This is a genomic window from Streptomyces sp. NPDC050549, from assembly GCF_040655035.1.
In the GTDB taxonomy this organism is placed as follows: domain Bacteria; phylum Actinomycetota; class Actinomycetes; order Streptomycetales; family Streptomycetaceae; genus Streptomyces.
In genome coordinates, this window is record NZ_JBFAJD010000008.1 from 56,790 (window position 1) to 285,123 (window position 228,334).

The 228,334-nt window shown below is 70.9% G+C and carries 207 protein-coding genes, 8 pseudogenes and 1 riboswitch (2 of these 216 only partly in view); of the genes and pseudogenes, 114 read left to right on the forward strand and 101 right to left on the reverse strand.

What is annotated here, in order from left to right; genetic code table 11:
* From alr to AB0I51_RS14280, 4 genes are all read left to right on the forward strand, one after another.
* Positions 1-801, forward strand: partial view of an alanine racemase gene (alr, locus tag AB0I51_RS14265; protein ID WP_362974784.1) — the 3' portion only. 447 nt of this gene lie to the left of the window's left edge; 801 of the gene's 1,248 nt are visible here — the last part of the coding sequence; its start codon lies off the left edge, out of view; it ends in the stop codon at positions 799-801.
* Complete coding sequence (locus tag AB0I51_RS14270) at positions 798-2,036, forward strand: alpha/beta hydrolase (protein WP_362974786.1); 1,239 nt, start codon at positions 798-800, stop codon at positions 2,034-2,036. The genes alr and AB0I51_RS14270 overlap by 4 nt, the downstream gene beginning before the upstream one ends.
* Positions 2,002-2,523, forward strand: coding sequence for a tRNA (adenosine(37)-N6)-threonylcarbamoyltransferase complex ATPase subunit type 1 TsaE (gene tsaE / locus AB0I51_RS14275; RefSeq protein ID WP_362974788.1), 522 nt, complete (start codon positions 2,002-2,004; stop codon positions 2,521-2,523). Before AB0I51_RS14270 ends, tsaE begins: the two co-directional genes overlap by 35 nt.
* 139 nt (positions 2,524-2,662) lie before the next feature.
* Complete coding sequence (locus AB0I51_RS14280; RefSeq protein ID WP_362974790.1) at positions 2,663-2,821, forward strand: hypothetical protein; 159 nt, start codon at positions 2,663-2,665, stop codon at positions 2,819-2,821.
* Positions 2,822-2,893: 72 nt separating this feature from the next.
* On the opposite strand, the gene AB0I51_RS14285 is transcribed toward AB0I51_RS14280, so the two are convergent.
* Positions 2,894-3,451 carry a hypothetical protein gene (locus AB0I51_RS14285; protein ID WP_362974792.1) on the reverse strand — a complete coding sequence of 186 codons (558 nt, stop codon included), beginning with the start codon at positions 3,449-3,451 and terminating at the stop codon, positions 2,894-2,896.
* Between the two features lie 120 nt (positions 3,452-3,571).
* Here AB0I51_RS14285 and tsaB point away from each other — a divergent pair, with 120 nt between their 5' ends.
* The 4 genes from tsaB to AB0I51_RS14305 are packed head-to-tail and all read left to right on the forward strand — an operon-like array spanning position 3,572 to position 6,129.
* Positions 3,572-4,225, forward strand: a complete 654-nt coding sequence (gene tsaB / locus AB0I51_RS14290) for a tRNA (adenosine(37)-N6)-threonylcarbamoyltransferase complex dimerization subunit type 1 TsaB (protein WP_362974794.1) — start codon at positions 3,572-3,574, stop codon at positions 4,223-4,225.
* Positions 4,222-4,797: a GNAT family N-acetyltransferase gene (locus tag AB0I51_RS14295; RefSeq protein ID WP_362974796.1), complete on the forward strand. Its 576-nt coding sequence runs from the start codon at positions 4,222-4,224 to the stop codon at positions 4,795-4,797. The genes tsaB and AB0I51_RS14295 overlap by 4 nt, the downstream gene beginning before the upstream one ends.
* Complete coding sequence (gene tsaD, locus AB0I51_RS14300; protein ID WP_362974798.1) at positions 4,790-5,875, forward strand: tRNA (adenosine(37)-N6)-threonylcarbamoyltransferase complex transferase subunit TsaD; 1,086 nt, start codon at positions 4,790-4,792, stop codon at positions 5,873-5,875. The genes AB0I51_RS14295 and tsaD overlap by 8 nt, the downstream gene beginning before the upstream one ends.
* Entirely contained in the window at positions 5,872-6,129 is a 258-nt protein-coding gene (locus tag AB0I51_RS14305; protein WP_362974800.1) for a hypothetical protein, read from the forward strand. Before tsaD ends, AB0I51_RS14305 begins: the two co-directional genes overlap by 4 nt.
* Here the strand turns inward: AB0I51_RS14305 and AB0I51_RS14310 are convergent.
* From AB0I51_RS14310 to AB0I51_RS14330, 5 genes are read right to left on the reverse strand one after another with little or no spacing between them, the layout of a single operon-like run.
* Positions 6,080-6,637, reverse strand: a complete 558-nt coding sequence (locus tag AB0I51_RS14310) for a hypothetical protein (protein ID WP_362974802.1) — start codon at positions 6,635-6,637, stop codon at positions 6,080-6,082. The genes AB0I51_RS14305 and AB0I51_RS14310 overlap by 50 nt on opposite strands.
* Positions 6,634-8,940 carry a glycoside hydrolase family 3 N-terminal domain-containing protein gene (locus tag AB0I51_RS14315; protein ID WP_362974804.1) on the reverse strand — a complete coding sequence of 769 codons (2,307 nt, stop codon included), beginning with the start codon at positions 8,938-8,940 and terminating at the stop codon, positions 6,634-6,636. The genes AB0I51_RS14310 and AB0I51_RS14315 overlap by 4 nt, the downstream gene beginning before the upstream one ends.
* Before the next feature lie 34 nt (positions 8,941-8,974).
* Complete coding sequence (locus AB0I51_RS14320; protein ID WP_362974806.1) at positions 8,975-9,826, reverse strand: carbohydrate ABC transporter permease; 852 nt, start codon at positions 9,824-9,826, stop codon at positions 8,975-8,977.
* A 52-nt stretch (positions 9,827-9,878) separates the two neighbouring features.
* Complete coding sequence (locus AB0I51_RS14325) at positions 9,879-10,745, reverse strand: sugar ABC transporter permease (protein WP_362974808.1); 867 nt, start codon at positions 10,743-10,745, stop codon at positions 9,879-9,881.
* A complete protein-coding gene (locus AB0I51_RS14330) occupies positions 10,742-12,046 on the reverse strand; it encodes an extracellular solute-binding protein (protein WP_362974810.1) in 1,305 nt (434 codons plus the stop codon). The genes AB0I51_RS14325 and AB0I51_RS14330 overlap by 4 nt, the downstream gene beginning before the upstream one ends.
* Before the next feature lie 105 nt (positions 12,047-12,151).
* On the opposite strand from AB0I51_RS14330, the gene AB0I51_RS14335 reads away from it, so the two are divergent.
* The 3 genes from AB0I51_RS14335 (at position 12,152) to AB0I51_RS14345 (ending at position 15,810) form a co-directional block, all read left to right on the forward strand.
* Positions 12,152-13,189: a LacI family DNA-binding transcriptional regulator gene (locus tag AB0I51_RS14335; protein WP_362974812.1), complete on the forward strand. Its 1,038-nt coding sequence runs from the start codon at positions 12,152-12,154 to the stop codon at positions 13,187-13,189.
* A 101-nt stretch (positions 13,190-13,290) separates the two neighbouring features.
* Positions 13,291-14,634 carry an endo-1,4-beta-xylanase gene (locus tag AB0I51_RS14340; RefSeq protein WP_362974814.1) on the forward strand — a complete coding sequence of 448 codons (1,344 nt, stop codon included), beginning with the start codon at positions 13,291-13,293 and terminating at the stop codon, positions 14,632-14,634.
* Between the two features lie 123 nt (positions 14,635-14,757).
* Positions 14,758-15,810, forward strand: a complete 1,053-nt coding sequence (locus tag AB0I51_RS14345) for an LCP family protein (protein WP_362974816.1) — start codon at positions 14,758-14,760, stop codon at positions 15,808-15,810.
* A 22-nt stretch (positions 15,811-15,832) separates the two neighbouring features.
* Here AB0I51_RS14345 and AB0I51_RS14350 read toward each other — a convergent pair whose 3' ends face one another.
* Complete coding sequence (locus AB0I51_RS14350) at positions 15,833-16,489, reverse strand: hypothetical protein (protein WP_362974818.1); 657 nt, start codon at positions 16,487-16,489, stop codon at positions 15,833-15,835.
* A gap of 226 nt (positions 16,490-16,715) precedes the next feature.
* On the opposite strand from AB0I51_RS14350, the gene AB0I51_RS14355 reads away from it, so the two are divergent.
* Together AB0I51_RS14355 and AB0I51_RS14360 are read left to right on the forward strand one after the other, a co-directional pair.
* Complete coding sequence (locus tag AB0I51_RS14355) at positions 16,716-17,072, forward strand: YciI family protein (protein ID WP_362974820.1); 357 nt, start codon at positions 16,716-16,718, stop codon at positions 17,070-17,072.
* Between the two features lie 158 nt (positions 17,073-17,230).
* Complete coding sequence (locus AB0I51_RS14360) at positions 17,231-18,454, forward strand: sigma-70 family RNA polymerase sigma factor (RefSeq protein WP_362975157.1); 1,224 nt, start codon at positions 17,231-17,233, stop codon at positions 18,452-18,454.
* 11 nt (positions 18,455-18,465) lie between these two features.
* Here AB0I51_RS14360 and AB0I51_RS14365 read toward each other — a convergent pair whose 3' ends face one another.
* Together AB0I51_RS14365 and AB0I51_RS14370 are read right to left on the reverse strand one after the other, a co-directional pair.
* A complete protein-coding gene (locus tag AB0I51_RS14365; RefSeq protein WP_362974822.1) occupies positions 18,466-18,732 on the reverse strand; it encodes a S26 family signal peptidase in 267 nt (88 codons plus the stop codon).
* Between the two features lie 207 nt (positions 18,733-18,939).
* Positions 18,940-20,121, reverse strand: a complete 1,182-nt coding sequence (locus AB0I51_RS14370) for a methyltransferase domain-containing protein (RefSeq protein WP_362974824.1) — start codon at positions 20,119-20,121, stop codon at positions 18,940-18,942.
* A gap of 101 nt (positions 20,122-20,222) precedes the next feature.
* Here AB0I51_RS14370 and AB0I51_RS14375 point away from each other — a divergent pair, with 101 nt between their 5' ends.
* The 5 genes from AB0I51_RS14375 to groL all read left to right on the forward strand — a co-directional run bounded on the left by AB0I51_RS14375 (position 20,223) and on the right by groL (position 24,728).
* On the forward strand, positions 20,223-21,176 hold the full coding sequence (locus tag AB0I51_RS14375) for a polysaccharide deacetylase family protein (protein WP_362974826.1): 954 nt from the start codon (positions 20,223-20,225) through the stop codon (positions 21,174-21,176).
* Positions 21,173-21,859 (forward strand): hypothetical protein, encoded by a 687-nt coding sequence (locus AB0I51_RS14380; RefSeq protein WP_362974828.1) that lies wholly within the window; start codon positions 21,173-21,175, stop codon positions 21,857-21,859. Before AB0I51_RS14375 ends, AB0I51_RS14380 begins: the two co-directional genes overlap by 4 nt.
* A 258-nt stretch (positions 21,860-22,117) precedes the next feature.
* Positions 22,118-22,402, forward strand: coding sequence for a hypothetical protein (locus AB0I51_RS14385; protein ID WP_362974830.1), 285 nt, complete (start codon positions 22,118-22,120; stop codon positions 22,400-22,402).
* 272 nt (positions 22,403-22,674) lie between these two features.
* Complete coding sequence (gene groES, locus AB0I51_RS14390) at positions 22,675-22,983, forward strand: co-chaperone GroES (protein WP_019066754.1); 309 nt, start codon at positions 22,675-22,677, stop codon at positions 22,981-22,983.
* Positions 22,984-23,102: 119 nt separating this feature from the next.
* Complete coding sequence (gene groL, locus AB0I51_RS14395; protein ID WP_362974832.1) at positions 23,103-24,728, forward strand: chaperonin GroEL; 1,626 nt, start codon at positions 23,103-23,105, stop codon at positions 24,726-24,728.
* A gap of 90 nt (positions 24,729-24,818) precedes the next feature.
* Here groL and AB0I51_RS14400 read toward each other — a convergent pair whose 3' ends face one another.
* Positions 24,819-25,592 (reverse strand): SDR family oxidoreductase, encoded by a 774-nt coding sequence (locus AB0I51_RS14400; protein WP_362974834.1) that lies wholly within the window; start codon positions 25,590-25,592, stop codon positions 24,819-24,821.
* Positions 25,593-25,699: 107 nt separating this feature from the next.
* Positions 25,700-26,368: an MOSC domain-containing protein gene (locus AB0I51_RS14405; RefSeq protein ID WP_362974836.1), complete on the reverse strand. Its 669-nt coding sequence runs from the start codon at positions 26,366-26,368 to the stop codon at positions 25,700-25,702.
* Between the two features lie 80 nt (positions 26,369-26,448).
* Between AB0I51_RS14405 and AB0I51_RS14410 the strand changes: the two genes are divergently transcribed.
* Positions 26,449-27,348, forward strand: coding sequence for a LysR family transcriptional regulator (locus AB0I51_RS14410; protein WP_362974838.1), 900 nt, complete (start codon positions 26,449-26,451; stop codon positions 27,346-27,348).
* A 62-nt stretch (positions 27,349-27,410) separates the two neighbouring features.
* Here AB0I51_RS14410 and AB0I51_RS14415 read toward each other — a convergent pair whose 3' ends face one another.
* Positions 27,411-27,737, reverse strand: coding sequence for a WhiB family transcriptional regulator (locus AB0I51_RS14415; protein WP_362974840.1), 327 nt, complete (start codon positions 27,735-27,737; stop codon positions 27,411-27,413).
* Positions 27,738-28,117: 380 nt separating this feature from the next.
* Here AB0I51_RS14415 and AB0I51_RS14420 point away from each other — a divergent pair, with 380 nt between their 5' ends.
* The 4 genes from AB0I51_RS14420 (at position 28,118) to AB0I51_RS14435 (ending at position 32,490) form a co-directional block, all read left to right on the forward strand.
* Positions 28,118-28,729: a response regulator transcription factor gene (locus AB0I51_RS14420; protein WP_003948568.1), complete on the forward strand. Its 612-nt coding sequence runs from the start codon at positions 28,118-28,120 to the stop codon at positions 28,727-28,729.
* Between the two features lie 266 nt (positions 28,730-28,995).
* Positions 28,996-29,583, forward strand: coding sequence for a sigma-70 family RNA polymerase sigma factor (locus AB0I51_RS14425; RefSeq protein WP_200715865.1), 588 nt, complete (start codon positions 28,996-28,998; stop codon positions 29,581-29,583).
* Between the two features lie 161 nt (positions 29,584-29,744).
* On the forward strand, positions 29,745-31,250 hold the full coding sequence (gene guaB / locus AB0I51_RS14430) for an IMP dehydrogenase (protein WP_362974842.1): 1,506 nt from the start codon (positions 29,745-29,747) through the stop codon (positions 31,248-31,250).
* Between the two features lie 115 nt (positions 31,251-31,365).
* Complete coding sequence (locus AB0I51_RS14435; protein ID WP_043676952.1) at positions 31,366-32,490, forward strand: GuaB3 family IMP dehydrogenase-related protein; 1,125 nt, start codon at positions 31,366-31,368, stop codon at positions 32,488-32,490.
* 575 nt (positions 32,491-33,065) lie between these two features.
* Here the strand turns inward: AB0I51_RS14435 and AB0I51_RS14440 are convergent.
* Together AB0I51_RS14440 and AB0I51_RS14445 are read right to left on the reverse strand one after the other, a co-directional pair.
* The gene (locus AB0I51_RS14440) at positions 33,066-33,638 is read right to left on the reverse strand and encodes a hypothetical protein (protein ID WP_362974845.1); all 573 of its coding nucleotides are present in this window, start codon (positions 33,636-33,638) and stop codon (positions 33,066-33,068) included.
* Positions 33,639-33,772: 134 nt separating this feature from the next.
* Positions 33,773-34,981: a nucleotide sugar dehydrogenase gene (locus tag AB0I51_RS14445; RefSeq protein ID WP_362974847.1), complete on the reverse strand. Its 1,209-nt coding sequence runs from the start codon at positions 34,979-34,981 to the stop codon at positions 33,773-33,775.
* A gap of 271 nt (positions 34,982-35,252) precedes the next feature.
* On the opposite strand from AB0I51_RS14445, the gene AB0I51_RS14450 reads away from it, so the two are divergent.
* Positions 35,253-36,959, forward strand: a complete 1,707-nt coding sequence (locus AB0I51_RS14450) for a glycerol-3-phosphate dehydrogenase/oxidase (protein WP_362974849.1) — start codon at positions 35,253-35,255, stop codon at positions 36,957-36,959.
* Positions 36,960-37,092: 133 nt separating this feature from the next.
* On the opposite strand, the gene AB0I51_RS14455 is transcribed toward AB0I51_RS14450, so the two are convergent.
* Complete coding sequence (locus tag AB0I51_RS14455) at positions 37,093-38,136, reverse strand: serine hydrolase domain-containing protein (protein ID WP_362974851.1); 1,044 nt, start codon at positions 38,134-38,136, stop codon at positions 37,093-37,095.
* Positions 38,137-38,306: 170 nt separating this feature from the next.
* Between AB0I51_RS14455 and AB0I51_RS14460 the strand changes: the two genes are divergently transcribed.
* From AB0I51_RS14460 to AB0I51_RS14490, 7 genes are all read left to right on the forward strand, one after another.
* Positions 38,307-40,730: a serine/threonine-protein kinase gene (locus AB0I51_RS14460; RefSeq protein WP_362974853.1), complete on the forward strand. Its 2,424-nt coding sequence runs from the start codon at positions 38,307-38,309 to the stop codon at positions 40,728-40,730.
* 164 nt (positions 40,731-40,894) lie between these two features.
* Complete coding sequence (locus tag AB0I51_RS14465) at positions 40,895-43,744, forward strand: protein kinase (RefSeq protein WP_362974855.1); 2,850 nt, start codon at positions 40,895-40,897, stop codon at positions 43,742-43,744.
* A 157-nt stretch (positions 43,745-43,901) separates the two neighbouring features.
* On the forward strand, positions 43,902-45,569 hold the full coding sequence (locus AB0I51_RS14470) for a serine/threonine-protein kinase (RefSeq protein ID WP_362975159.1): 1,668 nt from the start codon (positions 43,902-43,904) through the stop codon (positions 45,567-45,569).
* A 198-nt stretch (positions 45,570-45,767) separates the two neighbouring features.
* The gene (locus AB0I51_RS14475) at positions 45,768-47,489 is read left to right on the forward strand and encodes a serine/threonine-protein kinase (RefSeq protein WP_362974857.1); all 1,722 of its coding nucleotides are present in this window, start codon (positions 45,768-45,770) and stop codon (positions 47,487-47,489) included.
* Between the two features lie 116 nt (positions 47,490-47,605).
* Entirely contained in the window at positions 47,606-49,192 is a 1,587-nt protein-coding gene (locus AB0I51_RS14480) for a serine/threonine-protein kinase (protein WP_362974859.1), read from the forward strand.
* A gap of 132 nt (positions 49,193-49,324) precedes the next feature.
* On the forward strand, positions 49,325-50,998 hold the full coding sequence (locus tag AB0I51_RS14485) for a LamG domain-containing protein (RefSeq protein ID WP_362974861.1): 1,674 nt from the start codon (positions 49,325-49,327) through the stop codon (positions 50,996-50,998).
* Positions 50,999-51,026: 28 nt separating this feature from the next.
* On the forward strand, positions 51,027-51,371 hold the full coding sequence (locus tag AB0I51_RS14490; RefSeq protein ID WP_362974863.1) for a hypothetical protein: 345 nt from the start codon (positions 51,027-51,029) through the stop codon (positions 51,369-51,371).
* On the opposite strand, the gene AB0I51_RS14495 is transcribed toward AB0I51_RS14490, so the two are convergent.
* Positions 51,368-52,264 carry an AraC family transcriptional regulator gene (locus AB0I51_RS14495; RefSeq protein ID WP_362974865.1) on the reverse strand — a complete coding sequence of 299 codons (897 nt, stop codon included), beginning with the start codon at positions 52,262-52,264 and terminating at the stop codon, positions 51,368-51,370. The two genes, AB0I51_RS14490 and AB0I51_RS14495, sit on opposite strands and share 4 nt — an antisense overlap.
* Before the next feature lie 102 nt (positions 52,265-52,366).
* On the opposite strand from AB0I51_RS14495, the gene AB0I51_RS14500 reads away from it, so the two are divergent.
* The 4 genes from AB0I51_RS14500 (at position 52,367) to AB0I51_RS14515 (ending at position 58,354) form a co-directional block, all read left to right on the forward strand.
* Complete coding sequence (locus AB0I51_RS14500; RefSeq protein ID WP_362974867.1) at positions 52,367-53,227, forward strand: MBL fold metallo-hydrolase; 861 nt, start codon at positions 52,367-52,369, stop codon at positions 53,225-53,227.
* A gap of 44 nt (positions 53,228-53,271) precedes the next feature.
* Positions 53,272-54,756 (forward strand): protein kinase, encoded by a 1,485-nt coding sequence (locus AB0I51_RS14505; protein WP_362974869.1) that lies wholly within the window; start codon positions 53,272-53,274, stop codon positions 54,754-54,756.
* A 148-nt stretch (positions 54,757-54,904) separates the two neighbouring features.
* The gene (locus AB0I51_RS14510; RefSeq protein ID WP_362974871.1) at positions 54,905-56,536 is read left to right on the forward strand and encodes a succinic semialdehyde dehydrogenase; all 1,632 of its coding nucleotides are present in this window, start codon (positions 54,905-54,907) and stop codon (positions 56,534-56,536) included.
* A gap of 39 nt (positions 56,537-56,575) precedes the next feature.
* A complete protein-coding gene (locus tag AB0I51_RS14515; protein WP_362974873.1) occupies positions 56,576-58,354 on the forward strand; it encodes a GMC family oxidoreductase in 1,779 nt (592 codons plus the stop codon).
* Positions 58,355-58,448: 94 nt separating this feature from the next.
* On the opposite strand, the gene AB0I51_RS14520 is transcribed toward AB0I51_RS14515, so the two are convergent.
* Positions 58,449-59,513, reverse strand: coding sequence for an LAETG motif-containing sortase-dependent surface protein (locus tag AB0I51_RS14520; protein ID WP_362974875.1), 1,065 nt, complete (start codon positions 59,511-59,513; stop codon positions 58,449-58,451).
* A 179-nt stretch (positions 59,514-59,692) separates the two neighbouring features.
* Between AB0I51_RS14520 and AB0I51_RS14525 the strand changes: the two genes are divergently transcribed.
* Positions 59,693-60,859, forward strand: coding sequence for a hypothetical protein (locus AB0I51_RS14525; RefSeq protein ID WP_362974877.1), 1,167 nt, complete (start codon positions 59,693-59,695; stop codon positions 60,857-60,859).
* 602 nt (positions 60,860-61,461) lie between these two features.
* Here AB0I51_RS14525 and AB0I51_RS14530 read toward each other — a convergent pair.
* Positions 61,462-61,725: pseudogene (locus AB0I51_RS14530) on the reverse strand (chorismate mutase); the annotation flags it as partial.
* Between the two features lie 372 nt (positions 61,726-62,097).
* Between AB0I51_RS14530 and guaA the strand changes: the two are divergent.
* Positions 62,098-63,666 (forward strand): glutamine-hydrolyzing GMP synthase, encoded by a 1,569-nt coding sequence (gene guaA, locus AB0I51_RS14535; RefSeq protein ID WP_362974879.1) that lies wholly within the window; start codon positions 62,098-62,100, stop codon positions 63,664-63,666.
* Between the two features lie 13 nt (positions 63,667-63,679).
* Here guaA and AB0I51_RS14540 read toward each other — a convergent pair whose 3' ends face one another.
* Positions 63,680-64,153 carry a pyridoxamine 5'-phosphate oxidase family protein gene (locus AB0I51_RS14540; RefSeq protein WP_362974881.1) on the reverse strand — a complete coding sequence of 158 codons (474 nt, stop codon included), beginning with the start codon at positions 64,151-64,153 and terminating at the stop codon, positions 63,680-63,682.
* A gap of 119 nt (positions 64,154-64,272) precedes the next feature.
* Between AB0I51_RS14540 and AB0I51_RS14545 the strand changes: the two genes are divergently transcribed.
* Positions 64,273-65,067: a class II aldolase/adducin family protein gene (locus AB0I51_RS14545; protein ID WP_019066785.1), complete on the forward strand. Its 795-nt coding sequence runs from the start codon at positions 64,273-64,275 to the stop codon at positions 65,065-65,067.
* A 6-nt stretch (positions 65,068-65,073) separates the two neighbouring features.
* Here AB0I51_RS14545 and AB0I51_RS14550 read toward each other — a convergent pair whose 3' ends face one another.
* Positions 65,074-65,967, reverse strand: coding sequence for a DUF4429 domain-containing protein (locus AB0I51_RS14550; RefSeq protein WP_362974884.1), 894 nt, complete (start codon positions 65,965-65,967; stop codon positions 65,074-65,076).
* Between the two features lie 218 nt (positions 65,968-66,185).
* On the opposite strand from AB0I51_RS14550, the gene AB0I51_RS14555 reads away from it, so the two are divergent.
* From AB0I51_RS14555 to AB0I51_RS14570, 4 genes are all read left to right on the forward strand, one after another.
* Complete coding sequence (locus AB0I51_RS14555) at positions 66,186-67,466, forward strand: hypothetical protein (protein ID WP_362974886.1); 1,281 nt, start codon at positions 66,186-66,188, stop codon at positions 67,464-67,466.
* Between the two features lie 8 nt (positions 67,467-67,474).
* Positions 67,475-67,729 (forward strand): hypothetical protein, encoded by a 255-nt coding sequence (locus tag AB0I51_RS14560; protein WP_362974888.1) that lies wholly within the window; start codon positions 67,475-67,477, stop codon positions 67,727-67,729.
* A 45-nt stretch (positions 67,730-67,774) separates the two neighbouring features.
* Entirely contained in the window at positions 67,775-67,963 is a 189-nt protein-coding gene (locus AB0I51_RS14565) for a hypothetical protein (protein ID WP_362974890.1), read from the forward strand.
* A gap of 140 nt (positions 67,964-68,103) precedes the next feature.
* Entirely contained in the window at positions 68,104-68,634 is a 531-nt protein-coding gene (locus AB0I51_RS14570) for a DoxX family protein (RefSeq protein WP_362974892.1), read from the forward strand.
* Positions 68,635-68,641: 7 nt separating this feature from the next.
* Here AB0I51_RS14570 and AB0I51_RS14575 read toward each other — a convergent pair whose 3' ends face one another.
* Together AB0I51_RS14575 and AB0I51_RS14580 are read right to left on the reverse strand one after the other, a co-directional pair.
* Positions 68,642-68,884, reverse strand: coding sequence for a hypothetical protein (locus AB0I51_RS14575; protein WP_362974894.1), 243 nt, complete (start codon positions 68,882-68,884; stop codon positions 68,642-68,644).
* A complete protein-coding gene (locus AB0I51_RS14580; RefSeq protein ID WP_362974896.1) occupies positions 68,871-70,307 on the reverse strand; it encodes a PspC domain-containing protein in 1,437 nt (478 codons plus the stop codon). Before AB0I51_RS14580 ends, AB0I51_RS14575 begins: the two co-directional genes overlap by 14 nt.
* Positions 70,308-70,480: 173 nt before the next feature.
* On the opposite strand from AB0I51_RS14580, the gene AB0I51_RS14585 reads away from it, so the two are divergent.
* Together AB0I51_RS14585 and AB0I51_RS14590 are read left to right on the forward strand one after the other, a co-directional pair.
* Positions 70,481-71,809 carry a PspC domain-containing protein gene (locus AB0I51_RS14585; RefSeq protein ID WP_362974898.1) on the forward strand — a complete coding sequence of 443 codons (1,329 nt, stop codon included), beginning with the start codon at positions 70,481-70,483 and terminating at the stop codon, positions 71,807-71,809.
* Positions 71,806-72,525, forward strand: coding sequence for a response regulator transcription factor (locus AB0I51_RS14590; protein ID WP_093628695.1), 720 nt, complete (start codon positions 71,806-71,808; stop codon positions 72,523-72,525). Before AB0I51_RS14585 ends, AB0I51_RS14590 begins: the two co-directional genes overlap by 4 nt.
* Before the next feature lie 13 nt (positions 72,526-72,538).
* Here the strand turns inward: AB0I51_RS14590 and AB0I51_RS14595 are convergent, their stop codons facing one another.
* A complete protein-coding gene (locus AB0I51_RS14595) occupies positions 72,539-73,615 on the reverse strand; it encodes an NlpC/P60 family protein (protein ID WP_362974900.1) in 1,077 nt (358 codons plus the stop codon).
* A 412-nt stretch (positions 73,616-74,027) separates the two neighbouring features.
* Between AB0I51_RS14595 and AB0I51_RS14600 the strand changes: the two genes are divergently transcribed.
* A complete protein-coding gene (locus AB0I51_RS14600) occupies positions 74,028-74,381 on the forward strand; it encodes a hypothetical protein (protein WP_266771662.1) in 354 nt (117 codons plus the stop codon).
* Here the strand turns inward: AB0I51_RS14600 and AB0I51_RS14605 are convergent.
* Both AB0I51_RS14605 and AB0I51_RS14610 read right to left on the reverse strand, forming a co-directional pair.
* A pseudogene (locus AB0I51_RS14605) lies at positions 74,359-75,348 on the reverse strand (tellurite resistance/C4-dicarboxylate transporter family protein). The gene AB0I51_RS14600 and the pseudogene AB0I51_RS14605 overlap by 23 nt on opposite strands.
* Before the next feature lie 121 nt (positions 75,349-75,469).
* A complete protein-coding gene (locus tag AB0I51_RS14610) occupies positions 75,470-76,294 on the reverse strand; it encodes a C40 family peptidase (RefSeq protein WP_362974903.1) in 825 nt (274 codons plus the stop codon).
* A gap of 229 nt (positions 76,295-76,523) precedes the next feature.
* Between AB0I51_RS14610 and pcrA the strand changes: the two genes are divergently transcribed.
* Positions 76,524-79,025, forward strand: coding sequence for a DNA helicase PcrA (pcrA, locus tag AB0I51_RS14615; protein ID WP_362974905.1), 2,502 nt, complete (start codon positions 76,524-76,526; stop codon positions 79,023-79,025).
* Between the two features lie 12 nt (positions 79,026-79,037).
* Here the strand turns inward: pcrA and AB0I51_RS14620 are convergent, their stop codons facing one another.
* Positions 79,038-80,570 carry a M23 family metallopeptidase gene (locus AB0I51_RS14620; protein ID WP_362974907.1) on the reverse strand — a complete coding sequence of 511 codons (1,533 nt, stop codon included), beginning with the start codon at positions 80,568-80,570 and terminating at the stop codon, positions 79,038-79,040.
* Between the two features lie 437 nt (positions 80,571-81,007).
* On the reverse strand, positions 81,008-81,877 hold the full coding sequence (locus tag AB0I51_RS14625; RefSeq protein WP_362974909.1) for an alpha/beta fold hydrolase: 870 nt from the start codon (positions 81,875-81,877) through the stop codon (positions 81,008-81,010).
* Positions 81,878-82,352: 475 nt separating this feature from the next.
* On the opposite strand from AB0I51_RS14625, the gene AB0I51_RS14630 reads away from it, so the two are divergent.
* On the forward strand, positions 82,353-82,769 hold the full coding sequence (locus tag AB0I51_RS14630) for a cobalamin B12-binding domain-containing protein (protein WP_362974911.1): 417 nt from the start codon (positions 82,353-82,355) through the stop codon (positions 82,767-82,769).
* A gap of 112 nt (positions 82,770-82,881) precedes the next feature.
* Here the strand turns inward: AB0I51_RS14630 and AB0I51_RS14635 are convergent, their stop codons facing one another.
* Entirely contained in the window at positions 82,882-84,486 is a 1,605-nt protein-coding gene (locus tag AB0I51_RS14635) for a DUF5691 domain-containing protein (RefSeq protein ID WP_362974913.1), read from the reverse strand.
* 32 nt (positions 84,487-84,518) lie between these two features.
* Positions 84,519-85,871, reverse strand: a complete 1,353-nt coding sequence (locus AB0I51_RS14640) for an SWIM zinc finger family protein (RefSeq protein ID WP_362974915.1) — start codon at positions 85,869-85,871, stop codon at positions 84,519-84,521.
* A gap of 133 nt (positions 85,872-86,004) precedes the next feature.
* Between AB0I51_RS14640 and AB0I51_RS14645 the strand changes: the two genes are divergently transcribed.
* The 7 genes from AB0I51_RS14645 to sucD all read left to right on the forward strand — a co-directional run bounded on the left by AB0I51_RS14645 (position 86,005) and on the right by sucD (position 94,855).
* The gene (locus AB0I51_RS14645) at positions 86,005-87,144 is read left to right on the forward strand and encodes an AAA family ATPase (protein ID WP_362974917.1); all 1,140 of its coding nucleotides are present in this window, start codon (positions 86,005-86,007) and stop codon (positions 87,142-87,144) included.
* An 81-nt stretch (positions 87,145-87,225) separates the two neighbouring features.
* Positions 87,226-89,817 carry a DUF5682 family protein gene (locus AB0I51_RS14650; RefSeq protein ID WP_362975161.1) on the forward strand — a complete coding sequence of 864 codons (2,592 nt, stop codon included), beginning with the start codon at positions 87,226-87,228 and terminating at the stop codon, positions 89,815-89,817.
* A 142-nt stretch (positions 89,818-89,959) separates the two neighbouring features.
* On the forward strand, positions 89,960-91,201 hold the full coding sequence (locus AB0I51_RS14655) for a VWA domain-containing protein (protein ID WP_362974919.1): 1,242 nt from the start codon (positions 89,960-89,962) through the stop codon (positions 91,199-91,201).
* 65 nt (positions 91,202-91,266) lie between these two features.
* Positions 91,267-92,118, forward strand: coding sequence for a hypothetical protein (locus tag AB0I51_RS14660; RefSeq protein ID WP_362974921.1), 852 nt, complete (start codon positions 91,267-91,269; stop codon positions 92,116-92,118).
* Positions 92,119-92,197: 79 nt separating this feature from the next.
* Entirely contained in the window at positions 92,198-92,389 is a 192-nt protein-coding gene (locus AB0I51_RS14665) for a hypothetical protein (protein WP_362974923.1), read from the forward strand.
* Between the two features lie 381 nt (positions 92,390-92,770).
* On the forward strand, positions 92,771-93,949 hold the full coding sequence (gene sucC / locus AB0I51_RS14670; RefSeq protein WP_362974925.1) for an ADP-forming succinate--CoA ligase subunit beta: 1,179 nt from the start codon (positions 92,771-92,773) through the stop codon (positions 93,947-93,949).
* A 21-nt stretch (positions 93,950-93,970) separates the two neighbouring features.
* Positions 93,971-94,855, forward strand: coding sequence for a succinate--CoA ligase subunit alpha (gene sucD / locus AB0I51_RS14675; RefSeq protein ID WP_362974927.1), 885 nt, complete (start codon positions 93,971-93,973; stop codon positions 94,853-94,855).
* A 91-nt stretch (positions 94,856-94,946) separates the two neighbouring features.
* On the opposite strand, the gene AB0I51_RS14680 is transcribed toward sucD, so the two are convergent.
* The gene (locus AB0I51_RS14680; protein ID WP_362974929.1) at positions 94,947-96,095 is read right to left on the reverse strand and encodes a helix-turn-helix domain-containing protein; all 1,149 of its coding nucleotides are present in this window, start codon (positions 96,093-96,095) and stop codon (positions 94,947-94,949) included.
* Positions 96,096-96,191: 96 nt separating this feature from the next.
* Here AB0I51_RS14680 and AB0I51_RS14685 point away from each other — a divergent pair, with 96 nt between their 5' ends.
* Positions 96,192-97,946 (forward strand): DUF6350 family protein, encoded by a 1,755-nt coding sequence (locus tag AB0I51_RS14685; RefSeq protein WP_362974931.1) that lies wholly within the window; start codon positions 96,192-96,194, stop codon positions 97,944-97,946.
* A gap of 13 nt (positions 97,947-97,959) precedes the next feature.
* On the opposite strand, the gene AB0I51_RS14690 is transcribed toward AB0I51_RS14685, so the two are convergent.
* The gene (locus tag AB0I51_RS14690) at positions 97,960-98,745 is read right to left on the reverse strand and encodes a hypothetical protein (RefSeq protein ID WP_362974933.1); all 786 of its coding nucleotides are present in this window, start codon (positions 98,743-98,745) and stop codon (positions 97,960-97,962) included.
* 273 nt (positions 98,746-99,018) lie between these two features.
* Here AB0I51_RS14690 and purN point away from each other — a divergent pair, with 273 nt between their 5' ends.
* Both purN and purH read left to right on the forward strand, forming a co-directional pair.
* Complete coding sequence (gene purN, locus AB0I51_RS14695; RefSeq protein WP_362974935.1) at positions 99,019-99,648, forward strand: phosphoribosylglycinamide formyltransferase; 630 nt, start codon at positions 99,019-99,021, stop codon at positions 99,646-99,648.
* Positions 99,645-101,210, forward strand: coding sequence for a bifunctional phosphoribosylaminoimidazolecarboxamide formyltransferase/IMP cyclohydrolase (purH, locus tag AB0I51_RS14700; protein WP_362974937.1), 1,566 nt, complete (start codon positions 99,645-99,647; stop codon positions 101,208-101,210). The genes purN and purH overlap by 4 nt, the downstream gene beginning before the upstream one ends.
* An 84-nt stretch (positions 101,211-101,294) precedes the next feature.
* Here purH and AB0I51_RS14705 read toward each other — a convergent pair whose 3' ends face one another.
* Together AB0I51_RS14705 and AB0I51_RS14710 are read right to left on the reverse strand one after the other, a co-directional pair.
* Entirely contained in the window at positions 101,295-101,963 is a 669-nt protein-coding gene (locus AB0I51_RS14705; protein WP_362974939.1) for an RDD family protein, read from the reverse strand.
* Between the two features lie 228 nt (positions 101,964-102,191).
* Complete coding sequence (locus AB0I51_RS14710; RefSeq protein WP_362974941.1) at positions 102,192-102,833, reverse strand: hypothetical protein; 642 nt, start codon at positions 102,831-102,833, stop codon at positions 102,192-102,194.
* A gap of 275 nt (positions 102,834-103,108) precedes the next feature.
* Between AB0I51_RS14710 and AB0I51_RS14715 the strand changes: the two genes are divergently transcribed.
* From AB0I51_RS14715 to AB0I51_RS14740, 6 genes are all read left to right on the forward strand, one after another.
* Positions 103,109-103,963, forward strand: a complete 855-nt coding sequence (locus tag AB0I51_RS14715; RefSeq protein WP_362974943.1) for a bifunctional methylenetetrahydrofolate dehydrogenase/methenyltetrahydrofolate cyclohydrolase — start codon at positions 103,109-103,111, stop codon at positions 103,961-103,963.
* A gap of 34 nt (positions 103,964-103,997) precedes the next feature.
* Positions 103,998-104,450 carry a DUF3017 domain-containing protein gene (locus AB0I51_RS14720; protein ID WP_362974944.1) on the forward strand — a complete coding sequence of 151 codons (453 nt, stop codon included), beginning with the start codon at positions 103,998-104,000 and terminating at the stop codon, positions 104,448-104,450.
* A 258-nt stretch (positions 104,451-104,708) separates the two neighbouring features.
* Complete coding sequence (locus AB0I51_RS14725) at positions 104,709-105,161, forward strand: helix-turn-helix transcriptional regulator (RefSeq protein WP_362974946.1); 453 nt, start codon at positions 104,709-104,711, stop codon at positions 105,159-105,161.
* A 127-nt stretch (positions 105,162-105,288) separates the two neighbouring features.
* Positions 105,289-106,485 carry a DUF2690 domain-containing protein gene (locus AB0I51_RS14730; protein WP_362974948.1) on the forward strand — a complete coding sequence of 399 codons (1,197 nt, stop codon included), beginning with the start codon at positions 105,289-105,291 and terminating at the stop codon, positions 106,483-106,485.
* Between the two features lie 319 nt (positions 106,486-106,804).
* Positions 106,805-107,794 carry a malate dehydrogenase gene (locus tag AB0I51_RS14735; protein ID WP_362974950.1) on the forward strand — a complete coding sequence of 330 codons (990 nt, stop codon included), beginning with the start codon at positions 106,805-106,807 and terminating at the stop codon, positions 107,792-107,794.
* Positions 107,795-107,947: 153 nt separating this feature from the next.
* The gene (locus AB0I51_RS14740) at positions 107,948-108,754 is read left to right on the forward strand and encodes a hypothetical protein (protein ID WP_362974952.1); all 807 of its coding nucleotides are present in this window, start codon (positions 107,948-107,950) and stop codon (positions 108,752-108,754) included.
* Positions 108,755-108,764: 10 nt separating this feature from the next.
* Here the strand turns inward: AB0I51_RS14740 and AB0I51_RS14745 are convergent, their stop codons facing one another.
* Positions 108,765-109,454, reverse strand: a complete 690-nt coding sequence (locus tag AB0I51_RS14745) for a siderophore-interacting protein (protein ID WP_362974954.1) — start codon at positions 109,452-109,454, stop codon at positions 108,765-108,767.
* A gap of 147 nt (positions 109,455-109,601) precedes the next feature.
* On the opposite strand from AB0I51_RS14745, the pseudogene AB0I51_RS14750 reads away from it, so the two are divergent.
* Positions 109,602-109,884: pseudogene (locus AB0I51_RS14750) on the forward strand (LysR family transcriptional regulator); the annotation flags it as partial.
* On the opposite strand, the gene AB0I51_RS14755 reads toward AB0I51_RS14750, so the two are convergent.
* A complete protein-coding gene (locus AB0I51_RS14755) occupies positions 109,839-110,753 on the reverse strand; it encodes a helix-turn-helix domain-containing GNAT family N-acetyltransferase (RefSeq protein ID WP_362974956.1) in 915 nt (304 codons plus the stop codon). The pseudogene AB0I51_RS14750 and the gene AB0I51_RS14755 sit on opposite strands and share 46 nt — an antisense overlap.
* Positions 110,754-110,949: 196 nt before the next feature.
* On the opposite strand from AB0I51_RS14755, the gene AB0I51_RS14760 reads away from it, so the two are divergent.
* The 5 genes from AB0I51_RS14760 to AB0I51_RS14780 all read left to right on the forward strand — a co-directional run bounded on the left by AB0I51_RS14760 (position 110,950) and on the right by AB0I51_RS14780 (position 118,031).
* Entirely contained in the window at positions 110,950-112,476 is a 1,527-nt protein-coding gene (locus tag AB0I51_RS14760; protein ID WP_362974958.1) for an aldehyde dehydrogenase family protein, read from the forward strand.
* 69 nt (positions 112,477-112,545) lie between these two features.
* The gene (locus tag AB0I51_RS14765) at positions 112,546-114,081 is read left to right on the forward strand and encodes a GMC oxidoreductase (protein WP_362974960.1); all 1,536 of its coding nucleotides are present in this window, start codon (positions 112,546-112,548) and stop codon (positions 114,079-114,081) included.
* Complete coding sequence (locus AB0I51_RS14770) at positions 114,081-115,136, forward strand: glycine betaine/L-proline ABC transporter ATP-binding protein (protein ID WP_362974962.1); 1,056 nt, start codon at positions 114,081-114,083, stop codon at positions 115,134-115,136. Before AB0I51_RS14765 ends, AB0I51_RS14770 begins: the two co-directional genes overlap by 1 nt.
* Positions 115,136-117,082 (forward strand): ABC transporter permease subunit, encoded by a 1,947-nt coding sequence (locus tag AB0I51_RS14775; protein ID WP_362974964.1) that lies wholly within the window; start codon positions 115,136-115,138, stop codon positions 117,080-117,082. The genes AB0I51_RS14770 and AB0I51_RS14775 overlap by 1 nt, the downstream gene beginning before the upstream one ends.
* A gap of 1 nt (position 117,083) precedes the next feature.
* A complete protein-coding gene (locus tag AB0I51_RS14780) occupies positions 117,084-118,031 on the forward strand; it encodes an ABC transporter substrate-binding protein (RefSeq protein ID WP_362974966.1) in 948 nt (315 codons plus the stop codon).
* 6 nt (positions 118,032-118,037) lie between these two features.
* Here the strand turns inward: AB0I51_RS14780 and AB0I51_RS14785 are convergent, their stop codons facing one another.
* Genes AB0I51_RS14785 through AB0I51_RS14795 form a run of 3 tightly spaced genes read right to left on the reverse strand, consistent with a single transcriptional unit; the run spans position 118,038 to position 119,733 of the window.
* Positions 118,038-118,796 carry an isocitrate lyase/phosphoenolpyruvate mutase family protein gene (locus AB0I51_RS14785; RefSeq protein ID WP_362974968.1) on the reverse strand — a complete coding sequence of 253 codons (759 nt, stop codon included), beginning with the start codon at positions 118,794-118,796 and terminating at the stop codon, positions 118,038-118,040.
* A complete protein-coding gene (locus tag AB0I51_RS14790; RefSeq protein WP_362974970.1) occupies positions 118,793-119,239 on the reverse strand; it encodes a carboxymuconolactone decarboxylase family protein in 447 nt (148 codons plus the stop codon). The genes AB0I51_RS14785 and AB0I51_RS14790 overlap by 4 nt, the downstream gene beginning before the upstream one ends.
* The gene (locus AB0I51_RS14795; protein ID WP_362974972.1) at positions 119,236-119,733 is read right to left on the reverse strand and encodes a carboxymuconolactone decarboxylase family protein; all 498 of its coding nucleotides are present in this window, start codon (positions 119,731-119,733) and stop codon (positions 119,236-119,238) included. The genes AB0I51_RS14790 and AB0I51_RS14795 overlap by 4 nt, the downstream gene beginning before the upstream one ends.
* A 46-nt stretch (positions 119,734-119,779) precedes the next feature.
* On the opposite strand from AB0I51_RS14795, the gene AB0I51_RS14800 reads away from it, so the two are divergent.
* Entirely contained in the window at positions 119,780-121,183 is a 1,404-nt protein-coding gene (locus AB0I51_RS14800; protein WP_362974974.1) for a PLP-dependent aminotransferase family protein, read from the forward strand.
* Positions 121,184-121,249: 66 nt separating this feature from the next.
* On the opposite strand, the gene AB0I51_RS14805 is transcribed toward AB0I51_RS14800, so the two are convergent.
* Together AB0I51_RS14805 and rocD are read right to left on the reverse strand one after the other, a co-directional pair.
* Entirely contained in the window at positions 121,250-122,101 is an 852-nt protein-coding gene (locus AB0I51_RS14805; RefSeq protein ID WP_362975163.1) for a hypothetical protein, read from the reverse strand.
* A 74-nt stretch (positions 122,102-122,175) separates the two neighbouring features.
* A complete protein-coding gene (gene rocD / locus AB0I51_RS14810; RefSeq protein WP_362974976.1) occupies positions 122,176-123,381 on the reverse strand; it encodes an ornithine--oxo-acid transaminase in 1,206 nt (401 codons plus the stop codon).
* 91 nt (positions 123,382-123,472) lie between these two features.
* A riboswitch (ZMP/ZTP riboswitch) is annotated at positions 123,473-123,562 on the forward strand.
* A gap of 31 nt (positions 123,563-123,593) precedes the next feature.
* On the opposite strand from rocD, the gene AB0I51_RS14815 reads away from it, so the two are divergent.
* Complete coding sequence (locus AB0I51_RS14815) at positions 123,594-125,048, forward strand: glycine hydroxymethyltransferase (protein ID WP_362974978.1); 1,455 nt, start codon at positions 123,594-123,596, stop codon at positions 125,046-125,048.
* Positions 125,049-125,093: 45 nt separating this feature from the next.
* Here AB0I51_RS14815 and AB0I51_RS14820 read toward each other — a convergent pair whose 3' ends face one another.
* From AB0I51_RS14820 to AB0I51_RS14835, 4 genes are all read right to left on the reverse strand, one after another.
* Positions 125,094-125,795, reverse strand: a complete 702-nt coding sequence (locus AB0I51_RS14820) for a hypothetical protein (RefSeq protein WP_362974980.1) — start codon at positions 125,793-125,795, stop codon at positions 125,094-125,096.
* Between the two features lie 18 nt (positions 125,796-125,813).
* Positions 125,814-126,587: a hypothetical protein gene (locus tag AB0I51_RS14825; protein WP_362974982.1), complete on the reverse strand. Its 774-nt coding sequence runs from the start codon at positions 126,585-126,587 to the stop codon at positions 125,814-125,816.
* Between the two features lie 99 nt (positions 126,588-126,686).
* On the reverse strand, positions 126,687-127,595 hold the full coding sequence (locus AB0I51_RS14830) for a hypothetical protein (protein ID WP_362974984.1): 909 nt from the start codon (positions 127,593-127,595) through the stop codon (positions 126,687-126,689).
* The gene (locus AB0I51_RS14835; RefSeq protein ID WP_362974986.1) at positions 127,588-128,148 is read right to left on the reverse strand and encodes an RNA polymerase sigma factor; all 561 of its coding nucleotides are present in this window, start codon (positions 128,146-128,148) and stop codon (positions 127,588-127,590) included. Before AB0I51_RS14835 ends, AB0I51_RS14830 begins: the two co-directional genes overlap by 8 nt.
* Positions 128,149-128,300: 152 nt before the next feature.
* On the opposite strand from AB0I51_RS14835, the gene trpS reads away from it, so the two are divergent.
* Both trpS and AB0I51_RS14845 read left to right on the forward strand, forming a co-directional pair.
* Positions 128,301-129,314 carry a tryptophan--tRNA ligase gene (gene trpS, locus AB0I51_RS14840; protein ID WP_362974988.1) on the forward strand — a complete coding sequence of 338 codons (1,014 nt, stop codon included), beginning with the start codon at positions 128,301-128,303 and terminating at the stop codon, positions 129,312-129,314.
* Positions 129,315-129,509: 195 nt separating this feature from the next.
* The gene (locus tag AB0I51_RS14845; protein ID WP_362974990.1) at positions 129,510-130,088 is read left to right on the forward strand and encodes a 2'-5' RNA ligase family protein; all 579 of its coding nucleotides are present in this window, start codon (positions 129,510-129,512) and stop codon (positions 130,086-130,088) included.
* 6 nt (positions 130,089-130,094) lie between these two features.
* Here AB0I51_RS14845 and AB0I51_RS14850 read toward each other — a convergent pair whose 3' ends face one another.
* A complete protein-coding gene (locus AB0I51_RS14850; protein ID WP_362974992.1) occupies positions 130,095-130,838 on the reverse strand; it encodes a decaprenylphospho-beta-D-erythro-pentofuranosid-2-ulose 2-reductase in 744 nt (247 codons plus the stop codon).
* A gap of 160 nt (positions 130,839-130,998) precedes the next feature.
* On the opposite strand from AB0I51_RS14850, the gene AB0I51_RS14855 reads away from it, so the two are divergent.
* Positions 130,999-131,949: a YihY/virulence factor BrkB family protein gene (locus AB0I51_RS14855; protein ID WP_362974994.1), complete on the forward strand. Its 951-nt coding sequence runs from the start codon at positions 130,999-131,001 to the stop codon at positions 131,947-131,949.
* Here AB0I51_RS14855 and AB0I51_RS14860 read toward each other — a convergent pair.
* Entirely contained in the window at positions 131,897-133,207 is a 1,311-nt protein-coding gene (locus tag AB0I51_RS14860; RefSeq protein WP_362974996.1) for a D-alanyl-D-alanine carboxypeptidase, read from the reverse strand. The two genes, AB0I51_RS14855 and AB0I51_RS14860, sit on opposite strands and share 53 nt — an antisense overlap.
* Before the next feature lie 91 nt (positions 133,208-133,298).
* Between AB0I51_RS14860 and AB0I51_RS14865 the strand changes: the two genes are divergently transcribed.
* Together AB0I51_RS14865 and AB0I51_RS14870 are read left to right on the forward strand one after the other, a co-directional pair.
* Positions 133,299-133,538, forward strand: a complete 240-nt coding sequence (locus AB0I51_RS14865) for an SCO4848 family membrane protein (RefSeq protein ID WP_026178254.1) — start codon at positions 133,299-133,301, stop codon at positions 133,536-133,538.
* A gap of 4 nt (positions 133,539-133,542) precedes the next feature.
* Positions 133,543-134,762, forward strand: a pseudogene (locus AB0I51_RS14870) (metallophosphoesterase).
* A gap of 26 nt (positions 134,763-134,788) precedes the next feature.
* On the opposite strand, the gene AB0I51_RS14875 reads toward AB0I51_RS14870, so the two are convergent.
* Positions 134,789-135,355, reverse strand: a complete 567-nt coding sequence (locus AB0I51_RS14875; RefSeq protein WP_362974998.1) for a dihydrofolate reductase family protein — start codon at positions 135,353-135,355, stop codon at positions 134,789-134,791.
* Positions 135,356-135,412: 57 nt separating this feature from the next.
* Positions 135,413-136,012 (reverse strand): DinB family protein, encoded by a 600-nt coding sequence (locus AB0I51_RS14880; protein ID WP_362975000.1) that lies wholly within the window; start codon positions 136,010-136,012, stop codon positions 135,413-135,415.
* A gap of 310 nt (positions 136,013-136,322) precedes the next feature.
* On the opposite strand from AB0I51_RS14880, the gene AB0I51_RS14885 reads away from it, so the two are divergent.
* The gene (locus AB0I51_RS14885; RefSeq protein WP_362975002.1) at positions 136,323-137,879 is read left to right on the forward strand and encodes an ABC transporter substrate-binding protein; all 1,557 of its coding nucleotides are present in this window, start codon (positions 136,323-136,325) and stop codon (positions 137,877-137,879) included.
* A gap of 89 nt (positions 137,880-137,968) precedes the next feature.
* Positions 137,969-138,374, forward strand: a pseudogene (locus AB0I51_RS14890) (ATP-binding protein).
* Between the two features lie 13 nt (positions 138,375-138,387).
* On the opposite strand, the gene AB0I51_RS14895 reads toward AB0I51_RS14890, so the two are convergent.
* The gene (locus AB0I51_RS14895; protein WP_362975004.1) at positions 138,388-139,845 is read right to left on the reverse strand and encodes a HAMP domain-containing sensor histidine kinase; all 1,458 of its coding nucleotides are present in this window, start codon (positions 139,843-139,845) and stop codon (positions 138,388-138,390) included.
* The gene (locus tag AB0I51_RS14900; protein ID WP_362975006.1) at positions 139,842-140,528 is read right to left on the reverse strand and encodes a response regulator transcription factor; all 687 of its coding nucleotides are present in this window, start codon (positions 140,526-140,528) and stop codon (positions 139,842-139,844) included. The genes AB0I51_RS14895 and AB0I51_RS14900 overlap by 4 nt, the downstream gene beginning before the upstream one ends.
* Positions 140,529-140,715: 187 nt before the next feature.
* On the opposite strand from AB0I51_RS14900, the gene AB0I51_RS14905 reads away from it, so the two are divergent.
* A complete protein-coding gene (locus AB0I51_RS14905) occupies positions 140,716-143,118 on the forward strand; it encodes an MMPL family transporter (RefSeq protein ID WP_362975165.1) in 2,403 nt (800 codons plus the stop codon).
* Between the two features lie 9 nt (positions 143,119-143,127).
* Here the strand turns inward: AB0I51_RS14905 and AB0I51_RS14910 are convergent, their stop codons facing one another.
* From AB0I51_RS14910 to AB0I51_RS14930, 5 genes are all read right to left on the reverse strand, one after another.
* Entirely contained in the window at positions 143,128-143,904 is a 777-nt protein-coding gene (locus AB0I51_RS14910; protein WP_362975008.1) for a TetR family transcriptional regulator, read from the reverse strand.
* Positions 143,905-143,915: 11 nt separating this feature from the next.
* Complete coding sequence (locus tag AB0I51_RS14915; protein WP_362975010.1) at positions 143,916-144,419, reverse strand: DCC1-like thiol-disulfide oxidoreductase family protein; 504 nt, start codon at positions 144,417-144,419, stop codon at positions 143,916-143,918.
* On the reverse strand, positions 144,416-144,811 hold the full coding sequence (locus AB0I51_RS14920) for a hypothetical protein (protein ID WP_019066862.1): 396 nt from the start codon (positions 144,809-144,811) through the stop codon (positions 144,416-144,418). Before AB0I51_RS14920 ends, AB0I51_RS14915 begins: the two co-directional genes overlap by 4 nt.
* A gap of 95 nt (positions 144,812-144,906) precedes the next feature.
* The gene (locus AB0I51_RS14925; protein WP_362975012.1) at positions 144,907-145,317 is read right to left on the reverse strand and encodes a VOC family protein; all 411 of its coding nucleotides are present in this window, start codon (positions 145,315-145,317) and stop codon (positions 144,907-144,909) included.
* A gap of 69 nt (positions 145,318-145,386) precedes the next feature.
* Positions 145,387-145,989, reverse strand: a complete 603-nt coding sequence (locus AB0I51_RS14930) for a hypothetical protein (protein WP_362975014.1) — start codon at positions 145,987-145,989, stop codon at positions 145,387-145,389.
* 219 nt (positions 145,990-146,208) lie between these two features.
* Here AB0I51_RS14930 and AB0I51_RS14935 point away from each other — a divergent pair, with 219 nt between their 5' ends.
* A complete protein-coding gene (locus tag AB0I51_RS14935; protein WP_362975016.1) occupies positions 146,209-146,499 on the forward strand; it encodes a hypothetical protein in 291 nt (96 codons plus the stop codon).
* Here the strand turns inward: AB0I51_RS14935 and AB0I51_RS14940 are convergent.
* The 5 genes from AB0I51_RS14940 to AB0I51_RS14960 form a co-directional block, all read right to left on the reverse strand.
* Complete coding sequence (locus tag AB0I51_RS14940) at positions 146,435-149,194, reverse strand: AAA family ATPase (protein WP_362975018.1); 2,760 nt, start codon at positions 149,192-149,194, stop codon at positions 146,435-146,437. The genes AB0I51_RS14935 and AB0I51_RS14940 overlap by 65 nt on opposite strands.
* Positions 149,195-149,305: 111 nt before the next feature.
* Entirely contained in the window at positions 149,306-150,793 is a 1,488-nt protein-coding gene (locus tag AB0I51_RS14945) for a penicillin-insensitive murein endopeptidase (protein ID WP_362975020.1), read from the reverse strand.
* A gap of 4 nt (positions 150,794-150,797) precedes the next feature.
* Complete coding sequence (locus AB0I51_RS14950; protein WP_362975021.1) at positions 150,798-152,705, reverse strand: hypothetical protein; 1,908 nt, start codon at positions 152,703-152,705, stop codon at positions 150,798-150,800.
* A 10-nt stretch (positions 152,706-152,715) separates the two neighbouring features.
* Positions 152,716-154,056 carry a hypothetical protein gene (locus AB0I51_RS14955; RefSeq protein WP_362975023.1) on the reverse strand — a complete coding sequence of 447 codons (1,341 nt, stop codon included), beginning with the start codon at positions 154,054-154,056 and terminating at the stop codon, positions 152,716-152,718.
* Between the two features lie 5 nt (positions 154,057-154,061).
* Positions 154,062-155,204, reverse strand: coding sequence for a hypothetical protein (locus AB0I51_RS14960; RefSeq protein ID WP_362975025.1), 1,143 nt, complete (start codon positions 155,202-155,204; stop codon positions 154,062-154,064).
* A 298-nt stretch (positions 155,205-155,502) separates the two neighbouring features.
* Between AB0I51_RS14960 and AB0I51_RS14965 the strand changes: the two genes are divergently transcribed.
* Positions 155,503-156,399, forward strand: a complete 897-nt coding sequence (locus AB0I51_RS14965; RefSeq protein ID WP_362975027.1) for a hypothetical protein — start codon at positions 155,503-155,505, stop codon at positions 156,397-156,399.
* On the opposite strand, the gene AB0I51_RS14970 is transcribed toward AB0I51_RS14965, so the two are convergent.
* From AB0I51_RS14970 to AB0I51_RS15005, 8 genes are all read right to left on the reverse strand, one after another.
* Entirely contained in the window at positions 156,358-157,080 is a 723-nt protein-coding gene (locus tag AB0I51_RS14970; RefSeq protein ID WP_362975029.1) for a hypothetical protein, read from the reverse strand. The two genes, AB0I51_RS14965 and AB0I51_RS14970, sit on opposite strands and share 42 nt — an antisense overlap.
* A gap of 42 nt (positions 157,081-157,122) precedes the next feature.
* Positions 157,123-157,446, reverse strand: a complete 324-nt coding sequence (locus AB0I51_RS14975) for a hypothetical protein (protein WP_362975031.1) — start codon at positions 157,444-157,446, stop codon at positions 157,123-157,125.
* Positions 157,436-158,119 (reverse strand): hypothetical protein, encoded by a 684-nt coding sequence (locus AB0I51_RS14980; protein ID WP_362975033.1) that lies wholly within the window; start codon positions 158,117-158,119, stop codon positions 157,436-157,438. Before AB0I51_RS14980 ends, AB0I51_RS14975 begins: the two co-directional genes overlap by 11 nt.
* A gap of 183 nt (positions 158,120-158,302) precedes the next feature.
* Complete coding sequence (locus AB0I51_RS14985) at positions 158,303-159,082, reverse strand: succinate dehydrogenase iron-sulfur subunit (protein WP_362975035.1); 780 nt, start codon at positions 159,080-159,082, stop codon at positions 158,303-158,305.
* The gene (gene sdhA, locus AB0I51_RS14990; RefSeq protein WP_362975037.1) at positions 159,082-160,836 is read right to left on the reverse strand and encodes a succinate dehydrogenase flavoprotein subunit; all 1,755 of its coding nucleotides are present in this window, start codon (positions 160,834-160,836) and stop codon (positions 159,082-159,084) included. The genes AB0I51_RS14985 and sdhA overlap by 1 nt, the downstream gene beginning before the upstream one ends.
* 30 nt (positions 160,837-160,866) lie before the next feature.
* Positions 160,867-161,349 carry a succinate dehydrogenase hydrophobic membrane anchor subunit gene (locus AB0I51_RS14995; RefSeq protein ID WP_362975039.1) on the reverse strand — a complete coding sequence of 161 codons (483 nt, stop codon included), beginning with the start codon at positions 161,347-161,349 and terminating at the stop codon, positions 160,867-160,869.
* A gap of 5 nt (positions 161,350-161,354) precedes the next feature.
* Positions 161,355-161,735 (reverse strand): succinate dehydrogenase, cytochrome b556 subunit, encoded by a 381-nt coding sequence (gene sdhC, locus AB0I51_RS15000; protein WP_037750247.1) that lies wholly within the window; start codon positions 161,733-161,735, stop codon positions 161,355-161,357.
* A 254-nt stretch (positions 161,736-161,989) separates the two neighbouring features.
* Positions 161,990-162,547: a 2-oxo-4-hydroxy-4-carboxy-5-ureidoimidazoline decarboxylase gene (locus tag AB0I51_RS15005; protein ID WP_362975041.1), complete on the reverse strand. Its 558-nt coding sequence runs from the start codon at positions 162,545-162,547 to the stop codon at positions 161,990-161,992.
* A gap of 239 nt (positions 162,548-162,786) precedes the next feature.
* Between AB0I51_RS15005 and AB0I51_RS15010 the strand changes: the two genes are divergently transcribed.
* From AB0I51_RS15010 to AB0I51_RS15035, 6 genes are all read left to right on the forward strand, one after another.
* Positions 162,787-164,409 (forward strand): glycoside hydrolase family 20 protein, encoded by a 1,623-nt coding sequence (locus AB0I51_RS15010; protein WP_362975167.1) that lies wholly within the window; start codon positions 162,787-162,789, stop codon positions 164,407-164,409.
* 178 nt (positions 164,410-164,587) lie between these two features.
* Positions 164,588-165,148, forward strand: coding sequence for a hypothetical protein (locus tag AB0I51_RS15015; protein WP_362975043.1), 561 nt, complete (start codon positions 164,588-164,590; stop codon positions 165,146-165,148).
* 147 nt (positions 165,149-165,295) lie between these two features.
* Entirely contained in the window at positions 165,296-165,682 is a 387-nt protein-coding gene (locus tag AB0I51_RS15020) for a hypothetical protein (protein WP_362975045.1), read from the forward strand.
* A gap of 124 nt (positions 165,683-165,806) precedes the next feature.
* Positions 165,807-167,282, forward strand: a complete 1,476-nt coding sequence (locus AB0I51_RS15025; RefSeq protein WP_362975047.1) for an MFS transporter — start codon at positions 165,807-165,809, stop codon at positions 167,280-167,282.
* Positions 167,283-167,480: 198 nt separating this feature from the next.
* The gene (locus AB0I51_RS15030) at positions 167,481-168,131 is read left to right on the forward strand and encodes an RNA polymerase sigma factor (protein ID WP_362975049.1); all 651 of its coding nucleotides are present in this window, start codon (positions 167,481-167,483) and stop codon (positions 168,129-168,131) included.
* Positions 168,124-168,303 carry a hypothetical protein gene (locus AB0I51_RS15035; RefSeq protein WP_362975051.1) on the forward strand — a complete coding sequence of 60 codons (180 nt, stop codon included), beginning with the start codon at positions 168,124-168,126 and terminating at the stop codon, positions 168,301-168,303. The genes AB0I51_RS15030 and AB0I51_RS15035 overlap by 8 nt, the downstream gene beginning before the upstream one ends.
* A gap of 108 nt (positions 168,304-168,411) precedes the next feature.
* Here the strand turns inward: AB0I51_RS15035 and AB0I51_RS15040 are convergent.
* The 9 genes and pseudogenes from AB0I51_RS15040 to AB0I51_RS15080 all read right to left on the reverse strand — a co-directional run.
* A pseudogene (locus tag AB0I51_RS15040) lies at positions 168,412-168,630 on the reverse strand (amidohydrolase family protein); the annotation flags it as partial.
* Positions 168,631-168,650: 20 nt separating this feature from the next.
* Entirely contained in the window at positions 168,651-169,532 is an 882-nt protein-coding gene (locus tag AB0I51_RS15045) for an amidohydrolase family protein (protein WP_362975053.1), read from the reverse strand.
* Positions 169,533-169,718: 186 nt separating this feature from the next.
* Positions 169,719-170,540, reverse strand: a complete 822-nt coding sequence (locus AB0I51_RS15050; RefSeq protein ID WP_362975055.1) for an enoyl-CoA hydratase/isomerase family protein — start codon at positions 170,538-170,540, stop codon at positions 169,719-169,721.
* Positions 170,537-171,784, reverse strand: coding sequence for a cytochrome P450 (locus tag AB0I51_RS15055; protein ID WP_362975057.1), 1,248 nt, complete (start codon positions 171,782-171,784; stop codon positions 170,537-170,539). The genes AB0I51_RS15050 and AB0I51_RS15055 overlap by 4 nt, the downstream gene beginning before the upstream one ends.
* Positions 171,785-171,873: 89 nt before the next feature.
* Positions 171,874-173,250 (reverse strand): cytochrome P450, encoded by a 1,377-nt coding sequence (locus tag AB0I51_RS15060; RefSeq protein ID WP_362975059.1) that lies wholly within the window; start codon positions 173,248-173,250, stop codon positions 171,874-171,876.
* Positions 173,251-173,258: 8 nt separating this feature from the next.
* A complete protein-coding gene (locus AB0I51_RS15065) occupies positions 173,259-173,819 on the reverse strand; it encodes an ATP/GTP-binding protein (RefSeq protein ID WP_359603117.1) in 561 nt (186 codons plus the stop codon).
* 4 nt (positions 173,820-173,823) lie between these two features.
* Positions 173,824-174,210, reverse strand: a complete 387-nt coding sequence (locus tag AB0I51_RS15070) for a DUF742 domain-containing protein (protein WP_019055714.1) — start codon at positions 174,208-174,210, stop codon at positions 173,824-173,826.
* Positions 174,203-175,030 (reverse strand): roadblock/LC7 domain-containing protein, encoded by an 828-nt coding sequence (locus AB0I51_RS15075; protein WP_093628764.1) that lies wholly within the window; start codon positions 175,028-175,030, stop codon positions 174,203-174,205. The genes AB0I51_RS15070 and AB0I51_RS15075 overlap by 8 nt, the downstream gene beginning before the upstream one ends.
* 20 nt (positions 175,031-175,050) lie before the next feature.
* Positions 175,051-176,220 (reverse strand): ATP-binding protein, encoded by a 1,170-nt coding sequence (locus tag AB0I51_RS15080; protein ID WP_362975062.1) that lies wholly within the window; start codon positions 176,218-176,220, stop codon positions 175,051-175,053.
* 767 nt (positions 176,221-176,987) lie between these two features.
* On the opposite strand from AB0I51_RS15080, the gene AB0I51_RS15085 reads away from it, so the two are divergent.
* Together AB0I51_RS15085 and AB0I51_RS15090 are read left to right on the forward strand one after the other, a co-directional pair.
* The gene (locus AB0I51_RS15085) at positions 176,988-177,650 is read left to right on the forward strand and encodes an RNA polymerase sigma factor (protein ID WP_362975064.1); all 663 of its coding nucleotides are present in this window, start codon (positions 176,988-176,990) and stop codon (positions 177,648-177,650) included.
* Positions 177,650-178,804, forward strand: a complete 1,155-nt coding sequence (locus AB0I51_RS15090) for a hypothetical protein (protein WP_362975066.1) — start codon at positions 177,650-177,652, stop codon at positions 178,802-178,804. The genes AB0I51_RS15085 and AB0I51_RS15090 overlap by 1 nt, the downstream gene beginning before the upstream one ends.
* A 209-nt stretch (positions 178,805-179,013) precedes the next feature.
* On the opposite strand, the gene AB0I51_RS15095 is transcribed toward AB0I51_RS15090, so the two are convergent.
* Positions 179,014-179,829, reverse strand: a complete 816-nt coding sequence (locus AB0I51_RS15095; RefSeq protein WP_362975068.1) for a L,D-transpeptidase family protein — start codon at positions 179,827-179,829, stop codon at positions 179,014-179,016.
* 112 nt (positions 179,830-179,941) lie between these two features.
* On the opposite strand from AB0I51_RS15095, the gene AB0I51_RS15100 reads away from it, so the two are divergent.
* The 3 genes from AB0I51_RS15100 (at position 179,942) to leuE (ending at position 182,880) form a co-directional block, all read left to right on the forward strand.
* Positions 179,942-181,522, forward strand: coding sequence for a methylmalonyl-CoA mutase family protein (locus tag AB0I51_RS15100; RefSeq protein WP_362975070.1), 1,581 nt, complete (start codon positions 179,942-179,944; stop codon positions 181,520-181,522).
* Between the two features lie 89 nt (positions 181,523-181,611).
* Complete coding sequence (locus AB0I51_RS15105) at positions 181,612-182,193, forward strand: Uma2 family endonuclease (RefSeq protein ID WP_362975072.1); 582 nt, start codon at positions 181,612-181,614, stop codon at positions 182,191-182,193.
* 30 nt (positions 182,194-182,223) lie between these two features.
* Positions 182,224-182,880, forward strand: a complete 657-nt coding sequence (gene leuE / locus AB0I51_RS15110) for a leucine efflux protein LeuE (RefSeq protein WP_362975074.1) — start codon at positions 182,224-182,226, stop codon at positions 182,878-182,880.
* Here leuE and AB0I51_RS15115 read toward each other — a convergent pair.
* A pseudogene (locus AB0I51_RS15115) lies at positions 182,877-183,134 on the reverse strand (pentachlorophenol monooxygenase); the annotation flags it as partial. The gene leuE and the pseudogene AB0I51_RS15115 overlap by 4 nt on opposite strands.
* On the opposite strand from AB0I51_RS15115, the pseudogene AB0I51_RS15120 reads away from it, so the two are divergent.
* Positions 183,115-183,666: pseudogene (locus tag AB0I51_RS15120) on the forward strand (TetR/AcrR family transcriptional regulator C-terminal domain-containing protein); the annotation flags it as partial. The pseudogenes AB0I51_RS15115 and AB0I51_RS15120 overlap by 20 nt on opposite strands.
* On the opposite strand, the gene AB0I51_RS15125 reads toward AB0I51_RS15120, so the two are convergent.
* The 4 genes from AB0I51_RS15125 to AB0I51_RS15140 all read right to left on the reverse strand — a co-directional run bounded on the left by AB0I51_RS15125 (position 183,653) and on the right by AB0I51_RS15140 (position 188,415).
* Positions 183,653-184,561, reverse strand: coding sequence for a class I SAM-dependent methyltransferase (locus tag AB0I51_RS15125; RefSeq protein WP_362975076.1), 909 nt, complete (start codon positions 184,559-184,561; stop codon positions 183,653-183,655). The pseudogene AB0I51_RS15120 and the gene AB0I51_RS15125 overlap by 14 nt on opposite strands.
* 146 nt (positions 184,562-184,707) lie before the next feature.
* The gene (locus tag AB0I51_RS15130; RefSeq protein WP_362975078.1) at positions 184,708-185,883 is read right to left on the reverse strand and encodes an acyltransferase; all 1,176 of its coding nucleotides are present in this window, start codon (positions 185,881-185,883) and stop codon (positions 184,708-184,710) included.
* Between the two features lie 220 nt (positions 185,884-186,103).
* Positions 186,104-187,441 (reverse strand): alpha-2,8-polysialyltransferase family protein, encoded by a 1,338-nt coding sequence (locus AB0I51_RS15135; protein ID WP_362975080.1) that lies wholly within the window; start codon positions 187,439-187,441, stop codon positions 186,104-186,106.
* Positions 187,438-188,415: a glycosyltransferase family 2 protein gene (locus tag AB0I51_RS15140; RefSeq protein WP_362975082.1), complete on the reverse strand. Its 978-nt coding sequence runs from the start codon at positions 188,413-188,415 to the stop codon at positions 187,438-187,440. Before AB0I51_RS15140 ends, AB0I51_RS15135 begins: the two co-directional genes overlap by 4 nt.
* Before the next feature lie 198 nt (positions 188,416-188,613).
* Between AB0I51_RS15140 and AB0I51_RS15145 the strand changes: the two genes are divergently transcribed.
* The 4 genes from AB0I51_RS15145 to AB0I51_RS15160 are packed head-to-tail and all read left to right on the forward strand — an operon-like array spanning position 188,614 to position 193,381.
* Positions 188,614-189,951: a DUF6716 putative glycosyltransferase gene (locus AB0I51_RS15145; RefSeq protein WP_362975084.1), complete on the forward strand. Its 1,338-nt coding sequence runs from the start codon at positions 188,614-188,616 to the stop codon at positions 189,949-189,951.
* A 32-nt stretch (positions 189,952-189,983) separates the two neighbouring features.
* Complete coding sequence (locus tag AB0I51_RS15150) at positions 189,984-191,285, forward strand: N-acylneuraminate cytidylyltransferase (protein WP_362975086.1); 1,302 nt, start codon at positions 189,984-189,986, stop codon at positions 191,283-191,285.
* Between the two features lie 14 nt (positions 191,286-191,299).
* Positions 191,300-192,238 (forward strand): N-acetylneuraminate synthase family protein, encoded by a 939-nt coding sequence (locus AB0I51_RS15155; protein ID WP_262056054.1) that lies wholly within the window; start codon positions 191,300-191,302, stop codon positions 192,236-192,238.
* Positions 192,239-192,292: 54 nt separating this feature from the next.
* Positions 192,293-193,381: a hypothetical protein gene (locus AB0I51_RS15160; RefSeq protein ID WP_362975088.1), complete on the forward strand. Its 1,089-nt coding sequence runs from the start codon at positions 192,293-192,295 to the stop codon at positions 193,379-193,381.
* A 17-nt stretch (positions 193,382-193,398) separates the two neighbouring features.
* Here AB0I51_RS15160 and AB0I51_RS15165 read toward each other — a convergent pair whose 3' ends face one another.
* Positions 193,399-194,352 carry a hypothetical protein gene (locus tag AB0I51_RS15165; protein WP_362975090.1) on the reverse strand — a complete coding sequence of 318 codons (954 nt, stop codon included), beginning with the start codon at positions 194,350-194,352 and terminating at the stop codon, positions 193,399-193,401.
* A 118-nt stretch (positions 194,353-194,470) separates the two neighbouring features.
* Positions 194,471-195,157: a class I SAM-dependent methyltransferase gene (locus AB0I51_RS15170; RefSeq protein ID WP_362975092.1), complete on the reverse strand. Its 687-nt coding sequence runs from the start codon at positions 195,155-195,157 to the stop codon at positions 194,471-194,473.
* 294 nt (positions 195,158-195,451) lie between these two features.
* Between AB0I51_RS15170 and AB0I51_RS15175 the strand changes: the two genes are divergently transcribed.
* The 8 genes from AB0I51_RS15175 (at position 195,452) to AB0I51_RS15210 (ending at position 205,397) form a co-directional block, all read left to right on the forward strand.
* Positions 195,452-196,690, forward strand: coding sequence for an amidohydrolase (locus AB0I51_RS15175; RefSeq protein ID WP_362975094.1), 1,239 nt, complete (start codon positions 195,452-195,454; stop codon positions 196,688-196,690).
* Between the two features lie 277 nt (positions 196,691-196,967).
* Entirely contained in the window at positions 196,968-198,008 is a 1,041-nt protein-coding gene (locus AB0I51_RS15180) for a BMP family ABC transporter substrate-binding protein (protein WP_362975169.1), read from the forward strand.
* 228 nt (positions 198,009-198,236) lie between these two features.
* Positions 198,237-199,295 carry a BMP family ABC transporter substrate-binding protein gene (locus AB0I51_RS15185; protein ID WP_362975096.1) on the forward strand — a complete coding sequence of 353 codons (1,059 nt, stop codon included), beginning with the start codon at positions 198,237-198,239 and terminating at the stop codon, positions 199,293-199,295.
* Between the two features lie 302 nt (positions 199,296-199,597).
* On the forward strand, positions 199,598-201,232 hold the full coding sequence (locus AB0I51_RS15190) for an ABC transporter ATP-binding protein (RefSeq protein WP_362975171.1): 1,635 nt from the start codon (positions 199,598-199,600) through the stop codon (positions 201,230-201,232).
* Entirely contained in the window at positions 201,229-202,353 is a 1,125-nt protein-coding gene (locus AB0I51_RS15195) for an ABC transporter permease (RefSeq protein WP_362975098.1), read from the forward strand. Before AB0I51_RS15190 ends, AB0I51_RS15195 begins: the two co-directional genes overlap by 4 nt.
* A complete protein-coding gene (locus AB0I51_RS15200) occupies positions 202,353-203,615 on the forward strand; it encodes an ABC transporter permease (protein ID WP_362975100.1) in 1,263 nt (420 codons plus the stop codon). The genes AB0I51_RS15195 and AB0I51_RS15200 overlap by 1 nt, the downstream gene beginning before the upstream one ends.
* Positions 203,612-204,022, forward strand: coding sequence for a cytidine deaminase (locus tag AB0I51_RS15205; protein ID WP_019066919.1), 411 nt, complete (start codon positions 203,612-203,614; stop codon positions 204,020-204,022). The genes AB0I51_RS15200 and AB0I51_RS15205 overlap by 4 nt, the downstream gene beginning before the upstream one ends.
* 97 nt (positions 204,023-204,119) lie before the next feature.
* Positions 204,120-205,397 (forward strand): thymidine phosphorylase, encoded by a 1,278-nt coding sequence (locus tag AB0I51_RS15210; RefSeq protein ID WP_362975173.1) that lies wholly within the window; start codon positions 204,120-204,122, stop codon positions 205,395-205,397.
* Between the two features lie 56 nt (positions 205,398-205,453).
* Here AB0I51_RS15210 and AB0I51_RS15215 read toward each other — a convergent pair whose 3' ends face one another.
* Entirely contained in the window at positions 205,454-206,194 is a 741-nt protein-coding gene (locus tag AB0I51_RS15215) for an alpha/beta hydrolase (protein ID WP_362975175.1), read from the reverse strand.
* Between the two features lie 209 nt (positions 206,195-206,403).
* On the reverse strand, positions 206,404-207,324 hold the full coding sequence (locus AB0I51_RS15220; RefSeq protein ID WP_362975102.1) for an AEC family transporter: 921 nt from the start codon (positions 207,322-207,324) through the stop codon (positions 206,404-206,406).
* Positions 207,325-207,421: 97 nt separating this feature from the next.
* Between AB0I51_RS15220 and AB0I51_RS15225 the strand changes: the two genes are divergently transcribed.
* Complete coding sequence (locus AB0I51_RS15225) at positions 207,422-207,814, forward strand: hypothetical protein (RefSeq protein ID WP_362975104.1); 393 nt, start codon at positions 207,422-207,424, stop codon at positions 207,812-207,814.
* Here AB0I51_RS15225 and AB0I51_RS15230 read toward each other — a convergent pair.
* Together AB0I51_RS15230 and AB0I51_RS15235 are read right to left on the reverse strand one after the other, a co-directional pair.
* A complete protein-coding gene (locus tag AB0I51_RS15230; RefSeq protein WP_362975106.1) occupies positions 207,698-208,714 on the reverse strand; it encodes a sigma-70 family RNA polymerase sigma factor in 1,017 nt (338 codons plus the stop codon). The genes AB0I51_RS15225 and AB0I51_RS15230 overlap by 117 nt on opposite strands.
* 135 nt (positions 208,715-208,849) lie before the next feature.
* Complete coding sequence (locus AB0I51_RS15235) at positions 208,850-210,139, reverse strand: MFS transporter (RefSeq protein WP_362975108.1); 1,290 nt, start codon at positions 210,137-210,139, stop codon at positions 208,850-208,852.
* A 63-nt stretch (positions 210,140-210,202) separates the two neighbouring features.
* Here AB0I51_RS15235 and AB0I51_RS15240 point away from each other — a divergent pair, with 63 nt between their 5' ends.
* Positions 210,203-211,159: a LysR substrate-binding domain-containing protein gene (locus AB0I51_RS15240; RefSeq protein WP_362975110.1), complete on the forward strand. Its 957-nt coding sequence runs from the start codon at positions 210,203-210,205 to the stop codon at positions 211,157-211,159.
* Position 211,160: 1 nt separating this feature from the next.
* On the opposite strand, the gene AB0I51_RS15245 is transcribed toward AB0I51_RS15240, so the two are convergent.
* Positions 211,161-212,171: a zinc-binding dehydrogenase gene (locus AB0I51_RS15245; RefSeq protein WP_362975112.1), complete on the reverse strand. Its 1,011-nt coding sequence runs from the start codon at positions 212,169-212,171 to the stop codon at positions 211,161-211,163.
* Between the two features lie 130 nt (positions 212,172-212,301).
* Positions 212,302-213,063 carry a prolyl oligopeptidase family serine peptidase gene (locus tag AB0I51_RS15250; protein ID WP_362975114.1) on the reverse strand — a complete coding sequence of 254 codons (762 nt, stop codon included), beginning with the start codon at positions 213,061-213,063 and terminating at the stop codon, positions 212,302-212,304.
* 113 nt (positions 213,064-213,176) lie between these two features.
* Here AB0I51_RS15250 and AB0I51_RS15255 point away from each other — a divergent pair, with 113 nt between their 5' ends.
* Both AB0I51_RS15255 and AB0I51_RS15260 read left to right on the forward strand, forming a co-directional pair.
* A complete protein-coding gene (locus AB0I51_RS15255; RefSeq protein ID WP_362975116.1) occupies positions 213,177-214,331 on the forward strand; it encodes an adenosine deaminase in 1,155 nt (384 codons plus the stop codon).
* Positions 214,332-214,471: 140 nt separating this feature from the next.
* The gene (locus AB0I51_RS15260) at positions 214,472-214,831 is read left to right on the forward strand and encodes an ATP-binding protein (protein WP_362975118.1); all 360 of its coding nucleotides are present in this window, start codon (positions 214,472-214,474) and stop codon (positions 214,829-214,831) included.
* Positions 214,832-214,976: 145 nt separating this feature from the next.
* Here AB0I51_RS15260 and AB0I51_RS15265 read toward each other — a convergent pair whose 3' ends face one another.
* Positions 214,977-215,180 carry a PspC domain-containing protein gene (locus AB0I51_RS15265; protein WP_026178268.1) on the reverse strand — a complete coding sequence of 68 codons (204 nt, stop codon included), beginning with the start codon at positions 215,178-215,180 and terminating at the stop codon, positions 214,977-214,979.
* Positions 215,181-215,274: 94 nt separating this feature from the next.
* A complete protein-coding gene (locus tag AB0I51_RS15270; RefSeq protein ID WP_362975120.1) occupies positions 215,275-215,826 on the reverse strand; it encodes a VanZ family protein in 552 nt (183 codons plus the stop codon).
* A gap of 132 nt (positions 215,827-215,958) precedes the next feature.
* Here AB0I51_RS15270 and AB0I51_RS15275 point away from each other — a divergent pair, with 132 nt between their 5' ends.
* Complete coding sequence (locus AB0I51_RS15275; protein WP_362975122.1) at positions 215,959-216,408, forward strand: hypothetical protein; 450 nt, start codon at positions 215,959-215,961, stop codon at positions 216,406-216,408.
* Between the two features lie 65 nt (positions 216,409-216,473).
* Here AB0I51_RS15275 and AB0I51_RS15280 read toward each other — a convergent pair whose 3' ends face one another.
* From AB0I51_RS15280 to afsQ1, 3 genes are read right to left on the reverse strand one after another with little or no spacing between them, the layout of a single operon-like run.
* A complete protein-coding gene (locus AB0I51_RS15280) occupies positions 216,474-217,076 on the reverse strand; it encodes a hypothetical protein (RefSeq protein ID WP_362975124.1) in 603 nt (200 codons plus the stop codon).
* Complete coding sequence (locus AB0I51_RS15285; protein WP_362975177.1) at positions 217,073-218,629, reverse strand: HAMP domain-containing sensor histidine kinase; 1,557 nt, start codon at positions 218,627-218,629, stop codon at positions 217,073-217,075. Before AB0I51_RS15285 ends, AB0I51_RS15280 begins: the two co-directional genes overlap by 4 nt.
* 17 nt (positions 218,630-218,646) lie before the next feature.
* Positions 218,647-219,324 carry a two-component system response regulator AfsQ1 gene (gene afsQ1, locus AB0I51_RS15290; protein ID WP_019066936.1) on the reverse strand — a complete coding sequence of 226 codons (678 nt, stop codon included), beginning with the start codon at positions 219,322-219,324 and terminating at the stop codon, positions 218,647-218,649.
* 255 nt (positions 219,325-219,579) lie between these two features.
* Here afsQ1 and AB0I51_RS15295 point away from each other — a divergent pair, with 255 nt between their 5' ends.
* Positions 219,580-220,317, forward strand: coding sequence for a SigE family RNA polymerase sigma factor (locus tag AB0I51_RS15295; RefSeq protein WP_019066937.1), 738 nt, complete (start codon positions 219,580-219,582; stop codon positions 220,315-220,317).
* 168 nt (positions 220,318-220,485) lie between these two features.
* Here AB0I51_RS15295 and AB0I51_RS15300 read toward each other — a convergent pair whose 3' ends face one another.
* A complete protein-coding gene (locus tag AB0I51_RS15300; protein ID WP_362975127.1) occupies positions 220,486-221,133 on the reverse strand; it encodes a uridine kinase in 648 nt (215 codons plus the stop codon).
* A 127-nt stretch (positions 221,134-221,260) separates the two neighbouring features.
* Here AB0I51_RS15300 and AB0I51_RS15305 point away from each other — a divergent pair, with 127 nt between their 5' ends.
* The gene (locus tag AB0I51_RS15305; RefSeq protein ID WP_362975129.1) at positions 221,261-221,665 is read left to right on the forward strand and encodes a hypothetical protein; all 405 of its coding nucleotides are present in this window, start codon (positions 221,261-221,263) and stop codon (positions 221,663-221,665) included.
* 133 nt (positions 221,666-221,798) lie between these two features.
* Here the strand turns inward: AB0I51_RS15305 and AB0I51_RS15310 are convergent, their stop codons facing one another.
* From AB0I51_RS15310 to deoC, 3 genes are read right to left on the reverse strand one after another with little or no spacing between them, the layout of a single operon-like run.
* On the reverse strand, positions 221,799-222,689 hold the full coding sequence (locus AB0I51_RS15310; RefSeq protein WP_362975131.1) for an aldehyde dehydrogenase family protein: 891 nt from the start codon (positions 222,687-222,689) through the stop codon (positions 221,799-221,801).
* Complete coding sequence (locus AB0I51_RS15315) at positions 222,690-224,165, reverse strand: aldehyde dehydrogenase family protein (protein WP_362975133.1); 1,476 nt, start codon at positions 224,163-224,165, stop codon at positions 222,690-222,692.
* 6 nt (positions 224,166-224,171) lie between these two features.
* Positions 224,172-225,128 (reverse strand): deoxyribose-phosphate aldolase, encoded by a 957-nt coding sequence (gene deoC / locus AB0I51_RS15320; RefSeq protein WP_362975179.1) that lies wholly within the window; start codon positions 225,126-225,128, stop codon positions 224,172-224,174.
* A gap of 190 nt (positions 225,129-225,318) precedes the next feature.
* Here deoC and AB0I51_RS15325 point away from each other — a divergent pair, with 190 nt between their 5' ends.
* Together AB0I51_RS15325 and AB0I51_RS15330 are read left to right on the forward strand one after the other, a co-directional pair.
* Positions 225,319-226,017, forward strand: a complete 699-nt coding sequence (locus AB0I51_RS15325) for a PH domain-containing protein (RefSeq protein WP_362975135.1) — start codon at positions 225,319-225,321, stop codon at positions 226,015-226,017.
* A 132-nt stretch (positions 226,018-226,149) separates the two neighbouring features.
* Positions 226,150-227,811 (forward strand): hypothetical protein, encoded by a 1,662-nt coding sequence (locus AB0I51_RS15330; RefSeq protein WP_362975137.1) that lies wholly within the window; start codon positions 226,150-226,152, stop codon positions 227,809-227,811.
* 87 nt (positions 227,812-227,898) lie between these two features.
* On the opposite strand, the gene AB0I51_RS15335 is transcribed toward AB0I51_RS15330, so the two are convergent.
* Positions 227,899-228,334, reverse strand: partial view of a phospho-sugar mutase gene (locus AB0I51_RS15335; protein ID WP_362975139.1) — the 3' portion only. 1,208 nt of this gene lie beyond the right edge of the window; the window shows 436 of its 1,644 coding nt (coding positions 1,209-1,644); its start codon lies beyond the right edge, outside the window; it ends in the stop codon at positions 227,899-227,901.

The following is a 228,334-nucleotide window of genomic DNA, read 5'->3' on the forward strand; positions in this document are numbered from 1 at the left end:
CCCGGCGGCGACTGGGCCGAACTCGTCGGCGAGGCCCTGCGCGCGGAGGCCGAAGGGCTGCTCCGCGTCACCGGCCTCTGGTCCCACTTCGCCTGCGCCGACGAACCCGGGCACCCCTCCGTCGACGCCCAACTCGCCCTCTTCCGCGAGATGGTCGCGTACGCGGAAGCACAGGGCGTACGTCCCGAGGTCCGCCACATCGCCAACTCGCCCGCCACCCTCACCCGCCCCGACTCCCACTTCGACCTCGTCCGCACCGGAATCGCCGTCTACGGCGTCTCGCCCATCCCCGAGCAGGGCTCCCCGGCCGACTTCGGGCTGCGGCCGGTGATGACCCTGAAGGCGTCCGTCGCCCTGGTGAAGCAGGTACCGGGCGGCCACGGGGTCAGCTACGGCCACCACTACGTCACTCCGGGCACCACGACCCTCGGCCTCATCCCCGTCGGCTACGCGGACGGCATCCCCCGGCACGCCTCCGGCACCGGCCCGGTGCTGGTCGGCGGCAAGTGGCGCACGGTCGCGGGGCGGGTCGCCATGGACCAGTTCGTCGTGGACCTCGGAGGGGACGAGCCGGAGCCCGGGGCGGAGGCGATCCTCTTCGGCCCCGGCGACCGCGGCGAGCCCACCGCCGAGGACTGGGCACAGGCCGCGGGCACCATCGCCTACGAAATCGTCACCCGCATCGGAACGCGCGTTCCCCGCGTCTACGTCAATGAGGACGTGCTCGTCGACGAAGACGTCCCCGGGGATGAGTCGGACGACGCGGCGCAGGGCCGGGACGGGAAGAGGAGCGGGACGTGAGCGAGAGCAGTGCGGAGGCGGTCGCCGCGATCGCCTCCGCCGCCACGGGGGCGGGCGGCAACTGGCGCAAGGTGACCGGCATCGCGGGCGCCGCGATAGGCGTGATCGCCGCGGGGGCCGCGGCCGGTGTCGCCATAGAGCGGATGACGGTCGGGCGCGGTATGCGCGAGCAGGCCCGGCTCGCGCTCGACTCCACGGGACCGTACGGCTCACTGCGCGGCATCCCCGGCACGGCCGTCGCGGACGACGGCACCGAGCTGTACTACGAGGTCGACGACATCGAGCCCGAGGTCGCCGTCACGCCCAAGCGCCGCCGGCTCTTCGGACGCAAGGCGCCCGCCCCGGTCACCGTCGTCTTCAGTCACGGCTACTGCCTCAACCAGGACTCCTGGCACTTCCAGCGGGCGGCCCTGCGCGGGGTCGTACGGACGGTGCACTGGGACCAGCGCAGCCACGGCCGTTCCGCGCGCGGGGTGGCGCAGCTCGAAGACGACATGCCGCTCACCATCGACCAGTTGGGCCGCGACCTGAGGGCCGTGCTCGACGCGGCCGTGCCCGAGGGGCCGATCGTGCTCGTCGGGCACTCCATGGGCGGCATGACGGTGATGGCGCTCGCCGACCAGTACCCGGAGCTGATCCGCGACCGGGTCGTGGCCACCGCCTTCGTCGGTACGTCCTCCGGGCGGCTCGGCGAGGTCAACTTCGGGCTGCCCGTCGCCGGTGTCAACGCGGTGCGGCGGGTGCTGCCCGGTGTGCTGAAGGCGCTCGGTCAGCAGGCGGCGCTGGTGGAGCGGGGGCGGCGGGCCACCGCCGATCTGTTCACCGGGATCATCAAGCGGTACTCGTTCGCGTCCAGGGACGTCGACCCGGCGGTGGCGCGGTTTGCCGAGCGGATGATCGAGGGCACGCCCATCGACGTGGTCGCCGAGTTCTACCCGGCCTTCACCGACCACGACAAGACCGCGGCCCTCCCCCACTTCAAGGACATGCCGGTGCTCGTGCTGGCCGGGATCGGCGATCTCGTCACGCCCAGTGAGCACAGCGAGGCCATCGCCGACCTGTTGCCGGACGCCGAGCTGGTGCTCGTGCCGGACGCCGGGCACCTGGTCATGCTGGAGCACCCGGAGGTGGTCACCGACCGCCTCGCCGACCTGCTCACCCGCGCGGGTGCCGTGCCCGCAGGGGCTACCGTAAGTGGCTATGGAAGCACCAGCAGCACCGCACAACGCGGCTGAGCCCCTGTCCGTCTCGATCACCGTCAACTCCCCAGAGCAGATGGGGGAGTTGGGACGCCGCCTGGCCAAGCTGCTGCGCGCGGGCGACCTGGTGATGCTCACCGGGGAGCTCGGCGCCGGCAAGACGACGCTGACCCGGGGACTGGGGGAGGGACTCGGCGTGCGCGGCGCGGTCACCTCTCCGACGTTCGTCATCGCGCGCGTGCACCCCCCGCTCGGCGGCGGGCCGCCGCTGGTCCACGTCGACGCGTACCGCCTCAGCGGCGGGCTCGACGACATGGAGGACCTGGACCTCGACGTCTCGCTGCCCGAGTCGGTGATCGTCGTGGAGTGGGGCGAGGGCAAGGTCGAGGAGCTGACGGACGACCGGCTGGCGGTCGTCATCCACCGGGCCGTCGGAGACACCACGGACGAGGTGCGGCACGTCACCGTCACCGGGCTGGGCGAGCGCTGGGCCGCGGTTGAACTGAGCGTGCTCGGCGTCTGACCGGGAGGTGCCGGTCGTGCGGGTTCCGACAAGGTGTCGGCAAGATGTTGCGTTCGGGGTCCCGCGCGTGGTCACATGGTATCCAGTTCGTAGTTAGGTCTACCTAACTACGTCTGCCCCCAGGTCCCAGGAGGCGTCCATGTCGGCTTCGTCGGCTTCAGAGAACCAGGACCGCCCGCAGCCGTACGCGTTCGCCGGGGTGTCCATGCGCGAGCTGCTGGCGGCCGGTGAGGCGGCGAAGGCGATCTCGACCCCACCGCGTGAGGCTCCGCCGGTTGAGCCGCGCAAAGCTGCGTAGTCGTTCGGCTGCGGGGCGGTGGGGGCTGGTCGCGCAGTTCCCCGCGCCCCCTCGGGGCACGCTCCTCATCCCCTAGTGGATCACCACGACCGACTGCCCGATCGTCGCGAAGTCCCACATGGCCGTGCCGTCCTCGACCGACTCGCGGATGCCGCCGGACTTCACCGTGGGATCGGGTTCCCGGGTCGCGCCGCCGACCGCCGCGCTGAAGCCGATCGCGATCCCGTCCGTGCTGGTGAAGCGGACGACGTGCTGGATGGGGGTGCCGTCGGTGCCGGTGACCGCGTTCGAGCGGGACGTGACCCAGTAGGAGCCCAGGGTCGGATCCACCGTCCCGGGGGTGACCTCGAACGTCCGGTTGACCTTGTTGTTCTTGGCGACCAGCCACACCCGGTCGTCGTCCAGCGAGTACACGACCCGCTCGCCCTTGCCGGAGCCCGCGGGCAGCGCGCCGGGGTTCTTCCGGTCGCGGGGCGCCTTCGTGGTGGCCACCGCCGGCGGGGCGCTCGCCCGGGCCGTACTCCCCAGTCCGGGCGGGACGCTCGCCGACGCCTGATAGGCGAGGAAACCGACCGTGGCGACGGCCGCCACGGTGAGCCCGGCCACGATTCCCGAGCTGCTGCCGGCCATCGGCGCCCACCTCCGTGTCTTGTATGTCCAGTAAGTGCGGTGACTGTAGGTGACGGTAGCAGTCGGGCCGGGCCGACCGGGGCGGCCGTGCCCGGGGCGCCGGAGCCGTAGGCTGTTTGCGTGCTCTTGCTCGCTCTGGATACCGCCACCCCCGCAGTCACCGTCGCCCTGCACGACGGCGAGGCCGTCGTCGCCTCGTCGAGTCAGGTGGACGCGCGCCGCCACGGTGAGCTGCTGCTCCCGGCCGTCGACCGTGTGCTCGCCGACGCGGGGCTCAGGCTCGACGCCGTCACGGGAATCGTCGTGGGCATCGGCCCCGGCCCCTACACCGGACTGCGCGTCGGGCTGATGACCGCCGACACCTTCGGGCTCGCGCTCGGTGTGCCCGTGCACGGTGTGTGCACGCTGGACGGCCTGGCCTACGCCACCGACCTCGACGTCCCCTTCGTCGTGGCCACCGACGCGCGCCGCAAGGAGGTCTACTGGGCCCGCTACGCCGACTCCCGCACCCGGGTCACCGACCCGGCCGTGGACCGGCCCGCCGACATCGCCGACCAGGTCGCGGGAGTGCCCGCCGTCGGTGCGGGTGCCCTGCTCTACCCGGACACCTTCCCGTCCGCCCACGAGCCCGAGCACGTGTCCGCCGCCGCACTCGCCTCCCTGGCCGCCGAGAGACTCGCGGCGGGCGTGGAGCTCGCCGCGCCCCGGCCGCTCTACCTGCGCCGCCCCGACGCCCAGGTCCCCAAGAACTACAAGGTGGTCACCCCCAAGTGACCGAATCCACGAGCCCTCGACTGCGCGAGATGCGCTGGTGGGACATCGATCCCGTGCTGGAACTGGAGAAGGACCTCTTCCCCGAGGACGCCTGGTCCCGGGGCATGTTCTGGTCCGAACTGGCACACGCGCGGGGCGCCGAGGCGACCCGCCGGTACCTGGTGGCCGAGGTGACCGGTGAACAGTACGAGGGCGGTGTCCGGGTCGTCGGCTACGCGGGCCTCGCCACCACCGGCACTGCATCTGACAGCGGCTCCGCCGCGGGGGCCGACATCCAGACCATCGCCGTGGCCCGCGACCACTGGGGCACCGGCCTCGGCTCCACCCTCCTGACCGAACTCCTCAGCGCGGCAAGCGAGTTCGAGTGCGCCGAGGTCATGCTCGAATGCCGCGTCGACAACGTCCGCGCGCAGAAGCTCTACGAGCGCTTCGGCTTCGTGCCCATCGGCTTCCGGCGCGGCTACTACCAGCCGGGCAACGTCGACGCCCTGGTGATGCGCCTGACCACAGACCCCGACAGCAGCTCCGCTGCGGGGTCGACTTCCGTACAAGGAACCGACTTCAATGACTGACGAACCCCTCGTCCTCGGCATCGAGACCTCCTGCGACGAGACCGGCGTCGGCATCGTCCGCGGCCACACCCTGCTCGCGGACGCGGTCGCGTCCAGCGTCGACGAACACGCCCGCTTCGGCGGGGTCGTACCGGAGGTGGCCTCCCGCGCCCACCTGGAGGCGATGGTCCCCACGATCCAGCGCGCCCTGAAGGACGCGGGTGTCAGCGCCGGCGACCTCGACGGCATCGCGGTCACGGCGGGCCCCGGGCTCGCGGGCGCGCTGCTGGTGGGCGTCTCGGCGGCCAAGGCGTACGCCTACGCGCTGGGCAAGCCGCTCTACGGCGTGAACCACCTGGCCTCCCACATCTGCGTGGACCAGCTCGAACACGGCGCGCTGCCGGAGCCGACGATGGCGCTGCTGGTGTCCGGCGGCCACTCCTCGCTCCTCCTCTCCTCGGACATCACCTCGGACGTACGGCCGCTGGGCGCGACGATCGACGACGCGGCGGGCGAGGCCTTCGACAAGATCGCGCGTGTGCTGAACCTCGGCTTCCCGGGCGGGCCGGTCATCGACCGGTACGCGAAGGAGGGCGACCCCACGGCGATCACCTTCCCGCGCGGACTGACCGGGCCGCGCGACCCGGCGTACGACTTCTCCTTCTCCGGGCTCAAGACGTCCGTGGCCCGCTGGATCGAGGCGAAGCGGGCGGCCGGGGAGGACGTGCCGGTGCGCGATGTGTCGGCGTCCTTCCAGGAGGCGGTCGTCGACGTCCTCACCCGCAAGGCCGTACGGGCCTGCAAGGACGAGGGCGTCGACCACCTGATGATCGGCGGCGGAGTCGCCGCGAACTCCCGCCTGCGGGCCCTGGCGGCGGAGCGCTGCGAGGCCGCCGGCATCCGCCTCCGCGTGCCGCGTCCCAAGCTGTGCACGGACAACGGCGCGATGGTCGCTGCGCTCGGCGCGGAGATGGTGGCCCGCAACCGGGCCGCCTCGGACTGGGACCTGTCGGCGGACTCCTCGCTGCCGGTCACGGAGACTCACGTCCCCGGTCACGACCATGTGCACGAGGCCAGCAAGGAGAACCTGTACTCGTGAGGGTCGCGTTGATGTGGGAGGCGAAGGCGGCCGAGGGGCGGGGCGAGGAACTCCTGTCCTGGGCACGGGCCCAGCGACTCGCGGCCGAACCCCTGCGCCGGGAGTTCCTCCGCGCCCCCCGGGACCGCGTCCTCGTCATCACGTGGTGGGACGCGGACTACGACACCGAGCTGCCCGAACTCCCTGAGCCGGATGAGGACTTGGTCATGCGGGCGGTGCATCGGTGGCGGTTCGAGTCGGTGGGAGAGGGCTGAGGGGGGAGTACGACAGCCGTGACGGCTCCTCCTTGTCGTGGCCCAGCCACAGAAGCCGCCCGTGCCCGCGCTCCCAGCGGGCGCCGACGGCGGCCTTGGCCAGCCAGTCCAGCGCCATCACCAGAGGGACCACGAGCACCCAGGTGAACCCGAGCACGCCCACGACCAGGTTCGGCAACAGGAACAGCAGAAGCCTGCCGAGGCCGAACGGACGCCGGGCCGGGGCCGGTTCAGGGCCCGACAGCGGGACCGCGTCCTCGAAGTTCGCCACCTCGCCGACCCACTTGAGGCGTGTTCCCCGCACCAAGGTCACGAGCGTGAGGAACACGACCGCGAAGACGGCCACCTTCCCCACCGGGCCGGCCCGCAGTACCGACGTGTCGTGCACGCCGACCGCCACCGCCGCCCCCATCCCGGTGCCGGCCAACAATGCCAGAGCGGCCGTCAGTTCGGTGTGTACGTACCTGACCATCGCATCCCCCGTGTCTCCGGCGCGGGGGTCGCTCACCTCACCCCCGACACCTCCGTCTCGCACCGCAGCCGCCGGTCGATGCCGAGCACTCTCACAGGTCCCGTGAGATTCAGCCGCGCGGTGTGCCGTACGTCCGTGCTGGACGCCGACAACCGTAGTTCCAGCGCCCCCGGTTCAACCACCCGGCGCCCCGAGCGGTCCGTGAACGCCGACAGGTCCGCGTGGAAGCGGAAGGTCACCCGGGACGCCTCGCCAGGCTCCAACTCCAGCCGCTGGTAGGCGATCAGGCGGACGTCCGGGCGGGTCACCGAGGCCACCGGGTCGTGCAGGTACAGCTGGACGACCTCCGCGCCCGGCCGGTCGCCGGTGTTGCGGACGGTGACCGTCAGGTCGTGGGAGCCGTTCGTGTCGATCTCCGACTCCCTTGATGCGGTGGGCTCCCACGCGAACGTCGTGTAGGAGCGGCCGTGGCCGAAGGCGTACAGCGGGGTCGGGTCGAGGTTGCTGACCTCGTCGGCCAGGCCCAGCGGAGGCTGGAGGTACGTCCACGGCTGGCCGCCCGGCACGTGCGGGACGCTCACCGGGAGGCGGCCGGAGGGGTTCACGCGGCCCGAGAGGACGCCCGTCACCGCAGGACCGCCCTCCTCACCCGGGAAGAACGCCTGGACCACCGCGCCCAGCCGACCGTGCCAACGGCCCAGCGCGTAGGGGCGGCCGGTCAGCAGGACCAGCGCCACCGGGACGCCCGTCGACACGAGCGCGTCCAGCAAGTCGGCCTGTACGCCCGGCAGCTGGAGGTCCGCCACATCGCAGCCCTCGCCCGACGTGCCGCGCCCGAACAGGCCCGCACGGTCGCCCAGCACCGCCACGCACACATCGGCCTCGGACGCCCGCGCGACCGCCTCCTCGAAACCGGTCGTGTCCGGCCCGGACACATCACAGCCCTCCGTGAACGTCACCTTGGCGTCCGGGAGTTCGGCCCGCAGCGACTCCAGCAGGGTGGGGATCTCGATGCCCATCGGCACCTCGGGGTGGTGGACGCCCACGTGGGACGGGAAGGAGTAGCAGCCCAGCATGGCGAGCGCGTCCGCCGCCCTGGGACCCACCACCGCGATCCGGGCATCCGGGGCGAGCGGCAGCAGACCGTCCGGGTTGTCCAGCAACACCACTGATTTCTCCGCCAGTTGGCGAGCCAGCGCGCGGTTCGCCGCCGAGTCGAGGTCGATCCGGCCGGTCGGCTCCGGCGCCCAGTCCTCGTCCAGCAGTCCCAACTCGCACTTCTGCAGCAGCACTCGGCGCACCGCCCGCTCGATCAGCGACTCCGGTACGTCCCCCGCCCGCACCGCCTCCACCAACGGCTTCCCGTAGCACTTCAGCGTCGGCAGCTCCACGTCGATCCCCGCCGCCAGCGCCGCGTGAGCCGCCTCCGCCGGACTGCCCGCCACCCGGTGCAGCGTCTCCAGGAAACCGATGCCGAAGTAGTCGGCGACCACCGTCCCCGTGAACTGCCAGTCCTCCCGCAGGAGTTGGGTCAGCAACGCCGGGTCCGCCGACGCCGGCACGCCGTCCGTCTCGTTGTACGCGGCCATCACCGACCGCGCGCCGCCCTCCCGCAGTGCCATCTCGAACGGCGGCAGCACCACGTCCGCGAACTCCCGCACCCCGGCCCGCACCGGCGCCAGATTCCGCGCCCCCACCGAGGACGCGTACCCCGCGAAGTGCTTCAGCGTCGCGACCACCCCGGCCGACTCAAGACCCCGCACATAGGCGGCACCGATGGTCCCCACCAGATACGGGTCCTCCCCGATCGTCTCCTCCACCCGCCCCCACCGCGGATCCCGTACGACGTCCAGGACCGGGGCGAGTCCCTGGTGGACGCCGGCCGCGCGCAGGTCGGCGCCGATATGCCGGGCCATCTCCTCGACCAGCGCCGGGTCGAAGCTCGCGCCCCAGGCCAGCGGCACCGGGTACGCCGTCGCACCCCACGCCGTGAATCCGGCGAGGCACTCCTCGTGGGCGACGGCCGGGATCCCGAAACGGCCGGCCGCCGCGATCCGGCGCTGTGCGCGGGCCAACGCCTGCGCACCCAGTTCCGGGTCCACCGGGGCCGTACCGAAGGAACGGGTGAGCTGTCCCAGCCCATGGGTGATCAGCTCGTCCCAGTCGTAGTCGGAGGTCATCTCCCGCTGCAGCGGGGCGACTCCGTCGCCGTCCGTGTCGGCGCCCACCCAGACTCCGTACAGCTGGGCGGTCTTCTCCTCCAGGGTCATCCGGGCAAGCAGGTCGTCCACGCGGGCGGCGGCGGGCAGGGCGGGGTCGCGCCAGGGGGCGGTGGTCATGAAACTCCTGTCGAGAAAGGTGAGTTGGGGAGGTTCACTTGCCGCCCACGCCCATCAGGCCGCCGACCAGGGCGCGCCGGGCCACCAGGTAGACGGCGAAGATCGGGATGCCGGAGAGGACGACCGAGGCGAGCAGCGCGGGGATGTTCACGCCGAACTGGCTTACGTAGTTGAAGAGTCCGAGGGTGAGGACCCGAGGCCCGTCGGACTGGGTGAAGATCAGCGGGAAGAGGAAGCCGTTCCAGGCCTGGAGCGCCGTGTAGATGACGACGGTGCTGATACCGCCCTTGGCCAGCGGGACGACCAGCTGGAACAGCATCCGGGTCGCCGAGGCGCCGTCGAGCGCCATCGCCTCGTACAGGTCCTCCGAGATGTCCCGCAGGGTGCCGGTCAGGATCAGCACGGAGACCGGCATCGCGAAGGCCGCGGTGGGGAGGATGACCGCCAACAGGCTGTCGTAGAGGTCGAGTTTGGCGATCATCAGGTACAGGGGGACCACCACTGCCTGGGCGGGAATGGCGACTCCCAGCAGGAACAGGCGGAAGGCCGCGCTCGACCAGACCGTGCGGGTGCGTACGGCCACGTAGGCGAGCGGCACGCACAGGACCAGGACGATTCCCACGACCGCGGCCGCCACCAGTGCCGTGTTGGCGAGGAAGTGGCCGAAGCCGTTGTGCAGGACGGTGTTGTAGTTGGCGAAGGTCGGATCGGTGGGCGGCTTCAGGGCGTTGTTGCCGAGGGCCTTGTCCTGGCGGGTGAGGGAGGCCGAGATCATCGCGTAGATGGGGACGATGACGACCGCGAGCCAGAGGAGGGAGCCGAGGCCGGCGAGGGGGTTGGGGCGTCGGATCGAGTGCCGTCGCCTTCGGGGCCGCTGCTCTTCCACGGGTTCCTCTGTCGTCTTCGCCGGACGCGGCAAGGTGTCGTGTGACACTCCGTCACATCCCTTCGCGGGTACTGCGCATCGCGCCGAAACCGGTGAGCCTGACCAGAACGAGGGACAGCGCGGTGGCGGCCACGACCAGGAAGGTCGCGATCGCGCTCGCGTAGCCGAAGTCGTAGCTCTTGAAGCCGGCCTCGTACATCAGGTACGGGAGGATCGCCGTGTCCGTGCCGGGGCCGCCCTGGGTGAGGATCAGGACGGTCTCGAAGTAGGTGAGCGAGCCGACGATCATCAGCACGCTGGAGGTCGTGGCCGTGTTGCGGAGCTGGGGCAGCGTGATCGAGAAGAACTGGCGGTAGCGGCCGGCGCCGTCGATTGCCGCCGCCTGGTAGAGGACTTCGGGGATCTGGCGGGCCCCGCCCTGGTAGATCAGCGTGTGGAAGGGGATGAACTGCCAGCCCCCGACGAACACGATCGCGAGGAACGCACCACTCGTCGAGCCGAGCGTGTCCTGGTGGATGACACCGAAGTTCGGGTCGAGCAGCGCGTAGAAGAGCAGCGCGATGGCCGTCGAGGACAGCAGGAACGGCACGAAGAAGATCGCCGAGAGGACCGCCCGGTTGCGCTGCCGCCCCGCCGCCCAGACCCCGAGCAGCAGCGACACGACCGTCTGGAACGCCCAGCTCGTCACCGTCAACAGGACCGTGACGGTGAGGGATTGGGTGAGCCGGTCGTCGTGCAGCAGCTTCTGCCAGTTGGCGAGGCCCACTGGTTTCGGGTCACCCAGGCCGTTCCACTTCGTGAAGGAGAGATAGAAGGCCAGGACCATGGGGGCGACGGCGAAGAAGACGAAGAACAGAACGCCGGGAATCGCCCACACGGCGTGCGGGCGGCCGGCTTTCGCCGCTGCGCTCTGGGTCATTTGAGCCCCTTGAGCGCGGACACGAACTGCGCCGGTGAACTCTTCCCCACGAACAGCTTGTTGATCTCCGTCAGCATCGGCGTGGACACATCCGGATCCACCGCCTGGTCCCAGCTCAACGTGAACGCGGGCGCCTGCTGCACCAGTTGGTACTGGAACTTGGCGAACTCGGGGTTGGGGGAGGAGTCGAGGAGCTTCTCCGCGTTCGACGTGGTCGGGATGTCCCCGTTGGCGACCAGGTCCTTCGCGTACGCCTCCGACGCGCAGTCCCGCAGAAACGCGATAGCCGCGTCCTTGTTGCCCGTACGGGCGTTCACGGACCAGTAGTTGGTGGGGTTGCCGACGACGTTGCGGATGTCGCCCGCCCCGCCCTCGTACTTCGGGAACGCGGCCCACCCCAGGTTGGTCTTCGCGAAGTCCGGGAACTTGCCGAGCTGCGTCGAGTACTCCCACGAGCCCATCAGATGCATCGCCGCCTTGCCCTTGGCGAAGACCGCGGGCGCGCCGCCGTTGACGTACGACACGGAGCTGAAGCCCTTGCCGAAGGCGCCGTCGTCGATGAGCTGCTTGACCGTCTCGGCGGCCTTGAGGACGGCGGGGTCGCCCCAGCCGGACGCGTCGCCGTTCTTGATCCGGTCGAAGACTTCGGGACCGCCGATCCGGTCGACCAGATACTCCAGCCACATCAGCTCGGGCCAGATGTCGGCGCCGCCGAGCGCGAACGGCGTGATGTTCGCGGCCTTCAGCTTCTTGTTGATGTCGAGCAACTCTGCCCAGGTGGTGGGCGGTTGGAGCTTCTGCGCGGCGAAGACCGACTTGTTGTAGAAGAGGATCACCGGCTGCATGCCGCGCATCGGTATGCCGTAGTTCCTGCCTTTGAGCGCGCCCGCCGCGAGCACCGAGGGCAGGAAGCCGCTCTTGAGGACCGGGTCGGACTTGATGGTGTCGGTGAGGTCGACCAGCTGGTTGGCCTCCTGGTACGCCTTGATGGAGCCGCCGCCCCAGTTGAAGAAGACGTCGGGAGCGTTCGGTGAGCCCATCGCGGTGCGCAGCTTGGCCGGGTAGTCGGTGCCGGGCACCTTCTCCAGCTTGATCCTGCCCTTGGCCTCCTTGGCCGCCGCCGACGCGTTGAACCGGGTGACCGCCTTGACCTGGACCTTGGTCGCGTCGTCGCCGTAGACGAAGGCGGTGACCGTGCTGCTGCTGCCGGTGCTGTCACTGGAGCCGCAGGCCGTGAGTCCGGTGGTGAGCAGGGTGGTGGCACCGGCGCCGAGGAACCAGCGCCTGCTGTAGGACTCCATATGGCGGCCTCTCGCGAATGTTTCGGTAAGTTATACGAATGTTCCGGGAACGTATGGCGGGACAGAAGCTTCGTCAAGAGGTCGCGCAGGGATACGATCGCGGGCATGAAACCTTCGAAAGCCGTAGAAACGCAGACCGCGACGCTCGCCGAGATCGCCCGCGAGGCCGGAGTCTCGGCTCCGACTGTTTCGAAGGTCCTCAACGGCCGTGCCGATGTGGCCCCCGCGACCCGCACCCGCGTCGAGGACCTGCTCCGCGTCTACGGCTACCGGCGCCGCCGCGCCGAGGCGACCCGCTCCCCGCTGATCGACCTGGTCTTCCACGAGTTGGAGAGCGCCTGGGCGCTGGAGGTCATCCGGGGCGTGGAGAACGTGGCGCGGGACGCCGGGCTGAGCGTGGTGCTGAGCGAGAGCGCGGGGCGGCTGACGCCCGGCCGGACCTGGGCCGACCAGGTCGCCGCCCGCCGCCCGCACGGCGTGGTCCTGGTCCTGTCCGGGCTCGACGAGTCCCAGCGGGCGCTGCTGACCAGCCGTTCCATCCCGTTCGTGGTGATGGACCCGGCGGGCGACCCGGGCGCCGACGTCCCGTCGATCGGCGCGACGAACTGGCAGGGCGGTTTGGCCGCCACCCGGCACCTGGTCGAGCTGGGCCACACCCGGATCGGCGCGATCAGCGGACCCTCCCGGATGATGTGCAGCCGCGCCCGCGTGGACGGATACCGGGCCGCGCTGGAGACGGCCGGACTGCCGGTCGACGGCTCGCTGATCCTGACCGGCGACTTCCACCACGAGGCCGGCTACCGCCTCGGCCTCGACCTGCTGCGCCGCCCGGACCGGCCGACCGCCGTCTTCGCCGGCAACGACCTCCAGGCCCTCGGCCTGTACGAGGCCGCGCGCGAACTGGGGCTGCGCATCCCGGAGGACCTGAGCGTGGTCGGCTTCGACGATCTGCCGGTCGCCCGCTGGGTCGGCCCGCCGCTGACGACCGTACGACAGCCCCTCACCGAGATGGCCGAGGCGGCGGCGAAGCTGGTGCTAGACCTCGCGCGCGAGCCGGATTCCTCGGCGGCGCGGCGGGTGGAGCTGGCGACGAGCCTGGTGGTGCGCAGCAGTACGGCTGCGCCCGCGGCCTCGGAACGGTGACCCGCGTGGCCGGAAGGTGACGTATTGACGAGTGGGGTGAGCCGCCCCACACTCCTCCGAAGCCAATCGGTTGCACAACCGAAACTTTCGGAGGCACCCGCATGAGATCTCTGAGAACCGGCTTGTCCCTGGCGGCCCTGGTCACCGGCGCCGCCCTGCTCCTCACGGCACCCGCAGCGCACGCCGCCGACACCCCGCTGCGCGACCTCGCCGCCGCGAAGGGCAAAGTCGTCGGCACGGCGGTCACCGGCTCCAAACTCACGGGCGGCTACGGCGACATCGCGGGCGCGCAGTTCAGTTCGCTCACCCCCGGCAACGCCATGAAGTGGGGGACCGTAGAGCCCACGCAGGGCAGCTTCAACTGGACCGAGGCCGACCAGATCGTCGCCTTCGCGCAGGCCCACAACCAGCAGGTACGCGGTCACACCCTGGTCTGGCACAGCCAGAACCCGAGCTGGCTGACCAACGGCACCTGGACCCCGGCCCAGCTCAGCAGCCTGCTGCAGAACCACATCAGCACCGAAGTCGGCCGCTACAAGGGCGAGATCGCTGCCTGGGACGTGGTCAACGAGCCCTTCAACGAGGACGGCACCTACCGCCCGACGCTCTGGTACAACGGCCTCGGCGCCAACTACATTGCGCAGGCGCTGACTTGGGCCCACGCGGCCGACCCGGCGGCGAAGCTGTACATCAACGACTACAACGTCGAGGGCGTCGACGCGAAGTCCACCGCCCTCTACAACCTGGTCAAGTCCCTGAAGGCGGCGGGCGTTCCGATCGACGGCGTCGGCCTCCAGGCCCACCTGATCCTCGGCCAGGTCCCGGCCACCCTCCAGCAGAACATCCAGCGCTTCGCCGACCTCGGCGTGGACGTGGCGATCACCGAACTCGACGTCCGGATGGCGCTCCCGGCGGACAGCGCGAAACTCGCCCAGCAGAAGGCCGACTTCAAGAGTGTGCTCGCGGCCTGCGTCGCGGTGACACGCTGCGTGAACGTCACCGTCTGGGGCTTCACCGACGCCGACTCCTGGGTGCCGGGCACCTTCCCGGGCTACGGGGCGGCCACGCCGTACGACGAGAACTACGTGCCGAAACCGGCGTACTACGGCATCGCGGAGGCGCTCGGCGGTACGACCACGACCCCGCCGACCGGTTCGTGCTCGGCGACGTACGGCGTGACGAGCCAGTGGAGCACCGGATTCACCGGGCAGGTGACGATCGCCTGCACCGGGACCGCGCTGTCGTCCTGGAGAGCGAGCTGGACGTACGGCGCGGGCCAGCAGATCACACAGGCCTGGAACGCCACGTGCACCCAGTCGGGGGCGGCTGTGACCTGTACGAACGCGAGCTACAACGGGACGGTCCCGGACGGCGGCTCGGTGACGTTCGGGTTCAACGCGTCCTGGAGCGGAAGCAACCCGGTACCGGTGGTGACCTTGGGATGAGGGAGGCGGGGGAGTGACGTGGGGCGTGAAGCGGGACTGAGAACCGTGAGATTTTCCGTAGAAAACCGTCCCGCGACCCTTCCCCTAACTTTCTCCTAATAATTCGGACTTACGTTCCTCCCCGTGACGGACAACGAGAACGCCGACGGGGACAGACGAGTGGGCCGGCGGTCGAGAGTGCTGAAGATCGCCGGCCTCACTCTGGCGGGCGCCCTCGTCCTTGGCGTGGCAACGGCGGGCTGGGCTTATTGGCACCTCAACAACAACATCAAGAGCGTCGACATCGACAGCGCGCTCGGGACCAACCGCCCCGCGAAGGCGGTGACCACACCCTCGGCGTCCGCCTCCGCGTCCGCCGCCCCCGTGCCGACCGGCTCGGTGAACATCCTGGTCCTCGGTTCGGACTCGCGCAGCGGCAAGGAGAACCAGGCGCTCGGCGGCGGCGACAGCTCCGGCGCCCGCTCCGACACGGCGATGGTCGTGCACATCGACGCGGGCCGTAAGAAGGCCACGATCGTCAGCATCCCGCGCGACACCCTCGTCACCCGCCCGTCCTGCCCGCTGAAGTCGGGGGGCTCGACCTCCGTGGCGTACAACGCGATGTTCAACAGCGCGTACTCGGTGGGCGGCCCGGTCTGCGCGGTCAAGACGGTCGAGTCGATCACGAACGTCCGCATGGACCACTACATAGAGATCGACTTCGCCGGTTTCGCGAAGCTGGTCAACGCGCTCGGCGGAGTCACCGTGACGACCACCGAGGACATCGACGACGACGACAGCCACCTGCATCTGAAGAAGGGCACCCACCACCTCAACGGCAAGCAGGCACTGGCCCTCGCCCGCACCCGGCACGGCATCGGCGACGGCAGCGACCTCGGCCGAATAGGCCTCCAGCAGATGCTGGTGAAGGCGCTGTTGACCCAGATCTCCTCCCACGACCTGCTCACCGACCCCGCCAAGCTCTACGAGGTCACCGACGCGATCACCGACAGCCTCACCACCGACACCGGCCTCGACTCCCTGAGCGAACTGATCAGCCTCGGCCAGAGCCTGAAGGGCCTGTCGGCGGACGCGGTCAGGACGATCACGATGCCGGTGGTCACGGCCCCGTCCGATCCGAACCGGGTGGTCGCCAAGGAGCCGGCGGCGAGTGGGTTGTGGGAGTCGCTGGGCTGAGGGCGAGCTGGGAGACCCCTGGTCAGCGGAGGGTGAGGGAGTCCGGGGACGGGATCTCCTCCTCCGCCGGTTGCGAAAGCTCTATCGAGGAAGCGACGGCGAGCTCCGCCAACTGGTCAAGGGTGTACGGGACACCACGGTCGACGGACGACAGGACGGCATCGAAGGGCTTCTCAAGGGCCTGCGGATCCTCCAGCGCCTCCAGCGCCCGGGTCAGTTCGGCCACACGGTGCAGCAGCCGCGCCTTGTTGATGTTCTCCAGCGCCCCGCCGACCATTTTGCTGATGTCGTTCGCCAACGTGAGCGGTGACGGACCCAGCAGGTACTGACCGATCTTGACGGCCGCCTTGATCCCCTCGCCGCCGTCGCGTGTCGCCTCGGTCGCCGCCCTGCGCGCCCAGGCCTCGGCGTCGGCATCCTGCAGGGAGGCGTAGGAGGCGATGTCGAACGCGAGGGAAACGGCCTTCTCGCCCCACAGCGCGCCGGGCTCCAGGAGTTCCCCGTCGAAGACCTCCTGGAGTGTGGCGGCGGTGAAGCTGTGTGCACGCAGCTCCACGATCAGGTCCCGGACCGCTTTGTGGACCACCTTCTGGGCGGCGCGCGGGGAATCGGTCGTCCGGCGGGTCGTGCCTCGGACAGGGGCGTGTCCGCCGGAGCTGCCCGACCCTTCGAAGTCCATCAATGAGCTCCCCTCGTGAGACAACCCTGTCTTCCGAACGTACAGAAAACTGGGCGTACTGGACAGAGAGTGCTCCCGAAGACCCAGTGACCTGAGGAAACGGACGGCCGGAAAAAATCTTCGGGGAATTCCGGCGAGTGTGTCGATCCGGTCGACCCCCGTTCGACGCATGGTTGAAAGGCCGGGAAGGACCCGGCCACAGCCCGAACCGATCCGAGGAGTCACCATGCCCCGCTATCTCTCCCTCGTGCAGATCGACGAGAAGACCGCCCCCGCCGAGGGCCCGAGCCCCGAACTGATGCAGCGGATGGGCGAGTTGATCGAGGAGATCACCAAGGCCGGAGTGATGCTCGACACCGCCGGCCTCACGCCGACCGCGCAGGGCGCCCGGGTCCACTGGGAGGGCGGGAAGATCTCCGTCACCGACGGCCCGTTCACCGAGTCGAAGGAGGTCGTCGGCGGCTACGCGATCATGCAGTGCAAGGACATGGCCGAGGCGCTGGAGTGGACGAAGCGGTTCCTGAAGGTGCACGAGGAGTTCTGGACGGTGACGTGCGAGGTGCGGGAGATCGCGGAGGGCTGAGCCGTCCCCGTACCGCCGTGGCCGGTCCCGTCCTTCCTTGGCCCGAGGCCGCCGGGGGTGTTGCATGGTGGGTTGTGACTCCGGAATCACAGCCCACCGCAGCCCCGCACGGCAACGCCACGGACCGACGCGGCAGCGCCACCGACCCGCACACCGCCATCGAGACCGTCTTCCGCATCGAGTCCCCGCGCATCATCGCCGCCGTGGCCCGCACGGTCCGCGACGTCGGCATCGCCGAGGAACTCGCGCAGGACGCGCTGGTCGCCGCCCTTGAGCAGTGGCCGCGGGACGGTGTACCCGACAACCCGGGCGCCTGGCTCATGGCCACCGCCAGGCACCGCGCCGTGGACCTGGTCCGGCGCCGGGAGAACTACGCCCGCAAGCTCCAGGAGATCGGCCGCACCCTGGAGACGACGGCCCCGCCCGAGGAACCGTCGGCCCCCGACGACATCGACGACGACCTCCTGCGCCTGGTCTTCACCACCTGCCACCCGGTCCTGTCCCCGGAGGCCCGTACCGCCCTCACCCTGCGCCTCCTCGGCGGCCTGACCACCCCCGAGATCGCCCGCGCCTTCCTCGCCCCCGAGCCGACGATCGCCCAGCGCATCGTCCGCGCCAAACGCACCCTGGCCACGAAGAACGTCGCCTTCGAGGTCCCCTACGGCCCCGACCGCGAGGCCCGTCTCGGCTCCGTCCTCGACGTCATCTACCTCATCTTCAACGAGGGCTACGCGGCGACGGCGGGCGACGACTGGCTCCGCCCCGGCCTCTGCGAGGACGCCCTCCGCCTCGCCCGGCTCCTCGCCGCCCTGATGCCGAAGGAATCCGAAGTGCACGCCCTGGCCGCCCTGTTGGAGTTCCAGGCCTCCCGCTCGGCCGCCCGCACCGCCCCGAACGGCGACCCCGTCCTCCTCAGGGACCAGAACCGCCGCCGCTGGAACCGCCTGCTCATCGCCCGCGGCATCACCGCCCTCGGCCGCGCCGACGCCGTGTCCACCGGCGCCCCCGGCCCCTACGCCCTCCAGGCCGCCATCGCCGCCTGCCACGCCCACGCGTACACCTACGACGAGACCGACTGGCCGACGATTGCCACCCTCTACGGCCTCCTCGCCACCCGATCCCCGTCCCCCGTGGTCGAGTTGAACCGCGCGGTGGCCGTCTCGATGGCGGACGGCCCGGCCCCTGCCCTGGAGATCATCGACACCCTCGCCGCCGAACCCGCCCTGCGCGACTACCACTTGCTGCCCAGCGTCCGCGGCGACCTGCTCCTCCGCCTGGGCCGTACGACGGAGGCGAAGGCGGAGTTCGTGCGGGCGGCTTCACTGGCACGCAACGAACGCGAACGCCAACTCCTGCTGCGCAGGGCGGAGGAGGCGGACTAGCGGCTGCCTGCTCAGGTCCGGGAGGACTCGTCGGAGTCGGCCGCGACGGTCTTGCCCGTGGCTCCTGACCGGGGGACGTCGTCGACCGTCACGCAGATCCCGAAGACGCGGTCGTGGCCCGTCCAGCCGTTGACGCGGCCACGGTTGTTGCTGATCTGCACCCGCTTCCTGGCGGGGTCCACCGACGACACCAGGTGCAAGTAGACCGTCCCGGCGACACGGGCGAGGACGATGTCTCCGACCTCCACCTTCGAGGGGTCGACCGGAGCGACGACCACCCGCTGCCGGCTGCGTATCAGCGGGCCATCGAGGAGCCGCTGGGCCGGAACGTCACGGTGGCCCCACCGGCGACTCTGCCCGCCACTGCGTCCAATGCACCCATCCGACGAGCGTGGCAGATTCCCCCGCGTCACCCCACCGATTTACTGCTCCGTGCCCCGTGCCCCGTGCTCCAACAGCGAGGCGAACGCCGCCTGATGCGCGGACTAGACCGGCCGGCCGATCAGCATCGTCGGTGCCCCCGCCACCCGAGTCAGGAACACCGTCGCCGAGTTGGGCCCCTGCGGCTTCACCTTCCGCCGCAACTCCTCCGGCTCGACGGCCGAACCGCGCTTCTTCACGGTGAGGACGCCGACCTCCCGCTCCCGCAGCAGTGCCTTCAACTTCTTCACGCCGAAGGGGAGTTGGTCGGTGATCTCGTAGGCGGAGGCGTACGCGGTCGGTCGTAGGTCGTCCGCCGTCACATACGCGATGGTCTCGTCGACGAGCCCGCCGCCGACCTCCTCGGCGACCTCGGCGACGAGGTGGGCGCGGATGACGGCGCCGTCGGGTTCGTACAAGTACCGGCCCACGGGGCGGACTTCGGGGTCGGCCAGTCCGCGGCCGTCCAGAACTCGCGGGCCGGGGAGGAGAGTTGCCCGTACGGCACCCGGCCGCACCCCCGCCCCGAACCACAGCACCGCCTCCTTCACGTCGCCGCCGTCCGAGATCCACTCCGCCTCGGCCGTCGCCGGGATCGCCTCGTGCGGCACCCCGGGCGCGATCTTCAGCGCGGCGAGCGGGGCCGCCGTAGCGGCGCCGATGGCCCAGGACAGCGGGGGCGAGTACGCCTCGGGGTCGAAGATGCGGCCCCGGCCGCCCCGTCGCGCGGGGTCGACGAACACGGCGTCGTACGCGGAGGTGTCCACGTCCGTGACATCCGCCTCGCGCACCTCGATCAGGTCGGCCAGGCCCAGCGCCTCCGCGTTCGCCCGGGCCACGGCGGCCGTCAGCGGATCGCGGTCCACGGCCAGTACGCGCACCCCCGCCCGCGCCAGCGCGATCGCGTCGCCGCCGATTCCGCAGCACAGGTCGGCGACGGAGGTCACGCCCAGGTCCAGCAGGCGGCCGGCGCGGTATGCGGCGACGCTTGCCCGGGTCGACTGTTCGAAGCCGTTCGGGGTGAAGAACATGCGGGAGGCGTCCTCGGGCGCGAACTTCGCCACCGCCGCCCGCTGCCGCAGCCGGGCCTGGCCGAGGGCCGCCGAGACGAGGTCGGCGGGGTGCTCGCGGCGCAGCCGGGTCGCGACGGCGAGTTCCTTGGCGGGATCGGTGCCGCGGACCTCGTCGAGGAGGGCACGGCCCTCGGGGGTGAGCAGGGCGGCGAAGGCGAGTACGGGGTCGTTCACCGGGTCATTGTGGGCCAGTCGGTGGACGGTGTGCCTCCGGTGGCGGTGTGTTGGCGGTGTCGCCACGGGATCGGGGCCGGGGCCTGAAAAGATCCGACGTCATGCGAGTAGTCGTACAAAATGACATCAATCGGGCGTACGGGAAGCGGGGAACAAGGCGTCGGAGGGCGGGCGTCCGTGGCGCGCTCGCCGCCCTCGCGCTCGCCGCCGTCGTCTCCGGCTGCACCCAGTCCGGCGCCGACAGGGCCGCCCCTCCGGCGCACGGCGCGCAGCCCCTGCACGCGCCCCCGGCCCGCGCGCTCGACTCCTACGCCTCCAGGCTGCGCGCCGCCTACGCCGCCCGGGTCGCCGCCGCGAAGCGCTGGGGGCTGGCGAAGGTACCGCTCCAGGCCCCGCCGGCGCCCGCGCACAAGCCGGAGATCACCGCGCGCAAGGGCTTCGAGGTGGACGACCAGGAGGAGTTGAACCTCCCTCCGGTCTTCACGACGATCCCCACCAAGCAGAAGATCGTCTTCCTCACCATCGACGACGGCGAGAACAAGGACCCCGCGTTCCTGCGGATGATGAGCGACCTGAAGATCCCGTACACGGCCTTCCTCAGCAACTACCTGGTCAAGGACGACTACGGCTACTTCAAGAGGATGCAGGCCGAGGGCCACACGCTCAACAACCACACCCTCACGCACCCGTACCTGCCCGGCCTGTCCTACGCCGAGCAGAAGCGTGAGATCTGCGGCATGCAGGACATCATGAAGAAGCAGTTCGGCAAGGCCCCGACCGTGTTCCGGCCGCCGTACGGGAACTACAACCACGACACCCTCGTCGCCGCCAAATCCTGCGGCATCAAGTACGCCCCGATCTGGGACGAGGAGGTCTACGTCGACCACTGGGAGTACCGCGAGGACGACCGGGACCTGCACCCCGGGGACATCGTCCTGACCCACTTCCGGGGCCGCGCGGACTGGAAGGGCACGATGGTCGACGACATGCGCCGCTTCCTCGGCAAGGTCACGGCCGAGGGCTACGCGGTGGCCCGCCTGGAGGACTACCTGTGAGGGTCCGGGTACCGGTGGCCGTCGCCCTGGCGGCCACCCTCCTCGCCGGCTGCGCCCAGTCCGTCGACCCCATCGAACGGCTCGGCAAGAAGGCCGCCCAGCGCGTGCGCCCGCACGGCCCGGCCCGCGAACAGCCGTACCGCCACTGGGGTTTGACGGCCCCACTTGCCCCCGCTCCGAAACCTTCCCCGGGACCCCCCGCCCGCTCGGCGGGTCCGGGCCTGCCACCCGTCGTGGACCACGTCCGCACCCGCGACAGGGTCGTCTTCCTGACCTACGACCACGACACGGGCGCCCGCCCCGACCCCGGCTTCACCGACATGGTCCGCGAACTGCGCCTGCCCGTCACGGAGTTCGGCCCACCCCAGGTCCACCGCCCCGTCGCGGGCCTGCCCTACGACACCCAGCGCACCGAGATCTGCGGCACCCGGACCCGGCTGCTCCGGCCCCCCTACGGCACGTACGACACGACCACGCGCCGGGCCGCCGCCGACTGCGGCATCTCCGCCCTGGTCCTCTGGCGCGCCTCCACGACCACCGGAACCCTCACCTACGCCCGAGGCGCCCACCGCCTCACCCCCGGCGACATCGTCCGCATCACCCCGACCGGCACGACGGCCCGGCTGCTCCGGGGGATTCAGGAGCGGCGCCTGACGGTGGGCCGCCTGGAGGACTACCTCTGACACGCCGGGCGGGAGTGTCACAGGCCCCGGACAGCCTGCCGCGCACGACGAACAGAGGTGGGCGGAAAGGGGCTTGCGATGGGCGGCGGCCAGTGAACCTCGACGGGGCCCTACCAGAAGGATCTTGAGACGGCGTTCCGGCAGGCGCAGGAACAGAAACTGGCCGAGGACGACCACGGGTTCCCGGGGCGGGACATCGTCGATCTGTGGGAGGACGACGACTGGAGGGAGTACATCCTGACGGGCGGCACGTCCTCCGTGCTGCTCGACCTCTACGCCCTCGTCGACGCCGCGTCCGGGGACGACTTCGCCATGATGCGGCCCCTGACCGAGGACGAGGTGCGCGACTGGGCACCGGAGGGCAGACGCACCCGCGAGCAGTGGATCGCCGCCCTCCGCACCTGGGCCCTGGACTTCCCGGGCCGTGGGACAGGCCGGTGCACGATCCTCTACCGCGACGGCGAGCCGGCGGGGATCGGCTACTGGGGGTGCACGGCGGACCAGCGCGGGAACTGCCGTGAAATCAGCCCGTCCGGCGTTTGAGGACGAGGCCGAAGGCCGATGGAGGGGGTCTGGAGGCACGGCCTCCAGGGACGGCAACCACGGTCGACGGTCACCAAAATTCCGCCCAAGCGCCGCAGGCATTGGCACTCCGCTTGACCGAGTGCTAATCGCAGTCATAGTCTCAGGTCTGGCACTCCCCCCTGGAGAGTGCCAATAGCGACGGGCAGGTCCGGCACCCGCGACGACGGATCCACCTGGTCGCCACCTCAGACAGTTAACCCCGTGAGATCTCCGAAGGGGGAGGTCGGATCGTGACGACCACCAGCTCCAAGGTTGCCATCAAGCCGCTTGAGGACCGCATTGTGGTCCAGCCGCTCGACGCCGAGCAGACCACGGCCTCTGGCCTGGTCATCCCGGACACGGCCAAGGAGAAGCCCCAGGAGGGCGTCGTCCTGGCCGTGGGCCCGGGCCGCTTCGAGAACGGCGAGCGTCTTCCGCTCGACGTGAAGACCGGCGACATCGTGCTGTACAGCAAGTACGGCGGCACCGAAGTGAAGTACAGCGGCGAGGAGTACCTCGTCCTCTCGGCCCGCGACGTGCTCGCGATCATCGAGAAGTAATTCGCTTCACGCACATTCAGTTTGTGAGCTGCGCCCCTGGCCCCCGCGACCTTATGAAGCCGGGCGTCAGGGGCGTAGTTCGTTTCACCCACGTTTTCCGAGAGGGCTGAACCGCTCCCATGGCGAAGATCCTGAAGTTCGACGAGGACGCCCGTCGCGCCCTCGAGCGCGGCGTCAACAAGCTTGCCGACACGGTCAAGGTGACGATCGGCCCCAAGGGCCGCAACGTCGTCATCGACAAGAAGTTCGGCGCCCCCACCATCACCAACGACGGTGTCACCATCGCCCGCGAGGTCGAGCTCGACGACCCGTACGAGAACCTCGGTGCCCAGCTGGTGAAGGAGGTGGCGACCAAGACCAACGACATCGCGGGTGACGGCACCACCACCGCCACCGTGCTCGCCCAGGCGCTCGTACGCGAGGGCCTGCGCAACGTCGCCGCCGGCGCGTCCCCGGCCGCCCTGAAGAAGGGCATCGACGCAGCCGTCAAGGCAGTCTCCGACGAGCTGCTCGCCACCGCGCGCCCGATCGACGACAAGGCCGACATCGCGGCCGTCGCCGGTCTGTCCGCGCAGGACAGCCAGGTCGGCGAGCTCATCGCCGAGGCGATGGACAAGGTCGGCAAGGACGGTGTCATCACCGTCGAGGAGTCCAACACCTTCGGCCTGGAGCTGGACTTCACCGAGGGCATGGCCTTCGACAAGGGCTACCTGTCGCCGTACTTCGTGACGGACCAGGAGCGGATGGAAGCGGTCCTCGAGGACCCGTACATCCTCATCCACCAGGGCAAGATCAGCTCCATCCAGGACCTGCTGCCGCTGCTGGAGAAGGTCATCCAGGCCAACGCCTCCAAGCCGCTGCTGATCATCGCCGAGGACGTCGAGGGCGAGGCCCTGTCGACCCTGGTCGTGAACAAGATCCGCGGCACCTTCAACGCGGTCGCGGTCAAGGCCCCCGGGTTCGGCGACCGCCGCAAGGCGATGCTCGGCGACCTCGCCACCCTCACCGGCGGTCAGGTCATCGCCGAGGAGGTCGGCCTCAAGCTCGACCAGGTCGGCCTGGACGTGCTGGGCTCCGCCCGCCGCGTGACGGTCACCAAGGACGACACGACCGTCGTCGACGGTGCCGGCGACTCCTCCGAGGTCGCGGGCCGCGTCAACCAGATCAAGGCCGAGATCGAGAACACCGACTCCGACTGGGACCGCGAGAAGCTCCAGGAGCGCCTCGCGAAGCTGGCCGGCGGCGTGTGCGTGATCAAGGTCGGCGCCGCCACCGAGGTGGAGCTGAAGGAGAAGAAGCACCGTCTGGAGGACGCCATCTCCGCGACCCGCGCCGCGGTCGAGGAGGGCATCGTCTCCGGTGGTGGCTCCGCTCTGGTCCACGCCGCCAAGGTCCTGGAGGGCAACCTCGGCAAGACCGGCGACGAGGCCACCGGTGTCGCGGTCGTGCGCCGCGCGGTCGTCGAGCCGCTGCGCTGGATCGCCGAGAACGCCGGCCTGGAGGGCTACGTCATCACCTCCAAGGTCGCCGACCTGGAGCCCGGCCAGGGCTTCAACGCCGCGACCGGCGAGTACGGCGACCTGGTCAAGGCCGGCGTCATCGACCCGGTCAAGGTCACCCGCTCCGCCCTGGAGAACGCCGCCTCCATTGCTTCCCTCCTCCTCACGACCGAGACCCTGGTCGTCGAGAAGAAGGAAGAGGAGGAGCCGGCCGCCGGTGGTCACAGCCACGGCCACTCCCACTGACGCAGGTCGGTGAACCCGTAGTACACCGAAGGCCCGGCACCCCTCTGGGGGAACCGGGCCTTCGTGCCACTGCCAGCGGGGCGGCTGCCGTCACTGGGGCCCGTACTTCCGCCCGGTCTTCGACGTGATCCCGCCGAGCACCGCCTGCGGAGTGATCTTCACCAGGCCCATCAGCGCCTTGTAGCGGGGATCCGGGATCGACAGCGACTTGCCGCGCGCCAGATCCGAGAGCGCCGCCGCGACCAGCTTGTCGGCGTCCAGCCACATCCAGTTCGGGATGTTGTCCGTGCCCATCCCGGCCCGCTCGTGGAACTCGGTCCGCACGAAACCGGGCGCCAGCGCCATCAGCCGTACGCCGGTCCCGGCCAGGTCCTTGGCCGCCCCCTGCGTGAACTGCACGACCCACGCCTTCGACGCGCCGTACGTCCCGCGCGGCACGAAGGCCGCCACCGACGCCACGTTGACGACCCCGCCGCGTCCGCGCTCCCGCATCCCCTCGGTCGCTGCACTGGTCAGCCGCAGCACCGCCTCGCAGTGCACCTTGAGCATCTTCAGCTCGTCCGCCATCGGTACGTCGAGATAGCGGCCCTTGTTGCCGAAGCCCGCGTTGTTGACCAGCAGGTCGACCGGGTTCTTGCGGTCCGCGAGGCGGGCGGCCACCGTCTCGATGCCCTCGTCCGTGGCGAGGTCCGCGGTCAGCACCTCCGCCTCGATGCCGTGCCGGTCGTGCAGTTCGGTGGCCTGCTCCCCGAGCCGCTCGGTGTTCCGCGCCACCAGCACGAGGTTGTGTCCGTCCGCCGCGAGCCGCCGCGCGAAGGCGGCACCGATCCCCGCGGTCGATCCCGTAATCAATGCCGTTGTCATGGCGCAAGATTAGTGACCCGGAGCGAGCCGGTCCGATCTCTGCACACGCCCTCCCGATCCGTGACGAACACGTGTCGAACAAGGCGCGTACAGGCCGTGACGGCAGGTCAGCCCGCGCGCTCCGCGACATATTTCCGGGCCTGCGCGAGGGACTCCGGATGCAGCGCCTCGCCCGCCGGAAGCAGCCGCGGCAGCAGCGCCCGCTCGGTCGTCACGGCCCGGAACTGCAGGGCCACCGTCACCTCGTGGCCGGGCCGGTGCACGACCTCGATCGCGTCCCCCGCCCGGATCTCACCGGGCTCGATCACCCGCAGATAGGCCCCCGGCGCACCCTTCACGGTGAACCGCTTCACCCACCCCCGCTCGCCCAGATGGTCCTGGAAGGTGCGGCACGGAATGCGCCCGCAGGTGACCTCCAGGACCACCCCGGAACCGATCCGCCAGCGCTCGCCGATCAGCGCGCCGGACACGTCGAGCCCCAGTGTCGTCAGGTTCTCCCCGAAGGAACCGCTGGCCAGCGGGCGCCCCAACTCCCGCTCCCAGTCGTCGAGATCCTCGCGCGCGACCGCGTACACCGCCTGGTCGTCGCCGCCGTGGTGGCGCAGATGACACACCGTGTCCCCGGCGAGACCACTCCCGGCGATCCCCTTGGGGCCGGGGGCGCTCACCCGGACGGGCGCGTCGGTCGGCCGCTTGTCGATCCCCGTCACGCCGTCCGGCTGGTCCGTGTACGGCACGGCCGTGGCCCGGCCCAGATTCAGCGAGAGAAGCTTCATGACGTCACGGTAGGCGAGAGCCCCTCAAAGGTGCGCCGCATTATTCATCCGTACATCCAAGGTCGGCTTATGCTCGGCGCGTGATCGAGGCCCGACATCTCCGTGTGCTGCGCGCCGTCGCCGCCACCGGCTCCTTCTCGGCGGCCGGGCGCGAACTGGGCTGCACCCAGCCCGCCGTAAGCCAGCAGATGAAGGCCCTGGAGACCTCCGTCGGCACCCCACTCCTCATCCGCACCGGCCGCGAGATGCGTCTGACCCAGGCGGGCGAGGCCCTGGTCCGGCACGCGGCCGGCATCCTCGCCGGTCTGACCGCCGCCGAGGAGGAGGTCGCCGCGATCGCGGGCCTGCGCGCCGGCCGGGTCCGCCTGGTCTCCTTCCCCAGCGGCAGCTCGACGCTCGTCCCCACGGCCCTCGCCGCCCTGCGCGCCGCCCACCCCGGCACCCGCGTCTTCCTGGAGGAGGCCGAGCCGCCGAACTCCGTCGAACTCCTCCGCGACGGTGACTGCGACATCGCACTCGCCTTCCGCTACGAGACGGCGACGGCCGCCGAGGACTGGTCCGACCTGGTGGTACGACCCCTGCTCGGTGACCGTCTGGTCGCGCTGGTCCCGGAGAGACACCGGCTCGCGCGCGCGGAGTCGGTCGCCATCGGCGAACTCGCCGGGGAACCCTGGATCGCCGGCTGCCCGCGCTGTCGCGGCCAGCTGGTCGAGGTCTGCGAGACCGCCGGTTTCACCCCGCGCATCGACTTCGCGACCGACGACTATCCGGCGGTCGTCGGCCTGGTGAGCGCGGGCCTGGGCGTCGCCGTACTGCCCCAGCTCGCCATCGAGTCCGTACGGCCCCGGGGCGCGCGGACGGTGAGGCTGGAACCGGCGGTGCGGCGGGAGATCGTCGCGCTGACCCTGCCCGACCTGGCGCAGGTGCCCGCGGTGGCGGCGACGCTGGACCAGTTGGAGCGGGCGGCCCGCGAAAAGTAGGGGCACGCGTGCGCGTGCCCCTGGGGGAGTGCTGTCGGAAGGTGTGCTGGAGAAACGTTCCTTCAGTTGTTCGAAGCCATGTTCCCTGCGGTCGAGGCAGACACCAGCCGGTTACGGGCCCGCCCCATCAGTTCTTCGCGCTCGTCCTCGGTGAGGCCGCCCCAGACGCCGTACGGCTCGCGCACCGCCAGCGCGTGCGCCGCGCACTGTGCACGGACCGGGCACCTCATGCAGACCTCTTTGGCCGAGTTCTCACGAGCGCTTCGTGCCGCACCGCGCTCGCCCTCGGGATGAAAGAAGAGCGAGCTGTCGACCCCTCGGCAGGCAGCCAGGAGCTGCCAGTCCCACAGGTCCGCGTTCGGTCCGGGAAGGCGGGAGAAATCTGCCATTGCGTGACCCCTTGCAGCCGTTATGGGCGGATACGGTGTCCACGACCGTACAACTACGATCTAAGGAGATGAAAATATGACTCATTGCGAATCTAGCCTCAGACACCAGCTAAAGGGAAGAAATAGGGCTGAATGGGGCACCGGTTGTGATGAAAGCTTGAGGGTCGGCCGCGCACGCCTCCACCGTGTCCGCACCCTCACGTAGAGTGCCGAAGACGACACACGGCCCCGTAACTCTTTCGAGTGACCGTCGTTGAGAGTGCGAGGCGGTTGCAAACACAAGTGCTCGGGCAGGCGTCCGAGACGGTCGACCGCACAGGTGACGATTTCGTACCAGCCTGGAGGCTCAAGGTGACGCGCATCAGCTGCGGAGGGCGGCCATGACATCCGTCCTCGTCTGTGACGACTCCCCGCTTGCCCGAGAGGCGCTCCGCCGGGCGGTCGCGACCGTGCCCGGTGTCGAGCGCGTGACGACCGCGGCCAACGGGGAGGAAGTCCTCCGCCGCTGGGGCGCCGACCGCTCGGACCTCATTCTGATGGACGTACGCATGCCCGGGCTCGGCGGTGTCGAGACCGTGCGGCGGCTGCTGTCCGCCGACCCGGGCGCACGCATCATCATGCTCACCGTCGCCGAAGACCTGGACGGCGTGGCCCTCGCGGTCGCGGCCGGCGCCCGCGGCTATCTGCACAAGGACGCCTCGCGCGCCGAACTGCGGGCCACGGTCACCCAGGCCCTCGCCGACCCGACCTGGCGGCTGGCCCCGCGCCGGCTGCGGTCCGCCGAGATGGGCGCCGCGCCGACGCTCACCGCGCGCGAGATCCAGGTCCTCGAAGGCATGAGCCACGGCCGCTCCAACGCGGAGATCGGCCGTGAACTCTTCCTCTCCGAGGACACCGTCAAGACCCACGCCCGACGGCTCTTCAAGAAACTCGGCGCCTCGGACCGGGCGCACGCCGTGGCGCTCGGTTTCCGCTGGGGTCTGGTCCGTTAGGGCCAGGTCAGTGGGTCGTAGCGGGGGTACGGGAATCCCCGCCTGCCTGAGGGCGGGCGGGGAGGGTGATGGGGCCCGCCGGGTGCCCGCTGCTCGTTTCGCCGCGGATGCCGCATCCTTGAGGTGTGGAGTTCCTCGGGGACGAGTCGGTCGAGCGGGAGGGGAGGGCGCAGGAGATGAGTTCCGGCGCACCTGCTCATAACGCTTCGGTGCACAACAACGGACGCGGTGCCACGGACCACACGGCCGCAAGGCACCATGGACCGATGCGTGACGACGAGGGGGCCAGTGCCCAAGGGGCGATTGGTGGGCTCGTCCTTCGCGCGGTCGACGGAGACGAGCAGGCGACCCACGATCTGCTCGCCCACGTACACCCACTGGCGCTGCGTTACTGCCGTACCCGGCTGTCCCGACTCCCGGGCGACGCGCGGCACTTCGTGGAGGACCTCGCCCAGGAGGTCTGCGTCGCCGTCCTCCTCGCACTCCCGCGCTACAAGGACACCGGCCGCCCCTTCGAGGCCTTCGTCTTCGCCATCGCCGCCCACAAGGTCGCCGACCTCCAGCGGGCCGCGATGCGTCACCCGGGCTCGACGGCTGTGCCGTCCGACGAGATGCCCGAGCGGCCGGACGACTCCCTCGGACCCGAGGAGCGCGCCCTGCTCAGCAGCGACGCCGAATGGGCCAAGAAACTCATGGCCAACCTCCCGGAGAACCAGCGCGAACTGCTCCTGCTGCGCATCGCCGTCGGTCTCACGGCCGAGGAGACCGGCCAGATGTTGGGAATGTCACCCGGTGCCGTCCGGGTCGCACAACACCGTGCGCTGAGCCGTTTGCGGGCACTCGCCGAGCAGTAACGCCGGTACGGGTGACGCCTTGCTTGAACAGCCGGGCGCCCGATGCCGTACGAACATACGAAGCCCGGTGTGGGGCCCAGCCGTCGAATCATGGAATTCGGGGACCCTGCTTCCCGTTAGCATGGACATCCGCACCGATCAAGGCCATTGGGGAAGGTGTCATGACTGCCAACGTCGACGGAGTGCCCGCCAAATTCGCGACACTGGGGCTGACCTACGACGACGTGCTGCTGCTGCCGGGTGCATCCGAGGTGCTCCCGAACGCGGTCGACACCTCGTCCCGTATCTCGCGCAACGTCCGGGTCAACATCCCGCTGCTCTCCGCGGCGATGGACAAGGTGACCGAGTCCAGGATGGCCATCGCGATGGCCCGCCAGGGTGGCGTCGGTGTCCTGCACCGCAACCTGTCCGTCGAGGACCAGGTCAACCAGGTCGACCTCGTGAAGCGCTCCGAGTCCGGCATGGTCACCGACCCGATCACCGTGCACCCGGACGCCACGCTCGCCGAGGCCGACGCCCTGTGCGCCAAGTTCCGCATCAGCGGCGTCCCGGTGACCGACGGCAACAAGAAGCTGCTCGGCATCGTCACCAACCGCGACATGGCCTTCGAGACCGACCGCTCCCGGCAGGTGCGCGAGGTCATGACCCCGATGCCCCTGGTCACCGGCAAGGTCGGCATCACCGGCGCCGACGCCATGCAGCTGCTGCGCCGCCACAAGATCGAGAAGCTTCCCCTGGTCGACGAGGCGGGCATTCTCAAGGGCCTCATCACGGTCAAGGACTTCGTCAAGGCCGAGCAGTACCCGCACGCCGCCAAGGACGCCGAGGGCCGCCTCATCGTCGGCGCCGCCGTGGGCGCCAGCCCCGAGGCGCTGGACCGCGCCCAGGCCCTCGCCGAGGCGGGCGTCGACTTCCTGGTCGTCGACACCTCGCACGGCCACAACAGCAACGCCCTCAGCTGGATGTCGAAGATCAAGTCGAGCGTCGGCGTCGACGTGATCGGCGGCAACGTAGCGACCCGCGACGGCGCCCAGGCCCTGGTCGACGCAGGTGTCGACGGCATCAAGGTCGGCGTCGGCCCCGGCTCGATCTGCACCACCCGCGTCGTCGCCGGCATCGGCGTCCCGCAGGTCACCGCCATCTACGAAGCCTCCCTCGCCGCCCGCGCGGCCGGCGTCCCGCTCATCGGCGACGGCGGCCTGCAGTACTCCGGCGACATCGGCAAGGCGCTCGCAGCAGGCGCCGACACGGTGATGCTCGGCAGCCTCCTCGCGGGCTGCGAGGAGTCCCCGGGCGAGCTGCAGTTCATCAACGGCAAGCAGTTCAAGTCGTACCGCGGCATGGGCTCGCTGGGCGCGATGCAGTCCCGCGGGCAGGGCCGGTCGTACTCCAAGGACCGCTACTTCCAGGCCGAGGTCGCCTCCGACGACAAGCTCGTGCCCGAGGGCATCGAGGGCCAGGTGCCCTACCGCGGCCCGCTGGCCAACGTGCTCCACCAGCTCGTCGGCGGTCTGCGCCAGACCATGGGCTATGTCGGCGCGGCCACCATCGCGGAGATGGAGACCAAGGGCCGCTTCGTCCGGATCACGTCGGCGGGCCTCAAGGAGAGCCACCCGCACGACATCCAGATGACCGTCGAGGCGCCCAACTACAGCCGCAGCAAGTAGTCGCCACGCGCGCGTGAAGCGGATCGAGGGCGGCTCCGGAGCATCCGGGGCCGCCCTTGTCGTGCCCGTCGGCGATACTGGAAGACGCTGAGACGCAGAAGGAAAGGCCACACACGTGACTGAGATCGAGATCGGGCGCGGCAAGCGCGGCCGCCGGGCGTACGCCTTCGACGACATCGCCGTCGTCCCCAGCCGCCGTACGCGGGACCCGAAGGAGGTCTCGATCGCCTGGCAGATCGACGCCTACCGCTTCGAGCTGCCGTTCCTGGCCGCCCCCATGGACTCGGTCGTCTCCCCGGCCACCGCGATCCGCATCGGCGAGCTCGGCGGCCTCGGCGTGCTGAACCTCGAAGGACTGTGGACGCGCTACGAGGACCCGCAGCCGCTCCTCGACGAGATCACCGGCCTGGACGTGGACGCCGCGACCCGCCGCCTCCAGGAGATCTACGCCGCTCCCATCAAGGAGGAGCTGATCGGGCAGCGCATCAAGGAGGTGCGCGACTCCGGCGTGGTCACCGCCGCCGCGCTCTCCCCGCAGCGCACGGCCCAGTTCTCCAAGGCCGTCGTCGACGCGGGCGTGGACATCTTCGTCATCCGCGGTACGACGGTCTCGGCGGAGCACGTGTCGGGCTCGCACGAGCCGCTGAACCTGAAGCAGTTCATCTACGAACTGGACGTCCCGGTGATCGTCGGCGGCTGCGCCACGTACACCGCGGCCCTGCACCTGATGCGCACGGGCGCGGCCGGCGTCCTCGTCGGCTTCGGCGGCGGCGCCGCGCACACCACGCGCAACGTCCTGGGCATCCAGGTCCCGATGGCGACCGCGGTCGCGGACGTGGCGGCCGCCCGCCGCGACTACATGGACGAGTCCGGCGGCCGGTACGTCCACGTCATCGCCGACGGCGGTGTCGGCTGGTCCGGCGACCTCCCCAAGGCGATCGCCTGCGGCGCCGACGCGGTCATGATGGGCTCCCCGCTGGCCCGCGCCACGGACGGCCCGGGCAAGGGCCACCACTGGGGCATGGAAGCGGTCAACGAGGAACTCCCGCGCGGCAAGAAGGTCGACCTCGGCACGGTCGGCACGATCGAGGAGATCCTCACCGGCCCGTCCCACGTCCCGGACGGCTCGATGAACATCTTCGGCGCCCTGCGCCGTGCGATGGCGACCACCGGTTACAGCGAGCTGAAGGAGTTCCAGCGCGTCGAGGTGACGGTGGCGGACTCCCAGCACAAGCGGTAGGCGTAGCCGGTTCTACGACGCTTCGAAGGGCCCGGACCCGGGTGGTCCGGGTCCTTTCGTGTGCCCAAGTGGGGCTGGTGGGGCGCGTGTTGGGACTGGGGGCGCACGGTTGCGTTCGGGGCGAAAGTTCGCTGGTGGGGCGTGTCGGGGCGGTAACGTCCGTGATCGGCGCCCCAGTTGTGTGGGGTGCCCCCTTCCACGGAAATCGTTCCGGACCCGGGCTCTCGGGGCCCGGCCCGAATTCCGGACGAACCGCCTGCCGGGCTGATGGGCGGCCTCGTGGAAGTGGGCGCCCATGGGACGCCACCGCAAGCCCACCCGCTGGGACCGGATCCGTCTTCGGATGGTGAAGCAACGGAGGGAGGTGGATCTTGTGGATGTACGGCGGAAAGTGAGCGGCCACCCCCATACCAACTAGGGGTGGACACTCCGTTCACTTTTCAGGAGCTCACCGCAGTAGCCGCTGCGGTGGGCTCCACCTGCTTCTCACGGTACCGGCGCCGCGAGTCACACGCCACCAGCCCCCGACGCACACCCCGCCCCAAGCGCCCCCCTGCCCAACCCGCGTGCCGGGGTCAGAGCGCAGCCTTCTTGGCCCCCGAGAACGCGGCGAACGCTGCGATGGCGAAGAAGACGAAGGTGAGCGGGTCGGCGTCGGCCTTCCAGGCGTCCTGGACGACGTCGAAGTGGTCGAAGAAGACCTTGCTGAAGTTCACGCCCAGCTCGTCCGCGCCGATCATCGCCTCGCCGACCAGCTGGCCGAGGTAGACCGCGCCCAGGGCCAGGACGGCACTGACCACGGGCAGCACGGGGTTGCGCCCACCGAGCTTGCCCGCAGCCAGGCCGATCACGAAGCCGACGCCGACCGCCGCCCAGCCGATCTCGTGCTTGGTGGTGCCGATGACGACGCCGTAGATGCCGGCGGCGACCAGTGCGGCGACGACGGCGGTCACCAGGCCGAGCGCGATGTTGTTCTTCGGGGGAGCGGGCGGGGCGTACGGCGCGCTCGGTGCCGGAGGCGGCGGTACGGCGCCGGGCTGCTGGGCGTACGGGTTGCCGTCGACCGGCTGCGGCGGCGCGGGCTGCGGCGGCTGGTCCTGCGCCTCGGGCTGCGGCTGTGGCGACGGTGGCGTGGCTGACTGGCTCATGACAGAAATCCCCCCACGGGATACGAAGACAAGAAAGGTGAAGCGGAGATGCGCGCACGGATATGAGACAGCTGTGCGACGAGTGAGGGGAGATTAGCAGGTTGAAGTGGCCGTGTGACCAGTCGTTTTCGTACTCAGAGCCGGTGTGCGGCGCCCGTAGGCGTAGCCCCCCGCGTGTCCAGCAGCAACTGCGCCTTCACCGACAGGCCTTGGAGGTCGTACGTGCGGTGCTGCTGGAGCAGGATCGTCAGGTCGGCGTCGGCCGCCGCCTCGTAGAGGGAGTCCGCGCGGGGGACCGGGCGGTCCAGGACGCTCCAGGACGGGATGTGGGGGTCGTGGTAGCTGACGGAGGCGCCGAGTTCCATCAGGCGGATCGCGATCTCCTGGGCGGGGGTGGCCTGTTGGTCGGCGAGGTCGGCCTTGTAGGTGACGCCGAGGAGGAGGACGCGGGCCCCGCGCGCGGACTTGCCGTGCTCGTTGAGGAGTGTGGCGGCGCGCTGGATGACGTAACGGGGCATCTGGTTGTTGACCTGCTGGGCGAGTTCGACCATGCGGAGTGGGCGCCCGCCGTGTGCCGTCAGGTCCTGGGGGACGGCGTGGCCGCCGACGCCGGGGCCGGGGCGGAAGGCGTGGAAGCCGAACGGCTTTGTCTCCGCGCAGCGGATGACGTCCCAGAGGTCGACGCCCAAGTCGTGGCACAGGACGGCCATTTCGTTGACGAGGGCGATGTTGACGTGCCGGAAATTGGTCTCCAGCAGTTGCACGGTCTCCGCTTCGCGCAGGCCACGCGCGCGCACCACCTTGTCGGTGAGCCGGCCGTAGAAGGCGGCGGCGGACTCCGTGCAGGCCGGGGTCAGGCCGCCGATCACCTTGGGGGTGTTGGCGGGGGTGAAGTCGCGGTTGCCGGGGTCGACGCGGCTGGGGGAGTAGGCGAGGTGGAAGTCGCGGCCCGCGCGGAGGCCGGATCCCTCTTCGAGGAGCGGGCGCAGGAAGTCCTCGGTGGTGCCGGGGGGCACCGGTGACTCCAGGATCACCGTGGTGTGCGGGCGCAGGTGCGCGGCGAGGGCGCGTGCGGCCGTCTCCACCTGGCTGAGGTCGAGGCCGCCGTCCGCGTCCGGGGGAGTCGGCGCGCAGATCACGGCGGTGCGTACGCGGCCGAGCTCGGCGGGGTCGGTGGCCGGCCGGAAGCCCCCAGAGAGCATTCGGCGCAGTTCGGCGGGGCTGAGGGAGCCGACTTCAGGGCCGGTCTTGAAGCCGACCGTGGCGATACCGGCGGCGACAGCGGCCTGGGCCAGGGGCAGGCCGAGAGGACCGAGTCCGATGACGGCGAGATCTGCGGGCATGGCGTGGGCCGTCCTTCCCAGTGACCGAAGCGGGACAGGTGCGCAAGCCCTGTGGACAGAACGGGCGAGCGCAATGTCAGACTAGGAGTAAATATGACCGTTATGCGGGATTGGACGGCTGTGTTTTTCGGCAGTCCTGTGATTGTTGTCCACAGGCTGGGGGTGAGTGGTGGCTGAAGTCGGGCAACCCGGTCAGAATTTGGGCAGGAGGGATACGAACCGGGCTTCGCCGAACGGGTGCGGCCGGCGCTACCGATAGCGGGAGGCAGCGGTGAGGACAGCGACACTGGGTCCGGCGCAGCGAGCCGAGGCACTGGCGGGAATGGCCGAGCGGGAACTGGACGTGCTCGTGGTGGGTGGAGGCGTGGTCGGCGCGGGCACCGCCCTGGACGCCGTGACACGTGGCCTGTCCACGGGACTGGTCGAAGCGCGCGACTGGGCGTCCGGCACATCGAGCAGGTCGAGCAAGCTCATCCACGGCGGCCTGCGCTACCTGGAGATGCTCGACTTCGCGCTCGTCCGCGAGGCCCTGAAGGAACGCGGACTGCTCCTGGAGCGGCTCGCCCCGCACCTGGTGAAGCCCGTGGCGTTCCTCTACCCCCTCCAGCACAAGGGCTGGGAGCGCCTGTACGCCGGCTCGGGCGTCGCGCTCTACGACGGCATGTCGATGGCCCGCAGCCACGGACGCGGCCTGCCCACCCACCGCCACCTGAGCCGCCGTCACGCCCTGCGCGTGGCACCGGCGCTGAAGAAGGACGCCCTGGTCGGCGCTTTGCAGTACTACGACGCCCAGATGGACGACGCCCGCTATGTGGCCACCCTGGTGCGCACGGCGTCGTCGTACGGCGCGAAAGTCGCCAACCGCGCGCGCGTGACCGGGTTCCTCCGCGAGGGCGAGCGGGTGGTCGGGGCCAAGGTGGAGGACGTCGAGGCGGGCGGCGAGTACGAGATCCGCGCGAAGCAGATCGTGAACGCCACGGGCGTGTGGACCGACGACACCCAGGCCATGGTCGGCGAGCGCGGACAGTTCCACGTCCGCGCCTCCAAGGGCATCCACCTGGTCGTCCCCAAGGACCGCATCAACTCCAGCAGCGGACTGATCCTGCGCACCGAGAAGTCCGTGCTGTTCGTCATCCCCTGGGGCCGGCACTGGATCGTCGGCACCACCGACACCGACTGGGACCTCGACAAGGCCCACCCGGCCGCGTCCAGCGCCGACATCGACTACCTGCTGGAACATGTGAACTCGGTGCTCGCGGTACCGCTGACCAGAGACGACGTCCAGGGCGTGTACGCGGGTCTACGGCCCCTGCTGGCCGGCGAGTCGGACGCCACCAGCAAGCTGTCGCGCGAGCACACCGTGGCGCATCCGGTGCCGGGGCTCGTCGTCGTGGCGGGCGGCAAGTACACGACGTACCGGGTGATGGCCAAGGACGCCGTGGACGAGGCGGTGCACGGGCTCGACATGCGGGTCGCCGAGTGCGTAACCGAGGACGTGCCGCTGATCGGCGCGGAGGGCTATCGGGCGCTGTGGAACGCGCGGGCACGGATCGCCGCACAGACCGGCATCCATGTGGTGCGCGTGGAGCACCTGCTGAACCGTTTCGGGTCGATGGCGGAGGAGGTCCTCGACATCATCGCCAAGGACCCGGCGCTGGGCGAACCCCTCCAGTTCGCCGACGACTATCTGCGCGCCGAGGTCGTCTACGCCGCCTCGCACGAGGGCGCACGGCACCTGGACGACGTGCTGACCCGCCGCACCCGCATCTCGATCGAGACCTTCGACCGGGGCACGCGCAGCGCCCGCGAGGCCGCCGAGCTGATGGCGCCGGTGCTCGGCTGGGACAAGGACCAGATCGAGCGCGAGGTCGAGCACTACGAGAAGCGGGTGGAGGCCGAGCGGGAGTCGCAGCGCCAGCCCGACGACCTGACGGCGGACGCGGCGCGGTTGGGGGCGCCGGACATCGCGCCGCTGTAGCGACGCCGGGTGCGGTCGGCTCCGCCCGGGGCCGGCTGCTCACGGTCGGCTGCGTTCGGGGTCCGGCGCGCTCGGGCCGGCTTCACTCGAACGAGTGTCGTGAGCTGGGATCTTTGTCCGGAACCCGACCGTTCTACGAGGTGCGGGGGCAGAACTCGGCGGCGAGCAGGGCCGGTTCGAGACCGGGGTCTGCGATCTCGCTCGTGTTCACCCGGAAGGTGAGGACACGACGGCCGTCGACGGTGGCTGCGGTGCGCACGTAGCTGCCCGAGATCCGGCCGTTGTGCCCCCACACCGTGGTGCCGCACGGGAGTCTCACCGGAAACAGCCCCATGCCGTACGAGCCGTGTGCGGTACGGGTGTTGAGCATCTCGCGCAGCCAGTGCGAGGGCAGTAGTCCGCCGCCGAGCAGGGCCGAGTAGAAGCGGTCCAGATCGGCGAGCGTGGTCACCAGCTCGCCCGCGGCGCCGGCCACCCGCGGGTCGAGATCGGTGACGTCGGAGCCGTCGGTCGCGTAGGCGCGGCCGTGCGGCGCGGGAAGAGTGGTGCGAGAGCCCGGGAAGGAGGTGCCCGTCAGACCCAGCGGAGCGATGATGCGGCGCTCGGCCTCGGTGGCGTACGAGTGGCCGGTGACCTGCCGGATGACCAGGCCGAGCAGCACGTAGTTGGTGTTCGAGTAGGAGAAGCGGCCTCGATCGGCCGGAGGGTGGGTGAGCGCGATACGGACGGCCGCTAGAGGTGACACGGGGACCGTGCCCCCGGTGGCCGCGGTGAAGTCGTACAGGCCGCTGGTGTGGGTGAGCAGGGAACGCAGGGTCAGCGCGCGCCCGTCGTTGCCCGCTCCGCGTACCAGGCCCGGCAGGTGCTGCTCCACCGTGTCGGACAGGGACAGCCGGTGTTCGGCGGCCAGTTGGAGGACCACCGTCGCGATGAAGGTCTTCGTGATGCTGCCGGCGCGGAAGTGGTCGGCACGGCTGATGCCGGTTCCGGCCTGTGTGTAGCGCAAGCCCGTCCCGTCGTGGGCCAGTAGCGCCGCGGCGGGGGCTCTGCCCCGGGTGACCAGCAGGCGGACCAGGGCGTTCGTGGTCGGCGTCGGGCCTGCCTGCGAAGCTGCTGTGGACAGGCAGAGGAGTGCCAGGGACAGCGGAATGGCCTGCAGTGTCCGAGGGATGGGCATCGCGAACCTCCGTTCTCGGCGGTCATCCTGCCCGGCTTGGCTGTGTGACCTGCGCCGGATATCCGAAGGGATGTGCGGGAGGTGCGCGACGAGAGGCCCCCTGGGCGTTGGGCACTTGTTCGGTGGGGGACAATGGAGGCTCTGTCAGGGCGGGTTGCATGAGGGGACGCATGTCGGAGGCGGAGCGGGCGGGGACATCCCGTCAGGACACTCGTCGGGACAAGAACGAGCGTCTTCTCGCCGGGCGGTACCGGTTGGGAGAAGTGCTCGGCCGCGGAGGCATGGGCACGGTGTGGCGTGCCGAGGACGAAACCCTGGGCCGGACGGTCGCCGTCAAGGAGCTGCGGTTCCCGTCCAGCATCGACGAGGACGAGAAACGGCGACTGATCACACGGACGTTGCGCGAGGCCAAGGCCATCGCGCGGATCCGCAACACCAGCGCGGTGACGGTCTTCGACGTGGTCGACGAGGACGACCGGCCCTGGATCGTCATGGAGCTGGTCGAGGGCAAGTCGCTCGCCGAGGCCATCCGGGAGGACGGTCTGCTCGAACCGCGGCGCGCCGCGGAGGTCGGCCTCGCGATCCTCGACGTCCTGCGGTCCGCGCACCGCGAGGGCATCCTGCACCGCGACGTGAAGCCGTCGAACGTGCTGATCGCCGAGGACGGCCGGGTCGTGCTCACCGACTTCGGTATCGCGCAGGTCGAGGGCGACCCGTCGATCACCTCCACCGGCATGCTCGTCGGCGCGCCCTCGTACATCTCCCCGGAGCGGGCCCGCGGGCACAAGCCGGGTCCGGCGGCCGACATGTGGTCGCTCGGCGGTCTGCTGTACGCGGCGGTCGAGGGCGCACCGCCGTACGACAAGGGTTCCGCGATCGCCACGCTCACCGCGGTGATGACCGAGCCGCTGGAGGAGCCGAAGAACGCCGGGCCGCTGAGGGACGTCATCTACGGCCTGCTGAACAAGGACCCCGCCCAGCGTCTCGACGACGCCGGTGCCCGGGCGATGCTCAACGCGGTGATCCACGCTCCCGAGCCCAAGGCCGAGCCGGAGCCGGTGGCGCCGGTGGACGCGACCAGGGTCGTGCCGTTGCCCGAGCAGCCCGGGCCCGCCGAGTCCGGTGGCAAGAAGAGCGGTGGCGGGGCTTCGGCCGGGGCCGAGCGGTTGCGTGGGGCGTTGCGGTCCATGCGGAAGGCCGCAGGGGGTTCGGCGGGAGCCGGGGTGGCGACTTCGGCCGCCGCGGGTTCGAGTACGGCTGCGGGTCCGGCCACGAGTGTGGACTCCGCTGAGGGAGCGGCTTCCACTCTCGTTGCCGACAAGCAGGGCGGCGCGGGTGCCGGTGCGGCTGGTGCCGGGACCGGTGCGGCCGGGCCGGGCAGTGCTTCGGGCAAGAGCGGCTCGGGTGCTTCGGAGACCGGTGGCTCCAGCGGCACGAAGGGTGCAACGGCCGCTGGCGCCGGTCCTGTTGCTGCCGGGCCTCGGACGCCCGGGGTGCCCTCGGCTCGGTCGGGGGGTGCTTCCGGTGCGGTGACCGCCGGTTCGGATGCAGCGGCCGACGCGGGTGCCGCGTCCGGTTCGGCGGCGAAGGCCGACGCGGCGGACTCGGGTACACGTGACCTGGGTACGCATGGCCCGGGCACGCGTGACCTGGGTGTGCAGGCGTCGGGTCTGCGGGAGACGGGGCTGCAGGACTCCGGTGCCAAGGATCCCGGCGCGACGCACGAGGTGGGTGCGCGGGGGGCCAACTCGGGTTCGGGTGGGCGGAGTTCAGGGTGGCCTGTGATGACGCCGCCGGATCTGCCGCCGCGGCCCGTGCCGAGGGCGCCGCTCACCGATGTGGTGCCGAGGCGGACGTTGGTGATCATCGCGGTGGTCGTCGTGCTCGCGGTGATCGGTGTCGTGCTGGCGCTCACGCTCGGCGGCGGTGACGACAGCGGCTCGAAGGGGTCGAAGAAGAACAGCGGCGGCAAGGCGGTCGCCAGCGCGAGTGCGAGCGGCGGGACCGACACCAAGAAGGACGACAGCGACACGGCCAGTACGGGCGGCGCGCAGACCGACTCCTCCTCGACGGCGTCGGCATCGGGCGGCACGTCGACGTCCACCGGTACGAACGCGTCCGGCGGCAGCGGCGACGAGACCGACGACTCCTCCGGCGGCGCCGCGGTCGTGAAGACGTACAAGGGAAGCCAGGGGTTCTCCATAGGCCTGCCCGCCGGATGGTCGTACCAGTCGACGGACTCCGCCGGTGTCCGGCTGGTCGGCCCCGACGGGCAGAAACTGCTGATCGCCTGGACCAGTACGCCCAAGAACAATCCGGTGGCGGACTGGCAGAACCAGGAGCAGTACATGACGCGCTCCGGGTACACGCGGATCCGGATAGCGGGGCTGAGCTACCGGGGCTGGAACGCGGCCGACTGGGAGTTCACCTATACGGACGGCGGGACGAAGTACCGGACCATCGACCGCGGATTCGTCGTCAACAGCCATCTCGGTTATGCGCTCATGTACACCGCAAAAGACGCCAATTGGGACAGTGAGCTGCGTAAGGGCACCTGGACGACGCTGACAAAGACGTTCGAACCGAAGTCGTGAGGCGGGTGGGTCCGGGTTTGGCGCGCCAGATCCGTCAACCCCTCTTTGCGGGTTGCCTCCGGCACGTATCGTGAGTGGTTGCGGACCGTACGCATCCAGGTAAGCAGGCGGAACGGGGCGCAAGGCGAACGGAATTGACCAACCGGGCGGCCGGGGGAGGCAACGTGGACGACTATGCGGGTCGGGTGCTCGCCGACCGTTACCGCCTGCCGCTGCCACCCTCCGACGAGTACGAACTCACCGAGACCCGGGCCTTCGACACCTACAGCGGGCAGGAAGTCCTGGTACGCCAGGTGCCGTTGCCGGAGGTCGTCGAGGCGGAGGTGCTCGGCGAGGACGGGCTGCCCGACGGGTTCACGGCGCGCGACCGGGGCGCACGGCGGCCGACCGCGGCGCGCACCGCAACGCGACGGCCCACCGATCCGGCGGTACGACGTGCGGTCGAGGCCGCGCAGGCCGCGGCGCGGATCCCCGACCACCCCCGGTTGGACCAGGTCTTCGACGTGTTCGCCGAGGGCGGGTCGCTGTGGATAGTGAGCGAACTGGTGTCCGCCCAGCCCCTGGCCGCGCTGCTCGCCGAGAAGCCGCTGTCGCCGTACCGGGCGGCCGAGGTCGCCTCCGACGTGCTGATGGCGCTGCGGGTGCTGCACGCGCACGGCTGGGTGCACCGGAACATCACCGCGCGCACGGTACTGGTCTGCGACGACGGCCGCGTGATGCTGACAGGCCTCGCGGTCGGCGCGGCGGAAGAGGCGCTGTGCGGCTACGACCCGGTGCCACCGCAGGACGGCGAGGCCGAGGGCGGCAGCGGACAGCACGGCGGCGGTACGGCTCCTCCAACTCCCCGAGTTTCCACGGGTTCTGCGGGACCCGCCGCTGCTACGACCCCTGCGATTCCCAGTGACTTCCGCGGAAGCCGAACCGGCGCCGGAACCGCAGCCGGTGCTGCCGGTGGCGGCGCGATCGGATTCGGGGGCGCGGTCGGCGGACCCGGTGCCGTACGCCACGGTGAAGGCCCCGATGCCCCAGGTCGGGCCGTGAGTCCCGCTGGTGTGGACCCCGAGGCCGCGCGGCGGGCCGCCATCGAGGCCAGGGCTGCCGGAGGGCTGCCCGGAGTCGGTGTGGAGGGCGGTGGCGCGAGCGGGGCGTCGGCCGCGCTGGCCCGCAGGGAAGTGGACACAGGCGGTGACGTCCGGGCCGCGCGGGCCGGGGCCATCGCCGCGTACCGGGCGGGAGCGCGTGCCGCCGCCCGGGTGCAGGAGGCCCAGCAGCCGGGACGGCCGGCGTTGCCCGGTGCCCGTCCCGCCGCCGAGGGCGAGAACGGCGGGGCGCAGCCTGGTGGTTCGGCCGCACTGCCGTCGGCGCCGCCACTGCCCTACGCAGGTGGCGGCGGAGTGGAGCACACGGGCAGCAGTACGCCGCCGGGACAGATCGCCGACCCCTACGGCGTCCGCAACACGGCCTGGCACGGCGCCGCGCCGCGCCCCGCCGCGCCGTCCCCGACGGACACCTTCACCGGTGCGGACACCCCGGCCCACGGCGCCCGCACGAGCACCGGCGGGCCCAACACGGCTCCCACGGCGGCCCCTTACTTCCCTGCCCGGCCCTCCACCGGCACCGGCAACCCGCACGCCCCCAGCCTCGACAAACCCCCCGCCCCCGACAACTCTCCCCAGCCCCACCCCCAACCCCCCGCCCGCTGGGACGAGTTGGCCTCCGCCGGAACTCCCGTGCGGCGAGGCCCCGCGACCGCGTTGGCGGCCGAGCGGGCCCGGCAGGTGCGGATGACCGTCGTGGGGCCCGTCACCGAGCGGTGGGCGCCGGAGCAGGCCGTTCCGGTGCATGAGAACTGGCAGTTGGCCGCGCCGATCGGCCCGGCCACCGATCTGTGGGCGCTCGGCGCGCTGCTCTTCCGGGCCGTACAGGGGCATGCGCCCTACCCGGAGGAGGCGACCGCCGAGCTGGTGCAGCTCGTGTGCGCGGAGCCGCCCGCCTTCGCGGAGGAGTGCGGGCCGCTGCGGCCGGTCGTGGAGTCGCTGCTGCGGCAGGACCCGACGGAGCGGCTGGACTTCGAGGAACTGCGGGGCTGGCTGCGGTCGTTGGTGCGCTCGGCGCCCGAGCCCGAGGCCGGTGCCCATGTCGTCGCCACTCCGCCGACCGACCCGCGGCGACTGCCGATCGTTCGCCGGCGCGGTGAGCTGGTGCGCAGGCGGCGGGCCGGGCTGCCCGCGACCAGTCCGCACGGGCGCCACAAGCGGGCCAAGCAGGAGGTCACCGGGTCGCCCCGGCGCCTCGGCCGAACCCTGCTCGTGCTCATCTTCCTGCTGCTGGCAGGCGCGATCGCGTACGCGATGCTCTTCATGCCCAAGTCGGGGGAGGACACCGGAGCCGGGCAGGGGGACAAGACGGGAGCAGCAGGGGACGTCAGTCCCGCGCCCAGCCAGTCCTCGGCCGCGGCGAGCAGCCGGCCGCAGCCCGACCAGACCTCGCCCGGGGCCTCCGCCTCCAACACTCCTTCGCAGTCCGCCGGTTCGACCGAGACGCAGACCGGCTCGAACGTCGCCGACGGTTTCGTGCTGCGCAAGGACTCCGTGGGGTTCCAGGTGGCCGTCGCCAAGGGCTGGACCCGTACGCCGAAGAACGGCAGCGGCCAAGTGGTCTACTCGCACGGCGACTTCGAGCTGATCGTCGTGGCGGGCCGGGACAGCGCGACGAAGTACGGCAGCGACCCGATGGTGTACCAGCGGGACACGGAGCGCGAGTTGCAGCCCTACCGCGACTCCAGCTGGGCCACGGCGACCGGGCTGCGGACCATCACGGTCGGCGGGAGGACCATGGCCGAGGGGCAGTTCACCTGGACGGACAGTCAGGGTGGTGACCTGTTCGTACGCAACATGGTGTTCCTCATCGACGGCCGCTACCACATCGTGCAGGTGCGCGGCCCGGAGGCCCAACGGGACGAGGTGACACGGCTGTACGAGCAGGCGTCGTCGACCTATCAGTACACCGGGTGAGCCGCGGAGGCGGCGCGCCGGAGCCCGGCGGTTCCCGTTCGGGCGCAGAAGCGACAACCGTCACAGTGCGGTCTCCTTGGTACCCCGCTGGTTCCCTGCCCGAGGGCCGGTCCTTACGCTGACTCTGTCAAGAGCATTGCGGGGAAACGTGAATCAGATGCAGGGCCTGCTCCTCGCGGGGCGCTATCGGCTGGCCGAGTCGATCGGCAGCGGCGGCATGGGCCGGGTGTGGCGTGCGCACGACGAGGTACTGCACCGGGCCGTTGCCATCAAGGAGTTGACGGCCGCGCTCTACGTGTCCGAGAGCGACCAGCCGAGACTTCTGGCGCGCACCCGCGCCGAGGCGCGTGCCGCCGCGCGGATCAACCACGCCGCCGTCGTCACCGTCCACGACGTGCTCGAACACGACGGCCGCCCATGGATCGTCATGGAGCTGGTCGAGGGCAACTCGCTGGCCGACGAGGTCAAGGAGCAGGGCCGGATCGAGCCGGCCGAGGCCGCGCGCATCGGCCTGTGGGTGCTGCGCGCTCTGCGCGCCGCGCACGCCGCCGGTGTCCTGCACCGCGACGTGAAGCCCGGCAACGTGCTGCTCGGGCAGGACGGGCGGGTGCTGCTGACCGACTTCGGTATCGCGCAGATCGAGGGCGACAGCACCATCACACGTACCGGAGAGGTCGTCGGGTCCGTCGACTACCTAGCCCCCGAGCGAGTCCGCGGCGCCGACCCTGGACCGTCCTCCGACCTGTGGGCGCTGGGCGCCACGCTGTACACGGCGGTCGAGGGCCGCTCCCCGTTCCGCCGCACCTCGCCGCTGTCCACCATGCAGGCCGTCGTCGAGGAGGAGGCCGGCGAACTGCGGTACGCCGGTCCGCTCGCACCCGTCATCGCCGCGCTGCTGAACAAGGACCCCGACCTGCGGCCGAACGCGGACCAGACCGAGCAGATGCTCGCGGAGGCCGCCGAGGGACGACGGCCCCGGTCGGCGGAGGAGTGGCTGCCGACGCAGCGGGTGGGCTCGCGGCAGGGCGGGTTCGCGGAGGACTTCGGTTCGGGTTCGGGTGCGACGCCGTACCAGTCGGCGGCCGGGGGTGCGACGCCGTACCCGTCGGCGGCCGGGCCGACTACCCACCACACGCCTGTCATCCCCCTCACGGGCCGCGCGCCCGCTCCGACGAAGCGTCGCCGGGTCCGCTCGGTCGCCCTGGTCGTTGTCCTCGCCGCGCTCGTCGGCGGAGGTGCCGCGGTCGCGCTGCAGCACTTCGGCGCGGACCGCGCCGGCGATTCCGCCTCCGCCCCGCCGACTCCGAGCGCCAGTGCCACGCCGGGCGGCGGGAGTGGTCAGGGGGCGGTGCCCGACGGCTGGGAGCGGCGCGAGGACCCGGTGGGCTTCAGCATCTCCCTGCCCAAGGGGTGGGAGCGGTCCGTCTCCATCGACCAGGACGGCCTCCAGCAGGTCGACTACACACCCGACAAGGGCAAGCACCTCGTGCGCGTCGCCGTGGACACCGCGCCGGACTTCAGCACGTCGTACGCGCACATGAAGGACCTGGACCAGCGGGTCTCGGCGCGGCTGGTGGACTACAAGCGGCTGAGCCTCAAGGAGGAGCTCTTCCGTGACCAGCCGGGCGTCCGCTGGGAGTACACCTGGACCGCGCTGGCCAAGGACGCGCCCCACTACTTCCCGGGGCCCTACCGCGCGATCGACGTCGGGTACATGGACAGCAAGGGCACCGAGTACGCCATCTACTCGGCCTCACCGGCCGCCGACTGGGCCACTACCAGCAAGCAGTTCGACGTGATCCTGCGGAGCTTCCAGGAGGGTTGACCGGCGAGGCCTCGTGCTCCGTAGGGGCTCAGGCATGGTCCGATTCCTCTTGTACGGGACGTATGGGCCGGCTGTTTGCCATGCTTTGTATACGTTTCAAATTCCGTCATGGCTGAAAATGATCAACGCTGAAGGTCGGCTCACTTGGCCGGTCACCACCCCGGCAAGGGGTCCGTCCGGTGGGGCATCATGGGGTCCATGGGGACCTCGGGAGACAACTTCCGTGTCATAGCGGGCCGTTACCACCTGGAGGCCAGGCTCGGGCGCGGTGGCATGGGCGTCGTGTGGCGGGCGACCGACCAACTGCTGGGCCGGCAGGTCGCCGTCAAGGAGATCGCGCAGGACGACTCGCTCTCCGAGGAGGAGGCCCGCCAGCACCGCGACCGTACGCTGCGCGAGGCGCGGGCGGTCGCGCAGTTGCGGCATCCGCACATCATCGTCGTGCACGACGTCGTGGAGGAGGACGAACGGCCGTACATCGTCATGGAGTTGATCGACGGCGGTTCGCTCGCCGACCGGATCAACACCCACGGCCCGGTCGACGCCGCCGAGGCCGCCCGAATCGGTGTCGCCCTGCTCGGCGCGCTGCGCACGGCGCACGCGGCGGGCGTCCTGCACCGGGACATCAAACCGGCGAACGTGCTGCTGGACACCACCGCCGACGGGCCGGACCCCGACCGGGCCGACCGGACCGCCTCCGGCCGAGCGCACCAGAAGTCGGAGCCGGACCCGGCCGCCTTCGCCCGGGTCGTCCTGACCGACTTCGGTATCGCGCAGGTCGCGGGCGCCACGACGCTCACCGAGAACGGCGCGTTCGTCGGCTCGCCCGAGTACACCGCGCCGGAGCGGATGTCCGGTGTGCGGACCGGCCCCGCGTCCGACCTGTGGTCCCTGGGCGCGCTGCTGTGCACGGTGCTGAGCGGTGAATCGCCGTTCCGGCGCGACTCGTTGGGCGGCATCCTGCACGCCGTCGTCTTCGACGAGATCCGGCCCCCCGAAGAGGCCCGGCCGCTGCTGCCCGTCGTACGGGGACTGCTCGAACGCGATCCGGAACGGCGGCTGGGGGCGGCGGAGGCGGAGCGGATGCTGCGTGCCTTCCTGAAGACGGGGCGCACACCGAAGGCGGCGGCCGGGCGCGCCGCGCACCCGACGCCGGGTTACACACCGACCCAACAGGACGTTCCGCTCCGGGAGTTGGCGCCGCCACCCAAACCGTCGATACCGACACCCACACCCCCCGTCACGGAAGTGCCACCCCCTCGGCGTTCCACCCGCGGTGTCCTCGTGGCCGCGCTACTGGTCGCGGCGATGGCGGGTGCGGGGGTGTCGGCGGCGGCGCTGTTGATGCGCGGGGGCGACAAGGGGGCTTCCTCGCCGGTGAGTTCGGCGCCGTTGACCTCCACGAGCGCCGGTACGACGTCACCGTCACCCACCCGCTCGGCCTCACCCTCGCCCTCGAAGACCGCCAACACCCCCACCGCGCCCTCCGGTTACCGCGTCGCCCGTGACCCCGACGGCTTCGCGCTCGCCGTACCGGAGGACTTCACGCGCGTCCCGCAGGGCGAGCGGATCTTCTACATGTCGCCGGGGGAGACCTTCCGGCTCGGCATCAGGATGTCCGACCCCGACGCGGGCGGCCCGCTCGCGGTGATGAAGAGCGCGGCGGCCAAGGGGGCGGACACGAACCCCGGTTACCACGACGGCAAGGTCACCGACACCACCCACTACGGACACCCCGCCGCGCTCTGGGAGTTCACCTGGAACGGCTTCAGCACGGCGGAGGGGCCCCGGCACACCTACGACCTGTGCTGGGAGGAGGGCGGCCGGATGTACGACGTGTGGGTGTCGGCGCCGGTCGGGAAGGTGCGGGAGGCGAAGGAGTACTTCGACGTGGCGCTGGACACGTTCGTACCGGCGTGACTCGACATGTTCGTACCGGAGCAAAAGGGAGATAGGTGACCGTTCGAGTCACGGGTGTGTGACCGGAACGCGTTCCCTGTGGATACCGGTGCGGTCGCCGCGATATGGATGGACCCATGAGCAGCGACGGGGGACGGGGCGGCGGGTCCGACGAGACGACGAGTTTTGTTCTGCAACCGCCGAGACCGAGGGTGCCACAGCCCTCGCGGGACAGTGGCACCGGACCTCTGATCGCCGGGCGCTACCGCCTGCTCGGCAAGCTCGGGCACGGCGGCATGGGCACGGTGTGGCGGGCCCGGGACGAGACGATGGACCGCGAGGTTGCCGTCAAGGAACCCCGCGTCCCGGATCATCTTCCCGAACGCGAACGTGACAACGCGTTCGAACGGATGCGCCGCGAGGCACGCGCGGCGGCCCGGCTCGACCATCCGGCCGTCGTGACCGTGCACGATGTGGCCGTCGTCGACGGCCGGCCGTGGATCGTGATGGAGCTGGTGACCGGCCGCTCGCTGGGCGAGGTGCTGCAGGAGGGCACCCTCGGCGCGCGCGACGCGGCCCGTATCGGTCTCCAGGTGCTGGGCGCCCTCGAAGCCGCGCACGCGGCGGGTGTCCTGCACCGTGACGTCAAGCCGGACAACGTCCTGCTCGGCCGCCACGACCGGGTCGTCCTGACCGACTTCGGGATAGCCCGGACAGAGGGCGAGACGAACCTGACCGACACCGGCGGCTTCGTCGGTTCGCCCGAATACATCGCGCCGGAACGGGTGTTGGGTCAGCGCCCCGGACCCGCCTCCGACCTGTGGTCCCTCGGCGTGGTCCTGTACGCGGCGACGGAGGGCGTCTCCCCCTTCCGTCGCAGCAACACCCCCGCCACCCTGCAGTCGGTCCTCAACTCCGTGCCCGCGCCGCCGGTTTCGGCGCCCGGCCCGCTCGCCGAGCTCATCACAGGGCTGCTGGCCAAGGACCCGGCGAGCCGCCCGGACGCGGCCCGGGTGCGCGCCGTACTCGAAGCGGTGGCGAACCCGCCGGCTCCGGCGTCGACGCAGGAGGTGCGGTACGTCCAACGAGCCCCGGGGAAAAGCCGGTTGGGCCGCAGGACGTGGCTCGGGCTCGGCGCCGCGGTCGTCGCCGGTGCGGTGGCGGCCGCGTACCTGGTGATCGCGAACCCGTTCGCCGGGCCGCTCCCGGACGGCTGGAAGAAGCACCACGAGTCCGACGTGGCCGCGACGCTGGCCGTCCCCGCCGCGTACAAGAGGACCACCCCCGACCGGACTTCGGACAAGAGCCACTGGGTCACGTACACCGACCCGAGCGGCAGCATCTGGGTCTTCCTGAGCCTCGACAAGAAGTCCGAGGACCCCAACGGGTACATCAAGGACTCGGCGGCGGCCGAAATGTACTCGGACAACGGCGACTTCAAGACCAACGGCAGCGTCGACCTCGACATGGGCAAGGCCAAGGAGACCGTCCCGAAGCCGACCGGCACCTACCGGGGCGAACCGTCCGCCGAGAACACCGTCGTCTACGACTCCGACGACACCCAGAACCCCCTTCCCCGCGAGCTGAGGATCCTCTACTACAAGACCTCCGCCGGGGATATGTACCGGCTCACCATCAGCTATCCGGGCAAGGGCGACTTCACGGCCCGGGGCCGCGAGGTGGCGAGGGCGGCGATCGTCAACCTGGACGTCGACAGCCTGTGAGCGGTGGGTTCACCGCGCTCAATTGCGTTGTCAGTGGAGGCAGTTAGGGTCATCCTCTCTTTACCGGATCTTGGGAGGGGACCGACTTTGAGGACGTCCGAGTGGAGACGCGCCGGAGTGACCTGCGCGGCCGTGGCACTGACCACCGCCGCTCTGACCGGGGTCGCTGCGGCGGCCGGCGACACCGAGGCGCCGCAGGCACCGGTCGTCTCGTCGGCGGAGTACCCGGACGACACGAACGAGCATGACGGGGTGGGCAGTTACGGCACCTTCGTCATCGACTCGGCGTCCGACGACGTGGTGTCGTACCGCTACGAGTGGATGGGCGGCCTGCCGCAGACCCTCACGGCGGCCGAGCCCGGCGCCCCGGTCTCCCTGCGCTGGCTGCCGCAGACGAACGGGCCGACGTACCTCTACGCCCAGGCGATCGACGCCTCGGGGAACGTCAGCGCCAGGACGACCTACTTCGTCCGGGTCAGGGCGGGCCGGGCCGCGGTCACCCACTGGGACCCGCAGCACGACTCCGGCGCGGACACCGGCACCGGCGTCACCCCCGACGCCCAGGGCCCCACCGGGACGGGCGTCGCCTCCGCCGCCCGGTTCGACGGCACGGACGAGGCGTACGCCACGCTCGACTCGGCGGTGGACACGGCGAAGATCTTCTCGGTCGACGCCTGGGTCCGCCCGGACGCCCTCGGCGGCGACGCGACCGCCGTCAGCCGGACCGGCTTCACCCTCGGTCTGGCGGTCAACTCCACGGACGGCGCGCCCACTTGGTCCTTCGCGCTCCCCACCGCGAGCGGCGGTTCCGTACACCTCACCGGCGGTGCTCCCGAGCGGGGCGAGTGGGCCCATCTCGTCGGCGTGTACGACGCCGAGCAGCACACGGCCCGCCTCTACGCCGACGGAGACCTTCTCGCGACGGCTGAGAACACCGTCGCGGCCGGTGGCGCGGGCCCCCTGCGGCTCGGCTCCGAAGGAGACACCGGGGGCGCCGACGGCACCGCGCACTGGCACGGTCTGCTCACCGACGTGAACGTCTGGGACCGCGTGTACGTCCCCGAGGAGATCACGGCCGCCGCCGCGCGCACCCCGCAGCGCCAGGGCTACTGGGACCTGGAGACGGCGACCGGCGGCAGCAGCCCCCAGTACGGGGGCGGCGAACCGCTCACCCTGGCGGGCGACGCGTCGATCAACACGGGCACCGACGACTGCGACGTGAACCCCGACTGCACCCCGGCGCGCTACCCCATGGTGGGCTACGGCGACCTCCTCCTGGACGGCGACGGCGACTACGCCACCACGCCGGACGTGGTCCGCCCGACCGACGCGGGCTTCTCGGTGACGGCCCATGCGCGCATCGACGTGGACACGGCCACGCACGACATGACCGTGCTCTCCCAGCCCGGCGAGCACACCGATCTGTTCACGCTGCGCTATGTCGCCGCGTCCAGGTCCTGGCAGGCCGTGGTCGCCCACGAGGACAGCGCCGACGCGCCGACCACCACCGTCACCGCGCCCGTCTCGGCGTTCGGGGCGGGCGAGGACGAGTTCCTCGCGGTGGTCTACGACGAGAAGACCGACCAACTGCGCCTGTACGTCGGCGACATCTATGTCTCTGACTCGGCGAGCGTCACGGGCAGGGACACCTGGACCCCCACCGGGGACCTCCAGATCGGCCGGAGCGCCACGGCGGGCACCGGGACGGACTACCTGAGCGGTGAGCTCGACGAGGTCCACACCTACGCCGGCGTGCTGGACCAGACCCGGCTGGCGATGCTGCGACTGGGCGGCTCGGATGCCTGACCGGGCGCTGGGGTAGGGGGAGCCGGCGGTGCGGACGCCGGAGACGGCGAGTCACGAGGACCTGGCGGTCGCGAGTGTGCGCGCGCTCGCCGACCGCGGTCTGCCGCAGGACGTGCTCGCCGTGCACGCGGCCTGCCGCCACTTCTCCGTCATCGAACTCGAACAGCTCGGACTGCGCGGCGCCGGGCCGGAGTTCGACCTCTTCGGCCTGCGGGACCGGCTGGAGGGCGTGGTCTGGATGAGCGACGAGGAGTTCGCGGCGCACGGACTCGACGCGGGGGAGACCTTGGAACTGCGGCGGTGGGCCCTGGAGTGGGAGTCCGACCTCGGACTCCGGCTCGCGGAGGAGTACGACGATCCCGACCGCGACTAGGACTGAGGGTCTCCGGATGCGCGGTACCTTCCCGGCGTCACCCCGAACTCCCGGCTGAACGCGTGCGACAGGGCGTACGGGCTCCCATATCCCGCCTCACGGGCCACAGTTGCCAGCGAGGCGTCCGTGTCCCGCAGGCGGGTCGCCGCCAACGTCAGCCGCCACCACGTCAGATACGCCATCGGCGCCCGCCCCACCAGCGCGGTGAACCGGCGGGCCAGCGTCGCCCGGGACACACCCGCCGCCGCGGCCAGCCGGTCGTTGGTCCAGGGGGCGGCCGGGTCGGAGTGCAGCGCCCGTAGCGCGGCCGTGGTCACCTGATCGCCCAGCACGGACGGCCAACTGCCCGTCTCCGCCTCGCTCATCCACGCCCGCACCATGTAGATCAGCAGCAGGTCGAGCAGGCTCGGCAGCGCCAGACAGGCCCCCGGCCGCCGTTCGTCCAGCTCCTGTGCCAACAGGTCTACGGCAGCCCGGAGTTCGGGATGGCGGCCGACCCGGTTCGGCAGATGGACCACCTCCGGCAGCTCCGCCATCAGCGGATGCGTACGGCTCCGGTCCAGCCGGTACTTCCCGCACAGCAGCTCCACCTCGGGCCCGTCCCCGACCGGCCGCCGCATCTCCTCGAACGGCACCGCCCGCGTCGTATCGCCGGACGGGTCCGCCAGCACATGTCCCGCACCGCGCGGCAGCAGGACGACATCTCCGGTGCCCAGCGCCACCGGCTCACCGCCCCCGTCGGGCACCAGCCGACACCCGCCCGCGAGCACGACATGGAACCCCGCACCCTCGTACGGCGCCAGCCGCGTGCACCAACTCCCGCCCACCCGCAGCCGGTTTGAGGAGGCCCGCCCGGTCCGTACGGCGGAGATCGCGTCGCTCACCACGTCCATACGGGCACACTACGGCAGAGGTGCGCCGGTGAGCTGTATGCGTATCAGAGTGAGTAGATCTCGCATTGAAGCACTCACCTCCGGCTTCCTAGGCTCATTTCCATGACCGAGGACAACGTACAGACCTTCATGATCGGTGACGTCGAAGTCGTCCGAGTCGTCGAGTGGGAGAGGCCCTACGTGCCTGTCCTGACCCTCGTCCCGGACCTGCCCCCCGAAGCGTGGCCGGACGACCACGACATGCCCGCGGTCGTGGCGCTCCAGACCTGGGTGCTGCGCAGTGCCGGGCGGACCGTGCTTGTGGACACCGGCGTCGGCAACGGCCGGGAGCGGCCCGGCAATCCGCTGTTCCACATGAGCCAGGGCGACCTGCCGGGGCGGCTGGCGCGGGCCGGCGTACGGCCGGAGGAGGTCGACGTCGTCGTCAACACCCACATCCACGGCGACCACGTCGGTTGGAACACCCATGACGTGGACGGGAGTTGGCAGCCGATGTTCCCCAACGCGCGCTATCTCCTCCCCGCCGCCGACGACTTCCACTTCGGCCCCGAGAACCACTACGGCGGCGCGGTACGGCCCGACGACCGACTGACCTACGAGGACAGCGTCGCGCCCGTGCACCGCGCCGGGCTGGCCACCCTGTGGGACGGCACCCACCGCGTCGACAAGCACCTCACACTGGAGTCCGCGCCCGGGCACACCCCCGGCTCCTCCGTCCTCCGGGTCGCCTCCGGCGGTGAACGGGCCGTGTTCGTGGGGGACCTGCTGCACAGCCCGGTCCAGATCGCGCACCCCGAGTGCAGCAGCTGCTTCTGCCTCGATCCCCGGCAGGCCGCCCGGAGCCGACGGCGCGTACTCGAACGGGCGGCGGACGAAGGGGAGTTGGTGATTCCGGCGCACTTCGGCGGGAGCGGTGTCGCGGAGGTGCGGCGGGCGGGCGACACGCTGGTGCTCGGGAAGTAGGACGCGCGTCGACAAGGGCGTATCCGGCACGGTACTGATGGGGCATGAGCGAAGTCGGCGAACAGGTGCGCGACGGACGGCTGGTCGGCGGTCGCTACCGGCTGCTGGAACGGATCGGCTCCGGCGGCATGGGTACCGTATGGCGGGCCTTCGACGAACTCGTGGACCGCGAAGTCGCCGTCAAGCAGGCGAGGTTGCCCGGCGACCCGGAGGACGAGGAGTTCCAGCGCGCCGCCCACCGGCTCTACCGCGAGGCCCGCGCCGCCGCCCGGGTCGACCACCCCTCCGCGGTCGCCATCCACGACGTCGTCATAGAGGACGACCAACTCCCCTGGATTGTCATGGAGTTGGTGCGCGGGGAGTCCCTGCACGAACTGCTCGGGCGCGGACGCCTTGCGCCCGCCGAGTCCGCGCGCATCGGCCGCGCCGTCCTCGGCGCTCTGAGCGCCGCGCACGCCGTGGGGATAGTGCACCGCGATGTGAAGCCCGCCAACGTCCTGCTCGGCCCCCACGGCCGGGTCGTCCTCACCGACTTCGGCATCGCGCACATCCAGGGCGAGGAATCCCTCACCGCCAGCGGCGAGTTCGTCGGCTCGCTGGAGTTCATCGCCCCCGAGCGCATGTCCGGCACCGGCGCCGGACCCGCCTCCGACCTGTGGTCCCTCGGCGTACTCCTGTACGCGGCCGTCGAAGGGGCGTCCCCCTTCCGCCGTACGACCGTGGAGTCCACCCTCGGCGCGATTCTGTCCGGCGAACCGCCCGAGCCGACCCGGGCGGGCCCTCTCGGACCGCTGATCGTACGGATGCTGGCCCGGGACCCGGAGGAGCGGCCGGGGGCGGAGGAGGTCGGCGCCGTACTGGAGGCGGTGGCCGCGGGGAAGGACGTACCTGAGCCGGCGGTCGCCGCCCAGGACGCGGTGCCAGACGCCGAGCCCGAAGAAGCGGCCACCGTCCCCGACGCCGTACCGGAACGGGCACCCGCACCCAAGCCCAAGTCCCGCCCCCGCCGCACCCTTTTCATCACCCTCGGGGCGCTCCTGCTGGCGGCCCTCGTCCTCGGCACCGTCCTGGAGAGAGTCCTCGGCAAGGACTCGGACTCCTGGACCGCCCACCAGCGGGACGGTATGAACGCGGTCCTCTTCCTCCCACCCCAGTACCAGCTTCTGGAGACGCAGGCGGCAGCCGGCAGCCGCACCGTCACCTACGGCGCCGGCGCCCTCCGCGTCCGCCTCACCGAATGGGACAGGGCCGCCGACTCGCCCCTCGCCCAAGCGCACGCCCTGGGCCAGGGCACGGCGAACCCGCAGTACACCCGCACCGGCTTCCACGGGAACAAGGACGCCGTCCTGGCAGACACCACCTACGGACAGTCCGGCGTCCCCACCCGCGCCATGGCCCTGATCGTCCGCACCGCGGACCACCGCATGTACGAACTGCGCGTGGACATGCCCAAGGGCACACCCGCGGAGAAGAAGGGCACCGCGCTCTTCAAGGGCGCCCGAGCCCGGCTCACCCTCCCGGGAAAGTGATCCGGTGACGATCCTGCGTTGATCGTCCCCGCACAACGCCCTGATCAGCGCATTCGTTGCCAGTGATCGCTGGCGCGGTGTGAGCGCCTGGTGAATCCCGATTACCGACGGGTACCCAAACCCCTCGTGGCGGCATACCCTGCCGCACATGACGGACTCGCAGGCCCCGGAAAAGACCGGTACGGAAACGACGACCGGCACAAACCCCCTCGCGCCGGCCCCCATCGGCGCCCGTACCGCCGCCGACGTGGTCACCCCGGAGCTGGTCGCCCAGCTCACGAAGGGTGTGGCCGGTTCCGGGCGGACCGCCAACCACACGCCGTTCACCGGTGAGAAGCTCGCCGACCTGCCCGAGTCCACCCCCGAGGACGTGGCGAAGGCCTTCGACGCGGCCCGCGCCGCACAGGCCCTGTGGGCACAGACGCCGGTACGGCAGCGCGCCGCGGTCCTGCTGCGCTTCCACGATCTCGTCCTCGCCCGCCAGGCCGAGGTCCTCGACCTGATCCAGCTGGAGACCGGCAAGGCACGGCTGCACGCGCACGAGGAGGTGCAGGCCGTCGCCGTCGCGGCCCGCCACTACGGCCGCAAGGCCCCCGCCTACCTCAAGCCGAAACGGCACACCGGCGCCGTCCCGACCCTCACCAAGGTCACCGAACTCCGCCACCCGCGCGGGGTGGTCGGCCAGATCGCCCCCTGGAACTACCCGCTCGAACTCTCCGTGGGCGACGCCCTCCCGGCCTTCGTGGCGGGCAACGCGGTCGTCATGAAGCCGGACACCGAGACCTGCCTGACCGCCCTGTGGGCCCGTGACCTCCTCATCGAGGCCGGTCTGCCCGCCGACGTCTTCCAGGTCGTCCTGGGCGAGGGCCCGGTCGTCGGCCCCGAGGTCGTCAAGCACGCCGACTACGTCTCCTTCACCGGCTCCACCCGCACCGGCCGCGAGGTCGCGCAGGGCGCGGCGGCTCGGCTGGTCGGCGTCTCCCTCGAACTCGGCGGAAAGAACGCCATGTTGGTCCTGGAGGACGCCGACCTCGACAAGGCGGCTGCGGGCGCGGTCCGCGCCTGCTTCTCCTCCGCCGGCCAACTCTGCATCTCCATCGAGCGGTTGTACGTCCACGAGTCGATCGCCGACGCCTTCCTGGAGCGCTTCGCCGCCCGCACCAAGGCCATGCGCCTGGGCACCTCCCTCGCCTACGGCGCCGACATGGGATCGCTGGTGGGGGAGCGCCAGTTGGAGACGGTGACGCGCCACGTGGAGGAGGCCGTCGCCAAGGGCGCCAAGGTGATCGCGGGCGGAGTCGCCCGCCCGGACATCGGCCCGTACTTCTTCGAACCGACCATCCTCGACGGCGTGGAGGCCCCCATGGCGGTCTGCGGCGAGGAGACCTTCGGCCCGGTCGTCTCCATCTACCGCTTCAAGACGGAGGACGAGGCGGTGGAGGCTGCCAACTCCACGTCCTACGGCCTCAATTCCTCGGTCTGGACGAAGGACGGCCGCCGTGGCCGCTCCGTCGCCGCCCGCCTGCGCACCGGCACGGTCAACGTCAACGAGGGCTACGCCTCCGCCTACGGCAGCGTCCAGTCCCCCATGGGCGGCATGAAGGACTCCGGCCTCGGCCGCCGCCACGGCTCCGAGGGCATCCTCAAGTACACGGAGGCCCAAACGGTCGCCCAGCAGCGGCTGTTGCCGATGGCCCCGTCACTGGGAATGACCGACGAGGCGTACGCGCAGTTCATGAGCCGCAGCCTGAAGGTGATGAAGGCCTTGCGTCTCAAGTAGAAATCCCTGGTTCTCAACGGTTCTCAACGAGGAGAGCATGTGCCGCAGGACACCTACGACTACGACGTCATCGTCGTCGGCTCGGGCTTCGGTGGTTCCGTAACCGCCCTGCGCCTGACGGAGAAGGGCTACCGCGTAGGTGTCCTGGAAGCCGGCCGCCGCTTCACCCGCGAGTCCCTCCCCAAGAACTCCTGGGACCTGAAGAACTACCTCTGGGCCCCCAAGCTCCACATGTACGGCCTCCAGCGCATCCACCTGCTGGGCAACGTCATGGTCCTCGCCGGCGCGGGCGTGGGCGGCGGCTCCCTGAACTACGCCAACACCCTGTACGTCCCGCCCGAACCGTTCTTCGAGGACCCCCAGTGGCGCGACATCACGGACTGGCAGGAGGAGTTGGCCCCGTACTACGACCAGGCCCGCCGCATGCTCGGCGTACGGCTCAACCCGACGATGACCCCCTCCGACGTCCATCTGAAGGCCGCGGCCCAGCGGATGGGCGTGGGCGACACCTTCCACATGGCCCCGGTGGGCGTCTTCTTCGGCGACGGCGAGGACGCCGACGGCACCGCGAAGGCCAGGCCCGGCGAGCAGGTGGCCGACCCGTACTTCGGCGGCGCGGGCCCGGCCCGCAAGGCCTGCACCGAGTGCGGCGAATGCATGACGGGCTGCCGGCACGGCGCCAAGAACACCCTCAACGAGAACTACCTCCACCTCGCCGAGAAGGCGGGCGCCGAGGTCCACCCGATGACGACGGTCGTGTCCGTCACGGACGACTCGCAGGGCGGCTACGCGGTGGCGACCCTGCCCACGGACGCGAGGAAGTCGTCGAAGGGCCGTACCTTCAAGGCCCGCAGGGTCGTCCTCGCCGCCGGCACCTACGGCACCCAGACCCTCCTGCACCGTATGAAGGCGGGCGGCCAACTGCCGTACCTCTCCGAGAAGTTGGGCGAACTCACCCGCACCAACTCGGAGGCGCTGGTCGGCGCCCAGACGAACGACCGCCGCTACCGCATGGCGACCGGCACCCCGAAGGCCGACTTCACCCGCGGAGTCGCCATCACCTCCTCGATCCACCCCGACGAGAACACCCACGTCGAGCCGGTCCGCTACGGCAAGGGCTCCAACTCGATGGGCGGCCTCTCGATCCTCCAGGTCCCGTACGCGGAGGGCTCGTCGAGAGTGCTGGCCTGGCTGGCGAACGCGGCCCGCCACCCGCTCCTGGTCCTTCGCTCCCTCTCCAACCGTCGCTGGTCGGAACGGACCATCATCGGCCTGGTGATGCAGTCGCTGGACAACTCCCTGACCACGTATCTGAAGCAGGACGGCGTGGGGAAGGGGCTGTTGACGGCCCGTCAGGGTCACGGCGCCCCCAACCCCAAGCAGATCAGGGCGGCTTCGGAGGCCGCGGCGGCCATCGCCGCCGAGATCAACGGCTTCGCGGGCTCCAACGTCGGCGAACTGATGGGCACCCCGCTCACCGCCCACTTCCTCGGCGGCTGCCCCATCGGCGCCTCCCGCGAGACCGGCGTGATCGACCCGTACCACCGCCTCTACGGCCACCCCGGCATCTCGGTCGTCGACGGCGCGGCCGTCTCGGCGAACCTCGGCGTCAATCCGTCGCTCACCATCACCGCGCAGGCCGAGCGTGCGATGTCGTACTGGCCCAACAAGGGGGAGCCGGACCCGCGTCCGCGCCAAGGGGCGTCGTACGAACGGCTGAAGCCGGTGGAACCGTGTCGACCGGCGGTCCCCGAGGGGGCGTTCGGCGCGCTGCGGCTGCCGTTCCTGGGGATGCCGACGGTGCCACCGAAGTCGTAGAAGACAAGCGGCAGTCGCCGTAGAGGCGGAGACACACAGAAGGACCTGCGCCCCCCTCCGAGCGCAGGTCCTTCTGTGTTGGGCGAGCTACGTGTTACGCGCTCTCTCCGGTCTTGCGGCGGCGCACCATGACCACGGCGGCGGCACCCGCGACGACCGCCGCGCCGCCCACGAGGCCGATCACCGGCAGGGCGGAGCTGGAGCCGGTCTCGGCGAGGTTGCCGGTGGCCTCGTTGACCGAGCCCTGCGGCTTCACGTCGTTGGTCCCGGTCGGCTTCTGGCCGGTCGGCTTGGCGTCGCCGACGTCGCCCGGGTCGCTGCTGCCGGCGGCGAGGACGGAGAACTCGTAGTAGTCGCCGTTGACGTAGCAGGACTCACCCTTGCCCGCGTACACCGCCTGGCTCAGCGCGAACGACGAGCCCGCGGGGGCCGAGGACTTGATCTTCACGCGCAGGTCGAGCGTGGTCGAGGACTTCTTCTCCAGGGTGGGCAGCACCGCGACGATGCTTCCGGACAGCGTGGTCTCGTCGCTGCCGGAGCCGACGGTCTCCTGGTAGGAGTCGGTCCACTTGCCGTCCTGCTTCAGCTGGATCTCGGCCAGGTCGAGCATGAGCGAGGAGTCCTCGTTCACGTCGTCGCTGTACTCGGTGAGCGCGTTGATCCAGACGTTCTGCAGGTCCTTGTCCGAGGCGTTCTTCACCACGAACTTGAAGGTGTGCCACCCGGAACCGGCGACGATCTTGTTCGGCAGCCCGGTGATCGACGCGGAGAGCTTCTCGTCCAGGTCGAACGTCTTGCAGTCCGCGTACGGGTCGAAGTCGTCGGACGGCTTGCTCGGCGACGCGGACGGGCTCGGCGACGCACTGCCGCTCGGGGAGTCCGACGCGGCGGGGCTGCTGGTGTCCGCAGCCGGGGAGCTGGTGTCCGGGGCGGGAGTGCTGGTGTCCGCCGCCGGGCTGCTCGTGTCCGAGGCGGGAGTGCTGTTGTCGGCCGCAGGGGTGCTCGCGTCGGCCGCCGGGCTGCTGTCCTCGGCCGCGGGGCTGCTGGACGACGTGTCCGGCGAGCCGCCGTCGGCGAACGCGGCCGGCGCCGACAGCAGGGCGAGGGGGGCTATGGCGGCCGTCGCGGCGACCGCGGCCATGACACGGCGAAGCTTCATGAAGTCCTCAAGAAGTCCGGAGTGCTGCGACGACAGTGCAGCACGCTGGGTCGGAGGGCTCCGCGTGTGGGGCGCGGGTGTGGCCCTTGTTCTGCAGGTGTGACCCGGGAAACCTGTGAATGGTTGTGTCGATCCTCACGCGCTTCTTATGTGGGCTGTGTCACACCCATGTTCTGCTTGTGAACGCGCTTTCGGGCGCCTACAACTACCTGGTGTCTGACAAACCGTCCGAGGAACCGTCCTCGACCCCGGAGATCCCCGACGACGTCTGGGACAAGTTCGCCCGTGACACCGAGCGTGACATCCGGGCCTCCGCCCAGAAGGAACCGTCCGCGCGCGCCCGCGAGGTCACCGAACGACTGAAGAAGGCCGAGCAGCCCGAGGGCTGGCGTACCGGTCCGGCCTGGCAGGAGATGAACGGGCGGGCCCGGCGCAGGCGTCGCCTGTGGGCCGTACTGGGCGTCCCGCTCGCCGTGGCCGTCGTCGTGGTCGCGATGAGACCGTCGCTGCTGCCCGGCGACCCCTTCGGCGCCAAGGCGGATCCGGACTCCGCGTCCCCGCTCGCCCCTGAAACCGCCGCCCCGACCGCCGCGCCCTCCAGCGTCGACCCCCAAATACCCACCCTGGACCGGCCGTTCGCCGGTTCACCCGCTCTGAGCTGGGCCGACGGCGCGGCCGGCATCATCCTGCCGAAGGCGACCGCCGTGGGCACGTTCTCGAAGGACCGGGTGGAACTGGCTCTCCAGCAGACGAAGAACCTGCTCGTCGCCGCCAACCTCGACCCGAAGACGATCCGCGGCGACCGCCCGTCCGCCGTGCTCGCGGTCCTGGACCCGAAGCAGCCCAAGGTGCTCGACCAGTTGAAGGCCTCGCTGGCCGCCCCGAACAAGGCCGACGACCCCACACTGCTGTTCAGCCGCTTCGACCCCAAGGACGTACGGCTGGTCGGCAAAGTGGTGAAGACCCGCGGCCGCATCACCTTCGCGAAGGACTCCAGCGGGGGCGTCACCGTCCACGCCGACTACACCTTCGTCTACCCGCTGGTCCGGACCGACGGCTCCACCGAGGTCGCCCGCACGATCGTCCGCCGGGTGATCGACACCGAGATCCTCGACCCCGCCCGCTACCGGGTCACCCCCGGCCTGCTGACCCTCACCCTCAACAACGCGGACTTCGGAAACTCGGCCTGCGACGTCTACGACGGCTATCTGCACCCGCAGTTCGACTCCGACGCCACGTCGTCCCCCACGGGCGCGACACCCACGGGCCCGACGACCGACCCGTACGACCGCAGCCGGGACATCGGCAAGGGGCAGGAATCCTGCGGGACGGTGAGCCGGACCTAGGAGCGCGCGAGAACGCGCAGGAACGCAAGCGAAGGGCCCCGCGGGACGGAGCCGCGGGGCCCTTCTCCGTCAGCACCGACGTCAGGGCAGCGCCGGTGCCTGGGAGCGGCGCCGGGGGGTTGCGCCGCTGGTCTCAAGTTGTCTCAAGTGCCCCGGGTCGGCGCCCCGGCGCACACGGGGCGCGCACTTGGTCTCGACCTTTGGCGGTGGGACGGTGTGCCGCAATGCGGTTGGCTGCTACGGGACTTGGGGCTCAGAGAGGAGCTCGGGGTGAACTCGGGGGGCTTCTACGCATCGTGCTGGATGGAGACGACGACCGCAACCGTTCGATCCGGCTTTGTGCATTTTTGCAGTTTCCGCCGGGCGGCCCCGGGCGTCCCCGGAGCCGACCGTTCTCTTGGGTGACCGGGCTGCTGTCCCCTGCCGTCCGGTCACGACCCTGGAGCGAGGTCCCACGACGTACGGCACGATCCGTACGTCTCATCGCCCCAGCGAGCCACGCGTGGTTCTTTCGGGCCCGCCCCTGGCTGGCACGGACACCCCCACCAACGAAGCGGTTCCCTGGACGGTCACGCGCCGTACGGGTGAGACGGGGCTCGAACTCAGATCCGCCCCCGCGACAGTTCGAGCAGCGTCATCGCGAGCGAGGTGCCGGGCTTGCCGAGCGCGTCCCGGTAGCGGCCGAGGATCTCGTTCTCCCGCGACAGGTGCACACGCCGGCCACCGGAGGCGATCCGCGTCTCCTGCACGACGGCGGACACGGCGACCCGTTCCTGGATCAGCCCGATGATCCGGTCGTCGAGAGCGTCGATCCGCTCTCGGGCGTCGGCGATGGTCTGCTCGGGGGTGGAGGTGGTCATTCCGGGCTCCTTGTGGTGGGAGCGCCTGGACCGACGGACCGGGAAACGACAGGCGCCCCGGGCCTTGTCGGCCCGGGGCGCCTGGAAAGTCGCTTGTCAGTAGCTCAAGCAGCTCGACCATGGCAGCCGGCGGGCCGGTTGCCATAGGTAAAGAGGAAGGTCGGGTGCGTGAGCATGGGGCGAGTATGCCACAGCACTTCTGCGGCGGGCCGGGTCGGGTGGTGGCTTCTACGGCGCCCATCCAGCCCACCGGGTCGGGCGGTGGGTGGGCACAGGTCCCGGGGGTCCGGGGGCGGAGCCCCGGGACGACCAGATGTCCCACGCAGGCCCCGTTAGAATCGGTACCCAAGACCCCCGCCCAACCGCCGGAAGGCTCCTGTGTCAGCGACCCCCGCCCCCGACACCGTCCTGGTCGTCGACTTCGGCGCGCAGTACGCCCAGCTCATCGCCCGCCGCGTCCGCGAGGCCCGGGTCTACAGCGAGATCGTGCCGAGCACCATGCCGGTCGCCGAGATGCTCGCCAAGAACCCGGCGGCGATCATCCTCTCCGGCGGCCCCTCGTCCGTGTACGCGGAGGGCGCCCCCCGCCTGGACCGCGAACTGTTCGAGGCCGGCGTCCCGGTCTTCGGCATGTGCTACGGCTTCCAGCTGATGGCCACGACCCTCGGCGGCACCGTCGACAACACGGGCGCCCGCGAGTACGGCCGTACGCCCCTGCACGTCTCCCGGTCGTCCTCCACCCTCTTCGAAGGCACTCCCGACGAGCAGTCCGTCTGGATGTCGCACGGCGACGCCTGCTCCGCCGCCCCCGAGGGCTTCACGGTCACGGCGTCCACGGACGTCGTCCCGGTCGCCGCCTTCGAGAACGACGAGAAGAAGCTCTACGGCGTCCAGTACCACCCCGAGGTCATGCACTCCACGCACGGCCAGCAGGTCCTGGAGCACTTCCTGTACCGGGGCGCGGGCCTGACCCCGTCCTGGACCACCGGCAATGTGATCGACGAGCAGGTCGCGGCGATCCGTGAGCAGGTCGGCGACAAGCGCGCCATCTGCGGTCTGTCCGGCGGTGTCGACTCGGCCGTAGCGGCCGCCCTGGTCGCGCGCGCCATCGGCGACCAGCTGACCTGCGTCTACGTCGACCACGGGCTGATGCGCAAGGGCGAGACCGAGCAGGTCGAGAAGGACTTCGTGGCCGCGACCGGCGTCAAGCTCGTCGTCGTGGACGCGGAGGAGCGCTTCCTCACCGCGCTCAAGGGGGTCTCCGACCCCGAGCAGAAGCGGAAGATCATCGGCCGCGAGTTCATCCGCGTCTTCGAGCAGGCGCAGGCCGAGATCATCGCGGACGAGGGCCCCGAGGTCGCCTTCCTGGTGCAGGGCACGCTGTACCCGGACGTCGTCGAGTCCGGCGGCGGCACCGGCACCGCGAACATCAAGTCCCACCACAACGTCGGCGGCCTCCCGGAGGACCTCGAGTTCAAGCTGGTCGAGCCGCTGCGCAAGCTGTTCAAGGACGAGGTCCGGATGGTCGGTCAGGAGCTCGGTCTGCCGGACGAGATCGTCCAGCGCCAGCCCTTCCCCGGCCCCGGCCTCGGCATCCGTATCGTCGGCGAGGTCACCAAGGACCGCCTCGACCTGCTCCGTGACGCCGACGCCATCGCCCGCGAGGAACTGACCGCGGCCGGTCTCGACCGCGACATCTGGCAGTGCCCGGTGGTCCTCCTCGCGGACGTCCGCAGCGTCGGTGTCCAGGGCGACGGCCGCACCTACGGCCACCCGATCGTCCTGCGCCCGGTCTCCTCCGAGGACGCCATGACGGCCGACTGGTCCCGCCTGCCGTACGACGTCCTCGCGAAGATCTCCACCCGCATCACCAACGAGGTCGCCGACGTCAACCGGGTCGTCCTCGACATCACCTCGAAGCCCCCGGGGACCATCGAGTGGGAGTGAGCCCTCCGGGGACTCAGGTCCGCTTGAGGGTCCGCACCGGCCCTCCGGGCTTCCAGACCTGCACGACGAGGTACTTCTCGTCCTCGACGTAGGTCCGCACGACCTCGGTCAACTCGGTGCGGAAGAGGTGGAACGGCTCCGGCGGTTCCACCTCCTTCATGTACGCCCCCTTCACCACGGCATCCGTCACCTCCACCGCCCGCCCGCTCACCCGTACGTCCCCGCCGTGCGTGTCCGTGCCCGGCCCCGGATTCGCCTGGAGCGCGAAGCGCGCATCGCGCCGCAGATCCAGCGCCTTGAGCGAGTCGGGCATCATACCCAGCCACAACTCGCCGTCCAGGAAACGCACTTCGAGCCCGGTCGTACGCGGCGACCCGTCCTTGCGCAGGGTCGCGAGGACGTGATGCGTGAAGGCGCCGAACCGCTCTTCGACGGTCGCGGCGAGGTCCGGTTCGGCGGCGGTGAAGGTGGCCCAGTTCGCTGTCATACGGCGAGTGTTCCGCCGATAACCGACAACCTCTGTCCTCTTTACCCACCTGCACTGCCCTTTTCGACCGACCGGCGGTAACTTCTCGCCCTTACGACAAACCCAGTGCTGGAGGACCGATGCACGGGCCGACGCCGCCCTCCCCCCTGCCCACCGACCGGCTGCGGTTCGCCATGCCGCCGATGCACGAGTCGGTCGAGGACGAACGCCGGCACCGCAAGGAACGGCTCGCGGGCGCCCTGCGCCTGTTCGGCCGGCTCGGCTTCGAGGACGGGGTCTCGGGGCACATCACCGCCCGCGACCCCGAGTTCACCGACTGCTTCTGGGTCAACCCCTTCGGGATGCCCTTCCGGCATGTCACCGTCAGCGACCTGGTGCTCGCCAACTCGGAGGGCCAGGTGCTCCAGGGCGGCCACCATGTGAACCAGGCCGCCTTCACCGTGCACTCCCAGGTCCACGCCGCCCGCCCGGACGTCGTCGCCGTCGCCCACTGCCACTCCGTGCACGGCCGCGCCCTCTCCGCCCTCGGCGACTTCCTCGACCCGATCAGCCAGGAGAGCTGCGCCTTCTACGAGGACCACGCGCTCTACGACGCCTACAGCGGTGTCTCCGTCGACGCCGAGGAAGGCAAGCGGATCGCCGCCGGGCTGGGCTCCCGCAAGGCGCTCGTGCTGCGCAACCACGGTCTGCTGACCGTCGGCGACTCGGTGGACGCGGCGGCCTGGTGGTTCCTGTCCATGGAACGCTCCTGCCAGGTCCAGCTCCTCGCGAAGGCGGCCGGCAGACCCCTCCTCATCGACCACAAACTCGCCGTCGCCACCCGCGAACAGACCGGTGGCGACCTCGTCGCATGGATCAACTACCAGCCCCTGTGGCAGGACATCAGCCGCAGCGAACCCGACCTCCTCAGCTGACACCCCCTATCTGAAACCGCGCAGCACCGCCGCCTTGGTCATCGTGAACTCCTCGTCCGTGAGCACCCCTTCCCGGTGCAGTTCGCCCAACTCCCGCAGCCTGCGCAGGAGTACGTCGTGATGGTCGACCGGGGGCGGAACCGAGGCCGCACGCGGGGGCCGGTCCGTGAACTCGCCGTTCTCCCGCTCACGGACCGACGGATGCGGCAGCCGAGCGGTCACCGCCGTCGCCACCAGCGCGGTGAGCAGGTCACGGCGGGTGCTGCCCCACAGGTCGAGGGCGTACGGGTCCTTCTCCGGCGGCAGTTTGGAGAACACCGTCTCCCGGGTCACGAACCGCATGAACCCGTCCTCGTAACCGGAGTTGGGCAACCACTCCACCTGCACCAGATCGCCCACGGCGACTATCCGCGGCCCGGTGGCCCGCTTGACGCGCTCGGAGGTGTCCGCCCAGTCGATGCGCACCTGCGCGCCGTCGAAGGACACCGTGCCGTCGGAGGACCGGACCGAGACGGGGACCGGCGGACCGGGCAGCAGATAGGCCTTGGTGGGTTCCTTGGGGATCTGGTCCAGGAGCAGCGCGTGCCGGATCTCCTCCGCCACGTACTCGGCGACCCCGGACCGGTCGATGTCCACGATCAGCCGGTACGGATCCGCCGCGTCCGGCAGCCGCCCACCGGTCGCCTGCAACAGTGGATCGGCACCCTCGCGCAGCCTCAGCCGCAGCCGGCCACGCTTGCGTTCGGGTTCGTAGACGACGCCCGCGACGGCTTCGAGGGGCACCGCGATCTCGCCGTACGTCTGCCGGAAAAGTGGCACGGAGCGGTGAAGTCCCGGTGTGATCCTGACCGTTGTGCCGTCGAAGGCCCAGGTCCCGTCGCGCTGGATGATCTCGGCCATAGGGAAATTCTCGCAGCCGGGTCAACACGGCGGCGCTCACTTCACCCGCGCTGACCAGACCTGCCGGACGCGAGCCGTGTCCCGTAGGGCACAATCCGCTGTTGTCGTGCGGGAGTTGCAAGGCGGTGGCCAAAGGCTTCGGAGCCGGTCGCCGAACACGAGGGCCCGGTGTCGAGGGCCGAGGTCCATGAGGGTCGTGGGGAAGGCAGGCGTCGGGCGTGGCGGTGCAGGAGGCGAGACAGGGCGGCGAGCACATCGGTGCCCACGGAGGTGGCTGCACCTGTGGGGGCTGCCCGCACGGAGCACGCGAGGGGCATCGGCGCGCGGTCGCCGCGTTCCTCGTCAAGCGGGACGGCTTCGCGGCCGGCGAGGGGCTGCCGGCTGCGGTGGCGCACTCGGCGTCCGCCTCCCGGCAGTGGGTCTCGGACGAACTGACCCAGTCCGCCGACGCCGTCGCCGAACGCGGCCGGGCCGAGGGCGGCGCCTGGCTGGCGCGCCTGTGGCACCGCACGGCCTTCGCCGTGTGGGGCGGCTTCGTCGCGCTGCTCCTGGTGCAGGCGCTCACCGCGATCGGCGCGGGCTGGACGGCGGCCCGCACGGCCGGGCTGCTGGCCGCGCTCGTGGTCGCCGGCGCGCTGAGTGCCGCCTCCTGGTTCCACCGGGCCCGCGGCGGGGCGCTGGCCCCGGTCATCGGTGAGGACAACCGGCTGTCGACCTCCCGCGCGGTGGCCGTGTCCTGGGTGCTGTTCGTGGCGTACGCGGTGCTGGTCCTGGCCGGCCGGCTCGCCGCCGCCTCCGACCACGCCGAACGCGACGCCCTCATCTCCGGCCTCGAACTCGCCCGCGGCGCCGGTGTGGTGACCGTCCTCGCCGTGGTCTGCGCGATCGCCGTACTCGTGCGCCGGGTCGTCGGCCTGCGGGTCCTCGGCCAGCGCCTCCAGAAGATCCCCGCCGACCGCCCGCGCGCGGCCGACCTCCTCACCGACGACGCCGGCCGCGGCACCTTCGCAGACATCCAGTACGTCGCGATCAGCGCCGTCGCCCTCGTCTTCGCGGCCGTGCGACTCGCCCGCCGCCCCGACCAACTGCCCGACCTTCCCTGGGGGCTGGCGGTGGTGGTCCTCATCTCCGCCGCGACATACCTGGCCGGCAAGTACGCGGAGGGCGGCCGTCCGGTCATCCTCTCCGTGGTGCGTTCCCGGGAGGCGGGCGACCTCGACGCCCCCATCCGCACCGGCGACGACATCGAGATCCGCGGTGCCGGCTTCGTGCCCCCGGGCGCCCAGACCGCGGACCGGCTCTCCCGCATGGTCGTCCGCATCGGCCCGGTCAACGTCCATGTCCCGCTGGTCCCGGTCACCGGCGGCTTCTCCAACCCGACGGACACCCTGCTCACCGTCCCGGTCCCCGTGGACGTCGAGCCCGGACGCGTGGAAGTACAGGTCGTGACCGCGGCGGGCGTGGAGACCAACGCCTGCGTCGTCGACGTGACGGACTGAGACGGCCCATGAGCGACGACGTCCTGTCCGTCCTCCCGACCGACCCCCACTGGCAGCCCGGGCGGGAGGCCGGCGAGCGCGCGGCGGCCCTGGTGACCCGGCTGTCCTCGCGCCACCATGCTGCTGCGGACGACCCGGACACCGACGACGATCCGCAGATCGACGTCGATTGGTACGCCACCCCGACCGTCGTGGACTGCGGAGGCAACCTGGAACGCATCGGGTGCCCCCACTGCGGCGCCTCGATCGACAGGGAGTGGTAAGCCGACCTGGTCGAGCACCACCCCGACGGCTTCCCGACCCTCGCCGTGACCGCCCCCTGCTGCGCCGCCGCCACCTCCCTGGACGCCCTCGAATACGACTGGCCGTGCGGCTTCGCCCGCTTCGAGATCGCCGTCTGGAACCCAGGACGCCTCATTCGGTTCGGCGATGACGAGTTGTCGGCCGTCTCCGAAGCCCTCGGGCACCCTGTGCGGCAGATCCGGGCCCACATCTGAATATCCATAGAACGCGGCGGACCGCCGCCCGAACTCGGCCGAAGTCCGAAAAACTGTCCGAAGCATGGTTGAGCGGGTCCCCCTTTTCGTACGTATGGTCTGTTGAGGGGTCAACGGCGGGCGAGAGGCGGCTAAGGGCGATGACTCACGGCACTCGAATGGATACGCAAACCCCGTACCTCGACGGCGACGGGAACTGGCGGGACACCGCCACCCGATACGCCCTCCTCCCACTGCGCGTCTTCCTGGGCGTCACCTTCATCTACGCAGGCCTGGACAAACTCACCAACAGCGACTTCATGAAGGCCTCCGGCGCCGGTTCGGTCGGCGAGACGATGCGCGCGGTCCGCGACTCGTCCGCCATCCCGGCCCTGGTCGACCTGTCCCTGAAGAATCCCGTCGGCTTCGGCTACGCCATCGCCTTCGGTGAACTCGCCGTAGGAATCGGCACGTTGATCGGCCTGCTGGCCCGCATCGCCGCACTCGGCGGCGCGCTGATCTCCCTCAGCCTGTGGCTGACCGTCAGCTGGCAGTCCAACCCGTACTACTACGGCAACGACCTCGCCTACCTGATGGCCTGGCTGCCCCTCGTCCTCGCGGGCGCCTCCGTGTTCTCCCTGGACGCGGCGCTACGAGCGAGGCGACGGCAACGGACGGGCGGCTACCGCTAGTCAACCGTCAGCCGGATATCTCAGGACCGGGGTCGGCCGTGCTCGTACGGTCGGCCCTGCGTCGTCTGCGGACCGCTCCGTTGATGCCCGCCACCACGCCGGCCAGCACCAGGCCGGCGACGACCAGGGGGATCGCCGCGAACCACTCGGTCACCCACAGCCCGCCCGCGTCCCCGGCGTAGGCCACGCCCGCGGCGACGAGGAAGAGACCGACGACCAGCTTCCCGGGCCGGAACTCATGACGCAGCACGGCTGACCTCCGCCTGTCCGACGTCGACCCGGAGGTCCAGGTCCAGCGTGCCGGTGCTCTTCGCGCCCGTCGCCGGGGTCAGAGTGACCTGCTTGTGCTTGCCCGGTTCCACGTCCACGTCCTTCTTGCCGTCACCGGGCAACTGGATGTCCCCGACGCCCACGTCCACACTCAGCTTCACCGTCACGTCCGACGGCACGATCACCTTCAACTGCCCGATGCCGACCTCGGCGTGCGTCGTCACCGTCTGCCCCTTGGCCAGCCGCAGCCGGGTCAGGTCGAGCGTGCCCACGCCGTTCCCCAGGTCGTAGTTCGGCTGCACCTGGGCCACCGCCGTGGGCTGCCAGGTCAGGCGTTCCCAGTGGGTGGTGAGGTCCTTGGGCAGGGCCGCCGAGGCGGCGAGCAGGCCGGCCGTGACGATCGCGAGGAACACCGAGCCCGCCCCCGTGCGCCCCAGGAACGAGCTGACCGCTATCCCCAGGCCGAAGACCACGAGCGCACAGGCCAGACCCATCTGCAGGCTGGTGCCGAGCGCCTGGTCGTCCCATCGCGAGGCGGCGCCGAGCGCACCCGCGAGCAGGGCGAGCAGGAAGACCCAGCCGCCGATCCAGCGCGGACCGAGGTGCTTCGGGGCGGGCGGGCGCGGGGGCCGCAGATCCTGGGGCCAGTGCGGGTACGAAGGGCCGAGGCTGATGTGGACCGCGTCCGTGATGTCGCGGGTGCGGGAGTCGCCGGGGCCCCAGAGATAGCCGGTGCCACCGACGTGGGTGCCGTCCTTGACGATCGGGTCGCGCCACCAGGAGGGGTAGGCGGCGGGCACCGGCGGTGCCTGGGCCTCCGGCGGGGCGTCGGCGACGGCCTGGGCGGCCAGCGGGTCGGGGTCGGGGGCGCCGCGCTGCTGCGACCAGTACCCCGCGCCCGCCAGCAGGAGGGAGAGGACGACGGCGAAGGTGAGCACACTGGCGTTGCTCAGCATCGACAGGAACACACCGCAGCCGACCAGCGCGAACAGCACGGCCGCCAGGGCCTGGCCGTCGACCCGGCCGGTGAAGAGCTTGCGGACCTCGTTCTCCTCCTCGTCGTCGTACGGGACGAAGAGCCAGGCGAAGCCGTAGAAGATGAGGCCGATGCCGCCCGTCGCCGAGAGCACCGCGAGGGTGATCCGGAAGATCACCGGGTCCATGTCGCACTGCCGCCCGAGCCCCGCGCACACCCCCGCGAGCACCTTGAACCGCCGGTCCCGTCGGAACCGGTGCGGAGGCGCGGCCGTGAGGGTGTCGCCCGGTGCGGCACCCGACGACGTGGCACCCGGCGACGACGCGGCACCCGCGGCGGGCACGGCGTCCTGCGGCCCGCCGCCCGCTGCCGGGCCGGGGCCGGAGCCGGGTCCCGGACCCGTCGCGGCGTGCTCGTGATCTGTCATGCGTCCATGCTGCCCGGCGCGGGCCGCCGATGGCAGTCGGGACGACCCTGGCCGAACCCTGAAATCCGCCCGGACAGGGACCGGGGGAGTGTTCGACCCCGACCCCGACACCGCGAAAGGCCCCTGAGCCACGGCGTTTCCGAAGATCAGGGGAGTCTCGGGGGCCGACCCTGATGCCCTGGGCGGCGGGCCGTGTGAACATCGGTGGCATGCCGGAAGCCGCAGCAGTGTCAGTCGAGGACCCGCGGCCGCCGCGCAAGCTCTACCGCAGCAGTGACGGACGCTGGCTCGGCGGAGTGGCGCGGGGGCTCGCCGGGCATCTCGGCCTGCCGGTGATCTGGGTGCGACTGGTGTTCGTGGGCTTGTTCCTCGCGGACGGACTCGGCGCCCTGCTGTACGCCTCGTTCTGGTTCTTCGTGCCGCTCGGCGTCGGCGGCGTCGCCGGTCAGCGGCCCCCGTCCCTCGTCTCCACCGAGACCTCGCCGGACGGCCGCCGCAGACTCGTCGCCCGCAAGCCGGACAAGGGCCAGATCGTCGCCCTGCTCCTCATGGTCGTCGTGGCGCTGGTCTTCGTCGGCAATGTGAATCTGGGCGACGGCGCCAAGGCCTATCTCTTCCCGGTCGTCCTCGTCGGCGCGGGCGTCGCCCTCGTCTGGCGTCAGGCGGACAACGCCCGCCGTGCCCGCTGGGCCGAGGTCGGCGGCCGGCGCCGTACGCTCAGCCTGCTGCGCGCGGGTGGCGGGGTCCTGCTGGTCACCGCCGGTGCCACCGCGATCTTCGTGCTGCAGGGTTCCGCCGCCCACCTCGGTTCGGTGCTCCAGGCCGCCCTCGCGGTCCTCGTCGGCATCACCCTGCTTGCCGGCCCGTACCTCGTGCGGATGACCCAGGACCTCTCCGAGGAGCGCCTGATGCGCATCCGCGCCCAGGAGCGGGCCGAGGTCGCCGCCCATGTCCACGACTCCGTGCTGCACACCCTGACCCTGATCCAGCGCAACGCGGAGAGTCCGAACGAGGTCCGCCGCCTGGCCCGCGCCCAGGAGCGCGATCTGCGCGCCTGGCTCTACAAACCGGGGGGCACCGGCAAGGACGAGGCCGACGAACCCGACACCCTCGCCGAGGCAGTGCGGCGCAGCGCGGCCGAGGTCGAGGACAAGCACGGCGTCCCCATCGAGGTCGTCGTCGTCGGGGACTGCCTGCTCGACGAGAGAATCGGTGCCCAGATGCAGGCCGCGCGCGAGGCGATGGTGAACGCGGCCAAGTACGGTGGCGAGGGCGGCGCCGTGCAGGTCTACGCCGAGGTGGAGGGGAAGAAGGTCTTCGTGTCCGTCCGCGACCGCGGACCGGGCTTCGACCTCGACTCGATACCCGCCGACCGCATGGGCGTCAGAGAATCGATCATCGGCCGTATGGAGCGACACGGCGGTACGGCACGGCTGCGCGCGGTGCCGGACGGCGGTACCGAGGTCGAGCTGGAGATGGAGAGGGCGGAGAAGACGTCATGAGCGACGCGACCGAGACGAACGAGCCTCACGAGCCGACCGGCGGGAGCGCGGGCGGGCGTCACGTGCGCGTGGTCCTCGTCGACGACCACCGCATGTTCCGTACGGGGGTCCAGGCCGAGATCGGCCGGACCGAGGAGACCGGTGTGGAGGTGGTCGGCGAGGCCGCGGACGTCGACCAGGCGGTCACCGTCATCACCGCGACCCGCCCCGAGGTGGTCCTCCTCGACGTCCACCTGCCGGGCGGCGGCGGGGTCGAAGTCCTGCGCCGCTGCGCCCCGTTGATGAGCGACGCCGAGCAGCCCGTCCGCTTCCTCGCCCTGTCCGTGTCGGACGCGGCGGAGGACGTGATCGGGGTGATCCGCGGCGGTGCGCGCGGCTACGTCACCAAGACGATCACCGGCACGGACCTCGTCAACTCCGTCTTCCGGGTCCAGGAGGGCGACGCGGTCTTCTCCCCGCGGCTGGCCGGCTTCGTCCTCGACGCCTTCGCGTCGACCGACGCCCCGCCGGTCGACGAGGACCTCGACCGCCTCACCCAGCGCGAGCGCGAGGTCCTGCGTCTGATCGCCCGCGGCTACGCCTACAAGGAGATCGCCAAGCAGCTGTTCATCTCGGTGAAGACGGTCGAGTCCCATGTCTCGGCGGTGCTGCGCAAGCTCCAGCTGTCGAACCGGCACGAGCTGACCCGTTGGGCCACGGCACGCCGACTGGTGTGACCCGCAAGGGAGTTCACACCACCCGCGTCGCCCCGGCGAACGGCATCTGGTCGATCGGCGCCAGCCGCACCGGAGCGCTCGGGTTCGGGGCGTGGATCATCTGGCCGTCGCCGACGTAGATGCCGACGTGGCTGATGCCCGAGTAGAAGAACACCAGGTCGCCGGGGCGCAGTTCGTCCCGGGAGACCCGCTGCCCGGCGTTGATCTGGGCGTAGGTCGTGCGGGGCAGGGAGACTCCGGCGGAGTTGTAGGCGGCCTGGACGAGCCCCGAGCAGTCGAAGGCGTTGGGGCCCGTCGCGCCCCAGACATAGGGGCTGCCGAGCTTCTGGTAGGCGTAGGAAACGGCCGCCGCAGCACGGGAGTTGGGGGCGTCGGCCGTGGCGGTGGAGGAGCCGGGCGAGTGCAGTCCGTCCCGTGCCGTGGTCGCCGACCGTGACGCGCGCTCCGAGGTGCCGGCGGTCTGCTCGACCTGGGTCCGCTGCTGCGCAGGCAGCGCCGACAGCAGCCGACGCGCCTGGCTCAGCTTCGCGTTGATCGTCTTCTTCTGCCTGCCGAGCTCAGCCCGCCGCGACTTCAGCGAGGTCAGCTCGATGTGCGCGGCGCCGCGCAACTGCTCGATCTCCCGCAGCTGCTGCCGTACGAGAGCGACGGTGGCCGTCTGCCGGTGGCCCACCCGGTCGGCGAACTCGGCGCCGTCCAGATACTGTTCGGGGTCGTTCGAGAGCATGAGCTGCACCGCGGGGTCCATGCCGCCGCTGCGGTACTGGGCCGCCGCGACGTAACCCAGCGCGTCCCGCGCCGAGTTGAGCTTCTCCGTCTTGCGGGCCGCCTCGTCCCGCAGGGTGTTCAGCTGCTTCTCGGCCGCGTCCGCCTTCTCCTTCGCGCCGTCGTACTTCTCGGTGGCGACCTCCGCCTCCTGGTACAGCTTGTCCACCTTGGCCTTGACCTGGGTCGGTGTCAGCTGCGGCTCGGCGTGCGAGGTCCCGTCGAAGCCGGTCGCCGTCGCCGCGCCCGCGAGGGCGATCGTGGCGGCGGTGCGGGCCGTATGGCCGCTGAGCGAGCGCTGTCGGTGCTTGCGGTGCGCTGCCACGTGGACTGCACGTCCTTTCGTACGCCCGCCGGGGGAGCGGGCGGTTTGCACGTCCGGCGGCGGCCCGCACAGGGGGAGTGGGCCGCCGCCGGACCTTCTCGGCGGTGGTGTCCGACGGCCGCCCCTGGTCCGGGCGGCGGTGGGGAGCCGGTCACCTGGTGGAGGACGCTAAACCTGAAGATGACGGCCCGGTAACGCATGTACGGAAATGATGTGAGGTGATCGTCTTTTGACGTCGATTGACTGTGATTCCGGTCCGGGGTCACCGCCTTCACGTGGCGTGCTGACCGATGCGGAGGTTCCGGCACGGCGGTAGGCGGCACGGTGCTACGGGCCGCATATATGCAAGGTCGGGTGAGCGGGAGGGTGGCCCGGTGTCGGCCGGCCCCGAGCCCCTGAATAGGCTCCACCCATGGACGTACTCATCCATCTCTTCGTCGGCCTGCACATCATCGGCATCGCCGCGCTGCTCGGCGGTTTCCTCACCCAGATGAAGGCGATGGGCCAGGGAACGGCCCGCTTCGTCCCCGGCATGCTGCACGGCGCGCTGACCATGCTGGTCACCGGCGCGATCCTGGTCGGCCTCAACCAGGCCGACGATCAGCACGTCAACAACATCAAGATCGGCATCAAGCTCGCGCTGCTGGTCGTGATCCTGGGACTCGTCTACGTGAAACGGGACGAGGAGACGGTCGACAAGAGCCAGTTCGCGCTGGTCGGCGGCCTCACCATGGTCAACATCTTCATCGCGGTCCTGTGGACGTGACCCCGGACGTGGCGGCGGGGTAGAACCGGACCGTCCCCGCGGCCACCACCAGCCAGGCCGCCACCGCGATCCACAGCACCACCTGCCCGGGCGTCCTGAGCCCCCGGCACGTCCACGGCGGTGCCGACGGACAGCATGGTCGCGGCCGTCATCCCCAACGGGAACACCGTCGACCAGCGGCGCACGTCGTAGCGCAGTCTGGGCCAGGCGATCTCGGCGGCCAGCAGGACCAGGCACCAGGCCAGGTCGAGCACCAGCAGCGCCACGGTCACGGCCCGCAGGACGCCCCGGTCGTCGGAGTTCCACGGATACAGGCGGGCGCTGTCGGCGGCGATCAGCTTCGATCCCGCCAGCGCCGAGACGGCGGCGCGCCGCCGACGATCCAGTGGTCACCGGCCCCGACGATCACCTGCCGCCACTCGAAACGGGCCAGCGCGAACCCGTAGAGGACCAGCCCGAACCAGAACAGCACCATCGCCGTGTGCGCGAGCCAGGCCACCGACTCGGCCCCGGCGATCGTCGCCCCCAGCACGGCCGGCGTCTGCGTCGCCACACAGCCGAGGAACACCGTCCCGGGCATCCGCCCCCGCCAGTTCCCCAGGACCCGCACCAGCAGCCCCGGCCACAGGACCACGGCCGGTGCGAGCAGCGCCTCGGCCACCGTCTGCCGGCCGGCGACGGAGAAACGGGTGCCGAGTACGGCGGTCGCGGCGACGGCGGTCAGCGCACCGGGTGTCCCCGCCTCCGTGAGCCACCTCGGCCGGTCCCGCAGCAGCCGTACGGCGAAGTCCGCGGCCAGTCCCAGCCAGAAGGCGCAGGCCATCGCGAAGGCGATACGGGACAGCGCCTCGTACCCGGCGAGATGCAGGCCGACCGAGACGATGCCGGTCGCCAGCACGACGGCCCCGTCCGCCGGCGGACGCTGCGCCCACCGGGTGCGGAAGCGGGAGGTACCGGTACCGGACATGGATCCGATGCCAGGGAGCCGCCCCGGTGCCGACAGGGGGCCACGCGCGCGTGGACCTCAAGAACACCTGCACGCGTGCGTGGCCGTCAAAAACAGCCGCGCGCGTGCCCACGGATTCCGCTCAGGCCGGCCGCACCACGCTGTGGATGGCCGACGTGCCGCCGTAGTGGATCGATTCCTCGCGGACGCCGGTGCCGGGCTTCGGGGCGTGGATCATCATGCCGTCGCCCACGTAGACGCCGACGTGACTGCTGTCGTCGTGGAAGAAGACCAGGTCGCCGGGTTGCGCGTCGGCCAGTGGGATCGTCGTGCCGGCGCTCGCCTGGGCGGTGGTCGCGCGCGGGAGGGTGACTCCGGCGGCCTTCCAGGCGGCCTGGGTCAGGCCCGAGCAGTCGTACGAGCCGGGGCCTGCGGCGCCCCAGACGTACGGTTTGCCGACCTGGGCGCGGGCGAAGGCGACGGCCTGCCTCGCGAGTGCCGCCGCCTCTTGCCGCCCCGTGCGCGCAGCCGACTGCGACAACAGCGCGCGTGCGGCGGAGAGCTTCTTCTGGACGGTGGCCTTGGCCGTCCTCGGGTCGCTCTGCGTCCCGTCGGGGGCCCGGAGGCTCATGGCCGCCTGCTGACGTATCCCCGTCGTCGTGGACCGCTTCGTGAGGTGCGCGGCGACCGCGTCCTTCCGGCCGGCGGTCAGCCGGCTCATCAACTGGGCCTGGTCGTAGTGGTCGTGCGGGGTGGCGGTGAAGGAACTCGGCTTTTTCCGCGCGGAGTTGATCTTCCATGCGCGCCTTGCCCCGTCGCCCCTCTCGGCCGCCGAATCCGCCCGCCGGTAGAGGTCGTCGATCTTCTTCTCGACCTCTCCGAGACGCGGACCGCCGTCGTCGGCGGGGGTCCATATGCCTGCGATGCGCGAGCCCGCGGAACGCGGCTTGCGGTGCGACGACGCCAAGGAGGCGACTCCTTCCGTCGGTGGGGCCATGGAGCTTGAACGAACGCTAACCAAATTGTGTGGCTTGTGTGAAGGTCGATGGCCGATATGCACCATACGTTTGCGTGACCTAGGTCATGCGTGAGTCTGGCCGTCACTGATCGTTATCGACCGGTTCTGGACCGTGAATTTCCCCGAGTTCTCGGGGCGGCGGCCGGTTGTCAGTGGGGCGCCCTAAACTCGGAGGGCGATGAGCAGCCTCTTTGACGACAGCTTCCTGGCGGATCTCAAGGCCCCTCGGGCCCACGATGAAGAGCCCCCGCCACCGCCCGAGGACGAGCACGGACCGGAGCCGGTTCCGGACGACCTGTTCGGCGGGAAGTTCGACGTGCCCGCGAGCAGGGACGCCTACTACCGGGACGGCGCCCCGCGCCCGGCGGTCGACCCGGCCGCCCTCCTGGACGGGCTGAACGAGAACCAGCGCGCGGCCGTCGTCCACTCCGGCACCCCGCTGCTCATCGTGGCCGGCGCGGGCTCCGGCAAGACCCGCGTGCTCACCCACCGCATCGCCCACCTCCTCGGCGAGCGCCATGTGCACCCGGGCCAGATCCTCGCGATCACCTTCACCAACAAGGCCGCGGGCGAGATGAAGGAGCGCGTCGAACAGCTCGTCGGCCCGCGCGCCAACGCGATGTGGGTGATGACCTTCCACAGCGCCTGCGTGCGGATCCTGCGCCGCGAGTCGAAGAAGCTCGGCTTCACCTCCTCGTTCTCGATCTACGACGCGGCCGACTCCAAGCGTCTGATGGCCCTGGTCTGCCGCGACCTGGACCTCGACCCCAAGCGCTACCCGCCCAAGTCGTTCAGCGCCCAGATCTCCAACCTGAAGAACGAACTGGTCGACGAGGAGGACTTCGCCGCCCGCGCGGCCGACGGTTTCGAGAAGACCCTCGCCCAGGCCTACGCCATGTACCAGTCGCGGCTGCGCGAGGCCAACGCCCTCGACTTCGACGATCTGATCATGACGACGGTCAACCTCCTTCGCGCCTTCCCGGACGTCGCCGAGCACTACCGCCGCCGCTTCCGCCACGTGATGGTCGACGAGTACCAGGACACCAACCACGCGCAGTACGCGCTCGTACGGGAACTCGTCGGCACCGGCGCGCACGACGAGGACGTACCGCCGGGCGAACACGACCTGCCGCCCGCCGAGTTGTGTGTCGTGGGTGACGCCGACCAGTCGATCTACGCCTTCCGGGGTGCGACGATCCGCAACATCCTCCAGTTCGAGGAGGACTACCCGAACGCGACGACGATCCTCCTGGAGCAGAACTACCGCTCCACCCAGACGATCCTCTCCGCCGCCAACGCGGTCATCGAGCGCAACGAGTCCCGCCGCCCCAAGAACCTGTGGACCAACGCGGGCGCGGGCGCGCAGATCACCGGCTATGTCGCCGACACCGAGCACGACGAGGCGCAGTTCGTCGCCGAGGAGATAGACCGTCTCACCGACGCGGGCGAGGCCAAGGCCGGGGACGTCGCCGTCTTCTACCGGACGAACGCCCAGTCCCGTGTCTTCGAGGAGATCTTCATCCGCGTCGGCCTGCCCTACAAGGTCGTCGGCGGTGTCCGCTTCTACGAGCGCAAGGAGGTCAGGGACGTCCTGGCCTACCTCCGCGTCCTGGCCAACCCGGAGGACACGGTCCCGCTGCGCCGCATCCTCAACGTGCCCAAGCGCGGCATCGGCGAGCGTGCCGAGGCGATGATCGACGCCCTCTCGCAGCGCGAGAAAATCAGCTTCCCGCAGGCGTTGAAGCGCGTCGACGAGGCCTACGGCATGGCCGCGCGGTCGACGAACGCGGTCAAGAAGTTCAACACGCTGATGGAGGACCTCCGTACGATCGTCGAATCCGGCGCCGGACCGGCGACGGTCCTGGAGGCGATCCTCGAACGCACCGGCTATCTCGCCGAGTTGCAGGCCTCCACCGACCCGCAGGACGAGACCCGCATCGAGAACCTCCAGGAACTCGCCGCCGTGGCGCTGGAGTTCGAGCAGGAGAACAGCGCGGAGGACGGCGAGAGCGAGACGCCTGTCGGGCTCGCAGCCTTCCTGGAGCGGGTGGCCCTGGTCGCCGATTCGGACCAGATCCCCGACGAGGACGAGGACGGCTCCGGGGTCATCACCCTGATGACCCTGCACACCGCCAAGGGCCTGGAGTTCCCGGTCGTCTTCCTCACCGGCATGGAGGACGGCGTCTTCCCGCACATGCGCGCCCTCGGCCAGACCAAGGAACTGGAGGAGGAGCGACGCCTCGCCTACGTCGGCATCACACGCGCGCGTGAACGCCTGTATCTGACCCGGTCCTCGCTGCGCAGCGCCTGGGGACAGCCGTCGTACAACCCGCCCTCCCGCTTCCTGGAGGAGATCCCGGCGGCACACGTGGAGTGGAAGCGGACCGGCGCCATGGCGGCCCCGCCGTCCACGGGGCCGGCCTCGGGCATCGCGGCCTCGCTGTCCTCGACCCGCTCGCGCTCGTCGGCGTCGGGCGCGTCCGGCTTCGCCACCCGCAGGGCCTCGGAGAAGCCGGTAGTGTCCCTGGCCGTCGGCGACCGGGTCACCCACGACCAGTTCGGCCTCGGCACGGTCGTCGGCGTGAAGGGCACGGGAGCGAACGCGGAGGCGACGGTCGACTTCGGAGAGGCCAAGCCGAAGCGACTGCTGCTGCGGTACGCGCCGGTGGAAAAGCTGTAAGGAGAAGGGGAGTTACGTCGGGTCGAGCCCGTGGCTGCGAAGCCACGGGAGCGGGTCGATCGCCGCGCCGCCCGCCGGGCGCACCTCGAAGTGCAGGTGCGGGCCGGTGGAGTTGCCGGAGTTCCCGGAGTACGCGATCGGATCGCCGGCCTGCACCGTCGTCCCCGAGGGGACGCGGTAGCTGGAGAGGTGGCAGTACCAGGTCTGCGTGCCGTCCTTCGCGGTCAGGATCAGCATGTTGCCGTAGGCACTGTTCCACTTCGTGGTGACGACGCCGTCGGTCGCGGCCATCACCGTCGTGCCGTACGAGACGGGGAAGTCGATGCCCGTGTGCACGGACATCCAGTTGACGCCGGCCTGGCCGAAGTAGGCGCTGAGGCCCTTCTGGGTCACCGGCAGCACGTACTTGGGGCGCAGCCGCTCCTTGCGGGCCGCCTCCGCCGCCGCCTTCTTCTTCTCGGCCTCCTGCTGGGCCTTGAGGTCGATACGTTCCTGCGTACGGCTGGCCCGGTCGGCGAAGTCGTCGGCGCCGGCCGAGAGGCTCTTGATCTGCGCGTCCAGCTTGTTGTTCGCCACGGACGGCTTCACCGAGGTCGCGTCGGAGGCGGACGCCGTCGAGTCGCTGCCGCCGGTCAGCGTGCCGACGGACGCGGCGGCGATCCCGGCGACCCCCATCACACACGCGGAGGGCACGGCGATCGTCATCAGCGCGGACCGCTTCGGAGGAGTACGGCGCCGCGAACGGCTCCCGCTGCGGCCCGCGGCCCGCGAGGCGGTCGCCGAGGCCGGGGTGAACTCCTCCTGGTCTTCGAGGAGTTCGGGGCGCGGATCGGATCCGTCCCGGTCCGCCTCGACCTCGTCGAGGGCGGGCATCTCGCCGGTCGCGGTCAACTCGCCGCCGTCCGGGGCGGGTTCGTCGTGCGTGCCCTCGTGCGTCCCGTCGTACGACGGCTGCTCGAAGGCGGTCGTCGCGTCGGCGGGGCTGCCGTCGGCGTTCCACTGCGTGGCGTCGTAGGCGCCCGTGTCGAAGGCCTGCGTGCCCCATTCCCACTGCTGGGTCTGGTCGGCGGGGGCGGCGGAATGGGCCGACTGGTCGGGCTGGAGCCAGGCGTTGGCATCCCACTGGCCGCTCAAGTCGGGGCCGGTGGCCTGCGGCGGGATGGCGGACAGCTGCTGGTAGTCGGCGGACCAGGCGGTGGTCTCGTAGGCACCCGTGTCGAAGGCGGCGTGGTGCTGGGCCGCGTACGGGTCGTAGTTCAGGGTGTGTTGGGCACCCGTGGACCAGGCCGAGGACTCGTAGGCGCCGGTGGCGTGCGAGCCGGTGTCGTGGCTCTGCATGTCGCCGAAGAGGGGGTCGGTGGCGAAGCTCGCGGTGGCCTGGCCGCTGTCCGCGCCCGGGTGAAAACCCGTGGCGGAGTGGTCGCCGTACGTGGTGAAGTCACCGTACTGGGCGTCCTGTCCGCCGTACGACGCGTACTGCGCCGAGGTGGCATCGGAAGCCGGGGCCGGGGTGGTCATGATCCCCGACGGGTGACGGTCGTTCACCAACTTCTCTTTCGCCTCGACAACAGGGGCTGGCAGAGCAGTGCGGCGACTGTACCCGGCAGTACGCGGGCCCGACAATCTTCCTCGGGTTTTGCGTCCGTCGGAAACGGGCATTCGGCCGTGTTTCGGGGGACGGCGGGCATGGGTTTGGCCTTGCGTTCGATTGGCGTTCGAGGCTGGAGGCGGTTCAACCGCTGTCGGCGCCCTGTGCGGACGCTTCGAAGGGCACGGAAATGCTTCCCGTACCGGAGGCCGGGCCCGTTGACTGCGGTCGACGGCATTCGGCGTGGGGAGAGTGGCCGCCACGCGCCGTGGGAGACCGGCCGTGCGCACCGGCCCGCGCCGGCGCGGGGTGCGGCGGTGTTCCCGGCCGGGAGGCGAGCACCGTCAGTGTTCGGTGCGCGCCTCCTTGCCATCGGTAGGCTGCGCGGCGCCGGTCAGGCCACCGTCAGGCCGCCCCTGCGGGTCGTCGTGGCCGATGCTTCCGTCCGTGGCGTGTCGAGAGCCTGGCAGATGCCCGACGCGACGGCCGGGTGCACCGGCAGGGCGAGATGGCCGATGCCGCTGACCTGCACGTTCTGTGCGATCAAGTCGGGATGGTCGATGCGGGCCGTCTCCAGCGGCTCCATCAGGTGGTCGAGGTCGCTCCAGAAACTGACGAAATGCGTGCGGCAGCCGGGGGCGGGCAGGCCCAGTTCCTCGATCACCGCCGAGCCGGGCCGCATCTGGCGGACGATCGGATGGGCGTTGGCCAGCGGGACCACGGCGGTGCCGGAGTGCGGGGTCCCGAGCGTCACCAGTGTGCGGACCCGCAGGTCACCGCCGAGCCTCTGCACGTAATAGCGGGCGATCAGGCCGCCGAGACTGTGCCCGACGATGTCCACCTGCTCACTGCCCGTGCGCTCGCAGATCTCCTCGATGTGCCTGCCGAGCAGCTCGGCCGCCGTACGGATGTCGCAGGTCAGCGGCGAGTAGTTGAGCGATTCGACCGGCCGGCGGCCGTGCTGGGCCAGGGATCGGCGCAGCAGCACGAACACCGAGCGGTTGTCGATGAACCCGTGCAACAGCACCACCGGGGGTTTCGCCTCGGTCGGCAGCGTTGCCGCGTCCTCCGGGGAGGGGGCCGGAGGAAGCGGCAGCCTGCGTTCCTGGGTGATGCCGGACGGATAGAGGAGAAGGTGGCCCGCGAGGATCGCGATCTCCAGGGCGGTCGCTTTCAGGAGGGTCATGGAGAGCCCGGCCAGCCTGCTGGGCAGAAGGCGCTGACAGAGGGGGAGAAAGGGCTGCACCGCCCTGGTGACCTTCATGGCCGACCTCCTGTCGGCACACGGATCGACAGCTCCGTCCCCCGTGTGCCCTCGTGGGAGGCCACGGCGAGGGTCACCGGCGTGCGCGAAGGGTATGCGCTGGGCGGGTGTGGCGTACGGCGTGCGTGACGCCGTCGACCTTTCGAGGAGCCCTGTCGGTCTGGCGACGAGGCTTCCCGCTGTCGTGCCGTACCTGCCCTGCGTGCCCTTCGTGCCTGCGCCGATGCGCCGCACCACCACGGCGCGCGGCCTGCGGCGCGGTGGTGCGGCGACCTCGTTGCGGCTCCCGTTGCGCTTGTTCCCGCTGGAACGCTGCGCGGTGAACGTGTCCCATCGTGTGATTTCCCCCTCGGTATCCACCGCGAAACTGCCGGTTGCGGGATGCTGGAGATAACGTTCGTTCACTCCCCGCGCCGGAGCGGGTGCCGCGGTACCCGTCGGTAGGGATGAACGCAGTCGCTTCATGGAGGCAGTGATGGGTGTGGCAGCCGGTCCGATCCGCGTGGTGGTGGCCAAGCCGGGGCTCGACGGCCACGACCGGGGCGCCAAGGTGATCGCGCGGGCGCTGCGCGACGCCGGTATGGAGGTCATCTACACGGGCCTCCACCAGACCCCCGAGCAGATCGTCGACACCGCGATCCAGGAGGACGCCGACGCGATCGGCCTCTCCATCCTCTCCGGCGCCCACAACACTCTCTTCGCCGCCGTGATCGACCTGCTGAAGCAGCGCGAGGCGGAGGACATCCTCGTCTTCGGCGGCGGGATCATCCCCGAGGCGGACATCGCCCCCCTCAAGGAGAAGGGCGTCGCGGAGATCTTCACCCCCGGGGCGACCACGCACTCCATCGTCGACTGGGTGCGGGAGAACGTGCGCCAGCCGGCCGGCGCGTAGGGCCTGCGGCGAGCGGGGGTTCGCTTTCCGGTGCCGGTCGTTTCTCGGCTTCGTGCTCTCTTCGGCACCGCAGGCTCCCACAGCTTCTACGGCCCTCCAGCCCCCGTAGTTCCTACGGCACATCCAGCTCCCGCGCCATCGCCGCCCGCAACCGCAACGTCGTCACCAGCCGCTGAAACGCCTCCGCCCAATAACCCCCCGCCCCCGGCGCCGCGTCCTCCGACTCGTCCGGCACCGCCAGCAACCCGTCGAGCCGGCTCGCCTCGGCCGGGTCGAGACACCGCTCGGCCAGCCCCATCACCCCACTGAAACTCCACGGGTAGCTCCCCGCGTCCCGCGCGATGTTGAGCGCGTCCACCACGGCCCGCCCCAGCGGCGCGGCCCACGGGACCGCGCACACCCCGAGCAGCTGGAACGCCTCGGACAGCCCCTGCGCCGCGATGAACCCGGCCACCCACTCGGCCCGTTCGCCCCCGCCCAGCGTGCTCAGCAGCTTCGCCCGCTCGGCCAGCGACACCGCCCCCGGCCCGCCCGCCTCGGGCGCCGACGGCGACCCGAGCAACGCCCGGGACCATTCCGCGTTCCGCTGCCGTACCGCCGCCCGGCACCACGCGGCGTGCAGCTCGCCCCGCCAGTCGTCCGCCACCGCGAGCGCCACGATCTCTTGGGGCGTACGGCCGCCGAGCCGCCGCGCCCAGGTTCCGAGCGGTGCCGCCTCCACCAACTGGCCCAGCCACCACGACCGTTCACCGCGCCCCGCCGGAGCCTTGGCGACCACACCGTCCCGCTCCATGCCCGGGTCGCACTCGTGCGGCGCCTCCACGACCAGGCCGGGTTCCTCGCGCGTACGGTCCATGGCCACGCAGGCCGCGGCCCGGACCGCCATCCGCGCGGCGAGCGCCGAGTCAGGGAGCGCGGACAGCAACTCCGCCGCCGTGGCCCGTACGTTGCGGCTCCGGTCGGCCAACGCCTGCTCCAGGAAGGGTTCGTCCTCGGCCGTGAGCCCCGTACGCAGCGAGTCGAGGAACATCAACCGGTCCTCCGCCCGCTCCGTCGCCCACGTGGTGACGAGCAACTCCCTTGCGACCGCCGGTTGTTGTGCGCGTATCGCCGCGAGCAGGGCGACCCGCTCGGCGAACAGCCCCTCCTGCCACAGCTGTTGGACCTGGCTCGGGTCGTCGAGGTCCGGCAGGGCCGTGCCGCCGCCCGGGGTCGCGCGCAGGGCGAACCGCCAGTCCGGGTTCAGCCGCGCCAGCCACAACGCGCGCGGCCCCGCGAACTCCAGCGCCGCCGGCCGCAGATCCGTACGCCCCCGGGCCGCGTCCAGCAGCGCGGGCAGCACCTGGACGGGCGCACCGAAACCGCGCGCGTTGGCCGCCGCGAGCCACTGGGGCAGCAACTCCATGAGATCGGGCGAGGTGCCCCGGCGTCCCCCGCCGCCCGCACCGGGACGGTCGGTCAGGAGCATCACCAGTCTGCGGGCCGCCGCCACGGGCAGCGCCGGACGCGTGTCGGGGACGGCCGGCTCCGGCCGTTCGGCCGCCCGCGCCGGACGGAGCCCCGCCCGCCGCCGCACGGTCTCCACCGCCGCCGCGTCCAGCAGCGCCACGGGGGCGTCCTGGCCCGGCGCGCACCACGGAGGCATACGGCGGTCCGTGCCGAGGAGCGCCGTGGTGACGAGTTCCTCCCAGTCGCCCGGGGCAGAGGTGCTGTTCATGGGGTGCCTTTCCGTGGGGTCGGTGGGTGCGCTCAGCACAGGGACACCGGCTCTCCCGCCGCCTCCGGCCAGGCCGTCAGTGGGGTGAAGCCCCGGTGGCCCAGCTCGCCGAAAACCTTGACCGGAGCGCCGCCGGAGAGCGCGACGAGTCGCCACAGACCGGGTCCGGAGCGGGCGGTGGGGGTGAGGGGGAGTGCCGACTCCGTGTCGGCGTCCGCCAGTTGCCAGGAGTCGCCGTCCGGGGTCGGCACGACATGGTCCAGGGTCACCGGGACCGCGTCCAGCCACGGGTCGTCCCGCAGCGCCTCCCCGTAGCGGACGGCGGCCTGTGCCGTCGTCACGCCTCGCGGACGTGCCGCTGTCGGCCCGGGCGGCGCGAACTGCTCGCCCAGGGCGGCCCGGAGCTGCCCGGCACCGGGGAACGCGGACACCTCCGCCTCCAGGGCCAGCCCGACGGGCAGCGCGAGTTCCGGGGCGCGGCCCGCCGCTCCGTACGAGAGGAGCAGGCGCGTGCGGTCCGACGCCGTGCCGTGCAGCCATATCCGGCGCGTCGTCAGTTTCGCGTCCGCCGTGTCGTACTGGGCGAGGACCAGCCAACTGTCGTGCAACGGCGGGCCGTCCGCCGAACCGGGCAGGCCGATCCGGGAACGGACCGTCGCCGCCAGACCGTCGGGCAGTCGCTCGCGGCGCAGCCAGGCCCGGTCGAGGAGGTGGAGCAGCGCGCACTCCTCCAGCAGCCGCACCGGCCAACCTGGTCCCGAGGACGGGATCGCCCCCAGCTCCCTTGCCCGCGCGGCCAGTCCGGGAGCCTGCGCGTCGACCATGCGGGCCGCGGTCTCCTCCCACAACCCGTACCCCGCCTGCTCCGCCGAGGCCAGCCCGGTGCGCAGCAGGTCCGTCAGCCGCTGCTCCAACTCGCCCGCGCCCGCGGTGATCCGCTCGGCCCGGCGCTCCGCCCTGCGCCGCGCCGCCTCCGGATCAGCGGCGGCCGGGGAACCGGACGCGTCCGCCGCCCGTTTCTCCGCCGTCCGCTTCCGCCGTCCCGCCAGCCACTGCTCGGCCCAGTCCGGCGCCTGCCCCGCCGGCACCGCGTCGTCCTCGCCCGCCCACAACAGCAGCAGTCCCAGCGCGTGTTTGCACGGGAACTTGCGGCTCGGACAACTGCACTTGTACGCCGGCCCCGCGGCCTCCGCGATGTCGACGACCGTCTGATACGGCTTGCTCCCGCTGCCCTTGCACAGCCCCCACACCGTCCCCTCGTCACAACTCCCCGCCTCGGACCACGGCCCCGCCGCCCCGAGCTTGCTTCCCGCTTTGCGTGACGCTGCGTCAGGCGCCAGTGCCAGCACCTGGTCAGCCGTCCAGCGCACCCCCTGCTGAGTCATGACATCGAAGGTAGATCCCGGCACTGACAATCGGCCTGGCGCGAGCATTTACGCAGGTCAGAACGGATTGTCAGTGGCGTGGTGCACGGTGGACACCAGATCCGAACCGGCCGAGCTGGAGGGGGCCTCAGCCATGACTGTGTCCGCAGAACCCATCAACGCGCAGGCGAGTGAGAAGCAGACGGCCGAGCCGCCGGAGGCACTGCGTCCGCACGCCGAGGACGCCTTCGCCGACGAACTCGCGGCGCTCGCCGCACAGGACGACCGGCCGCGTCCGGTCCGCTGGAAGATGTCGCCGTGGGCGGTCGCCACCTACCTGCTCGGCGGCATCCTGCCGGACGGCACGGTGATCACACCGAAGTACGTCGGCCCGCGCCGCATCGTCGAGGTCGCCGTCACCACCCTCGCCACCGACCGCGCACTGCTCCTGCTCGGCGTGCCCGGCACCGCCAAGACCTGGGTCTCCGAACACCTCGCAGCGGCGGTCAGCGGCGACTCGACCCTGCTCGTCCAGGGCACCGCCGGCACCCCGGAGGAGGCGATCCGCTACGGCTGGAACTACGCGCAGCTGCTCGCCAACGGCCCCAGCCGCGACGCCCTGGTGCCCAGCCCCGTCATGCGGGCCATGGCGGAGGGGATGACGGCACGGGTCGAGGAACTGACCCGGATCCCGGCCGACGTACAGGACTCGCTGATCACGATCCTGTCGGAGAAGACGCTGCCCGTACCGGAGTTGGGGCAGGAGGTGCAGGCCGTACGCGGCTTCAACCTGATCGCCACGGCGAACGACCGCGACCGCGGAGTCAACGACCTCTCCAGCGCCCTGCGCCGCCGTTTCAACACGGTGGTGCTGCCGTTGCCGGAGAGCGCGGACGCCGAGGTCGACATCGTCGCCCGCCGCGTCGACCAGATCGGCCGCTCGCTCGACCTGCCGGCGGTGCCCGAGGGCGTCGACGAGATCCGCCGGGTGGTGACCGTCTTCCGTGAGCTGCGCGACGGGATCACGGCGGACGGGCGGACGAAGCTGAAGTCGCCCAGCGGCACGCTGTCGACGGCCGAGGCGATCTCCGTCGTCACCAACGGCCTTGCCCTGGCCGCCCACTTCGGTGACGGGCTGCTGCGGCCGAGCGATGTCGCCGCGGGCATCCTCGGCGCCGTCGTCCGCGACCCGGCGGCCGACCGCGTGATCTGGCAGGAGTACCTGGAAGCGGTCGTCCGGGAGCGCGACGGCTGGAAGGACTTCTACCGGGCCTGCCGGGAGGTGAGCGCGTGAGCGAGTCCAGGGGGCGGGTCGACGACGACTCCGCCGGGAGTCCGACCCGGAGTCGAGGGGGACGAAGTGAAGGGTACTGAGATGGTCGGTGGTCCGGGCGCCGGACCGCTGCTGCTCGGGGTGCGGCACCACGGGCCCGGTTCGGCGCGGGCCGTGCGGGCGGCGCTGGCGGCGGCCCGGCCGCGGGTCGTACTGATCGAGGGGCCGCCCGAGGCCGACGCGCTGATTCCGCTGGCCGCCGAGGAGGAGATGCGACCGCCGGTCGCGCTCCTCGCCCACGCCGTGGACGAGCCGGGCCGCTCGGCCTTCTGGCCGCTGGCCGAGTTCTCCCCGGAATGGGTCGCGATCCGCTGGGCTCTGGAGCACGAGGTACCGGCCCGCTTCATCGACCTTCCGGCCGCGCACACGCTGGCGTGGGGGAGGGAGGGGAAGGACACCCCGGACGCCGAGGACGAACCCACGGGCGAGGAGCGGCAGCCGGACCCGCCCGCCCCCGACACGCCCCCCGGCCCGGACATCCGCGTCGATCCCCTCGCCGTGCTCGCCGAGACCGCGGGGTACGACGACCCCGAGCGCTGGTGGGAGGACGTCGTCGAGCACCGGGGTGTGGGGGAGCAGGACCCGTTCGCGCCGTTCACCGCGCTGGAGGAGGCCATGGGCGCGCTGCGCGAGACGTACGGGGCCGGCGGTCACCACCGGGATCTCGTGCGCGAGGCGTACATGCGGCTCCAAGTGCGCGCGGCGCAGCGGGAGTTCGAGGACGACGTGGCCGTGGTGTGCGGGGCCTGGCATGTGCCCGCGCTGCGGCAGCGGACCACCGTCGCGGCGGACCGCGCACTGTTGAAGGGGCTGCCCAAGGTCAAGGCCGAGCTGACCTGGGTGCCGTGGACGCACCGCAGGCTGTCCCGGGCCGGCGGATACGGCGCGGGCATCGACTCGCCGGGCTGGTACGGCCATCTCTTCGCCGCGCCGGACCGGCCGGTCGAGCGGTGGATGACCAAGGTCGCGGGGCTGCTGCGGGAGGAGGACCGGATCGTCTCCCCGGCCCATGTCATCGAGGCGGTACGGCTGGCGGAGACGCTCGCGGTGATGCGCGGCCGGCCGTTGCCGGGGCTCGGCGAGACCACCGACGCGGTGCGTGCGGTGATGTGCGAGGGCTCGGACGTCCCGCTGTCCCTGGTGCGTGACCGGCTCGTCGTCGGGGATGTGCTGGGCGAGGTGCCGCCGGGCGCCCCCGCCGTGCCGTTGCAGCGCGACCTCGACCGGCAGCAGCGCAGGCTGCGGTTCAAACCGGAGGCGCTGGAGCGGGAGTTGGAGCTCGACCTGCGCAAGGAGACCGACGCCGCGCGCAGCAGGCTGCTGCACCGGCTGCGGCTGCTGGGTGTCGAGTGGGGCGTGCCGGTCGCCTCGCGGGGGAGCACGGGGACGTTCCGGGAGACGTGGCGGCTGCGCTGGGAACCGGAGTTGGCGGTGCGGGTCGCCGAGGCGGGCGTCTGGGGCACCACGGTGTCGGCGGCGGCGAACGCCAAGGCGGAGGCGGACGCCGTCGGGGCACAGAGCCTCGCCGACGTCACCGCCCTCGCCGAGCACTGCCTGCTGGCCGAACTCCCGGACGCGCTCCCCGTGGTGATGCGGGTCCTCGCCGACCGCGCCGCCCTCGACACCGACGTCGGCCACCTCGCCCAGGCGCTGCCCGCCCTGGTCCGGTCGCTGCGCTACGGCGATGTGCGCGGCACCGACACCGGCGCGCTGACCGAGGTCGCCGCTGGCCTCGCCGAGCGGATCTTCGTCGGCCTGCCCCCGGCCTGCACGGCCCTCGACGCGGACGCGGCCGAGGAGATGCGACGCCATGTGGACGCGGTGCACGGGGCGGTGGCACTGCTGGGGGATGTCGGCGGGGCTGGGCGCGACGCAGCTCTCGGGGCCGAGCGGGGGAAGGCCCCGGAGGCCGGGAGCGGCGATGCGTCCGAGCCGGGGCACGGGGGTGCAGCCGGACCCGGGCACGGCGACGCCTCAGCGCCGGGCGACGGCGAGGGATCCGGTCCTGCGTCCGGCGAGGCATCCGGAGCGGAGCGGCGCGACGCCTCCGTGGCCGGGCGCGCCGATGCCCCCGCCCTCGGTCACGGGGACCTGCGCCGTCGCTGGCGCGCGGTGCTTCGGACGCTCTCCGCGCGGGACACCGTGCCGGGCGTCATCCGGGGACGTGCCGTACGACTCCTGCTGGACGGCGGGGAGTTGGGGCCGGACGAGGCGGCCCGGCTGATGGGGCTGGTGCTCTCGCCCGGGACACCGCCGGCGGACGCGGCGGCGTGGATCGAGGGCTTCGTCGGCGGCGGGGGCGGGCTGCTCCTCGTGCACGACGAGCGGCTGCTCGGGCTGGTGGACGCATGGCTGACCGGGGTGTCGGCGGAGGCGTTCACGGACGTACTGCCGTTGCTGCGGCGCACGTTCTCGGCGTACGAGTCGGGGGTGCGCAGAACGCTCGGCGAACTGGTGCGGCGCGGGCCCGGGAAGCAGACGGGGGCGGTGGCGACGGCGGTCGGGATATCCGGGTTCGGCGCGGAGCTGGATGCCGGGCGGGCGGATGCGGTGGTGCCGGTGCTGCGGCTGATGCTGGGGCTGGACGACTTGGTGGGGAACGGCGACAACGAGCTTGTGGGGGTGGCGGGATGACGGCGAGCAGCGGTAGGCAGGGCACGAGGAGGCCGGGGGAGAGGGCTCAGTCGGCGGGTGCCGGGCGTAGGACTGAGGATCGTCCGGTGCCTGCCGTGCGGGTCGTGCCCTTGTGGGAAGGGCTGCGTGCGGGGGTGCGCGGATGACGGCGACCGGCGCGACCGGCGCGACGGGGACGACGGCGACGACGGCGAACGGGGTGGCCGGGGCGGGCGACGCCGGCGGAGTCGCGGATCCGGACCCGGGGCAGGAGCGCTTGCGGCGATGGCGGCTGGTGCTCGGGGGTGACGCGGCCGATGGCACCGGGTGCGCGTTGTCCGGGCAGGACGCCGCGATGGACGGGGCGCTGGCCGCGCTGTACGGCAGGGGGGACAAGGGGCGGGCGGGGAAGGACCGTTCGGCGGGGCTCGGGGCGTCGGCGCCGTCCGTCGCCCGCTGGCTCGGGGACATTCGGACGTACTTCCCCTCCTCGGTCGTCCAGGTCATGCAGCGCGACGCCATCGACCGGCTCGGTCTCTCCGCGCTGCTGCTCGAACCGGAGATGCTGGAAGCGGTGGAGGCCGACGTGCACCTGGTCGGCACGCTGCTCTCCCTCAACAAGGCGATGCCGGAGACCACGAAGGAGACGGCACGGGCGGTGGTGCGCAAGGTCGTCGAGGACCTGGAGAAGCGGCTCGCCACCCGTACCCGGGCCACCCTCACCGGCGCCCTCGACCGCAGCGCCCGTATCAACCGGCCGCGCCACCACGACATCGACTGGAACCGCACGATCGCGGCCAACCTCAAGCACTACCTGCCGGAGTACCGGACGATCGTGCCGGAGCGGCTGATCGGATACGGGCGGGCGTCCCAGTCGGTGAAGAAGGAGGTCGTCCTCTGCATCGACCAGTCCGGTTCGATGGCCGCGTCCGTCGTCTACGCCTCCGTGTTCGGGGCGGTGCTGGCGTCCATGCGGTCGATCGACACCCGGCTCGTCGTCTTCGACACGGCGGTCGTCGATCTCACCGACCAGCTCGACGACCCGGTGGACGTGCTCTTCGGGACACAGCTCGGCGGCGGTACGGACATCAACAGGGCGCTCGCGTACTGCCAGTCGCAGATCACCCGGCCCGCGGAGACGGTGGTCGTGCTGATCAGCGACCTCTACGAAGGGGGGATACGGAACGAGATGCTCAAGCGGGTCGCGGCGATGAAGGCGTCGGGCGTGCAGTTCGTGACGCTGCTCGCGCTGTCCGACGAGGGGGCGCCGGCGTACGACCGCGAACACGCCGCCGCGCTGGCCGCGTTGGGGGCGCCTGCCTTCGCCTGCACGCCCGACCTGTTCCCGGAGGCGATGGCGGCGGCGATCGAGAAGCGGCCGTTGCCGATACCCGACACGGCCTGACGAACTGCCTTGGGGGGCAGGGGGGTTGCGCGTCCTCGGGCGGACCGTGCGAGGATCGTCGCCTCATGATCTGGCCCGCCGCACTGTCCGGTGCCGCCCTGCGCGTGACGCGTACGGCGGTTGGACGGCGTGTGCTCCAACTGGCTTTGCTGGCAGGCGGGTTGTTCGTGCTCAGCCTCGTGTGCGGAGGGCGGGCGCAGGCGGCGGACGGGGTGCCGGCGCAGCAGCCGGGGATTCAGGCGGTGGCTCCGCCGGCCTCGGTGGTGAAGCCGGTTCCGGTTCAGGTGCCTGTTGTCGCGCCGGTGCCGGCTCCGATTCGGGTGCCTGTTGTCGCTCCGGTTCTGGCTCCGGTCTCCGACACCGTGGAGCGGGTCGTGCGGCCCGTGAGCGACGTGGTGGCGAAGACGCTGGCCGCGGTGTTGGCCGATGCGCCTTCGTTGCCCTCGCTGCCCACGCTGCCCTCGGCCCCCGTAGTGCCGAGTCAGCCCGTGCTTCCGGTCCAGGAGCCACCGGCGCACACGGCGCCGGTGGCGGTGCCCACGCCCGTCCGGTCGGCCCCGCAGTCTTCGGGTGATGGGCATCGTTCGGATGTGAGGTCCGCCAAGGCGGCGGCAGGCACAGGCGTGACGTACGGGCCGCGCGTCGCCGCCGATGAGGTCGGCGCCGTGGGGCATGCGGCCGTGCGCCGTGCGCCGGCCGTCAGACACGCCCCGGCGCATCAGGCACCCAACGGTGACCCGGGCGGCGCCCCGCGCGATCAGCAGGCTGTGGACGGCGGTGGCCCGCGGCACTGTGACGCGCAGGCCGTGACGTCGGGCAACGGGGTGGCCGTGCGGTTCGTGCGCGGTGTCGCCGACGGCGCGGGCGTGGCGGAGGCCCGGGACAGGTACCGGGACGTTCCCGTTTTCCCGGGCTAGGCAGGCCCTCCGGGCAGTTGGTCTGCCCGGACAGTCGCCATGTCTCCCTTTCTGGAACGCCTGAGGAACCGACGCACCCATGAGCAACAACATGAGCACGAGCACCGACATCACCCCGGCGGAAGCCCGACGACGTCTCGTCGATGCCGTGGTCTCCGTCCCGCGAGGGTCCCGGGTCAGGGCCGCCGCGGCCATCCAGGGCGCACGGGCCGCACGGGCCGCACGGACCGCACACGTCGTCCGCACCCGGACCGTCCGGCACTGGGAGTAACTGTCCCGCGCTGGGAGTAACAGACTCCGCGAGGCAGTGACCCCGGACGGCCGAATGCCGTCGGTCTGTCCGGGATGCGTCTCGCGGTATGGGGTCCCCGCCGGGCCAGCCCCAACCCGGCGGGGACCCCGCCCGACAACCCGCCCGTAAGCCCCGTCCGCGGCACTCCGTGTCACGGAATCCGGCATCATGTGACAGGTATCACCGCTCAGGTGTGACCCTCGATTTAGGGGCCCCCTGCAAGCAGCGATAACCTGCGAGACGGACATGCCGCGCGCTCGGTCACCGTGTGCGCCTCCCTTGTGACAGCGGACGTCACGTTGCCCTTCGCGGCACGCCCACGCATCCAACGAACCGCGAGATCACTGAGGACGGAAGCGCGTGGACCTGTTCGAGTATCAGGCGAGGGACCTCTTCGCCAAGCACGATGTACCGGTGCTGGCCGGTGAAGTCATCGACACGCCTGAGGCGGCCCGCGCAGCCACCGAGCGGCTCGGTGGCAAGTCCGTCGTCAAGGCCCAGGTGAAGGTCGGCGGCCGTGGCAAGGCAGGTGGCGTGAAGCTCGCCGCCACCCCGGACGAGGCCGTCGCGCGTGCGACGGACATCCTCGGCATGGACATCAAGGGCCACACGGTCCACAAGGTGATGATCGCCGAGACCGCGCCCGAGATCGTCGAGGAGTACTACGTCTCGTACCTCCTCGACCGCACCAACCGCACCTTCCTCGCCATGGCGTCCGTCCAGGGCGGCGTGGAGATCGAGGTCGTCGCGGAGGAGAACCCCGAGGCCCTCGCGAAGGTCCCGGTCAACGCCAACGAAGGCGTCTCCATCGAGAAGGCCCGTGAGATCGTCGCGCAGGCGAAGTTCCCGGCCGACGTCGCCGAGCAGGTCGCCGAGATCCTGGTGACGCTGTGGGACACCTTCGTCAAGGAGGACGCCCTCCTCGTCGAGGTCAACCCCCTCGCCAAGGTCGCCGACGGCCGCGTCATCGCCCTCGACGGCAAGGTCTCGCTGGACGAGAACGCCGAGTTCCGTCAGCCGGAGCACGAGGCGCTGGTCGACCACGCCGCCGCCAACCCGCTCGAGGCGGCCGCCAAGGCCAAGAACCTCAACTACGTCAAGCTCGACGGCGAGGTCGGCATCATCGGCAACGGCGCGGGTCTCGTCATGAGCACCCTGGACGTCGTCGCGTACGCCGGTGAGGCGCACGGCGGCGTGAAGCCTGCCAACTTCCTCGACATCGGCGGCGGCGCGTCCGCGGCCGTGATGGCGAACGGCCTGGAGATCATCCTCGGCGACCCGGACGTCAAGTCCGTGTTCGTCAACGTCTTCGGCGGCATCACCGCGTGCGACGAGGTCGCCAACGGCATCGTGCAGGCGCTGCAGCTGCTCACCGACCGCGGTGAGGAAGTCACCAAGCCGCTGGTCGTCCGTCTCGACGGCAACAACGCCGAGCTGGGTCGCAAGATCCTCTCCGACGCCAACCACCCGCTCATCGAGCGCGTGGACACCATGGACGGCGCGGCCGACAAGGCCGCCGAGCTCGCGGCTGCGAAGTAAGGGACGAGGGACTAAACAGCCATGGCTATCTTCCTCAACAAGGACAGCAAGGTCATCGTCCAGGGCATGACCGGTGCTACGGGCATGAAGCACACCAAGCTCATGCTGGCCGACGGCACGAACATCGTCGGTGGCGTCAACCCGCGCAAGGCGGGCACGTCCGTCGACATCGACGGCACCGAGATCCCGGTCTTCGGCACGGTCGCCGAGGCGATGGAGAAGACGGGCGCGAACGTGTCCGTCCTCTTCGTACCGCCGGCCTTCTCCAAGGCCGCCGTGGTCGAGGCCATCGACGCCGAGATCCCGCTCGCGGTCGTCATCACCGAGGGCATCGCGGTCCACGACACCGCCGCGTTCTACGCGTACGCCGTGGCCAAGGGCAACAAGACCCGGATCGTCGGCCCGAACTGCCCCGGTCTCATCACCCCGGGCCAGTCGAACGCCGGCATCATCCCGGGCGACATCAGCAAGCCGGGCCGTATCGGCCTGGTCTCGAAGTCCGGCACGCTGACGTACCAGATGATGTACGAGCTGCGTGACATCGGCTTCTCGTCGGCTGTGGGCATCGGTGGCGACCCCGTCATCGGCACCACCCACATCGACGCGCTCGCCGCGTTCGAGGCCGACCCCGACACCGACCTGATCGTGATGATCGGTGAGATCGGTGGCGACGCGGAGGAGCGTGCGGCGGACTTCATCGCGAAGAACGTCACGAAGCCGGTCGTCGGTTACGTCGCCGGCTTCACCGCGCCCGAGGGCAAGACGATGGGCCACGCAGGCGCCATCGTCTCCGGCTCCTCCGGCACGGCCGCCGCGAAGAAGGAGGCCCTTGAGGCCGCCGGCGTCAAGGTCGGCAAGACGCCGACCGAGACGGCGAAGCTGGCGCGGGAGATCCTCGCCGGCTGACCGGTACCCGGCTGAACGTCGATGGGCTCGCTCCGTGGGTCGGAGCGGGCCCATCGGTGCGACCAGCCCCCACCGGCCCGCAGTCGACGAACTACCTGCTCACCGGTGCCAACCTCTCCGGCCCGCTCGTCAGACCGGTCCGCAACCGGTCCCGTAGAGCCACCTCCCCCTCGGACAACGCCCCCTGCACAACCCTCGGCGGCACCCCCTCCACCCGCTGCCCCAACGGCACCGGCGGCTCGTAGTGCGTCGGTGCCGTTCGCACGGTGAGCGTCGTCGCGCCGATGATCGCGACGGTGAACGCGATTGCCGACCGGGTCCAGAACTGGGTCCGGCGTTCGCCGACGAACCGCACCGTGGGCGGTTTGGCCGCGTGCAGCCGCCCCGTGGAGGCGAGTTCGGCCAGCCGCCGGTGCAGCTCGGCCGGGTCCGACAGCTGGGGGAGCCGCGCGGCGATCGCCTCGCGCGCGTGCAGCAGCCGGTTGGCCGCGGCCGGCGTGCTCGCCTCCGTCTCCGCCGCCAGTTCCGCGAGACCGAGCCCGACACCGTCGTAGAGGAGAAGCGTGCGGCGGTACGACGGCGGGAGTTTGAGGAGCGCGGTGAGCAGGGCGCGGTCGGCGGGGGCCGGGGGTGGGGGTTCCGGGTGGCGGTATCTGGGGCGGAAGCGGTGCCAGGGGGAGAGCGCGTACTCGTAGGCGACCGAGCGCACCCAGCCGGCCGGGTCGCGGTCGACCGCCACCTCGGGCCAGCGCTGCCACGCGGTCTGGAAGGCACGCTCGACGGATTCCCGCGCCAACTCGCGCCGCCCGGTCAGCAGATAGGTCTGCCGCACGAGGGAGGGCGCGCAGAACGCGTAGAGCGCGTCGAAGGCCTGAGCGGGAGTCAGGGGGGCGGGTGCCGGATCGGTGTGCGGTACGGGGATCTCGACCACGACGATGTCGGCGTGCCGCGGCTCCGGTTGAGCCTCCGGCACCGCCGCCGCGACGGTTTCCACCACTGCCTCCACCTCGATCTCCGCCTCTTCCGTTGCGGGGGTTTTCTCGGCCAGGTCGTTGAGCAATTTCGCGTACGCCTCCCGTTTCCGGCCGCGCGGTGTGGTGCGGCCGGTCTCCCACGCGCGCACCGTCGCGCGGCTGACGCCGACCCGCGTGGCGAGCTGAGCCTGCGTCAGGGACACGGCCTCGCGCAGCCGTCGGCGTTCCTTGGGCGGCGGGAGCGGGGTTGCAGGGGTCTGCGTCACCGAATGCCCCTTCGTACGAAAAAGTACATAAATGTATATTGGGCGACACTTCGGAGGTTCGCCTGTTACGACGAGAAAGCGCGTGTCGTTGGGAGCATGGCGGTCGTGATGCCGATGACCCACCGCCGACCGTCGTTGTCGCCCCTCCTCACCCGGATGCGCGACCGATCCCCCGGACTGGCCGCCAGCCTCTTGGGTGGTGCGGTCGCGGCGGGGCTCGGACTCGGTTCGTTCGCCGTGCTCGTGATGGTGCTCTGGATCAGCTCGCCGTACCCGGACAGCGGACCCGGTGGCGCCCTGCACATCGCCGCCGCGCTCTGGCTCCTCGCGCACGGCGTCGAACTGGTCCGCACCGACACCCTCTCCGGAATCCCCGCCCCCGTCGGCGTGACCCCTCTGCTCCTCCTCGTCCTGCCGGTCTGGCTGCTGCACCGGGCGGCCCGGGACGCGGTACTGGGCGGGGGAGCCGACGAGACCGACACCGACATCCCGCCGGTCCCGGCCCGCACCGCCTGGACCGGCGTCGCCCTCGGCTATCTCGCCGTCGGCACCGCCGCCGCGCTCTACGCGTCCGGCGGCGAACTCTCCCCCTCCTGGAGTTGGACGGCGGTGTTCCTCCCGCTGCTCGCGGCGGGCGCGGCCGGCTCCGGCGTGTGGACGGCGTACAGGCGCCCGCGTGAACCCGTGTTGAGCGTGCTGGTCCTGTTGCCGGCCGGGCTGCGGCGGCTCGTCCTGGGTCCGGAGGCCCGTGAGTCCCGGGCCCGGATCGGCACCGCCGCGCGCGCCGCCGGTATCGGCACGGCGGTGTTCGTCGGGGGCGGTGCGCTGCTGCTCACGGCGTCCCTGGTGTGGCACGGCGGTGCGGCGCAGACGTCGTTCCTGCGGCTGACGGAGGCTCTGTCGGGCCGGTTCGCCGTCCTGTTGCTCTGCCTCGCGCTGATCCCGAACGCGGCGGTCTGGTCGGCGGCCTACGCCCTCGGCCCCGGCTTCGCGCTCGGCACCCACCACACGGTGGACCCCCTCTCCTCGGCCCCGGCCCCTCTCCTCCCTCCGTTCCCGCTCCTCGCGGCGGTCCCGGACGCGGGCCCCGGAACCCCGCTGAACTGGCTGGCGGGGCTGGTGCCGCTGGCCTCCGGGGTGATGGTCGGGTGGTTCGTGGCGCGGATCGCGGTGGGCCAACGGGGCGATGGCGGGGGCGAGTTGCCGGGGGCGGGCGGGGCGGGCGCCCGGGCGTCAACACCCTGGCCGCAGGGTCGTACCGCCGCCACCGCGCTGCTCGCCGCCGCCCTGTGCGCCGTGGCGTTGGCACTGTTCGCGGAGTTGTCGGGCGGTCCGCTCGGGGGCGCCGCGCTCGCGCGGTTCGGACCGGTGTGGTGGCAGACCGGGGGAGCGGCGCTGGGATGGCTCACGGTGGTCGCGGTGCCCACCGCGACGGGGCTGCGGGCGTGGCGACTGCGGGAACCCGGGGCGCCGAAGCCGGCGATCGGGAAGTCGGCGATCGGAAAGCCGGCGATCGGGAAGCCGCGGGAGGGGGAGGCAGAGGCGGCGGCGGATGCTCCGGCGGGCCGCCGGTTCCGGATGCCGTTCACGGTCGGCCGGAGCTGGTTCACCCGCAAGCCGAAGGCGGAGCAGCCGGTACCGGTCCAGGTTCCCGTCGACCAGCCGTACATCGCCTACGACCACGACCCGACGTTCGACCCGTACGACTTCCTGCCCGTCGACGTCCCGTCGGAGCCCTCGCCCACCCCCTGGTACGACGACGCCTCCCGCGAGGCCCGTTGGGCGGCCCTGAGGGAGGCGTCGACTCCACCGGAACACCCCGGGCCCGCGGACGAGCCCGAGCCGAACTGACCGGCGTCGTCGGTCAGTTGGCGGTCCCCAGCAAGCCGCGCAGATCCTTCGGCAGCAGCTGGTTGCAGGACTGCTTCGCCTCGTTCGTGAGGGCGTCGTTCGTGCAGGTGTAGAAGTCGCTGTAGGCCAGCTGCGCGATGAACATCGCGGCGACCAGCGCGATGGCCAGGGACGCGGTGACCAGGCCGCTCACCGCCGCCGTCGTCTGGGGGCGGCCCGGCGCCTCGGGCGGGGCCGGGGTGTCGGGGTCGGTGGTGCGGGGCTTGGCGCGCAGCGCGCTGCCGCCCCAGTAGATGGCCAGCGCGCCGAGCAGCAGGGCCACGTACGGCCAGCTGAAGAGGGCGAAGAAGAAGGCCCACATGCCGCTCAGCAGGGCGTAGCGGGCGCGGCGCTGGGCCGGGTCCGTCGGGTCCCAGCGCATGCCCTGGCCGGGGCCGCCGCCGCTCGGGCCCTCGGGGCCGCCGCTGGGTCCGCCCTGTCCGCCGGGCCGGTCGCCGAAGCCGCCCTGGGAGCGCCCGGGCTGCCGGTCGCTCCACTGACTGCCCCACGGCGAACGACCGCCGTCACCCTTCGAGGCGTCGCTGTCGCCACCCTCCGGGCGCCGCGGCTGCCACGGCCGGTCCGGGGTGCCCTCGGGCGGCGGGGCGAACGGGTTGTCGTCCTGCCCCGCACCGCTCTGTCCCTCCGAGGGCGCGTCGGGCGGCGCGGAGGGCCGCTCCCGGAGCAGCACGGTGCCGCGCTCCCCTCCCTGCAACGACTGCGGGGGGAACGTGAGGAGTCGCAGACTGCGGTCCGGCATCAAGTGAGCGTCTTCCCCTTGTTGAATACGTCTCTCCGACATGAGCTGTCACTTCGTGAACGCGTCGCACGACAACCGCGTTCCCGAACGCTCTCCGCAGACGCTACCTTCCGGCCACGCCCCCGTCCCGTGGGGGCTGTCCGGTGTGCCGGTATCGTTGCTGACGGTCGGCCGCTTCGTAGACTTCCCCGTATCCCGGGGCGCGAAGCATTCGTATGAATGCACGAACGGGCCTGCCGCACGCACCCCGCTCCCCCGAGAAAGGGCCCCGCCGTGGCCGCCAAGCCCGTGGCCAAGCGCCTTGTCGTGCTGGTCTCCGGTTCCGGTACGAATCTGCAGGCGCTGCTCGACGCCATCGCGACCGAGGGCGACGAGGCCTACGGGGCCGAGATCGTGGCCGTGGGCGCGGACCGCGAGGGCATCGAGGGCCTGGCCCGCGCCGAGCGCGCCGGGCTGCCCACCTTCGTGTGCAGGGTGAAGGACTTCGCGAGCCGCGAGGAGTGGGACGCGGCGCTCACGGCGGCGACCGAGGCGTACGAGCCCGATCTGATCGTGTCGGCCGGGTTCATGAAGATCGTGGGCAAGGAGTTCCTCGCCCGTTTCGGCGGCCGGGTCGTGAACACGCACCCTGCCCTGCTGCCCAGTTTTCCGGGAGCCCACGGCGTACGGGACGCGCTCGCGTACGGCGCCCGGGTCACCGGCTGCACCGTCCACTTCGTCGACGACGGGGTCGACACCGGACCGATCATCGCTCAGGGCGTGGTCGAGATCCGGGACGAGGACGACGAGAGCGCTCTGCACGAGCGCATCAAGGAAGTCGAGCGAAGGCTGCTCGTCGATGTCGTGGGGCGGCTGGCCCGCAACGGCTATCGCATCGAGGGACGAAAGGTAGTTATCCAGTGACCGCCGAGAGCAACAAGCGAGCCATCCGACGGGCGCTCGTCAGCGTCTACGACAAGACCGGCCTGGAGGAGCTGGCGCGCGGCCTGCACGAGGCGGGCGTCGAACTCGTCTCCACGGGCTCCACGGCCGCCCGTATCGCCGCCGCCGGCGTCCCTGTCACCAAGGTCGAGGAGCTGACCGGCTTCCCCGAGTGCCTGGACGGCCGGGTCAAGACCCTGCACCCGAAGGTGCACGCCGGCATCCTCGCCGACCTGCGTCTCGAAGACCACCGGCAGCAGCTCGAAGAGCTCGGTGTGGAGCCGTTCGACCTGGTGGTCAGCAACCTCTATCCGTTCCGCGAGACCGTCGCCTCAGGTGCCACGCCCGACGAGTGCGTCGAGCAGATCGACATCGGCGGTCCCTCCATGGTCCGGGCCGCCGCCAAGAACCACCCCTCCGTCGCGATCGTCACCAGCCCCGCGCGGTACGCCGACGTCCTCAAGGCCGTCACCGAGGGCGGCTTCGACCTCACCACCCGCAAGCGGCTCGCCGCGGAGGCCTTCCAGCACACGGCCGCGTACGACGTGGCGGTGGCGAGCTGGTTCGCGTCCTCGTACGCGCCGGTCGACGAGTCGCAGTTCCCCGACTTCCTCGGCGGCACCTGGGAGCGCGAGAACACCCTGCGCTACGGCGAGAACCCGCACCAGCCGGCCGCGCTCTACGTCGACGCCTCGGGCGGCGGTCTCGCGAAGGCCGAGCAGCTGCACGGCAAGGAGATGTCGTACAACAACTACACGGACACGGATGCCGCGCGCCGGGCCGCCTACGACCACGCCGAGCCCTGTGTCGCGATCATCAAGCACGCCAACCCCTGTGGTATCGCGGTCGGTTCGGACGTCGCCGAGGCGCACCGCAAGGCGCACGCCTGTGACCCGCTGTCGGCCTTCGGCGGGGTGATCGCCGTCAACCGGCCGGTCAGCAAGGAGCTGGCCGAGCAGGTCGCGGAGATCTTCACCGAGGTCATCGTCGCGCCGGACTACGAGGAAGGCGCGCTGGAGGCCCTCGCCAAGAAGAAGAACATCCGGGTGCTGAAGGCCCCGGGCGGCCCGTCGAACCCGGTCGAGTTCAAGCCGATCGACGGCGGGGCGCTGCTCCAGGTCACCGACCGGCTCCAGGCCGACGGCGACGACCCGGCCAACTGGACGCTGGCGACGGGCGAGGCGCTGTCCGAGCCGGAGTTGGCCGACCTCGCCTTCGCGTGGAAGGCCTGCCGCGCGGTGAAGTCCAACGCGATCCTGCTGGCCAAGGACGGTGCCTCGGTCGGCGTCGGCATGGGCCAGGTCAACCGCGTGGACTCGGCGAAGCTCGCGGTCGAGCGGGCGGGCGCCGAGCGTGCCCAGGGTTCCTTCGCGGCCTCGGACGCGTTCTTCCCGTTCCCGGACGGGCTGGAGATCCTCACCGAGGCCGGCGTCAAGGCCGTTGTCCAGCCCGGCGGTTCGGTCCGTGACGAGCTGGTGGTCGAGGCCGCGAAGAAGGCCGGCGTCACGATGTACTTCACGGGGACGCGGCACTTCTTCCACTGAGGTCCGCCGATACGGCCTTGCACACGGCTCAGGGCCGTGCCCCCGGGGAATCGGGTGGCACGGCCCTGAGCCGTATGGGGACCGTCAGTTCTGGATGACCATCGTGCTCGCGGCCTTGTCGTGCCAGCCCTGCTGGCGGCCGGACTTGTCCCAGAACGGGGACAGGTAGACGACGAGCTGGCCGATGCCGCAGGCGAGGCTGCCGACCAGCGGGATGACCCAGCGGATGATCGAGGAGCCCAGGCCCGGCTTCTGGCCGGTGTCGGCCTTCACCACACGCAGGCCGACGGCCATCTTGCCCAGGGTCGCGCCGACAAGACCGATCATCAGCCACTCGTAGAGCAGGCTGCAGATCATCAGGGCGCCGATGACCGCGCCGATCGCGCCCACCATGTGGCTCGCCGCGTCGTCGACGCAGGACTGGTAGTCGGAGGCGTTCGGGTCGCAGTCCTTGATGGCGCTGATCGAGCCGGCAACGCCCGCGAGGGAGAGCACGAAGTAGATGACGAAGAGGATCACCCCGTCGATCAGGCGGGCGCCGAAACGCCGGCCCATCGAGGCTATGCGCGGGGCGCCGGGCACACCGGGGCCGCCCGGGTAGCCGGGCTGCTGGGGGTAGCCGTAGCCGGGCTGGCCGCCCTGGGGATAGCCGTAGCCCTGCTGCGGGGGCTGCTGCGGATAGCCGTAACCGGGCTGGCCCTGCGGGGCGTTCTGGGGCTGCCCGTAAGGGTTGTTGGGATCGCCGAAGCTCATGGCGAGGTTCCTCCGTCTGCACTGTCTCAGGTGGGGACGATGCGGGTTGTGCGGAGGAACGTCGTTGCTTGAGCGGTTTTCCCCCCGAACATGAACCGCGGTGCTGCGCCGCTCATGCTCGTGGGGGTGATCACTTTTTGTCCAGTTGGAATCCTCATGTGTTGTGTAAGCGCAACATCAGGATTGTTCGGCGAGCGAATGTGTTCGCTTGTTGTTTTCGGTCCGTTTTCAGTAGCGCGGGCGCGCGAACCAGGCCGTGCCGCCGGCGACCATCGGGGCCGCCGTGATGACCGCGCCGAAGCCGACCCACAGCAGCGCGTAGAGGACCGCCGCGGCCGGTCCGTTGTCGAGGGCGGCGATCAGGACGATGAAGCCGACGAGCGTGCCGAGCGCGCCGTAGACCATCGTGGTCACGCGGATGCCCTGGCCGCCGCGGCCGAACTTGACGCCCAGTGTGATGGACAGGGCGGCGAAGGCGAGGCTGACGAGTCCGAAGAACACGAGTATCCCGGCCAGCGCGTGACCGGCGTCGTCGACCGACTTCAGCGGGACCACGGAGGTGGCGTCGTCCGTCACATCGCTGACGAAGGCGCCGAAGTAGAGCCAGGCCGCACCGGCCAGGATCTGCGTCGCGGAGATGATGAACAGGAAGACGCGGGCCGTCATGAGCAGGCCGGGCATCGACTGCGCGGGCATCGTCGCGCCGCCCGGGTAGCCGTAGCCATAGCCGGAGTGCGGCTGCTGCTGGGGATAGCCGTAGCCGTAGGTGTAGCCGGGAGCGGTGGGGGGCTGCTGGGGCGGTGGGGGCGGCTGTGACGGCTGGGGCGGCTGCCCATACGGATACGGGTTGTTCGGGTCGCCGTAACTCATGGCGTCTTTCCTCCGTCTGCCTCGACGAGTGCGGGGACGACGTGCGGCACCGACTGGAGGAAAGCCCTGTGGCAAGTGGATCAAGCGGATGGTGCGCATGGTAAGGACGCGCTGCGTTCCCCCGGTACTGCACGCGGCACTGTGTCCCCATGGTTCTGGAGGCGGTTGCCCCCGTCCAGCGGAATTTCACATATTGCGTATATTCCGCATGTTCCGTACGCGTTGTGGAGGAGCCTGATTGGAATCGGGGCCCGGTCATCCGGGAGGATGGGGTCATGACCGCCCAGATTCTCGATGGCAAGGCCACCGCAGCCGCGATCAAGTCCGATCTGACCGCCCGCGTGGCGGCGCTGAAGGAGAAGGGCGTCACGCCCGGCCTCGGCACGATCCTGGTCGGGGACGACCCCGGCAGCCAGAAGTACGTCGCGGGCAAGCACCGCGACTGCGCCCAGGTGGGCATCGCCTCCATCCAGCGCGAACTGCCCGCCACCGCAACGCAGGAGGAGATCGAGGCGGTCGTCCGGGAACTCAACGAGGACCCGGCCTGCACCGGCTACATCGTCCAACTCCCGCTCCCCAAGGGCATCGACGAGAACCGCATCCTGGAGCTGATGGATCCGGACAAGGACGCCGACGGCCTCCACCCGATGAACCTCGGCCGCCTCGTCCTCAACGAGCCCGCCCCGCTGCCCTGCACCCCGAACGGTGTGCTGACCCTCCTGCGCCGCTACGGCGTGGAGATCAAGGGCGCCGAGGTCGTGGTCGTCGGACGCGGGGTCACCATCGGCCGCCCGATGCCGCTCCTGCTCACCCGGCGCAGCGAGAACGCCACCGTGACCCAGTGCCACACCGGCACCCGCGACCTCTCCTCCCACCTCAAGCGCGCCGACATCATCGTCGCCGCCGCCGGTTCCGCCCATCTGATCCGGCCCGAGGACGTGAAGCCGGGTGCCGCCGTCCTCGACGTCGGGGTCTCGCGGAACGCCGACGGCAAGATCGTGGGCGACGTCCACCCGGGTGTCGCCGAGGTCGCCGCCTGGATCTCCCCGAACCCCGGCGGAGTCGGCCCGATGACCCGCGCCCAGCTGCTCGTCAACGTGGTCGAGGCGGCGGAGCGCAGTGTCGCCTGACAGCAAGGAACCGGCCGGCAGGAGGACGGACGCCGTGGACGACATCGAGGTGACGGATCCCGTCAGCGCCCCCGGCGCCGACGGCATCCCGCGCCGCACCACCCGCCGCTTCCCCCTCTTCACCCGCGACACCGCCCGCCCCGAGGGCGGCGGCCGGGCCGCGTCCGGCGCCGCCCCGGCACCGGCCCGCCAGTGGCCCATCCTCGCGGTGCTCGGCACGGTCGGCCTCGGCCTCCTGCTGACCGCCTTCGACGTCTTCCGCTACGGCACCCTGCTCATCGGCGCCGCCCTGCTGGCCGGCGCCGTGCTGCGCTGGGTCCTGCCGGACGTCGGCATGCTCGCCGTACGCTCCCGCTTCACCGACGTCGTCACCTACTGCGTGCTCGGCCTCGCGATCGTCCTGCTGGCGATGATGGCGCAGCCGAAGCCTTGGCTGGTGATCCCGTTCCTGAAGGACACGCTGCACTACACGGTCAACACCGGCTGACAGCCGGTCGGTTCACGACACACGACGGCGGCCCGTCCCCTCCCCCGAGCAGGGACGTGCCGCCGTCTGCGTTTCAGCGTGCCGCGCCGGGGGCGGGCTCTTCAACGGCTGTCAGCGCGCTGTGGCAGGGAGGTGACCGTTTCGCTACGCGGTCCGCACCCCGCGGCGACGAGGGAACCGTTCCCCTTCCGGCGTCGTCATTTCGCTCGGAACGGGCAAGTGGGACGGGCGAGCGAGCAGGCGGGCGGTGGAGGTGCGATGAGCGGCTGGCAGCCGCTGCCGGACGAACTGCCGGCGGAGGTACGGCACTTCGTGGAACACCTGCGCCTCCTCAAGGACCGCACCGGACTGAGCCTGGCGGCGCTCGGCGCCCGCACCGCGTACAGCAAGTCCTCCTGGCACCGCTATCTCAATGCGGGCCAGCCCCCGCCCCGGCAGGCGGTCGTCGCGCTGTGCCGGGTGGCCGGCACCGACCCCGAACGCATCGGTGTGCGCTGGGAGTTGGCGGTCCAGGCATGGCCCCGCCCGGTCACCGTCCCGGAGAAGGCGCCCGGCGGGGACGAGTACCGGGACGATCCGACCCTGCCCTGGTGGGACACGCCGCCCCGGAAGGGGGAGAGCGGACCCGGCGGACGACTGCTCCGATACGCGCTGGTGCTGCTGGTTCTGATGCTTCTCATGGCCGTCGTGGGAGCTGTCGTGCTCGGGTGAAGGCCACTATGTGCCCAGTGTGTCGATGTATTGACAAGTTTGCGGATTTGCAACGAACTCGACCAACAACCGCGTTAGCGTGGGCAATTCAGGGCAGAGGGGGGAAGCAATGCCTCGTTGGAGGGCCTTGCCGGATGAACTCGATCCGCAGGTCAAGGAGTTCGCGGGTCAGCTGCGCCGGCTCGTGGACCGCAGCGGCCTGAGCGTCGCGGCGGTGGCCGACCGCACGGGTTACAGCAAGACGTCCTGGGAGCGCTATCTCAATGGCCGGCTCCTCGCGCCGAAGGGTGCGATCGTCGCCCTCGCGGAGGTCACCGGTACCCATCCCGTCCATCTGACCACGATGTGGGAGCTGGCCGAGCGGGCCTGGAGCCGTTCGGAGATGCGGCACGACATGACCATGGAGGCGATGCGGATCTCGCAGGCGCGTGCCGCGCTCGGCGAGTTCGGGGCGCCTCCGGCGAACGCGCAGGGCGGCAAGGCGCAGAGCGGCAAGGCCGAGGGCGGGAAGACCGAGGGCGGCAAGTCGCCGCGCAAGGGCGGCAGTGTCACCGCGACCCCGGGGATCGCGGGCCCGGCGGGGGTGTCCCCGACGGTGCCGCCGCAGCCTGCGGCGCCCGAGAGCGACGTACGGGAAGGTGCCTCGCAGGTCGGCAACTCGTGGGGGCTGGCCGGGTATGCGGGGCCGGTGTCCGGGTCCGGGCCGGGGCAGTCGGGTGGCGCGGCTGTGCGGCCGGGGGCCGGGCGGGCGCCGGAGGCCCCGGTGCCGCACGGCGAACTGCCGCGGGCGCCCCGGCCGGGACCGCCGGATGGACTGGCCGGTGCCAGGCGGCGGTTGCTGATGTTCAGTGCCGGAGTTCTCGGGGTGCTGGTCGTGATCGCGGCCGTGTTCCTGTTCACCAACCACGGGGGCGGGGGCAGGAAGACGACCGCCACGCACACCTCGGCCTCGCCGTCCGTCGGCACGAACCCCGACCTGCCGGCCGGAGTGAAGTGCGTGGGCGCGGGCTGCACCGGCAAGGACGCCGAGGCCATGGGCTGCACCACGGACGCGGGCGCGGCGACGACCGCCAAGACCGCGACCGTCGGCACGACCGTCGTCGAGGTCCGCTACAGCAAGACCTGCGGAGCCGCCTGGGGCCGTATCACCGCCGGAGTGCCGGGGGACTCCGTCCGGGTGAGCGCCGGCACCGCCAAGGAGGGCGACAGCATCACGGCGGCCGGCGACAACATCGCCTACACCCCGATGGTGGCGGTGAAGGACGCCGGCGAGGCGAAGGCCTGCGTGACGCTCGCGTCGGGGCAGAAGGGGTGCACGACCTAGAGCACATATGTGGGGATTCGGTGAACGTGGGGAATGCCCGCCCCGGATCAGGGGCAGGCGATCCGTACCCCCACGGGAGTCCGGACTCCCGGTACCCCTACGGCGGTCGTCCGGTGTTCCTCTCCCGAGCCGGACGGCCGCCTTTTCCGTGCCACGATCCGGGCGCTGTGGGGTGGGCCACACGGACCCGGCAGTCCGCGATCCCGGATGCGCGATAGCCTGACCGGTGGATCTCTTGACGCCAAGAGATCGATCATTTGTACGTCCCGCACCCCGGGGCAGTGCCGCCCCACCGCCAGCTGTCATAACGGAGAACGCCATGACCCGCACTCCCGTGAACGTCACCGTCACCGGCGCGGCCGGCCAGATCGGTTACGCCCTGCTCTTCCGCATCGCCTCCGGCCAGCTGCTCGGCGCGGACGTGCCGGTCCGGCTGCGTCTCCTGGAGATCACCCCGGCGCTCAAGGCCGCCGAGGGCACGGCGATGGAGCTCGACGACTGCGCCTTCCCGCTCCTTCAGGGCATCGACATCACGGACGACCCGAACGTCGCCTTCGACGGCACCAACGTCGCCCTCCTCGTCGGCGCCCGCCCCCGCACCAAGGGCATGGAGCGCGGTGACCTGCTCTCCGCCAACGGCGGCATCTTCAAGCCGCAGGGCAAGGCCATCAACGACAACGCCGCGGACGACATCAAGGTCCTCGTCGTCGGCAACCCGGCCAACACCAACGCGCTCATCGCGCAGGCCGCCGCCCCGGACGTACCGGCCGAGCGCTTCACCGCGATGACCCGCCTGGACCACAACCGCGCGCTGACCCAGCTCGCGAAGAAGACGGGCACCACGGTCGCCGACATCAAGCGCCTGACCATCTGGGGCAACCACTCCGCCACCCAGTACCCCGACATCTTCCACGCCACGGTCGCCGGCAAGAACGCCGCCGAGACCGTGAACGACGAGAAGTGGCTCGCCGAGGACTTCATCCCGACCGTCGCCAAGCGTGGCGCCGCGATCATCGAGGCCCGCGGCGCGTCCTCCGCCGCCTCCGCCGCCAACGCCGCCATCGACCACGTGTACACCTGGGTCAACGGCACCGCGGACGGCGACTGGACCTCCATGGGCATCCCCTCGGACGGCTCCTACGGCGTCCCCGAGGGCCTCATCTCCTCCTTCCCGGTCACCACGAAGGACGGCGTCCACGAGATCGTCCAGGGCCTGGACATCAACGAGTTCTCCCGCGCCCGCATCGACGCGTCGGTGAAGGAGCTGGAGGAGGAGCGCGAGGCGGTCCGCTCCCTCGGCCTCATCTGAGCCACCCCCGGGGGCCGTTCGCCACGGCTCTGTCACGGGCTTGCACGGGCCCTGTTCCGGTTACGGCCGGAACAGGGCCCGTTTCCTGTTTCCACCGCTACTTTCGGAAGACGTACGAAGAGGTACGCGCTGGGGTGATTCGGGGGTTTCGTGATGAGCGACTGGAACGGCTTCGGGGCGGAGCGCGGGCCGAGCGAGGAGAGAGGGCAGGCGCCCTGGTCGGTGTGGTCGACGGCGGAGACGCAGACCTCGCTGACCCCGCCGGCGTGGGTGTCGCCGCCGGCTCCCGTCCCGGCTCCGGCTCCCGCACCGGTGCCCGACCGGCGGGTCCGGCGGGTGGTCCTCGCGGTCGTCGCCGCGGTCGTGCTGGGCGCGGGCGCGGGCGGTGGCTTCTGGTACGTCACGCACGGGCGCGTGACCCATGACCACGCGAGCACGAGCACGAGCGCGAGTACAGGTACGAGCGCTGGCGCTGGCACCGGTGCGGGTGCGGGCACGACCGGGCCCGGATCGTCGTACCGCACCGCCCAGGACCCCACCGGCTACACCGTCGAGATCCCCCGGGGCTGGACCCGCGCCCAACGGCAGGGTGCCAAGGCCCCGGTGATCTCCTACGACTCCCCGGACGGCACCCGCCGCCTGCAGATCTTCCGCGTCTCCGAGCCCTCCCCGGCCGAGTCCCTGGACCTGGCCGAGCACGCCCCCGGCTACGGCTTCGCCCGCCGGCCCGGCTACCGGGTCCTCGACCGCGCCTCCGGCCCCACCTGGGCCGAACTCACCTACCGCTACGACGACCCGGACAACGGCGCCCGCCGGGTGATCGACCACCGCTTCGAGGCGGCGGACGGCTCGCTCTACGCGATCCACGTCAGCGGCCCCGAGTCCCAGCCGTCCGCCCTGGTCAGGGACCCGCTCGCCGAAGCGGTGGCTTCCTTCTGTCCGGCGGGCGCGAGCTGCTGACCTGCGGCCCCTACTCCAGCCCCCGCTTCCCCGGCGCCCAGAACGGCTTGGTGAGGACGGAGCGCCGGTCCCAGCCCAACTCCCTTACGAGCACCTGCCGTACGGCCTGCACGGTCCGGGCCTCCCCGGCGACGTAGGCGATCCCGCCCGGCTCGGGGGCGAGGTCCTGCACCGCGTCCGGGAGTGAAGTCCCGCCCCTGGTCAGCCAGTTGAGGCGGTCGGAGTGGGCCAGCGGCAGCCGGTCCGCGTCCGACTCCGTCTCCACGGCACCGGAGATCCGCGCCCCCTCGGGCAGCGCGGCCAGCATCGCGCCGAAGGCGACGGAGGCCGTCTCCTCGCCGACGAAGACGTGGTGGGTGGCGTCGGGACGGAGGGTGAAGGTGCCCTCGGGCTTCCTCAGGCGCACCTGCTCGCCGACGCCGACGCTCTTCCCCCAGCGGGCCCCGGGCCCTCCTTCGGAATGGTCCAGCACGCACAACTCGACGGCGCCTGACGGGTCGTGGCGCCACACCGAATACGTACGAAGGGTCAGGCCGGTGACCAGGACGCGTACCTGCTGGCCGGGGCGGACGTCGAGGCCGGCGAGGGCGTCGCCCTCCACGCGCAGCCGGCGCATCCGGGCGGTGATCGGTTCGGCGGCGGTGACCGTGCCGCGGAGGGTCAGCAGATCGAGGACGGGGTTCAGGAGGGCGGTGGGCAAGAGGGCTCCTCAACTGGGCGGTGAGTGAGGGGAGTTGACAGTCGGATGCGACGCGATATTACGCGTTTCGCGCCAGACGCGATAGTGCGTGTGGTGGGGTGGTCGCAGTGTCCGGCGATCACAAGTGCCGTGGCGGCGAGGACGAGCCGGGTGGTGGACGCCGTCCGCACCTTCCCCGCCTCACTGTTCGTGCTGCGCGACACCGACCTGATCGGCTACTGGACCGTGCCGCTCGCTGACTCCCTGGGTCTGGTCCCTTTCGACGTGCCCTTCCAACTGCCCACGCTCAAGCTGGGGTTGGCCTGGCATCCACGGCATGATGCCGACCCGGCGCACGCTTTGGCTGCGGGCCTGCGTGCGGGAGTTGCTGTCGGGGGAGGTGGGTCAGCGGGCGCCGGTCAGCCGCTTCTCGAACCAGTGGGACGCGTAGACATGGTCGACGTAGGCCGGGATCTCGGTGTATCCGCACGCCCGGTACATCGCCTGCGCCTCCGTGAGCGTCGCGTGCGTGTCGAGTCGTACGACGGCGAAGTCGTGGGCCACGGCGGCGAGTTCGAGTTCGGTCAGGATGCGGCGGGCGAGGCCCAGGCGGCGGGCGTCGGGGTGGACCCAGACGTGCCGGATCTCGCCGACCCCGGGCTCCAGGGTCCGTAGCGCCCCGCACGCGACCGGCCGTTCCTCCTCGTACGCGACGAAGAACGCGCCCGCGTCGCCGGTGACCTCCTCCGGCCGTACGAGATCGGTCTTGTCGAAGCCCTCGGGGAAGCGGGCGTCGATGTCGGCGGCGTAGGCGTCGAGGCAGCCGCGGGCGTCCTCGGTGGCGCCGTCGACCAGGGCGACCGTGATGCCGGCCAGTCGGAGGAGGCGCTGGGTGGTCGCCAACGCGTCGGTGAGTTCGGTGCGCTGGGGTGCGGTGAGGGTGGTGAGGAGACCGGTGGCGAGCGCGTCGGCGCGGCGGTGCTGCTCCTCGACCTCGACCCGTCCGGCCGGGGTCAGCTCGATCAGGCGCAGCCGGGTGTCGTGCGGCGGCACGGTCAGCCGGACCAGTCCCTGCGTCTCCAGGGACTTCGCCATCCTGCTCAGATAGCCCGCGTCCAGGGCGAGCCGGCCGCGCAGTTCGCGCAGCGAGACACCGTCACCGATCTCGAAGAGCAGCCGAGCCTCGCCGAGGGGGCGGTCCTGGCCGAGGTAGTGGTCGTCGAGGGCGCCGATACGGCGGGTGAAGTAGCGGTTGAAGCGGCGGAGGGCGGCGATGTCCTCCGGCCGTACCACCGGTGCGGATTCCGTTACTGGCTCCATATTTCTTTGACTTTAGTCAAAGGAGTCGTCGGAGTCCATGGTGGTGCGGTGTCTGTGTCCCTGTTCAGTGACCCGGCCCACTTTCGGCCATGGATTGCGCATGCATACGGACGGTCCGGGCAGGCGCTCGCAGTCCCCGAGAGTGACAGTTAGGTGACGCTCGGGCTCTGAACAGGAACGGAAGGCATTACCGATCATGGCCGACAAGACGGAACAGCAGGTGGGGAAGACCATTCATGCGGGTGGGGAGTGGCTGGAAGCGGTCTCCGGTGCCACCCGCGAGATCATCGACCCCGCGGACGCGCTGCCGTTCGCCGTGGTCGCGGAGGGCGATGAGAAGGACACCGACATAGCCGTAGCCGCCGCCCGCGCCGCCTTCGACGGCGGCGCGGGCGCCTGGCCGCGAACGCCCGTCGCCGAGCGCGCCGCCCTGCTCCGTCGCGTCGCCGACCTGCTGGTGCGCGACCGCGAGCGGCTCGGCCTGCTGGAGAGCCGCGACGCGGGCAAGACCGTGGAAGAAGGCCGGGTCGACATCGACTGCGTCGCCGACGCCTTCCGCTACTTCGCCGACCTCGTCGCCGCCGAGGCTCCCGGCCGGGTCGTCGACGCGGGCACGCCCGACGTCCACAGCGTCGTCGTGTACGAGCCCGTCGGCGTCTGCGCGCTGATCACCCCCTGGAACTACCCACTTCTCCAGGCGAGTTGGAAGATCGCGCCCGCCCTCGCGGCCGGCAACACCTTCGTCGTCAAGCCCAGCGAGATCACCCCGCTGACGACGATCGCCCTCATCGACCTGCTGGTCGAGGCCGGACTGCCGAGCGGTGCGGCCAACATCGTCACGGGCCCCGGCCACACGGTCGGCGCCCGGCTCGCCGAGCACCCCGACGTCGACCTCGTCTCCTTCACCGGCGGCCTCGTCAGCGGCACGAAGGTGGCGCAGGCCGCCGCCGTGACCGTGAAGAAGGTCGCCCTCGAACTCGGCGGCAAGAACCCCAACGTCGTCTTCGCCGACGCCTGCGCCACCGAGGAGGGCTTCGACACCGCCGTCGACCAGGCCCTCAACGCGGCCTTCATCCACAGCGGCCAGGTCTGCTCGGCGGGCGCCCGGCTCATCGTCGAGGAGACCGTCCGGGAACGCTTCGTCGCCGAACTCGCCCGCCGCGCCGCGAAGATCAGGCTCGGCCGGGGCACCGAGGACGGCGTCGAGTGCGGCCCGCTCGTCTCCGAACAGCAGCGTGCCAAGACCGAGTCGTACGTCGCCGGCGCGCTCGCGGAGGGCGCGGTGCTCCGCTCCGGCGGCAGGCGCCCCGAGCCCTCCGCGACCCGCCCCGCCACCGGCTACTTCTACGAGCCGACCGTCCTCGACCAGTGCCACCGCGAGATGACCGTCGTACGCGAAGAGGTCTTCGGGCCGGTCCTCACCGTCGAGACCTTCCGCACCGAGGACGAGGCCGTCGCGCTCGCCAACGACACCGAGTACGGCCTCGCGGGCGCCGTCTGGACCACCGACGCGGGCCGCGCGCGCCGCGTCGCCGGACGGCTGCGGCACGGCACCGTCTGGATCAACGACTTCCACCCCTACCTCCCGCAGGCGGAGTGGGGCGGCTTCGGAAAGAGCGGTGTGGGCCGCGAGCTCGGCCCCGCCGGACTCGCCGAGTACCGCGAGGCCAAGCACGTCTACCAGAACCTGGCGCCGGGGCCGGTGCGCTGGTTCGCGGGCTGAGCCCCACCGGCTTCGCGGACCGTCCCACGTCCCCTTCAACCCCCAGCCCCCACTGGAGTGAGTACCCCCATGCCCGAGCACGAGAGCTCGTACTCGTACGACTACGTCGTCATCGGCGGCGGCACCGCAGGCTCCGTCATCGCCTCCCGCCTCACCGAGAACCCCGACGTCACCGTCGCCGTCATCGAGGGCGGCCCCAGCGACGTCGGCCGCGAGGACGTACTGACCCTGCGCCGCTGGATGGGCCTCCTCGGCGGCGAACTGGACTACGACTACCCGACCACCGAGCAGCCGCGCGGCAACTCGCACATCCGGCACAGCCGCGCCCGCGTCCTCGGCGGCTGCTCCTCGCACAACACCCTCATCGCCTTCAAGCCGCTGCCCTCCGACTGGGACGAGTGGGAGGCCGCCGGCGCCAAGGGCTGGGGCGCGATATCGATGGAGGCGTACTACGCCCGCCTCCTCAACAACATCGTCCCCGTCGACGAGAAGGACCGGAACGCCATCGCCCGCGACTTCGTCGACGCGGCCCAGGAGGCGCTGGACGTCCCGCGCGTCGAGGGCTTCAACAAGGCGCCCTTCACGGACGGCGTCGGCTTCTTCGACCTCGCCTACCACCCGGAGAACAACAAGCGGTCCAGCGCGTCTGTGGCCTATCTGCACCCGGTGATGGACGAGCGCCCCAACCTGACCATCTTCCTCGAGACCTGGGCGCACCGGCTGGAACTGGACGGCACCCGCGCCGAGGGTGTCCACGTCCGCACCAAGGACGGCGAGGAACTCCTCGTCCGCGCCCGCCGCGAGGTCGTCCTCTGCGCCGGGGCCGTCGACTCCCCGCGCCTCCTCCTGCACTCGGGCATCGGCCCCCGCAAGGACCTCGAAGCGCTCGGCATCCCGGTCGCGGTCGACCTGCCGGGCGTCGGCGAGAACCTTCTCGACCACCCCGAGTCGGTGATCGTCTGGGAGACCGACGGGCCGATCCCGGAGAACTCCGCGATGGACTCCGACGCGGGTCTGTTCGTGCGCCGCGACCCCGGACAGCCGGGCCCCGACCTGATGTTCCACTTCTACCAGGTCCCCTTCACCGACAACGCCGAGCGGCTCGGTTACGAGCGCCCCGAGTTCGGCGTCTCCATGACGCCGAACATCCCCAAGCCGAAGAGCCGGGGGCGCCTGTATCTGGAGAGCGCCGACCCTGCCGTCAAACCCGCCCTCGACTTCCGCTACTTCACCGACGAGGACGACTACGACGCCCGCACCCTCGTCGACGGCATCCGCATCGCCCGCGAGATCGCCCGCACCGAACCCCTCGCGCGCTGGCTCAAGCGGGAAGTCGCCCCCGGCCCGGAGATCCTCGGCGACGCCGAACTGAGCGAGTACGCCCGCAAGGTCGCCCACACCGTCTACCACCCGGCGGGCACCTGCCGCATGGGCGCCGATACCGACGAACTGGCCGTGGTGGACCCCGAGTTGAGGGTCCGCGGCCTGGACGGCCTCCGTATCGCCGACGCCTCCGTCTTCCCGGCCATGCCCGCTGTGAACCCGATGATCGGGGTGCTCATGGTCGGCGAACGGGCCGTCGATCTGATCGGGGGCGGTGCGTGATGACCAGTAGTCCTGTCTTCTCCGTGGAGGGCCTGTGGAAGGTCTTCGGCCCGAAGGCCGACCACATCCCCGCCGACCCCGAACTCGCCGCCCTCGGCACCGCCGAACTCCGCACCCGCACCGGCTGCACCGCCGCCGTCCGCGACGTCTCCTTCGACGTGCGCAAGGGCGAGGTCTTCGTGGTGATGGGCCTGTCCGGCTCCGGCAAGTCCACGCTCGTCCGCTGCCTCACCCGCCTCATCGAACCGACTGCGGGCTCGATCGCCATCGACGGCGAGGACGTCCGCGCCATGGACAGGTCGCGGTTGCGCGAACTCCGCCGCCACCGCGCCGCGATGGTCTTCCAGCACTTCGGCCTCCTCCCGCACCGCACGGTCCTCGACAACGTCGCCTACGGTCTCGAAATCCAGGGCGTCGGCAGGGCCGAGCGCCGCCGCCGGGCCGCCGAGGTCGTCACCAAGGTCGGCCTGGAGGGCATGGAGCAGCGGCGCCCCGGCCAGCTGTCCGGCGGCCAGCGTCAACGGGTGGGCCTGGCCCGGGCCTTGGCGGTCGACCCCCAAGTCCTGCTGTTCGACGAGCCGTTCAGCGCGCTCGACCCGCTGATCCGGCGCGACATGCAGGAGGAGGTCGTCCGGCTGCACCACGAGGAGGGCCGCACGATGGTCTTCATCACCCACGACCTGAACGAGGCGTTGAAGCTCGGCGACCGCATCGCCCTGATGCGCGACGGCCGGATCGTCCAACTCGGCACCCCCGAGGAGATCGTGGGCTCCCCGGCCGACGACTACGTCCGCGAGTTCGTACGGGACGTACCGCGTGCCGACGTCATGACGGTCCGCACGGCGATGCGGCCCGGGGCCTGCGGAGGCGGGGAGCATCCCGGTGCGCTCGCGGCGGACGCGGTCGTCGCCGAGGCGATCAAGGTCGTGTCCCGCAGCGGCCGGCCCGCCTGTGTCGTGGAGGACGGCCGCTGTCTGGGCGTGGTCGACCAGGCACGGCTGCTGGACGTCGTGGCGGGGGCGGAGCTCGCCCATATCGGCAAGGAGGCGGTCTGATGGCCACGGTCACCGCGCCCGCCCCGCGCCTTGCCCTTCCCGGCGTCCTCCGGCACCGGGCCGCGCACAAGCTGCTGCTGCTCGCGCTCGCCGCGGCGGTCCTTGTGCCGCTCGCCAACGCCCACTGGTCCAGCGGCAGTTGGCCGGGCGCCCTCACCGTCGACCTGTCCGGACCGCTGGGCCGGGCCAACGACTGGATCATCGACAACCGCGACAGCCACCCGCTGTTCCTCTACTTCTTCGGCTACATCAGCGACGCCGTCGTCCTGTCCGTACGCGCCGTCTACCTGGTGCTGCTCGCCGCGGGCTGGGCCGGCGTCACCGCGTTCGGCGCGCTCGTCGCCTGGCGGGTGGCCGGTGTTCGGCTCGCGGTCGGGACCGGGGTCGCCTTCCTCGTCTGCGGGCTGCTCGGTATGTGGGTGCCGACCATGCAGACGCTCGCGCTCATGGTGGTCGCGGTGCTCGCCTCGGTCGTCGTGGGCGCGTTGCTCGGCCTGGCCGGTGGCCTCTCGGAGCGGACGGACCGCGCGCTGCGCCCGGTCCTGGACACCATGCAGGTGCTCCCGGCCTTCGCCTATCTCCTCCCCGTCGTCCTCGTCTTCGGGATCGGCGTCCCCGCAGCCGTCCTCGCCACCGTCGTCTACGCCGCCCCGCCCATGGCCCGCCTCACCGCACTCGGCCTGCGCAACGCCGACCCGGAGGTCCTGGAGGCCGTCGAGTCCCTGGGCGCCACCGGACGCCAACGCCTGTTGACCGCCCGCATCCCACTGGCCCGCAAACAGCTCCTCCTCGGCCTCAACCAGACGATCATGATGGCCCTGTCCATGGCCGTCATCGCCTCCGTCATCGGCGCCGGAGGCCTCGGCGACCGTGTCTACCAGGCCCTCGCCTCCGTGGACGTGGGCGCGGCCCTGGCCGCCGGCATCCCGATCGTGCTCCTGGCCGTCGTACTCGACCGGGTCACGGCGGCTGCGGGGGAGCAGACCGACGAACCCACGGCTTCGGACCCGCGCCGGTGGCTGTACGCCCTCGGCGCCACCGTGGTCGTAGCGGTGGCCGTCCGTCTCGCCGGCGCCCTGGACTGGCCCTCCGGCTGGACCCTGGACATCGCCGAACCGGTGAACCGCGTCGTCGACTGGATGACCGCCCACCTCTACTCCGGCGTCCCCTACCTCGGCGGCACCGCCGACTGGGCCGGCCACTTCACCACCTGGGTCCTGGACCCCGTACGCGACGGACTTCAGTGGCTGCCCTGGTGGTCCGTGCTGCTGATCGTCGCCGCCCTGGCCTGGGTGATCGGCACCTGGCGCACCGCGCTCACCGCCGTCCTCGCCATGGCCGCGATCGGTGTCCTCGGCGTGTGGAAGCCGTCGCTCGACACGCTGTCGCAGGTGCTGGCCGCCGTGGCCGTCACCCTCGTCCTCGGCTTCGCGACCGGCATCGCCGCCGCCCGCAGCGACCGCTTCGAACGCGCCCTGCGCCCCGTCCTCGACGTCTGCCAGACGATGCCGCAGTTCGTGTACCTGATCCCGGTCGTCGCCCTGTTCGGCGTGGGTCGCGCCCCCGCCGTAGCGGCGGCCGTCGTCTACGCCCTCCCCGCCGTCGTCCGCATCACCGCACAGGGCCTGCGCCAGGTCGACCCGGCCGCCCTGGAGTCGGCCCGCTCGCTCGGCGCGACCAGCGCCCAGCAGCTGCGGCAGGTCCAACTCCCGCTCGCCCGACCGGCGTTGCTCCTCGCCGTCAACCAGGGCGTCGTCCTCGTCCTCGCCGTCGTCATCATCGGCGGCCTGGTCGGCGGTGGCGCGCTCGGCTACGACGCCGTCTTCGGCCTGGCCCAGGGAGACCTGGCGACCGGCCTGGTCGCGGGCGCCGCGATCGTCTGCCTCGGCCTGATGCTCGACCGCGTGACCCAGCCGACGGAACGCCGCACCAGGAAGGGAGCCTGACATGCGAGTCCGTACGACCGCTGCCGTGGCGTCGCTGGTGCTGCTCACCGGCTGCGGTGCCGCCGACATGACCAAGCAGGCCTCGCCCTTCGCCAACGCGCAGGGCGCCAAGACCGTGACCCTCTCCGTCCAGTCCTGGGTGGGCGCACAGGCCAACGTGGCCGTCGCGCAGTACCTGCTGGAGCACAGGCTCGGCTACCGCGTCGACACCGTCCAGGTCGACGAGGTCCCCGCGTGGGACGCGCTCAGCCAGGGCCGGGTCGACGCGATCCTGGAGGACTGGGGCCACCCCGACCAGGAGAAGCGCTACGTCGACGACAAGAAGACGATCACCCGCGCGGGCGGCCTCGGGGTGACCGGGCACATCGGCTGGTACGTCCCGAGCTACCTGGTCAAGCAGCACCCCGACATCACCGACTGGAAGAACCTCGACAAGTACTCCGCGCTGTTCCGCACGGCCGAGAGCGGCAACAAGGGCCAGCTGATGGACGGTTCGCCCTCCTACGTCACCAACGACAAGGCGCTGGTGACCAACCTGAAGCTGAACTACCAGGTGGTGTTCGCCGGTTCGGAGGCGGCGCAGATCACCCAGATGAAGCAGTTCGCCAAGGAGAGGAAGCCCTTCCTCACCTACTGGTACGCCCCCCAGTGGCTGTTCAAGAAGGTGCCGATGACCGAGGTGAAACTCCCTGCCTACAAGGAGGGTTGTGACGCCGACGCGGCCAAGGTCGCCTGTGCCTACCCGCACACCCCGCTGCAGAAGTACCTCAACACGGACTTCGCGCGGCGCGGCGGCAAGGCGGCGGCCTTCCTGAAGAGGTTCCAGTGGACGACCGAGGACCAGAACGAGGTCTCCCTGATGATCGCCGACCAGAAGCTCTCCCCGGCCGACGCGGCGAAGAAGTGGGTGGACAGCCACCCCGCCACCTGGAAGGCATGGCTGTCCTGACCCCGCTCACGGCCTCGGCCGGCCCGCCGTCCCCCGCAGCTCGCCGCGCTTCAGCTCGGCGGCCATCCCCTGCAGCGCGCGTGCCGCCCGGCGCTGCAGACCCGGCCCGAACGTGACGCGAGTGGCCCCGAGTTCACCGAGTTCGGTGGGCGAGGGGCCCTCGCCGTCCGGGCGCGCGAACACGTTGAGCGGCCCCTGGACACCGGAGCGCAGCAGCGGCAGTACGGCCGCCGGAGCACTGATCGGATAGACGCAGTCCGCACCCGCCGCGACATACAACCCGGCCCGCTCGATGGCCCGTTCGGGATTGCCGTCGCCGTGCAGGAAGGTGTCGACGCGGGCGTTGACGAACAACTGGTCCGCCGCCACCGCCCGCACCTCGGCAAGCCAGTCGGCGTGCTGCCGCGGGTCCTTGAGGACACCCCCGTTGGAGTCCTCAAGATTGCACCCCACGGCACCCGCCTCCAGCAGCCGCTCCACCAACTCCTTGGGCGCGAGCCCGTACCCGCCCTCGACATCGGCCGACACCGGCACGTCCACGGCCCGCACGATCCGCGCGACCGCCGCGAACATCTCGTCCGCCGGAGTCGACCCGTCCTCATACCCCAGCGAGGCGGCGACCCCGGCACTGGGCGTGGCCAGCGCCGGAAACCCGGCGTCGACGAACACCCGCGCACTCACCGCGTCCCAGGGCCCCGGCAACACCAAGGGATCCCCGGGCAGCCGCCCCCGATGCAGCCTCCGGAACACCTCCACTCCACTCACGGCCGGTAACCCCCCGGCTCGATACGACGGCTGACCATCACCCGGTTCCAGTTGTTGATGGCGGTGACGAGCCCGACGAGATGGGCGAGCCGGACGTCGTCGAAGTGCTCGGCGGCCCTGGAGTACACCGGATCCGGCACGAAGCCCTCCGTCAGTACGGTCACCGCTTCGGTCAGCGCGAGCGCGGCCCGCTCCCGCTCGTCGAAGACGCCCTCGGCCTCCTCCCACGCCGCCAGCAGGTCCAACGTCCCCTCGCTCACGCCGAGTTCGCGGGCGACGGTCAGATGCATGTCCAGGCAGAACGCACAGTGGTTGAGCTGCGAGGCCCGGATCACGACGAGTTCGGCGAGCGCGGGATCGCCCAGGCCCTTCTTCGCGGCGGCGCTGAGCGAGGCCATGGCCTGCCCGACCCCACGGTCCAACACCCGTGTCCGCAAGGTCACTTGTGCTGTCCCGCCTTGTAGTGCCCCGGTACCATCCGCGTGCTGACCCCGAACCGGTTCCAGGCGTTGATCACCGTGATTGCGGCGATCAGCTGGGTCAGTTCGGCCTCTTCGAACTGCGCGGCGGCCCGGTCGTACACCTCGTCCGGTACGAAACCGTCGGTCAGGACGGTGATCGCCTCGGTCAGCTCGATCGCCGCGAGCTCCTTCTCGGTGTAGAAGTGCCGCGACTCCTGCCACGCCCCGAGCTGGATGATCCGCTCCACGCTCTCGCCCGCCGCCAGCGCGTCCTTGGTGTGCATGTCGAGGCAGAACGCGCAGTGGTTGAGCTGCGAGGCGCGGATCTTCACCAGCTCCAGCAGCTTCGGGTCGAGCCCCCGACGGGCCGCCGCGTCGAGACGGACCATCGTCTTGTAGACCTCGGGGGCGTGCTCGGCCCAGTTGAGACGGGGGCTGTGTTCGGGGGCGTAAGGAGCTTCCTGTGCTGTGGTCATGTCTCGACCCTAGAAGCCAGGCAGCCCAGGAGTATGGTCCATTTCCATGGCGAAATCATGGGCCACTTTGGGTGTAGACCTCCACCTCGAACCCCACGGCGCCGGCGCGGGTACCGGCACCGGCGTCCGCCGGGGTCTGACGGACGCGCTGCGCGACGCCGTCCGCACCGGCCGCCTCGCCCCCGGCACCAGGCTGCCCTCCTCCCGCTCCCTCGCCGCCGACCTGGGCGTGGCCCGCAACACCGTCGCCGACGCCTATGCCGACCTGGTCGCGGAGGGCTGGCTCACCGCCCGCCAGGGCTCCGGCACCCGCGTCGCCGACCGTGCGGTCGTCCCGCCCACCGACACGACCCCGCCCCGCCGCCTGCACACCCGCCCCGCCTACGACCTCGTCCCCGGCACCCCCGACCTCGCCTCGTTCCCCCGCACCGAATGGCTCAAGGCCGCCCGCCGCGCCTTCACCTCCGCCCCGTACCAGGCCCTCGGCTACGGCGACCCCCGAGGCCGTGCCGAACTGCGCACCGCCCTCGCCGCCTACCTCGCCCGGGCCCGCGGCGTCCGCGCCGACCCCGAGCACATCGTGATCAGCGCGGGCATCTCCAACGGCCTGCGGCTGATCGGCACAGCGCTGAGGGCCCGCGGCGCCCACACCATCGCGGTGGAGTCCTACGGCCTGCCCGCGCACTGGCAGATCCTCGACGGGGCCGGTCTGCGCACCCGCCCGCTCCCTTTCGACGAACTGGGCACGAACCCGGGGCAGTTGACGGACGAGCCGGCTGTCCTCCTCACCCCGGCCCACCAGTTCCCCATGGGCGTCCCGCTCCGCCACGACCGCCGCTCCGCCGTCGTCGACTGGGCCCGGCGCACCGGCGGTGTCGTCCTGGAGGACGACTACGACGGCGAGTTCCGCTACGACCGCCAGCCGATCGGCGCCCTCCAGGGCCTCGACCCCGACCACGTCGTCTACCTCGGCACCGCCAGCAAATCCCTCGCCCCGGGTCTCCGCCTGGCCTGGCTGGTCCTGCCCCCGTCACTCGCCGAGGAGGTCGTGAAGGCGAAGGGCGGCGTCGACACCTGCGGCGTCCTGGACCAGCTGACCCTCGCCGAGTTCATCACCTCCGGTGCCCACGACCGCCACGTCCGCGCCGCCCGCCTGCGCTACCGCCGCCGCCGCGACAACCTCGTCGAGGCCCTGGCCCAGCACGCCCCCGACGTCCACGTCACCGGCATCGCCGCCGGCTTCCACGCCGTCCTCAGGCTCCCACCCGCCACCGAGCAGTCCGTGGTCCAGGCCGCCGCCTGGCAGGGCCTGGCCCTCCACTCCCTCTCCTCCTACCGTCACGCCCGGGCCCAGGCCGACCCCCTGGACGCCCTGGTGGTGGGCTACGGCACCCCGCCGGACCACGCGTGGGCGGGGGCGGTGGAGGCACTGTGCAGGGTGCTGCCGTGAGGGCTCACCCTTGAACGAGGGCCGGTAAGAATCACCCCGTCCGGGGGCGCAGCCCCCCAGGGACGGTCACCCCAACTCACCTGCACCCTCCACCGCTGCACCGCCGGAGGTCGGCGCCTCCCCGAACCGTGCCAACGCCAGCGCCCCCACCACCGCCACCACAAACCCCAGTACCGCCAGCCACTCCAACCCCTCCCGCGTACGGTCCCCGAGCCACACCACCCCCACCGCCGCAGGCCCGATCGTCTCCCCGATCACCAACCCTGCCGTGGCCGTCGTCACCGACCCCCGTTGCAGAGCGGTCGTCAGCAGCAGGAACGCGGCGCCCCCACCGACCAGCAGCGCGTACGTCGCCGGATTTCCGACCAGCGCCGACGGTGAGAGCGAGTCGATCAGTCGGACCGCCACCTCGACGACCCCGAACCCGAACCCGGCGCCAAGCCCGAGCGTCAACGCCCGCCCCCGCTCCGGCAGTCGCCCACCGACCAGCCCGAGCAGCAGCACCGCACCGGCCGTCCCCAGCATCGCCCACTTCAATGCCATGGACCCGGCCCGGTCCCCCTCCGCCCCGGACGCCAGCCCCAGCATCGCAAGCCCCGCGCACACCACCCCGACGGCCGCCCACTCCACCCCGCTGAGCCGCACCTTCAGCAGCCGCGCGGCCACCACCGCCGTCACCGCGAGGCTCGACGCCAGGGCCGCCCCGACCGCGTAGATGGGCAGCGACCGCAGCGCCGCGATCTGGAACACGAACCCCAGCCCGTCCAGCGCGAGCCCCGCCATGTACCGCCACTGCCGCAGCGCCCGCAGCAACAGCGCCGCGTCCCCGCCCCCACCCGTCGTCGCCGCCCGCGTGGCGACCGCCTGCAGGACCGTCGCCGTACCGAAGCAGATCGCCGCGCCGAGCGCGCACACCATTCCAAAGAGCACAAAGGGACTCTAGGGGAGGGGAGAACGCCCCCCGCCTCCGGTGCCGGCCCTCTCACCGATCTCTAGACGCCCAGCACCGCCCGCAGCCCGGCCAGTCCCCGGTCCAGGTCCTCCTCGCTGATCATCAGCGGCGGTGCGATCCGGATCGTCGACCCGTGGGTGTCCTTCACCAGGACGCCCCGCTCCATCAGCCGCTCCGAGACCTCCCGGCCCGTCCCGACCGCCGGAGCGATGTCGACCCCGGCCCACAGTCCCCGCCCACGCACCGCCGTCACCCGCCCGGTGTCCTTCAACTGCCGCAGCTCCCCGTGCAGATGCTCCCCGAGCTGCGCCGCCCGCGCCTGGTACTCGCCCGTCCGCAGCATGGCGATCACCTCCAGCGCCACCGCACACGCCAGCGGATTCCCGCCGAACGTCGACCCGTGCTCCCCGGGCCGGAACACCCCCAGGACCTCGGCGCTCGACACCACCGCCGACACCGGTACCACCCCGCCGCCCAGCGCCTTGCCCAGCACATACATGTCGGGCACGACGCCCTCGTGCTCGCACGCGAACGTCCGTCCCGTCCGCCCGAGCCCCGACTGGATCTCGTCGGCGATGAGGAGGGCGTTCCGCTCGCGCGTCAACTCCCGTACCCCCGGCAGATATCCGGCCGGCGGCACCAGCACCCCCGCCTCGCCCTGGATCGGCTCCAACAGCACGGCCACCGTGTTCTCGCTGACCGCCGCCCGCATCGCGGTCAGATCCCCGTACGGCACGATCTCGAAGCCCGGCGTGTACGGCCCGAAGTCCGCCCGCGCCTCCGGGTCGGTGGAGAAGCCGACGATCGTCGTCGTACGGCCGTGGAAGTTGTTGCCCGCCACCACGATCTTCGCTCGTCCCGCAGGTACTCCCTTGACCCGGTACCCCCACTTCCGGGCCGTCTTCAGCGCGGTCTCCACCGCCTCCGCGCCCGTGTTCATCGGCAGCACCAGCTCCATGCCGCACAACTCGGCCAACTGCTCGCAGAACGCGCCGAACCGGTCGTGGTGGAACGCCCGCGACGTCAGCGTCACCCGGTCCAACTGCGCCTTCGCCGCCGCGATCAGCCGTGGGTTGCCGTGCCCGAAGTTCAGCGCCGAGTACCCGGCGAGCAGGTCCAGATAGCGCCGCCCCGCCACGTCCGTCATCCACGCGCCCTCGGCCGTGGCGATCACCACCGGCAGCGGGTGATAGGTGTGCGGGGTGTGCGCCTCGGCGGCGGCGATGAGGGCTTCCGTACTGGTCACGGCGTCTCCCGGGGGTGAGGTTGCCCCTTTCCTATCCTCGCCCGCATGGTGGACGCGGGAGCCGCACCGTCCGGCCCGCCCGGTAGGCTGACCGGCGGGCCGTGACTGGCGCGCTGGGATGGGACCGACCATCGGGGAGCGGCCCGAGCTGCAATGTGTGCCGTGCGCCTGGGCCGTACCGTGAACGCCGAACGCCACGTCCGGAGGTCCCCATGCCCGACAATTCCGCGCCCCTCTCCAACGAGTCCACCGCCTTCCGCGCCGCCCTCGATGTGATCCGTGCCGTCGAGCCGCGCGTCGCCGACGCCATCGGCCAGGAACTCGCCGACCAGCGCGAGATGCTCAAGCTGATCGCCTCCGAGAACTACGCCTCCCCGGCCACCCTGCTGGCCATGGGCAACTGGTTCAGCGACAAGTACGCCGAGGGCACCGTCGGCCGCCGCTTCTACGCCGGCTGCCGCAACGTCGACACGGTCGAGTCCCTCGCCGCCGAGCACGCGCGCGAACTTTTCGGCGCCCGCCACGCCTACGTCCAGCCGCACTCAGGCATCGACGCCAACCTCGTCGCCTTCTGGTCGGTCCTCGCCGACCGCGTCGAGGTCCCCGCTCTCGCGAAGGCGGGCGTCCGCCAGGTCAACGACCTCTCCGACGCCGACTGGGCCGAACTCCGCCAGGCCTTCGGCAACCAGCGCATGCTCGGCATGTCCCTGGACGCCGGCGGCCACCTCACCCACGGCTTCCGCCCGAACATCTCCGGCAAGATGTTCGACCAACGCTCCTACGGCACCGACCCGGCGACCGGCCTCATCGACTACGACGCCCTGCGCGCCTCGGCCCGCGACTTCAAGCCGCTGATCATCGTGGCCGGCTACTCCGCCTACCCCCGCCTGGTGAACTTCCGCATCATGCGCGAGATCGCCGACGAGGTCGGCGCGACCCTCATGGTCGACATGGCGCACTTCGCCGGCCTGGTCGCGGGCAAGGTCCTGACCGGCGACTTCGACCCGGTCCCGCACGCCCAGATCGTCACCACCACCACCCACAAGTCGCTGCGCGGCCCGCGCGGCGGCATGGTCCTGTGCGACGACTCCCTCAAGGACCAGGTCGACCGCGGCTGCCCGATGGTCCTCGGCGGCCCGCTCCCGCACGTCATGGCAGCCAAGGCCGTCGCCCTCGCCGAGGCCCGGCAGCCCTCCTTCCGGGACTACGCCCAGCGCATCGTCGACAACTCCCGGGCGCTGGCGGACGGCCTGATGCGCCGGGGCGCCACCCTTGTCACCGGTGGCACCGACAACCACCTCAACCTGATCGACGTCGCCTCCTCCTACGGCCTCACCGGCCGCCAGGCCGAGGCCGCGCTGCTCGACTCGGGCATCGTCACCAACCGCAACGCGATCCCCGCCGACCCGAACGGCGCCTGGTACACCTCCGGCATCCGCATCGGCACCCCCGCCCTGACCACCCGCGGCCTGGGTACCGCCGAGATGGACGAGGTCGCCGCTCTCATCGACCGGGTCCTCACCACCGCCGAGCCGGGCACGACGAAGTCGGGAGCGCCGAGCAAGGCGAGCCACGTCCTGGACGAAAAGGTCTCCGACGAGATCTCCCGCAGGGCGACGGACCTGGTGTCCGGCTTCCCGCTGTACCCGGAGATCGACCTCGGCTGACAGCCGGCATACGTCCTCTGTCGAGTTGTCAAAGATCGGTGACTCTCACAGATCGATGAGTTCCTGTCGTGGTTCATCGCGCGGCGGTCCGGCCTCACGCCGGGCCGCCGCGCGGCGTATCAGCAGCGTGCCGCCGATGCCGACGGCGAGCCCCGCGGTCGCCCACCCGACCCGCTCGGCAGGCCCGGGCTCGTCCTTCGCGGCGCCGGCTCCGGTAACGCCCCCGACCGCACCGAGCAGCCCTGCCCGCTCCATCCGCGTGAAGACCGCGCGCGGCGCCCGATGCCAGCGGATGTCGTCGTCCGCCACCTCCGGCGCCGGATCCGTCCGCACCCACGGTGTTCCGTCCCCGGCGACGAACAGCTGGTCCTCCCGCTCCACCGCCACATCACCACCGGGGGCCCGACTCGTCCGGGGCCAGCCGCCGACCCCGGTCAGCCCCCACACCACGGTGATCCGCACCGCCGGATACCGGCCCGCCTCCCATGCCTGCGGCACCCGCTCCGTCCCCGCGTACGTCGGCAGCAACAACGTCCACAGGCGCGCGAACGACGCCTCCCCGGAATGCCACGTCTCGGTCCGGCCCGTGTCACCCGCCACGACCAGCGCCAGATCCGGGATGTCCCGGTACGGATCCTGGACCCGCACCTGAGCCGTCCCGGCAGCCTGCACCCGAGCCGCTCCGGCCAGAGCCATCAACACCGACGCAGCGACCAGACACATGCCCCGCAAGCTCCCGCGTTCCATCCCGCGCCCCTCCACCCCTCACACGTCCCGCAACTCCTGCCTGGGCCCCGGCTCCCGCCCCTTCCGCCACAGGTCCGGCGGCAGCCGCACGGCGAACGGCCGCAGCACGAGGGCCAGTACCGCTCCGGCCGCCGCGCCCGGTATTGCCCACCACCGGTCGGTGCCGTCGTCCTTGTCCCCCACGGTGGCCCGCACCGTGCCGGTCTCCGCGTCGCTGTCAGGTGCGGCTGTGGCCGGAGCGGACTCGGTCGGCTGCCACGGTGCCGGGAAGATGCCCGAATAGCCGTCGGACCCGGTGCCCGTGCCCGTCACTCCTAACTTCCGCAAGAGAGCGCGCAGTTGGGCCGGATGCTCGGCGCGATGCCAATAGCCGTTCAGATGCGCGTTCTCCGGCACATCGGCCGCCGTGTGGATCCACACCGCCTGCGGACGGGACTCGACGGGAAAGACCCGGTCGATCCGCCACGGCGATATGTCGTGCGCCAGCCAGGTGACATTGATCTGGCGGGCCTGGGTCAGATCGGCCCCGGGCGGCTTGTCGCGGGTGCCCCTGCCCTCGGGGCCGAGCAACTGCTGGAGCTTTCCGTACTGTTCGTCCGAGTAGTACAGCGCCGTGGCCCGTCCGCTCGTCGGCGAGGTGACGAGCACGCTGGTCGGCCCGCCCGCGGCCGCCTCCGACGCACCCCACACCATCAGCGACAGCGTCATCGCCAACGCCCCGCCCAGAGCCGTCACTTCGCGCAACCCGGCCGCGATCCCGCTTGTCCTGACCGCACTTCCTGCTCCGGACATCCGAACCCCCAACCAGCCGATCCCCCTACGGCCCGCCCGCGAGCCGCCTGTCACTTCTGGTACACCGCCCGACCCGCCGGGGTTCCCACTCCACCCGCCCTAGTCGCCCGACTCCTGCCGGTCGAGCGACTTGGCGATCTCCACCGCCCGCTGCTTCGACGCCACCCCTTCCAGACGGAACGTCAGATCCCCACCGGGAACTCCGCCGACCGGATGCGTCCACAGCAGCGTCGGACCGGCCGTCCGCTCCCCCCGCGTAAAGCGGTCGCCGTCCGCGTCCACCAGCCAGAAGCTCAGCAGATGCGGCCGCGCGAACCACAGCGCCGGGTCCTGTATGCCGTCCGGCGGGACGGACGCATCCAGCGACAGCCATTCCGGCGGTTGGCTCACCGTCTTGGCGAAGCCGATGTCCAGTCGCGCCGGATACTCGTCGACCCGGACCGTGTGCCCGCCCTCCCGCCAGCACAGACTGACCAGAAAGCGCCCGCGCGGTTCGCCGGTCACCGTCACCGCGTCCGGAACACCCAGCGCGTCCGGCACCAGTGGCTCGAACCCCGCCTGCCGACGGGCCTGCGCCAAGGTCACCGACCGGCCGCACCCGGGCACCACGGCACCGGCGGAGGGCACCGCGGACGGGTCGTACCGCACCTCGACCCCGCCGAAGCCGAACCACTCGAAGACCGCGGCCCGCACGGGAGGCGTGAGCACGAGCACCGTCAGCAGACCGCACAGGGCCGCCGTCAGCGCGCGCCGGCGCAGCCGCGCCCAGTGCCGCACGGCGCGCAGCCGCGCCCGGACCCCGCCCGGCCCGGCCTCCCGGACGGGGACCGGGATCTGCTCGGCCAGTATCTGCGCCAGCACCCGCTCGACCATCGACTCGGCTCCGGCCGCCCCGCCCTCACCAGCGCTCCGCGCGTCCAGCGAACGCCCCAGCGCCCGCAGCTCCTCCGGCAACCGAGAACCGGCGCCGGTGCCCTCACCCTCGTAGGACTCCCGTCCGTCACCCACACTCGTCACCCCCTTCCCGAGGCCGGAAATCCGGCAGCAGCCGCCCGAGTTTTCTCAACGCGCGGCTCAGCCGGGACTTCACCGTCCCGCGCGGCCAGCCCAGGGCCTGGGCCGTCTCCGGCTCGTCCATCTCCAGGAGATAGCGGTAGGTCACGACCAGGCGGTGCTCCTCGCTCAGCTGCTCCAGGGCGGACAACAGGGCCGTGCGGCGCTCCGTCTCCAGCGTGGCGACCGCCGGATCCGCCGATTCCGGTATCAGCGGCTCGGCCTCCGTGAACGCGGCCTCCCGGCCGGCGAGCGTGCGCTGGCGTGCCGCCGTACGCACGGTGTTCCTCGTCTCGTTGGCGACGATCGACAACAGCCACGGCCTGAACGCCGCGCCCTCCCGGAACCTGCCCAGCGCGCAGTACGCCTTGACGAAGGCCTGCTGCACCACGTCCTCCGCGTCCGCACCCGCCCCGAGTGCCGCGGCCGCCCTGAGCGCGATGCCCGTGTGGGCCCGCACCAGTTCCGCGTACGCCTCCGGCTCTCCGGCGCGTACGCGTGCGATCACCGCGACCTCATCGACGATGCGGCCCCCCTCCCGCGTCTTCACATATCTGGTACACCGCCGGAGGCGGATCGGTTCCCACCCGTCTCGCATCTCCTCCGACCTGGTTCCGACCCGTTCCGGACCGGGTTCCGGGACCTGAGAGAATGGTGAACATGGCCTCTGACAGTCCTCGCGTGCTCTCCGGAATCCAGCCCACCGCAGGCTCGTTCCACCTCGGCAACTACCTCGGCGCCGTCCGCCAGTGGGTGGCCCTCCAGGAGTCCCACGACGCGTTCTACATGGTCGTGGACCTGCACGCGATCACGGTCCCGCAGGACCCGGCGGACCTGCGCGCCAACACCCGGCTGGCCGTCGCGCAGCTGCTGGCCGCCGGACTCGAACCGGAGCGCTGCACGCTCTTCGTCCAGAGCCATGTCCCCGAGCACGCCCAGCTCGCCTGGGTCATGAACTGCCTGACCGGTTTCGGCGAGGCCGCCCGCATGACCCAGTTCAAGGACAAGTCGGCCAAGCAGGGCTCGGACCGCGCCTCCGTCGGCCTGTTCACGTACCCGATCCTCCAGGTCGCCGACATCCTGCTCTATCAGGCGAACGAGGTCCCGGTCGGCGAGGACCAGCGCCAGCACGTGGAGCTGACCCGCGACCTCGCCGAGCGCTTCAACGGCCGCTTCGGCGAGACCTTCACGATCCCGAAGCCGTACATCCTCAAGGAGACGGCGAAGATCTACGACCTTCAGGACCCGTCGATCAAGATGAGCAAGTCGGCGTCCACCCCGAAGGGCCTGATCAACCTCCTCGACGACCCGAAGGCGACCGCGAAGAAGGTCAAGAGCGCGGTCACCGACACGGAGACCGTGATCCGCTACGACGCCGAGAACAAGCCGGGCGTCAGCAACCTCCTCACCATCCAGTCGACCCTCACCGGCAAGTCGATCGCCGAGCTGGAGCAGGAGTACGAGGGCAAGATGTACGGCGCGCTCAAGACGGACCTCGCCGAGGCCATGGTCGAGTTCGTGACGCCGTTCCGGGAGCGCACCCAGCAGTATCTGGACGACCCGGAGACGCTCGACGCGATCCTCGCCAAGGGCGCGGAGAAGGCGCGGGCCGTCGCGGCCGAGACCCTCGCCCAGGCGTACGACCGGGTGGGCTTCCTGCCCGCCAAGCACTGAGGCGCACGACCGCACCCGAGCACCGACCGCGTACCACTGGACAGAGCGCTGCACATCACTACGGTTGCGCCTGCCCACAACTCAGGTGTGGCCGTACAGTCGATAGCCGGGTGGCCGCGCGCGTGGCCGCCCCGCTCGATATCAGGACCACCGGACAGCATCATCACGACCACCGACAGGACGACAGGAGACGACGTGGGGACCGTAACGATCGGTGTGTCGATCGCGGTCCCGGAGCCTCACGGCAGCCTGCTCCAGGAGCGGCGCGCGGGCTTCGGCGACGCCGCTGCGCACGGCATCCCCACGCATGTCACGCTGTTGCCGCCGACCGAGGTGGACGCCTCGCGGCTGTCCGAGGTCGAGGACCATCTCGTCTCGGTCGCCGCCGCCGGGCGCCCCTTCCCGATGCGGCTGTCCGGCACCGGCACGTTCCGGCCGCTGTCCCCGGTCGTCTACGTCCAGGTGGTCGAGGGCGGCGCCGCCTGCGCCTGGCTGCAGAAGCAGATCCGTGCCGCCTCCGGGCCGATGGCGCGTGAGCTGCACTTTCCGTACCACCCGCACGTCACCGTCGCGCACGGCATCGACGACGAGTCGATGGACCGCGCCTTCGAAGCGCTCGCCGACTACTGCGCCGAGTGGTCCTGCACCGGCTTCGCGCTCTACGAACAGGGCGCCGACGACGTGTGGCGCAAAATCCGCGAGTTCACCTTCGGCGGCGCCGTCGTACCACCCCAGGCGGCCCACACCGACCGCGGCACGATCCCCAGCCACTGAGCTCGGTCAGACCGCCAGCCGCCTGAACAGCCCCCGCGGCAGATGCCGGAGCGCCGACGTCACCACGCGCAGCGTTCCCGGCACCCACACCGTCTCCGAGCCTCGGCGCAGGCCGAGTTCGATCGCTGTGGCGACGGCTTCGGGAGTGGTCGTGAGCGAGGCCGCCCTCGGATCGGCCATGGTCCGCGAGCGTACGAGCCCGGGGCGTACGACCATGACGTGCACGCCCGTGCCGTACAGCGCGTCGCCCAGGCCCTGCGCGAAGGTGTCGAGGCCTGCCTTGCTGGAGCCGTAGATGAAGTTCGAACGGCGGGCCCGTTCGCCGGCCACCGAGGAGAGCACCACCAGGGAGCCGTGGCCCTGGGCCTGCAGGGCCCGGGCGCTGATCAGGCCGGACGAGACGGCGCCGGTGTAGTTGGTGTGCGCGACCCGCACCGCGGCGGCCGGATCGCGCTCGTCGCGGGCCTGGTCGCCGAGGGTGCCGAACGCGAGCAGCACCAGGTCGACGCCGCCCTCCGCGAAGACCTTGCCGAGCACGGTCTCGTGGGAGTCGGGGTCGAGCGCGTCGAAGGCGACGGTGTGGACCTCGGCCCCCAGGGCGCGCAGTTCCGAAGCGGCACTCTCCAGGGCGGGCGAGGGGCGGCCCGCGAGCCACACCGTGCGGGTGCGGCGGGCGATCAGCCGGCGGGCGGTGGCCAGTGCGATCCGGGACGTACCGCCGAGGACGAGGAGGGACTGTGGAGGACGCATGCCCGTGACCGTATCGCCCGCTTACGGGTGGTTGGCCGTGCGGCGTCGGCGGCCTCCCTGAGATGGGCGATTAATCGGATGCCGGGCAATATGGCGCCACGCGCCCGTGTTTGCGGGGTACCCGCACATCGGTGTCAGTGGACGAGGGCAGAATCGGATCATGGACTGGCTGAAGAAGCTCCCCTTCATCGGGCCGCTGGTGGCGCGCCTGACGGGCACGCACGCGTGGCGGTCGTACGAGCGCCTCGACCGGGTGAAGTGGTCGCAGCTCGCCGCCGCCATGACCTTCATCAGCTTCATCGCGCTGTTCCCGCTGCTGACCGTGGCCGCCGCGATCGCCGCCGCCACCCTCAGCACCGACCAGCAGCGCGAACTCCAGGACAAGATCGCCGAGCAGGTCCCCGGTATCTCCGACCAGCTCAACATCGGTTCCCTGGTGGACAACGCGGGCACCATCGGTCTCATCGCCGGTGCCGTCCTGCTGTTCACCGGCATCGGCTGGGTCGGCTCGATGCGGGAGTGCCTGCGCGCGGTGTGGGAGCTGCCCGACCGCGACGAGAACCCGCTGCTGCGCAAACTCATCGACACCGGGGTGCTGATCGGCCTGGGCGGCGCCGTCCTCGCGACGATCGCCGTCTCCACCGTCGCCTCCGCACTGGTCGACTGGATCAACGGCCAACTGGGCATCGCCCAGGGCGGCTGGGGCGGGATCCTGCTGCGGATCGCCGCGTTCGCGGTCGCCGTACTCGCCGACTTCCTGCTCCTGCTGTACGTCCTGACCCTGCTGCCCGGCGTCGAGCCCCCGCGCCGCCGGCTCTTCGTGGCCGCGCTGATCGGCGCGGTCGGCTTCGAGGTGCTGAAGCTGTTGCTCAGCGGCTACATCCAGGGCGTGGCCGCGAAGAGCATGTACGGCGCGTTCGGCGTCCCCGTGGCGCTGTTGCTGTGGATGAACTTCACCTCGAAACTCGTCCTGTTCTGCGCCGCCTGGACGGCCACCCCGAGCAGACCGGACGAGGACGACGACTACGACCCGGCCGACGACGCCGAGGACCCCAAGGTCAGGGACGCGGGCGACGACGGACCAGATCCGGCAGCGGCCAGCGCCGGTTGACCAGGAAGACACCGCCGGCCAGCAGCACCAGCAGCCCGCCGACGATCGCGAGCGCGATCCCGACCCCGCCCGAACCGTCCTCCTCGGCGGCCACCGGGGTGGAGGACGCGGCCCGCTTCGTGCCCGCCGTGTCCCCGCCCGCCTCCCCGCTGGCCGTCGCACCCGGCTGGGCGCTCGCCTGCACCGCGTTCTTCGGCGCGACCAGCTCACCCACCGGCTGCACCTTGCCGTCCGCCTGGAAGCCCCAGTCGAGGATCTTCGCGGCCTCCTTGTAGACCTCGTTGTGCTCGTCCTTCTCCGGGTTCATGACCGTCACCAGCAGCACCTTGCCGCCGCGCTCGGCGACCCCGGTGAAGGTGGCGCCCGCGTTGGTCGTGTTGCCGTTCTTGACGCCCGCGATGCCCGGGTACACCGACACGTCCGAGTCGCCGCTCAGCAGCCGGTTGGTGTTCTGGATCTCGAAGGTCCCGCGGACCGACTTGCCCTTCTTCTTCGTGGTCTCGCCCGGGAACTTCGCGCTCACCGTCGAGCAGTACTCGCGGAAGTCCTTCTTCTGCAGCCCGGAGCGGGCGATCAGTGTCAGGTCGTACGCCGACGAGACCTGCCCCGGCTCGTCGTAGCCGTCCGGCGTCACCACGCGCGTGTCCAGCGCCTGGAGATCCTGGGCGTGCGCGTTCATGTCGGCGACGGTCCTGTCGACGCCGCCGTTCATGTGGGACAGGACGTGCACGGCGTCGTTGCCGGAGCGCAGGAAGACACCGAGCCACAGGTCGTGGACCGTGTAGCTCTCGCCCTCCCTTATCCCGACCAGGCTGGAACCGGCACCCATGCCGGCAAGGTCGGACGCGATCACCTTGTGCTCGGTCGTCCTCGGGAACTTCGGCAGCACGGTGTCCGCGAACAGCATCTTCAGGGTGCTCGCCGGAGGCAGCCGCCAGTGCGCGTTGTGCGCGGCCAGCACATCACCGGACTCGGCGTCGGTCACGATCCACGACCGCGCGGTCAGGTCCTTCGGCAGCACGGGGACTCCGGCCGCCTGATTGACCTGCGTTCCCGGCTGCGCGAGCCGGGCGCCGCCCACCGACGACATGTTCGCCGGGGGAGTGGCCGTAGGACCGACCGACGCACTGGTGGTGGTGCTCGGAGCGGGAGTCGGACTCGGAGCCGCGAGGGCGAGCGGCGCGGTGAGCGCGAGGGACGACAGGGCGGCGGAAAGCACCAGCAGGGATCGCCTGATGGTCTGCTGTGGAGCGGGCACGCACGTGAACGTACATGCCCGGGGACCCGAAGTCCCGTCACCGGCCCCACCCCGCCCACCGGCCCCGGAGGACGACGGCGATACTGGACTCATGAAGCTCAGCCGCCCCGTCTCCTGGTTCCTGCTCGCCTTCGGGGTGTGGAGCTGGGTCATCTGGATCACTTTCGTCAAGAATCTCGTCGCGGACGGCAGCGGACTGGCCTTCGACGACGGCCGGCCGACGGCGTACTTCTGGGTGCATCTGACCCTGGCCGTCGTGTCCTTCGTATTGGGGACGGTCATCGGGGGCCTCGGGTTGCGTGGACTGCGCGCACTGCGCGAGACGTCATAGAGAAGTGGCCATCGCCGCCATCGCCCTTGTCGTTCTGGTTGCGACAGCCGTCCTCGGCGGCGGGCACTGGTACGTCTGGCGCCGCCTGGTCCGCGACACCACGCGCGCGTGGGGTCCCGCCCGAGTCACCGGCACGGTCGTAGTGATCGCCGGCCCGGTCCTGATGATCGCGGCCCTCGCCGCCGAACGCGGCGGCGCCCCCTTCTGGCTCCAGCGCGTCCTGGGCTGGCCCGGCTTCCTGTGGATGGCCCTGGCGATCTACCTGCTGCTGGCCGTCATCGCGGGCGAGGTCCTACGGCCGCTGCTGCGCCGGTTCCTCGAACGGCGCGGGCGGGCCGAGACGCTCGTGGAAGAGACGCGGTCCCCGGCTCCGGAAGAACCGCGGGGCGCCCCGCTCCCCGCTCCCTCCCGTCGGCTCTTCGTCTCCCGGGTCGTCGGGGGTGCCGCCGCCGCTGCCGCCGTGGGGACGGTCGGATACGGCACCTACGGCGTTCTGCGCGGTCCGGGCGTGAAGCGGGTGACCGTGCCGCTGGCCAGACTGCCGCGGTCGGCGCACGGGTTCAGGATCGCGATTGTCAGCGACATCCACCTGGGGCCGGTCCTGGGGCGGGGGTTCGCGCAGAAGGTCGTCGACACGATCAACTCGACGCAGCCCGATCTGGTCGCGGTCGTGGGCGACCTGGTGGACGGCAGCGTCAAGAACCTGGGGCCGGCGGCGGCTCCGCTGGCCGGGCTGCGGGCGCGGCACGGGTCGTTCTTCGTCACGGGGAACCACGAGTACTTCTCCGGTGCCGAACAGTGGCTGGAAGAGGTCCGCAGGCTCGGCATCCACACCCTGGAGAACGCCCGTACCGAGCTCCCCGGTTTCGACCTCGCCGGGGTCAACGACCTCCAGGGCGAGAGCGAGGGGCAGGGGCCCGACTTCGGGAAGGCGCTCGGGGATCGTGACGCCACGCGTGCGTGCTGCTCGCGCATCAGCCCGTGCAGATCCACGAGGCCGTGAAGCACGGCGTCGACCTCCAGCTCTCCGGGCACACCCACGGCGGTCAGCTGTGGCCCGGCAATTTCATCGCGGCGGCGGCCAATCCGACGGTCGCGGGCCTGGAGCGTTACGGCGACACCGAGTTGTACGTCACCAGGGGCGCGGGTGCGTGGGGACCGCCGACCCGGGTGGGGGCGCCGTCGGACATCACGGTCGTCGAACTGGCTTCGGAACAGGCCTAGTCGGCCCGTGACTCCCGGTAGGGCGCTCAGTGCCTCGTCTCGTACCTGGTCAGGATCACGCCGCCGGGCAACGTCCGCGTCTCCACCAGGTTCAGGTTCACCCAGTTGTCCAGCGCAGTGAAGAACGGTGTGCCGCCGCCCACCAGAACCGGCGCGGTGGCCAGCACGTACTCGTCGATCAGGCCGGCCCGCATGGCCGCCCCGGCGAGCGTCGCGCCGCCGATGTCCATCGGGCCGCCGTCCTCGGCCTTGAGCCGGGTGATCTCGGCGACCGCGTCACCGGTGACCAGGCGGGTGTTCCAGTCGACCTTGTCGACCGTCGAGGAGAACACCACCTTCGACATGTTCCGCCAGTTCCGCGCGAACTCGATCTCCGCCGGGGTGGCGCCCGGCTGCTGGTCGCCGGTCGGCCAGTAGGAGCTCATCGTCTCCCACAGCTTGCGCCCGTAGAGCGACAGGTCGGTCGCCCGCAACTGGTCGGACCAGAACTGGAACAGCTCGCCGCTCGGCGGTCCGCCCCAGCCGATGTCGTCGCCGGGCGCGGCGATGTAGCCGTCCAGGGTCAGGTTCATGCCGTAGATCAGTTTCCGCATGGCGCCGGCCTTCCGTGAATCGGTCTCACGCGTACAGACCGGCGGGGCGCGGGAAACTCATCGGTACTCGATCCGAGCCTTGACGGGCGCGGCCGACCTGGCGGCCTGCTCGATCCTGGCGCAGTGGGCCGCACGGGCTTCCTCGTCGATCTGCTGCTCGTGTTCGGCGCGCAACCCGGTCCGGCCGTCGATGCCCTCGCGCAGGATGTCGGCGTGCCCGGCGTGCCGGACGGTCTCGCCGAGGACATGGACCATGACGGCGAACAGGTTCGTGCCGGGATAGGGCTCCGGCCACCACGGCACGTGGCCGGGGGCGTCGAGGGGAAGCTCGTCGATCGTCGCGTCCGAGTGTTCCCACGTGCGCCGGTAGAACGCGATGATCTGATCGCGGGTGTCGTCCTCGGTCGCCCACAGGTCGTTGCCGTCGTGGTCCTGCCACCGGGGCAGCGGTTCCGGGGAAGGGCGGTCGAAGACCTCGCCGAAGTACCTGGCCTCGACGGTGGCCACGTGTTTGACCAGGCCGAGGAGGTTGGTCCCGGTCGCTGTCAGAGGTCGGCGGGCGTCGTATTCGGACAAGCCGTCGAGTTTCCAGAGCAGCGCCTCGCGGTCCCGCCGCAGTCTCCCGTGCAGGTTGTCCTTCGCGAATTCGTCGATCATGCGGCATGAGCCTGCCATGGGTTGTCCGTGGTCTCAAGATCGCGGACGGCGGCTGCCGCGGCACCGGCCCGACTTCGGAGGGGAATCGTCGAACTGGCGCCGAAACAGGGCCAGTTGCCGGCGAGGGGTGCCTCCGTCACATGGCTGGGAGGCGCCTGTGAAACGGGTCATTAACACTCGTCGGTAAGTTCTTTCTCATCTCGGCAGAACCCTCTTCCCCCGGACGAAACTCCTGTGGTTAGGTGATCCGCGCCACTAGGGGAGTGGCATATGCGCAGGAACCCGGGAGGGTTCTGGGGAGGGCACACCGATGCGGTCGGTTCGCATACGGATTCTCGCGACGCTGCTGGTTCTGGCGGCCGTGGGAGTGGGCGGCTGGCAGTTGCTGCCGTCGGACGGGAACAAGGACAAGACGATCACGGTGGGGACGACGGACGCCGTCACGTCGCTCGACCCGGCCGCCGCGTACGACGCGGGTTCCTGGGCGTTGTACAGCAATGTCTTCCAGTCGCTGATGACGTTCGACTCGGGCGGTACGACACCCGTCCCGGACGCGGCCAAGAGCTGCGGCTTCGTGGGCGGCGGGCTGAAGACGTACCGCTGTGTGGTGCGCGGCGGGCTCACCTTCCCGAGCGGGCGCAGGATGACCGCCGCGGACGTGAAGTACTCCTTCGACCGGGTCAAGAAGATCAACTCGGATGTCGGTCCGGCGTCCCTGCTCTCCACGCTCGGCTCGGTCACCGCCTCCGGGATGACCGTCACCTTCCATCTGTCGTCGCCGGACGCCACGTTCCCGTTCAAGGTGGCCACCGGTGCCGGTGCGATCGTCGACAGCACCAAGTACCCGAAGGACGCCCCGCGCAACGGATTCCGGGCCGACGGAACCGGGCCGTACACCCTGTCGACGTATACGAAGGACAAGAAGGCCGTCCTCACGCCCAACAGCCACTACAAGGGCGCGGTCAAGAACACCGGGAGCCCGATCGAGCTGCGGTACTACGCCGACTCGGACGCGCTGCAGAAGGCGTACAAGGCGAAGCAGGTCCAGGTCGCCACCCGGCAGCTGCCGCCGAAGATGCTCTCCGGGCTCTCCGCCAGCGACCCGAACCAGCGGGTGTCGGAGGCCGACAGCTCCGAGACCCGCAACCTGTACCTCAACACCCGTAAGGGCACGCCCCTGCACGACGTCCTCGTCCGGCGGGCCATGGCCTGGCTGGTCAACCGCGACGAGCTGGCCGCCACGGTGTACGACGGCACGGTCGACCCGCTGTACTCGCTGATCCCCGCCGGCATCGTCGGCCACACGACGTCCTTCTTCGACGTCTACCCCACCGAGAGCGTCAGCAAGGCGAAGGCACTCCTCGAAGAAGCCGGTGTCTCCGTCCCGGTGCGCTTCACCTACGGCTACGGCATCGGGCACGGTTCCGGCGCCGAGGAGGCCGCCGAGCTGAAGAAGCAGCTGGAGGCGGGCGGCCTGTTCAAGGTGGACGTCAAGGGCTACGAGTGGACCGACTTCCAGAAGCGCTGGGCCACCGGCAAGCTGGACGCGTACGCGGTCGGCTGGGTCGCGGACTACCCCGACCCGGACACCTTCGGCTCCGCGCTCGTCGGTACCGGCTCCACCATGAACACCGGCTACAGCAACAAGCTCGTCGACCAACTGATCCTCAACAGCCAGCAGTTCGCCGACCGCAGCCGCGTCGACGACGACTTCCGCGACCTCCAGACGGACGTCGCCCAGGACGTGCCGCTGATCCCGTTGTGGCAGCGCAAGGAGTACGTCGTGAGCAGCGAGGACATCGGCGGCATCTCCTACCTCACGGACGGCACCGGCGTGTTCCGGCTGTGGGCGCTGGACTGGATCTGAGCCCCTGGGCCGTTGCCGCCCGAGTGACACCGGGCGGCCCGCGCACGCAGCACCATGTGACGGAGGTGTGCGCGCGGTGAGGAGCCGACGTGGTCGGACGCAACTCCTTCCGGCTGTCCCGGCACCCGGCCTCGGTGGGGCCTCGCCCGGCGCGGGGTCCGGGACCATCTGGCCGACTGGGGGCACGCGGGCGACGATCCGGCGCTCCAGGACGCGGTGCTGCCGGTGTCCGAGCCGGCCACCGACGTCGTACGCCACGGGCCGCTCCTGGAGAGGGAGTTCGAGGACGCGGTGACGGCCCTCGCGGACGGCTCGTGCCTCATCGAGGTGTCGGACGAGGGCCGGGTCGAACCGCGGCTGCGGGTCGTGACGGACGCGGCGCAGGCAGGCCGCGGTCTGCACCTCGTGGAGGGCGTCGCCGCGGCCTGGGGCGTGTGGAGCCGCGGCACGCACGGCAGGACGGTGTGGGCACTCGTCCGGACCGACACTCCCTGACAAGCCCGGTGTTCTACGACGGCACGGGCACCCGCGTCGGCAGGGTCACCGTCACCGCGAGCCCCTCGCCCGGCGCCGTCCGCACCGCCACGTCCCCGCCGTGCGCCTGGACGACGCCCTGCACGATCGCCAGCCCCAGTCCGCTGCCCGCACCGCCGCCCGCCCGGAAGAACCGGTCGAACATGCGGGCCGCGTCGTCCTCGCAGAGCCCCGGACCCTGGTCCGCGACACACAGCCGTACGAACCCGTCCGCACGCTCCAGACCGAGCCGCACGGGCACGTCTGCGGGTGTGTGGGTGCGGACGTTGGTCACCAGGTTGCCGAGTATCTGGCGCAGGCCCGACTCGTCGGCGCGCACCAGCAGGGAGCCGTCGGCGCCGACCGTGACCGGCCGCTCCGGCTGCTGCACCCGCAGGTCCTCGGCGGCGTCGCGCACCAGGCGGCTCAGGTCGACGTTCTTGAAGCGCAGTTCGGGCCGCTGGTCCAGACGGGCCAGGGTGAGGAGTTCGTCGACGAGGCGGCCCATGCGGTCGGCCTCCGCGTTCATCCGGTCCCAGGCGCGTCTGCGCTCGTCGGGCTCGGTCAGCATGCCCTTGTCGTAGAGCTGGAGGTAACCGCGTATCGCCGACAGGGGGGTGCGCAGTTCGTGCGAGGCGTCCGCGACGAAACGGCGGAGCTGGGCCGCCGTGCGCTCGCGCGTGCGGTACGCCGACTCCACCTGGTGGAGCATGGAGTTCAGGGCGACCCGCAGCTGCTCGACCTCCTGGGTCGGGTGGTGGCTGGAGGGCACGCGCCGCGTCAGGTCGCCCTCGGCGATCGCCGTCGAGGTCTCCACCATGTCCTCCAGGGGCCGCAGCCGCCGCCGCACACTGATCATCGTGAGCGTGGCGAGCAGCACCAGCAGCAGGCTGCCGAAGGCGAGGTCCAGCTTGAGGGCCTTGGCCATGCCCTGGTGGAAACCGCCGGTGGAGGCGGCGATCAGGATGTACGTGCCGTCGGCGAGCCGGGTCCCGGTGGCGCGGTAGGGGCTGCCGCGCAGCGTGATGTCGCGCGGGGTGCTGTCCGCGGCCAGCGTGGCCGGATCGTGGAAGGCGGCGGCGAGTGCCCGCTGGGTCGCGGTCGGCTCGAAGCCGGCGACCGTGAGGACCCGGCCCTCTTTGCCGACCGCCGCGAACACGCTGTCCGGATTCGGTGAGTCGCCCATCTCCTTCGGGATCAGGTGGTCACCTATGCCGGCCAGCGTGCTCAGCGTGTTGAGCTGCTCCATGGTGAGCTGCGAACCGCCCAGTGAGTCGCGGGTCTTGGTCAGCTGCGTGTCGACCTGGGCGAGCAGATAGTGCCGCATCCCCATCAGGCTGACGGCGGTGGCCATGACGATGCCGAGCGCCAGCAGCGCCACGTTCGCCAGGGTCAGCTTGGCGCGCAGCGAGTGGACCCCGCGCTCGCAGTTCGGCAGCCGGAACTTCCTCATGCGAGCCCGTATCCGACGCCCCGCCGGGTGGTGATCACCGGCGCTCCCAGGGTCTCCAGCTTGCGCCGCAGATAGCTGATGTAGGTCTCGACGACGGTCGACTCCGGCGGGGTGTGCTCGTACTGCCAGACATGGCGCAGCAGTTGCTCCTTGGGCACGATCCGGCCGCCGTTGCGCACCAGGAAGCGCAGCAGGGCGTACTCGGTGGGGGTCAGCTCGACCGAGCGGCCCTCGCGGTGCACCGAGTACGTCGTCTCGTCCAGCTCCAGGTCGCCGTAGCGCAGGGGCGGGCGCTGGGGGAGGACGTCGGCGGGGCGCGTGCGGCGCAGGACGGCGGTGATGCGGGCGACGACCACGTCGATGTCGAAGGGTTTGGTGATGTAGTCGTCGCCGAAGCCGAGGGCGCCGACGATCTCGGCCGGCGCGTCCCGCGCGGTGAGGAAGACGAGCGCCAGGTCGGGCCTGCGGGCGCGCAGTTCCTGCCCCAGGGCGCGGCCGTCGCCGTCCGGGAGCATCACGTCGAGCAGGGCGCAGTCCGGGCGGGTGCGCTCGGCCAGCGCGAGCGCCTCGCGGACGGTGCCCGCCGTCATGACCTCGAAGCGGTGGTAGCGCAGCGCGATGGCGAGGACGTCGGCGATGCTCGGTTCGTCCTCCACCACCAGCACGGTTCCTGGAGCCGTCATGCCCCCAGTATCGGCACCACCACCGACATCGGGGCCGTCCGGTCTTTGGAGTTCCTTGAGAGTCATGGCCAGGACGTGTCCACGCGCGTGGACAACCGCCAATTCTGTAGCCCAGGACCTGGGGGACCAACCGACCGATCGACCGAGTCAACTCGGTTTTGCATAAGGAGTGTTGAGCGTGGCGGCATTGGCACGGTGGTGCTATCGGCACCGGCTGGTGGTCCTGTTGCTGTGGGTGGGGGCACTGTTCGGCCTGGGCTTCTCGGCGACGACGGCGGGGACGGACTACGCGAACGTCTTCTCCCTCCCGGACACGGACTCCAAGAGCGCGTACGACCTGATGCAGAAGGCGTTCCCGAACAGCTCGGGCGACACCGACACGGTGGTGTGGAAGGTCGACTCGGGCTCGGTCAAGGACCAGTCCGTACAGACCCGTATCCAGCCCGCCCTCGACAAGATCGCGGGCATGAAGGGTGTCGGCGAGGTCACCGGCCCCTACTCCGGTGCCCGGGGCGCGGCCCAGATCAGCTCCGACGGGACCATCGCCTACGCGCAGATCACCTTCGCCGAGCAGGCGAACGCGGTCCCCAAGGAGCTTGTCCAGAAGGTCGTCGACACCGCGCAGGCCGCCAGGCGCGACGGCCTCCACGTCGAACTGGGCGGCCAGGCCGTCCAGCGGGTCGAGGAACCGCCCGGCGGCATCGCCGAGGGCGTCGGCATCCTCGCGGCGGCCGTCGTCCTGTTCCTGGCCTTCGGCTCGTTCTACGCGATGCTGCTCCCGATCGGTATCGCGATCTTCGGAGTCGGCACCGGCCTGTTCTCCACCCAGCTGCTCAGCCACACCACCGACATCCCCGACCTGGCTCCCCTGCTGGCGACCCTGATCGGCCTCGGCGTCGGCATCGACTACGCCCTGTTCATCGTCACCCGGCACCGGCGAGGTCTCCAACGCGGCCTCGATCCCGAGGAGTCGGCGGTCGTCGCCCTCAACACCTCGGGCCGTGCGGTGCTGTTCGCGGGCGGCACGGTGTGCATCGCGCTCGCCGGCATGCTGGTGACGCAGCTGCGCTTCCTGGACGGCGTGGTCATCGGCACCTCGCTCACCGTCGTCCTGAGCGTCCTCGCCGCCACGACCCTGCTGCCCGCGCTGCTCGGCTTCCTGGGCCCGCGCGTGCTCAGCCGCAAGCAGCGCCGCAAGCTGGCCGCGACGGGACCCGAGCCGGAGCGCACCGACAACCTCGCGGTCCGCTGGTCGGCCGCCGTGCAGAAGCGTCCGCGCCGCATCGCCGCCCTCGCCCTCGTCGTCATGGCCGTACTCGCGTTCCCCGTGCTGTCGCTGCGCCTCGGCGCCACCGACCAGGGCAACGACAACGCCTCGACGACCACCAGGAAGGCCTACGACCTCCTGGCCGAGGGTTTCGGCCCCGGCTTCAACGGCCCGCTCCAGGTGGTCACTTCGAGCGGTGACACCGCCACCCTGGTCAAGGACATCGAGGCGACGAAGGACGTGGCCCGGGTCGCCGCGCTGCCGCCCACGGGCGGGGTGACGGTGATCCAGGTCGTCCCGAAGACCTCACCGCAGTCCGTGGAGACCGACGACCTGATCGACACCCTGCGGGACAAGGTGATACCCGAGGCCGGCGCGACCGGTCACGTCGGCGGTGTGACGGCGATCTCCAAGGACTTCGCGTCCGTCACCGGCGACCGACTCCCGCTCTTCGTCGCGACGATCATCGGCCTGAGCTTCCTGCTGCTCCTGCTCGCGTTCCGCTCGCTCGTGGTCCCGTTGACGGCCGCCCTGATGAACCTCATCGCGGCGGCGGCCTCCTTCGGCGTCCTGGTGGCGATCTTCCAGTGGGGCTGGGGCCTGGACATGCTGGGCCTCGGCAAGGAGGGCCCGATCAACGCCTTCCTGCCGGTCATCATGCTGTCCCTGCTCTTCGGCCTCTCCATGGACTACCAGGTGTTCCTGGTGAGCCGTATGCACGAGGAGTGGGTCCACACCAAGGACAACGCCCGCGCGGTCCGCGTCGGCCTCGCGGAGACCAGCCGCGTCATCAACTCCGCCGCCCTGATCATGGTCTGCGTCTTCCTGGCCTTCGTCCTGAGCGGCAACACGGGCGCGGCGACGGCGGGCGTCGGCCTGGCCGCCGCGGTCGCCCTGGACGCCTTCATCCTGCGTACGGCCCTGGTGCCGGCCGCGATGCACCTGCTCGGCAACTCCAACTGGTGGCTCCCGGCCTGGCTCGACAAGAGCCTGCCGCACCTCGCGGTGGAACCCGCGGAGGAGGCCGTGCCCGCCGTCCCCGACGGCCCGTCCTCGGCCGTCCACGGCTTCGTCCGTACGACCGACGGGGAGCCCGTGGAGGGCGCCGCCGTCACCCTGCGGACGACCGGTGGACGCGAACTGGACCGCGTCGAGTCACTGGCGGACGGCTCGTACATCGTGTCGGTGCCGGGCCCGGGGACCTACCTCCTGGCGACGACGGCACAGTTGTACGGCTCGACCGCTCGGCAGGTGACCGTGACGGACGATCCGCTGGTCTACGACGTCGAGCTGGCCGAGGGTGAGGTCGACGCCGTCAACTGACCCGATCGCTCAGGGGCGTTCGTCGTCGTCAGGTACGTCGGCGGGCGCCCCGCGCCTGTTCTTCTTCGCCGGGTCGGGCAGCGCGTGGGTCATGCCCGGCAGGAAGTCCGTGAACAGCTCGTGCACCTCCAGGACGAGCGGGCGCAGCACCCGGAAGCGGGCCAACGACACACCGCGCGCGGTGAGCCGGGCGCCGCGCTCGGCGAGCCGGTAGCTCCGCTCGCGCCCCTCGGTCCGGTCGAACACCCAGTACAGCACCAGGCCCATCTGCGAGAGCCACATCAACTCCGGGAGCACGTCCCGCAGTTCCGGCGCCACCTTGGTCTTCGCGCCGAACAGCACCTCCTTGTGGACGTCGATGGCCTGCACGCGCGCGTGCTCGCTCTCCGGGGAGAACGGGCTGAGCGGGCTGTCCGGGTCGGCGGCGTTCTTGAAGAACTGCACCGCGAACTCGTGGTACGGCGTCGCGATGTCCAGCCACACCCGCAGCACGCCCGCGAGCCGCGCCTCCAGATCGGTCTCCCGGTCCAGCACCTCGCGGACCGCGAGCCGGTGCTCCTCGGCGATACGGTCGTAGAAGCCCTGGATCAGGTGCTCCTTGCCGGCGAAGTAGTAGTAGGCGTTGCCGACCGAGACGCCCGCCTCCTTGGCGATCGCCCGCATCGTCGTCCTGTCGTAGCCGTGCTCCTGGAACAGCCGCATGGCCGTCTCCAGGATGAGCGCGCGGGTCTGTTCGGACTTGCTGGGGGTGGCGCCGTCGTCGGGGCCGTCGTTGTTCGCGGGCACGGGGACAGAGCCTATCCAGTGGGGCAGGAACCGCCGACGCAGCCCGGCCCGGTGTACGACCACCCGCGGTTCGGGTCGTACGTCCACCCGTCGCTCTGCCGGTACACACCGCCGCCCCACCCGCCGGGGCCCCACTGCGCCCCGCGCCACTTCGCGGCGGCGAGCACGGCGCCCTTGGCGAGCCGGGCACCGGCCGGGGTGCTCAGCCGGTGTGCCAGGGGTCGCTGTTCGCGCAGCGCCCACAGGGTGACGATCCAGGCGGCGGCGCCCCGGTAGACCTGGCCGGAGTCGCCGACGACGGTGATCTCGTCGAGGGTGGCGCGGTGGTCGAGCCCGGGAAAGCGCCGCCGGGCCTCTTCGGAGGACGCCGGTACCAGCTCCAGGGGCACCAGCTGCGACTGCCGTACGAGCCAGTCGCGCAGGAAGGTGCACAGGGAGCAGTCGGCGTCGTACAGGACGGTGAGCCGGCGGACCGGGGTCGCCCGGTCCGCCGGGGCGGCTGCCACCGCGCTCACGCCCCGACCCAGTCCTGCGGCGCGACGGGCGGCACCTGCTCCCGCTCCATGACCCCGCGCCGCCGGATCTTGTTGAGCACGTACACGTTGCCCAGGTGCATCACCCCGAGCACCAGCAGCACCACACCCACCTTGGTCGACAGGGCCTCGAAGATGCCCCGGGTGTCCTCGATGGTGCCGTCCCCGCTGAGATAGAGGGCGACGAATCCGAGGTTCACGAGGTAGAAGCCCACCACCAGGAGGTGGTTCACGGCCTCCGCGAGTTTTTCGTTCCCCCGTAGGACGTCGGCGAGGAAGATCCGCCCGTTGCGGCTGAGCGTGCGGGCGACCCAGACGGTGAGTCCGATGCTGACGATCAGATAGATGACGTAGGCGACGACCGTGCGGTCCATGCGCCTCCCCCTTCTTGAACGCGTTCAAAAACGCTGACAAGGAGAATGTAGGCGCACTTTTGAACACGTTCAACTTGCTCGGGCTGGGACCTGTGTCACACCCGCCGCGCCAGCTCCGGCCGCTTCGTGTAGTCCGTGAACCCGATGACGTTGCCCCAGGGGTCGGCGATCTCGACGGTCCACCCGGTGGCCACGGAGGCCGGCGCGTCGAGCAGCCCGATCCCGGCGGCGGCCAGGCGCCGCGCGGCCTGCCGCGCGTCGGGCACCTCCAGCCAGACGCGGGGCGCGGGCCAGGCGGGCGGCCTGTGTCCGAGCCCGTCCTCCAGCCGCAGGAGGACGCCGGGAGTCTCGCCGCCGACCTTCAGCAGCGCGATGCCGGCCTCGTCGAGGCGGAAGCCGACGGTGAACCCGGCGCGCTCGTAGAAGGGGACGGCCTCGGTGAGGTCGCCCACGGGGAGGAGGACGTTGTCGAAGCCGAGCAGCTCGTACGACTGGTCATCTGACATACCGTCAGAGTAGGTGGATGATCGTCCGGAAACGGTGATTGCCGCCGGTGGCGGCCCGTGCGAGTGACCTCACCGGCCGAGGCGGCGCGGCATCCGTCCACGTCCGGGAGGCACGGCGAACGACGCGTCCCAGCCGCTGGGCAGCGGAGCGATTCTGCTGAAGTCGTAGCCGGCCGCTTCAATCAGCCCGTCCAGGCTGTCGACCCGGGTGCGCAGCGCGAACAAGTGATCGCCCACGATCGATCCGCTCGGCAGCGAGCCCGAGACCGCGTACTCGTCCAGGATCTCGTCGATCCGCAGAACCTGCCCGAGCGTTCCCTCGTACGCGGCCTGGACGTGCGCGAACGCCGAGGGCAGGGAGCGCATCCGCTCGCCGTACATGCTGTCGAGACGCGAGGAGAGGGCCACCCGCAGTGGAGGCAATGGCTCGCCGACGCGGGCCCGGTCCAAGTAGTAGTCCAGGGTGCGTAGTTCGGGCACGATGGTGGTCTTGAACGAGGTCGCCGCGTTCGTGGCCGCGCGTAACTCCCGCAGGTTCGCCTGCCGTTGGTCGTAGTCTCGGCCGTCGCGGGCGGTGCTGCGAGTCTGTGCGTACGCCAAGGCGGCCAGGAAAGAGCCGCCGACGGCGCCGACGTAGGCGGCAACTGCCTCGGGTGACCACAGAGTTGTCACCCGGCGCCCCCTCCAGACCTGCCTTCTCCGACCGATTCTAGAAGCAGTGACGATCGTGGAACCAGGTACCGGAGGCGCGCCTGTGGGGCGAAGGCGGTCGGCTCCTGATCAAGCCGCCCGCTTGGGCGGCCTGGGCTGCGGTCATGCCGGCTAGTTCCCGCAGCCCGGCGCGGCTCGATGCCGATACGGAGGCGGCGTGCCGTCCTCGCGGGTCACGACATGACCCAACTGCACGACCCTGCCGAACTGTTGACGTCCGAGCCGGTCGCCAACGCCTCCCGGCATCCGGCCGGCCCCGCGACGCTCCGTCTGCGCGGCGTCGGCGTCGCCATCTTCCGGACCGCGTTCGGGCGCTGGGCCGCCGAGCCGGACGCCGCCGCCTGCTCGGCCCGGGTGCGCGAGGCCGCCGACGAGCTCGCCCACGCGCTCGACCGCCGCTGCCCCGTCACCCGTCGCGGCGCGTGGCGGGAACGTCCGGCAGTTTGTCCAGCAGGCCCATCCGGGACGTGATGCCCAGCTTGGTGTAGGCGTGGCTGAGATGGAACTCGACCGTCTTGACGCTGAGGACGAGTTGGCGGGCGATCTGTCGGTTGGTCAGTCCGGATGTGGCCAGGCGGGCGATCACCAGTTCCTGTGGGGTGAGGGGGGAGTCGGACGCGGTCGACCCGCCGCTGGCGGCCAGTTCGCGTTCGCAGAGGGCCGCGCTGGGGGCGGCGCCCAGTTCGGTGAAGGTGCGCAGGGCCCGGCGCAGTTGGCCGGTGGCGTCGGTGCGCCTGCCCGCACGGCGCAGGAACGCGCCGTAGGCGAGCTGGACGCGGGCCCGGTCGAAGGGGTCCGGCACCTGGTCCGCGTGGCCCAGCGCCGTACGGAACGACAGCTCCGCCGCACCCGGCGACCGGCGCGCCGCCAGCAGGGTGCCGCGCGCCCGGGCCGCGGCCGCCAGCCGGGAGTGCCGGCCCCGGTGCGCGGAGGGCGCGTCGAGGCCGTCCAGGATCCGCTCGGCCTGCCGGTGCTCCCCGAGCGCGGTGAGCGCGTCCACCAGCAGATCACGCCACGGCGCCACGACCGTCCGCGCCACCGGCTCCCGCTCCAGCAGGGGCAGCAGCGCGCCCGCCACCTCGTCCTGCGCTCCCCGCGCCGCCGCCAACTGGGCCCGCGCCCTTGCCACATGGGCGAAGCCCGAGGCGCCGTGGCCGTGTCCGCCGCTGCTCATGGCCTTCGCGAGGTACTCGGCGGCCCGCTCGGTCCGCCCCCTCAGCGCGAGCGCGCCGGCCGCGTCCGCGCAGGCGACCGGTTCCAGCCACGCCAGGCCGCGGGTGGCAGTGGTCTGCGCCGCCGATTCGAGTTCGCGCAGGGCCACGTCCCAGTTCCCGAGGCGGAGTTCGGTCTCGCCCAGGAGGAGCTGGGCCGTCGCCCGCAGCGGCGCGGGACCGCTCCGGCACAGCGGTGCGGCCGAGCGCAGGTCCGCCCGGCTGCCCGCCAGGTCGTCGAAGCCGAGCCTGAGCGCACTGCGGCCGAGCAGCAGGTCCACGTCACCGGACTGGACGAGCACCGACTCCGGCAGCCCGGCAGCCCGCTCGATGCCCTCCTCCACGGCGTCCGTCAGGCCCAGGGCGGCCAGTTGGGCGTAGCGCAGCATTCCGCCGGTGAACGGCACGGGCGGCAGGGACCCGGCCCGCTGCGCCCACCGTACGGCGGCTGCCGCCTCGCCCTGGACGAGGCCGACGAGGGAGAGCCGTTCCGCGATGCGCCGGGCCAGCGCCGGGTCCAGGGCGGGGTCGCAGTGCCGCCACGCGTCGTCCAGGAGCAGCCGGGCACTGGGCGTCTCGCCCCGGACGAACGCGAGATGACCGTGCACATAGCGGTGGGCCGCCCGCGCGCTGTCGCCGGGCAGTGCCCGCGCCAGGTCGGCGGCCTCCTCCACCCGCCCGTCGCAGAGCAGCGCGTCCGCCGCCTCCACGGTCAGCCGCTCGCGTTCGGGCCGGGTCGTCGCCAGCCGGGAGGCGTGCGCGGCCATCGACGCGGCCCTCGACCAGTGACCGGCGGCGGCCTGCCTGCGGGCGCCCGTCGCGAGGTCGGCGACGAGTGCCGGGTCCGGGCTGCGGCCCGCGAGCAGCTGGTGCCAGGTACGGCTGGCGGCGTCCTTGCTGGCCCCCACCGCCCCGGTGTGGAGTGCGGCCCGCCGGGCCGGCCCCAGCTGGTGGTAGACGGCGGCCTGGACCAGCGGGTGCGGAAAGGCCAGCTCGGGCGGGCCGCCCGCCGGACACTCCTCCAACAGCCCTTGTCCCACGGCCTGTTCGACGGCGGGCAACGGGTTCTCCAGACCGGCCAGCTGCGCCACCCGGTGCAGCGGAGCGCGCGGCCCGAGCACACTGGCCGCGGCCACCAGCTCCCGGGCCGGAGGGTCGCAGTGGGCGAGGCGGTCCCGGACCAGGAACTGGTACGAGCGCGGCGCGGGCAGCGGGGAGTCGGAAGCAGCCAGGACCTCCGGTTCCACCTCCCGGATCAGCGCGCGTAGATACAGCGGATTGCCCCGGGTGTGGGTGTGCAGCCTGCCGACGGCGTGCGGCGGCAGGCCCGTGGGCAGCAGCCGGTCGCACAGCGCCCCGGTCTGCTCGGCGGTCAGACCGTCGAGCGCGAGGCGCAGGGTCTCGTCGTCCGCCAGCAACCGCCCCAGTCCCCTGGGGAGTTGGGCATCGGCCGGCGCGTGGACGGCCAGCACGGTGAGGACCGGCTCGGACAGCAGCCGGCGCAGAACGAAGGTGAGGGCGTCCAGCGACGGCGCGTCCGCCCAGTGGGCGTCGTCGATGACGAGTACGACGACGGTGTCCGAGGGGATCCGCTGGGCGAGGGCCAGCAGCCGCGCGCCGACCGCGCCGGGTTCGTCCCCCGGCCCGGGCGCCTCCTCGCCCACCGAGGTCTGACTGAGGAGCTGGGCGAGTACGCCGTAGGCCAGTGCCGTCTCGTTCTCGGCGCCGCTGGCCTCCAGCACGCGCACCCGCTCCGCCGTGCGCAGGAAGCGGCGGACCAGGGCGGTCTTCCCGATGCCGGGCGGACCCTCCACGACCATCAGACGCGAGGCCCCGGCGCGGGCCTCGCGCAACCTGTTCTCCATTTCCCTGAGCTGCGGCTCCCGGCCGTGGAACGACGGTTCCCCGGCCTCGGCCGGTCGGTGCGCGTGGTGCGGCAGTGTGTTCACCGGCATGTCGACGTCTACCCCCGTAGTTGCGTCGGTGTTCCGGGCCATGATGGTCGCCCTGTCATGACGGTTCAACGCGTGTGCCGTTGAGCGGTCCGGCCGGTCGGATTCCGCTGCTCACCCCGCCAGCACGCGGACCGCCGGGACGGTCAGTGCGGCGAGCCTGCGCTGGACGAAGAACGTGTTCTTGTTCTGGTCCAGGCCCGGCACGGGGCCGATCCACTTCCAGCCCATCCCGGCGGCGTACTGCTCGGTGAAGCGCCGCCACTCGTGGGGGTTCGGATACCTGCGGTTCGCGTCGTGGAAGTAGACGTACGTGGAACCGAACTCCGTGGCGTTGCCGATCGGGTTCGCGATCGCCCCGCCGAGCGCCCGCACGGCCACCGACCTCGCCGCGGACGGCAGTTGGGCCCACGGCCGCTGCTGGAGGTCCAGGTAGGCGCGGCGCTGACCGCGCGGGATGCCGGGCGGGGCGGGCGGTCCGAAGGTGCCGCCCGTGCGGACGAAGTCGGCGCGGGCCATGTTCCGTTTGCTCGCCCCCCAGCTCTTGAGGACCGGTTGCAGCGGGGTCGAGTAGGCCCGCAGAAAGGCGTTGAACGTCCGGTAGTAGGGGCGGGTGAGCAGCGCGTACCGGTTGAACATCGCCCAGATGACCGCATGGCTGTCGGCGTCGTCCCGGCCGCCCGACTCCCCGATGATGAACCGCGCGGTCCACTCGGCGTCCTCGGTGGTGAACCGATAGGGCGCCTTGCCCTGGGCGCTCAGGACACCGAGCCGTGGGGGCGTGGCGACCTCCAGCGCAGGGGCGGAGCTTCTGCGGGCGGCGGACGACGGCGCAGGTGCGGACGGCGCGGGTGAGGACGGTGAGGACGGTGGCGCGAAGCGCACATGCAGATGGTTGTCGTGGTTCTCCGAGGGGCGTACGCCGTGTATCTCCGGGTCGTTGAAGAAGATCGCCTGGACCGGCAGCACGCCGTTGTTCCGCAGCAGGTCGACGAGTTCCTGGGTGAGCGCCCGTGAGTAGGAGGGGTGGCGCCAGCTCGTCGGTCCCTGGCGGCGGTCGGACTTCACCGGGCGGATGTCCGCTTCGAGGCCGAGCCGGTGAGAGGCGCGTCCGGTCAGCGGGCCGCCGCCGCTGCGGCCGAGATCCCGGATGTCGAGCACCGGCCCCTGGGGATGGGCCCGGTGCCAGGCGGCGGCGACGGACCGCAGGGCACGGGCGGTCTCCGGCCGCCCGAACCGGTGCGTGGGCCGGCCCGTCGCACGGAAACCGGGTCCGTACTCGGGGAGTTGGCAGTTGATCGCGGGATCCCCGGCCACTCCGGCGGCGGTGCGCAGCAGCGCCCAGGTGGCGGGTCCGATGAGGCCGTCCGCCGGTGAAATACCCTGCGCCGTCTGCCACTTCACAGTCTCGGCACCGAGCGCCGCCCAGTCCCAGTCCGGGCGCCGCCGGTCCAACACCCGCCGGACGGCCGGGAGATGGGCCTCCCAGCCGAGCGAACGGGCGTAGGCGCGGTTGCGGGCGGTGGTGCCGGGCAGGTGCCCGGCCCGGGTCGGGGGCGGGCGCTCCGTCCCGTTCCGTACGGCGGTCGAGGTCGTCGGCATGACCTCACTCCCCTTCCGGGCGGCCACGCCCGGCCGCGGCGGAACGCCCCGGCGGGAGCCCGGCCGGCCGCCGCTCGGGCTGCCTGCCGCGGGGCAGTTCCTGCGGTGCCCGGGCGGCCCGGGGCAGCTGCGCCCTGGGCTCGGCCCGGCCCAGCTGCCGCGCGCCCCGCTGGTCGGAGCCCGCGCCGACGGCGTGCCGGCCCTGCTGCTCCAGCAGCCTGCGGCGCAGATGTACGGCGGGCATGGTGGCGTCGACGCGCCCGTCCGTACGCTCCAGGCCGAGGTCGACCCCGGTCACCGACCGGTACGAGTGCAGGTACCCCTGGATCTCCGAGCGCCAGTAGCGGGCCCAGTTCGCCGCCTGGGTACGGTCGTTGACCGCGTTCCAGTTGCCGTAGCGGATCGACAGGAGCAGTTGCTCGCCGAATCGGCCGAGGTCGCGGAAGTGGATGACCGTGTCCGGGGTCCAGCCCTGGAGCCGCTTCATGGTGTCGACGCGGTCCATCCACTGCTCGGGGTAGGCGACCATCGTGCGGCCGGGCAGGAACTCGCGCATCTCCGGGCGGGCCAGCAGCCACTCCTCCATCAGCATCTCCTGGCGGGCCGTCCAGGGCAGGTCGCCGTACTGGTTGTGCTGGCCCTCGGTCAGCAGCAGATGGACGTCCTTGAGCGCGTTGAGGACCGGGAAGCCGTCCGCGATGATCGTGGTGTCGTCGTCCTCGCGGAAGAACACGGACGTCAGACTCAGCAGGGTGTGGAAGGCCTCCAGGAAGCGGGGACGGCTGTCCACCGGCCGCAACGGCGGTCCGCCGGGCGCCAGTTGGGTGACCCCGTACTGGTGGTCGTACTCGTAGGCCCGGCGCAGCGGCGACAGCCGGTTCTGCTCGTCCTGCACATAGCCCCACATCAGCTGGCTGAGGGCGCGCAGCGGATCGATGTCGACATGGGCCAGCGGGTCGTAGTCGCCGGGGCCGTGCACGTTCTGGAAGCGCGCGGCGATCGCCTCGGCCGACTGGACCAGCATGCCCTCCTCGTGCCAGTACGACCAGATCAGTTCGAGGAAGCAGGGGAAGGTCAGCTTGTCGCGCAGGATGCCGAAGGCCTCCACACCGAACTTGTCGGCCTCCGTGATCGCCAGCTCGCCCAGCTTCAGCCGGATCACCCCGAGGTAGGGCAGCAGCGCCAGGTCCTGCTCGTCCGGGCGGCGTTCACCCGGTGAGTGGGCCGAGATGTAGCGCAGCCAGCGCTGCTGGATGGCCCGCCCGAAGGCGTCGCCGTCCGCGTCGCCCGACTCGCCGTAGCGGCGCCGCTCCTCCTCCAGGTCGACCCCGTCGAACGGGGACGTCAGGTCGTTGCTGTCGACGTGGACCCCGCAGCGCACGAGGAGGAACACCTCGGTGGCGACCTTCAGCAGTCGGTACGCGTCCACGCCGGGGAACGGCAGGGCACGCGGCCCTGTCTTCTTGCGCGGCTCGCTGGGGTCGGGCAGTCCGGTGCCGGACATGAGCGGGTCGATGAAGGCGCTGTACTCGTTGAACGAGATCCGGTCGGTGGAGCGGCGGATCGCCGTCCACAGGGCCTGGTCGTCCGTCGGGTCCGAACCCGCCCTGCGCAGCTGGACGTTGATGCTGTCGCCGGCGGCGATCGGCCGCACCTGCACGGTGAGGTCGGCGGTGGCCACGTCGTCGGCGACATTCGGGCTGCGGAACGTCACCCGGGCGGTGTAGGCGCCGGGCCGCTGGTCGTCGGGGACGTCCCAAATGGCGCGGGCGGGATCCTGAGGGTCGGTCGGCAGCGGGCCGAAGCCGAGGACTTCCCAGGTGACGGTGGGGTTCGAGTGGCTGGATGTGGCGAACAGCGAGACGCGTCCGCCCTGTTGGATCTGTTGGGGCCGTACTTCGATCGTGGCCATGACGGCCTCCTCAACGGCTGTCGTACGCGGAGAGCTCCGCGGGGTGTGCGGCTATGGGTTGTCGGATTTCTGCGGCGCCGTCGAGGGCGTCGAGCGTGCTGGAGAGTGCCCAGTGGGCGATCAACTCCCCGAGGAGTCGGCTCTCCTCCTCCGGTGTGATCAGCGATGCGGCCCTGGCCTGGCCGAGGACCGCCAGGACGAGCGTGGGCGGTGCGGTGCGCAGCAGCTCGGGCTGCCGTAGCCAGCGCCGGTGGCGGGCCAGCAGCAGCGCGGGCGTACGGCTGGAGCGGGGCATCAGGTCGGCCAGCCGGGCCCCGTTCAGCGCGGGCGGACGGTGGCCCACCAGCAGCCGTACGAAGCGGGGCATGGACCGTTCGAGGATCCCGGTCAGCTCGCGCAGTTCCCGCGGGGCGCGGTGCGGCGGATAGAGCGCGGCCCACAGCGTGCTCAGCTGCCGCCACTGCGGATGCGGGTACAGGGCGTCGCCCATGGCGCAGCTGAGCAGGACCCTGATGTAGGGGAACGGATGGGGGTCGTCGAGAGCCGGCGCGAGCACCAGCCGGCGCGGCAGGCTGACCACCGCCATCAGACCCAGGGTGCCGCCGATGCCGAGCTTCCCCACGGCGAAGAGGTCCGCGAGCACCTCGGAGAGGGTCAGCCCCCAGTAGTGGAAGGCCGTCCGCTCGGCCGCCGTGCCCGCGTGCCGCTCGATGTCGTACAGCACGGGCCGCAGTGATCCCAGCAGCCCGAGCTGGGCGACCGCCTGATGCCCGACCTCGTGGACCAGCGAGGAGCCGATCCCGTACCCCACCATGCGTTCGCGGGGGATCCGGATCAGTGAGACCGGGCTGCGACCGCCGCCGGGGATACGGGTGTGCACCCGGCGGATCGCGCCGCCCGGACCCCGCGCGAGGTAACAGATGATGGGCGGCGGGTCGGCGAGCGGGGTGCCCGGTGTGACGAGCGCGTCGACCGCCGCGACGTCCAGTCCGGCGAGCTGCACCCCGACTTCGTGCTCACTGCGCTGGGTGACGGCTTCCGAGAAGACGTCGAAGTGGCTCAGTACGGAGTTGAACTCCCAGCGCAGCAACGAGAACTGGTGCTGCTGCCACTCGGGGTCCCGGTTGCCGCCCGGCCCTTCCAGCCACTCCAGATACGCGCCGACCCGATGCCGGAGCCTGCTCCGCCCCTCCATGAGGAAGCGCTCGATCGCGCTCTGGGCGGCGGCGGACGGTGCGGCGGCAGGCACCATGGTCTCGTGCAGCGCGAACGGCCTGACCCGGTTCAGACGGGTCAGCAGAGCGCGGGCCTCGCCTTCGAGCAGCGCGGTGGCTGCCGGCCGCAGGTCCATGGCGGTCAGGCCCCCATGATGACGATCTTGCGGCCCTGCCGGACCCAACGACCCGACCGGGCACGGCCGTTGTGGTGGCCTTCGTGATGGCCTTCGTGGTGGCCGTTGTGGTGCGTCCGCTCCTCGTGCCCCCAGCCCTCCTCCCGGGCGCGCCTCTCCTCCTCGGCGCGTCCCCACTCCTCCTCTTCCTCCTCGGCGTGCTCCCAGCCGCGCTCCTCACCGAACTCGCGCCTGGCCTCGCCGCGTTCCCCACCGAACTCGCGCCTGGCCTCGCGCCGCTCCTCACCGAACTCGCGCCTGGCCTCGCGCCGCTCCTCACCGAACTCGCGCCGCTCCTCACGCCGTTCCTCGCGGTTGCCCCACTCCCCGCGCTGTTCCTCGCGGCGCCCCTCCTCACGCCGCTCCTCGCCGTGCCGCCATTCCTCCAGCGCCGGGGACGCGCCCCACTCCTCCTTGGCGGCGGGAGCGACGGGGGCGACGGGGGCGGCGGCCGGTGCCACGGCCGGCTCGTCGACGGTCCCGGCGAAGGGTTGTCCCGGCCAGCACCAGGCCGCCGGCACGGCGAAGCTCCTGAAGCGCCGGGCCACACCCGGTGCGTAGCGGCGCGCCGCCGAGTGGACGGCCTGCTGCGCCAGCGCCCGCGGAGCTTTCCGGCGCGAGCCGAACGCGGCGTTCCGCGCGGCGGCACCGCTCAGGGCGACGAAGCGCCGGGCGGTCTCGAACTCGTACTCCTCGTGGTCGATGCCCTCGCCCTCGACCTCGAACAGATTGCTCGCCCAGTCGCCCGCCTTGGCGCCGATCGCGGTGCCGATGCCGGGCCCGCCGATCGCCGTCCCGAGGGCACCTCCGATGGCGGGCAGCGCCTGCTTGGCGACGTTCTTGAGGATGCCGCCGACCGCCTTGCCGGTCGCGGACCCCAGGAAGCCCCCGGCCTTCCGCGCGGCCGCCCTCAGCCATTTGCCCAGGAACTCCTCCAGTTCCTCCTCGGAGGTGACCCCCAACAGCTCGGTGGCCAGCTGGACTTCCTCCTCCTCGTCGAAGGGGCTCTCCAGCGACTCGGCCACCCGCTCCTCGCGGCGGCCCTCGGCACCGAACTCCTCTTCCTCCTCCCGGTAACGCCTTCCGTATTCCTCTTCGTACGGCTGCATGAGACCAGCCCCTCCCGGCAGTGAGCCGACGCGACCTGTCCGAACCCCTGAACCAGGGCCCGGAACCGCAACGTTGGCAGCGCGCCGGGTACGGCGTCGCCAGGGAGGGCGCTGGGGAAGACCCTGGACCCGGCGCTGCCCAGGGTCCCTGGGGGCCACGTCGCGACGGCAATTGCGTACGGTCCCGCCCATTTGTAAAAGGCAGAGGTGGGGGTGGAGATCCCGCCCATACTTGTGCCGTTCGCGGATACGGGTGGGGAGGACGGAGCTGGTGCGACGGCTCATAGCAGTCAACTTTGTGCCGAGCGCACTGTTCGTCGGTTGCCTCTGGGCGCTGGTCCGGGCCGGGAGCTACGGGCGGGTCGGCGACTGGAGCCTGGTGTTGCCCTCGTCTCCCGCCGCCTGCGCCGGCACGTTCCTCGGAATAGCCGCCTGCGCCTGTCTCCTCGCCATGCTGCTGCACCCCTTCCAAGTGCGGGCGGTGCGGGTACTGGAGGGCTATTGGGCGCGATGGCCGGCGACCGCTCGCATCGCGGGTGTACTGACGGAGATCCAGCGACGGCGGTGGCTGGCCCTGCGCATGCGCGCGGAACGCACCGGAACGGACGGCATCACGGTGCGGGTCGGAGCCGACGCCAAGCGCCGACTGGCCGCGCGTCCTCCCGCGCACGTCCTCCTGCCCACGGCGCTGGGCAACGCCCTCCGCAAGGGGGAGATCTCCGCCGGCGAGCGCTACGGGCTGATCACGCTCACCTCGTGGCCCCATGTCCACATGCAGGTCTCACCCCGCATGGCGCGGACACTGAGCTCGACACGGGACGCCCTGGACACGGCGGTCAACCTCTGCTGGAGCTTTCTGGCCACGAGTGTGCTGTCGGCAGTCGCCCTGTACGACGAACCGAACGCCCGTTGGCTCCCGGTCGGGACACTGGTAGCAGCCGCGCTGGCGTACAAGGGCGCGGTGACGGCGGCGGAGACTTACTCAGGTCTGATGCACGTGGTGTACGACCTGCACCGGTTCGATCTGCTGGAGGCGCTCCACCACCCCCTCCCGGACAAGGAGCAGGAGCGGGAGTTGTTCGAGGAGGTGTCGGCCACACTGGTCGGGGAGTGGGTGGCGGACCTCTCCTACGAGCACCCCGGGGGGAGGAGTTCACGCGTACACGATGCTGACGGCGCTGCAGACGCCAAGTAGATGCAGCGCCACTTCGTGCCGCGTTGCGAAGCCGTGGCCATCCGCGCCTGGAGGCACACTCGTTTCGCGGCGGGACGTCTCGCTGATCCTGGTGAGGGGTGCGCCCGAAGCATGAACCCTCACCTGCCAGGTATGCGGAACGGTGATGCGCACATGTCCGGCGACCGCGGTGACATGCACCGCCTCGGGCCCACCGACAGGGTCGGTCGCCAGATCGGCGCGGAGTTCGCCCAGGAGTGCTCGGAAGACGAGCAACTCCCCGCTTCCCGCAGGTACATGGACGTGCCCGGTGGACAGGAAGCGGGTCCACCGCGTACGTCCGACAGTCCGTCCCGCGCTCAGCAGCACGACGGCGCCGTAACCCGCCAGAGCCAAGGGCACACCAAGGTCCCGCACATCCCGGGCGTCGAGACCGTGCGACAGCGCCAGGCCGCTCAGGGCCGCGACCACCAGGGCGGACGGGCCGATCAGAGAGTTCACTGGGACGACCGAGCGAAGCACGTTGAATGCGGCCAGTGCGAGCAATGCCCACGGCCACCATGTGGCCACGGCGTCCAGGGCCAGCCGGGCCCGGTGCACGCTGTCGCCGGCCAGGAAACAACCGAGGGCGAGTGCGATCAGTCCCGTCCAGATCCGGGAGCGCGCTGCCGGACGTCCGCTGTCTGCGCCCTCCACCACCATGACCTGTCCCTGGTGTTGCTCCCCCTCGGTCAGGCGGCCATGCTACTCACGTCGCTCAGGGGGCATTTCTCCGGTGGCGTTCGGGAAGTACTTCTGCTCGATGTCGTGGGCCAACTTCAAGGCTTTGATCCTGTCGGGCTCGTCGGCCAGCACGTGGGCGGGGAGGAACCGGCCCTGGCACGTACCGTTGTGCGGTGCGGCATCCTTCGACTCGAACAAGAGGGCAGTGACGGCATGCGTGCCCTGTTCCTGGGCGTGCTTCCAGCGGCGCTTCGCCAGGATCGTGAACAGCCCGTTGAACTCGGCCTCACAGATGGGGCATTGATGAAGTGTTCCCGTGCCCGGCAGAACGACGTCATGCATCATGGTGACCGGTCCCCTCGATGGCGAGCCCGGCTGGTGCGCTGCCCCCGGAGCTCTTGGTGAGTGCTGGATCAGTGGCCGGACCTTCGACGGGCGGGGGTGGCGGTGCCGTGTGAGGCACCGTCAGCCTCCAGCCCCACACGGCCTCCCCGACCGTGGCGAGGAGCGCCAGGGCTGCCGCCGCCCAGCGGACGCCGGGCTGGGCCGATCCGGATTTCGGCACCAGCGCGACGGCGAGCCCGACGCCCAGCAGGACGGTGCCGAAGTTGTAGGTGTAGACGGCTGACCGGACCTTCTTGCGCCACATATTGCGCGCTGTCCCGATCGCCCGGTCCCGGTTCGCTCGGTCTCGGTAGTGGTCGGCCGCATCCGTGTCGGCGACCCAGCGTTCGAGTTCTTCCTGCGAGAAGTGGTAGCTCCGCGCCCGGAAGCCGAATTGCACGCTGGCGATCAGGCTGACGGCTGCCAGCGTCAGACAGAGCATGGCCACTCCCGCCCAGCGGAACTTGACCTCGTCGGCGGCGACGACTCCGGTTATGGTCACGGCCCCCGCGGCAAGCATGGGAGCCGCGATGTTGACCGCCGCGTGTACGGACTCCGGATAGCCCGCTTTGGGTATGCCGTGAGCCGAATCGGGTTCTTTCCCGCTCTTGGCCGGGATCTTGTGCTTCTCCATGCATCCGCCCCTCGTGTCCCCTGCCACCTGCTATGCCTGGATCACGCCAGTTCGGAGTGTGACAGGCGGAACGAGGTGTTCGGTAGATGGCGCACGACAACTGCGACGTACCGCGTAACACGAAGACGGGCCCCGTCCGGCGTGAACCGGAGCGGGGCCCAACTCGCAGGAGCAGAAAGCAGGTTAGAACCGCCGAGTGATCAGCGCCCGCTTCACTTCCTGGATCGCCTTCGTGACCTCGATGCCTCGCGGGCAGGCGTCCGTGCAGTTGAAGGTCGTGCGGCAACGCCACACCCCGTCACGGTCGTTGAGGATCTCCAGGCGCTGCTCGCCCGCCTCGTCGCGCGAGTCGAAGATGAAGCGGTGCGCGTTGACGATGGCGGCCGGGCCGAAGTACTGGCCGTCGTTCCAGAAGACCGGGCACGAGGACGTGCACGCGGCGCACAGGATGCACTTCGTGGTGTCGTCGAAGCGCTCGCGGTCCTCCGCCGACTGCAGACGCTCGCGCGTCGGCTCGTTCGTGTCCTTCGTGATCAGGAAGGGCATGACGTCGCGGTACGCCTGGAAGAACGGGTCCATGTCGACGACCAGGTCCTTCAGGACCGTCAGACCCTTGATCGGCTCGACCGTGATCGGCTTCTCGGGGTTGAGGTCCTTGATCAGGGTCTTGCAGGCGAGACGGTTCTTGCCGTTGATCCGCATGGCGTCCGAACCGCAGATGCCGTGCGCGCACGAGCGGCGGAAGGTCAGCGTGCCGTCGATGTCCCACTTGATCTTGTGGAGGCCGTCGAGGACGCGCTCCTTGGGGTCGATCTCCAGCTGGAAGTCCTCCCAGACCGCTTCCGCCGAGACCTCGGAGTTGAAGCGGCGGATGCGGAAGGTGACCGTGATGTAGGGGGAGTCGGCGAAGCCGGGCTCGGGCTGGCCGGCCGCTTCTTCCTTGTCCAGAACAGGGGTTGCCATCAGTACTTACGCTCCATCGGCTGGTAGCGGGTCTGGACGACCGGCTTGTAGTCGAGACGGATGGACTCGGTGCCGTCGTCGCCGACCTCGCGGTACGCCATGGTGTGGCGCATGAAGTTGACGTCGTCGCGGTTGGGGTAGTCCTCGCGGTAGTGACCGCCGCGGGACTCCTTGCGGGCGAGCGCGGAGACCGCCATGACCTCGGCGAGGTCCAGGAGGTTGCCGAGCTCGATCGCTTCCAGCAGGTCCGTGTTGAAACGGCGGCCCTTGTCCTGGATCGAGACGTTGCGGTAGCGCTCGCGCAGCTCCGCGATCTTCTCGACCGCCGTCTTGATCGTCTGCTCGGTGCGGAACACCATGACGTTCGCGTCCATGGTCTCCTGCAGCTCGCGGCGCAGGACCGCCACGCGCTCGGTGCCCGTGGAAGCACGGAGGTGCTCGACCTGGTCGATGACCTGCTGCGCCGGGTTCTCGGGCAGCTCGACGTAGGACGCCTTCTGCGAGTACTCCGCCGCCGCGATGCCCGCCCGGCGCCCGAACACGTTGATGTCCAGGAGGGAGTTGGTGCCCAGGCGGTTGGCGCCGTGGACCGACACGCACGCGACCTCGCCGGCCGCGTACAGGCCCGGGACGACGGTGGTGTTGTCCGTGAGGACCTCACCCTCGACGTTGGTCGGGATGCCGCCCATCGCGTAGTGCGCGGTGGGTTGGATCGGGATCGGGTCCGTGTACGGCTCGATGCCGAGGTAGGTGCGCGCGAACTCCGTGATGTCGGGCAGCTTGGCGTCCAGCTGCTCCGGCGGGAGGTGAGTGAGGTCCAGGTAGACGTGGTCGCCCTCGGGACCGCAGCCGCGGCCCTCACGGATCTCCGTGTAGATGGAGCGGGAGACGACGTCACGGGACGCGAGGTCCTTCATGACAGGCGCGTACTTCTCCATGAAGCGCTCGCCGTCCTTGTTGCGGAGGATGCCGCCCTCACCGCGGGCGCCCTCCGTCAGCAGGATGCCCATGCGCCAGATGCCGGTCGGGTGGAACTGGAAGAACTCCATGTCCTCCAGCGGCAGCCCGCGCCGGTACACGGCGGCCTGGCCGTCACCGGTCAGGGTGTGCGCGTTCGACGTCACCTTGAAGAACTTGCCGCAGCCGCCGGACGCGTAGATCACGGCCTTCGCCTGGAAGACGTGGATCTCGCCGGTCGCCAGCTCGTACGCGACGACGCCCACCGACGTCTTCACGCCGTCGACGTCGGCGATCAGCTGGTCGAGGACGTAGAACTCGTTGAAGAACTCCACGCCCTCCTTCACGCAGTTCTGGTACAGCGTCTGGAGGATCATGTGGCCGGTGCGGTCGGCCGCGTAGCAGGACCGGCGGACCGGGGCCTCGCCGTGGTTGCGGCTGTGACCGCCGAACCGGCGCTGGTCGATCGTGCCGTCGGGCGTGCGGTTGAACGGCAGGCCCATCTTCTCCAGGTCGAGGACGGAGTCGATGGCCTCCTTCGCCAGGATCTCGGCGGCGTCCTGGTCGACCAGGTAGTCACCGCCCTTGATCGTGTCGAAGGTGTGCCACTCCCAGTTGTCCTCCTCCACGTTGGCGAGCGCGGCGGCCATACCGCCCTGCGCGGCGCCCGTGTGGGAGCGGGTGGGGTAGAGCTTCGTCAGGACCGCGGTGCGGCTGCGCTTCGTCGACTCGATCGCGGCGCGCATACCGGCGCCGCCGGCGCCGACGATGACGGTGTCGTATTTGTGGATCTTCATCAGAATTCCTCAGTCCCTCAGCCCGGTGGCCTAGCGGATGTTCGGGTCGAAGGTGAAGATCACCAGCGTGCCCAGCAGGATGGTGAACACCGTGGCGGTGTAGAGCAGGCCCTTGAGCCACAGCCGGGTGTTCGCGCGTTCTGCGTAGTCGTTGATGACCGTGCGCAGGCCGTTGGCGCCGTGCAGCATCGCCAGCCAGAGCATCAGCAGGTCCCAGACCTGCCAGAACGGCGAGGCCCAGCGGCCGGCCACGAAGGCGAAGCCGATCTTGGAGACGCCGCCGTCGAGCACGAGCTGGATCAGCAGGTGGCCGAGGACCAGGACGACCAGCACGACGCCGGACAGGCGCATGAAGAGCCAGCCGTACATCTCGAAATTGCCCCGGGTCGACTTCGGGGTCTTCTTGGTGCGCTTGCGGGGGGCCTCGATGAGGGGCGCGGGGTTGTCTACGGTGTAGACGGACGGGCCCTCGACGGGGCCGATGCCCGACGCCGCGGTTTCAGTCGTGGACATCTGCGTCAGCTCCCGAAGAGAACACGAGCGGCGTGGCCGAGCACGGGGTAGATCGCCCCGAGCATGAGCACGACCCACAGGCCGACGACGGACCAGAGCATCTGCTTCTGGTAGCGCGGGCCCTTCGACCAGAAGTCGACGGCGATGACGCGCAGGCCGTTGAGGGCGTGGAAGAGGATCGCGGCGACGAGGCCGTACTCCAGCAGTGCGACGATCGGCGTCTTGTAGGTGGCTACGACCTTGTCGTAGTCCTCGGGGGAGACACGCACAAGAGCGGTGTCCAGCACGTGTACGAACAGGAAGAAGAAGATGAGGACGCCGGTGACTCGATGAGCCACCCAGGACCACATTCCTTCCCGGCCGCGGTACAGCGTTCCAGCCGGCACGGAAGAACCCTCCGGGAGCGGGGATTTAGGGCCGCGCCGGCTTCTCTGTCGGTCGGGCCCGGCCGGGTACGGTCCACCGGCCCTCAGCATCGTAACCAGGTGCTGACACGGGTCTTACGGCGGGCCTGCTTGTGTGATCAAACTGGCACCCAAAGGTGCGCGTATGGGCTAGTTTCGGGTGGCTAATGGGGCGGGGCTTGTCTTGTTTGCCGGGTGCGGGTCCGTTGTGGCTGGGCGCGCAGTTCCCCGCGCCCCTAAAAGGCAAAGACGCTCAGCAGCCGTCCTCTTGCCAGGCGCCGGAGTTCCTCGGCCACCACTACCCGCTCTTCCTCGGGATCGTTTGTCAACCGTGATCGGATTTCTGCTAGTACGTGGTCCAGGACCTCGTCCGGGGCAATGCCGTCCGGGCAGATGACGAACACGTGGCCGAAGCGGGCCTCGTAGGCCGCGTGAGCCGCGTCCAATGCCATGTGGGCGGCCTCGTACGTATCGTCCGGCAGGACCGGTAGCGACTCGCCCGCCAGCGCCTCCGCCAGGTCCCCCGCCGTGAGGTCGTACGCCGCCTCGTCGGACGCGGCGAGTAGGGCGTCGAGGTCGGGGTAGGGGCGGTGGTCGGTGAGGCGGCGGGACCAGCGGTGGCTGTGGAGGCAGCTGAGGAGGGTGTGCCGGGCGTCCTCGGGAGACGCTGTGTTGAACGTCTCCAGCGATTTCGGGGACGGCGAGGTGCGGGACTGCTCGGGCAGCGCCGGTATGGCCAGTCGGCCGGGAAGGTGGGGAAGGCGGTGCGAAGGCAGTGTGGATCCTCGCGTCACGGATGGTGCGGCAGGGGATGCAGTGAAAGGTGTGGTGAGAGGTGCGTCACCACGTTATCGGGAGTGGTCATGACGTGTCCGTTGGATGCCCGAATTTCACCCGGACGGGAGAGTTTCGGAACGTGTGGTGGACACTCGCGGTCCGCCCGGGGCCGTAGGTTGGCGCCGTGAGCCAGCACAGGCGCCGCTCGTCGGCGAAGCAGGTGAAGCGGTCGAGGCCGTCGAAGCCGTCGAGGCCGTTGACGCAGCGGCGGGGGCTGATCGCGGTCGCCGTGGCCGCCGCGGTGGTCGGGGGCGGGGTGGGCCTCGGGCTGTGGGCGTCGTCCGGGGACGACGGAAGCCCGGTCGGCGCCGCGCTGAGCCCCTCCGACTCCACCTCCTCGCGGGCCGCGAACTCGCGCACCCCCACGCCCACCCCGAGCTCCACCCGCGTCTATCCGTTGTCGCAGACGCCCCGCACGATTCCCGCCGTGCGCTCGCACACCCCCGCCCGTGGCCCCGGCTGGCGCCCCGCCAAGGGGGAACGGGTCGTCGTCGACGACGCCGACCTCGTCGACGAGGGGCGGCTGATCGCCGGTGAGCTGGGGCTGACGTACGCGGGCGAGGCGAGTGACGTGCGCGCCGGGGACGTACGACTGGCGCTGAACGACGACGAGGGCGCGAACCCGGAGTCGTACGCGATGACCGTGCGCGGCGGGCGGGTCACCATCAGCGGGCCCTCGGACTCGGGGGTGTTCTACGGCACCCGCACGCTCAAGCAGGAGGTGCACGGCGGTGGTACGGCGCCGGAGGGCGTCGTGCACGACCAACCGGCCAAGCCGCGGCGCGGGTTCATGCTGGACATCGCGCGCAAGCCGTTCACCGCGTCCTGGATCGAGGACCGGGTACGGGAGTTGGGCGACCTGAAGTTCAACGAGCTGGGCCTGCACTTCTCCGAGGACCAGGGCTTCCGGATCGAGTCGACGACCCATCCCGAGGTCGTGTCCAAGGACCACCTGACCAAGGCCCAGGTGAAGCGGATCGTCGATCTCGCCGCCGCCCGGCACATCACCGTCGTCCCCGAGATCGACTCGCCGGGGCATCTGGGCGCGGTGCTCGCCGCCCACCCGGATCTGCAGCTGCGCAACGCGTCGGGCGTCGCCAGGCGCGGTGCGATCGACATCTCCAAGGACGCGTCCGCCGCGATCGTCGACGAACTCCTCGACGAGTACGCGGGACTCTTCACCGGCGACCAGTGGCACCTCGGCGGGGACGAGTACCAGGCGCTCACCGTCGCCAACCCCCAGGCGTCCTTCCCGCAGTTGGCCGCCGCCGCGACGAAGGCCTACGGCGCCGGCGGCACCGTCGCCGACCTCACCACCGGTTGGCTCAACGACCGCGCCGACACGGTCCGCAACCACGACCGGACGATGCGGGTGTGGAACGACGGCTTCTTCGCGGGTACGTCCGTGCAGGCCGCCAAGGACCTCCAGGTGGCGTACTGGACGGGCAAGGAGATCGGCGCCAGGCAGCCCGTCGCGTACCTGAGCGCGGGCCGCAAGGTCCTCAACTACAACGACGAGTACCTGTATTACGTCCTCGGCGAGCCGCAGACCTTCGTCTATCCGACCGGGCGGCGGATCTACGAACAGTGGACCCCGCGTGTGCTGCGCGGCACACAGGCCGTCCCGGCGAAGTACGACGGCCAGATCCTCGGCGGCTCCTTCGCGGTCTGGTGCGACCTGGCCAACTCCCAGACCCAGGCCCAGGTCGCGGCCGGCATCCGCATGCCACTGCGCGCCACCGTCCAGAAACTGTGGGACCCGGGGACACCGAAGCTGACCTGGACCCAGTTCAAGTCCCTTGCGGACAAGGTGGGTTGAGCGAGGAGCCCCGGGGGCGGTGTTCGAGGTCTGCGGATCCGAGCCCTGTTGGCCGAAAACCTCTTCTTCCGTTTTCCCGACCTGTCCGAGGTCGTCCCGTGTGACACTCCCGGGGTGGAGCACGCAGTCAGGGGAAACGTGGGCTTCATAGGGGAGGGGCCCCGCCGAGGGAGGTTCTATGAGTCTGGTGGAACTGATCGCTCAGGCCGACGAACGCGCACTGGCCGTCAGTGGGCTGGCTTGTTTGGATCGGTGTGTGCCGCTGCTGGGCGGTGGTGACGAGGTGCTGCGGCCCTTGTGGGCAGGGCTCGCGGACGGCGCGGCGGGGGAGGAGTGGAGCGAGCGGCTGGAGAAGGCGCGCGGTGAACTGCCCGCTCTCTTCGAGGAACCCGGTGAGGACCTGGCCGCGCCGCTCGCCCGACGGATGCTCGACACCGCCCCGGACGTGCCGGCCGACCCCTCGGTGCGGGAGTGGGCCGACACCTGCTCCGTGGCCTCGCTGCGCATCCACCAGCTCCTCGACCCCGCCGACGACGGCTCCCCGGTCGACGCCCGCCGGGCCGGACTTACGGACGGGGTGTCGCCGCTCGTCGCCGCCGAACTGCGCCGCCAGATCGCCGTGCTCGAACTCCTCTCCGGCCCCGCCCCGGGCGGACTCCGGCAGGCCCTGGCCGTGTCGACGGAGGGCCGCCGGGTACTGCGCGCGGTGGTGTCGCGCCGGGCACGCGGACGGGCGTGAGCGGGGCCGGGACTCTCCGTTTCCGGCGAAGTCTGTGAGCGTCGTGCGGTGAGGATGGGGCGGTCCTGCGCCGGTCCGGGGGAATGTCCGGATCGTGGTGCCGGAAGAGTGCCCGGCCGTGCTTCTCCTGGTGTGGTGACAGATCTGATGAGAGAGCGGTCGCGCCCCAGGGCCGCAACGCAGCCCGTGCGGTGGGCCGCGGACGCGGTGGCGATGATGCGCGAGGGTGCCCGGGTGCGCCTCGACTACTCGGCGCGGAGCCTGTGGCGCGTCGACCGGATGATCGAGGAGATACGGCGGGAGGGCGCGCCGTACGCCGCCGTGGAGAGCGAGTTGCGCGGATTCGGGGCGTACGCCGGCGAGGTGATCGCGCGGCAGACCGGCGCCGAGTGGTGGGCGACCGGCGGTGAGCACTGGCTGCGTACTCCGGACGGGCGCCTGTGGGACCCCGTCGACGAGGCGCGGCGGTGTTTCGGCGGGCACGGGTCGCTGCGGCTGCTGTGCCGGGACGCGATCAACGGCGTACAGAGGTAGGGGAGTTCGGCGGGCGTCCCGGGGGTGCCGCACACGGCAAAATCGCCGTAATAAGAGACGCTGGCGTTCCCCCAGGGGAGGTCCGGGAGGACGATGGGAGCAACTGCCGGACCGGGGAGGGCACATGGCCGAGAACCGTCGTTGGTGGGCGCTGGTCGTCATCGCGCTCGCGCAGTTGATGGTCGTTCTCGACATGACCATCGTCAACATCGCACTGCCGTCCGCCCAGACCGACCTGGGGATGTCGGACGGGAACCGGCAGTGGGTCATCACCGCCTACACCCTCGCCTTCGGCGGACTGCTGCTGCTCGGTGGCCGGGTCGCGGACCTCGCCGGACGCAAGAACACCTTCATGATCGGCCTGATCGGCTTCGCCGCCGCGTCCGCGCTCGGCGGTGCCGCCGCCAACCAGGGCATGCTGTTCGGCGCCCGGGCGCTGCAGGGAGTCTTCGCCGCGCTGCTGGCACCCTCCGCGCTCTCCCTGCTCACGACGACGTTCACCGACCCGAAGGACCGCGGCAAGGCCTTCGGCGTGTTCGGCGCGATCGTCGGCGCGGGCGCGGCGGTCGGTCTGCTCGCGGGCGGTTTCCTCACCCAGTACCTGGACTGGCGCTGGTGCCTCTACGTCAACGTGCCCATCGCGCTGGTCGCGTTCGCCGGCGCCTGGGTGCTGCTCAGCGACAGCTCCCGGCACCCGGAGGCCCACCTCGACATCCCGGGCGCCCTCCTCGGTTCGGGCGGCATGCTCACCCTCGTCTACGGCTTCTCCGAGGCGGAGTCGCGGAGTTGGGGCGACGGACTGGTCCTCGGCCTGCTCGCCGCCGGTGTCGTCCTGCTCCTCGCGTTCGGGTTCTGGCAGACCCGGGCACGGGTTCCACTGCTGCCGATGACGGTGGTGAAGGACCGTCAGCGGATCGGGGCGTTCCTCACCATCCTGTTCGTCACCATCGGCATGTTCGGCGTGTTCCTCTTCCTCACCTACTACATGCAGCGCGTCCTCGGCTATTCGCCGGTCAAGACGGGCGTCGCCTATCTCCCCATCACCGTCGGCATGATCACCGGCTCCACGCAGGTCGCGGCCCGGCTGGTGTACCGGGTCCCGCCGCGCACCCTGATCGTCCCGGGCCTGCTGACCGCGGCGGGCGCGCTCGCGCTGATCGCCCAGGTCGGGGTGGAGCCCGCGTACGCCGAGTACATCCTGCCCGGCATGCTGATGCTCGGTCTCGGCATGGGTACGGCGATGATGACCTCGGTGTCCCTGGCCACCGGAGGTGTCGCCCCGCGCGACTCCGGCGCCGCCTCCGCCACCTTCAACACCGCCCAGCAGGTGGGCGGTTCGATCGGCACGGCCCTCCTCAACACGATCGCCGCCACGGTCACCACGCGCTACGCCACCGCCCACGCCGGACCCGGTGTGAACAAGCGGCTCCTTGAGGCGAAGGCCGCGGTGCACGGCTTCAACGTCGCCACCTGGTGGGCGATGGGCTCGCTCCTGCTGGCCGCCCTCATCGCGGGCGTCCTGGTGAACACGGACCGGGTGCCCGCACCGGGCGCGGTGGCGGCGGAGACGCCCCAACAGCCCGTGGACACAACGCTCTAGGGCGAAGGGACCGAGGGGCGGTACCGCGCGGCGGGGACGATGTGACACTTCTGTGAGGCCCGGCGCTGATGGCGATGGGGGGTGCGGGGGACCGCCGCGCCCGGTACGGATTCTTCGCGAACTCGGTACGTGACCCGGTACGTCGAGATCGGTGCGTCGATCGGTACGTCACGGGGAGCGTACGGACGAGGACAGTCCTTGGGCCAGACAGGCGAGCCCCGCCGCGGGCACGCGCACGACGGGGAACTGGGTGCCGCTGTCGCGCGCGCCCAGGAGGGCGACGACGGTGCTTTCGCGGTCGCGTACCGGATCGTGCAGCCAGGGCTGCTCGGCTATCTGCGCGGGCTGGTCGGCGACGAGGCGGAGGACGTGGCGGCCGACGCCTGGCTGGAGATCGCCCGCGACCTGGGCCGCTTCCGGGGCGACGGGGCGGGCTTCCGCGGCTGGACGGCGACCATCGCCCGGCACCGGGCACTCGACCACCTGCGCAGACAGCAGGTGCGGCCCCGGCCGGCGGCGCTCGAACAGGACGTGTTCGAACTCCCCGGTCCGCACAGCACCCATGACCAGGCACTGGAGTCCCTCTCCACCGAACACGCCCTCGGCCTGGTGCGCGGCCTGCCCCGCGACCAGGCGGAGGCGGTCCTGCTCCGCGTCGTCGTGGGCCTCGACGGCCCCGCCGCCGCCCGGGTCCTGGGCAAACGCCAGGGCGCGGTACGCACAGCGGCCTACCGGGGGCTGAAGCGGCTGGCCCGCGAACTCGCCGGTGAGGGTGTGACGGATGCCGGCGCCAGGACGCTGGGGGAGTCGGACGAGGGTTCGGCGAGGGATGGACACGGACATGACTGAGCGGCAGAACGCCGACGGCTTCCCGGCTCTGCTGGGCGCCGCGCTGCGCGATGTCGTCGTGGACGACGAGGCGGAGCGGCGGGCGGTGGCCGCGTTCCGGCTGGCCAGGGATTCCGGCGACCGCGCGACCAGCCCCCGGCGCGAGGACGACTGGCGCCCCGGGTCCGCGTGACCCCGGCAGCCGCGGCTGGACCGCTTCGCCAACTGCCCTGTCCCGCTTGACGATCCGGCCCTCCTGCATGACCAGCACCACGTTCGCCGGATCCCCGAGCAGCCCGATGTCGGCGACGGGATCGCCCTCGCACACCACGACATCGGCGATCTTCCCGACCTCGACCGTGCCCAACGTCTCGTCCAGTCCCAGTAGTTGGGCGGCGTTCAGCGTCCCCGCGCGGATCGCGTCCGGCGGTGACAGGCCCAACCGCACCATGTGGCCGAGCTCCTGGAGGTTCCGGGCGTGCGGAACGGCGCCCGCGTCCCTTCCGAGCGCCACCTTCACCCCGCGCCGTACCGCCTCGCTCAGCCGGTGCGTCGCCGCCTCCGCGAGCCGGGCCTTCTTCTCGTGGGGGCGGGCGTGAAGCGGTCGCGCTCGACTTGGAAGGTCGACAGCGTCGGGACCAGGAACGCGCCCTTCTCCAGCATCAGATCGATGCCTTCGTCGTCGATGAGACAGCCGTGCTCGGTGCTGGTCACCCCGCGGCGCAGGGCGTTCTTGATGCCCACGGTGCCCTGCGCGTGCGCGGCGACCGGCCGGCCGCGGTGCCGGCGGGTCTCGTCCACGACCGTCGCGATCTCCTCCACGGTCAGGCCCCCGTCCTCGGGCTGATCGCTCGGGCTGTTGACGCCGCCGGTCGCGCAGACCTTGATGACGTCTGCGCCGTCGCGCAGCAACCGCCGTGTCGCCAGGCGCACTTGGCCGGGATCGTCGGCCAGCTCGCTGAACGGGTCGAGGAGGGCCGAGGGGTCGTAGCCGCTGGGCATGCTGAAGTCGGCGTGTCCGCCGGTGTGGCTCATCAGCCGCAGCGCGACATGCAGCCGGGGTCCCTCGATCAGGCCGGGCGCGACGGCGTCGCGGTAACCGGCGTCGATGCCGCCGAGATCCCGGGCCGTGGTGATACCGGCGTGCAGGGTCTCGCGCATACGGCGGGCCCGTTCGAAGACGGTGACCGTGGGTCGGTTGGTCAGCAGCCGTCCGGTGAGGTCGGCGTTGCCGTCCATGAGGAAGTGCAGATGGCAGTCGAAGAACCCGGGCAGCAGGGTGTGTCCGCCGCAGTCGACGACGGTCGCCTCAGGGATCCGTGGCCGCGCGTGCTGCGGCCCGGCGCAGGTGAACCTGGCGTCCTCCACCACGGCCGCCGAGTCGACGGGCAGGCCTCCCGGTGCCGTCGACCAGACGGACACCGGTGAACACGACAGGGGCCGACGGGCGACGTTCACTGTTGTCAGGCATGACCCACGTGTATCCCGCACCGACCGGGCCCGGCACCCGCATCGGTCCGTTGGCCGGGACACCGAGCCGGATACGCCGAAGACACGGAGGCCCGTGCCGTCCGGATGGACCCACCCCGGACGGCACGGGCGTGACGCTCAGCGGGGCTGGGCGAGTTGAGCGGCGAGGAGGTGGGAGTCGAGCAGGGCGGTGTCGCTGGTGCGGGCGGCTTTCGCGTAGCCGGCGAGCATGCGTTTGGTCAGGACGAGCGCCTGCGGGGAGCGCCGGGCGAGGGGTCTGGTCCAGGCTGTGACGGCGTCGTCCAGCTGGTCGAGGGGTGCGATCTTGTGGAGGAGCCCGAGGTGCTGGGCGGTGGGGGCGTCGAACTCGTCGCAGGTGAGCATGAGTTCACGGATCCGGGCGGCACCGGCCTCCGTGATGAGGCGCCCCATCGCGCCCCCCCAGGCGGGTGCGAGTCCGAGACCGATCTCCGGCATGCGGAAGCGGCAGGTGTCCGCCCCCGCGCGCAGATCGCAGTGGGCGGCGAGCGCGAGGCCGGCGCCGATGACCCCGCCGTGGAGCCGGGCGATGGTGACGGCGTGGGTGTTCTCCAGCGCCTGGCACAGCCGGTGGGCCTTGTCCGCGATGCGCCGCAGCGTGGTCCCGGTCGGATCGCCGGCCAGCGCCTCCTGGTACTCCCGGCGGTCCGCTCCCAGACAGAAGTCCTTGCCCAGGGAGGAGAGCACCAGGATCTGGACGTCCGGCTGTTCGTGGAGGCCGTCGAGTACGGCGATGAGCGCGTCGAGGACGGCGGAGCTCAGGACGTCGTCGTCCTGAGCGGACGGGTTGAGCCGTACGTGGAGGACGGATCCGGTGCGGGTGAGGCTTACGGGACCGGTGGGAGGTGCGGTCTCCGTGTCGGCCACGGGCTCCGACGTGGGGGCGTGCACCGCGGCACGGGAGGTTATTGGCGGGTTCATGTCAGTGAAACGTCCAGGTTGAGGAGTCGCCTGAACGCCACCCGGGGTGCCTGCACGGGGCGGCGGACCAGGGTGAGTCTCGGCAGGCGGGCGATCATGCGGCTGAGCAGGGTCTGTGCCTCCAGCCGGGCCAGGGGTGCGCCCAGGCAGTAGTGGATGCCTCCACTGAAGGCCAGATGGGTCGGCTTGCGCCGGGGGGCGAAGGAGCCGGGGTCGGTGAACCGGGCGGGGTCGCGATGGGCGGCGCCCACCATGAGGTGGACCATCTCCCCGGCCTGGACCTCGGTGTTCTCCAGGCGGCAGTCCTGGGCGGCGACCCGGCTGATGACGTGGGTGGGAGGGTCGTAGCGAAGGGTCTCCTCCACGAACGCGGGGACCAGGTCCGGGTGTTCGGTGAGCAGACTCCAGCGGCCGGGGTCCTCGACCAGCAGGAGCGCCATGGTCGACAGCAGTGTCGAGGTCGTCTCCAGGGCGGCCAGCAGGACGAACAGGGCGAGGAAGTAGACGGCTTCGTCGGCCTTGTCCCGGTCCGGTTCGAGCTCGTCCCAGGTGCTGATCCACCGGGAGACAGGATCGTCCCCGGGGTGCTCGCGGCGGTCGCGGATCAGCTCCAGGAAGTAGGCGCGCAGTTCCACCATGGCGGCGTCGGAACGGGCCAGTTGGCTGGCGTTCGGGAGCAGCTCCTGGGTGAAGACCTGGTCGTGGGTCAGTTCACGCAGCCGGGGCCAGTCCGCGCTGGGCAGTCCGAGCCAGTCGCCGATGGTGGCGACCGGGAGTTCCTCGCTGACCAGTGCGGAGAAGTCGGCCTCTCCCGCGTGCAGGCGCTCGTGCAGAGTGTCGAGCAGCCGGTCGACGACCTGGCTCACCCGGTGGCCGATCTGTTCGATGGTGGAGCGGTCGAAGGAGCCGGCCGACCGGCGCACCTTGGTGTGCTCCGGAGGGTTGAGCGCCGGCATGGTCCGGCTGATCTCCCGTGCGGAGGGGGCGCTCCAGCGGGTGCGGGCGCCTTGTCGCGCCCGCCAGTCGGTGTCCGGTTCGAGCCACACGCCGTTGCGCAGTACTTGATCGCAGGTGCCGTAGCTGGTCACGAGGTGACCGCCCCAGGGCGCGGGGCTGACCGAGCCGCGCGCCCTGAGTTCTGCGTAGATGGGGAAGGGATCGGCCTGCCCGTCAGCCGTCCGGAGACGGGAGAACAGGGAGATGGTGGCCCGACGGTCCGTGGACGGAGTCGTGACGCTTCCCACGATGGTGGCTCCTCTCTGCCAGCCGCCATCCGTACCCGTGGGGTGTTTGAATCATCCAATAACACAGTGCTTTCATAGGGTTACTTACATCACTCGCCATTCACCCAGGCCCGGAAGCGGCTGAACATCCCGCCCTTGGGCTTCGGAGCGGCGTGGGACGGCCGGTTGTACCCGGCCGGCTGCGGCATGGCGGCGGCCGACGGCGCGGCCTGCGGGGAAGCCGGTCGCGCCGGGCGGGGCTTGGCCGCGGACGGCACCGTACGGGGGGTGTACCGGATCGGCACGGTCACCAGCTGGCGGCTCCACGGCGCCGGCACCCAGGCGAGTTCCTTGAAGGGGACGCGCATCTCGACGTCGGGCAGCCGGTTGAGCAGGGACTCGACGGCCGTGGCCGCGATCATGAACGCCGGGTCCTTGGCCGGGCACGCGTGCGGGCCGGCGCCGAAGGCCAGATGGGCCTTGGAGCTGAGCTGCTCGCGGTGCGCGGTCAGCTTGGGGTCGGTGTTGGCGGCGGCGAAGGAGATCAGGACCGGATCGCCCGCGTGCAGTTTCCGCTCACCCAACTCGACGTCCTGGGTGGGGTAGTGGGCCGCGTAGTTGGCGATCGGCGCATAGTTCCACAGCGTCTTGACGACCGCGTCCTCGACCGGCAGACCACTCGGCCAGTCGTCGCTGAGGTACAGCGCGGCGCTGGTGCCGATCGAGGCCGTCAGGGGCGCGGTGCCGCCGGAGAGCAGGGTCACCAGCTGATGCAGCACCTCCTCGTCGGTCAGCCGGGAGGAGTGCACCATCAGCCGGGTGGTGAGGTCCTCGCCGGGCTGGCGGCGCTTCAGCGCGATCAGCTCGGCGAGCGCGCCGCCCAGGGTCTCGTCGGCGCCCGGGGTGCCCTGGAAGATGCCGGTGATCCCGGCGATCACACGGTCGCCGAGCTCGGGCGGGCAGCCGAACAGCTCACCGAAGACCAGCAGCGGCAGCGGCTGGGCGTAGGCGGCCATCAGCTCCGCCTGGCCGAGGGCCTCGGAACTGAACTGGCTGATCAGGTAGTCGGCCGACTGCTGCGTCAGCCGGACGATCCGGCTCTGGTCGACGGTCGCGAGACTGTCCGTGACCGCCTGCCGCAGCCGGGCGTGCGCCGCACCGTCGCTGAACAGCGCGTTGGGCCGGTAGCCCATCATCGGCAGCGCCGGGCTGTCCGCCGGTATCTCCCCGTTGTTCAGGGCGTTCCAGCGGCGCGAGTCCCGCACGAACAGGGTCGGGTTCTGCAGGATGTAGAGACTGGCGTCATAACTGGTGACCAGCTCGACCTCGACGTCCGGCGCGATGTCGACCGGGGCGCTGGGCCCCAGCGTGCGCAGCTGGGCGTACATGTTCTCGGGGTCGGAGCCGAACTCGGACCCGTACAGCGGGACGTTGCCGTGCGCGGGGCAGCCGTCCGGGGCCCCGGACGGGTCGAAGGGCTGTTGCATGCTGGCTCCTAGCCGAGTGAGGACAAGAGGTGCTTCACGAGCGTGATGAGTGCCTGCATCGAGGAGTCCTGGTCACGCACGTCGCAGTGGATGACCGGGGTGTCCTCGGAGATGTTGAGTGCCTCGCACACCTCGTCGAGCGGGAACTGGTGCTTCCCCTCGAAGGTGTTGACGCCGATGACGTAGGGCAGACCGAACGCCTCGACCAGGTCGAGGACGGGGAACGTCTCCTCCAGCCGCTCGGGGTCGGCCAGGACCAGCGCGCCCAGCGCTCCCCGGGACAGCCCCTCCCACATCTGCTTGAACCGCTCCTGGCCGGGGGTTCCGAAGATGTAGAGGACCAGGTCCTCGCCGAGGGTGAGCCGCCCGAAGTCCATCGCCACGGTCGTGGTCGTCTTGTCCGGGGTCTCGGAGAGGTCGTCGAGCCCCTCGCTGGCTTCGGTGATCTCCTCCTCGGTCTGGAGCGGTTCTATCTCGGAGACACTTCCGATGTACGTGGTCTTCCCGACCGCGAAGTGGCCCACGACCAGGATCTTCACGGAGCGGGAGACGTCGGGATCCAGATACACGGGACTACGCTCCGGTTCGAATTCGCATCAGGCCGTCGAGCACGGCGGTCAGCAGGACGGGATCATGGCGTTCGGCATGGGGCACCGGATTGCGCACATGGATCAGGCCGTCCTCGGCCATCTGCGCCAGCAGGATGCGGACGATGCCCAGGGGCAGCCTGGTGTGGGCCGCGACCTCGGCGACCGAGAGGAAGCCGTCCGCGATCAGATCCATGACCGTGCGGGCTTCCGGGGCGAGCGTCCGGGCCGCCGCCACGGCACCGTCCTGGGCCGTGATGATCGTGGTGTGCTCGTACTCGCTCTCCCGCGGCAGCGCGCGACCCTGCGCGATGACGAAGAGTGGGACTAATGGGGCCGTCAGCTCCAGCTCGCCGTCCAGTTCGTCACTCATCGCCGGTCCTTCCTCCCCGGGCCGCCGACCCGGCGGTCAGCGCCGGCATCGTGTCGCCCAGACGTACGGTGAACTCCTCGATGTCACAGCCGTGTTCGGCGGCTGCCGCGAGGAAGGCTCCTTCGCCGGCCGCGATCAGGAACACCCAGCCGTGCTCGAACTCGATGACCGTCTGCATCCACTCGTCGTCCTGCTGCCCGCCCGCGAACGGCGCGGTCGCCCGGCTGTAGGCGTGGATGCCGGTCATGGCCGCAGAGATCGTGTCCGCGAGATTCCTGCCGATCCCCGAACTCGCCCCGCGCGGCAGACCGTCCGCGCCCAGCAGCAGCGCGTGCAGCGCGCCCGGCACCGACGCCACCGCCTTGTCCAGCTCCGCGAGCAGGAAGACCCCGCCGCCCCCGCCGTCCAGCTGTGCCCCGGCGCCGTCCCCGGGGTGGGCAACCTCACTTCCGGCCACCCGCGCCGGAACCGTGAGGTTGTTGCCCAGCCGGGAGACCAGCCGGTTCATCCGGAACGAGAGCTGCTCCATGTCGACGTCTGGCTCCGCGGCGGCGGCCAGGTAGGCACCCTGACCGGCCCCGATCAGGAACACCCAGCCGTGCTGGAACTCGATGACCGTCTGGATCCAGTTCCGGCTCGGGGCCAGTCCGGCGAAGTGGGCGGTGGCCCGGCTGAGCGACTGCATCCCCGCCATGGCCGCGGAGATGGTCCGCACGTCCTGGCCGGACAGGTCGTCCGTGGACCCGCGCGGGACACCGTCCGCGGACAGCACCACGGCGTGCCGTGCTCTGGGCACGTTGTCCACGATGTCCTGGACCATCCAGGACAGGTCAGCTGTACTCATGCGTTTTCGGACCCTCCGGGCGTCGGAATGTCGAAGGAGGCCGTGTCGCGCGCGGACTGCGTACCGCGCTGCAGGGCCGCCAGGCTGCCGGTGCCGCGCCGGGCACTGCGCCGGGGCGCCTGCTCCCCGCCGGTGGGGACACCGGCGGGCGAGATACGGGAACCACGCTTCGGCAGACCGCCCGCCGTACGCGCCGACCGTCCCGTCTCCATCGGCCGGATGGTGCTCACGGGCGCCTCGGTGGCCGGCGGCAGGGTCTCCTCCATGGTCCACAGCTCCTCGGGCAGTAGGACGACGGCCCGGACGCCGCCGTACCGGGAGACACCGGTGACATCCACCGTGAAGCCGTGCTGGCGGGCGATCAGACCGATGACGGGGAAACCGAACTTCGGCTGGGTGCCCAGCTGGGACAGCCGGGGAAGGCCCTCGCCGGACAGCAGCGCGCTGGCCCGCTGTCGGTCCTCGTCGCCCATGCCGACGCCGGCGTCGTCGATGACGATGCACAGGTTCTTCTGCGCCTGGCGGAAGGTGACCTCGATGGGGGCGTCCGCCTGGGAGAAACTGGCGGCGTTGTCGAGGAGTTCGGCGACGGCCAGGGCGACCGGCGCGACGGCCGAGGCCTTCAGCGCGATGCCGCTGGGCTGCATGATCTCGACCCGCTGGAAGTTGCGGATCTGGCTCTGGGCGCTGCGGACGACGTCGTAGACGCTGGCGGGCTGGTTGCGGCGGCCCAGCGGCGCGCCGCACATCACGGCGATGCCCTGTGCCTTGCGGGCCATCTGGGCGTTGGCGTGGGTGATGTCCATCAGGTCGGAGAGGACCGCGTGGCCGCCGTACTCGCGCTGGACCCCGTCCAGCAGCGTGGTCTGCTCGGCCGCGAGGCTCTGCAGGAAACGGGCTGCGCCCTTGAGGACCGACTTGGTGTTCTCCTCGGCGGCCTGCTCCGCCTCGCGGATGACTTCGTCCTGCTCGTCCCGCAGCGTGGTCAAGGCGGCCTGGGCGCGGTCGAGTTCACCCTGCGTGTACCGCAGCCGCGCCTCCAGCGCGGCCTCGGACTCCTTCTTCCTCCTCCCCAGGGCTCTGCTGCGGAGTACGAGCGCCACGACTGCGGCTACGGCTGTCACCGCTATCGCAACCAGGCACCAAAGAAGCACGTCTTGAGTCATGGAAACCTTTCCCGGCGCGTGGCACGCAGGCGTCATCGGGGGTACGCCTTGCAAGGATCCGCAACCCGTCCAGGGGACTGCATGACTGATCTACGCGGAGAGATGACCGCGCTCGGACTCGAGGCCTGAACAAAAGTGGATCAAGGTCGCAGACGGCGGAATGCTATCACCGTCAACCGGGCCCGCCGGAGGTCGCTCCATCGGGTTTCACGGAGTTAACACGCCTGCTGTGTAAGGGGTGTTGGCCGTACGGAGACACCGGGCTCCCCGGCGCCGCAGGCTGGGCCTCCGGGAGCGCCCGGCGCTGTCGGATTCCACCGAGTCGTTGTTCTCCCGAGGCGTCGGCGGGCGGCGACCGGATCGTTATCGGGTCGCGCTCCGAGAGGGCCTCCGCCGCGTCGGCGACGAGTGCCCATTCGTGTTGGTGGAAGAAGCCGGTCAGTGGCAGAAGCCGGCAGGGACGCCGGGACATATTCGCTCACCGGCGGACGACCGTGGCCGGATGCGGACGTCGTCGGGCCGGAGCGGCAGCCGTCGCGGCAACGGCCGGGGCCGCCACCCCCCACAGGAGAGGCCCCGGCCGTCGCGCGGCACGGGCCGCGCGGCGGCCCGTACTCTCTACAGCGTCAGGAGTGCGTTTTCTGTCACACCGCACGCCCGAAGCCGGTAGTTGCGGGTTGTACGGACATGGACGAGGAGCAGTTTCAGGTCGTAGCGTGCCTTTCGCGCCGGAGTGCGGCCGCGACCAACAAAATTCGAGGGACCACGTGCTGGGGGACGACGCGGAGCTGACCGCCGCGGTGCTTGCGGCACAGGACGGGGACGAGACCGCGTTCCGGACTGTGTACCGCACGGTGCACCCACGGCTGCTCGGATACGTACGGACGCTGGTCGGCGAACCCGACGCCGAGGACGTCGCGTCCGAGGCCTGGCTGCAGATCGCCCGTGACCTGGATCGTTTCAGCGGGGACGCGGACCGGTTCCGGGGGTGGGCGGCCCGGATCGCGCGAAACCGGGCCCTGGACCACATACGGATGCGTGGCCGCCGCCCCGCGATAGGCGGCGACGAGACCGAGCTGACCGGCCGCGCCGCCGAGTCCGACACGGCCGGCGAGGCCATCGAGGCGCTGGCCACCGACCGCACCCTCTCCCTCATCGCCCAACTGCCGCAGGACCAGGCCGAGGCCGTCGTCCTGCGCGTGGTGATGGGCCTCGACGCCAAGACCGCCGCGGAGACCCTCGGCAAGCGGCCCGGCGCCGTCCGCACGGCCGCGCACCGCGGTCTGAAACGGCTCGCGGAACTGCTCGGCGGCGACCCGGAATCGGCCGCGGCCCTGGACGCCCTGCCACCCCAGCGAGACCCGCGCGACCGCGCGGTGACGTCCGCCACTGTGACGCATACGCGCACGCGGACGCAGAAGGACATGTGATGGCCGACGAGCGCTCTGCTGTGCCGGGGGACGCCCCCCGGACCCCCGGCCGATGGCTGGACCGCGAAACCGCTGAACTCCTGCTGCGCGGCGAGTCCCTCGAAGCCGTCGACCCGGCCGCCCGCGACCAGGCCGAACGGCTCGCGAGGACCCTTGGCGCGCTGGCCGTGGAGCCCACCTCGGGCAAGACCGAACTCCCGGGCGAGGAAGCCGCGTTGGCAGCCTTCCGGGCGGCGCGCACCGGAAACGATGTCGAGCGGGCCGCCCCCGGCCGGCCCGCCCGCGCGCACTCCTCCGACGCCGGGCTCGTCCGGCTCGGGCGGCCCGTGGAGACCGTACGGGGACCGCGCCTGGGAAGGCCCGCTCGGTTCGGGCTGACCGCGGCGCTCGCGGTCGGTCTGGCCGGCGGGGTCGCGGCGGCGGTCGGCACGGGAGTCCTGCCGTCGCCGTTCGGCGACCCGGCGCCCGCCGCCTCCATCTCCGCCGCAGCGACCCCGGACCGCCCGCTGATCTCACCCCCGCCCAGCGGCACCTTCGGCCCTGGTACGCCCTCGGCGGGCGGCACCACGGCCGGCTCCGACGACTCCTTCGGCGAGGCGGTCGGCGGCGGCACGGACCGCACCCCCGCCGCCGGTTCCGGAAAGGACGGGGCCGCCCACTCGGGCAGTTGGTGGAGCGCCGTCACCTCGTCCTGCCGTGCCGTGCGCGACGGCAAGTCCCTGGACACCGGCCGCAAACGCACCCTGGAGGGCGCGGCGGGCGGTACCTCCCATGTGTGGACGTACTGCAAGGACCTGCTCATGAAGACCGGCGGCTCGGACGACCAGGGCAGCGGCGACGGCAGGACCGGTGGCTCGCAGGGCGGCGACCAGAGCGGTCCCGGCGGCAGCCAGGGCGACCAGAGCGGCAGCCAGGGCGGTGACGACGAGGGTAACGGGAACATCGCCCCGATCGCCCCGGGCAGCGGCGACGCGGGCAGTGGCAGTGGCAGTGGCGGGAGCGTCGGCGGGCACAAGGGCAACGGCGTGGTCGCCACTCCGCTCCCCTCCGCCTTCACCCCGCTCGCCCGGCGGACGCCGTCCGCCCCGGCTCCCTCGCACACCACGGGCAGCTCGCGGACGCCGGTGCCGGGCCCGACGTACAGCACCCTCTGACCTGCGACTTTGTGACGCGCGGAACTTTTTTCGCGCGGGGTGTGACGTTTTCGGACCCTGCGGCGCAGTACTGAGTGAGCCGACTGGTCATCGGCCGTCGCACAGAGCCGGAGGTTCCCCCCGTACCTACGGCTCGTGCACTCGGCGCGGGCGGGACACGTTCCCCCGGTCCCGCCCGCGCCCCTCACATCTCACCGATGAACAGCCACTCACCAGTAGACGACGACCTTGTCGCCGGTCCGCACCTGCGCGAACAGACTCGCGATCGCCGCCTCGTCCCGTACGTTGACGCAGCCGTGCGAGCCGCCCGCGTAACCCCGGGCCGAGAAGTCGTAGGAGTAGTGCACCGCCTGGCCGCCGCTGAAGAACATCGCGTACGGCATGGGGGAGTGGTAGAGCGTGGACACCCAGTTCCGGGCCTTCCAGTAGACGTGGAACACACCGTCCCGGGTCGGGGTGTACTGGGCGCCGAAGCGCACCGACATCGTCGACACGGTCCGCCCGTCGATCATCCAGCGCAGGGTGCGGGTCGTCTTGTCGATGCACAGCACCCGGCCGGTCAGACAGCGCGGGTCGGGTGCGCCGGCCGGCTGGCCGCCCATCAGGTACAGGTCCCACTTGCCCGGCTCGTGCGTCATCTTCACCAGCCGCTGCCAGGTGGCCTTGTCGGTCTCGCCGGTCTTCGGCAGCCCGCGCTTGCCCTGGAAGCCGGCGACGGCCTGCTCGGTGAGGTCGTCGTAGGTCCCGGTCGGCCCGTCGAAGAGCCAGTCGACCTGCCTTAGCCGGGCCTGCAACTCGCGCACCCCGGAGCCGCTGTCGCCGCGCGACCACAGCACGTTCGCGGCGGGCGTGGCGCCGGGCGTGCCCGGGGTGCTCGCCGTGGCCGAGGGACTGGCCCTGGCTCCCGGCAGTTCGATGCGCACCGGCAAGTGGTGCTTGCCGTCCGCGTCCGTGCCCTGCACCGTGCAGCCGCACACCGCCAGCAGCGCCGACAGGGCCGCCGTGGCGACGATCGCTCTCCCCATACCCGTAGTACGCATCGCGGACCCCCGCCGTCTCACCGGTGTCACCCGGACACGTACCCCCGGATGACGGGCCGCGAACGGCACGGCATCGTGGTGTCCGGAGGTGCACACCATGGTGCGCGAGTCGGAGTCAGGCCTGCCCGTCGAACCCGTCTACGGCCCCGGAGCGCTCGCCGGCTGGGACCCGGCCGAGCGGCTGGGCGAGCCGGGGGAGTACCCCTTCACGCGGGGCGTGTATCCGTCGATGTACACGGGCCGGCCGTGGACGATGCGGCAGTACGCCGGTTTCGGCACGGCCGCGGAGTCCAACGCCCGCTACCGGCAGCTGATCGCCCACGGCACCACGGGCCTGTCCGTCGCCTTCGACCTGCCCACCCAGATGGGCCACGACTCCGACGCGCCCCTCGCACACGGCGAGGTCGGCAAGGTGGGAGTGGCCGTCGACTCGATCGACGACATGCGGGTGCTGTTCCACGGCATCCCGCTGGACAAGGTGTCGACGTCGATGACGATCAACGCCCCCGCAGCTCTCCTCCTGCTGATGTACCAGCTGGTCGGCGAGGAACAGGGCGTGGCGGCAGGGCAGTTGACGGGCACGATCCAGAACGACGTACTGAAGGAGTACATCGCGCGCGGGACGTACATCTTCCCGCCCAAGCCGTCCCTGCGTCTGACGGCCGACATCTTCAAGTACTGCGGGGCCGAGATCCCGAAGTGGAACACGATCTCGATCTCCGGCTACCACATGGCGGAGGCCGGCGCCTCGCCCGCGCAGGAGATCGCCTTCACCCTCGCCGACGGCATCGAGTACGTCCGTACCGCGCTCGCGGCAGGTATGGACGTCGACGACTTCGCGCCCCGGCTGTCGTTCTTCTTCGTGGCCCGTACGACGCTGCTCGAAGAGGTCGCCAAGTTCCGTGCGGCGCGCCGGATCTGGGCCCGGGTGATGCGGGAGGAGTTCGGCGCGCGGAACCCGAAATCCCTGATGCTGCGCTTCCACACGCAGACCGCGGGTGTCCAACTCACCGCCCAGCAGCCGGAGGTGAACCTCGTCCGCGTCGCCGTCCAGGGCCTGGCCGCGGTGCTGGGCGGCACCCAGTCCCTGCACACGAACTCCTTCGACGAGGCGATCGCGCTGCCGACGGACAAGAGCGCCCGCCTCGCCCTGCGCACCCAGCAGGTCCTGGCGTACGAGACGGACGTGACCGCGACCGTGGACCCCTTCGCGGGTTCGTACGCCGTGGAGAGCATGACGGACGACGTGGAAGGGGCCGCCGTCGAACTGATGCGGCGGGTCGAGGAGTTGGGCGGCGCGGTCGGTGCCATCGAGCACGCCTTCCAGAAGGGCGAGATCGAGCGCAGCGCCTACCGCGTCGCCCAGGAGACCGACTCCGGCGAACGGGTCGTGGTCGGCGTCAACCGCTTCCGCCTCGACACGGAGGAACCGTACGAGCCCCTCCGTGTCGACCCGGCCATCGAGGCCCAGCAGGCGGAGCGGCTCGCGAGGATCCGCGCCGAACGCGACCGGAAGGCGGTGGACTCGGCGCTGGCCGCACTGCGGGAGGCGGCGGAGGGTACGGACAACGTGCTGTATCCGATGAAGGAGGCGCTGCGGGCGCGGGCGACGGTGGGGGAGGTGTGCGGGGCGCTGCGTGAGGTGTGGGGGGTGTATGTGCCGGTGGATGTGTTCTGAGCTGGGTGATTACTCCGTTGGGTGATCGGGGGAGGAAGCCGCACGTCACCGGTTACGCTCGTGGAGGGTGTTCCCCGAAGGAGGGTGCCGTGGCCGTGGTGCTGCACGAGTCGTCGCTTGCTGAAGCCGCCGACCGGCTGTGGGAGGAGCTGCCCGGACACCGGGTGGAGATCCTCAACGGGAGCATTGTTGTGACACCGCCGCCGGATGGCTCGCATCAGGAGACACTGACCTGGCTCGTCGAGGACTTTGCCGAGGCTGGGGCCGGACAGGCAGGGCTGAAGTACGTCCAAGGGATCGGGCTGTGGCTGCCCACGGGGCCCGACGACTATGCGGTGCCCGACTTTTCCGTCGTCGACGCCGATTTCAAGGACGCGCTCGTCGAGAAGAACTGCTGTGCGCCGCACGTCTTCCGCCTGGTGCTGGAAGTAACGTCCTCCAACTGGACCAACGACACGGCCACCAAGGTCGACATCTACGCGCGGGCCGGCATTCCCGTCTACGTCATCGCCGACCGCAGACACGACGAAGTCCTCCTCTACGCCAACCCGGCCGATGGCAAGTACCCCGACCCCGAGCGTCACAAGCGAGGCCAGAGCATCCCCGTCCCGGAGTCCGTAGGCGTCGCCCTGGACCTCTCCGTGGACGTCCTCCTCGACGGCGACGGCTGACTGTCGTAACCCCATGACACACTCGTTCCCATGTTCGGTGTCATAGACCTCCCCACCTACCTCGCCGGCCTGGTCCTGATCGTTCTGCTGCCCGGCCCCAACTCGCTGTACGTCCTCTCGGTCGCCGCCCGGCGCGGCACCCGGGCCGGGTACACGGCCGCCGCCGGTGTCTGGTGCGGGGACACCGTGCTGATGACGCTGTCCGCGGCCGGGGTCGCTTCGCTGTTGCAGGCCAATGCCGTGCTGTTCGGGATCGTGAAGTACGCGGGGGCCGGGTATCTGACCTGGCTCGCGTTCGGGATGCTGCGGGCCGCGTGGGCGATGTGGCGGACCCGGAAGGAGCGGGCGGCCACGGAGGCGGCTCCCGCCGCGGAGGCCGCCGACGAGCGGCCGTACCGGCGTGCCTTCGTCGTCAGTCTCTTCAACCCGAAGGCGATTCTGTTCTTCGTCGCCTTCTTCGTGCAGTTCGTCGACCCGGGGTACGCCTACCCCGCGCTGTCGTTCGTCGTGCTCGGCTTCTTCGCGCAGGTGGCGAGCTTCCTCTACCTCAGTGCGCTGATCTTCGGCGGGACCCGGCTGGCGACGGCCTTCCGCCGGCGCAGGCGGCTCGCGGCCGGGGCGACCTCGGCGGCGGGCGCGCTGTTCCTGGGCTTCGCGGTCAAGCTGTCACTGGCGAGTTCGGTCTAGTCGGTCCAGCGGAGGCCGAGACTGTCCCCGTACTCCGCGAGGCCGTCGTCCGTGGCGCCCGCCCAGCCGACGTAGCCGTCGGGGCGGACCAGGAAGAGGCCCGTGCCGTACGTCTCGACCGCGGGGCCCTCCACGACGGGGACCGAGGCGGGGACGGCAGCCGGGGGCTTTGTGTCCAGGGCCAGCAGGGTCCAGTGCGGGCCGCGGAAGGTGTCGAAGAGGCGGACGCCCTCGACCGTGCGGTCCGGGGCGCGGGTCAAGGCGCCCGCCCTCTACTGGCACTTCAAGGACAAGCAGGCGCTGCTCGACGAGATGGCGACCGAGATGTACCGGCGGATGGTCGCCGACGCCCCGCTCGCTCGCGAGGACACCTGGCAGGAGCGGCTGCTGAAGTCCAACCAGGGTCTGCGCGCCGCGCTGCTCGGCTACCGCGACGGCGCCAAGGTCTTCAGCGGCTCACGCTTCACCGGCACCCTGCACGCGGTGCAGATGGAGGACACCCTGCGGCTGTTCACGGAGGCCGGCTTCACCCTCGCCCAGGCGGTCCGCGCGACCTCGACGTCGTACCTCTACACGATCGGTTTCGTCAGCGAGGAACAGGGCGTGCAGCCACTGCCGGACGAGCGCCGCGAGGGCTACGACATGGACGAACGCGCCCGCCTGATGGCCGACTTCCCCCTGTCGGCCGCGGCGGGCGCGGAGATCTTCCAGGACTACGGCCGGCACTTCGAGGAAGGGCTCGACCTGGTGATCGCGGGCATCGAGGCCCGGTTCAGGACCGGCTGAGGCCGTTGCGGATCGCGCGGGTGAGGATCGGCGGGAGGACGTCGGCCGCGAGCCGGCGGGCGCGGACCGTGCCACGGCGGCGGAGCGGGGCCGCGGCCGTCGACTGTCCCGGCGCGGCCTTCTCCGCGCGGTGCGCGAACCGGGACGGCGGGAAGGGCGGGGCCTGCATGCCCTTCTTGGACTTCAGGCGGACGATGCGGTGCCCCGCGGCCTGCTGGATGCTGAGGTGGCAGTCCTCGCGCCCGCGCACCATCGCCAGCAGCTCGTCCTGGACGGGTCCCGGGTCCTCCCAGGTGCCGTAGAGCTTCTGCGTGCTCAGGCAGATCGGGCGCAGGCCCCTGGTGAGCACCGCCTCCCAGACCGCCACGGAGACGCCGGGCGTGTGCTCCGAGCGGAAGTCGTCCAGGACCACGATCCCGCCGGGCCGCAGCGCCTCGCGGGCCGCGCCGATGTCGTCGCGGACGTGCTCGTACAGGTGCGAGGCGTCGATGTGGACGAAGCGGCAGCTGGCCGGGGCGACCTCGCCCGGCACGATGCTGCTGGGGCCCTTCAGGACCCGGGGCAGGGTGTCGTGGAAGGCGAGGTAGTTCTCCTCGAAGACCTGCTGGGTGAGCGCGCTGTACGACTTCGTCGACTCGGCCTGGTTGGCGTCGTCCAGGGCGTCGCCCTCGAAGAGGTCGCAGACCGTGAAGTTCTCACCGTCCCGGCCGTGCCGGCCGAGACGGATCGCGCTCTTCCCCATGTACACCCCGACTTCCAGCAGATCGCCGCGCGTTCCCGTGGCCTTCTGCCGGTCCAGGAACCATTCGAAGAGCAGCTGGTCGAGAACGGGAAACCAGCCGGGAACGTCGTCGAGCCGGCGGGGCGGTCGTATCGTGCCTGGTACGAGGGCCATCGTGGAGAACACTCCCTGGTACGGACAGGCTCGCCTGTTTGAGCCCGTGCGGGACTCCTCAGCATCTGCCCATCGCCGGCCGGCCAAACGGGCGCGGAGATGAATGACAGGCCAATTCCTGTGCGGCACCTGTGCGCGGGAGTCCGTCAGTTGCGCGGCGTCGACAGCAGGGCCCGCAGCCGGGGGGTCAGCCGGTTCTCGACCACGCGGTTCAGTGCGTATGCCAGTAGCAGCATGGTCAGGACGGTGAGCACGATCGTCGCGTACGACGGGATGCCCAGGGTCCGGTGGTAGGCCTTGATGACGACCCAGCCCAGGTGTTCGTGGACGAGGTAGAAGGGGTACGTCAGCGCGCCCGCGACCGTCAGCCAGCGCCAGTTCGCCCAGCGCAGCCAGCCCAGCGCGATCGCGGCGACGGCGACGTAGCCGAAGGTGACGACCAGGATGATGCCCCAAGCGGAACGGTTGGAGAAGGCCGTGTCGCTGGGCGCGTGCCACAGCTTGGCCACCGCGTAGTGCTGGCCGATCAGCCAGCTGACGGCGACGATGCCCCACGCGTAGGCGTCCTTGCGGTCGCGGTGCACGAGGTAGAGGCCGACGCCGCCGATGAAGTACGGCGCGTACTCGGGCATCAGGACGATGTCGAGCAGCGGCGACTTGGCGCCCTGCGTGATCGCCGCGGCCAGCGTCCAGCCGGCGCAGAACATGATCACGCGCCGCCGGTTGGCGCCGGGCAGTACCACGCACAGGGCGAACAGCGCGTAGAAGCGGATCTCCGCCCACAGCGTCCAGCACACGCCGAGCACCCGGTCGACGCCCAACGGCATCTGCAGCATGGTCAGGTTGACCAGGACGTCGCTCGGCGTGCCGGCCTTGTACGCCACCATCGGCAGCGCGAAGACGCCGGTGACGATGAGGATCGCCGCCCAGTACGCGGGCAGCAGCCGGGAGGCGCGGGAGGCGAAGAAGGAGCGCAGCGGGCGGCCCCAGCCGCTCATGCAGATGACGAAACCGCTGATCACGAAGAACACCTGCACGCCGAGGCAGCCGTACGAGAACAGCGTGTGCAGCGTGGGGAACTGGTGCCTGGGCGAGGTGCCCCACGCCTGGACGACGTCGCCGTCCCGGCCGCCGTAGTGATAGGCCGCCACCATCAGCGCGGCGACCAGGCGCAGCCCGTCCAGGGCGCGCAGTCGGGTCTCCCGGCGCTTGGGCGGCTGCGGCGGCTCGGGCGGGGGAGCCGCGTCGGCGGTCGGCGGCAGGACGGCGCGGACCACGGTGCCCGTCGGGTTCTCCCGGGTGTCCGCGGGCGTGTCGATCACAGGTTTCCCCTCGATGGGACTTGGCTCGGTCTCAGCACACTAGAACGACATCCGGCCGGGTCTACGCTCTCGCCGCGACCCTTCGCCACCCTGTCCACGCCCGTTCATCCAGGTTTTGCTTCCGTGTCCCCAACCTTGTGGGGCCACCGCAACAACCCGCGTGTAAGGCGGCGGGCCGGCCCCTGGGGGGCCGACCCGCCGGTCTGTCGTACGCCCCGCGTCAGCGGCTCACGGTCCGCTTGAGCAGGCGGGCCCGCCGGGCGACCCGGCGTACGGTCGCGTTGCGCGGGATGAACGCGAGCTGGGCCGGTACCGCGCCGGGCAGTGCCAGCGAGGTGAGGCGCTTGCGCTTGAAGTAGCGCCAGCTGTGCCCGTCGAGCCGCCGCGTCAGATACGCCTCGGCGGCCGGGCGCAGGTTCGGGTAGATCTTCGGCTGCATCGCGTAACCGACCGCCCGGACAAGCTCGTTGAGCACCGCCAGGGCCATGCCCTCGCGCTGCTCGGTGACCGCCGCACGGTCCGTCAGCTCGGGCACCAGCGCGTCGACGACCGTCACCGGCACCCGGTTGCTGTTCTCGTACGGCGTCAGCCGGTCCAGCAGCGTCGACGTGCCGGTGCGGGCGACCGGCAGGCCGTAGAGCGCGCTCGCGGTGAGCAGGGCGGTGGAGAAGCAGCCGACGACCAGGACGGGCCGCAGCCGCTGGTAGAGGACCTCGGCGAGGACCGGGGTGTCGAGGACCGTGAGCTCGGCGCCGAGCTTCTCCGCCTCCTGCTCCAGCGCGCGCGACCAGCGGGCCGGCGCCGAGGGGTGCGGCTTGAACACCACCCGCGTGTGGCCGAGTTGGACCACGCCCTTGAGCATCCGGACGTGCAGGTCCTCCTCCTCCTCGGCGGTGAGGATGTCGAGCGCGGAGAGGTACTGGCCGAGCAGCAGGGCGGGTTCGTCCGGCAGCGGGGGCAACTCGTCGGCGGTGTCGCCGAGTTCGGCCAGCACCTTGACGAAGGCGTCGGTCGGGACGATCTCCGGCCCGACGCCGAACTCGGTGAGCAGCAGCGGGGTGAGGCCCGGGACCAGGTCCAGGTGGAGCAGCCGGTCCACCCGGGTGCCGACCAGCGGGTCGATCTTGTTGCGGGTCGGGCCGTAGCTCATCAGGCCGTCGGCGTAGACGGTGACGGGGGCGCCGGTGAAGATCTGGCAGAAGCCGAGCGCGGGGTTGACCTGGATCGACTCGACGACCAGCTCCACCTCGTCGTCGCCGAGGTTCCACAGGAGGCGCAGATGCCGCTCCCACAGCGGTACGTCGTCGAGGCGGGGGGACCAGCCGCCGGGGTGGAAGGGGGAGATGGTCTCGTTCCACGACAGCACGTCGTCGAAGCGTTCCCGCAGCCGCCCGAAGCCGGGGGCCTCGTCGAGGCCGGGTGTGGTCTCGGGGGTCGCCGAGTTGTTGCAGACCAGGAGGATGCGCCGGTCGGCGGGGCGGAAACAGTCGGAGTCGAGGGCGGCGGCCAGCGTGGCGGTGCCGTACAGCGTCGACGCCAGGAAGATCTGAGTGGTCACGCGGCGGCCCCCGCGGCGGCGGGACGGCGGCGCAGTCGGCGCAGCCTCGTCGCGCGCTGGATGTCCATGGAGTCGAGCGCCTCGTCCACCACGTCCTGTGGCATGCGTCGCAGGGCGACGGCGCTCATCGACTTCAGTTTTCTCGCCACCGCCGGCTCGAACCTTTCGATGGATCCCAGATGATGGGAAATGATTGCGCAATATGTACGGACGGCCTTGGGGAGCAGTTTGTCCGCGTCCCGGTCCTGTGCGGTTTCCTCGATGACCTGGTCGAAAGCGCGAATGAAATCGAGTTGGCGGACATCCCCGATCTGAGTGAGGGAGGAGGCGACCCCGCGCCGGTAGAACACGCCGAGCAGGCTCACCGCGGCGAAGGATTCCGCCTCCCGGTGCAGCTTCCAGATCCACGGCCGGTCCTCGGCCGTGCGCAGCCCGTCGGTGAAGTGGAGCAGGCCGCGGTCGACCAGCCGGCGGTGGTAGACGCCCGCCCAGGCGTAGGCGTAGTCGACGGAGGTGGACCGGTCGGCGGGCAGGATCGCCTCGCGCGGATTCATCACGACCCCGCGCCTGCCGTGCGGCATCCGCTGGACGGTGCGGGCCCGCGCGGTGCACTGGACATGGTCCGTGCGCACGAAGTCGCAGTCCAACTCCTCGATGGCGTCCACCAGTTGGAGGAAGTAGCCGGGGGCGAGCCAGTCGTCCCCGTCGAGGAACGTCAGATACTCCCCCCGGGCCTTGTCGATCCCGGTGTTGCGCGCGGTCGCCAGTCCTCCGTTCTTCTCGTGTCGGACATGCACCGCGCCTGGCAACTCGCGCTCCGCGCGCGCGAGAATGTCGGGTGTCCCGTCGCGCGAACAGTCGTCGACGAGAATGAATTCGAAGTCCGAGCGCGCGTTCGCCCGCAGGCTCCTGAGCGTGTCGGGCGCGTATTGCTGCACGTTGTAGAACGGCACGATGACGGAGAGCTTGACCACGCAGACGACGTTAGGCGGCGGCCCGCCATCCGTCTTTACCTTCACCTTGATATTGGATGAACGGCGCGTGGCGAACCTATGAAGCGGTCAGGATTTCGCGCCCGGGGCGCCCTGATTCGCCATTCGGCGGTGTGCTGTTAACCGTCTGTTGCCTTCGGGTTGGGCCGATCAACGGAATGCCTTCCTAGCGTCTTCGGTGTGCCAGCAAGTGCAACGCAGACCCTGCGAGTCGCCGTTCTCGCGGATTCCGACACCCGGTGGAAATGGGGTTCGCTCACCGCGAACCGCATCGCTCCGCCGAATTCGGACATCTCTTTGGACGGATACCTCCTGCGGGGTCGTGCCACCCCAACAGCCCGCCAGCTGAAGGAAGTCGGCGTCACCGCGGACTCCCTCCGCGAGGTGACCGCCGTCGAGTTCCTGCGCGCCATGCAGCGAGGCCCCGAGGACCAGTACGACATCCTCGTCCTCTCCCTCGTGGGCGGCGGGGTCCAGGCGATGCTGCACGGACTGGCACGGGCCTGGCACGGACGCACCGAGCGGCCCGTCGTCGTCACCGGCTATGTCGGAGTCGTCTACGAGAAGCTCGCCGACGGCCTGCTGCTGCGGCACGGCGCGGACCTCGTCCTCGCCAACTCCCGCCAGGACGCGGACCGTTTCCGTGAGGTCTACGACGGGGTCGGCGCCGACTCCTCGGCGGTGACCGAGGTCGCCCTGCCGTTCCTCGGCGGGGACGCGTACACCGGCGAACACGACCCGTACACGGTGGTCTTCGCGGTGCAGCCCTCCGTGCCCGACAACCGCAGGGACCGCAACTACCTGCTCGACAGGGCGATCCGGCACGCACGGTTCCACCCGAACCGCGAGATCCTCCTCAAGCTGCGCTCCAAGCCCGGCGAACACACCACGCACATCGAGGAGTTGCCCTACCAGAAGCTGGTCCAGGGCAAGGACCTCCCCGCCAACTTCCGCCTGGTGTACGGGCACATGGGCGAGGTGCTCGACCGCACCGACCTCCTGGTGACCATCAGCTCGACGGCCGCCCTGGAGTCCCTGCACCGCCGCATCCCCACCGTCGTGCTGACCGACCTCGGCATCCGCGAAGGGCTCGGCAACCACCACTTCGTGGGCTCCGGGTGCCTCGCCTCCTGGGAGCAGCTCGACGCCGGGTACAAGCCGGTGCCCAACGCGGAGTGGGTGGCCCGGCAGGGGGTCATGGCTGGGGGTCCCCCCTCTGGGGGAGGGTCGTACGAGACGGCCTTCGATGCGGCCCGGGAGCGCATCGCCAAGCTGCTGGCCGGCGACGGGATGCCCGCCCTCGCCCCGTACTACACACCCGAGACAGCCCCCGGTTATCTGCCCGGCATCCTCGCCCGCCACCACCTCGGCCCGGACGGCACCCCGCTGCCAGGCGCCCCCGCCGCCGACAAGGAGCCGGGCCCCGTCCGGCAGATCGTGCGCCGGGCCGCACGCGGCGCCTACCGCCACGGCGTGCAGCGCGTGGCACCCGTCATCCGCCGGATGGGGGAGCTGTGAACGCCGACAGTCCCGCTCAAGGAGTAGAGCCCATGTCCAACCCGCAAGCGGGCCAAGGCGCTTCGGTGCGCCGGGTGCTCGCGGTGATCCCCGCGCGCGGCGGCTCGAAGGGCGTCCCCGCCAAGAACCTCGCCCCCGTCGGCGGAGTGCCGCTGGTGGCCCGCGCCGTCCGCGAGTGCCGCGCCTCGCGGCTGGTGACGGACGTGGTCGTCTCCACCGACGACCAGGCCATCGCCGCCGCCGCCCGCCAGGCCGGCGCCGAGGTCGTGCTGCGCCCCGCCGCCATCGCCGGTGACACGGCGACCTCCGAGGCCGCCGTCCTGCACGCGATGGACGCCCACGAGGCGCTGCACGGCGCGGCCGTCGACGTGGTCCTGCTCGTGCAGTGCACCAGCCCCTTCATCGTCCGCGAGGACGTCGACGGCATCGTGAACGCGATCGTCGCGAACGGCGCCGACACCGCCCACACCGTGGCCCCCTTCCACGGCTTCGTGTGGCGCGACGCCGACGACGAGGCGACCCCGGTCGTCGAGCCGGCGCGGACAGACGAGGTCGGTGGGACCACGAAGGTCGCCAACCCGCCCGTCACCAGCGGCGGTTACGGCGTCAACCACGACAAGTCCTTCCGCCCGCGCCGCCAGGACCGCCCCCAGGACTTCCTGGAGACCGGCGCCGTCTACGGCATGGACGCGGCCGGGTTCCGCAAGGTCGGCCACCGCTTCTTCGGCCGCACGGAACTCGTACGGACCGACCCCGCCCGGGTGTTGGAGATCGACGATCCCCACGAGCTGGCCAGGGCAAGGGCGTTGGCCCCGCTGTTCGACGCGGACCGCCCCGGTTCGCTCCCGACCGCCGACGACATCGACGCGGTCGTACTCGACTTCGACGGCACCCAGACCGACGACAGGGTGCTGATCGATTCCGAAGGACGGGAGTTCGTCTCCGTGCACCGCGGAGACGGCCTCGGCATCGCGGCCCTGCGCAGGACCGGCCTGAAGATGCTGATCCTGTCCTCGGAGCAGAACCCGGTCGTCGCCGCCCGGGCCCGGAAGCTCCAGCTCCCGGTCCTGCACGGCATCGACCGGAAGGACCTCGCACTGAAGCAGTGGTGCGAGGAGCAGGGCATCGCGCCGGAGCGCGTGCTCTACGTCGGCAACGACGTCAACGACCTCCCGTGCTTCGCCCTCGTGGGCTGGCCCGTGGCGGTCGCGAGCGCCCACGACGTCGTACGCGGCGCCGCACGCGCGGTCACCACCGTGCCCGGTGGCGACGGCGCTGTCCGAGAGATCGCCAGCTGGATCCTCGGCCCCTCTCTCGATTCCCTCACCAAGTAAGGAAACCCGCTGTCATGAGCAACAACTCCCGTCTGCGCCAGTTCGGTTCGAAGACCGCCGGCCCCGGCCACCCCGTCTACGTCGTCGGCGAGATCGGCATCAACCACAACGGTGAGCTGGAGAACGCCTTCAAGCTGATCGACGCCGCCGCCGAAGCCGGCTGCGATGCCGTCAAGTTCCAGAAGCGCACCCCGGAGATCTGCACCCCGCGCGACCAGTGGGACATCGAGCGCGACACCCCCTGGGGCCGCATGACCTACATCGACTACCGCCACCGCGTTGAGTTCGGCGAGGACGAGTACCGCCAGATCGACGACTACGCCAAGAGCAAGAACATCGACTGGTTCGCCTCCCCGTGGGACACCGAGGCCGTCGCCTTCCTGGAGAAGTTCGACGTCCCGGCCCACAAGGTCGCCTCCGCCTCCCTCACGGACGACGAGCTCCTGCGCTCCCTCCGCGCGACCGGCCGTACGGTCATCCTCTCCACCGGCATGTCGACGCCGAAGCAGATCCGCCACGCGGTCGAGGTCCTCGGCTCGGACAACATCCTGATGTGCCACGCCACTTCGACGTACCCGGCGCAGGCCGAGGAGCTCAACCTCCGCGTCATCAACACCCTCCAGGCCGAGTACCCCAACGTCCCGATCGGCTACTCCGGCCACGAGACGGGCCTGCAGACCACCCTCGCCGCGGTCGCCCTCGGCGCCACCTTCGTCGAGCGCCACATCACCCTCGACCGCGCCATGTGGGGCTCGGACCAGGCCGCCTCCGTCGAGCCGCAGGGCCTGACCCGCCTCGTCCGCGACATCCGCACCATCGAGGCCTCCCTCGGCGACGGCGTCAAGAAGGTCTACGACTCGGAGCTCGGCCCGATGAAGAAGCTGCGCCGCGTCAACGGCGTGGTCGCCGAGGCGGAGATCGCCGCGGCGGCGGGCGAGCCGGTCTCGGTCTGAGTCTGAACCATCAAGCGCCAGCGTCACTTACGGTCACGGGACGGTCGTACGACAATGAGCCCCCACGCCGGCACCGCCGGCCTCACCCCCCACACTCTCGCGTTCGTGGAGAGTCCGGTACAGCTTCTGAACGTGCTGGAGTGGGCGCACCTCGGTGCGCCCCGGGCCGAGGAGGCACCCGGCGGGGGGCTCACCCTCGTGGTCCTGTCGCCGACCGACCCGATGACCCGCGGCCAGCTGCGCCGCATGGCCGACCTCGCCCGCGACGAGGGCCACACCGTGCGCTGGGAGGAGGCGCGGGGCGGACCCGCGGCCCCCTTCCAGACCATCGGCGGCCTCACCCGGCTGCTGCGCAAGGCGGACCGGATCGTCATGGGCGACCCGTTCTCGCGATACGTCCAGCTGCTGCTGACGATCACCAGGGCACGCGACCTGGTGGTGGTGGACGACGGCACCGCGACGATGGAGTTCGTCGCCCAACTCGCCAGCGGGGAACGCCTGGTGCGCTGGCACCGCAAGGGCGGCCGACCCGGCCCCCGCGACCTGATCTTCGCCCCGGTGTCGTCCTCGGCCCGCCGCCGTCTGACCCCCAGCACCCGCCGCAGGGTGGAGATCTTCTCCTCCATGCCGATCGAGGAGACCCCGGAGGGCGTCACGATCACGGCGAACGAGTTCGCCTGGACCCGCGCCACCTTCGGCCCGCCCCGGATCACGAAGGGCGCGGACATGGTCGGCACGTCCCTGGTGGAAACGGGCGTGGTGGACGCCGACCGCTACGTGGAGGCGGTCGCCTCTCTCGCCAAGGCCCACGGCGCGACGCGGTACTTCGCCCACCGCCGCGAAAGCACGGAGAAACTCCACCGGTTGGCCGTCGAGACGGGCCTGGAGATCGTCCGCCCGGACCTCCCGCTTGAGCTCATCGCCCGCCGGGGACCCATCGGCCGCACGATCCTCAGCTTCCCGTCGACGGTCGTCCACACCTTGCCGCTGGCCCTGGTCGGCACGGAGGTCCGAGTCGCGGTCTGCGACATCGATCCCGCCTGGATGACGGAGAACGCCTCGCCTCGGGCGCAGGGGTTCCTGTCGGGGGTCACGGGTACGGCGAAGGATGTGCATCGGTTGTCGGCGGTTACGGCGGCGTAGGCGGAAGGGGGCGGGGATCAGGCCGCCTCGGGCCCGGTCCCCTGAGTCTCCGGGTCCGCTGCGAACAGGTCCTCCGCCCGCTCGACCGTGCGGGAACGCTCCAACCAGGCGTCCATGCGGTCGAGATCGGTGCAGGCGGTGATGCGCTCGCGCACGCTGTCCGGTACGGGGATGCCGCGCACCTCCAGCACGAACAGAATCCCCTTGGCCTCGCCTGCGGCCTCACCCTGGGCCCTGCCCTCTGCTTCACCCTCGGCCCTGCCCTCAAGGTAGGCCGTCTCACGGACCGTCCCCCGGCCGGGGAAGTAGCTGACGAACGACATGATTTCCTTCCACTGCATTCCCGCGGGAGTGTTACCCAGGTTGATTTCCAGGAACTCGGCGAAGTACCCGACCGTCTCGGGGTCCGTTTCCTGGAGTTCTTGGAGGACGTTGCCGATCGACTCCAGTATGGCGCCGCACTCGGGGGTGCGGGCGTGGGCCACGGCGGAGAGGACGGCCAGCGCGAGCTTCTTCGCCACGGTCCTGGTGTCGGTGATCACCGGCAGGTTGTCCGGCCCGGCGACGAGCGGATACGTCCGCAGGGCCGTCCATTCGCTCGTGCCGCATTCGAAGGGACCGACCGCCCACTTGGCAGTGGCCCGGTCCTGGCAGACCACGAGAAGCAGCACGGGCAGCCGGTACTTGGCCTGGAGGTAGGCGATGTAGTACGCCCAACTCGCCGCTTTCGCCTCCTTCTTGTCCGACTGGGCCTCGATGGCGAGCAGGAAGTCCTCACCGTCGGACTGGCCGATGCGCAGGACCGTGTCCACCCGGCGTTCCAGCGGCCGCGTCTCCGTCACGTCCGTGGTGACGGCGTCCACGGTCGCCTTGGCGGACAACGGAACCTCCAGAACCTTGAACACGGGCGCCAGGATCTCGGGCCGCTCCTGGAAGATCCGGTGCATGCCCTCGTGGGTTGATGTGACCATGTGCGCAACCTAGGTTGATCAAGGGGCGGGGCGTCCGGACGATCGGGATGCGTTCACCCTTTCGAGTGCCGCCGAAACGTTCACGCCGCTGTAGCGGGAGCCCCTTGAACGCCGACCGTCACCCCGCCGCCTCCACCGGCTTGTGAGCCAGTGCGAAAGCCCGGCCCCACTTCTGCTGACCCTGGGGCTCGACGCGGGCCTGGGCGTACAGGTTCAGGCCCGCTCCGGTGAGGTACGCGGCGACCTGGGCCGGGGTGCGGAAGTAGTAGTCGAGGGAGATGTCCTGGCCGTAGCGCTCCGTCATGTGGATGTGCTCGCCCTCCGAGGCCTGGAAGGCGAGCAGGACGTAGCCCCCGGGCCGCAGGACCCGGTGGAACTCCGAGAGGACGGCGGGCAGTTCGGGGTCCGGGACGTGGATCGTGGAGTAGAGGGCGATGATGCCGCCCAGCGTCGCGTCCGGTACGTCCAGCGATGTCATCGAGCCGACGTCGAACCGGAGTTCGGGATGCGCCTCGCGGGCCAGCGCCACCATGTGCGGGGAGATGTCGATGCCGAAGGCCGGGAGGCCCAGGGCGTTCAGCCGGGCTGTCACATAGCCGGGGCCGCTGCCCACGTCGGCAACCGGCGCCTCGGGCGCCGCCGCGCGGACGAGGCCGGCGAAGGCGGTCAGCAGGCCGTGTTCGAGGGGGCCGTCGCCCAGGCCGTCGGGGTGTTCCGCGCTGTACGCGGGGGCGATCGCGTCGTAGGAGGAACGGGTGGCCTCTATGAAGTCCGCGGGTGCGTCCGTGTACGAGTCGTCGGTCACGTCGGCGGACCCTAGCAAGGGCCGGCGGCCCGGAGATCCACTTCCCGCCAGATCCAAGGGCGGACACGCTGTGTAGCCGTAACGTCGCGTGGTCGTGAGGATTCCGGGATGCGGACGGGGCAGGCCGACGCTCGACGGGACGTGGTATCCCAGAAGAAGCGGGAAGCATACCCATCCCCGCGCGCAGCTATGCGGCCGGCGGTCAGATTTTCTTCGTCTAACGGGTTGAAGTTTTGTTGATCGAGGGTCAGTCGACCACCCGGGCGCCCTACCCTTCAGAGGGTGAAGCAATTGATGTCACCAGAGTCCGAGGCATCCGAGGCAGAGCCCGAGGCCGAATCCGTCGGGAACGTGCTTCCGGGCGCCCTGCCGGAGGCCCTGCGCGCCGAACTCGTCGCGTTCCGCCGGGACTTGCACATGCATCCCGAGCTGGGCAATCAGGAGTTCCGGACCACCGCCGCGATCAAGGCCCGGCTGGAGCAGGCCGGTCTGGAACCGCGTGTCCTCGCCATCGGGACCGGGCTCGTCGGTGACATCGGCCCCCGCGACACGGCCGTACCCATGCTCGCGCTGCGCGCCGACATCGACGCCCTGCCCATCCCGGACACGAAGAGTGACTGCGCGTACCGCTCCACCGTGCCCGACCGTGCCCACGCCTGCGGCCACGACGTGCACACCACCGTGGTGCTGGGCGCCGGTCTCGTGCTGGCCCGGCTGCACGAACAGGGGCTGCTGCCCCGGCCGGTGCGGCTGCTCTTCCAGCCCGCCGAGGAGATCCTGCCCGGCGGCGCCGCCGACGCCATCGAGTCCGGGGTGCTGGAGGGGGTCGGGCGGATCATCGCCGTGCACTGCGATCCCAAGGTGGACAGCGGGAAGATCGGGTTGCGGGTCGGCCCCATCACCTCCGCCTGCGACCGGCTGGAGGTCTCCCTCGACGGGCCGGGCGGCCACACGGCCCGGCCGCACCTCACCACCGACCTGGTGACCGCCGCCGCCCGGGTCGCCACCGACGTGCCCGCCCTCGTCGCGCGCCGCATGGACGCGCGCAGCGGGGTCTCCGTGACCTGGGGGCGGATCGAGTCCGGCCACGCCCCCAACGTCATTCCGCAGCACGCCGAGCTGTCGGGCACCGTACGGTGTCTCGATCTCGACGCCTGGCGGCGGGCGCCCGACATCGTGCACGCGGCCATCGACGAGGTCGCAGGGCTGCACCGGGCCAAGACCGTGATCGACTACGTACGCGGGGTGCCGCCCGTGGTCAACGACGTGCTCGTCACCGAGCTGCTGCGGGACGCCATGGTCGCGCGCCGGGGCCCGCTCTCCGTCGAGGACACCGAGCAGAGCCTGGGCGGCGAGGACTTCTCCTGGTACCTGGAGCACGTGCCGGGCGCCATGGCCCGGCTGGGCGTGCGCACGCCGGGGGAGCGGACCGTACGCGATCTCCACCAGGGCGACTTCGACGCCGACGAGTCCGCGATCACCGTCGGCGTGGAGCTGTTCACCGCCGCCGCGCTGATCGACGCGGCTCTCTGACCGGAAGGGGGCGGCAGGGGTGCCCGTTCGGTACCCCTACGTCCGCTTGTGTCACCCGGGTGTAACCACCGGCGCGTGAACGTAACGCGGCGGCGGCACGATCCGGTAACGGCACGGAGAAACCCCGTTCCCCTCCTCGTCTACGCGCGTTACTGTGCGCGGAAATCGCCACCAGAGGCGGCGCGTTGGGGAAGCGGTCCGGTGACGGTGCCGTGAGGACGAAGGAGTGCTTGCTGTGCGTCATACATCTCGGAGGACGAAGTTCTCCCAAGCCGCGGTGGCCGTCACGGTCATCGCCCTCGCGGCTACCGCGTGCGGTAGCTCCAGCAAGGATGCCAACAAGGCCAGCGACAGTTCGTCGTCCTCGTCCGGCAAGTACACCGGCAAGGGCATCGGCCTCGCCTACGACGTCGGCGGCAAGGGCGACCAGTCCTTCAACGACGCGGCCTACGCCGGTTTCCAGAAGGCCGAGAAGGAGTTCAACCTCACCGGCCGCGACATCGAGCCGCAGGACAACGAGTCCGACGCGGACAAGGTGCAGCGCCTGGAGAGCCTCGCCCAGGCCGGCTACAACCCGGTGATCGGTGTCGGCTTCGCCTACGCCCCCGCCGTCAAGGAAGCCGCCGCGAAGTTCCCGAACATCACGTTCGGCATCATCGACGACGAGCAGGACAAGGCCGCCAACGTGGCCGACCTCGTCTTCCACGAGGAGCAGTCCTCGTACCTCGCGGGCGTCGCCGCGGCCAAGGCGACCAAGAAGAACCACATCGGCTTCATCGGCGGCGTGGACGTCCCGCTGATCCACAAGTTCGAGGCCGGCTTCGACCAGGGCGCCAAGTCCGTCAACCCGAGCATCAAGATCGAGTCGCAGTACCTGACGCAGACCGCGGCGCAGGGCGGCTTCTCCAGCCCCGACAAGGGCAAGGACGCCGCGAGCGGCCAGATCGACGCGGGCGCGGACGTCCTGTATGCCGCCGCCGGTCTCTCCGGCCAGGGCGTCATCTCCGAGGCCTCCGCCAAGGGCGTGTGGGCCATCGGTGTGGACTCCGACCAGTACAACCAGAAGGCGCTCGCCAAGTACAAGGACTCCATCCTCGGCTCGGCGCTCAAGAACGTCGGCGGCGCCGTGTACGACCTGGTGAAGTCCGTGTACGAGGGCAAGCCCAAGACCGGCGTGATCCGCTACGGCCTCGACAACGACGGCGTCGGCTTCGCCGACTCCAACCCGAAGTACAAGGCCATGACCGCCGCCGTGGCGGCCGTCGACAAGGCCAAGCAGGACATCATCGACGGCAAGGTCACCGTCAACACGAAGTAGTTCGACGCGCGAGAACCACGCACGAAAACTACGCCCTCCGGGCATCGTTGCAGCCTGGCGCCCCTTGCCTCCCGCAAGGGGCGCCAGGCTGTCCGTACGCTGGCCACCATCTGTGGCCACAGCTCTATAACGGACCGGACAGATGGGGTTTTCCGTCTGGTCTACGCGCGTTACGCTGCGGCGGAACCAGCGCCTGGTTTGGGCGCTTGCACTAAGGAGTCTCGTTCCATGCGCCGGGTGTCCCGAATCGCGGTTGCAGGCGTTGCAACCGCAGCTCTTGCAGTAACCGTCTCCGCCTGCGGCAGCTCGTCCAGCGAGTCCAGCTCCAGCAGCAGCTCCTCCGGCACGTCCAAGGGCATCGGTCTTGCCTACGACGTCGGCGGCAAGGGTGACCAGTCCTTCAACGACGCCGCCTACGCGGGTCTGCAGAAGGCCGAGAAGGACTTCGGCGTCAGCGGCCGTGACGTCGAGCCGCAGGACAACGAGTCCGACGCGGACAAGGTGCAGCGCCTGGAGACCCTCGCCAGGTCCGGCTACAACCCGGTGATCGGTGTCGGCTTCGCCTACGCCCCCGCCGTCAAGGAAGCCGCCGCGAAGTTCCCGAAGATCACCTTCGGCATCATCGACGACAACACCATCAAGGCCGACAACGTCGCCGACATGGTCTTCCACGAGGAGCAGTCCTCCTACCTGGCCGGCGTCACCGCCGCGCTGACCACGAAGTCGAACACCGTCGGCTTCATCGGCGGCGTGGACGTGCCCCTGATCCACAAGTTCGAGGCGGGCTTCGAGCAGGGCGTCAAGGACACCAAGAAGGGCGTCACGGTCAAGGCGCAGTACCTGACCCAGACCGCCGCCCAGGGTGGCTTCTCCAGCCCCGACAAGGGCGAGGCCGCCGCCGACGGCCAGATCGAGGCCGGCGCGGACGTGGTCTACGCGGCCGCCGGTCTCTCCGGCCAGGGCGTCATCAAGTCCGCCGCCGCGCACAAGGTGTGGGCGATCGGCGTCGACTCGGACCAGTACAACCAGGCGGCGCTGGCGAAGTACAAGAACTACATCCTGACCTCGGCGCTGAAGAACGTCGCAGGCGCGGTGTACGACCTCTCCAAGTCCGTCATCAAGGACAAGAAGCCGCTGAGCGGCGAGATCCGCGGCTCGCTGAGCAACGGCGGCGTCGGCCTGGCCGACTCCAACCCGACCTTCAAGAACAACGCCACCCTGCAGGCCGCCCTCGCGAAGGCCGAGGCGGGCATCAAGGACGGCTCGATCACGGTCAAGACCTCCTGAACCATCGGTTCCAGGCCAGTCAGGACCATGGCCAAAAGAGCGCTGTAATGACAGCGTTACGGCCACGGAACGGGGCGCGGGGAGGATGGCCGACTCGCGCCCCTGCCGACGGGAGACCGGCGGCAGGGACGCACCCCGTTCGCGCGGCAGAATGCTCGGAACGGATCGGAGACCGGACAAAAACCGATCGGGTCCGGGCACTATTTAAAGCAGGGGCGCTACGCGCGTAGAGAGGCCCCTTTCCATGAGGAGAGTTCGCCATCGACGCGTCCAGCAACCCTCCACTCGGCGATCAGTCGACGATCGCGGTCGAGCTGGTGGGGATCACCAAGCGATTCCCGGGTGTCGTCGCCAACAGCGACATCCGCTTCAGTGTCCGCAAAGGCACCGTGCACGCTCTCGTGGGCGAGAACGGCGCCGGCAAGTCGACCCTGATGAAGATCCTGTACGGCATGCAGAAGCCGGACGAGGGCACCATCGCCGTCGACGGCGAGCACGTCACCTTCTCGTCGCCCGCCGACGCCATCGCCCGCGGCATCGGCATGGTCCACCAGCACTTCATGCTCGCCGACAACCTCACCGTCCTGGAGAACGTGGTCCTGGGCAGCGAGAAGCTGCACGGCATCGGCGGCGGCGCCCGCAAGAAGATCAAGGAGATCTCCGACCGCTACGGCCTGAACGTCCGCGCGGACGTCCTCGTCGAGAGCCTCGGTGTCGCCGAGCGCCAGCGCGTCGAGATCCTCAAGGTCCTCTACCGCGGCGCCCGCACCCTGATCCTGGACGAGCCCACCGCCGTCCTGGTGCCGCAGGAGGTCGACGCCCTCTTCAGGAACCTGCGCGAGCTGAAGTCCGAGGGCCTCGCGGTCATCTTCATCTCGCACAAGCTGGGTGAGGTCCTGTCGGTCGCCGACGAGATCACCGTCATCCGGCGCGGCACCACGGTCGGTACGGCCGTCCCCTCCGCGACCACCCCCCGCCAGCTCGCCGAGATGATGGTCGGCAGCGAACTGCCCACCCCGGAGACCGCCGAGTCGACGGTCACCGACAAGCCCGTCATCGAGGTCAAGGGCCTCACCGTCTACGCCGCCGGCGCCTCCCTCGGCCCCGAGTCGGAGCCCGTGGGCGGCGGACTGGTCGGCGACGCGGCCGTCGGCGGCGACGCCAAGCGCGTTCTCGACGACGTCACCTTCACCATCCACGCCGGCGAGGTCATGGGCATCGCGGGCGTCGAGGGCAACGGCCAGACCGAGCTGATCGACGCGCTGATCGGCCTGAAGAACGCCGACTCCGGCACCATCAGCTTCCTCGGCGAGGACATCACTCCCTGGGCCACCCGCAGGCGCCGCGAGCACGGCATCGGTTACATCCCCGAGGACCGCCACCGCCACGGCCTCCTCCTGGAAGCCCCGCTGTGGGAGAACCGCATCCTCGGCCACGTCACCGAGGACCCCAACTCCAAGGGCGTCTGGCTGGACATCAAGGGCGCCCAGGCCGACACCCGCAGGATCGTCGAGGAGTACGACGTCCGCACCCCCGGCATCGACGTCACCGCCGCCTCCCTCTCCGGCGGCAACCAGCAGAAGCTGATCGTCGGCCGCGAGATGAGCCACACGCCGAAGTTCCTGATCGCCGCCCACCCCACCCGCGGTGTGGACGTCGGCGCGCAGGCCGCGATCTGGGACCACGTCCGCGCGGCCCGCCGCGAGGGCCTGGCCGTGCTGCTGATCTCCGCGGACCTGGACGAGCTGATCGGCCTGTCGGACACCCTGCGCGTGATCTACGACGGCAGGCTGGTCGCGGACGCCGACCCGGCCACCGTCACCCCGGAGGAGCTCGGCTCGGCCATGACCGGCGCCGCGTCCGGTCACCTCGAACACGTCGAAGAGTCCGCAGAAGACGGCGCCGACGACACCGCCCCGGAGGACGAGGCCCGATGAAGAAGTTCGACAAGGAGCGCGTGCTCCTCGCCGTGGCCGGCCCGGTCATGGCGCTTGTCGCCGCGATCCTGCTGACCTCGGTCGTGCTGCTCGCCTCGGGCAAGAACCCGATCGAGCCGTACACGCTGATGCTCCAGCAGATCGGGTACTCGGACGTCCAGGTGCTGATCATCAACCAGGCGTCGATGTACTACATCGCCGCCCTGGCGGTCGCCCTGGGCTTCCGGATGAACCTGTTCAACATCGGCGTCGACGGCCAGTACCGCCTCGGTGCCGTGATGACCGCGGTCGTCGGCGCGCACATCGGCCTGCCGGCCGTCCTCCAGGTGCCGCTGCTGCTCCTCGTCGCGATCCTCACCGGCGCCTTCTGGGCCGGCATCGCGGGTGTCCTCAAGGTCACCCGCGGGGTCAGCGAGGTCGTCGCGACGATCATGCTCAACGCGATCGCCACCAGCCTGATCCTCTACCTCACGCAGACCAACACCTGGGGCGTGCAGGTCGGCAACAACATGACGACCGGCATCATGAAGAAGTCCGGCTGGATCCCCGGCATCGACCTGGGCTCGGACGTCGGCGAGATCTACGGCCTGGTCTTCCTCGCCGTGATCATGGGTGTTCTGTACTGGCTCGTCCTCAACCGCACCCGCTTCGGCTTCGACCTGCGCGCCACCGGCGCCTCCGAGACCGCCGCCGCGGCCTCCGGCGTAGACGCCAAGCGCATGACCCTCACCGCGATGCTGATCTCCGGCGGTGTCGCGGGCCTCGCCGGTCTGCCGCTGCTGCTCGGCGACAGCCACACCTACAGCCTCACATTCCCCGAGGGCCTGGGCTTCACCGCGATCGGCATCGCCCTCCTCGGCCGCAACAACCCGGGCGGCATCGCCCTCGCAGCCCTCCTCTGGGCCTTCCTCGACAAGGCGTCGCCCGCGCTGGACTACGCGACCCCGGTCGCGTACCAGAAGGAGATCGCGACGATCATGCAGGGCCTGATCGTCTTCGCGGTCGTCATCTCGTACGAGGTCGTCCGCACCTGGGGCCTGCGCCGCCAGCAGAAGCGCGTCGGTGAGGAACTCGCCGCCGCCGCGATCGACAACTCCGAGAACAAGGAGGTGGCGGCCTGATGTCCACCGCGACCATCGCCAAGCCCAAGGCGCAGCAGCCCGGCAAGGGCGGCCGCCGTTTCTCGCTCCCCGTGCTCCTGCTGATCATCGCGGGCGCGCTGATCCTCACCTCGGTCGTCCGACTGATCACCGGCGCGGACGGCATCACCTCCACCGGCCAGATGTCCACCGCTCTGCGGGCCGCCGTGCCGATCGGGCTCGCCGGTCTCGGCGGTCTGTGGGCGGAGCGCGCGGGCGTCGTCAACATCGGCCTCGAAGGCATGATGATCCTCGGCACCTGGTTCGGTGCCTGGGCCGGCTACCAGTGGGGCCCGTGGACCGGTGTCGTCTTCGGCATCGTCGGCGGCTGCCTGGGCGCGCTGCTGCACGCCATCGCCACGGTGACGTTCAACGTCAACCACATCGTCTCCGGTGTCGCCATCAACATCCTGGCGCTGGGTACCACCCGCTATCTGTCGAAGTTCACCTTCGCCAACACCGAGCAGGGCTCCGCCAAGCAGTCCCCGCCGATCGACTCCCTGGGCACCTTCGACATCCCCGGTCTGTCGAGCTGGCTGGACACGCTCAACGAGAAGCACTGGTTCCTGATCTCGGACATCGCGGGCCTGATCGGCGGTCTGATCACCGACCTCTCCCCGCTCACCGTCATCGCGGTGGCCCTCGTACCGGCCACCTGGTGGATCCTGTGGCGCACCGCCTTCGGTCTGCGCCTGCGCTCCTGCGGCGAGAACCCGGTGGCCGCCGAGTCCCTGGGCGTCAACGTCTACAAGTACAAGTACATCGCCGTGATCATCTCCGGCGGCTTCGCCGGCCTCGGCGGCGCGTTCCTGTCGATCGTCGCGTCCAACGTCTATCTCGACGGCCAGACCGGCGGCCGCGGTTACATCGGCCTCGCCTCGATGATCTTCGGCAACTGGATGCCGGGCGGACTCGCCCTCGGCGCGGGCCTGTTCGGCTACACCGACAGCCTCAACCTGCGCGGCGGCGCCACCAACGTCCACGCGCTGATCCTGTTGCTCGGCTTCCTGCTGGTGGCCGGCTGCGCCTACCTGGTGTGGAAGAAGCGGTACGTTCCCGCCGGCATCACCGCCGCCGTCGCGGCCGTGATGTTCGTCTGGTACGCCACCACCGACCAGGTCCCGACCCAACTGGTCGGCGCCAGCCCGTACATCGTCACCCTGCTGGTCCTCTCGCTGTCCGCGCAGCATCTGCGGATGCCGAAGGCGGACGGCCTGCCGTACCGGAAGGGACAGGGCAAGTGACCTCGCCGGCCGCCGAGTTGGCCGTGGACTGGGACGAACTGCGCGCCGAGGCGCGGGAGGCGATGTCCCACGCCTATGCCCCGTACTCGGGCTACCCCGTGGGGGTCGCCGCCCGGGTCGACGACGGGCGTACGGTCTCCGGCTGCAACGTGGAGAACGCGTCGTACGGTCTCGGCCTGTGCGCGGAGTGCGGGCTCGTGTCCGACCTCCAGCGCACCGGCGGTGGCCGGCTGACGCACTTCACCTGCGTCGACGGCAAGGGCGACATCCTCGTCCCGTGCGGTCGCTGCCGTCAGCTGCTGTACGAGTTCGGCGGTCCCGGTCTGCTGGTGGAGACACCGGCGGGCATCCTGCCGCTCTCGGAGATGCTCCCGCAGGCCTTCGGGCCGGACCATCTCACCAGGTAACTCCCGTGCGGCCCCGCTGAGTTGGTTCAACTCCCTCAGCGGGGCCGCGCATTTTCTGAACGTTCGGAAGGAAAGCCAAGCCATGGCGCAAGTCTCGATGGATGCCATCTCCGTCATCCGCACCAAGCGGGACCGCGGTGAACTGAGCGACGAGCAGATCGACTGGGTCATCGACGCGTACACCCGCGGGGAGGTGGCCGACTACCAGATGGCCGCCCTCAACATGGCGATCCTCCTCAACGGCATGAACCGTTCAGAGATCGCCCGCTGGACCGCCGCGATGATCGCCTCCGGCGAGCGCATGGACTTCTCCTCGCTCTCCCGCCCGACCGCCGACAAGCACTCCACGGGCGGCGTCGGCGACAAGATCACCCTCCCGCTGGCCCCCCTCGTCGCCGCCTGCGGCGCGGCCGTCCCGCAGCTCTCCGGCCGCGGCCTCGGCCACACGGGCGGCACCCTCGACAAGCTGGAGTCGATCCCCGGCTGGCGCGCGCTGCTCTCCAACGAGGAGATGCTCTCCGTGCTGGAGGGGACGGGAGCCGTGATCTGCGCGGCGGGCGACGGCCTGGCCCCCGCCGACAAGAAGCTGTACGCCCTGCGTGACGTCACCGGCACGGTCGAGGCGATCCCGCTGATCGCCTCGTCCATCATGTCGAAGAAGATCGCCGAGGGCACGGGCTCCCTGGTCCTGGACGTGAAGGTCGGCACCGGCGCGTTCATGAAGACGATCGAGGACGCGCGTGAACTGGCTTCCACGATGGTGGGGTTGGGTACCGACCACGGTGTGAGGACGGTCGCGCTGCTGACGGACATGTCGACCCCCCTGGGCCTGACGGCCGGCAACGCCCTCGAAGTCCGGGAATCCGTCGAGGTGTTGGCGGGCGGCGGCCCCTCGGACGTCGTCGAACTGACCATCGCGCTGGCCCGCGAGATGCTCGACGCGGCCGGCATCAAGGACGCCGACCCCGCGAAGGCCCTGGCCGACGGTTCCGCGATGGACGTCTGGCGCCGGATGATCGCGGCCCAGGGCGGCGACCCGGATGCAGAGTTGCCGGTGGCCCGCGAGCAGCAGGTGGTGACGGCCCCGGCCTCCGGCGTCCTGACCCGCCTCGACGCCTACGACATCGGCATCGCCGCCTGGCGCCTCGGCGCGGGGCGGGCGCGCAAGGAGGATCCGGTCCAGGCGGGTGCGGGAGTGGAGATGCACGCCAAGCCGGGCGACGTGGTGACGGCGGGCCAGCCCCTGCTGACCCTGCACACCGACACTCCGGAGCGTTTCGCGTACGCGCTGGAGGCGGTCGAGGGGTCGTACGACATCGGCGCCGAGGGCACCGCTTTCACGGCTTCGCCGGTGGTGCTGGAGCGCATCGCCTGACCGATCGTCGGGGGGGCGGGGGAGGGGCCGGGCTTGCAAGTCCCGGCCCCTCTTGCCTACTTGGCGGCCGGTCCCTGCATCAGGTGCCTGCCGTAGAACCGGAACGCGTCCTCCGCCTCGAACCACGGAGTGCCCGTGTGCCCGCCCATGTTGGCGTGCAGGGTCTTCTCCTCGGTGCCGAAGGTGTCGAACAGGTCCAGGGCCCGCTGCCGGGGGTTGCCCTCGTCGTCCCACTGGAGCAGGAGCAGCAGCGGGATGCCGACCTGCTTGGCCTCCTCGCGCTGGGCGCGGGGCACAAAGCCCCCGGCGAAGAAGCCGGCGGCCCCGATGCGCGGCTCGGTCACCGCGAGGCGGATACCGAGGGCGGTCCATCCCGAGTAGCCGACCGGGCCGCCGACCTCGGGCAGTGCGAGGACGGCGTCCAGGGTGGTCAGCCATTCCGGGGCCGCGTTCTCGACCAGCGGGCCGACCAGGGACTCGAAGATCTCGTCGGTCGGCTCACCGGCCCGCATCGCCCGGCCGAGGCCGGCGCGGAGCTGTACGTCGGCGGCGGAACGGGGCCGGTCACCGCAGCCGACGGCATCGATCGTGACCGCCGCGTAGCCGGCCGCGGCGGTGGCCCGGGCCCGGGCCACCAGCCGGGGCTGTGCCTTGGGCAGGCCGTTGTTGTGGGCGATGAGGATCAGCGGGGCCGGTGCGGTGGAGTCGGGCGTCCACAGGGTGCCGGGGATCTCGCCGAGGGTGAATTCGCGTTCGAGGACGCGGTCGTCGAGGCGCTGCTCGGAAGTGAACCGCAGGGTCGTGTCCATGGTCGTGCCTTTCGGGAGAGCTCAGAACGGCGCTCCCGGACGACCTATCGCCCGACCGTGACCCCGGAGGAGAGCACCCATGTCGTTGATGTGTTCACGGGTACCACCTCCTCGTTCTCTCGCACGGCCTCCGGAAAGGTAGCAGTGGCGGTAGTCCTCCGCCAGCGGGTTTTGTTCGCGGCGGTTTGCCGGTCGGCTCACCCGAGCAGCGCCGCGATCACCACCAGCACCGGCACCGACAGAATCGTCGACAGCAGGATCGAGTCCCGGGCCAGTCCCTCCCCCACGCGATAGCGGCTCGCGTACGTGTACAGGTTCTGCGCACCGGGCAGCGCCGAGGTCACGACGACGTCGAGCAGCGCCGCGCCGTGCAGGCCGAACACCCCCACCGCCAGCGCCCAGGCGATCGCCGGCTGCCCCACCGACTTCAGGACGACCGACAGCAGCACCGGCCACCGCTCGACACCGCGCGCCGGCATCGCGCTCCCGCGCAGCGAGATGCCGAAGCCGAGGAGTACGGCCGGTACCGCCATGTTGCCGATCAGGGTGAGGGGATCCATCACCGGGCCGGGGACATGCACTCCGGCCGCCGCGACCGCGACCCCGGTGAGGGAGCCGACCGCGACCGGGTTGCGCACGGGCGTGAGCAGCCGTAGCCACCAGGGATCCTTCTCGCTCCGGTCCGACAGGTCGAGGACGGTGAGGGCGAGGGGGCTGACCACCACGAGCTGGAACAGCATCACCGGTGCCACGAGCGAGGCGTTGCCCAGGACGTACACCGAGATCGGGATGCCGAGGTTGCCGGAGTTGACATAGCCGGAGCAGAGCGCGCCGATCGTCGTACGGCCCACACCCCAGCCGCGGGCCACCCCCACCGTCACGAACACGCCCGCCACCGCCGTCGTGCTCAGCACCGTCACCAGCAGCCAGCTGGAGAAGACCACCGAGAGGTCGGCCCGCGCGAGGGTGGTGAACAGCAGGGCCGGGGACGCCACGTTGAAGGCCAGCCTGGTCAGTACGTCGCGGCCGTTCTCCCCGAGGGAGCCGCGCAGGCCGAGCAGATAGCCGACGGCGATGACGACGCCGATGACCGCGAACCCGGTCAACACCCCCTGCACGGCGCCCCCTCGGCGGCCGCGGCGCGCGGGAGGGCGTCGGGTATCCAGGGCGGGGCTGATCCGTGGGGCATACAGCAAACCTAGGCGGTCGCTCCCGATGAGTTACGACCGCCCACCCGGTCTACCGATCGTGGACGCCATGACACCCGCTGTACTCGTGCCGAACCGCCCCGTCACCCGCGACGAGGTGGTGCGGCTCTGCGAGGAGGTGCGGCGGCGGCTGGAGGCGACCGGTGCCGGGGCCGTCCTCGTCGCGGTCGAGACCGTGGGTCCCGGGCCGCCGGGGCTCGGTACCGTCGATCTCCTGGCTCGTCTCGAACTGACCGCGCGGCGGGCCGGTGGCCGGATCAGGCTTCGCGGGCCCAGCCCCGGACTACGCGCCCTCCTCGATCTGGTCGGGCTCCGCTTCGAGATGGAGGGGCAGGTCGAAGAGCGGGAACCAGCGCTCGGTGTCCAGGAAGAAGTGGAACCCGGTGAGCCTGCCGTCTGAGATCTCCAGGACCTGCACCGACCAGGGGCTGAAGCCGCCCGCCTCCGGGTCCGGCTTGTACTGGGCGAAGCCCGGCAGGCCGTTCACCTCCACGGGGATCAGGCGGGAGCCCTCGCAGGCGGCGCCGATCGTCGTCATGAAGCCCGTGATGTCGTCGTGGCCGGTCAGCCACAGGTCGAACGGCGGCATCGTCATGATGGCGTCCTCGTGCAGCAGCGCCGTCAGGGCCGCCATGTCGTAACCCTCGAAGGCCGCGACATACCGCTCCAGCAGTTTCTTCTGCTCGTCGTCGAGCGGGTCGGAGACAGCCGCGTCGGCCGCCTTCTCGTCCCGCTCGGCGAGGGTGGCGCGGGCCCGTTGCAGCGCGCTGTTGACCGAGGCGACCGAGGTGCCGAGCAGCTCGGCCACCTCATTGGCCCGCCAGGCCAGCACCTCGCGCAGGATCAGCACCGCCCTTTGTTTGGGCGGCAGTTGCTGCAGGGCGGCCATGAACGCGAGCCGCACCGACTCCTTGGCGACCGCGGCCTCCGCCGGGTCGGCGACCGTTGGCAGCACGCGCGCGTCCGGCATCGGCTCCAGCCAGGTGTTGTCGGGGCGGGGCGACAGCGCGGCCTGCGCGAGCGGGGTGGAGTCGCTGAGGTCGACGGGCCGCGCCCGCTTGTTGCCCGCGGACAGCATGTCCAGGCAGACATTGGTCGCGATCCGGTACAGCCAGGACCGCAGACTGGAGCGCCCCTCGAACTTGTCGTAACTGCGCCAGGCGCGGACCATCGTGTCCTGCACCGCGTCCTCGGCCTCGAAGGAGGAGCCGAGCATGCGATAGCAGTATCCGGTCAGCTCGACACGGTGTTTCTCCAGCCTGATGTCGAGGTCCGTCGTAGTCACAGCGCTGTCACTCATGGTCTCGCCCACCCACCCCTGTGGCCGTTCTTCCCTTACCCCGAAACGTAGCGCAGCCCACTGACAATGGCCCCCGGAGTGGCTGAACGCGCAGGTCAGGCACGTTTCACTATGAGGTTGGGCGGATGTGACCGCTCAGGCGGCGGCGAGTTTCCGCTCGACCCGCGCCGCCCGCGACCCGAGCACCGTGATCGTCACGACGCCCAGCACCGCCAGGACGCCCACGCAGACCGTGCCCGCCCAGCCGCCCGCGTGGAACGCGAGCGCGCCGACCGTACTGCCGGTGCTGGAGCCGATGTAGTACGCGGACTGGTAGAGGGCGGAGGCCTGGGCGCGCCCGGCGGTGGCCGCCTTGCTGACCGCCGACGACGCGACCGCGTGCCCCGCGAAGAAACCCGCCGTGATCAGCACCAGGCCGAGCAGGACCAGGGGGAGCGAGTCGGCGAGGGAAACCAGGAGACCCGTGGCCGTCGTACCGCCCGCCAGGTACAAGGCCCCCCGACGCCCCAGCCGGCCCACCAACCGGCCCGCCGTGGACGCCGACACCGTACCGACCAGGTACACCAGGAAGATCGAGCCGACGATGCCCTGGGGGAGGGAGAAGGGGGCCTCGGTGAGGCGGTAGCCGATCACCGTGTAGACGCCGCCGAAGACCGTCATGAACAGGGCGCCGATCGCGTACAGCCGGCACAGCAGCGGGTTCGCGAGGTGTGCGCGGACCGTGCGGGCCAGGACGCGCGGGCGCAGCGAGCCCGGCGTGAAGTGCTTCGGGGCGGGGAGGAGGAGACGGAAGGCGACCGCGCAGCCGACCGCGATCAGACCGATCACCCCTACGGCGACCCGCCAGCCCCACTCCTGCGCGACCCAGCCGGTGATGACCCGGCCGCTCATCCCGCCGACGCTGTTGCCCGCCACGAACAGGCCGATCGCCGTGACCAGTGCCTTCGGCCGGACCTCCTCCGCCAGATACGCCGTCGCCGACGCGGGCAGCCCGGCCAGCGCGGCACCCTGGAGGAACCGCAGCACCACCAGCGCGCCCAGCGACGGCGCGAACGGCACCAGGACCCCGATGCCCACCGCGACCACCAGCGACGCGGTCATGACCGTACGGCGTCCGAAACGCTCCGACAGCGCGCTCATCGGCAGCACGAACAGCGCCAGACCGCCGGTCGCCGCCGCCACCGTCCAACTCGCCGCGCTCGCCGTCACCCCGAACTCGCCGGAGATCAACGGCAGCAGGGCCTGCGTGGAGTACAGCAGCGCGAAGGTCGCCACACCCGCGAGGAAGAGCGCGAAGCTCATCCGGCGATAGCCGGGACCACCCGGCGTCAGCCGTGAGTCGGAGGAGGAGAAAGCGGTGGAGGCGGTGGGAGCGGGGGTCGTGGCGGCCACGATGGTGGACGCCCCGGTATCGGCGGGAGACATGCTTCGAAGCTACGTACGCTCCCGCTCATCCGTCCAATGCACGGAAACGCCATAATCGTTCCCATGGTGCATCAGAACAGCTCACAGGCTCACCTGTCACCGTCCGGTGACACAGAAGACATCGTCGCGCTGCTCGCGCCGCGCCTCGCCCACTTCGCCGGGGTCGCCCGCACCGAGCACGTCACCCGGGCCGCGCAGGAGATGCAGGTCCCGCAGTCCACCCTGTCGCGGGCCATGGTCCGCCTCGAACAGGACCTGGGCGTCGACCTGTTCGCCCGCAGGGGCCGCACGGTGTCGTTGACCCCCGCCGGCCGCACCTTCCTCACCTCGGTCGAGCGTGCCCTGGCCGAGATCGGGAAGGCCGCCGACGAGGTCCGCGCCGACGCCGACCCCACCACCGGCAAGGTCGCCTTCGGCTTCCTCCACACCCTCGGCTCGGAGACCGTCCCCGAACTCATCCGCGCCTTCCGTGCCGATCACCCACGCGTCCGCTTCAGCCTCGTCCAGAACTACGGCGAGGCCATGCTGGAGCGGCTGCGCGCGGGCGAGCTGGACCTGTGCCTCCTGACCGCCCCGACCCTCGACGCCCCCGACGTCGTGGCCCACCGTCTCGACGTCCAGAAGCTCCGCCTCGTCGTCCCGGCAGACCACCGCCTGGCGTCCCGCAAGCGGATCCGGCTCGCGGAGGCGGCCGAGGAGACCTTCGTGACCCTGGAACCGGGCTACGGCCTCCGGAGCATCACCGACGCCGTCTGCGCGGAGGCCGGCTTCCGCCCGAAGATCGCCTTCGAGGGGGAGGAGGCGGAGACGCTACGGGGCCTGGTGGCGGCGGGGCTTGGAGTGGCCCTCCTGCCGCCACCGGCCGTACCCCGCCCGGGAGTTGCCGAGCTGACGGTCACCGCCCCGAGGGCGGTACGGGAGATCGGCGTGGCCTGGCTGGACGGCCGCCCGGACACACCCCCGGTGGCCGCCTTCAAGAAGTTCCTGCTGTCGAGGAGGGGCAACTTGCTGCCCGGGTAGCTCAGTTCCGGTGCCGGACCCGGACGACGAGTTTTCCCGTGGCACGGTTGTGCTCCATGTCGTCGTGGGCCTGCGGTACCTGCTCCAGGCCGTCGTACACGCGGTCCACGGGGAAGACCAGTTGGCCGTCGGCGATCGCGTCCAGGATTTCCTGGAAGGTCTCTTGGGGGAGGTCGGAGGCGTCGCCGAAGTAGCCCGCGAGGCGGACGCCCCTGGGCAGGTACTCGTTGGGGGAGAAGTCGCGGACGGTCCACTGGTTGGAGAGGCTGCCGCCGAAGCAGGCCGTGCCGTGGACGCGTACCGCGCGCAGCGTGTCGGGGAGGGTCGGGGTGCCGACCAGGTCGAGGGCGGCGTCGACACCGTCCGGATACAACTCGCGTACGGCAGGGGCGACTTCGCCGGTGTCGAGGAGCGGGTGGTCGACGCCGTGCTCCTTCAGCAGCGGGAGGCGGTCGGGGCGCCGGGTGGTGGACAGCACCGTGGCGCCGAGCCGGCGGGCGAGCGCGGCGGCGGCAAGGCCCACGGAGGAGGTGCCGCCGCGGATCAGCACGCTCTGGCCGGGCCGCAGGTCCAGGCCGACGGTGAGCGAGCCGTGGGCGGTCTGCACCATCTCCGGCAGGGCGCCCAGTACTTCCCAGGGCAACTCGGTGTCGACGGGGACCACTTGAGCCAGCGGCACCGACGTGTACTCGGCATAGCCGCCGTCGTAGGTACGCCCCATGTCCCCCATCATCGCGACGACCTTCTGCCCGGGCGCCAGCCCGCTGCCGGCCGGGGCCGCGTCGACGGTGCCGGCGACCTCGATCCCCGGTACCCGGGGAAAGGTGACCCCCTCGCTCACTCCCAGCCGCAGTTTCAGCTCCGACCGGTTGAGCCCGAACGCCTCGACACGGATGCGCACCCAGCCGTCCCGCTCGGGCGGGAGGGGGAGCGTGATCGGCCGCAGGTTGCCCACGGGGCCGGGGGCGGAGAGCCGTACGGCACGCATGGTGGCCGGCGAGGACGTCGTCATGGGCCTGCCTTCTTCCCGGGCGAGGAGGAGAGTCGGTCGGCGGTCGTCAACGCCGGGCCCCCGCCACCGCATTCCCGACTCGCCCCGGATTCAAGCCGGTTGGCCGACGCGTCACGCGCCCGCGCCCGGCTCACTTCCGCAGGGAACGCCCGAACCCCGCCGCCAACGGCATCCGCAGCCCCAGCGGCGGCGGAGCCTGCAGCGCGTCCTCGACCGGCCTCGCGAACGCCCGTCCGAACAGCGCGCCCATCACGAAGTCCTCCGTCAGCGCGTGCACTTCCTGCCGGTGCTGGTGCAACGAGTGTCCGTCGGAGTGCACTTCGAACCGGCACACGTCACGGTTCGCCTTCTTGGCCCGCGCCGCCAGCCGGAACGACAGTTCGGGATCGGTCCGTTCGTCGTTCGTGCCGTGCACGATCAGCACCCGTCGGCCCACCAACTGCTTCACCGGTTCGGGTGGCGCGGCCACATCCTGTTCGGGCAGCCAAGGAGCCAGCGCCACCACGGAGTTGACCGCCTCGTGCCCGGCGGAGCGCAGCGCGGCCCGCCCGCCCATGCCGACCCCGGCGAGACACACGGGCACGTCTCCGTAGCGCCGTACGACCTCGTCCACCGCCCAGGTCGCGTCGTGCGCGAGATACGCCTCGCTGCCGTTCCAGCCGCGGCAGCGGTAGTGGACGACATGCGCGGCCAGCCCCTCCGCGGCGCCCGCCCGGGACAGCCTGCGCCCCAACGTCCGTACGGAGGCCGTCGCCAGGAGAGGGGAGGGTCTGCGGGCGGAGACCTCGTCGCCGCCGGGGAGCAGCAGCACCACGCCGCTCACCGAGGTCGGTTCGGGACCGAGCGCTCTCCCCAGCCGGGCCGTCCGAACCGGCGTCGCTTGCTGTGCCATGACAGAACAGTGTCAGAAGTGAGCGTGTACGCCATCCTTCCGCGCGGTCACCGTTACGTATCGACGGATTCGTACAACGGGTGATCTACGCGCGTAGGAGTTAGAGTGCGGAAATGACGAGCCAGACCACGAACATCCCGAGCTCGGACCAGATCCGCCGGGCGCCGAAGGTCCTGCTGCACGACCACCTCGACGGCGGTCTCCGCCCGGGGACGATCGTCGAACTCGCGAGGGACGCCGGGTACACCGGGCTCCCCGAGACCGACCCGGACAAACTCGGCGTGTGGTTCGCCGAGGCCGCCGACTCCGGTTCCCTGGAACGGTACTTGGAGACCTTCTCGCACACCGTCGCCGTGATGCAGACCCGGGACGCGCTGATCCGGGTCGCCCGCGAGTGCGCCGAGGACCTCGCCGAGGACGGTGTCGTGTACGCCGAGGTGCGGTACGCGCCCGAGCAGCACCTCGACGGCGGGCTCAGCCTCGAAGAGGTCGTCGAGGCCGTCAACGAGGGCTTCCGGCAAGGGGAGTCGCTGGCCCGGGAGAACGGCCGCCGGATCCGCGTCGGAGCGCTCCTCACCGCGATGCGGCACGCCGCCCGCGCCCTGGAGATCGCCGAACTCGCCAACCGCTACCGCGACCTGGGCGTCGTCGGCTTCGACATCGCCGGCGCGGAGGCCGGGTTCCCGCCCACCCGGCACCTGGACGCCTTCGAGTACCTCAAGCGCGAGAACAACCACTTCACCATCCACGCCGGCGAGGCCTTCGGGCTGCCGTCCATCTGGCAGGCCCTGCAGTGGTGCGGCGCCGACCGGCTCGGACACGGGGTGCGCATCATCGACGACATCCAGGTCCAGGACGACGGCACGGTCAAGCTCGGCCGGCTCGCCTCCTACGTCCGGGACAAGCGCATCCCGCTGGAACTGTGCCCCAGCTCCAACCTCCAGACCGGCGCCGCCGACTCCTACGCCGAGCACCCCATCGGGCTGCTGCGGCGGCTCCACTTCCGGGCCACGGTCAACACCGACAACCGGCTGATGTCCCACACCAGCATGAGCAGTGAATTCGAGCACCTTGTCGAGGCGTTCGGTTATTCGCTCGACGACATGCAGTGGTTCTCCGTCAATGCTATGAAGTCAGCATTCATTCCTTTCGATGAACGACTGGCCATGATCAATGACGTGATCAAGCCCGGATATGCGGAACTCAAATCCGAATGGCTGTTCCGGCAGGCGGCTTCCACCAGCGGTTCTGTGCCTGAAGAGGGCTGAACGGGACCGAGCGGAGGGCACGGAATGCGGGCGGGTGTTCACAATCCGTCCGCATTTCGATGTTTGCGGCGGACGGCTTCGCGTGTTTACGGTCTTGGACCGCTCACATCCCCGTCATCCCATTCAAGGACGCATTCACCATGAAGCAGTCTGCTGCCAAGACCCTCGGTGTCGCCGCCCTCGGTGCTGCCTTCGCCGCCGTAGGCGCGGGTGCCGCGAGCGCGGCTCCGGCGGTCCCGGACGCCACCCAGGCACTGGGCGCCGTGACCCACACGCTGCCTGCGGAGAACGTCACCAAGGCGCTGCCGGGTGCCGGCGAGGCGCTGAGCCAGGCGCAGCCCGCGCTCGCGGGCGGTCTGTCCGCCGTGCAGCCGGCCGCCGAGAAGGTCCTCTCCGACGGCCCGACCGCGCCCGTCGCCGGGCTGCTGGGCGGCCTCCCGCTGTCGCAGACGGGCCTGCCCACGCACGGCCTGCCGCTGAACGGCGTTCCGCTGGGCTGAGGCCCGCCGGGCTGAGGTCCACCGGACGAGGCCCGTCGGGCTGAGGTCCGTCGGGCCGAGCCCGTCCCCGAACGCGCCGATGGGGCGCCCCCTGGACGAGGGGTGCGCCCCATCGGCGTACGTGCGCCGGGCCGTCGTGGGTTGTTCACCAGGCCTCGGTGCGCACCTTGTCCTCGGACGGGAACAGGATCCACAGCGCGATGTAGAGCAGGAACTGCGGCCCGGGCAGCAGACACGAGAGCAGGAAGATCACCCGCATCGTGGTCGCGGAGGTACCGAAGCGCCGCGCCAGCGCTGCGCACACTCCGCCGATCATGCGGCCTTGGGTGGGGCGGGCAATGGCGGTCATCATGGGCTCCTTCGCGAGCGTCTCTCCGAGGCCTCCCCTGCGGCTGCCTCATCTGACATCAACGCTACGAACCAGAAGCCCGCCAGGCGTCGCTCTACGGTGCGATGCCGACCCTGGGAATCGTCGGGGTCCGTCCCTGAGTCGCTTCCTCCTGGAGGAGGGGCGCGGGGAGGGGGCTCTCGCCCCTGCGGCGGAGCCAGGCGCGGGCGGCGGGGACGATCGCGACGTGCGCGAGGGCCACGCCCACCGTGTTCATGAGCAGCGAGTCGATGTCCACGACCTGGCCCGGCACGCCGGTCTGCAGCAGTTCGATGCCGAGCGAGATCAGGGCACCGGCGGCGACCGTACGGATCAGGGACGCGAGCGGCGAGACATGCAGCCGGCCGCTCACCATCGGGAGCAGGACGCCCAGCGGGGCCAGCAGTGCGAGGCCCTCACCGATCCGCTTCGTCGCCTCCGGCCAGCCCAGCGCCAGATCGGCCCGGATGCTGGCCAGGGGGTGCAGGTTGGGCGGCATCACCCAGGGGACGTCCCGCGGGCGCAGCGTGACCCAGGCGACGAGCACGAGATGTGCGACGAGGAGGACACCCCCTGTCACACGGACGCGAATCGCGGCACTGCCGCCGATGGAGCCTTGACGCTGCACGCCCCCCAAGACGCGGCCTGCGGCACGATCGGTTCCGGGTGGGGCCCAAGCACCAGGCTGAGGCTTCCGCCACACCTCATCTTTTCCGGCCCGTTCACCTCCGGGGTGTCTTGCGGGCGGCATGATTGATCCATGCCAAAGGGGCGGATACTCGCGGTCGTCGGCTGTGCCGCGCTCACACTGCTGTGCGTGACAGCGACAGCATGGGCCGTGTTCAGCGGCATCGCGAAGCTGAACCTGCTGGGGGAACGCTGTGGAGGTCCGGCTCGCGGAGTGCCACCAGGAGGAAGGGGGAAGGGCGGCCCCTGCACCGTGTGCAGCGGCCCGGTGCAGAACGCCGCGAACGCGCGCACCGCAAAGATCACGTACAAGGGCCACGAGGGCGAGACCGTCAGGGCCGCGCGGACTCCCTGGGGAAGCTACGACGTGGTGGGCACGGACTTCGTCACACGGAGCATCTCGATCCTGCTCCCCGTGTTGCCGCTCTTCGGGACGGCCGGCGCGGGAGCTCTTACTGTCAGGGAGATTCGCCGGGCAAGGCGGCCGGCCGCTTCCGAGGTGACCACCGCCGGCGCAGAGTGAGATCTCGATCAGTCGCTCCCACGCGCCTTCGGCGCCGGCGTCCCGCTGCCGACTCACCCGCCCCGTCAGCCGCTCGTCACCTCGGTGGAGGGCGGTGCCTTGGTGCCGGGGGCGGAGCGGACGTCGTCCGTGCATTCGTAGCGGCGCAGCGGGGAGTTGTCCGGGCCGCCGAGGATGACGGAGCCGTCGCCCTCGGCCGCGGCCGAGTCGGAGAACGTGCAGACGATCTGGGCGAGCGCGTACGACGTCAGGTCGGCCGGTGAATTGCTCAGCCGCAGCGCGTCCTTGGGGTCCTTGGCGCGCGGCCCGCTGACCGTCATGCCGCCCCGCACTTCGGTCGTGTACCTGGCGTCCTTCTCGCCCGGCGAAGGCGACTGAGCGAGCTGGTCCAGCAGCCCCTGCGCCACGATCACGCGCCGCTGCACGTCCGCAGTGCCGTCCGGCACCTGTACGGTCCGGTCGACGGTCACCAGCGACGACCCGCACAGCAGGAACACCTGCACGGGCACCCCTCGCGCGGCCTGCGTCGACACGTCCGGCTCGGTGAGCGTGCAGGGCACCATCGAGGGCGCGGGCCCGAAGTCGGTCGGCACCTGCGTGGCCCGGATCCCGCACCCGGCGAGCAGCAGCGCGAGGAGCGGGAGGGCCATCAACCGGCGTACCGTCATGAGGCGTTCCCCCTCGAACTGTCCCCTTCGCCCTCGCCCTTGTCGGTCTCCTCCATCAGTGCTGAGGCGTCCCGCGGCAGCCGCAGGGTGAACACCGCGCCGCCGTCGGGGGAGTTGGCGGCGGTGATGTCGCCGCCGTGGATGTGGGCGTTCTCCAGGGCGATGGAGAGGCCGAGGCCGCTGCCCTCGGAGCGGGGGCGGGAGGCGCTCGCCTTGTAGAAGCGGTCGAAGACGTGCGGAAGGACGTCCTCGGGGATGCCGGGGCCGTGGTCGCGGACCGCGATGACGAGGTCGTCGTCCTCCAGGCGGACCGACACCCGGACCGGCGAGCCGCCGTGCTTGAGGGCGTTGCCGATGAGGTTGGCGAGGATGACGTCGAGGCGGCGCGGGTCGAGCCGGGAGTGGATGCCGCGCTCGGCGTCCAGGTCTACGGCGTCCAGCCAGGCGCGGGCGTCGATGCAGGCGGTGATCTGGTCGGCGAGGTCGACGTCGTCGAGGACGAGCCGGGCGGTGCCCGCGTCGAAGCGGGTGACCTCCATCAGGTTCTCGACGAGGTCGCCGAGCCGCTTGGTCTCGCTGACGACAAGCCGTACGGCGGGCTCGATCATCGGGTCCACGCTGCCGGTCTCGGCGTCGAGTTCCTCCTCCAGGACCTCCACCACGGCGGTGATGGCGGTGAGCGGAGTCCGCAGCTCGTGGGACATGTCGGCGACGAAACGGCGCGAGGCGTCGTCGCGGGCGGCCATGTCGGCGACGCGTTTCTCCAGCGCCTCGGCGGTCTGGTTGAACGTCCGTGACAGTTCGGCGAGTTCGTCCGTCCCGGAGACCCGCAGCCGGGTGTCGAGCTTGCCCTCGCCGAGCCGGCGCGCGGCGATGCCGAGCCGGTGCACGGGCTTGAGGACGGTGGTCGCGGCGGCCTGCGCGAGCAGCGCGGAGCCGATCAGCGCGAGCCCGGTGGCGATCCCCAGCGACCAGGCGAGGGAGTTGAGGTCCTTGGCCTCCGGCTCGAGCGACTTGAGCATGTAGCCGGTCGGCCCGCCGCCGATCATGCGGGTGCCGGCCACCAGGAACGGTGTGCCGTGCTCGGTGACCCGCTGCCAGTACAGGTGGTACGGCTCCTTGTTGCCGTCGGTCACCGACTGCTGCTTGTTCACCGCCGTGCGCAGCGACTTGGGCACGTCCTCCAGCGAAAACCCGTTCAGGCCGCCGGAGTTGCCGTAGACCGTCTTGTCGTTGGAGTCCTGGGCGACGAGCAGGACGCTGAAGCGCTGGCTGCTGTTGGCCATCTGGCCGGCCGTGCGCATGAGTTCGTCCTGCGTGGGGTGCGTGGGCAGGGCGCCGGCGTGGTTCTGCATCTCCTGCCGGAAGTCGCGCAGCACCGCGTCCTGGGCGCGGGTGAGGACGGCCTCGCGGTTGAGCCAGTAGGCGATGCCGGACGCGGACACGGCGGCGGTCAGCGCGACCAGACCGAAGACGACCACCAGCCGCAGGCGCAGGCTGGTGAACCGCAGCCGCCACAGAACTCCCTTACGACCCGGGCGCCAGCCGCGGATCCCCCCTGGTGCGTCGGTCACTGAGGCGAGTCCAGGCGGTAACCGACGCCGCGCACGGTACGGATGAGAGTCGGGGACGAGGGCACGTCCTCGACCTTGGCGCGCAGCCGCTGCACGCAGGCGTCCACCAGGCGCGAGTCACCGAGGTAGTCGTGCTCCCACACCAGACGCAGCAACTGCTGCCGGGACAGGGCCTGTCCGGGCCGCCGGCTCAGTTCGAGGAGCAACCGCAGCTCGGTGGGCGTCAGTTGGAGGTCCTCGCCGTTCTTCGTGACGGTCATCGCGGCCCGGTCGATGACCAGCGAACCGAACGAGGCCGCGTCGTTGGCCTCCCGCTCCCCGCGCCGCAGCACGGCCCGGATGCGGGCGTCCAGCACCCGCCCCTGCACGGGTTTGACCACGTAGTCGTCGGCACCGGACTCCAGTCCGACGACGATGTCGATGTCGTCGCTGCGCGCGGTGAGCAGAATGATCGGCAGCTGGTCCGTGCGCCGGATGCGCCGGCACACCTCGAAACCGTCGATGCCGGGCAGCATCACATCCAGCACGATCAGGTCCGGCCGCTGCTCACGCAGCAGCTTCAGACCGTCCTCGCCGCTGGCAGCGGTGGCTACCCGGTGTCCCTGGCGCGTCAGCGAGAGCTCCAGGGCCGTCCGGATGGCGTCGTCGTCCTCGATCAGCAACAGGGAAGGCACGGGGCTCATTCTGGCCCATGTGGGGGCGGTGTTTCGACACCTGCACGAGTACGCGCCCGTAGCGCTCCTTTCTGTGACCGGACTGTCCGTTTTCTGAGGGCAGCCGCAGAGACCCACCCCTGTGACAGGTCTGTGACAGTCGGGGGACACGTCCATGAAGTGCCCCGGGCAGGATTTTCGGCACAGGCAAGGAACCACGAAGGAACCGAGCCGGAACATCCGAACACCGGGCAAGTCCACTACGGGGGGCGCGAGATGAGCACGCTGCACAGCACCAGCAACAACGCAGTCATCACGCGTCTGCACGACGTCACCCGGGGTTCCGAGAAGTCCGGTGCCGTGAGCGGGCGGGGGTGCGTTCGCGGTGCCGGGCGTCAGCACACCGGTTACATGACGGTGGTTGACGCGCACACGGGGGAAGCGCACGGGGGAAGCGGGTACAGGGAGGACACGGGGGAGCGTCGTTCGCTGTCGGAGGCGGAGTTCACCGCCTACGTCCAGGAGCGCCGCGCCTCCCTGTACGCGACCGCCTACCACCTGACCGGCGACCGCTTCGAGGCCGAGGACCTGCTGCAGAGCGCGCTGTTCTCGACGTACAAGGCGTGGGACCGGATCAGTGACAAGGCCGCGGTCGGGGGCTACCTCCGCCGCACCATGACGAACCTGCACATCAGCGCGTGGCGCCGCCGCAAGCTGAACGAGTACCCGACCGAGGAACTGCCGGAGACGCCCGGCGACACGGACGCGATGCGCGGCACCGAACTGCGCGCGGTCCTGTGGCAGGCGCTGGCCCGGCTGCCCGAACTCCAGCGCACCATGCTGGTCCTCCGTTACTACGAGGGCCGCACGGACCCGGAGATCGCGGAGATCCTCGACATCAGTGTCGGCACGGTGAAGTCCAGCATCTGGCGGTCGCTCCGCCGCATGCGCGAGGACGAGGTCCTCAGCTTCGGCCGTGACGAGGAGGACGCCTTCGGGGAGCTCGTCGCCTGAGGGTTGGGGGGAAGCAAGTAACGGGGGAAGCACGAAGGGGACCGCGGGGGATCGGCGCTGGGGGGGGCGCCGACGGGGTCCTGGGGGGATCACGGGGGAAGCACCACGGGGGAATGAGGGAGCGGGACTGGAGGGCCGGGGGGTCCGTCCAGTCCCGCTTTTTCTTGTCTACGAGGGGGAGGGCGCCGGAGTCGACTGTGCCGGGCGCCGTCCGACCGCCGCCGCGGCCAGCCGGCCCAGTGCCTCGTCCTTGTCGCACGCGTACGCGCCGAGCGTCGTCTGCCGGGCCACGATCGACCGCTCCAGCCGCATCAGCCGCCAGCCGCGCCGCAACAGGAACGGCACGGACTTACGGCCCTCCCTGAGATCCCGCAGGAAGCGACGGCGGAAGGTGCGCACCGGCCCCCGGCTCAGGCACAGCGCGTCCGCGAGGACGCCCAGCTCCCGGCACCGGGTGATGACCTCGGCGGCGAAGATGCCCTCCGCTATGAAGAGCGGGGTCCGGCCCACATCGACCGCCTCGGTGCCCGTGCGGGCGCTCAGCGAGATGTCGTAGACCGGTACATCCGTACGACCCGTGCGGCACAGTTCGACGATCGCGGCGACCGCGACCTCCGCGTCCCAGGAGTCGGGGTGGTCCCAGTCGATGTCCGAACTCCCCGCCACCAGTGGCAGCGTCGGGTCGTCGCCCTCCTTGTAGAAGTCGTCGAGCCGCAGCACGGGAAGACCGGAGCGGGCCGAGACGAGGGACTTGCCGGAACCCGAGGGGCCGCACAGCAGCACGACACGGGCCGGTGACGGGGAAAGGATGCTCACGGGACACCAGTTTGACGTATTCCGTACGTCCTGCCGACCCCGCGGGTCGCCATTGGAACGCGCATCACACGTCAACTACCCTTCGTGCTGACCCGATTACCCTGCGCACCAGAAGGTGGCACCAGCAATGGCACGACACACGTCCTCCCAGCACCCGAACGCCCAGCGCGCCCTGGTCGCCCTCGCGATCGCCTCAGGCGCCCTGGGCGCGGGCGCGGCGACGGCCTCCGCTGACACCGCGCCGGTCGTCGACGTGATGCGGACGCGGCCCACCTCGCTGGGCAAGATCGACCCTGCGTCAGGCCTCCAGGCGATGACCGGAACCGTCGGTTACGTCACCGGGCCGATCGCCGGGCTCAAGCCCAACCCGCTTGCGGGGACGGGGGTTGACCCGCTCGACAACGGGGTTGCGACCCAGCTCGCCGACTTTCAGCCGCTGGCCTCGCAGGCGCTGACGGGGCCGGTGGCGGAGGCTCAGTCGATCGGGAGTATGCCGGTGGTCGGGCAGGTGACGGGGCTGTTGGGGGGTTGAGCGATTGCGGGGGAGGGGCGGGGAGCTGCGTCTCGTTGCCGGGTGCGAGTCCGGTGGTGGCTGGTCGCGCCCACGCGGCGGAGCCGCAGATCCAATACCGCCCCGCGCCCCTGACGAGCGTGCCTGCGGCCGCTCAGTACGAGGAGCCGCTTGCTCCCAGTGAACCCGTCGGGTGCCAGACCGTCTTCGTCTCCAGGAAGGCTGTCAGGCGGTCGATGCCCGGAGTCTCGTTGTAATCCACAGGCTGTGGACGGAGAACTCGCTTCAGGTTGTCGGCCGCCGCGATCTCCAGCTCCTTCGCCAGTACGTCGTCCGCGCCCGCGAGGTCGATCGCGTTGACGTCCTGGTGGGCGGCGAGGGGGGCCGCGATCTCCGCCGTCTTTCCGGAGAGGATGTTGACGACTCCGCCGGGCAGGTCGGAGGTGGCCAGGACCTCGCCCAACGACAGTGCGGGGAGCGGGGACTTCTCGCTCGCGATGACGACGGCCGTGTTGCCGGTCGCGATCACCGGGGCGACTACCGAGATCAGGCCCAGGAACGAGGACTCCTGGGGTGCCAGGACGGTGACCACTCCCGTCGGCTCGGGCGAGGAGAGATTGAAGTACGGGCCCGCCACCGGGTTCGCGCCGCCGACCACCTGCGCGATCTTGTCGGTCCAGCCCGCGTACCAGACCCAGCGGTCGATCGCCGCGTCCACGACCACGGAGGCCTTCGACTTCGACAGGCCCTCCGCATCCGCGACTTCGCGCACGAACTGGTCCCTGCGGCCCTCCAGCATCTCGGCGATGCGGTAGAGGATCTGGCCCCGGTTGTACGCCGTCGCGCCGGACCAGCCGCCGAACGCCTTGCGGGCCGCCACGACCGCGTCCCGGGCGTCCTTACGGCTCCCCTGGGGGGCGTTGGCCAGCCACTTGCCCTTGGAGTCGGTCACTTCGTACACCCGGCCGCTCTCGCTACGGGGGAACTTGCCCCCGACGTACAGCTTGTAGGTCTTGAAGACTGAGAGTCGATCAACTGTGCTCATTTATCGCTCGCCCTCCGGGCTCGACGGGGCGAGGTACGCCTCCAGGCCGTGGCGACCGCCCTCGCGGCCGAAGCCCGACTCCTTGTAGCCGCCGAACGGCGAGGTCGGGTCGAACTTGTTGAACGTGTTGGACCAGATGACACCCGCGCGCAGCTTGCTCGCGACCGCGAGGATGCGGGAACCCTTCTCGGTCCAGATGCCGGCGGAGAGGCCGTACTGCGTGTTGTTGGCCTTCGCCACCGCCTCCTCGGGCGTGCGGAAGGTCAGTACGGACAGCACCGGGCCGAAGATCTCGTCGCGGGCGACGGTGTGCGCCTGGGTGACGTTCGTGAAGAGCGTCGGCGCGAACCAGTAGCCGGAGGACGGGAGTTCACAGGCCGGGGACCAGCGCTCGGCGCCCTCGGCCTCGCCCTGCTCGACGAGCGCGGTGATCCGGGAGAGCTGCTCGGCGGAGTTGATCGCGCCGATGTCGGTGTTCTTGTCGAGCGGGTCGCCGAGGCGGAGGGTGGACAGCCGCCGCTTCAGCGAGTCCATCAACTCGTCCTGGATCGACTCCTGGACGAGCAGTCGGCTGCCCGCGCAGCAGACCTGGCCCTGGTTGAAGAAGATGCCGGTGACGATGCCCTCGACGGCCTGGTCGATGGGAGCGTCGTCGAAGACGATGTTCGCGCCCTTGCCGCCGAGTTCGAGGGTGACCTTCTTCGTCGTGCCGGCCACCTGGCGCGCGATCGCCTTGCCGACGGCCGTGGAACCGGTGAACGCGACCTTGTCGACGTCCGGGTGCGCGACGAGTGCGGCGCCCGTGTCGCCGTATCCCGGAAGGATGTTGACGACACCCTTGGGGAGGCCGGCCTGGCGGCAGATGTCCGCGAAGAAGAGCGCGGAGAGGGGGGTGGTCTCCGCCGGCTTCAGAACGACTGTGTTGCCGGTGGCCAGCGCCGGGGCGATCTTCCAGGCCAGCATCAGGAGGGGGAAGTTCCAGGGGATGACCTGGCCCGCGACACCGAGGGGCTGCGGGTTCGCGCCGAAGCCGGCGTGGTCGAGCTTGTCGGCCCAGCCCGCGTAGTAGAAGAAGTGCGCGGCGACCAGGGGGAGGTCGGCGTCCCTCGTCTCCTTGATGGGCTTGCCGTTGTCCAGGGTCTCCAGGACGGCCAGTTCGCGGCTGCGCTCCTGGATGATCCGGGCGATGCGGAACAGGTACTTGGCGCGCTCGGAGCCGGGCAGCGCCGACCACTTCTCGAAGGCCTTGCGGGCGGCCTTCACCGCGCGGTCGACGTCCGCCTCGCCCGCCCGGGCGATCTCGGAGAGGACCTCTTCGGTGGACGGGGACACGGTCTTGAAGACCTTGCCGTCGGCGGCCTCGGTGAACTCGCCGTCGATGAACAGGCCGTAGGAGGGCGCGATGTCGACGACCGAGCGGGACTCGGGGGCCGGAGCGTACTCAAAAGCAGATGCGGATGCAGATGTGGATGCCATGTTGGATCAGTCCACCGTCACGTAGTCGGGGCCGGAGTAGCGGCCGGTGGCCAGCTTCTGACGCTGCATCAGCAGGTCGTTCAGGAGCGAGGACGCGCCGAAGCGGAACCAGTGGTTGTCGAGCCAGTCCTCGCCCGCCGTCTCGTTGACGATGACCAGGAACTTGACGGCGTCCTTGGAGGTACGGATACCGCCCGCGGGCTTCACCCCGACCTGGATGCCGGTCTGGGCGCGGAAGTCGCGGACCGCCTCCAGCATCAACAGGGTGTTCGCGGGCGTCGCGTTGACGGCGACCTTGCCCGTCGACGTCTTGATGAAGTCCGCGCCGGCCAGCATGCCGAGCCAGCTCGCGCGCCGGATGTTGTCGTACGTCGACAGCTCGCCCGTCTCGAAGATGACCTTCAGACGGGCGGCGCCCGAGGCCTCCTTCACGGCGACGATCTCGTCGTACACCTTCATGTAGTTGCCGGCGAGGAACGCCCCGCGGTCGATGACCATGTCGATCTCGTCGGCGCCCGCGGCGACCGCGTCGTGCACGTCGGCCAGCTTCACGGAGAGCGCGGCACGGCCGGCCGGGAAGGCGGTGGCGACGGAGGCGACCTTCACCGAGGAACCGGCGACGGCCTCCTTGGCGACGGCGACCATGTCGGGATAGACACAGACGGCCGCGGTCGAGGGGCTCGTCCGGTCGGTCGGGTCGGGGCGGACCGCCTTGGCGCCGAGCGCCCGGACCTTGCCGGGGGTGTCCGCGCCTTCCAGCGTCGTCAGGTCGACCATCGAGATGGCGAGGTCGATGGCGTACGCCTTCGCGGTGGTCTTGATGGAACGGGTCCCGAGCGAGGCGGCACGCGCCTCCAGGCCGACCGCGTCGACGCCGGGCAGCCCGTGGAGGAAGCGGCGCAGCGTGCTGTCGGACGCGGTGACGTCACCGAGAGCATGTGCTGTGGGTGCAGTGGTGGGCATGGTCACCAGACGAGCATATCTACGCGCGTAGCGGCTGTACACCCCGGGGGAGATCCGCGCCCCAATGGCGCGGAGCCGTATCGATGTGCGGCTCCGCCGCGTGGGCGCGACCAGCCACAGCACGGCCGCACTCGCAAACGAGCAGGTCCCCAACGGCGACCGGGCGCAGCTCTGAGGCACAATCGGCACCATGACGACCCCGCACCACGAGCCTCCCGCACCGCAGCCCCCGGACCGCGTCTACCGGTCCTCCATGGGCATCGCAGGCGGCGTACTGCTGCTCGCCATCGGGCTCTGGCTCGGCATCGACGCGCTCGTACGGGGAAACGGCCGCACGCCGTGGCTCGCGCTCGCGGGGCTGATCCTCGTCGTGCCGCTGGTGGTCGCCTTCACGTTCCGCCCGGCCGTGTACGCCAACGACGACCGGCTGCGCGTGCGCAACCCGTTCCGGGTCGTCGTCGTGCCGTGGGGCGAGGTGGCCGCGCTGCGGTCCGGGCTCTCGAACGAGGTCATCGCCAAGTCCGGCACCAAGTTCCAGTTGTGGGCGATCCCGGTCTCGCTGCGCAGCCGCAAGCGGGCGGCGCGCCGCGAGGCACGGTCCAAGGCGGAGGCGGGCGGCCAGGCCGGACGGGGCGGCAGGGCCGGGGGCTTCGGCGGCGGGTTCGGCGGGTTCGGGGGCTTCGGCGGGGGCCTGGGCGGCGGCTCCGCGGCCGGTGAGTCCACGCGCGCGGAGTCCGACCAGATCATGAGCGACCTGAACGAGCTGCTGGAGAACCGGGAACAGGCGGAGTCGGCGCAGGGCGAGGTCACGGTGCGCTGGGCGTACGAGGTGATCGCCCCGGCACTCGCAGGCGCCGTGGTGCTGGCGATCCTCGTGGCCACGGGCTGACCGGACCTCCGTCCGCTCTCACAGCTTTCCGCATCATCATTCGACCCGAACTCGGCCGCGGCGGCGGTCCCCCACCCGGAGGCGAAGCCGAGCCACGCCGACCACACCCGTGGTCCGAGTCTCTGGGAAGTCATGGACACGATCCTTCAGGAGCCGCTGCGGCTGCCCCCGGTCGCGATACCCGACGGCTGCGCCGCCTGGGACGAGGAGCGGACGCGCGCGTGGATCCGGGCGGGAGCCCCGTGGTGGGTGCCGGTCCGGCCGCGGCTGTGGCTGGTCGAACAGTCGGCGGTGCTTTCTCTGATCGTCGCCTTGTGCCTGCTGACCCTGACGGACCTGCCCCCGTATCTGATCGCGCTGCTGCCGCTGCAGGCCGTCTGGGGTGTGTGGCGGCCCGAGGTCGTACGGTTCTCCGTCCCGGTCGTGGCCGTAGTGCTGGCGCTGGTACTGGGGGTGAGCGGGGTGCCGTGGCCGGCACCGGTGTGCGCCGCGCTGCTGCTCGTCGCCTCGGTGACGGCCGCCGAACTGCGGGCACGCGCGCGGGCCCGGCAGCGGAGCAGCGCCCTGGCGGCGGCCGACGGAGTCACCGCCGTGCTGCCCGCGGCGGACGCACCGGTGCGGCGAGGCCGGTTCCTCGTCGGATTCGGCACCGTCGTGGCCGTACCCGCACTCGCGCTGCTCGCTGCCTCCCCGCTGTGGCGCTACGCCGAGGACCGCAGAGGAGGGGCCGCGGCGGGCCTGTTCCTGCTCGGGCTGGCGCTCACCGTGCTGCTCTCCGGAGTCCTCGGCCGGCGGCGGGCCCTCGCGCTGCGCCGGGCACCCGCGCCGGTGCTGCGCGTCCTCGTCCGCAAGGACGGTCACGGGGACGCCGTGGTCTTCGCGGCGGACGACACCACGGCGCTCCGGCCCCTGTTCACGGTCCCGGTCATGACACAGGCCACCGACGAGGACGAGGAGGAAGAGGGCGACGAAGAAGAGGAGCTGGACGAACTCCTCGACGGGCTCAAGGACGAGGAACGCGGTCCCCTGCACGAGGCCGTCCTCTACGGCGCGCCCTGCGACGGCGCCGAGGTCCTGCTCGTCAGTGCTGCCCCGAAGCCGGGCGAGCCGCCGCTGACCGAGTGGTCGACGGGTCCGGTACGGCCGCTGTCGGAGCGCGGCCTGGGGTCGCGGCTCGCCCGGGAGGAGCGGGCGGCGGCGCGGGCGGCGCATGCCGAGGCGGAGCACGCGGAACTGGTCGAGGTCGCGCGGACCATGACCGTCGTGCCGGTACGGCGCTGGCGGGCGGGGCCGGTGGACAGGCTGTCGGCCTTCCTGGTGGTGCAGTGGGGCGTCTGGCTCTGTCTGATCGGGATCGACGACGGTTTTTGGCACCGGGCCCTGCTGCTCGCCATCGGTCTGATGGGCGCCCTCGTCGTCCCGGTGAAACTGGGCTGGCGCCTCACGGCCGACCGCACCGGCATCTGGCTGAACCGGCTGCGCGCCCCGCGTCACATCTCCTGGGACGACCTCCGCTCGGCGCGCCGGGAGTCGTTCGAGTTGCAGCTGCGGGTCCGTGGCGGCGACAACTGGTCGGTGTCCGCGCCCCGTTGGCCCTGGCTTCAGCGCAAGCGCGGCCTCACCCACCCCTACGACGCCCTCGCCGCCGAACTCTCCGCGATGATCGCCGACCCCGCCCTGCGGCCCACCGGCGAGAGCGGGGAGGAGGAGCGCGGGCGCCCGCTGTGGCCGTATACCGCGGTGCTTGCGGTCGTATGGGTAGTGCTGATGGCGGTCCGTCAGGGCTGGCTGTAGGTCCTGTGGCGCGGCAGACCCGAAGACGGGGTGCCCCGGGCAGGGACACCCCGTCTTCGGGTGAACGGCTGGACTGCTGGTGACGGCTCAGATACCGGCCGCCGCCGACAGGTCCCGCTTGATCGTCTCCAGCGTCCCGGCCGCCTGCACGCGGGCCGCCGGGAGGTCGGCGTGCGTGGCCACGGGGACCACGACCTCCAGGTAGCACTTCAGTTTGGGCTCGGTGCCGCTGGGCCGGACGATGACGCGGGCACCGTCTAGCGTGTAACGCAGGCCGTCCGTGGGCGGAAGCGCGTCGGTGCCCTCCGCGAGGTCCTCGGCTTTCGTGACACGCAGGCCCGCAAGCCGGGTCGGCGGCTGCTCGCGCAACCGTCGCATGGCGTCCGCGATGACGGTCAAGTCCTCGACGCGCACGGAGAGTTGGTCGGTGGCGTGCAGACCGTGCGTCACGGCGAGATCGTCGAGGAGGTCCAGCAGATCGCGGCCCTCCTCCTTCAGCTCGGACGCCAGCTCGGTGATGAGC

Coding starts and splice junctions, on each gene's coding strand:
- tsaE (WP_362974788.1), top strand. CDS start 2,002: ATGGAAGCACCAGCAGCACCGCACAACGCGGCTGAGCCCCTGTCCGTC.
- AB0I51_RS14280 (WP_362974790.1), top strand. CDS start 2,663: ATGTCGGCTTCGTCGGCTTCAGAGAACCAGGACCGCCCGCAGCCGTAC.
- AB0I51_RS14285 (WP_362974792.1), bottom strand. CDS start 3,451: ATGGCCGGCAGCAGCTCGGGAATCGTGGCCGGGCTCACCGTGGCGGCC.
- tsaD (WP_362974798.1), top strand. CDS start 4,790: ATGACTGACGAACCCCTCGTCCTCGGCATCGAGACCTCCTGCGACGAG.
- AB0I51_RS14315 (WP_362974804.1), bottom strand. CDS start 8,940: ATGACCACCGCCCCCTGGCGCGACCCCGCCCTGCCCGCCGCCGCCCGC.
- AB0I51_RS14325 (WP_362974808.1), bottom strand. CDS start 10,745: ATGACCCAGAGCGCAGCGGCGAAAGCCGGCCGCCCGCACGCCGTGTGG.
- AB0I51_RS14330 (WP_362974810.1), bottom strand. CDS start 12,046: ATGGAGTCCTACAGCAGGCGCTGGTTCCTCGGCGCCGGTGCCACCACC.
- AB0I51_RS14335 (WP_362974812.1), top strand. CDS start 12,152: ATGAAACCTTCGAAAGCCGTAGAAACGCAGACCGCGACGCTCGCCGAG.
- AB0I51_RS14340 (WP_362974814.1), top strand. CDS start 13,291: ATGAGATCTCTGAGAACCGGCTTGTCCCTGGCGGCCCTGGTCACCGGC.
- AB0I51_RS14350 (WP_362974818.1), bottom strand. CDS start 16,489: ATGGACTTCGAAGGGTCGGGCAGCTCCGGCGGACACGCCCCTGTCCGA.
- AB0I51_RS14355 (WP_362974820.1), top strand. CDS start 16,716: ATGCCCCGCTATCTCTCCCTCGTGCAGATCGACGAGAAGACCGCCCCC.
- AB0I51_RS14375 (WP_362974826.1), top strand. CDS start 20,223: ATGCGAGTAGTCGTACAAAATGACATCAATCGGGCGTACGGGAAGCGG.
- groL (WP_362974832.1), top strand. CDS start 23,103: ATGGCGAAGATCCTGAAGTTCGACGAGGACGCCCGTCGCGCCCTCGAG.
- AB0I51_RS14400 (WP_362974834.1), bottom strand. CDS start 25,592: ATGACAACGGCATTGATTACGGGATCGACCGCGGGGATCGGTGCCGCC.
- AB0I51_RS14405 (WP_362974836.1), bottom strand. CDS start 26,368: ATGAAGCTTCTCTCGCTGAATCTGGGCCGGGCCACGGCCGTGCCGTAC.
- AB0I51_RS14415 (WP_362974840.1), bottom strand. CDS start 27,737: ATGGCAGATTTCTCCCGCCTTCCCGGACCGAACGCGGACCTGTGGGAC.
- AB0I51_RS14420 (WP_003948568.1), top strand. CDS start 28,118: ATGACATCCGTCCTCGTCTGTGACGACTCCCCGCTTGCCCGAGAGGCG.
- AB0I51_RS14425 (WP_200715865.1), top strand. CDS start 28,996: ATGCGTGACGACGAGGGGGCCAGTGCCCAAGGGGCGATTGGTGGGCTC.
- guaB (WP_362974842.1), top strand. CDS start 29,745: ATGACTGCCAACGTCGACGGAGTGCCCGCCAAATTCGCGACACTGGGG.
- AB0I51_RS14440 (WP_362974845.1), bottom strand. CDS start 33,638: ATGAGCCAGTCAGCCACGCCACCGTCGCCACAGCCGCAGCCCGAGGCG.
- AB0I51_RS14445 (WP_362974847.1), bottom strand. CDS start 34,981: ATGCCCGCAGATCTCGCCGTCATCGGACTCGGTCCTCTCGGCCTGCCC.
- AB0I51_RS14455 (WP_362974851.1), bottom strand. CDS start 38,136: ATGCCCATCCCTCGGACACTGCAGGCCATTCCGCTGTCCCTGGCACTC.
- AB0I51_RS14460 (WP_362974853.1), top strand. CDS start 38,307: ATGTCGGAGGCGGAGCGGGCGGGGACATCCCGTCAGGACACTCGTCGG.
- AB0I51_RS14470 (WP_362975159.1), top strand. CDS start 43,902: ATGCAGGGCCTGCTCCTCGCGGGGCGCTATCGGCTGGCCGAGTCGATC.
- AB0I51_RS14475 (WP_362974857.1), top strand. CDS start 45,768: ATGGGGACCTCGGGAGACAACTTCCGTGTCATAGCGGGCCGTTACCAC.
- AB0I51_RS14480 (WP_362974859.1), top strand. CDS start 47,606: ATGAGCAGCGACGGGGGACGGGGCGGCGGGTCCGACGAGACGACGAGT.
- AB0I51_RS14495 (WP_362974865.1), bottom strand. CDS start 52,264: ATGGACGTGGTGAGCGACGCGATCTCCGCCGTACGGACCGGGCGGGCC.
- AB0I51_RS14500 (WP_362974867.1), top strand. CDS start 52,367: ATGACCGAGGACAACGTACAGACCTTCATGATCGGTGACGTCGAAGTC.
- AB0I51_RS14505 (WP_362974869.1), top strand. CDS start 53,272: ATGAGCGAAGTCGGCGAACAGGTGCGCGACGGACGGCTGGTCGGCGGT.
- AB0I51_RS14510 (WP_362974871.1), top strand. CDS start 54,905: ATGACGGACTCGCAGGCCCCGGAAAAGACCGGTACGGAAACGACGACC.
- AB0I51_RS14520 (WP_362974875.1), bottom strand. CDS start 59,513: ATGAAGCTTCGCCGTGTCATGGCCGCGGTCGCCGCGACGGCCGCCATA.
- AB0I51_RS14540 (WP_362974881.1), bottom strand. CDS start 64,153: ATGACAGCGAACTGGGCCACCTTCACCGCCGCCGAACCGGACCTCGCC.
- AB0I51_RS14545 (WP_019066785.1), top strand. CDS start 64,273: ATGCACGGGCCGACGCCGCCCTCCCCCCTGCCCACCGACCGGCTGCGG.
- AB0I51_RS14550 (WP_362974884.1), bottom strand. CDS start 65,967: ATGGCCGAGATCATCCAGCGCGACGGGACCTGGGCCTTCGACGGCACA.
- AB0I51_RS14560 (WP_362974888.1), top strand. CDS start 67,475: ATGAGCGACGACGTCCTGTCCGTCCTCCCGACCGACCCCCACTGGCAG.
- AB0I51_RS14570 (WP_362974892.1), top strand. CDS start 68,104: ATGACTCACGGCACTCGAATGGATACGCAAACCCCGTACCTCGACGGC.
- AB0I51_RS14580 (WP_362974896.1), bottom strand. CDS start 70,307: ATGACAGATCACGAGCACGCCGCGACGGGTCCGGGACCCGGCTCCGGC.
- AB0I51_RS14585 (WP_362974898.1), top strand. CDS start 70,481: ATGCCCTGGGCGGCGGGCCGTGTGAACATCGGTGGCATGCCGGAAGCC.
- AB0I51_RS14590 (WP_093628695.1), top strand. CDS start 71,806: ATGAGCGACGCGACCGAGACGAACGAGCCTCACGAGCCGACCGGCGGG.
- AB0I51_RS14600 (WP_266771662.1), top strand. CDS start 74,028: ATGGACGTACTCATCCATCTCTTCGTCGGCCTGCACATCATCGGCATC.
- pcrA (WP_362974905.1), top strand. CDS start 76,524: ATGAGCAGCCTCTTTGACGACAGCTTCCTGGCGGATCTCAAGGCCCCT.
- AB0I51_RS14625 (WP_362974909.1), bottom strand. CDS start 81,877: ATGAAGGTCACCAGGGCGGTGCAGCCCTTTCTCCCCCTCTGTCAGCGC.
- AB0I51_RS14630 (WP_362974911.1), top strand. CDS start 82,353: ATGGGTGTGGCAGCCGGTCCGATCCGCGTGGTGGTGGCCAAGCCGGGG.
- AB0I51_RS14635 (WP_362974913.1), bottom strand. CDS start 84,486: ATGAACAGCACCTCTGCCCCGGGCGACTGGGAGGAACTCGTCACCACG.
- AB0I51_RS14640 (WP_362974915.1), bottom strand. CDS start 85,871: ATGACTCAGCAGGGGGTGCGCTGGACGGCTGACCAGGTGCTGGCACTG.
- AB0I51_RS14645 (WP_362974917.1), top strand. CDS start 86,005: ATGACTGTGTCCGCAGAACCCATCAACGCGCAGGCGAGTGAGAAGCAG.
- AB0I51_RS14650 (WP_362975161.1), top strand. CDS start 87,226: ATGGTCGGTGGTCCGGGCGCCGGACCGCTGCTGCTCGGGGTGCGGCAC.
- AB0I51_RS14655 (WP_362974919.1), top strand. CDS start 89,960: ATGACGGCGACCGGCGCGACCGGCGCGACGGGGACGACGGCGACGACG.
- AB0I51_RS14660 (WP_362974921.1), top strand. CDS start 91,267: ATGATCTGGCCCGCCGCACTGTCCGGTGCCGCCCTGCGCGTGACGCGT.
- AB0I51_RS14665 (WP_362974923.1), top strand. CDS start 92,198: ATGAGCAACAACATGAGCACGAGCACCGACATCACCCCGGCGGAAGCC.
- sucD (WP_362974927.1), top strand. CDS start 93,971: ATGGCTATCTTCCTCAACAAGGACAGCAAGGTCATCGTCCAGGGCATG.
- AB0I51_RS14685 (WP_362974931.1), top strand. CDS start 96,192: ATGGCGGTCGTGATGCCGATGACCCACCGCCGACCGTCGTTGTCGCCC.
- AB0I51_RS14690 (WP_362974933.1), bottom strand. CDS start 98,745: ATGCCGGACCGCAGTCTGCGACTCCTCACGTTCCCCCCGCAGTCGTTG.
- AB0I51_RS14705 (WP_362974939.1), bottom strand. CDS start 101,963: ATGAGCTTCGGCGATCCCAACAACCCTTACGGGCAGCCCCAGAACGCC.
- AB0I51_RS14710 (WP_362974941.1), bottom strand. CDS start 102,833: ATGAGTTACGGCGACCCGAACAACCCGTATCCGTATGGGCAGCCGCCC.
- AB0I51_RS14715 (WP_362974943.1), top strand. CDS start 103,109: ATGACCGCCCAGATTCTCGATGGCAAGGCCACCGCAGCCGCGATCAAG.
- AB0I51_RS14725 (WP_362974946.1), top strand. CDS start 104,709: ATGAGCGGCTGGCAGCCGCTGCCGGACGAACTGCCGGCGGAGGTACGG.
- AB0I51_RS14735 (WP_362974950.1), top strand. CDS start 106,805: ATGACCCGCACTCCCGTGAACGTCACCGTCACCGGCGCGGCCGGCCAG.
- AB0I51_RS14740 (WP_362974952.1), top strand. CDS start 107,948: ATGAGCGACTGGAACGGCTTCGGGGCGGAGCGCGGGCCGAGCGAGGAG.
- AB0I51_RS14755 (WP_362974956.1), bottom strand. CDS start 110,753: ATGGAGCCAGTAACGGAATCCGCACCGGTGGTACGGCCGGAGGACATC.
- AB0I51_RS14760 (WP_362974958.1), top strand. CDS start 110,950: ATGGCCGACAAGACGGAACAGCAGGTGGGGAAGACCATTCATGCGGGT.
- AB0I51_RS14765 (WP_362974960.1), top strand. CDS start 112,546: ATGCCCGAGCACGAGAGCTCGTACTCGTACGACTACGTCGTCATCGGC.
- AB0I51_RS14770 (WP_362974962.1), top strand. CDS start 114,081: ATGACCAGTAGTCCTGTCTTCTCCGTGGAGGGCCTGTGGAAGGTCTTC.
- AB0I51_RS14775 (WP_362974964.1), top strand. CDS start 115,136: ATGGCCACGGTCACCGCGCCCGCCCCGCGCCTTGCCCTTCCCGGCGTC.
- AB0I51_RS14780 (WP_362974966.1), top strand. CDS start 117,084: ATGCGAGTCCGTACGACCGCTGCCGTGGCGTCGCTGGTGCTGCTCACC.
- AB0I51_RS14795 (WP_362974972.1), bottom strand. CDS start 119,733: ATGACCACAGCACAGGAAGCTCCTTACGCCCCCGAACACAGCCCCCGT.
- AB0I51_RS14800 (WP_362974974.1), top strand. CDS start 119,780: ATGGCGAAATCATGGGCCACTTTGGGTGTAGACCTCCACCTCGAACCC.
- AB0I51_RS14805 (WP_362975163.1), bottom strand. CDS start 122,101: ATGGTGTGCGCGCTCGGCGCGGCGATCTGCTTCGGTACGGCGACGGTC.
- AB0I51_RS14815 (WP_362974978.1), top strand. CDS start 123,594: ATGCCCGACAATTCCGCGCCCCTCTCCAACGAGTCCACCGCCTTCCGC.
- AB0I51_RS14820 (WP_362974980.1), bottom strand. CDS start 125,795: ATGGAACGCGGGAGCTTGCGGGGCATGTGTCTGGTCGCTGCGTCGGTG.
- AB0I51_RS14825 (WP_362974982.1), bottom strand. CDS start 126,587: ATGTCCGGAGCAGGAAGTGCGGTCAGGACAAGCGGGATCGCGGCCGGG.
- trpS (WP_362974988.1), top strand. CDS start 128,301: ATGGCCTCTGACAGTCCTCGCGTGCTCTCCGGAATCCAGCCCACCGCA.
- AB0I51_RS14850 (WP_362974992.1), bottom strand. CDS start 130,838: ATGCGTCCTCCACAGTCCCTCCTCGTCCTCGGCGGTACGTCCCGGATC.
- AB0I51_RS14855 (WP_362974994.1), top strand. CDS start 130,999: ATGGACTGGCTGAAGAAGCTCCCCTTCATCGGGCCGCTGGTGGCGCGC.
- AB0I51_RS14865 (WP_026178254.1), top strand. CDS start 133,299: ATGAAGCTCAGCCGCCCCGTCTCCTGGTTCCTGCTCGCCTTCGGGGTG.
- AB0I51_RS14875 (WP_362974998.1), bottom strand. CDS start 135,355: ATGCGGAAACTGATCTACGGCATGAACCTGACCCTGGACGGCTACATC.
- AB0I51_RS14880 (WP_362975000.1), bottom strand. CDS start 136,012: ATGATCGACGAATTCGCGAAGGACAACCTGCACGGGAGACTGCGGCGG.
- AB0I51_RS14885 (WP_362975002.1), top strand. CDS start 136,323: ATGCGGTCGGTTCGCATACGGATTCTCGCGACGCTGCTGGTTCTGGCG.
- AB0I51_RS14895 (WP_362975004.1), bottom strand. CDS start 139,845: ATGAGGAAGTTCCGGCTGCCGAACTGCGAGCGCGGGGTCCACTCGCTG.
- AB0I51_RS14900 (WP_362975006.1), bottom strand. CDS start 140,528: ATGACGGCTCCAGGAACCGTGCTGGTGGTGGAGGACGAACCGAGCATC.
- AB0I51_RS14920 (WP_019066862.1), bottom strand. CDS start 144,811: ATGGACCGCACGGTCGTCGCCTACGTCATCTATCTGATCGTCAGCATC.
- AB0I51_RS14925 (WP_362975012.1), bottom strand. CDS start 145,317: ATGTCAGATGACCAGTCGTACGAGCTGCTCGGCTTCGACAACGTCCTC.
- AB0I51_RS14935 (WP_362975016.1), top strand. CDS start 146,209: ATGACCCAACTGCACGACCCTGCCGAACTGTTGACGTCCGAGCCGGTC.
- AB0I51_RS14940 (WP_362975018.1), bottom strand. CDS start 149,194: ATGCCGGTGAACACACTGCCGCACCACGCGCACCGACCGGCCGAGGCC.
- AB0I51_RS14945 (WP_362975020.1), bottom strand. CDS start 150,793: ATGCCGACGACCTCGACCGCCGTACGGAACGGGACGGAGCGCCCGCCC.
- AB0I51_RS14950 (WP_362975021.1), bottom strand. CDS start 152,705: ATGGCCACGATCGAAGTACGGCCCCAACAGATCCAACAGGGCGGACGC.
- AB0I51_RS14955 (WP_362975023.1), bottom strand. CDS start 154,056: ATGGACCTGCGGCCGGCAGCCACCGCGCTGCTCGAAGGCGAGGCCCGC.
- AB0I51_RS14960 (WP_362975025.1), bottom strand. CDS start 155,204: ATGCAGCCGTACGAAGAGGAATACGGAAGGCGTTACCGGGAGGAGGAA.
- AB0I51_RS14970 (WP_362975029.1), bottom strand. CDS start 157,080: ATGGTGGTGGAGGGCGCAGACAGCGGACGTCCGGCAGCGCGCTCCCGG.
- AB0I51_RS14975 (WP_362975031.1), bottom strand. CDS start 157,446: ATGATGCATGACGTCGTTCTGCCGGGCACGGGAACACTTCATCAATGC.
- AB0I51_RS14980 (WP_362975033.1), bottom strand. CDS start 158,119: ATGGAGAAGCACAAGATCCCGGCCAAGAGCGGGAAAGAACCCGATTCG.
- AB0I51_RS14985 (WP_362975035.1), bottom strand. CDS start 159,082: ATGGCAACCCCTGTTCTGGACAAGGAAGAAGCGGCCGGCCAGCCCGAG.
- sdhA (WP_362975037.1), bottom strand. CDS start 160,836: ATGAAGATCCACAAATACGACACCGTCATCGTCGGCGCCGGCGGCGCC.
- AB0I51_RS14995 (WP_362975039.1), bottom strand. CDS start 161,349: ATGTCCACGACTGAAACCGCGGCGTCGGGCATCGGCCCCGTCGAGGGC.
- AB0I51_RS15015 (WP_362975043.1), top strand. CDS start 164,588: ATGAGTCTGGTGGAACTGATCGCTCAGGCCGACGAACGCGCACTGGCC.
- AB0I51_RS15020 (WP_362975045.1), top strand. CDS start 165,296: ATGAGAGAGCGGTCGCGCCCCAGGGCCGCAACGCAGCCCGTGCGGTGG.
- AB0I51_RS15025 (WP_362975047.1), top strand. CDS start 165,807: ATGGCCGAGAACCGTCGTTGGTGGGCGCTGGTCGTCATCGCGCTCGCG.
- AB0I51_RS15035 (WP_362975051.1), top strand. CDS start 168,124: ATGACTGAGCGGCAGAACGCCGACGGCTTCCCGGCTCTGCTGGGCGCC.
- AB0I51_RS15050 (WP_362975055.1), bottom strand. CDS start 170,540: ATGAACCCGCCAATAACCTCCCGTGCCGCGGTGCACGCCCCCACGTCG.
- AB0I51_RS15060 (WP_362975059.1), bottom strand. CDS start 173,250: ATGCAACAGCCCTTCGACCCGTCCGGGGCCCCGGACGGCTGCCCCGCG.
- AB0I51_RS15070 (WP_019055714.1), bottom strand. CDS start 174,210: ATGAGTGACGAACTGGACGGCGAGCTGGAGCTGACGGCCCCATTAGTC.
- AB0I51_RS15075 (WP_093628764.1), bottom strand. CDS start 175,030: ATGGTCCAGGACATCGTGGACAACGTGCCCAGAGCACGGCACGCCGTG.
- AB0I51_RS15080 (WP_362975062.1), bottom strand. CDS start 176,220: ATGACTCAAGACGTGCTTCTTTGGTGCCTGGTTGCGATAGCGGTGACA.
- AB0I51_RS15090 (WP_362975066.1), top strand. CDS start 177,650: ATGGCCGACGAGCGCTCTGCTGTGCCGGGGGACGCCCCCCGGACCCCC.
- AB0I51_RS15095 (WP_362975068.1), bottom strand. CDS start 179,829: ATGGGGAGAGCGATCGTCGCCACGGCGGCCCTGTCGGCGCTGCTGGCG.
- AB0I51_RS15100 (WP_362975070.1), top strand. CDS start 179,942: ATGGTGCGCGAGTCGGAGTCAGGCCTGCCCGTCGAACCCGTCTACGGC.
- leuE (WP_362975074.1), top strand. CDS start 182,224: ATGTTCGGTGTCATAGACCTCCCCACCTACCTCGCCGGCCTGGTCCTG.
- AB0I51_RS15125 (WP_362975076.1), bottom strand. CDS start 184,561: ATGGCCCTCGTACCAGGCACGATACGACCGCCCCGCCGGCTCGACGAC.
- AB0I51_RS15150 (WP_362975086.1), top strand. CDS start 189,984: ATGTCCAACCCGCAAGCGGGCCAAGGCGCTTCGGTGCGCCGGGTGCTC.
- AB0I51_RS15155 (WP_262056054.1), top strand. CDS start 191,300: ATGAGCAACAACTCCCGTCTGCGCCAGTTCGGTTCGAAGACCGCCGGC.
- AB0I51_RS15160 (WP_362975088.1), top strand. CDS start 192,293: ATGAGCCCCCACGCCGGCACCGCCGGCCTCACCCCCCACACTCTCGCG.
- AB0I51_RS15165 (WP_362975090.1), bottom strand. CDS start 194,352: ATGGTCACATCAACCCACGAGGGCATGCACCGGATCTTCCAGGAGCGG.
- AB0I51_RS15175 (WP_362975094.1), top strand. CDS start 195,452: ATGTCACCAGAGTCCGAGGCATCCGAGGCAGAGCCCGAGGCCGAATCC.
- AB0I51_RS15185 (WP_362975096.1), top strand. CDS start 198,237: ATGCGCCGGGTGTCCCGAATCGCGGTTGCAGGCGTTGCAACCGCAGCT.
- AB0I51_RS15195 (WP_362975098.1), top strand. CDS start 201,229: ATGAAGAAGTTCGACAAGGAGCGCGTGCTCCTCGCCGTGGCCGGCCCG.
- AB0I51_RS15200 (WP_362975100.1), top strand. CDS start 202,353: ATGTCCACCGCGACCATCGCCAAGCCCAAGGCGCAGCAGCCCGGCAAG.
- AB0I51_RS15210 (WP_362975173.1), top strand. CDS start 204,120: ATGGATGCCATCTCCGTCATCCGCACCAAGCGGGACCGCGGTGAACTG.
- AB0I51_RS15225 (WP_362975104.1), top strand. CDS start 207,422: ATGAGTTACGACCGCCCACCCGGTCTACCGATCGTGGACGCCATGACA.
- AB0I51_RS15230 (WP_362975106.1), bottom strand. CDS start 208,714: ATGAGTGACAGCGCTGTGACTACGACGGACCTCGACATCAGGCTGGAG.
- AB0I51_RS15235 (WP_362975108.1), bottom strand. CDS start 210,139: ATGTCTCCCGCCGATACCGGGGCGTCCACCATCGTGGCCGCCACGACC.
- AB0I51_RS15240 (WP_362975110.1), top strand. CDS start 210,203: ATGGTGCATCAGAACAGCTCACAGGCTCACCTGTCACCGTCCGGTGAC.
- AB0I51_RS15245 (WP_362975112.1), bottom strand. CDS start 212,171: ATGACGACGTCCTCGCCGGCCACCATGCGTGCCGTACGGCTCTCCGCC.
- AB0I51_RS15250 (WP_362975114.1), bottom strand. CDS start 213,063: ATGGCACAGCAAGCGACGCCGGTTCGGACGGCCCGGCTGGGGAGAGCG.
- AB0I51_RS15255 (WP_362975116.1), top strand. CDS start 213,177: ATGACGAGCCAGACCACGAACATCCCGAGCTCGGACCAGATCCGCCGG.
- AB0I51_RS15260 (WP_362975118.1), top strand. CDS start 214,472: ATGAAGCAGTCTGCTGCCAAGACCCTCGGTGTCGCCGCCCTCGGTGCT.
- AB0I51_RS15265 (WP_026178268.1), bottom strand. CDS start 215,180: ATGACCGCCATTGCCCGCCCCACCCAAGGCCGCATGATCGGCGGAGTG.
- AB0I51_RS15275 (WP_362975122.1), top strand. CDS start 215,959: ATGCCAAAGGGGCGGATACTCGCGGTCGTCGGCTGTGCCGCGCTCACA.
- AB0I51_RS15280 (WP_362975124.1), bottom strand. CDS start 217,076: ATGACGGTACGCCGGTTGATGGCCCTCCCGCTCCTCGCGCTGCTGCTC.
- AB0I51_RS15295 (WP_019066937.1), top strand. CDS start 219,580: ATGAGCACGCTGCACAGCACCAGCAACAACGCAGTCATCACGCGTCTG.
- AB0I51_RS15305 (WP_362975129.1), top strand. CDS start 221,261: ATGGCACGACACACGTCCTCCCAGCACCCGAACGCCCAGCGCGCCCTG.
- AB0I51_RS15310 (WP_362975131.1), bottom strand. CDS start 222,689: ATGAGCACAGTTGATCGACTCTCAGTCTTCAAGACCTACAAGCTGTAC.
- AB0I51_RS15315 (WP_362975133.1), bottom strand. CDS start 224,165: ATGGCATCCACATCTGCATCCGCATCTGCTTTTGAGTACGCTCCGGCC.
- deoC (WP_362975179.1), bottom strand. CDS start 225,128: ATGCCCACCACTGCACCCACAGCACATGCTCTCGGTGACGTCACCGCG.
- AB0I51_RS15325 (WP_362975135.1), top strand. CDS start 225,319: ATGACGACCCCGCACCACGAGCCTCCCGCACCGCAGCCCCCGGACCGC.
- AB0I51_RS15330 (WP_362975137.1), top strand. CDS start 226,150: ATGGACACGATCCTTCAGGAGCCGCTGCGGCTGCCCCCGGTCGCGATA.